The sequence below is a fragment of the Haloarcula limicola genome (assembly GCF_010119205.1).
Taxonomy (GTDB): domain Archaea; phylum Halobacteriota; class Halobacteria; order Halobacteriales; family Haloarculaceae; genus Haloarcula; species Haloarcula limicola.
Genome location: NZ_WRXM01000002.1, coordinates 944,344 through 1,112,922, shown reverse-complemented (window position 1 = coordinate 1,112,922; position 168,579 = coordinate 944,344). Strand labels below are relative to the sequence as shown.

Genomic DNA, 168,579 nt, shown 5'->3' with positions numbered 1-168,579 from the left:
AGTAGCCAACGTCGTTGTGACTCGCTAAACTGAACGAGTCCAGTGGACGCCTGGATCGCACGTACACACGGTTTCATTCGTGCACCCGCAGGTGGTATAGGCGGTGTGCACATCGACCCTTCCTATCCGCGGTTTTACCCGGGATAGTGCACCGGTCTTCGTACCATATCCCATCGCCGTCCCACACTTAAGGGGCACGGTTCGGGGCTGGCACGTGACATGGACCCACTGGGATTTGAACCCAGGGCTTCCTCCTTGCAAAGGAGGTGCTCTGCCGCTGAGCTATGGGCCCGGCAGCGTCCGCAACTGTTAGCCTTGATAGTTCTTAGGTGCCCGATCGACGGGTGTCCTCGAACGCCATAGGTGGGTTGGGGCAGAGCCCCAATCCCGATCAGTAGGAGGTGATCCAGCCACAGATTCCTCTACGGCTACCTTGTTACGACTTAAGCCCCCTTGCGGAGCCCAGATTCGACCAGCGCTTGCTGGCCTCATCCGGACCCCACTCGGGTGCTTTGACGGGCGGTGTGTGCAAGGAGCAGGGACGTATTCACCGCGCGCTTCTGACACGCGATTACTACCGAATCCAGCTTCATGCGGACGAGTTTCAGTCCGCAATCCGAACTACGACTACGTTTGGAGATTAGCTCCACCTCTCGGTGTCGCATCCCACTGTCATAGCCATTGTAGCCCGCGTGTTGCCCGGTCCATTCGGGGCATACTGACCTACCGTTGCCCGTTCCTTCCTCCGCTTTAGCAGCGGCAGTCTCCGTAGTGTACCCGACTACCTCAAGGGTATCGCTGGCAACTACGGATGCGGGTCTCGCTCGTTGCCTGACTTAACAGGACGCCTCACGGTACGAGCTGACGGCGGCCATGCACCTCCTCTCAGTAGCTCGGGTAAGGTCGTCAACCTGACCGTCGTTACTACTGTCGGGACCGGTGAGATGTCCGGCGTTGAGTCCAATTAAACCGCAGGCTCCTCCGGTTGTGGTGCTCCCCCGCCAATTCCTTTAAGTTTCATCCTTGCGGACGTACTTCCCAGGCGGCTCGCTTATCGTCTTCACTTCGGCACATCACGCACTCATGGTGCGTGACATACCTAGCGAGCATTGTTTACAGCCAGGACTACCCGGGTATCTAATCCGGTTCGAGACCCTGGCTTTCGTCCCTCACTGTCGGATCCGGTCTCTCGACGTGCTTTCGCCATTGGTGGTCCGTCCAGGATTACAGGATTTCACTCCTACCCCGGACGTACCCGTCGAGTCTCTCGGTCCCAAGCCGTGTAGTTTCCGCTGGACGCCGGCCAGTTGAGCTGGCCGATTTCCCAACGGACTTACACAGCAAGCTACGGACGCTTTAGGCCCAATAAGATCGGCCATCACTCGTGCTGCCGGTATTACCGCGGCGGCTGGCACCGGTCTTGCCCAGCACTTGTTCCTGTACCTCCTTACGGTGCAGAAAAGCGAGGGCTATATGCCCTCGCACTCGGAGTCCCCCTATCGCACTGTCGTGCAGTGTAAAGGTTTCGCGCCTGCTGCGCCCCGTAGGGCCCGGTATCTTGTCTCAGATACCGTCTCCAGGCTCTTGCTCTCACAACCTGTACCGATTATGGGCATGGTGGGCCGTTACCCCACCATCTACCTAATCGGCCGCAGCCACATCCTACAGCGCCGGGACGTTTCCAGCTCTCGGCACTCCAGCGTGAGAGCTGTATCCGCTATTGGCCTCAGTTTCCCGAGGTTATCGCGGTCTGTAGGGTAGTTTGGCCACGTGTTACTGAGCTATATGCCACGGGTCTGAACCCGTGCGACTAGCATGGCTAAATCGGACTCCGATAGCAATGGCCTCCGGCAGGATCAACCGGAATGTCCCTGGCGTGATGCCAGGGGGTTAGGCGGGTCACACCCACATGGGGTGTGGTCGCTATCGAAGGGCGTTCGAGGACACCCGTCGATCGGGTGTCACCGAACTATCAAGGCTAACATCAGATCCCATCTTGACGGCGGACCGCAGGGGTGGAATCCTCATTCACTCCGGACCTGTATGTTGCCCCGAACCCATCTTAAAGGCTTCGAGTTCCGTCGACGAGTTGCCTCGTCACCGTCCGGATCGGTCGGGTTTCGTTGGCCCCGACCGGGCCTCGTTCGCATTCATTCCAAATGCCCTGTACCACTTAAGGGCATCGGAGTGGGCTTCCGTCGAACCGCACGACGAAAGCGACCTTTGCATCCCATCCGAATGCCCTGTACCACTTAAGGGCATCGGTTGGGTCGTGGCCCGGCCGGGGGAGCGTCGCCCCGAACCGCGTTCGCATCATATCCGATGGGAGTGTCACACTTAACCCCGTCGGACCGAAGCCGCCTCGACAGGCGATTACACGGGTGAGAGAGTCGCACACGGCAGATCGGCACAAGCGAGAATTCGTAGCCGGAACGAACGAAGCGATCGGTCGCGCGCCCGCGCGAAGGTGGCACCTCGTAGTGGAGTGATTCCGAAAAATCTCGCATCCGTCGGCAGTTCAGATGTCGTCTAGGTGCTCGACGCCCTCTTTCGAGACGTTCCCCTTCGTGATGTCGCCGGGCATCCAGTCGGGCTTATCGTCGGGGGCCTGCTCGACCCAAGCCCACGCCTCGTAGATGTGGACCTTGTGGGTTCCTTTCTCGCGGAGGCGTATCTCCTGGCGCTCGGCATCGTCTTCGCTGTCGGCCGGGTCGAGCCGTCGGGCTGCCTTCAGTGCAGCCTGTCGGGGAGTCCCGCCTGAGAAGACGCTCGATTCGTCACCATCCTCACGGAGCGCAAAGTTGCGCTTGTCACTATCGCGTGCCATGGTTTTCACCGCTCCATGTCAATTCAGCACATGCCCCAATATAAATATACCCCCCAATTCGGCTGCCGTCCCGGGATACATTTATATACCATCTCCAGGCAGACCGGGTACGCGCTCCGATTCAGCCGAAATTCGGGGGGATTAGCCGCCGGTCGGACGTCGCACGCGCCGAAACTCCACGCGTTGTCCCGGTCGACCGCACGGTAGACTTAAGTGTATCCTACGGTGATGCACGGAGTACGATAGCGCGATGGTGCGAAAAAAGAAGCTCAGCCCGAGTGGCGCCAAAGACGAAGACGGCGAGTACCACAACGTCCATATCAACATCCACGAAGACGAGCTGGCCGTCGCCGGCATGGAGATCGGTGACGAGGTGTTCGTTCGGGTGCGCGACAACAAGATTATCATCCAGAAGGCGGACCCAGACGAGGTCGAACACGACTTCTAATCCGTTCTCGCTGGTTTTCCAGTATCACCGAGACGAGACTCGAATTCACGAATGAGACTCTACGACATCGCCAGACCGGTACTGTTCACGCTACCGGCGGAGACGGCCAATAACGCCGTGCATACGTTGTTGGAAGCGACGGCCGGAACGCCGGTCGCTGACGCCGTCGCCGACCGGTACGTAGTTACGGACGACAGCCTCACCGTCGAGGCGTTCGGCCAGTCGTTCGCTAATCCGGTCGGCGTCGCCGCCGGGTTCGATAAGAACGCGACCGTCCCGACGATGCTGGCCTCGCTGGGTTTCGGCTTCGCGGAAGTCGGCGGCGTGACCGCAGAACCTCAGACCGGCAACGCTCGCCCGCGGATGTTCCGCCTGCGCGAAGACGAGGGGATCATCAACCGGATGGGACTGAACAACGACGGTGCCGACGTCGTCGGCGAGCGACTGGCAGCGACGGACGCCCCGTTTCCGATCGGCGTCAACATCGCCAAGAGCGAGCACGTCGGCACCGACGACGCGCCGGCGGACTACCGCTACACGTACGAACGGGTCGCCGCAGGCGGCGACTTCTTCGTCGTGAACGTCTCCTGCCCGAACTCACAGGGGTTCGAGGAACTCCAGAACCGCGAGGCGATGACGGCTATCTTCGAGGAACTGCAGGACGCCGGCGCGTCGCCGCTGCTCGTGAAGCTCTCGCCGGACCTCCCCGAACCCGCCGTCGAGGACACGCTTGATCTGGTGACCGAACTCGGTCTCGACGGCGTCGTCGCGACCAACACCTCGACCGAGCGCCCGACCAGTCTGCGCTCGCCGAACGCGAGCGAGCGGGGCGGCCTCTCGGGGAAACCGATCGAAGGGCGTTCGACGGAGATGGTTCGGTTCGTCGCCGAACGCGTCGACGTTCCGGTCGTCGGCGTCGGCGGTGTCTCGACGGCCGAGGGCGCGTATCGAAAGATTCGGGCCGGGGCCTCGCTCGTCCAGTTGTACACCGGTCTCGTCTACCGCGGGCCGTCTATCGCCCGGGACATCAACGAGGGGCTACTCGACTTGCTCGAAGCGGACGGCTTCGACAGCGTCGAAGCGGCGGTCGGCGCTGACCTGTAACCAACGTTGAAGTGGGGAGTGCGAGTAGCCGAGGCATGGCTGATACGCCCCGAACGCTCCACATCGCCTCCTGGGACGACCGATTCCTCGCGTGGCTGATCGACGTGATACTCGTCGGCGCGATTCTGGCCGGTCTCGGCGAAGTCGCGAACGTCTTCTCGCTGCTCACCGGCAGCCTCTCTATCACGACTCCCTTCGCCGGGATGAACGGCGTCGGACTGTTCGTCTACTGGACTGCCCTCGAAGGCTATCAGGGACAGTCGACCGGGAAACTGGTGATGAACATCGCTGTCACCGACGAGCGCGGCGATCCCATCGATTACGCGACCGCCGCGATCGAGAGCTTCGGCAAGGCGTTCTTGCTACCCCTCGACCTCATTATCGGCTGGCTGGCCTACGAGGAGGAGGGGCTGCGACTGTTCAACAAGCTCTCGTCGACCATCGTCGTCGAAACCGACGAAAACGCGGACAGCCAGCCAAGGGACGTGGAGTACGTCTATCCGAGCGACAGATAGCGAGAGAGGCAAGAGCGGTCGCTTGCGCCCTATTCTAGCCCGTCCAGTCGGAATTCGAAGGCTGCCACCGGCAGCTCCAAGTCGTGTTCGACGAGGACCTTCGGGTGGACCTCACCCACAACACCGACGGGCTCGCCGTCTAACACCACGTCGGCGGCCCGGCCGTCGATGAACGACGGGTGGGTCGTCGGCGGCGTCCGGAGGTCTTTATCGAACGCCTCGGCGATGGCCTGCAGGCGGGCCTTCGCGTCCTCGTAGGAGGCGTCGGTCCGCGCGAGCGCGCCCGCGACGGTTCGGTGCTCGGCGACGCCGGTGTTCTGCGAGTCGTCCAGACCGGCGGCGAGGCCGATCTCCGCGAGGTCCTGCGGGTAGCGCCGGTGCGTGTTGTTCTCTAAGACCATCAGCAGCGACGGGAGCGCCCAGGTTCGGAGGACGGTGTAGTCCTCGCTGTAGGGTTCCTGAATCGTCACCGGGTCGGCCGCGCCGACGGCGTCGTCGTCCGCGGTGAGGCCCATTCTACGGAAGTTCTCCGCCTCGTTGGTCATGTGGAAGTTCAGCAGGTCCTCGAAGCCCAGCCCGACCAGCGTATCGCGGGCCGCGTCCTCCAGTCGAGAGCGCTCGTGGCGGCCGCCGACCGTCGAGACGTCGGGGTACGTGGGTTCGAGCGTGTTGAACCCCAGCGCGCGGCCGATGTCGTCGATGAGGTCCAGCGGGTGAATGACGTCGACGCGGTAGGGCGGGACCTCCACTTCGAAGGCGACCGCCCCGTCGTCGGTCTCGGTCCGCGTCGCGTCCAGCCCCGCGCGCTCGGCGTAGTCGATTACTTCACGGGCGTCCAGGTCGACGCCGAGGACGTTGCGAATCCGCTCTAGCGTGACCGTCTTCGACCTGACCTCGAAGTCGGGCCGTTCGAGCGTCCGGCCGGCGTACTCGCCGGGTGCGTTGTCGGCGTACTCGACCTCGACACGTTCGACCTTGCCGCCGCGCGCTTCGAGCGCGTAGCAGACGATGTTGCACATGTGGTCGATGGTCCACTGGTCGGTCCCGGTCATCTCGATGAAGAGGTCTCGGGAGCCCTCGGTCACCTCTGTCCGGCGGCCGTTGATGACCGGCGGGAACGAGAACAGGCCGATGGAGTCGAAGATGGCGGGCACGCGGTCGAAGCCCGCGACGAGGTCGCCGTAAGCCCGTCCGGTCTCGTGGTCGGCGACGACCTCGTTGGGCGTCATCTCCGCGTCGGCGTCGAGCGGCACGAACGTCGCCTCGTCGGGATCGACGCTCGTGTAGGTGATGGATTTGCCAGTTCCCTCCGTCGCGGCGTCTCCCTTCATCATGGTGAGGTCGTGGACGCCGATAGCGCCTTTCGCGCGCTTGCGGCCCATCGTCGCGTGGAGTTTCTCCTGCAGTTGGATCAGCGACTCCAGCGCGTCCTCGTCCATGTCGAGGCCCCGGACGATAGCGCCGGTGACGTAGGGGCGACCCGCGGGTTGGTCCTCGACTTCGATCGTCCACTCGGCGCTGTTCGTGCTCGGGACGTAGACGCCCCGGTCGTCGCCGTAGTGGTAGCGAAGCGAGCGGGCGACGCCCTCGACCGAGAGGCGATCGAGGCGGTCGGGGGCGAACTCCAGTTGGAACTCGTCGTCCTCGGTCCAGCCCTCGAACTCCAGGCCGAGGTCGAAGAGGTCGGACTTGAGTTCGTCGTCGTCTTTCTCGTCGTGACCGGTCAGGTAACGCAGTTCGTCGGGGTCGACGTCGACGACGGGCATCAGCGCATCACCTCCGTCTCCCGCAGCAGTTCCAAGTCACAGAGCGTCCCGTGCACGTCGCGGATGTCCTCGAAGCCGTACATGAGCATGAGTAGTCGTTCGAGCGAGAGCCCCCACGCCATCACGTCGCAGTCGACGCCCAGCGGATCGAGCACCTCGTCGCGGAAGATGCCGGAGTTCCCCACCTCGACGACCTCGCCGGTCTCGGGGTGGGTTCCGAACAGCTCGAAGCTCGGTTCGGTGTAGGGGTTGTAGTGGGGTTTGAACTCCAGGTCGGTGATGCCGAACTGCTCGTAGAACTCCGTGAACGTCCCCATCAGGTCGCGCACGGAGAGGTCCTCGGCCATCACCCAGCCCTCTATCTGGAAGAATTCAAGCAGGTGCGTCGGATCGAGCGTGTCGTTGCGGTACACCTTCTCGACGCTGAAGAAGCGCTTGGGCGGTTCCAGCTCGCCGACCTCGTGTCCCGAGAGGTACCGCATCGACAGCGAGGTGGTGTGTCCGCGGAGGTCCAGCCCCCGGGCGACGTCTTCCTCCCACGGCGAGTGGTACCCCTCGCCGTCGGGCCCGACGCCCTCTAAGTGCGCCGAGCGAACGCGCTCGACGAGATCCTCGGGTAGCTCCTTGATCTCGTCGGGTTGCGAGAGCGCGAACTGGTCCCAGTGGGTCCGGGCGGGGTGGTCCTGGGGCATGAACAGGCAGTCGTTGATCCAGAACTGGGCGTCGACGTGCGGCCCCTCCATCTCCTGAAAACCCATGCCGACGAGGGTGTCCTTCACGCGATTGGCGGTCTGACGGAGGATGTGTTCCTTGCCGTGGCTCACGTCCTCGGCGTCGGCTTCGACGTTGTACTCGGTGAACTCCACGTCCTCCCACTCGCCGCTGGTGAGCAGTTCCGGGGTTAGCTGGTCGACCGTCTCGGCGGCCTCGACGCCCTCCATCAGCGCCGTGACGCCGCCGTCGGTCAGGCGCACCGACCGAACCGTCTCCTCGCTGAGTTCGAGCAAGCCGCGGCGTTCCAGTTGGTCGAGCGCCTCGGCGTCGGCGTCCTCGATGCGGCCGTCGGCGACGGCCTCAAGCGCGTGCATCTCGGGGTCGGCCCCCGCGTCGACCGCGGGATCGGCCGTTATCTTGCCGCTGTCGATCTCGCCGTACCCCTTGCGGGCGTAGTTCGACAGCGCGATGTCGACGGCCCCGCCTTCGAGGCCGGACGCGCCGATGACCTGTCCCATCTGCGCGGGTTCCTCGTCGGCCCCGGCGTCCAGCGCGGCCGCGTAGAGGTCCTGTTCCGGCAGGCTCTCGCGGACGTAGCGTTCGCCCTCCTCGGTCAGGTCGTAGTGTTCGAGCGTCTCCTCGGCGACGGTCACGAGGCCGTCGGCCTCGAGTTCGAAGGCCGCTCGCGTGGCCGCCTCGGGTTTGAGGTCGGCGTCCTCGGCCACCTCGTCGATCCGTCTGTCCTCCTGTGCGTCGGCGGCCTGTAGGACGGCCACCTGTGCCTGTGGTCGTTTCATGCGGGTGTCTCGGTCGTTGTCGGGAAATACCGCGGGTCGCTCAGTTAACGGTTCTCACTTCCTGCCGGGCGGTTTCGTCCGACAGCGCCTCCCGACGCGGTCGGAGTCCACGCACCGTCAGGCGGCGAAGAAGAAGCCGAACCCCGGACGGCGATCTGGCTGGCGGGCGACGCCGGCGCGGTGGGATTCGGATGCCATGTGCGGAGGGTCGTGATTGGGCAGTAAAAGGGTTGCGTCACCGATTAGCGATGAAATCGAGCGGCGGAGAAGCGACCGCCGAGCGCTACGCGCGCTTGCGGTCGGAATCGAGGTCGATGTCGAGGTCGTCCAGTTTCTCCTCCCACTCGGCGCGTTTCTCCTGGTGGTCTTCGAGGAACGACTCCATCAGCTCGGCGGCCTGCTCCTTACAGCCCCCACAGAGGCGTTCGCCGCCGACGCACTCCTCGTAGACCTCCTTGGCGAACTCGTCGTCGTCGCCCGACAGCAGGTAGGCGTACAGTTCGTACACGGGACACTCGTCGGCTTTACCGCCCTTCTCGCGCTGTTCCTCGGCGGTAGTCCGCCCGCCCGTCGTCGCCGACTTCACTTTGTCGTAACCGTCCTCGGGGTCGTCGAGTAGGGAGATGTGCGAGGCCGGAACCGACGAGGACATCTTCCCGCCGGTCAGCCCGGTCATGAAGCGGTGGTAGACCGACGACGGCGGGAGGAAGCCGTGGCCGCCGTGGTCCAGTTCCACTTCGCGAGCGAGCTCCTCGGCGTCTCCCTCGCCTAGCTCGAAGGCGTCGATATGCTCGTCGTAGACGCGCTTCTCCCCGGGAACGGCCTCGATGAGCGCCTCGAAGGCCGCGTCGGTCGCCCGTCGGTCGAAGATTCGGGTCCGGGGACGGAGCGGTTCCTTCCCGGCGTTCTCCAACTTCTCGACGGTGGATTCGCGGGCGTCGGGCGGGGCCGGCTCTCGGGTTCGAAGCCAGTCGGCGGCCTCGCCACAGCGGGGCAGGTCGGCGTCCTCGGCGTACTCCTCGCGGGCGTCGTAGGCCTGCCGGAGCAGGACTCGCTCGTCCGCTTCCGCCTCGAAACTGGCGAAGGCCTCCCGGACACCGAAGTAGCGCATCCGCGCCGCGAGGTCCCGGGCCAGTCGCATGTGGGGGTCCTGATCCGGGCCGACGGGGATGACCGTCGGCTTCGGCTCGTCGAGTTGCGGATACAGGATGTCGGCCATCTGCGTGACGACCGACTGCATGTAGGAGACGTTCGTCTCGCCGCCGAAGTCGTAGATCGCCTGCAGTTCCGAGAAGTTCGCCTCCGTCCCGAGTTCGAACGCCAGGTCCTGTAGCTCGCGGTTATCGGATTGGCGGTACAGCTCGCCCTCCTCGGGGTCGAAGCCGAGCGCGAGCAGGGAGAGGACGTAACTGCGGGCGTGCTCGTCGATCTTCTCCCAGGAGAGCCCGCGAGCGGCGTGGGCTTCGAGGTCGGCGATGAGCGCGTAGGCGTCGCCGCCCTGCTGCTGGTGCCAGATTATCTCGTCGAACACCATCTTGTGGCCGATGTGGGGATCTCCGGTCGGCATGAACCCAGAGAGCGACGCGAACTCCTCGCCCTCGCGCATGGCCTCTGCGACCGGTCGGTAGTCGCGGTGGCCGAAGATGACGCCCCGCCGCATCAGGTAGTGCGGGTCGGGCACCTCCGGCAGCACCTCGTCGAACTCCTCGATGCCGAACTGCTCGAACAGTTTCCGGTAGTCGGCGATCGTCGAGGAACCCCACGGGTCGAGTCGCACGTCGTCCGCGCCCTCGGTTTCCGTGCCACCGTCAGCGCGGAGCGCTGACGAAGCTCGCCTCGCTTCGCTCGCCTCACCGCCGTCAGAGCGAAGCTCCGACGAGGGTCGGCTCTCGTCGTTCGCTTCGCCCCCGTCGGCGCGAAGCGGCGCGTCCGACCCGCGCCACGCTCGCCCCGACCGGCGGCGGTCCTCGTCGGGCGATGCGTCCTCTGTCGGCGTGTCGCGGTCGGACATCGTACACCGACCCATCGGCCCGGTCGGCGCAAAAAGGGTTCGTTTCGAGGCGTCGCGGCGACTGCTCTCAGGGCGTCAGCCGCTCGACGGCGACCCACTCGACGCCCGCCCCGTCGGTCAGCGCGAACACCATCGTCTTTCGCACGCCGTGGGCCAGCCGCACGTCCAGCGCGAGGTCCCGCGGTTCGAAGACGTACTCGGTCGGCAACACCCGGACCAGCCGCTCTGAGTGGCCCAGATTCTCGACGGACTCCGCGTCGGCGTAGGTTCGGAAATCCGCGCCGAACTTGAATCCGGTCTTGGGGACGACGCCCGACTCTCGAAGCGCCGTGTAGACCGCCAGCCGCCGGTCGAACCGCTCGCCCTCCACGTCGTGGCCGCGTTCGACGACCGCCTCGGCCCCCCCATCGAGCGAGAGGTGTCCCTCGCGGGCGAGGTAGGCGGCCTCGACCAGCGAGAGTTGAACCGCGTCCTCGTCGAGTCGCTGGCCGTAGAACGCCCGCTCGTACAGCGCCGCGGGCGGGTCCCAGCACACCGCGCGCTCGGCCAGCAGGTCCCCCGCGGTCGCCGGGACGCTCGGGTCGCTGGTGCCGGCCACCTCGGGCCGGTCGGTATCGAGGTACGTTATCTCGCTCTCCTCGTCGACGACGCTCAGCACGCAGTCGCCCAGCGACGCCGCCGGCAGGCCGTCCCGCTCGCCGACGACCCGGACCCGGTGAGCGACCGCGTCGTCCCACGGTCCCTGCCCGCGGGGGTACACCACGAAGTCCACGCCTTCGGAGTCCTCGACCCAGCCCTCGCGGGCCGGCGTGAGGTAGAACCCCCGGTCCCGCAGGTCCTTGTAGACGAAGAACTCGACCTCCGAGACGGCCGTCGAGGTGAGCAACTCGCGGAAGTCCATCCCGTCGACCCCTTCGATGTCGCCGCGGTAGAGGAGGTGCGCGGCCTCGACCGGCGCGAGGTCCAGTTCGCCGCCCCGGACGCGACCGTACCCCCGCGAATCGTAGAACCGCTCCCGGGCGCGCTGGCCCGCCCGGACGACGTCGCCGTCGAGTGTGATGTCCATGCCCGTGTCTGGTCCGTGCGGGGACAAATCCCCTCCGGGTCACGGCTAGCAATCGCTGAAAGAATTGCTCCGCCTCCCGTTACCGCAGTGACTACCTCGAAAGCCCCCGACCGCTCCAGTCGAGGGCTTCGCTGCGCTCCTCGTCACTCCCGATGGTCGTTCCTGTGGTGCTTACGTCAGCCGTCTTCCCGGAGCGGTCGGCCCCTTTCAATCCCGGAAGACGCTTCGCGTCTTCTCCCTCGCGGAAGTTTCACTCGCTCTCAGTCCCACCCCGTGAACGTTTTGCTGGGTTCTGAAACGTTCAGGAGTCAGGAGCCGATTACCCCATCTGCTCGCAGGTGCTGTCCAGACAGCGTCGGCCGCCGGCCGTCTCGAACGCGGGGAGCCCACAGGGGCAGTCGCCGACGACGATTCCCGAGGGGAACGAGAAGCCGGTGTCGCAGTCGGGGTAGCGCTCGCAGCCGGCCAGTAGGCCGCCGCGGCGGATGATCCGCAGGTCGCCGTCGCAGTCGGGACAGGACCAGACGCGGTCGAAGGCGTCGGTTACGCGGTCGTCCAGCGGGTCGCACTCGCGGTCCAGACAGAGTTCGAAAGCCTCGCCGCGTTCGACGCGCATCGTCGGCAGGCCGCAGTCGTCACAGCGCCCGCCGGTGACGGTGGCGTCGGAGGGGAGGCCGTGGGCGCGGTCACAGCCGGTACAGGTGACGCTCCCGCGGGTGCGGACGAGCGTCCCCGGACAGTCCGGGCAGTCGGCGACCGGCACGCCCGCGTGAGAGGCCGGAAACCGAGCGCTGCCGTGTTCCTCGTGGGCGACTACGCGGAGCAGTTCCTCGCCGTCTCTCGCGGTCACGGTGCCGTCCGAGACGGCGACGCTCTCGGCGCGGGTGAGCCACGCCACCGGTTGGTAGCCCTCGGCGTCGTGGACGAGGACGGTGTTGTCGGGTTTGACGACCACCAGCACGTCGCCGCGCTGTTCTCGCTCGCGGGACCCTTCGAAGACGGTCGTACACTCGCCGGCCATCACGCGCGTTCCGTCGTGCATGGGTCGGGGTGGTCCCGTTCTCGTATATGAAGGCTCGCCCACAACAGGCAAAACCCCCGAGCGACTGAGAGTCGGTAATGAGCGACGTTCCGCCCGCCATCTGTTTCGACATGGACGGCGTCCTCGTCCAGTCCGAGGACCACTGGGTCACCGTCCAGCGCGACCACATCCTGCCGACCGTCGCGCCGAACGACGACATCCCGCTGTCGGCCATCACCGGCCGCGACTACTCGGAGGTCTACCCCGACCTGAACGCCGAGTACGACATGGCCGTCTCCCGCGAGGAGTACGAGTCCCTCTTCGAGGAGGCCGGTCAGGAGATCTACAGCGAGCACGCGACGCTCTTAGACGGCGCGCACGAACTGCTCGACGACCTCGGCGCGGCGGGGGTCTCGCTTGCGCTCACCACGTCGGCCCCCTGGGACTGGATCGACGTCGTCGACGAGCGGTTCGACTTACTCTCGCACTTCGACGCCGCCGTCAGCGCACAGGACGTCGACGGGCCGGGTAAGCCCGAACCGGACATCTACGAGCGCGGCGCGGCCGAACTCGGCGTCGCTCCGGGCAAGTGCTGGGCCGTCGAGGACTCCACCGCGGGCGCGCGAGCGGCCGTGGCGGCGGGGATGACCACCGTCGGGTTCCGCGGCGACGGCGACGAAACGGACCTCTCGATGGTCAATTATCTCGCCGACGACGCCGAGGGCCTCCGGGCGTTGATACTCGGGGAGTAAAGCGAAAGGGGTCGAAGGGGCCGGGGGGCCGATGGAGCGTCAGGCGTCCGCGCGGTAGCCGCGGCCGAGGACCAGGCCGAGGACGTTCGCGACGAAGACGCCGGCGAGGAGGAGCAGTTGTGTCTGTCCGTCCAGCCCGCCGAGCAGCAGCGGGGGATACGCGAGCGGGGCGAGGATCGCCGTCCAGAACCCGAGGAACCGCACGGGTCCGGCAGCGAGCGCTCGGATGTCAACGAGTTTCTCGGTGACGGTGTCGGTCGCTGACCGGAATGGCGAGACGTTAGACATGTCCTCCTCGGTATCACCATGGCGCTACGTCCCCATATAAACGCCAGACCGTTTCCTCGATTTCATCGAATTAGACCCTCCCTGAACTATCCTGTCCGGTTTCGTTACAGGTACAGCGGCCGTTTAGACAGTTCAAAAAGACGTGCCAGCGTCAAGAATTTCGGACAGGAACTCACCGGATCCGGACCGTCCGGGACTGCGTGACCGGCGGGAGCGGGCGGTTCGGGAACGTCACCTCGACGGTGAAGGTGAGTTCGTCCGCGTCGGCCCCGAAGACGGCGACCGGCAGCGTCGTCTGACCAAGGTACGACGGTTTCGCGGTCATCTCGCGGCCGTTGACCGTGACGCGCAGCCCCGCGCGTGCGCCGCCGCCGTTGTTCGCGACCGTCACTTCGCACAGCTCGCGGTCGCCCGGCGCAATCGTTTCCGGGAACTCGCCCCAGTCCACGACGACGACGGGGAGGTCCCGCGCGTTAGCGACGACCTGCTCTGCGACGCCCTCGGAGAGGCCCGCCGATTCGAGGCCCGAGACGCCCGTCTTCAGCACGTCGGCGGGCGACCGGAGGCCCTTCGCAGCGAGTTTGTTCGCCCGGCCGGAGCCGACGCCGTCGATGGCGGTCAGACCCACCGCGTCGGCGCTGATGCCGTGCTCGACGCGGGCCTCGACCCGGCAGGCGAGGTTGGCGAAACGGGCCGGCGCGAGGTTGTCGAGGAACTCCCGCAGCGCGGCCAGCAGCCGCAAGGCGTTCTGCCGGATGACCCACGCGTCGCTCTTGAGCTCGGTGGGCGTCGTCCCGGTCATCCCCGAGCGGAGGATGGCGAGCACCTTCCGCTGGCCGGCGTCGAGTTCGTCCTCCTCGCTCCCCAAGACCGCGTTCACGGCGTCCTGCTCGTCCGACCGGGCGCTGACGCTGTCGAACTCGGTCGCGCCCGCGACGGTGCGGAGGAGGTCGTCCGCGTCGATGGCCGCCGAGCCGTCGCCCGTCCCCGCTTCTGCGCCCGTCTCCGCTTCGCAGCGTTCGGCGAGGTCGGCGAAGCGGCGGGCGGTCTCCAGTCGGAGGTAGAACTTCGAGGCGAGGTGGCCCAGCCGCGTCGGTTCGATGCGGAGCCCGTCCTGTTCCACGAAGCCGTCGGCGACCAGTTCCGAGAGCGTCGCGCTGACGCGCTCTCGCAGGTCGCTCCCGGCGTCGTACTCCTCGGGCGCGGACTGGGCGCGGGCGTAGTAGAACGTGGTTTCCAGCCAGTCCATCACGTCGTCCACGTCGCCGATGGTTCCCAGCGCGATCTCGGCGTTGAGATGAGCGTCCAGTTCGGCGGCCAGTCGGGACTCGATCTCCTTGCCGTCACGCAGGAGTCGGCGGTACTTGTCGGCGTCCGAGCGGTCACAGACCACCCACGCGTAGCCCATGTCGTCGTAGCCCGGCCGTCCCGCCCGGCCGAGCATCTGGAGGACGTCGAGCGGGCTCATGTCCACCTCGCCCTCCAGCGGGTCGTGCAGTTTGGTGTCGCGGATGACGACGCAGCGAGCGGGCAGGTTCACGCCCCACGCCAGCGTCGAGGTGGAGAAGAGGAGCTGAATCTTCCCCTCCTTGAACCACCGCTCGACGCGGTTCTTGTCCTCGCGAGAGAGCCCGGCGTGGTGGAAGCCGACGCCGTCCAAGACGGACTGCCGGAGCGTGTCGTTGGATAGCTCGGCGGCGTCGGTGTGGAAGTCGTAGTCCCCGCGCGCGCCCATCGGAATGTCCCGCTCGGTGAGTTCGTCGCGGGCCTTCTTCGCGGCCTGGACCGTGTCCTGCCGCGAGGAGACGAAGACGAGGGACTGGCCCTCGTCGCGGATGTGCGGTTCCGCGAGGTCGAGCGCGCGGTAGAGCCGCCGGTACTTGTCGGCGAAGGCGTTCTCGCCGTGGGAGTAGGTCTTCACGTCGGCGTTCAGCGGCACCGGGCGGTACTCGTCGCCGAAGGCGAACGTCGTCTCGTCGGGGGCGTCCAGCCAGTCGGCCACGTCCCGGATGTTGGGCATCGTCGCCGACAGCGCGACCACGCGCGGGTCACAGAGCCGACGGAGCCGGGAGACGGTGACTTCCAGCACCGCGCCGCGCCGGTCGGAGTCGAGTAGGTGGACCTCGTCGATGACACAGCAATCGACGTCCGTGATGAAGGAGTACCGCGGCGTGTCGTGCTTCCGCGTCGCGGAGTCGGCCTTCTCGGGAGTCATCACGAGGATGTCGGCCCGCTCGGCCCGGCGCGGGCTCAGGTCGCGCTCGCCGGTGACGACGTACACCGAGTAGCCCATCTCCTCGAAGCGCTCCCACTCGCTCTCCTTCTCGTTGGTGAGCGCGCGGAGCGGGGCCAGAAAGAGGGCGGTCCCGCCGGCCGCGAGCGTCTTGCAGATGGCCAGTTCCGCGAGCGCGGTCTTTCCGCTCGCGGTCGGCGCGCTGACGACGACGTTGTCCTCTCGGTTCAACAGGGCGGGAAGCGCCGCCGACTGCATCTTGTTGAACCGCTCGAAGGGGAACGCGTCCGCGAAGTCGGCCACCACCTCCTCGACCGCCACCGTCGGCTCGCTGTCGGCGCTGTGTGGCACGTCGTGAGGACGGAACCGCGTCGGCAAAGGCGTTTCTATGGTGGCCTCTCGGCGGTCGGTTTCGGAAGGGGGTTGCTAACACGAATCAGTCTATCGATGACCGCGGTATCGGTCGTGAATGTCGGCTTATCCACACGCTAACCGCGCTCTTCTCCGACGACGGACGACGCTCTCGCTCGCGTGAGCGCACGCGACGGCCGAAACCGTCCGCGGGCTTATGTGGCTAGCAACCCGCCGATAGGTGTGAGCAAGGACTGGGAGCCGGAAACCATTTTCGAGGTGCTGGGGAGCGAGGACGTCCGTCGGATCCTCGCGGTCGCGAACGTCGAACCCGTCTCCGTTCCGGCCCTCGCCGAGGGGCTGGACGCCTCCGAGCCGACGGTGTACCGCCGCGTCAACGTCTGCCAGGAGTACGACCTCCTCCGGGAGGACACTCGCGTCGACGAGGACGGGAACCACTACAAGGTGTACGAGACGACCTTAGAGCGGATCTGTTTCGAACTCGACGGCGGCGGCTTCGAGGTCGACCTCCGACTCCGCCGGGAGACCGTCGACCAGGTGGAGGACGTCCCCCGGGACGATTTTTCCGCCGACGAGGACGCGTGAATCGCCCTCGGCGGCGTTACGATTCGGGAGACGCCGTCCGGACGATTCATCAGGACTTCACGACCTGAAACAGCCCCACCTCGCGGCGGTCGCGCCCGTTCGCCGCGGGGAGCGCGGAAATTTCGTCTCGGTCCTGTCGAGTGAACTCGATCGTCGATATCCGGGGCTTCACGGCCTGAAGCGCTGCTGGGGATTATAACAATCTGCCATCCATATCCGCCTACCGGAACCCATGTCAGTTCTCGATACAGTCAAGCAGAAGGTCGGCGTCGCGGAGGAAAAACCCGAGTACCGGTGTGAAGACTGCGGCAACGAGTTCGAATCGGACTCCGATCCCGGCTCCTACTGGTTCCAGTGCCCCGAGTGCGGGTCCGAGGACCTGACCGAGATGGACGCGGAGTGACGGGACCGTCGAGAGCCGTCGTGCGGTTCCGCTGAACCCAATCTCTTTTGCGCGTAGGCGCCAACCCACGACCAATGAGTCGTGCGCGCAAGCCCGACTGGCTGAAGACTCGGCCGCCGTCGGGCGAGCGATTCACCGACATCAAAGCGAGCCTCCGCGAGCGGGACCTCAACACGGTCTGTGAGGAGGCCAACTGCCCGAACCTCGGGGAGTGCTGGAGCGGTCGGGACGGCCCGGGGACAGCGACGTTCATGCTCATGGGCGAGCGCTGCTCGCGGGGCTGTAACTTCTGTGACGTCGAGACCGGCGGAATGGACGCGCTGGACCCCGACGAACCGGAGCAGGTCGCCGACGCCGTCGCCGACATCGGCCTCGACTACGTCGTCCTCACGAGCGTTGACCGCGACGACCTCCCCGACCAGGGGGCGGGCCACTTCGCCGAGACCATCCGGGCCATCAAGCGCCGCGACCCGTCGGTTCTCGTCGAGTGCCTGATACCGGACTTCCGCGGTGAGGAGCGCCTCGTGCAAAAGATCATCGACGCCGAGCCGGACGTGCTCGCGCACAATATCGAGACCGTAGACCGCCTTCAGTGGCCGGTCCGGGACCGCCGGGCGGGCTACGAGCAGTCGCTGTCGGTCCTGCGGCAGGCCGACCGCGAGAGCGACGTCCATACCAAGACCAGCCTGATGCTCGGCGTCGGCGAGTACGCCCACGAGGTGTACCAGACGCTCTCCGATTTGCGGCAGGTCGGCGTCGACGTGGTGACGCTCGGGCAGTACCTCCAGCCCTCCCGCTCGCACCTGGAGGTCTCTGAGTACGTCCACCCCGACGCCTTCGAGACGTGGCGGCGGGTCGCCGAGGAGGAACTCGGGTTCCTGTACTGCGCGTCGGGGCCGATGGTCCGGTCGTCCTATCGCGCGGGCGAGCTGTTCGTCGAGGCGGTGCTGGAAGACGGCGACGTGGACGCCGCCCGCGAGCGAGCGCGGAGCGGGTGAGACCGAGACGCTCGGCCCGGAATGTACGGTCGCCGACTCGCCTCCGTCGTCAGTCCCCCGTCGGGTACCGCCGCTTCGAGAGCGCCATCGGGTCGGCGTCGGCCGTCGAGAACGGCTGGATCACGAAGCCGAAGGAGGCGTCCGTCGGCTGGACGCGGTACTGTTCGAGCGGTTCGACCGGCGTCCCGCCGACGCCGGAGACGAGGTGGTCCAAGTCGAACGCGACCGAGTCGCTCGCTTCGAGTTCGTACTGGTACTCCGCGTCGTCGAGGTTGGCCCAGTGGTCGGTGTTGACGTTCATCGACTCGTCGAGGGGCAATCCGAGCAGGCCGGTGCCGTCGCCGTCGGTCAGCGCGGCCCACCGGGTGCCGGCCTTGTTGCCGTTGTCCGTCGGCGGCAGATACGGGACGTACTGGTCGGCGACGCTACCCGCGTAGCGGCCCGTCCGGACGCCCCACTGGCGGTCGGGATAGGTCTCCTCCGGCCCGCGGCCGTACCACTCCAACTCGTCGAAGCGGTCGGGCACGTCGAGGCGCAGGCCCATCTTCGGGAGGTAGTCGGTCACCGTCTGCCGGAGCTTGTCGTTGGGCGAGGCCGCGACGTCGATAGCGACGTCGCCACAGCCGAAGACGCGATAGCTGTACGTGACCGAGAAGCCCGGGCCGCGCCGCGTGACGGTCTCGAAGGAGTTCAGGTTCAGCCACGCGACCGCGCCGTCTATCGGCTGGTCGGTCCGCGCGGCCACCTCGTCGTCGCCCAGCCCGCGGTCGTAGACGCGGACGTTGTCGATCCGCGTGCCGCTTGCGACGTAGCCGTCGCCGGCGCGGCCGACCGTCACCGGCGAGTCCGAGTGCCGGAGCGACCCGTCGTAGGCCTTCGTGTTCTGGCGCTCCCCGTCGATGTAGAACCGTAGCTCTCCGGCGTCGGCGTCCCAGACACCGGCGATATGGTGCCAGTTGCCGGCCCAGTCCTCGGGAACGTCGGTGGCGACCCAGTGCCACTCGCCCGTGTTGAAGGAGAGTTCGAGCGCCCCGCCGCGGTCGGCGGTCCGGCGCTTGAGGAGGTACTGGGTGCCCTTCATGATGTAGGGTTGCGAGCCAGCGCCCTCCTGTGGTTCGCCCGGCCGGACCCAACATTCGAGCGTCAGGCCGCCCTCCGTTATATCAAGGCTGTCCGAGGTGCCGAGCGAGAGGTAGCTCTGCCCGCCGAAGGACAGCGCCTGTCCGGAGACGCCGGAGACGACGTCGGGACCGTTCCGGAGCGTCCCGTCGTTGCCGTTGTCGGTCGCGTCGGGCGTGATCCGCGTCGAGGAGCGCTCGGTGACCTCGTCGAAGTCGTACCAGAGGACGGCGCTCTCGGGCGGCGAGTCGAACCCGTCGGCCGCTTCCTCGGCCGACAGCGCGCGGTCGAAGACGCGGACCGAGTCGACGGTCGTCTCGGCGTAGCGGCTCGGCTTCTCCGCGTTGTGCGCGACCTGCACCGGGAAGTCGGAGGGGCCGAGTTCCGTCACGTCGTGCGAGCGAGTCGCGACCTCGGCCCCGTCGAGGTAGAGCCGGAGTTCCCCGTCGGTGCAGACGCCGACCAGTCGGTGCCAGGTGTCGCCGTCGAGGTCCGCCGGAATCTCGGCGGTGACGGACTCCCACGAACCGGCCTCGGCGTCGTAGACGAAGAACGAGAACACGTCGTCGTTGACCTTCAGCGCGTAGTGTTTGTCCCCCTTCGTGACGAACGGCGAGTGGCCGCCGGTGTCCAGCCCCCGGAACGTCGCCGCGACGGTGAAGCCGGGGCTGGTGAAATCGAGCGCATCGGGGTTGCCGGCGTCGACGTAGTCGTCCTCCCCGTCGAACGCGAGCGCCGTGCCCGACTGCCCCGAGACGAGTTCGGGGTCGCCGTAGACGGTGCCGTCGCTCCCGGTACTGGATTCGTCCGGCGTCACCAGAACGTCGCTGGCCGACGCGCCTTCGAGGAACGCGTCGACGTCGATGCGGGCGAGGCCGTCCGCCGGCCGCTCGGTGCGCACGTCCTCGACGGTCTGGGAGAGGTCGTTCAGCCCAGCCTCTCGCCAGCTGGAGGCCTGCTCGCTCCCCCAGCTCACCGTCTCGTTCATGATGGGGACGCGCCAGGCGTTGAACCGCGGGCCGGCGTCGAGGAGTTCGGTCCCGTCGTACCGCATGGACGAGAACGTCCCCGACTCGATGTCGAGCGCGTACTCGAAGCGGTCGCCGGCGACGACGACGGCGTCGTCGCCCTCCGACAGCGACACCGCCGGGAGATCCGCCGGGTCGACGACCGACGGCTCCGGCACGTCGAAGGGGACCTCGAACTGGTCGAAGGCGACCTCGTGGCCGGCGTCGGCGTAGGACGTCGCGTCGGGCCGCGTGAAGGCGACTTCGAGTCGATACTCGGTGCCGGGCGACGGGTCCGCGGGTGCCGAGAGGTCGAGGCTGACCGGCTGGGTCTCGCCGGGCGGGATATCGAGGTCGAGCGAACCGGACTGGACGACCTCGTCGTCGGCGGTCAACTGCCACTCGCCGTCGAGCGCGCCGAGGTCGGTGAACGCGTAGTGGTTGGTGACGTACACCTCGCCCGCCGCGAGGTCCCTCGGGGCGACCTTGACCGGCTGGTGGCTGTGTTTGAGCTGCCGGAGTTCGGGCTGGACCGACCGGTCGGACCAGACCATCCCGTTCAGGCAGAACGGGTCCTCGTCGTAGAACTGGAACTCGGTGCCGTCGGCGGTCGTCGCGTTCAGGTCCTGGTTGACCCAGTCCCAGATGAACCCGCCCATCAGGCTCTGGTCGCGCAGCAGCGCGCCGAAGTCGTACCGGAGCGCCGCGCCGTCGGCCTCGTGGACGGCAGAGACCGAGCCCGCGTCCAGCGCCGAGTCGAGGACGCTCACCGCGTCGACCGATATCGGCTCGTCGGCCCCACGCTGGGTGTTCTCGCCGAGGCGGAGCGGGCGGGACCCCGTCGGAAGCGACGACGGGGAGTCGCTCGTCGACGCGAGTTCCGTCCCGTCGAGGTAGAGTGCGAGACCGTCGGCCGAACAGACGCCGACGAGCGTGTGCCACTCGTCGGCCGCGAGTCGGCCCCCCGGCCTGCCGGAGACCGACCGGTCGCCGACGCTGAACTCGAGGTGGCCACCCTCGCGGGCGCTCAGCGCGTACTGATCGCCCTTCGAGAGGAACCCGACCTCGGTGTTGGGTTCGAGACCGGAGAACGTCACCCCGACCGCGAAGCCGGGCGAATCGAAGTTCACCCCGGACGGGTCGGCTACCTCGACGTAATCGCCGCTATCGAGCGTGACCATCCCCTCGGACTGCCCGACGTTCACCGTCGGCGCGCCGACGAGGACGCCGTCGTTACCCGACTCGCTCGTGTCGCGGGCGCGACGCGCGGGCGGCTGGATGTGGTCGGACCACATCGCGTGGATCAGCCCGAGGCTGTTGCCCATCGCGTGGTTGTACTCGCCCATCACCACGGGGCGCTTCCCGTCGCCGATCCACTCACCGCTGGCCACTTCGAGGAGCGAGTCCACGTCGACGTACCGCGGTCCGAGCATGTCGCTGTACTCGACGTTCCACCCGCCGCCGTTGGGCTGGTGGTACATGATTCGGTCCGGCGCGAACCCCTCGACGTCCCCGTCGTAGCTCTCGACGGCCGAGACGCCGGCGACGTCGCTGGTGTCCTCGGGCAGGTTCTCGTCGGAATCCATCGCGAGGGCCGCCATCTCCAGGTGTTCGGCGCTCGTCCCGGCCTCGTTCCCGGTCGACCACGAGAAGATCGAAGCGTGGTTGCGGTCCCGGAGGATCATCCGCCGGAACCGCGAGACCGCCTGCTCGCGGTAGACTTCCGTGTTGGCGAGCAGACCCTGCCACCAGTGGGTCTCGACGTTCACCTCGTCCTGGACGTAGAGGCCGTACTCGTCGGCCAGCCGGTAGAACGTCGGGTCGTTGGGGTAGTGAGAGGTCCGGACGGCGTTGACGTTGTACTGCCGGAGGATCTCGATGTCCTGCCGCATCCGCTCGACCGGGACCGTCCGCCCGGCCTCCGGGGTCGTCTCGTGGCGGTTCGTTCCGCGGACGTTGACCGGTTCGCCGTTGACGAGGACCTGTGCGCCCCGCTTTCCGCGGGTCGTCTCGTAGGTCCGGAACCCGACCTTGTCGAACAGCGCCTCGGTAGTGGTCTCGCCGTCGTCGAGTTCCAGCGCGACCCCGTAGAGGGTCGGGTGCTCCGCGGACCACTTCTCGGGGTTCGAGACGGTCGCTTCCAGCGTGACGGTGCCGCCGTCGGGACCCACGTCGAGCGCCGCCGACCGCGTCGTCACCGTCTCCCCGTCGGGGCCGAAGAGGTGCGCCCTCACCGCGTGTCGGCCCCGTGCCGCGTCGGTGTAGTTCGCCACCTCGGCGTCGATTCGGAGGTGGCCGTCCTCGTACTCCTCGTCCAAGTCGGTCTGCGCGTAGAAGTCCCGGACGTGGACCGTCGGCGTCGAGTAGAGATAGACGCTCCGGAAGATGCCCGAGTACCGGAACATGTCCTGGTTCTCGAGGGCCTCGCCGTCGGAGAACCGATACGCCTGCACGGTCACCGTGTGGTCCTCGCCGGGCGTGACGTGGTCGGTGACGTCGAACTCACCGGGCGTCATCGACCCCTGCTGGAACCCGACGTAGGTCCCGTCGATCCAGACGAAGTACGCCTGTTTCACGCTCTCAAAGTGGAGGAACACCTCGCGGTCGCCCCAGTCTTCCGGCACGCCGAACGAGCGCCGGTAGACGCCCATGGGGTTGGTGTCCGGAACGTCGATGTCGCCCGACGTGGGGTCGAGGTTGCCCGGCAGGTCCGGGTCGTAGGCGTCCCACGTTATCCCCGTGTTCGTGTAGATGCGCTGGTCGTACCCCTCGGTCTGCCAGACGCTCGGGACGGAAATCGACTCCCAGTCGACGCCGTCGAGCGACGCCGGCACGTCCGCCGGCCGCTCGTAGAACCGGAAGTCCCACTCGCCGTTCAGCGACCGGAAGTACGCTGACTCCGCCCACCGGCTCTCGAGCGCCGTGAACGGGTCGTCGGCGTCGCGGGCCGCCTCGACGGACCCGTAGGGGATCGTCGACGTGACGTGCGTCGGTTCTCGGTACTGTTCGAACACCGTCGGGTCCTCGATGTAGGCGTCGAGGTTCCGGATCCGGCCGGGACCGCCCGGCGAGAGATCCGGTGCCGCTGTCGACGGCGTCTCCGCGCTGGCCGCGCCGACGCCGGTGCCGGTCGCCAGCGCCGCCAGCCCGGTTGCCTGTAAGAACTCCCGTCGGGAGGGGGTGATATTCGCGCGCTGTTCGCCGCGCCGTCTCGCTGTTTCGTCGTTCGTCATTGGTGAATCCATCACTCGTTGTTCCATCCCGGCGGACGGAACAGGCGGTCCACGGGCGGATCCATCTTATTTAATCAGGTGGTAAAATGGCTGATACGTTCGGAGAGCGAGCGGGCGCCGAGCGACGACCGACTGTAGTTCTTCTGAGAGATACTGAGCGGAGATTCGTTCACTAATAGTGACTAACTGGTGAGTATAATAATATCAGGAGACACATCCAGTTGCCTCCGTTTTGGACTGCTTCGGCGCGGGCGCGAACTGCCCAACAACTCATCCAGCTCCTTCGTGAGAAATACACTCCGGTAATCTCTGAGCTGCCAGTATAACGCCACACAAACGCTAAACCCGTTGCGAGTCAACACCTATCACATGTCACGCCACGGCAGGTGGTTTCTCTGAGCGTCCTCCAGCGCGATCCGGCCGATAGAGTACAGATACTCGGCGAGGACGGGCAGGTGGTCGACGGCGCGACGGTGCCGGACCTCTCCGAAGACGAACTGGTCGAGATGTATCGCAACCTGAAGTTGGGGCGGCGCTTCGACCAGCGAGCGGTGAGCCTCCAGCGGCAGGGTCGGATGGGAACCTATCCGCCGATGGCCGGACAGGAGGCCTCGCAGGTCGGCAGCGCGATGGCCTTATCAGAGGGCGACTGGACGTTCCCGAGCTACCGCGAACACCTCGCGCTGTACGTCCGCGGCTGGGACCTGGCCGACGACCTGCTGTACTGGATGGGCAGCGAACGGGGCAACTCCCCGCCCGAGGACGTGCAGGTGTTCTCGCTCGCCGTGCCCATCGCCACGCAGATACCCCACGCGACCGGCGCGGCGTGGGCCTCGAAGCTCAGGGGCGAAGACAAGGTGTTCCTCGCGTACTTCGGCGACGGCGCGACCAGCGAGGGCGACTTCCACGAGGGGCTGAACTTCGCCGGCGTCTTCGACGTGCCCGCGGTGTTCTTCTGTAACAACAACCAGTGGGCGATCTCGGTCCCGCGCGAGCGCCAGACGGCCAGCGAGACGCTCGCCCAGAAGGCCAACGCCTACGGTTTCGACGGCGTCCAGGTCGACGGGATGGACCCGCTGGCGGTGTATCAGGCGACCAGCGAGGCCGTCGAGAAGGCTCGCGACCCGCCGGCGGGCGAACGCCGCCCGACGATGATCGAGTCGGTGCAGTACCGCTTCGGCGCGCACACCACCGCCGACGACCCCTCGGTCTACCGCGACGACGACGAGGTCGAGAAGTGGAAGAAGCGCGACCCGATCCCGCGGCTGGAGACGTACCTCCGCGACCGGGACGTGCTCGACGACGAGCGAGTGGCGAGCATCGACGAGTCCATCGAGGAGGAGGTGGCCGAAGCCATCGACGCGGCCGAGTCGACCGACCGGCCCGACCCCGAGGAGATGTTCGCCGACGTCTACGCCGAGATGCCCGCCCGCCTCGAGGAACAGCTCGAGTACCTCCGCGACCTGCGCGAGCGACACGGCGACGAGGTGATGCTCGAATGAGCGCGGAGAACGCACAGAGCCTGACGCTCGTCCAGGCGGTCCGGGACGGCCTCTACGGCGAGATGGAGCGCGACGAGGACGTCCTCGTGATGGGCGAGGACGTGGGCAAGAACGGCGGCGTCTTCCGGGCGACGCAGGGCCTCCACGAGGAGTTCGGCGAGGACCGCGTCATCGACACGCCGCTCGCCGAGTCGGGCATCATCGGCACCGCCATCGGGATGGCCGCCTACGGGCTGCGGCCGGTCCCCGAGATGCAGTTCTCCGGGTTCATGTACCCCGCCTTCGATCAACTGGTCAGCCACGCCGCGCGCCTGCGGACCCGAAGCCGGGGCCGATACACCTGCCCGATGACGGTCCGGGCTCCCTACGGCGGCGGCATCCGCGCCCCCGAACACCACTCCGAGTCCAAGGAGGCGTTCTACGTCCACGAGCCCGGCTTGAAGGTCGTCGTCCCCTCGACGCCGGGCGACGCGAAGGGCCTGCTCGCCGCCTCAATCCGGGACCCCGACCCCGTCGTCTTCCTCGAACCGAAGCTCATCTACCGGGCGTTCCGCGAGGACGTGCCCGAGGAGACGTACGCGACCGAACTGGGAGCGGCGAAGGTCCGCCGCGAGGGCGAGGACATCTCGGTGTTCACGTGGGGCGCGATGACCCGGCCGACGGTGGAAGCGGCCGAGGACCTCGCCGGGGAGGGCATCGACGCCGAGGTGGTCGACCTTCGGACCCTCAAACCGATGGACACCGACGCCATCCTCGACTCGTTCAGGAAGACCGGGCGCGCCGCCGTCGTCCACGAGGCCCCCAAGACCGGCGGCCTCGCCGGCGAGATAATCGCCACGATCCAGGAGGAGGCGCTGCTGTATCAGGAGGCCCCGATCACGCGCATCACCGGCTTCGACGTGCCGTTCCCGCTCTACGCCCTAGAGGACTACTACCTCCCGGAACCCGCCCGCATCAAAGACGGTATCACCGAGGCCGTGGAGTTCTAACGCATGTTCGAGTTCAAGCTCCCGGACCTCGGCGAAGGGGTCGCCGAGGGGGAGGTGCTGGAGTGGCACGTCGCCGTCGGCGACGCCGTCACCGAGGATCAGGTGCTGGCAGAGGTCGAGACGGACAAGGCTGCCGTGGACGTTCCCTCGCCGGTCGAGGGCGTCGTCCGCGAACTGCACGCCGAGGTCGGCGACGTCGTCGCCACCGGCGAGGTCCTCGTCACCATCGAGGAAGAGGGCGACGCCGAGGCGGGCGAGACGGCCGCCGAGAGCGAGCGCGACGCGTCGGCGGGCGACGGCGCTGAACCCGACGCGGGCGCGTCCGGAACGACCGAGGCGAGCGAGTCCGCGGCGGCGACCGAGGGCCGGGTCTTCGCGCCGCCGAGCGTCCGCCGCCTCGCCCGCGAGAAGGGCGTCGACATCGCGACCGTCTCCGGGTCGGGGCCGAGCGGCCGCATCACCGAGGCCGACGTGACCGCCGCCGCCGAGTCGGCCGGGAGCGAATCCGACGACGACGGACCGACACCGGCGGTCTCGAAGGTCGGCGACGGGGAGAGCGGAGAAGACGACGGCCCCACGTCAGTCGTCTCGAAGGTCGGCGGCGACGAGAGCGGTGACGGCGCGGCCGACGAGCGGCCCGTCAAGTCCGCCGTCCGGCGGGCGTCGGGCGACGAGCCGATGGCCGAGCGCCGCGACCGCACGCTGGCGACGCCGGCCACCCGCCGCCTCGCCCGCGAACTGGGCGTCGACATCGACGCCGTCCCGACCGACGAGACCCGCGACGGCGAGCCCTACGTCGACGAGGCCGCCGTGCGCGCCGTCGCCGAGGGGGCGGCCGGCGAAGTCACCGACGAGGACGTCCGCGAGGTCACCGAAGCGGTCGTCTCGGAGATGCGCGACGCGGCCGAGGGGGCGGGCGGCGCGGAGGCGGGCGCGGCGGGCGTCGCCGCGGAGAGGGAGGCCGCCGGCGACCGGCGCGAACCCTACCGCGGCGTCCGGCGGGCCATCGGCGAGCAGATGGCCCGCTCCCGGCGGGAGGTCCCCCACGCGACCCACCACGACAGGGTAGCCGTGCCGGGGCTGGTCGAGGCCCGCGAGCGCCTCGAACCGCTGGCCGAGGAGCGCGGCGTCCGCCTCACGTACACGCCGTTCCTGCTGAAGTGCGTCGCCGCCGCGCTCGACGACCACCCGATTCTCGCCACGCGACTCGACACGGAAACCGAGGAGATCGTCTTCAAGGACGACCGCAACCTCGGCGTGGCGACGGCCACCGACCACGGCCTCGTCGTCCCCGTCGTCGACGATGTGGACGAGAAGGGGCTCCTGCAGGTGGCGACCGAGGTCAACGACCTCGTCGAGCGCGCCCGGAGCCGCGACATCGCCCGCGAGGAGATGCAGGGCGGGACGTTCACCGTGACAAACTTCGGGGCTATCGGCGGCGAGTACGCCGACCCGGTCATCAACGTCCCCGAGACGGCCATCCTCGGCGTCGGGTCGCTGGAAGAGCGGCCCGTCGCAGTCGACGGGGAAGTGGTGGCGAAACCGACGCTGACGCTCTCGCTGGCCATCGACCACCGTGTCGTCGACGGCGCGGACGCCGCCCGGTTCGTCAACACCCTGAAGGAGTACCTCGCGGACCCGACGCGGCTGCTGCTGGAGTAGTCACTCCGTCAGGTCCGAGATCCAGCTCCTGGCCGCCATCGCCTTCGGGAACCCGATGGTCGGTATCGCCAGCGTGGCGACGTGTTCGAGCGCCGCCGCGGAGTGGCCCTCGTCCAGCCCGCGCCGAACGTGCGAGTGGACCGCGCCCTCCGACTGCGCGCCGACCGCCAGCGCGAGTTTCACGAGCCGTTTCGTCTCGTCGTCTAACGGTCCGGCCTCCGAGCACGCCTCCCCGAGGTCGCCGTACGCCTCCCAGACGGCCGGCTGTTCCTCGGCGAACCGCGTCGGCGTCGTCGGCAACTCCTCCGAATCGCTGATCTCGTCTGCCATGTCGGTGCGTACGACCGCCGGCGTTACATAGCTTAGTCCGCCTCGGCGCAGAGGGCGGTAGTTTTTCACCCGGCCCGCCGAGAGGCCGCTATGGTCGTAGGAGACGTCACCACGGGCACGGAACTGTTGGTCATCGGCGGCGGGCCGGGCGGCTACGTCGCCGCCATCCGCGGCGCGCAACTCGGACTCGACACCACGCTGGTCGAGCGGGACGCCTACGGCGGCACCTGTCTCAACCACGGCTGCATTCCCTCGAAGGCCCTCATCTCGGCCACAGATGTAGCACACGACGCGGGACAGGCCGAGGACATGGGCGTCTACGCCGATCCCGCCGTGGACATGAGCACGATGAGCGAGTGGAAAGACGGCGTCGTCACCCGGCTGACCCGCGGCGTCGAGTCCCTCTGTGAGAGCGCGGGCGTCGAACTCATCGAGGGCACGGCGCAGTTCGTCGACGACGAGACGGTCCGGGTCGCCCACGGCGGCGAAGGCCAGGGCTCGGAATCGGTCGCCTTCGAACACGCCGTCGTCGCCACCGGCAGCCGGCCCGTCGAGGTGCCGGGCTTCGAGTTCGACGGCGAGCGCATCCTCTCCTCGACGGACGCGCTCGCGCTCGAGACGGTCCCCGACGACCTGCTGGTGGTCGGGGCGGGCTACATCGGGATGGAGCTCTCGACGGTGTTCGCCAAGCTCGGCGCGGACGTGACCGTCGTGGAGATGTTAGACGACGTGCTGCCGGGCTACGAGGACGACGTGGCGGAGATCGTCCGCGAGCGCGCCGAGTCGCTGGGCATCGAGTTCGCCTTCGGCGAGGCCGCCCGCGACTGGACCGAACTCGACGACGGCATCCGCGTCAGCACCACTGACGAGAACGACGACGTGACTGAGTACAACGCCGAGCAGTGCCTCGTCGCGGTCGGCCGCGAGCCCGTCACCGACACCGTCGGACTGGACGCCGTCGGCCTCGAACCCGACGACGACGGATTCCTTTCCACGGATTCGCAGGCCCGCACGGACGTCGAGCACGTCTTCGCCGTCGGCGACGTGGCCGGCGAGCCGATGCTCGCTCACAAGGCCTCCGCCGAGGGCGAGGTCGCGGCGGAGGTCGCGGCGGGCGAACCGGCCGCGCTGGACCAGCAGGCGATTCCCGCGGCGGTCTTCACCGACCCCGAGATCGGCACCGTCGGGATGACCGAATCAGAGGCCGAGGAGGCCGGCTTCGACCCCGTCGTCGGCGAGATGCCGATGCGCGCGAGCGGGCGAGCGCTGACCCTCGACGAGAGGGAGGGGTTCGTCCGCCTCGTCGCCGACGCCGACAGCGAGTTCCTGCTGGGCGCGCAGATCGTCGGCCCCGAGGCCTCGGAACTGATCGCCGAGGTCGGCCTGGGCATCGAGATGGGCGCGCGCCTCGAGGACCTGGCGAGCACCGTCCACACGCACCCGACGCTCTCCGAGGCGGTCCACGAGGCCGCGATGGCCGCCCGCGGCGAAGCGATTCACACGCGGTAGTGGGCGTTCTTCCCCTCGGTTCCACCGCTGGATTTCTCCCACCCGGCCCCCTTTCAGGCTGGCCCGCCAACCTCGAGGCGATGGTCGAAAACCAGAGCGACACGTTCGATATCGGCGGCGACCTGACCGTCAACCGACTCGGCTACGGCGCGATGCGCATCACCGGCGAGGACATCATCGGCGCACCCGACGACGAGGACGAGGCCCGTAGCGTCCTCCAGCGGGCCGTCGAACTCGGCGTGAACTTCGTCGACACGGCGGACTCCTACGGTCCCGGCGTCTCCGAGCGCCTCATCGGCGAGGCGCTGGACACGGAGAGCGAGGACCTCGTCGTCGCCACGAAGGGCGGCCTCCTGCGCAACACCGACGGCGACTGGCTCCCCCACGGCGACCCCGACTACCTCCGCAACGCCCAACTGGTCTCGCGGGACCGCCTGCGGATGGACCCCATCGACCTCTATCAGTACCACCGCCCGGACCCGGACACGGACTTCGAGGAGTCGATCAACGCGCTCGCCGAGATGAAAGACGAGGGGCTGATCCGCCACGTCGGCGTCTCGAACGTCTCCGTCGAGCAGTTAGACACCGCCCGCGACATCGTCGATATCGCGACGGTTCAAAACGAGTTCAACGTCGCCAACCGCGAGGACGACGACGTGCTGGAAGCCTGCGAGGAGTACGGAATCGGCTTCATCCCGTGGTTCCCGCTCGCGGCGGGCGACTTAGACGACGTCGAGGGCATCGACGAGATCGCCGACGACCACGACGCCTCGCCCCACCAGATCGCGCTCGCGTGGCTCCTCCAGTACTCCGACGTGACCCTGCCAATCCCTGGCACATCGAGCGTCGACCACCTCGAACAGAACGTCGCCGCCAGCGAGATCGAACTGGGCGACGACGAACTCGACCGGCTCTCCTGATCGGCCGAGGCTCCCGTCGACTCGATCCGCCGGCCGCTCACTCTATCGGAACCGCCGACGACCGGTCGGCCGCGCGCCGTCGGTCGTCGCTCGCCGCCGGCCGCTCGGCGGCGACGAACTCGACGGTCAGTTCCGCCCCGTCCCGGATCACGTCCAGCGCGACCGGTTCGCCGGGTTCCGTATCGGTCAGCAGCCGCCGCGTGAGCTCCTCGTGCGACCGAACCGGCACCCCGTCGAGGCCGACCACGACGTCGCCGCCGACCGGAACCTCGGTCCCGTCGACGCGTTTCGACCCCGAACACGCGCGCAGCGACTCGCCGGGGGACTGATCGCGGATGTCGACCACGACGACGCCGCGCGGCTCGTCCAGTCCGTTCGCGCTGGCGACCCGCGGCGTCACGTCGAGCGTGCTGATGCGGAGGTAGGAGTGACGGTAGCGGCCGTCGCTGACGAGGGCGGGGACCACCGTCGAGACGACTCGCGCCGAGACGGCGAAGCCGATGTTGTCCCCCGAACGCGCGCGGTTGACGCCGACGACCGGGTAGCTCTCGCTTCCGGAGTCGCCGTCCGCGTCCGCGGCGACCAGCGGCCCGCCGCTGTTACCGGGGTTTATCGGCGCGTCCGTTTGGACGACGTCGGGGATGGCGAACCCGCCGGAGATCGGCATCGAGCGGTCGACGCCGCTGACCACGCCCGCGGTGATAGAGCCCTCCAGTCCCAGTGGGTTCCCGAGCGCCGCGACGGCTTGGCCGGGTCGCGGCGCGTCGGCTCCAGTCGCGATCGGCAGGGGGTCGGCGTCCGGCGGCCGGTCTTCGATTCGGACGACCGCGAGGTCGGTGTACACGTCGCTGCCGACGACGGTGCCGGTCTGCCACGTCCCGTCGTGGAAGCGGACGTCGACCGCTTCGCACTCGCGGACGACGTGCTCGTTGGTCAGGACGTGTGCGTCGTCGTAGACGAATCCGGAGCCGGCACCGCGCTGGCCGGCCTCGCGGTAGACGGAGACGACCGAGGGGACGGTCGCGTCGTACAGGTGTCGGTAGTCGATAGTGTCCATACAGACTATTGTGCCCGAGTGGCATACCCCTGTCGCGTCGTGACACCCGACCGCGGCGCTTTTCATGACGAGCGGACTACCCGACGGTATGACGACCATCACGCTGGGGCCCGCGGGCACCTACTCCCACCGGGCCGCGCAGGCGGTCGACGACGGCGACATCGAGTTCGCCGAGTCGATGACCGCCATCGTCGAGGCCGTCGCCGAGGGGGAGGCCGACCGCGGCGTCGTCCCGGTCGAGAACAGCATCGAGGGGTCCGTGACGGAGTCGCTGGACGCCTTCGCCGAGTACGACGTCGCCGTGATCAAGGAGATCATCACGCCCATCCGCCACGCGCTGCTGGCGCAGGGAGATAGCTTCGATCTCGTCACCAGCCACGCGCAGGCGCTGGCCCAGTGTCGGGGCTGGCTGGACGAGCACTACCCCGGCGTCGACGTGGAGGCGGTCGCCTCGACGGCTCGCGGCGTCGAGCGCGCCCGCGAGGACCCCAACGTCGCGGCCATCGGTCACCCCGAGAACGCCACCAACGGCACGGAACTGAAAGTGCTAGCCGAGGACATCCAGGACCAGTCCTCGAACGCGACCCGCTTCCTGGCCGTCGCGCCCGTCAGCGAGCGCTCGGAAGCCGGCGGGAAGTCCTCCTTCATCGTCTACCCGAACGCCGACTACCCCGGTCTGCTGTTGGAACTGCTCGAACCGTTCGCCGACCGCGACATCAACCTCACCCGCGTCGAGTCCCGACCGAGCGGCGAGCGGCTGGGCGACTACGTCTTCCACGTCGACATCGCCGCCGGGCTCTACGAGGAGCGCACGCGGGACGCCATCGCCGACGTCGAGGCGCTCGCGGAGAACGGTTGGGTGCGCCACCTGGGCTCCTACGACTCCGAGACGGTGCTGAACTGACCCGGTTCGACGGGGTTCTTAAGTTCCGTCCCCGTGTACGCTCGCCTATGAGCGACCGTGACCCCTTCGCGGAGATCGAGCGAGCGCTCGACACGTTCGGCGAGCAGTTCGGCGTCGACCTCGACAGCGTCCCGACGGACATCGTCGATGCGGGGGACGCCTACGTCGTCCGCGCCGACCTCCCCGGCTTCGACAGCGAGGACTTAGACGTGCAACTGGCCGACGAGCGGGAACTCACCATCAGCGCCACGCACAGCGAGTCCGCGCAGTCGAGCGACGGGCGGTACGTCCAGCGCGAGCGCCGCCGGCAGTCGGTCAGCCGAACGGTCAGGCTCCCGGCGGCAGTAGACGAGGAGGAAACCAGCGCCAGTTACGACGACGGCGTGCTGACCGTCCGCCTCCCGAAGGTCAGCGCCGACGGCGACGAGGACGGGACGGACATCCCGGTGAACTGAGATGGTCCTCGAACCGGGGTCGGTAGTGCCGGCGGTCGCCGCCGAGAATCAACGCGGCGAGCGGGTCCGCCCGGACTTCTCGCGCCCGACGGTCGTCTACTTCTACCCGAAGGACGACACGCCGGGCTGTACGACCGAGGCCAGGCAGTTCGAGGACCGCCACGACGACTACGAGGAGGTCGGCGTCGCCGTCTACGGCGTCTCGACCGACGACGTGGACAGTCACCGCGAGTTCGCCGAGGCCCACGACCTCGGGTTCGACCTGCTGGCGGACCCCGACGGCACCGTCGCCGAGGCGTTCGACGTGGACCTGCGAGACGGGCGGACCCCGCGGACGACGTTCGTCGTCGCCCAAGAGCAGGTCGTCGGCGTCTACGAGGGCGTCCGCCCCGACGGCCACGCGACCGACGTGCTGCGCGACCTCGCCGAAGCGGGCCTCGTCGACGCCGCCGAACAGTAGCGTGCGAGAGAGAACAGCGGAGAGAGGCAGTTCGCCGGGCTACTCCTCGATGTCGATCGCCGGCCGACCCGGTTCGGCCTTCTTCGCCAGCGAGTCGTCGGCGTCCTCGGCCGAGCGGACGACCACCTCGGCGTCGAACTCGCGTTCGATGAGCCACGTCGCCCGCTTCAGAGCCGCCAGTTCGCCCTCGGGCGAGAGCGTCTCGTCGTACTGGGCGCGGCCCGCGAGGTCCTTGGCGAAGTCGGCGGCGGCCTCGCCGTGGCGCTGGAGGTCCTCGTTCTGCATCACCGCGGGGACGACGTTGTCCGCGTCGCGGGCGATCTCCACGACCCGGTGCTTCCACTCGGGCGCGACGGCGAGCGTGATGGTCGTCGGGTCCTCGATGCCGACGGTGTCGACGATGTCGCGGACGTCCTCGCGGGTGTTCTCGACCAGCCGGCGCTCGACGTCGTAGCCCTCGGGCGCGTCGGCGCTGGGCCAGTCGGCCTCGGCCAAAAGGCCCTCGCGGTCTAAGCGCTCCCACATCTCCTCGCCGACGTGGGGGGCGACCGGCGCGAGCAGTTTCGCCGCGACCCTGACGCCGCGTTCGAGCACCTCGGCGTCGGGCGTGGTCGCGTCCTCGTAGCGACGGAGCAGGGAGACGAGTTCCCGCAGCGCCTGCAGCGCGTGGTTGAAGCGGAACTGCTCGTACTCCTCGGTGGCGCGGGCCGCCGTCGCGTCGATCTCGCGGGAGACGTAGTCGGCGATGTCCGCGCCGTCGGGACCCATCTCGATATCGCCGTCCGCGAACTCCTCGGCCAACCGGTAGACGTTCTGGAGGAAGGAGTGGGCCGACTGGACCTCCTCGGCGCTCCAGGCCAGTTCCTTCTCCGGCTGGGCAGCCTCCATGATGAACAGGCGGGCGGTGTCCGCGCCGTACTCCTCGATGATGCGCTGGGGCGAGACGCCGTTGCCGCGGCTCTTGGACATCTTGTGGCCGTCCTCGCCGAGCACCATCCCCTGGTTCGTCAGGTTCGTGAACGGCTCGCGCGCGTCGGAGAGCATGTCGAGGTCGTTCACGACCTTCGTGAAGAAGCGGGCGTACAGCAGGTGCATCACGGCGTGTTCGATGCCGCCGACGTACTGGTCGACCGGCATCCAGTCGCTGGCCCGGTCGCCGTCGAAGGGGACCTCGTCGAGGTCCGGCGAGGTGTAACGCAGGAAGTACCAGGAGGAGTCGACGAACGTGTCCATCGTGTCCGTCTCGCGGACGGCGTCGCCGCCGCAGTCCGGACAGTCGACCTGTTTCCACTCCTCGGCGGCGTCCAGCGGGTTCCCGGTCGTGTGGACGAACTCCGGCAGTTCCACCGGCAGGTCCTCGTCGGGGACCGGGACGTGACCGCAGTCCTCACAGCGGATCATCGGGATGGGCGTTCCCCAGTAGCGCTGCCGTGAGATGCCCCAGTCCCGGAGGTTGTACTCCGTCCGGTGCTCGCCGTCGAACTCCTCCACGAAGGCGTCGCGGGCCTCCTCGCTGTGGAGGCCGTCGAACTCGCCGCTGTCGACGAGGACGCCGTCCTCGGTGTATGCCTCCGCCTGCACGTCGATCTCGTCGGCGTCCACCTCGGCCTCGGGACCGGGTTCGACGACCTGCTTGATCGGGACGCCGTGGGCCTCCGCGAACTCGTGGTCGCGGTCGTCGTGGGCGGGCACGGCGTAGAGCGCGCCGGTCCCCACGTCGGTCAGCACGTAGTCGGCGACGTAGACCGGAATCTCCTCGCCCGTCGCGGGGTTCTTCGCGTACTCGCCGGTGAAGACGCCAGAGGTCACGTCCAAGTCGTCCTCGTCGGCGGCCTCGGCCATCTCGACGTACTCGGCGACCTCCTCGTTGTCCTCGGCGATCTCCCGGGCGACCGGGTGGCCCGGGGCCAGCGAGAAGTACGTCGCGCCGTAGATGGTGTCGAGCCGCGTCGTGAAGATGTCCACGTCGCCGTAGCCCGGAATCTCGAAGGCGACGCTCGCGCCCTCCTGCTTGCCGATCCAGTTGCGCTGCATCTCGCGGACGTTGTTCGGCCACCCCTCCAGGTCGTCTAAGGCCGAGAGCAGTTCGTCGGCGTAGTCGGTGATGGTGAAGAACCACTGGTCCATCTCGCGGTGCTCGATGGGCGTCTCACAGCGCCAGCACAGCTCCTCGTCTCCCTCGCCCTCGACCTGCTCGTCGGCCAGCACCGTCTCGCAGGAGGGACACCAGTTCAGCTCGGCGGCCTGTCGCTCCACGAGACCCTCCTCGCGGAAGCGCTTGAACAGCCACTGGTTCCACCGGTAGTACTCCGGTTCGCAGGTCGTGATCTCCCGCTCCCAGTCGTAGCCGAACCCCATCTCGGTCAGCTGTTCCTTCATCGAGTCGATACACTGCATCGTCCAGTCCCGCGGATTGGTGTCCCGTTCCTCGGCGGCGTTCTCGGCGGGCAGGCCGAAGGAGTCCCACCCCATCGGGTGCAGGACGTCTTCCCCGCGCATCCGCTCGAAACGGGCGAACGCGTCGGTGATGGTGTAGTTCCGGACGTGGCCCATGTGGAGGCTCCCCGAGGTGTACGGGAACATCGCCAGCACGTACTCGGGGTCCTCGGCGTCGTCGTCGATGCGGAACACGTCGGCGTCGTCCCACGCCGCCTGCCAGCGCGGTTCGACCTCGCCGTGGTCGAACCCGCGCTCGCGTTCCTCGCCAGTCGTGGTCATGATACCGTGATTTCGGGCACCGACGGTGCTATACCTTTCCCTTCACGAGACCCGTCGTCCGTCGTCGCCGTCTTCGGGCGGCGGCGTCCCAGTCCCAGACAAGCCGAGACGACGACGCTGGTCGGACGCGGGGACCATGTCTGCGACCGTCCCCAGCCCGATGGGCGGCACATTCCGGAAGAACGTCTCGTAGTTGCCGTCCTCGATGACGTAGAGTTCCGCCCAGAATCCGACGCCCCCGCCGCTGTCGACCTCGTCGTTGTACCACTGCCAGGCCGGAACGTGGAGGTCCTCCGGGTCCCGCGCGAACCGTCGTAAATCCTCCAGCGAGCGCCAGTATTGGATGGCTGCGCCGGTTCGCAGTCCCATGAACGCCGGCTGATAGCCCAGAAAGCCGCTGTCCGGATCGGATTCCAGTCGCTCGAACATCTTCGCTATCTTCCGCCCGGCGAGGAGCCACTTGTGGACGGCCCGAAGCCTGTTCAGTCGCATCCCGTTGATGTAAATCACGAAATCGCCGTCGATGTCCGCGACCAGCCGCGTATTGATGGGCGGTAACATTACTCAATCTACGCGGTTTCGGGATATATACTGGTCGTCACTCGGCGACAGAGTCGCACTGAGTCGACTTTGCCGAAACAGGGCTACCGCTCGCCCCGCTCTGTGGTCGTCTCGAACTCCGCGACGAACCGCTCGGTCCCCTTCTCCACGATAGAGGGGAACCACCGGGCGAGCGCCAGCCCGAGTGTCACCGTCCAGTCGGCCGTGACGACCGGTCCCGTCGATTCGATTTCGGCCGCCAGTTTCCGCCCCACGCCCGCGGGGTCGCGCAGCAGGGACTCCGGGTAGCCGAGTTCGAGCGCCGACCGCGTTCGGGTGAGCGGCGGATGCATCACCGTACACCGGATGTCCTCGTCTCGTAGTTCCAGTCGAAGCGATCGGGTAAACGCCTCGACGGCCCCCTTCGTCGCGGCGTACCCCGAGAGCCCCGGATGACCGACGAGTCCGACGCCGGAGCTCATATTGTGGATGACCCCCTCGCCCCGTTCCCGCATGTGCGGCAAGACGGCGCGAATCGTCCGCAGGTAGCCGAAGAAGTTCACGTCGAACTCGCGGCGAGTGTCCGCGAGCGTCTGGGCCGCGAACGGGGCGAAGTCGAATACCGCGGCGTTATTGACGAGGATATCTATCCGTCCCCACTCCGCCAGCACCCCCTCTATCGCCGTCTCGACGGCCGCGTCGGCCGTCACGTCGCACTCGGAGAACCGAATTCGGTCGGGACGGGACGCCTGCAACGGTTCGAGGTTCTCCACCTCGATGTCGAGTCCGACGACCCGGTACCCGCGCTCGGACAGCGCGCGAAGCAGGTAGTAGCCGATGCCCTCGTTCGCACCGGTGACCGCGACGACGCGTCCCGCCTCGGAAGTGGACATAGTGCCGACTAGACGGCGCTGAACGGCATCACCCTGTCGGCGACGGGGACGGCCTGAGCCGACGCCGACCGTAGCCTTATGCCGGTTCCTGACCTACCGCCGAGCATGGCAGAAGACGCAGACGAGTCGACCGGCTCCATCCTGCCGGAACCGTTGCGAACCGTCACGCCCCTCTCCCGTCCGCATCCCGACGAGAGCATGAACCTCATCGGCTGGGGGATGTTTCTCGGCCTGTTGATCCTCCTGATGCCGCTGTTGCCGTTCATCGTCATCGTCTGGCTCATCTCGAAGGCGACCGACGCGCTGACGCCCAGTTAGGTCGTCTCCGTCCCGACTAGCGAGAACGGCGTCCCGCCGCCGCCCTCGGTAGCGCGCTCGTAGGTGACGTGCGCGGCCGCCACGTCCTGAATCGCCAGTCCCGTCGAATCGAAGAGCGTGATGCCGTCGTCGGGTTCGCGTCCGGCCAGGTCGCCGGCGACGACGCTCCCGAGTTCGCCGTAGAGGTCGTCCTCGGTGAGCGTCCCCTCGCTCCACGGGACGTTGATCTCGCCGGAGTGGGTACACTGCTCGTAGTCGTCGATGACGAGTTTCGCGTCCAGTAGCGTCCGGTCGTCGTGTTCGTGCTTGCCGGCGGCGTCGGCCCCGATGGCGTTGACGTGGGTGCGCTCGCCGAGCCACTCCCGCTCGACGATGGGCGATTCGACCGGCGTTATCGTCGAGAGCACGTCGCAGGCGGCGGCGTCCTCGATAGACCCCGGTCGCACGTCGAAGCGGTCGCCGAAGCGCTCGCCGAACGCCCGCTGTTTGGCTTCGTCGCGGTCGGCGACGACCACCTCCTCGATGTCGCGGACGGCGGCGATGGCCTCCAGTTGGGTGTATGCCTGCGTGCCCGCGCCGACGAGGCCGAGCGAGCGAGCGTCCTCGATCGCGAGGTGGTCGGTGGCGACGGCGGCGGCCGCGCCCGTCCGCAGGCGCGTGAGGACGGTGCCGTCCATCACCGCGAGGGGAAACGCCGTCTCGGGGTCCGAGTAGATGAGCGTGCCCAACACAGTCGGGAGGTCGTGATCGGTCGGGTTGTCCGGGTGGACGTTGACCCACTTGACGGCGGCGGCGTCCCACTCGCCCGCGTTCACGTAGGCGGGCATCGACCGGAAGTCGCCGTTGTACTGCGGGAGGTCGATGTAGGACTTCGCGGGCATGATAGTGTCGCCGCGCGCGTCGGCCGCGAACGCCGACTCGACAGCGTCGATGACCGCTCTCAGGTCGGCGTGTTCCGTCACGTCGTCGGAACCGAGCAGCAGCGTCTGCATGGCAGGGAGTGGCACGTCCCGGCACTTATACTTCGGCATAGTTCTCACGAAGGCATCTTTTTTACCCGAGCAGTTATCCGACGAACGGCCCTCTGCGAGGTATGCGAAGGGTAGTCGTCGTCTTGCTCGCCGGCTGCCTCGTTACCGCCGGGTGTACGGCTCTCGTCGGCCCGCGGGATCCGGCCGCTTCGGAGACGCTGACGCCCGCCCCCGTCCCCGAGGAGCCGCCGGCCCGCGTCGCGCCGGGGCTCACTGAAACCGGCGTCACCGATAGCGACGCGCTGGCACAGGCCCACGTCGTCCGGCTGTCGAACGTCTCCTATACACTCTGGTACACCCGCACCGTGCGGACCGGCGACGGGGACGTTCGGCTCCGGCAGACCACGGTGTTCCGGACCGGCGCGAACTACCGCGAGTACGTCGCCCGGCGCACCGTCACGGGGACGAGCGTCCCGGAGACGGAGCTGCGGACCCGATGGACCGACGGCCGAGCGATCGAGCGGACGACGGTGAACGAGACTACGCGACGGGAGGTCGTCGCCGACGGTCGCGGCATCGGCGCGCCGCCGCTCCCGCCGCGCGAGGCGCTGTTCTTCGAGCCCACCTACAACAGCCGTCTCGCTTCGCTGTTCGACGGCGCGAACGTGACCGACGTGAGCCCGGCCCGCGAGGAAGTCCGGCAGACCTACGGCGCGCCGGTGTACCGCGTCAGCGCCGACGGCGCGACCGACCGCTCGCAGTTCCCGGTCGCGCCCGCCGAGCGGGTCGGCGACGTCGGCTTCACCGCCGTCGTCGGACCCGAGGGGCTCGTCTACGACTACGGCGTCCAGTACACCGTCGTCCGCAACGGCACGACCCTGCGCGTCACCGAGTCGCTGCGGTACGGCGAGGTCGGGACGACGACGCCCGAGCTCGACGGTCGAACGGAGCGTTGAGCGATCACGCCACCGACGCGGTCGCTCGACCGCCGCCGAGTCTACGCGACCCCGTCCGTCACGTTCTCGAACTCGAAGCGCGCCCCGCCGGACTCGCTCTCAGTCACCGAGCACGTCCAGCCGTACACGTCCGTCAACTGCCGGACGAACGCCAGTCCGAGACCCATCCCGCCCTGATCGCCCGCAGTGGTGTACCCCGACTGGAATATCTCCCGTCGAGTGCTCTCCGAGATGCCGATCCCGTCGTCGGCCACGTAGAACCCGGTCGGGAGTTCGCCGACGGTGAGGGTGACGTCGCTTCCCCCGTGCTCGATGGCGTTTTCGAATAGGTTCCGAAAGAGGTGTCTGGTGTACGTCTCGTCGACCGCCGCCGCGAAGTCGAGTTCCAATTCGAGGGTGGCTCCGGGCGCGTCCACCTCCTCCCACGCCTCCAGTGCGACTGCCGCGAGTTGGACCGGTCCCGAGGAGGGGACCACGTCCCGCTCGCCCGTGATGACCAGCATGACGTCGATGATGTCCTCGATGCGGTCGAAGGCGTCCGCAACGTAGCCGACCGCGTCCGGGTTCGGTTCGGCGGGAAGCTGCGCGCTGTAAATCTGTCCGATGTTGACTGGGTTGCGGAGCTCGTGGGCCAGCATCCCGGCGAAACTGTCGAGGCGCTCGTTCTGCGCTTCGAGTCGGCGCTCGCGCTCGTTGCGCTCGGTCACGTCGCGGACGACGACGACCTTGTCCGGAGCGGCGTCGGCCTGTGAGGGAAGCGGCGCGACGGTCATCTCCGCGTCGATCGTCTCACCGGACGCGGTCGAGATCTGCGACGCGTAGGTCTTCGACTTCCCGTCCCCGGACCCGACCTCGCGTTCGACCGTCCGCCGTATCCCCTCGACGTCCGTCCCCTCGGCGGCGACGAGCGCCGTGTCCGCGCCGACGAGCGTCTCGCGGTCGTAGCCGACCAGCCGCGTGTAGGCGTCGTTGACCAACGTGAACCGGTCCGCCGCGTCGGCGACGAAGATGCCGTCGTTGACCGTCTCGACGATGGTCTTGTACCGTTCGAGTTCCCGGCTGTAGCGCTCTGCCGCGCGCTGTTGTTCCTCGGCGTCCAGCGCGCGGGTCCTCGCCTTCGCGTCCTGATAGCCGACGCCGAGCCCGGCGACGCTGGCGAGCGACGACAGGATGGGGACGCCGGAGAGCGGGTCGTCGAGCGTCCCGAAAAGCGCCGCGAGAAGCAGGATGCCGACCATCACGCCGATGGCGCGGACGCACCACCCCGCGACCACGTCGTACAGCTCCGGACGGACGCGCGTCTGCGGGATGCGATAACTGCTGTAGAGGAGCACCAGCCCGCTGCCGCCGACCAAGAGCGACGCCAGGGAGATGTCGCCGACCGTCCGCCCGCCGGTGAGCAGCGTGGCCGGAAAGCCGACGGCGAGAGCGAGATACAGGCCGCCGAGCACGGAGATGAGCCGGCGTCCCCCGACCCGCGAGAGCAACTGTGAGAGGGGGCGCATCGTTCGTTACGAGTTAACGTGGGGTAATCACCTTTTTGGGCAACAACCGGTCGAAAATCGGAGTTCAGACGGGCGTCGAGACGAAATCCGGGCCGTATCGACCGGCGGGTCGCGAAGAAAACGTCGGTCCGCTCCGAACTGTTCGAAGGAGCGGAGCGATGGCCGCTCGCTCGTTCGGAGAGGCGAGCGTAGCGAGGCTCTCCCTGCTCGCGGGTCGTCCCTCCCCGCTCGCTAGTCGAGGGCCCTCACTTCGTTCGGCCCCTCGCTTACATCATGCCGCCCATACCGCCGCCCATGCCGCCCATGCCGCCGGGCGCACCGCCGGGGCCGCCGGGCCCCTCGTCTCCGTCACCGGAGGTCGAGAGGTCGCCGGCAGCGATGATGTCGTCGATTTTGAGCACGAGGTTCGCGGCCTCGGCGGCCGAGGAGACGGCCTGCGTCTTCGCGTGAGCCGGCTCGACGACGCCGGTTTCGAGCGTGTCCTCGACGTCGCCGGTGAAGACGTTCAGGCCGGCGCTGACCTCGCCGTCCTCGTGGGCTGCGCGCAGGTCGACCAGCGTGTCGATGCTGTCGAGTCCGGCGTTCTCCGCCAGCGTGCGCGGGATGATCTCCAGCGCGTCTGCGAAGGCCTCGACGGCCAGCTGTTCGCGGCCCTCGACGCCGTCGGCGTAGTCGCGCAGGCGGGCGGCGACCTCGACTTCGGGCGCGCCGCCGCCGCCGAGCACCGAGCCGTTGGCGACGGTGGAGGCGACGACGTCCAGCGCGTCGGTGACGCCGCGTTCGAGCTCGTCCACGACGTGGTCGGTCGAGCCGCGGAGCAGCAGCGTGACGCCGTGGGCGTCCTCGCCGGTGCCCTCGACGTAGAACAGGCCCTCGCCCTCGTCGCGGGTGACCGAGCCGTGGCCGAGGTCGTCCTCGCTGGCCGAGTCGAGGTCCGAGACGACGTTCGCCCCGAGGACCTCCTTGAGGAACTCGATGTCGGACTTCTTCGCGCGCTTGACCGCGAGGATGCCCTTCTCCGCGAGGTAGTGCTGGGCCATGTCGTCGATGTTCTTCTGACAGAACAGGACGTTCGCGCCCGTCGCCTCGACCTTGTCGACGAGGTCCTTGAGCTGCTGTTCCTCCTGGTCGAGGAAGTTCTGGAGCTGGCTCGGGTCGTCGACGGAAAGCTGGGCGTCGACCTCCGTCTCCTCGAGTTCGATGGCGGTGTCCATCAGGAGGACGTTCGCGTCCTCGACTTCGGTCGCCATCTCCTCGTGGACGGGGTCCTTGTCGATGACCGCGCCTTCGAGCAGTTCGGAGTTGCCGGCGGAGCTACCGGTCTGGGTCTCGATGTTGAGGTACTCGAGGTCCGCGATGACGGAGCCGTCGTCGGCCTCGACGGTGACGGCGTTGACCGCGTCGACGATGATCTGGGCGAGGAGGTCCTTGTTGAGTTCCGCGCCCTTGCCGGTCATCGACGTCTCGGCGACGCTCTTCAGCAGTTCCTCGTCGCTGGGGTCGACCTCGGTAGCGATGTCGTTTATCTCCTGTTTCGCCTCCTTCGCGGCCATGTCGAACCCTTTGATGATGGCCGTCGGGTGGATGTCCTGGTCGAGGAGATCCTCCGCGTTCTTCAGGAGTTCGCCGGCGATGGCGACGGCGGAGGTGGTGCCGTCACCGGCCTCGTCCTCCTGCGTTTCGGCGACCTCGACGATCATCGAGGCCGTCGGGTTGTCGATGTCCATCTCCGAGAGGATGGTGACGCCGTCGTTCGTGACGGTCACGTCGCCCATCGAGGAGACGAGCATCTTGTCCATCCCCTTCGGGCCGAGTGTCGAGCGTACGGACTCGGCGACCGCGCGAGCGGCCGAGATGTTGTGTTCCTGTGCGGACTTGTCCTTCATCCGCTGGGCGTCCTCGCCGAGAATTATCATCGGCTGGCCCTGCATCTGACGCTGGCTCATAGTCAGGCGAGAGATTGTATGTGGTTCTATATAAAAGTACGGGTTGGAGGCGAGCCGCGGGCACGACTCCACGTCGCCGATAGCGCCAAAAACCCCGACACTGCGACCGGAGTGTCGCGTTTCCGTGACAACAGTTCGCACGGGCGCGTCGAGAGCGTTTCAGCGCTTTAAGTACTCACTCGGTCGGCTCTTTCCAGTGGACGACGGCCGTGCCGATGACGAAGGCGTCGTCGGTGTCCACGTCGCGCCGGAACTGCAGGGCATTCTCGCCGAGGCGAATCTGGTCCGTGCCGATGGTGTCCATCCAGTAGTTCCAGCCCTCGCCCGGCGCGATGTCGAACCCGGATAGGGACTCCCCGTTCAGCCGGATCTCGTGGCCGAACTCGCTCACGTCGTACACCTGCATCTCGACGTAGGGCTCGCTGGGCGTGTCGGTCGGCACGTCGAAGGTCGCTCGATCGGTGCTGTCGCCCGAGAAGTCCGCCCACGGCACGTCGAGCGAGTCCTCCGACGGGCCGAGATGCTGGAGAAACGTACAGCGTGCGTAGTTGGCGCGATGTGACATACCGGCCGTTCGAACGGGGCCGGCATAAAACCGCCCCGCATCGGATGACCGGCGCAGTATCGCGGTGGCAGTCCCGGTCAGTACAGCGGCGTCGGTCCCGGCGGCATCGCGCGCTTGTGCGCGCTGCCCTCGTACATCTCGCGGACTCGCTCGACGGCGCTCTCGGGGACGCCGATGTGGTCGGCGGTGGCGGCCTTCGGCACCCCACCGTCGATATGCAGGGCGAGAACCGAGTCCAGCGTGTCGTAGTCCATCCCCATCTCTTCGGCGTCGGTCTGTCCGCTCCACATCTCCGCGCTCGGCGTCTTGTCCACGAGGTCGTCGGGGACGCCGACGTGGGTCGCGAGCTGGCGGACCTGCTGTTTGTACAGCGGCGCGATGGGATGGCAGTCGACCGCGCCGTCGCCGTACTTCGTGTAGTAGCCCACCAGCGACTCGCTGCGATTTCCGGTCCCCAGCACGAGCGCGTTCTCGTGGTTCGCCACGAGGTAGTTCAACAGCGCCCGACAGCGCACCCGGAGGTTGCCGACCGCCATCTGGTCGCCGGCGGCCTCGGGGTACGTGTCGAGGACCGCGTCGACGATCGGGTTTATCTCGATGACGTCGTACTCGATGCCCAGCAGTTCCTCGGCGATCCGCTCGGCGTCGCTCATGTTGTCCTCGCGGTTGACCTCGCTCGGCATCACGAGGCCGTGGAGCGCGTCGGCACCCACCGCCTCGGCCGCCAGATAGCTGGTCAGCGTGCTGTCGATGCCGCCCGAGAGGCCGATGACCGCCCGCTCGACCCCCGCGGCGTCGAGTTGCGCCTCGACGAACTCGGTGATGTGCTCGCGGTGCGCCTCGAGTTCCGCCTCCGAGAAGGTCAGGTCGAGCGGACTGTCGGCCCGCACGACGGTGTCGGCTTCGGCCATACAGAGGCGTCGCGCGGACGGGACTAATAGCCACGCCTCGGCGCGACATTTTCCAACGCTCGTCCACCGCCCGACGGAAACGCTACGTTCAAGTGCGACGGCCGTGGAACCTGTGAGTGAACGCGCCGTCGGTCGACGCACGGCGCGAGTGCCGCGCGCCGGTGGTGAGCAGTTCCGCAGGAGCTGCGAACCTCGGGGCGCGAGCGAACGAAGTGAGCGCCGGTGTTGAACGATTCCGAAGGAATCGTGATGCACGGCGCACAAACGAACGAAGTGAGTGCTGTGCGCCGGTGGTCCAGTGGTAGGACATTGGCTTCCCAAGCCAATAGCCCGGGTTCAATTCCCGGCCGGCGCACTCCCTGCGGTCGTTTGCCGCCCGATATTCGCGAACGCGTCGCGTTCGCTCACTCCCGGCAGGCGCATCCCCTGTGGTCGTTTGCCGCCCGACGTTCACCTCGCTGCGCTCGTGAACTCCCGGCCGGCGCATTTTGCCGTGAGCAACCCGTGAACAGCGACCGTACCCTCCCTGAGAAACACGTTCGGACACATTTACCACCTTAAACTCGATTATACGGAGTATTTATGCGTGATAACGACACACACGGTTAGTAGATCCATGTCCGACTGTGATAACTGCGAATCCGAGGCCGTCCACGTCTGGCGACACCGCCGACCCGCGGAGACGATGACCCACCGAACCGACGAGTGGCTCTGTGCGACGTGCCACCCGGAGATGCCGAGCGTCTTGCGGCACGAAAGCGCTCGATAAGCGACCCCGAATATTCTTGTACGGACGGGCTAACGGACAGCCATGAAGAGCGGGGTAGCCGTCCTCGTCTGCGGCGACGACGAGGCCCTCGTGACGGAGACGGCACGAGCGCTGGAGCGGGTGGGGGACGGCTTCGAGACACGCACCGCGGCGAGCGACGCCTCGGCGAGTTCCGTCGGTGCCGTCGACTGCGTCGTCAGCGTGCAGTCCGAGACGCCGGCGCTGGTCGAGACGCTGCGGCGGGACGCCCCTTCGCTGCCGGTAGTCGCGTTCGGCGACTGGGACGCCGACGTCGTCTCCGCGCTGCTCGAAGACGGCGCGACGGAGTACGTACAGCGGGGGAGCGACGAGCAATACGTCGTCCTCGCTCACCGCATCGAGCGCGCGGTCACCGTCGACGGCGACGCGCCGTCCGTCGCCCACGAGGGGTTCGAGCGGTACGCGGAGGTTATCGAGGCGCTCGACGACGGCGTCTACGCCCTCGACGATACGGGGGCGTTCGTCTTCGTCAACGAGGCGATGGCGGAGCTGACCGGCTACGCCGTCGAGGACTTGCTCGGCGAGCACACGAGCGTCATCAAGGACCACGAAGCGGTGACGGTCGCCGAGTCGAAGCTCCGCGACCTGCTCTCGTCGGACGCGCCCGACGATATCGGGACGACGTTCGAACTGCAGCTCCGGCGGGCCGACGGCGAGACCGTCCCCTGCGAGGACCACATGACGGTGCTGTACGGTCCCGACGGCGAGTTCCGCGGGACGGCAGGGGTCATCCGCGACATCACCGAGCGGAAGCGCCGCGAGGAGATGCTCTCGACGCTCCAGGAGACCTCGCGGTCGCTCATGCAGGCCCCCAGCCGCGAACAGGTCGCGGCAATCGTCGCCAACGCGGCCGAGCGCGTCCTGGGGGTCAACCTCGCCGTCGTTCGCCTCTACGACGCCGACGAGCGAGTGTTGCGGCCGGCCGCGACCACGGAAGCGACGACCGACCGCCTCGGCGAGCGACCGGTCTACGACCTGGACGAGGGCCAGGCGGGGCAGGTGTTCGCCTCGGGCGAGGCGGCGATGTACGGCGAGAGCCACCGACTCGACGCCGAGACGACCGCGCAGTCGGGGATCTACTACCCGATCGGCGTCCACGGGACGCTGAGCGTGCTCTCCGAGGAGCCCGACGCTTTCGACGACGTCGACCGGCAGGTGGTCGCGCTGCTGGCGACGAACGCCGCCGCGGCCTGCAACCGCGCCAAGCGCGAACAGGAGGTCAGAGAGACCCGCGAGCGCATCGCGACCATCCTCGAACGCATCAACGGCCTCATCGAGAACACCGTCGAGGTGCTGGTCGAGGCGACCACGAGAGAGGCCGTCGAGGCCGGCGTCTGTGCGGAACTGGCCGCGACCGAGCCCTACACCTTCGCGTGGGTCGGCCGCCCGGCGGTCCGCGGCGACGAACTGGTGGCGAGCGAGTGGGCCGGCGACGCGCCGATAGCGATGGAGGGGCTCTCGGTATCGACGAGCGGCGACGCCCCGGGTGCCCGCGCGCTCGCCGAGCACACGACGGAGGTCGTCGACGACTTCTCCGGCGACGACGAGTGGAGCGAACGCGCCCGAGAGGCCGGCATCGAGTCGATGATGGCGATTCCCCTCTCGTATACGGACTCGACCTACGGCGTGCTGTACGTCTGTTCGGATCAGCCGGACGCCTTCGACGACCGCGAACGGGTGGTGCTCGAAGCGCTGGGCCGCGCGGTCGCCAACGCCATCAACGCCATCGAGAGTGGGAAGATCCTCTCGGCTGACAAGGTGGTCGAACTGGAGTTCACCGTCGACGACCGGGACCTCCTCCTGAGCCGCGTCTCGGCCGCGACCGGCGCGGCGCTCTCCTCGGTCGACGCCGTCACGCAGGACGACGGGTCGCTACGGCTCTACCTCACTACCGAAGGCGGCGACAGCGACGAGATCCTCGCCGAGCTGGCCGACGACGACGCGGTCGTCGAGGCGACCCGCGTGGCCGAACACGAGGGGAGTGCGCTGTTCGACGTCGTCGTCGAAACCTCGCTGCTGGCGACGCTGGTCGACCACGGCGCGGTGCCGAAGGCCGTCGGCGGCGAGAACGGCGTCGCCCGCTACACTATCGAACTCCCCTACGAGGCCGACGCCCGCGAGGTGTTCTCACTGGTCGAGGACAACTACGACGGCACGGACCTCGCGGGATACCACGAACACGAACGGCCCGTCCAGACCCGACAGGAGTTCCGCGCGTCGCTGGCCGATCGGTTCACCGACCGACAGGAGACCGCGCTCCGGACGGCCTTCTTCGGCGGCTTCTTCGAGTGGCCCCGCGAGGTCGACGGCGACGAGCTCGCCGGCGCGATGGACATCTCGCGACCGACCTACCACCAGCATCTCCGGGCCGCCCAGCAGAAGGTGTTCGAGGAGTTGTTCGAGTAGCGAGGTTCCGAACGGAGTGAGGAACCTCGGTGGAACGGGGAGCGTAAGCGACCCGTGGAGCAGCGAGGGCCGCGCTTCGCGCCCCTCGCCCTCGCTGTTGCTCCGCGGTTCGTTTCACTCACCGCGTCGCTTCGAGGGCCGCTCACTCCGTTCGCGCCCCTCGCCCTCGCCAACCGCGGAATACTTGACGACCCCCACCCAACCTACGTCCGACAGATGGACGCGCCGCTGTGGACCGAGACGCACGCGCCGGCCTTAGACGACATCCCCCAGCCGAAGGCACGCGAGCACTTACAGGGGGCAGTCGAGGAGCCGATGAACCTGCTGGTCCACGGGCCGAAGGGGGCGGGGAAGACGGCGGGCGTCCGCGCCTACGCCGAGGAAGTCCACGCCAATCCCGACGCGGACTTCACCGAACTCAACGTCGCCGACGTCTTCGATCTGACGAAGAAGGAGGTGGCGAACGACCCGCGCTTCTCGTCGTTCATCGACAGCAAGCGCCGCCGCGAGTCCTCGAAGGCCGACCTCATCAACCACGTCCTGAAGGAGTCGGCCAGTTACACGCCGATGTCGGGCACGTACAAGACCATCCTGCTGGACAACGCCGAGGGGATGCGCGAGGACTTCCAGCAGGCGCTGCGCCGGGTGATGGAGCAGTACTACGAGGCGACGCAGTTCGTCATCGCCACCCGCCAGCCCTCGGCGCTCATCCCGCCGATCCGCTCGCGGTGTTTCCCGGTCGTGATGCGCGCGCCGACCCACGAGGAGACCGTCTCGGTGCTTCGAAACGTCGTCACCGCCGAGGGAGCAGACCACGACGACGACGGGTTGGAGTACGTCGCCGGCTACGCCGAGGGCGACCTGCGGCGGGCCGTACTGGCCGCGCAGACCACCTACGAGGAGAGCGGCGAGGTGACGATGGACGCCGCCTACGAGACGCTGAACGCCGTCGAGGCCGACGACGCCGTCGAGGGCATGGTCGAGGCCGCCGAGGAGGGCCGGTTCACCGACGCGCGCTCGACGCTCGACGACCTGCTCGTCGACGAGGGGTACGGAGCCGACGACGTGTTGGAGGAACTGCTGTCGGTCGCTCGCTCGCGGTATTCGGGCCGGCGACTGGCCGAGGTCCACCGGCTGGCGGGCGAGACTGACATGGCGCTGACGGATGCCGCGAACGAACGTATCCACCTCTCGCACCTGCTCGCGCGGTTACAGCGCTGACCGGGCGAAAGCGAAGTGACGGCGAAACCGGCAGCTACGGCTTCGAAATCCTTTTAGGCGCTTCGACGGGAATCTATGGGCAACGAACCATGGATATCGACATCATCGAGGAAGAGGAAAACCCCATGTTGCACCGAACGGACGTCCGCTTCGAGGTCGTCCACGACGAAGCGACGCCCTCCCGGCTCTCCGTGCGTGACTCGCTGGCGGCGACGCTGAACAAGGACGCCGAGGAAGTCGTCGTCCACGAACTCGACACCAAGTTCGGGATGCGAAAGACCGTCGGCTACGCGAAGGTCTACGACAGCCCCGAGTACGCTCGCGACGTCGAGCAGGACCACATGCTCGAACGCAACAAGATCGTCGCCGACGGCGAGGAAGAGGCGGAGGAGGCCTGAGATGGCCCGCAACGAGTACTACGAGGACGGCGAACTGGTCAAGGAGAACTGCCCCCGCTGTGGCGATACGGTGCTGGCCGACCACGACGACCGCAAGCACTGCGGCAAGTGCGGCTACACCGAGTGGAAGTAAGGCCGCCGCATGCGCGTTCTCGGCATCGAAGGAACCGCCTGGGCAGCGAGCGCTGCGGTCTTCGAGACCGACGACCCGACCCGGGTCGGCGACGCCGACCACGTCTTCATCGAGAGCGATGCCTACCAGCCCGAGAGCGGCGGCATCCACCCGCGCGAGGCCGCCGAACACATGGGCGAGGCGATTCCCGAGGTGGTCGAGACGGCCATCGAGCACGCTCGCGAGCGGGCGAGTGAGAGCGGTGACGGCGGCGGAGACGGTCAGTCGCCGATCGACGCCGACGGGGAGACCCCGTCGAGCCAATCGCCGTCGCCGATCGACGCCGTCGCCTTCTCCCGCGGCCCGGGTCTCGGCCCGTGTCTGCGCATCGTCGGCACCGCCGCTCGCGCCGTCGCCCAGCGCTTCGACGTGCCGCTCGTCGGTGTCAATCACATGGTCGCCCACCTCGAAGTCGGCCGCCACCAGTCCGGCTTCTCATCGCCGGTCTGTCTGAACGCCTCCGGCGCGAACGCGCACTTACTGGGCTACCGAAACGGCCGCTACCGCGTCCTCGGCGAGACGATGGACACCGGCGTCGGCAACGCCATCGACAAGTTCACCCGCCACGTCGGCTGGCAGCACCCCGGCGGACCGAAGGTCGAGGCCCGCGCCCGCGAGGGCGAGTTCCACCCGCTGCCCTACGTCGTCAAGGGGATGGACTTCTCCTTTTCGGGCATCATGAGCGCGGCGAAGCAGGCTTACGACGACGATGTACCCGTCGAAAACGTCTGTCGCGGCCTCGAAGAGACCGTCTTCGCCATGCTGACCGAGGTGTCCGAGCGCGCGCTGTCGCTGACGGGTGCCGACGAGCTGGTGCTGGGCGGCGGCGTCGGCCAGAACGACCGGCTGAAGCGGATGCTCGGCGAGATGTGCGACCAGCGCGGGGCCGACTTCTACGCCCCCGAAGACCGCTTTCTGCGGGACAACGCGGGCATGATCGCGATGCTCGGCGCGAAGATGTACGCCGCCGGCGACACCCTCGAGATCGCCGAGTCGGGCATCGACTCGAACTTCCGGCCGGACGAGGTGGCGGTGAGCTGGCGAGGGGCGACCGAATCCGTCGACCGTGCCGTCCGAACCGAAACCGAGGTGCAGGGGGCCGAGGCGACGGTCAGTATCGAACCCGATCGGGTCGTCAAAGAGCGCGTGCCGCGGATCTACCGACATCCCGAACTCGACGAGCGGCTCCGCGTCGAGCGCACGCGACAGGAGACGCGGCTCACGAGCGACGCCCGCCGGCACGGCGTCCCCACGCCGCTGGTTCTGGACGTGGACCCCGAGGAAGCCCGCATCGTCTTCCAGCGCGTCGGCGACGCGGACCTGCGCGAGTCCCTGACCGAACCGCACGTCGGCGACGTGGGCCGCCACCTCGCGCGCATCCACGACGCCGGGTTCGTCCACGGCGACCCGACGACGCGGAACGTGCGCGTCGCGTCGACGGACGGGACGCGCGAGCGGCGCGACGGGCCGACGGACGCGGAACGACGGCGCACCCACCTCATCGACTTCGGGCTGGGCTACTACAGCGGCGAGCCGGAGGACCACGCGATGGACCTCCACGTCCTCGCCCAGTCCCTTTCCGGGACCGCCGACGACCCCGAGCGGTTGCTGTCGGCGGCGGAGTCGGCCTACCGCGAGGAGAGCGATCACGCCGACGCGGTCTTCGAGCGCCTCGACGACATCGAGGGTCGCGGCCGCTATCAGTAGTCCGAACGTCCGCAACGCAAACACTCTTGCCGCTCGTCCACCGGTTCCCGATATGCGCTATCTCGCGTGGGCGGTGGTGGCGTTGCTCGCCTACTCGCTGGTCCCGCCGCTGGTGAAGGTGGCGACCGCCGACCTCCCCAGCAACGTCGTCTTGCTCATCTCCAACGGTATCCTCATCACCGCCGTCGTCGTCGTGGTGATCCTCTCGGATGTCTCCGTCACCCCCTACCTCACGCACTCCAAAGCGGTGTACGCCTACGGCGCGGGCATCGCGCTCGCCGTCGGCATCATCGCGTACTACCGCGCGCTGGCGGCCGGCCCAATCAGCGTCGTCGTCCCCGTCTTCGGGATGTTCATCGCCACGAGTTCGGTCATCGGCATCGCCTTCTTGGACGAACCGCTGACCGCGCGCAAGGTCAGCGGCATCGCCCTCGCGATGGTCGCGGTGTATCTGACCGCCGTGGAGTGAGGAGAGCGAGCGGTGCAACAGCGGCGCGGTGGCGGTGGCCGGGAGCGCGCTCCGTCGCGCGAAAACGGGGAAGGGCAGGCTTTCCTCAGAGCATCCGGCGGCAGAGCCGCCGGTTCCCCGGAAGCGCGCCGAAGGCGCGTCTTCCGGCCTTTTTCATCGACGTTTTTCGAGGAAGGTTCCCGCAGCGCCGCTTCGCGGCGCGAGGAAACCCGACGCAGAAAAAGGTCGGGATAAAGGGTTTAACGTCCGGGCGAGTAAGGCTGGACATGGCAGACAAACCGCAGTCTGGGAGCCTGTTCGGAGTCCCGTACAACTTCGAGCGACCGAGTCTCAAGCGGCTCGTTTCCTCGTACTGGCAGCCGGGTGACGGGATGCTCGTCGAGAAGCCCTTCGGGATCGGCTACACGCTGAACCTCGCCAACTGGCGGGCGTGGGTCGTCCTCCTCGTGGCCGGCGTGATGCTCTATCTCGAACGCGGCGGCGACGGCGAGGAGTTCGAGGACGACGAGGCCGACGAACCGGTCGAAGTCGTCGTGGACTGAGACGGACGGCTGTAACCGTTCACCGGGAGTTCGTCGGACGGTCCGACGGCTTCCGAGAACGGCTCACAACCGGCCGTCTGGGGACGTTTCGACGCCTCTTTTGGCACCGCTCGCGGTGTGTCGGTATGCTCAACTTCGTGACGACCAACCCCGGGAAGGTCCGGGAGGCCACCGAGTATCTGAACGACGAGGTGGCGCAGTTCGACTTCGACTACCCCGAGATACAGGCCGACGACCTCGGCGCGGTGGCGGCCAACGGCGCGCGGGCGGCCTACCGCGCGGCCGACGGGCCGGTCATCGTCGACGACGCCGGCCTCTTCGTCGATGCCTTCGACGGCTTTCCGGGACCGTACTCCTCGTACGTCGAGGACACCGTCGGCGTTGAGCGGGTCTGGCGGATGACCGAACCCGAGGACGACCGCGGCGCGGCGTTCAAGACGGTCATCGCCTACTGCGACGGCGAGGCGTTCGCCGCCACTCCCGAACCAGTAGAGAGGGACGAGCGGCGGGGTCAGGACCTCGGCGCGGGCGACCGCGGCGCGGCGACGACCGACGAACAGGTCCGGAGCGGCGACGACGCGCTCCCGGTCAAACTGTTCGAGGGGCGCGTGCCCGGTGAGATCGTCGCCCCGCGCGGCGACGGCGGCTTCGGCTTCGACCCGATCTTCGAGCACGACGGCACCACGTTCGCCGAGATGAGTACCGAAGAGAAGAACGCCGTCTCCCACCGCGGACGGGCGCTTTCGAAGTTCGGTGAGTGGTATGCCGAGCGGTGAATAATGGAGAAGCAAACGGCACTCATAACGGGCGCGTCGGCGGGCATCGGGCGGGCGCTGGCCCGCGAGTTCGCCGCGCACGGCCACGACCTCGCTTTGGTGGCTCGCCGCGAAGACCGCCTCGAATCGCTGGCCGGCGAGCTAGAGCGGGAAGGCGTGACCGCGGAAACCGTGGTGATGGACCTCGACCGGACGTCGGCCGCCGAGGACCTCCACGAGGAGGTCATCGGGCGGGGCCTCGACGTCGACATTCTCGTCAACAACGTCGGCGTCGGCACCTACGGCCCGTTCGCCGACAGCGACCTCGACGCCGAGCGGACGCAGCTGCGCCTGAACGTCGTCCTCCCCGTCGAGCTCACCCGCCTGTTCCTCGACAAGTTCGAGGGCAGCGACGGGACGCCGAAGATACTGAACGTCGGCTCGGTCGCGGGGTTCCAACCGGGACCGAACCTCGCGGGATACTACGCCAGCAAGGCCTACGTCAACAGCTTCACCGAGGCCGTAGCCGAGGAACTGCGCGGGGAGGTCGACGTGACGCTGCTGTGTCCCGGCCCGGTCGAGACGGAGTTCCAGTCCCGAGCGGGGATGGGCGATTCGACGGTCGGATCGGTCACCTCGAACACGCCCGAGGCGGTCGCCGGTGCGGCCTACGAGGGGCTGATGGCCGGCGAGACGGTCGTGATCCCGAGCCGTGCGATGCGGGTCGTGGACCTGATCGGGCGGGTCGCGCCGCGGCGGGTCGTCCGGCGGGTGGCGGCGTGGGTCAACAGCGGACGGTAGCGACGTGACCGGTCACGCTCGCGGGTCCCGGTCGGGGCCGGGGTACTCGCCGCCCTCTACGGCTTCGTACAGCGACCGAGCGTCGAACAGGCGCGCGAAAGCGTCGGGCGGACGGACGCTCACCTGCACGTGCGGTTTGAGCGAGAGCCCGGTCTCGGCGCTCCGGAGGTCATCGTCGTAGGTGAGGAGGTGAGCGGCGTTCCCGCGATACGCCGAGGCCAGCGCCGGGTGGTCGCCGTCGGGGTGTTCGACCGGTTCCCGCTCGCGTTCGATGCGCTCGCGCCACTCCTCGGCGAGAGCGGCGTCGCTCAGCTCTCGAATTACCCATTCGGCGTCGTCGAGGAGCGGGTCGCTTGCGACCAGCGTCACCCACGAGTGGCGTCGGACGTGATCGAGGGCGGCGCGGGCCGGGTTGTCCTCGTCCCCACAGAGCAGGTCCGCCGCGAGAACGTCGGCGTCGGCGACGACGCGGGCCGGCGAGGCGTCGCCGTCACTCATCGTCGGACGTCGCTCGCCGCGTTCGGAGGGAGTCTCGGACTCGCTCGACGCTCGTCTCGTGTGCGCTCGCTCGTTCGAATAAGTCGCCCCAGGTCATGTCTGCTAAGAGGGAGACACGGGGCAAAAAGCCGTCCCGTCCGCCGCCCGTCTGACGGGAGTTTATGGTAGACGGATTCCTCCTCCCGATACGGGCGCGCACCGACGACCACTTCCGCCGGTTACTCCGGCGGTTTCTCCCATCCTCCCATCGCGCGCCCGGACACCGCACCCCTTCGTACGGATTCTCCGATACTCACGCCTCGCCGCGGAGCGACGACCGCACGGCGTCGAGTCCGTCCGGCGCGGCCATGACGGCGACGCTGTCGCCCGCCTCGATCTCGGTCTGTGGCAGCGGGATGGTCATCGGTTCGTGGTGGCGACCGTGCGCGTAGATGTGGGCGTCGCCGGGGAGCTCCACCTCGACGACGCGCTTGCCGACGAACGGCGACCCCTCGGGCACCTCGACGCTGGCGATCGAGAGGCGCTCGGTCAAATCCGCGAGGACGTTGAAGTCCCCGCCCAAGAGCGCCGTCTTCGCGCCGGCGGCCCCGAGCCGCTCGGGGTAGATTATCTCGTCGACGTCGGCGGCGTACTTGTCGTAGATCTCCTCGCGGTAGTCCGCGTCGATGCGCAGGACGGTCCGACAGCCGTGTTCCTTCGCGATCATACAGGCGCTGAAGTTCGTGTTCAGGTCGCCCGTGAGCGCGCCGATGGCGTCGGCATTGCCGATGCCGGCCTCCTGTAACACCGATTCCTCGCTCCCGTCGCCGTGGACGACGGTGAAGCCCTCGTCGCTGGCGCGATCGACCTTCTCGCGTTCCGACTCGACGATGACGAGGTCGTGGCCTTCGCTCTGGAGGATGCGTGCAGTCCGGGTGCCGACGCGCCCGTAGCCGACGATGACGAACTTCATGCGGCGGGGTAGGACACCCAGGGGTATAAATGTGAACGTGTGACAGGGACGTCAGTCGGCGGTCGCGTTGGCCGCGACGGTGACGTTCCCCGCGTCGGTGACCGCGCCCTCGTCGTCAACGTAGGGCGCGTCGGCGCTCCCGCCGCTCGTGACGAAGTCGTACGTCTGGTTGCCGCTGTCTTCGAGGTGCGGCATGGCGATGAGCGTCTGGTTCTCGGTCAGCTCCGTCTGGTCGAACGTCGCGCCCGGTACGTCGAAGAGCTGGATCGTGAGCTCGTCGTACTCACCGGGTTCGAGATATTCGGAGACGCCGACGACGCTGCCGGTGGCGTCACCGTCGAGCAGCCCGCTATCGTGGATCACCACGTAGCCGCCCTCCGAGACGGAGACGTCGGTTACCGTGACCGAGGTCCCGTCGGACGTCTGGTCGTCGAGCGCCACGCTCGCGGTCGGAGCTGCCGCCGTCTCGTTATCGGCGGTCTCGTTATCGGCGGTCTCGTTCGCCGCGGTCTCGTTGTCGGCGGGCGGCGCTTCCGTCTCGTTGTCGGCGGTCTCGTTCGCGCCCGCGACGGTCACGGTCGCGTCGTCGGTCACCGGCTGGCCGTCAGCGGTGAACGGCCCGTCGTCGGTGCCGTTGCTGGCGACGAAGCCGTAGGTCTCATCGCCAGTCGTCTCGTTGTGCGGCATGGCGATGAGCGTCCCGCTCTCGGTCAGTTCCGTCTCGTTGAAGTCGGCTCCCTCGACCTCGTAGAGCGTGACGTTGACGTTCTGGTACGTGCCTTCTTCGAGGTACTCCGAGACGCCGATGACGCTCCCGACGACGTTGCCCTCCAGCAGACTGTCGTCGTGGATGGTGACGTAGCCGTCGCTCGGAAGCACCAGCTGGTCGACGGTGACGGTCGTGCCGTCGGACTCCTGATCGGCGAAGGCGACCGAGGCGTTCGTCGGTCCCGGTTCGGTGACTTCGAGTTCCGCGAGTTCGCCGCCGTCGCGGGTGAACACGCCGTGTTCGTACGTCCCGGGCGCGACGCCTTCGGACGAGAGGTTGAACGTCACGTCCTCGTCGTCGCCGTCGTCGATAGTGATGGCCTCGCTGGCGACGCGGCTGCCGTCGAACCAGAACGAGACGTTCTGCGTGGTCTCGAAGTCGTTGGGGTTCTCCAACTCGACGTCGACCGTGACGAGTTCACCGGCCTCGACCGAGTCCGGCGCGTCGAAGTCCGCGATCTCGAAGGACTCCGAGAGGACGAGCGTGGCGGTCTGGCTGTTGTCACCGGTGTAGACGCCGTGGCGGTACTCGCCGGGGTCTAAGTCCTCGGTGTCGGCCTCGAACCGGACCGTCGTGTTCTCGCCGCCGGCGAGGGTCACGAGCGTCCGGTCGACCACGTCACCGCCGAGTCGGAACTCGACTTCCTGCGTGGTCCGCGCGCTGCCCGGGTTGCTCACCTCGGCGACGACGGTCACGGTCGAGCCGGGTTCGGCGCTGTCCGGGGCCGTGATCGACTCGACGACGAGACCGCTCTGCTGTCCGTCCGGTGCCTCTTGCTGGGCTGTCACGCCGGGGAGCGCCGCTCCCTGTACCGTGACAGCACCGAACATACTCAACGCGAGAAGTACGGCGAGGATTCTGGTGCGTGTCATGAGTAATCTGTCGTCTCCGGAGAGACGACGCGACCGGGAGGAGGGAGTGATGGCCGATAAACGGCTCAGACAGTTCAGAATCGAAGGAGTTCCCAACTGCCGGCTAAGCGAGAATTAGCGGGAGAAAGGCGGGCTTTGTCGGTCCGGTCGACGGGTGCGGGCGATGACTGCAACCGCGTTGTCTCAGCCCGGCCGTCAGAGAGTCGGCCCGCTGAATCGCTGCCGGTGGAGGCGTTAGCCGGTCGCCTCGCCCGTCGTTCCCGTCTCGGTCGGCGTCTCCGTGCCGGCGGCCGCGCCGCCGTCGGTCGGCGTCTCCTCGGCTCCGGCACCGCCCGGCGTCTCCGTCTCGGTCGTTTCAGCGCCGGCCTCCTCGGTGCCGGTTTCGGTCTCAGTGCCGGTTTCGGTGCCCGTCTCGGTCGACGTCTCCGTCTCGGCACCGGCGTCGTCGGTCGCCGCGCCCGCGCCGTCGCTCTCGTTGGTGACGGTCACGTTCGCCACGTCGGTGACCGGTTCGCCGTCGACGACGTAGGGACCGTCTTCGAGGCTGAACGTGCTGACGTAGTCGAACGTCTGGTTGTCGTTGCTGTCGACGTGCAGCATCGCAGTGAGCGTCTGGTCACTAGTTAGCTGCATCTGCGAGCCGCTGTCCTCGGCCTGCGTGCCGGTCGTGGCGGTGTCGGTCGTGCCGGTCTCGTTGCCGGTCATCGTCTCGTTGTCCGCCATCGTCTCGTTACCGGTCGCCGTCTCGGTGCCCGTCGTCTCGTTGTCGGGCGTCGCGGTCTGCTCGCCGACGGTCGTCTCGTTGGCGGTCATCGTCTCGTTGCCCACCATGGTCTCGTTGGCGGTCATCGTCTCGTTACCGGCCATCGTGTCGTTTTCGGCGTCCGTCTCACCGAACTCCGCGCCGGGCACCTCGTACAGCGTGATCGTGACGTTGTCGTACTCGCCGGGTTCGAGGTACTCCGAGACGCCGATGGTGCTGTCCAGCGCGTTGCCGCGTTCGAGGATCTCGTCGTGGATGACGACGAAGCCGCCCTCGGGGACGCTGACGTTACTGACCGTCACCGTCGTTCCGTTGGTCTCCTGATCGTCGAACGTGACCGAGGGTTCGGCCGTCTCGTTGTCGGCTGTGTCGTTCGCAGCCGTCTCGTTGTCGGCCTGCGTCGCGGTCTCGGTACCTGCTTCGGTTCCGGTTTCGGTTCCAGTCTCAGTGCCGGCCTCCGTGCCGGTCTCGGTCCCTTCTTCGGTCGGTGTCTCCTCTGTAGGGGTCTCTTGCTGTGCTGTCACGCCGGGGACGGCCGCCGCCTGCGCGGCGAACGCCCCGACCATAGCGATGGCCAGAAAGACGGCCAGTGTCTTGGTACGTATCATGGTTATCTGTCGCCCGTCTGCGGGCGACGCGAGCGAGTGGACAACAGGACAGCCGATAAACAGGAACGACAGTTCAGAACCGAAGGTGAAGCCAACCGTTCGAAAGGCCGTCATTAGTCCGAGAAAGCCGAGCTTTGCCGGACGGGTTTCGACACGCGTTTACCCGTCGGCGGCCCACGACCAGAGGATGCAAGTGACGTTTCTCGGGACGAGCGGGGCCATCCCGACGGTACAGCGCAACACGAGCGGCATCTTCGTCAATCGGGACGGCGACTACCTCCTCTTCGACTGCGGGGAGGGCACCCAGCGACAGATGATGCGCTACGGGACCGGCTTCGGTATCGACCACGTCTTCCTCACGCATCTCCACGGCGACCACGTCCTCGGGATCCCGGGCCTGCTCCAGACGTTCGACTTCAACGACCGTGAGGAACCCGTCGCCATCCACACCCCCGCGGGGACCCGCGGCAACGTCACCCAACTCATCGAATCGACCGGGACGACTCCCTCCTACCCGGTCCGAGTCAACGAGGTGTCGGCCGGTGACACCGTGCTGGACCGCGAGGAGTACGAGGTCCGCGCCGTCGAGACCGACCACCGCTGTATCGCCGTCGGCTACGTCCTCGCCGAGGACGACCGCAAGGGCGAGTTCGACCGCGAGAAGGCCGAGGAGGAACTCGGCATCCCGCCGGGACCGAAGTACTCGAAGCTCCACCGCGGCGAGCCGGTCGAACACGACGGCCGGACGGTTCAGCCCGAGGAAGTTGTCGGCCCGCCCCGGCCCGGCCGCACCTTCGTCTACACCGGCGACACCCTCCCGACGCAGTCGGTCGTCGACGCGAGCGAGGGCGCGGACCTGCTGGTCCACGACGCCACCTTCGCCGAGGACCGCCGGGACCGGGCGCAGGCGACGGCCCACTCGACGGCGAAGGACGCCGCCGAGGTGGCCCGACAGGCGGGCGTCCGAAGCCTGGCGCTAACGCACGTCTCGACGCGCTACGCCGGGCAGGCCGACACGCTCGCCGCCGAGGCCCGCGAGGCGTTCGACGGCGAGGTGATCCTCGCGGAGGACGGGCTGGAACGACACGTCCAGTTCCCGGACAGCGAGTAAGCACGCCCCACCGGGCGATAACACGACCTTTATACCCGGCGGCGGGTATCCGATTTCCATGACACAACGCATGGTGCACGTGGGACTGGGTGGGCAGGGGCGACGCTGGCTGACCGAGGCGATCCCGCCCAACGTCGACGCCGGCCGCGTCGACGTCGTCGCCGCCGTCGACACGGACCCCGAACGCCTCGAACTGGCCGAGTCCGAACTCGGGCTCTCGCCCGACCGCTGTTACACCGGCCTCGACGCCGCGCTCTCGGAACGCGACGCCGACTTCTGTTCGGTCGTGACGCCGCCGTCGGCCCACGAGCCCGTCGTCGAAACGGCGCTCGCACACGGCCTCGATATCCTCTCGGAGAAACCCATCGCCGACACCCTCGAAAGCTCCGTCCGAATCGAGCGGAAGGTCCGCGAGGCCGGCGCGAAGATGGGCGTCACGATGAGCCACCGCTACGACCAGGACAAGACGACGTTCCGCCGCGCCCTCTCGGAAGCCAGCCCCGTGGACTACCTCACCGCCCGATACACGGGCAACGTCCGCAACCGCGGGCTGTACGCCGACTATGTCCACGAGATGACCGACATGCTCCTCTTGGACGGCGCGATTCATCACCTCGACATGCTGGCGTCCTTCGCCGACGCCCCCTGCGAGCGCGTCTACGCCGAGACGTGGGTCCCCGACGGCGCGGACTACGAGGGCGACTGCACCGGCCTCGTCACCCTCCACTTCGCCGACGGCACCCGCGCCCAGTACGAGGGCAGTTACGCCAACGCGACGACGCTCAACGGCTGGGGCCACGAGCAGTTCCGCGCGGAGTGCCGGGACGAGACACTCCTCTTGGACGACCGCGAAGTCGAGCGGTTCCCCTTCGACCCCGCCGACGTCGGCGACTGGTCCGGCCTCCGGAAGGGCGACGGCGAAGCGGTGCCGCTGGCCGAACGCCCTATCTGGGAGAACGCCTGGCTCATCGAGCAGTTCTGCGAGTGGCTGGACGGCGGCGACCCGATGGCCACCCGCGTCGAGGAGAACCTCCACTCGATGGGGATCGTCTTCGCCGCCATCGAGAGCAGTCGCCGCGGCGAGGCCGTGAACGTCCAAGACCTGCTCGACGACGCCCGACAGCGCGCATAACGGGTCGACGGCTGCCGCCCGCTCTCCACTACGGAACGGCCTCCCATTCTTGAGTGAGCGGAGGTACTATGCCGACATATGACACACGACACACCGGACGGGCGCGACGAGCGGCGTCTCTGGTGTGAGAACTGCGAGCTCAGCGTCGAACCGTCGGCCAGCGAGACGGGTCCCGAGTGCCCGGCCTGTGGCGGTGACCTGTGAGAACCGTCACGTTCCAGCGCGCCGACGAGCGGCGGACACCGCTCATTCCCGTCGGTGGACCGGCCCGCGCGGTTCGTACTCCATCCCCGTCGTCACGCTGTCGGCGACGGCCTCGCCCCACTCGCGTTCGACGAGGTGGACCGCCAGGTCCAGCCCCGACGTGACGCCACCGGCCGTCAACACGTCGCCGTCGTCCACGACGCGGGCCTCGACCACGTCGGCGGCCGTCGCTCGCAGGTCGTCGAGCGCCCCCCGGTGCGTGACCGCCGGCCGACCGTCGAGGACGCCGGCCCGCGCGAGCAACATGCCGCCGGTACAGACGCCCGCGACGGTCGCGCCGGCGTCGTGGGCGGCCGCGATGGCGTCGGGCAACTCGCCGCGCCGGGCCGCCGCCCGCGCGCCCACGTCCGCGCCGGAGTTCCACCCGCCGCCGGGGACGACCAGCAGGTCCGGCGAGACGGCGTCGAGGGTCCCATCCATTTCGACCGTGAGGCCGTGACTGGCTGTGACTGTCGATCGCTCGTCTACAGTACGCAGGCTCACGTCCCACGTCGCGCCGAAGGCCCTCGCGTTCTCGAAGACCTCGTAGGGACCGATGGCGTCCAGTTCGTCGAAGCCGTCGAAACACGCGATGGCGACCGTGTTCATATCGAAGACTGGCGCGGCGCGGACAAAGCCGTGCGGATTGTTCCTACTGGCACGAACACGTCGCAGAACGGCGCGGGACGAGCTAGACGACCGGCGGCGTCAGTGGAGAATATCCGGGACTGATCGGGGCGACCGGGTCAGTTGAGCAGCGGGTTGTCTATCGGTTCGAACCGATGCTGGCAGGACGGGCACTCGACGAGACGCCGTCCTCTCTCGCCGGTCTCGACTCGAAACGAACGGGTCCAGCCCACGTGCCCGCACTCGGGACAGCGGCGGATGAACGGTGGCATCATACGTGGTCCCTCGAACGCCGGGTCGTAGGCGCTCGGTTCGGAAAGCGTTGCCGGGCGTCGTCGTTTCGAGACCCCTCGCTTCGCTCGGGCTCTCGCTACTGCTCTGCGGTTCCCTGCGGTCACCGCATCGCTTCGAGGGCCGCGCTCCCTCCAGTCGCGCGCCCCTCGCTACTCGTGCCCGTACACTGCCACCGGCTCGTACGGCTCTTCGAGGTAGGCCACGTCCGACGCCGAGAGGTCGACCTCCAGCGCCTCGACGGCGTCCTCCAGATGCTCGATGCTGGAGGTGCCGACGATGGGCGCGGTGACGTTGTCGTTCTGGAACTGCCACGCGAGGGCGATCTGGGCCATCGTCACGCCGTGGTCGGCGGCGAGTTCCTGGACGCGCTCGTTTATCTCCGGGCTACCCGGCCCCTCGGCGTAGGGGACGCCGGCCTCCTCGCTCTCGTGGACGCCGCGGGTCGTGGCCTCGAACTCCTCGTGCGGGCGCGCGAGGTAGCCAGCGCCGAGCGGACTCCACGGCATCACGCCGACGTTCTCGCGGTCGCAGAGCGGGTACATCTCGCGTTCCTCCTCGCGGTAGGCGAGGTGATAGAGGTCCTGCATCGTCTCGAAGCGGGCCAGTCCCTCCCGGTCGCTGATCTGCAGCGCCCGCTGGAACTGGTGGGCCCACATCGAGGACGCGCCGATGTGGCGGACCTGCCCGCGGCGGACGGCGTCGTCGAGCGCTCGGAGCGTCGTCTCGATGGGCGTGTCGTAGTCCCAGCGGTGGATCTGGTAGAGGTCGACGGTGTCCATCCCCAGCCGGTCGAGCGAGTGCGAGAGCTCCTGCTCGATGGTCTTCCGGGAGAGCCCCCGCGCGTTCCGGTGGTCGCTCGCGCCCGAGAAGCGGACCTTCGTGGCGACGACCTGCTCGTCCCGCTCGTAGTCTGCGAGCACGTCGCCCAGGATCCGCTCGCTCTCGCCCGCCGAGTAGACGTTGGCCGTATCGAAGAAGTTCACGCCCAGGTCGATGGCGCGCTCGATGAGTTCGCGGCTCTCCTCGTCGTCTAACATCCACTCGCGGCCGCTCCCGAAGCTCATGCAGCCCAGACAGACCTTGCTGACTTCGATGCCCGTCGAACCGAGCGTGGTGTACTCCATAGTCGGTCGAGGGGCGGCGGCCGCAAAGGCGTTCTGACCCGACCGACGACCGGCGGTCCCCGCCGCGGTTCACGACGCCCGCAGCAGCGAGAGCGTGATGGTGTTGCCCGCCTCGTCGACGGTGTGGTCGATGTGTCCGCCCGCGAGGTCGACGACCCAGTAGACCAGCCAGAGCCCGCACCCGCGGCTGTGGTTGACGGCGGTCATCTCGTGGTCGCCCAACAGGACCTTCCGGTCGTACTCGGGGATCGGCGGGGCGTCGTCGGCGACCGACAGCTCGACGCGTTCGGGCGTGGTCCGGAGGGAGACGGCGACTTCGGGGCGCTCCGAGCGAGTGTGACGGATGGCGTTCTCGACCAGTTCGGCGACTGCGTAACGCAGTTCGTCGGGAGCGTCGACCGCGACGGACTCGATGCCCTCAGTGGCGATGAGCGCGTCCGGGGACCGCTCGCGGAACTGGCCGACGACGTCTTCGACGATCTCCGCGACGTCCGTCTTCGACGACTGCGGGTTCGCCGTGAGCACGTCGACGATCTCGCGCTGTTTCTCGGCCGTTTCGAGCAGCGCCTCGCCGGCCCGGCGGATCATCGCGGTGCGTTCGGCCGTCTCGCCCTCGGCGTCGGCCGCCAGCGCCGCGGCGTTGCCGAGGACGACGTTCAGCTGGTTGCGGATGTTGTGCCGGAGGAAGTTGTCGATGACGACCAGCTGTCGCTCGCGGCGGCGTCGGTCGGTGACGTCGCGGGTGAAGCCGGCGATGCGGACCACGTCGCCGTCTCGAACTATCGGTTCGGCCTTTATCCAGGCCCACCGATTGTACTCCAGGGAGGGGTTGACCCGCGCCTCCACCTCGACGGGTGTGCCGTTCGAGACCTGTTCCATCGCGTCGACGATGGCTGGCCGGTCGGGCGGATAGATGGCCTCCATGAAGCTCTGCGGGTCGCGTTCCAGCGTCTCGACGGATTGCCCGAAGACGTCCTCGTAGGCCGGGTTACAGAACAGCAGTTCCGACCAGTCGCCGTCGTACATCCAGAGGACGTCGTCGGTCGTGTCGGCGAGTTCCTGCAAGCGCTCTCGCGTCTCGCGGCGCTCGCGCTCGGCCTCGACGCGGTCGGTGACGACGCGGGAACTCACGACGTACCCGTCGAGGTCCGAGTCGGTCAGGTTCGACATCCGACTCTCCAGCCAGACCCACGACCCGTCGCTGGCCCGGTGTCTGTAGGTGGCGGTATCGGCGGCGAACTCCCCGGCCGCGTTCACGACCGCCTCGAATCGGCGTTCCACTTCGGCGCGGTCGTCGGGATGGACGTACTCGAAGACGGTTTCGCCGACGAGGGCCTCGGAATCGAACCCGAGAATGGACTCGGTAGCCGCGTTCACGTACGTGTACGCGCCCGAGGCGTCGACTACCGCGATCTTGTCCTGCGTGTAGTCGAGCAGCGTCGCCGCGACCTCCGCGTCGTTCATTCACTCGGACGACGACACCGAGGGGCAAAAACCCCGGCGGCGCACGTGGTATCACGGGACGGCTGACAGGTCACACCGGTACAGTCATTTCGGGCGCTTCCGAACGGCCGGACATGGATCTGGCACACGTCGCCATCTGCGTCTCGGACCTCGACCGCGCGATGGCCTTCTACGGGGAACTGGGCTTCGAAGAGACCCACCGCTTCACGCTCGACGGCGTCGAGAACGTCTACCTGGGACGCGGCGAGGAGGCGGACCTCCAGTTGCGGTACGACGCCGACCGGACGACCCCCATCGCGCCCTCTCGCGCCGACGTCGACCACGTCGCCTTCACCGTCGACGACGTCGAAGGGACCTTCGAGACGGCTATCGACGCCGGCGGCGCGCCGGTCCTCGAACCGACGGAGATCGACGCCGCCGGAGCCTTCGCCGCCTTCGTCGAGGACCCCGAGGGGTACACGCTGGAGTTCTACCGCTGGCTCTGACCCGAGACGCTACCCGTCCGCGGCCCGTAGAGAGGATATGGTCTCGCCCGGGCAACTGTATCTCCTCGCCGTGACGGTCATGGCGCTCGTGGCGCTCGCCGCCGCGGCTCCGGTGCTGCTCGGTATCGCCCGCGAGGGTCGCGAGCGACTGCGCCGGGGCGGCCCCGACCTGCGGGCAGCGCCCGCCGAGACCGAGGCACAGTCCGACTCGTCCGATCGCCGCTGTCGCCACTGCGGAGCCGAGAACGCGGGCGAATTCGCCTACTGTCGGGAGTGTGCCGGGCCGCTGTGAGAGCGATGCGGAGCGCGGGAAAACATTTATTCTCGATTACGCCATGCGATGGGATGGGTACCGTGGTTCCCGTGCCTCGTGTCCATGCCTGTGACAACGCACCGCGGTCCCGCTGCGGTGATTACCCACCAGTCACCGCTTTTCGAGTCGCCTACTGCTCTCGAACGCTGAGTGCCGCCGCCGAGTAGTCCTCGACGAACGCGCCGGCACCGCCGATGGTCACTTCCTCGCCGTCGACGTCGAGCGTCAGCGTGTTCTGGACCGGGAAATCCGCCGTGACGGGTTCGACGAGGCTCTGGTTGACCGCGACGACCGTGCCGGTGAGCGTCTGGTGGCCCTGTCCGGGGAAGAGGTGGGCGGTCACCAGCAGGTCCCGCTCCTCGGCGTGCTTGACGATCGCGAACAGGCCGTGTCTGAACGGGAGGTTCTCGGCGGGGAGTTCGGGCGGGTCGGCGCTGGCTACCTCGTCACCGGCGGCCCAGAAGTTAAACCACTGGGAGGTGATCGCGCCCGCCGTCTTCGGACTCTGTTCGAGGACGAGACTGTAGTCCCCGTCGCGGTGTTCGCCGCGCAGCAGCGAGGAGTCGCTCGTCACCGCCGACGTGTCGTCGACCGTCACGAGCGTCTCGACCGGCGGTTCCCACGAGCGGACGATAGTCGCGATCTCGGTCGCGTTCTCGACGATGCTCGTCTCCTCGCCGTCGCCGAGCAACAGCGCGACGAACACGCCTCGGTCGCGCGCCCGCTTCAGCGGGTCGGAGAGCCGCTCGGCGACGACGGCGGGCAGCATCATGAATATCTCGTCTTCCGCCTCGTCGATGAGGCGTTCGAGGCGGCGGTACAGCGTCTGTCGAGCGCGGACGAGCTCGATGCCGGGATAGTCGCGCTCCGTATCCGTATAGCGTTCCGTGAGGTCCGATTCGAGGTCGGTCAGCTCCTCGGTCATCGACTCGATGGCCGACTCGGGGTCGACGGCGCGTATCTGCGTCGGCGTTCGGTGGTCGTCGACGACGACGAAGCCCCGCTCGGCGAGCGACTCGACGAGGTCGTAGACGTATCCGGTCGAGATGTCCGTCGCCTCGCTGACGGTGGCGACGGTCGCCGTCCCCCGTTCGAGGACAGCGAGATAGGTCCGTGCTTCCGTCTCGGAGAGTCCGAACTGTGTCAGTCGTTCGGCCGTCGAATCCATCTTGGTCGTCCGTCGATACGGAGCCCCTTTACTGCACCGTTCGCCCCGAGCGCCGTCGATATCGGGCCTTGCCGCCCGTCGGACGCCGAGCGGTCGGCAGTTGCGCCCGCTTCGAGTGTGGTCGCCGACCACTCTTCATCCGTTGTTCTCCGTTCTCGGAGGCTTATACGGCTTCGCGTCGTCCGCTCGGCTATGAGCTTACAGGCGCTGTTCAACGACGTCCCGTTCGTGGCCGAACTCGGAATCGAGATGACCGAGGTCGGCGACGGACGCGCCGAAGCGCGGCTCCCGCTGCGGCCCGAACACTCCTCGAACCCACAGACACGCATCGCCCACGGCGGGGTCACCTACTCGCTGGTCGACACCGTCGGCGGGGCCGCCGTCGTCTCGCTGTCGGAGAGTATCTCGCCGACGGTCGACATGCGGATCGACTACCTCGCGCCCGCGACGGCCGACCTCCGCGCCGAGGCCGACGTGGTCAGAAACGGCGGGAGCGTCGCCGTCGTCGACGTCGAGGTGTACGACGCCGACGACCACCACGTCGCCACCGCTCGCGGAACGTACAAGACCGACGGCGACGGCGGGCGCTCGCCGTGGACTGAGGGCGTCGACGAGGAGACGGTCGAACGGCTCTCGGACTAGTCGCCGTTACCGACCAGCGCCATCCCGTCGCGGACCGATTCTCGCCGCCCCAACAGCGTGACCATGTCGCCTTTCTGCAGGACGTAATCCGCGGTCGGGACGTCGGCCTCCCTGTGGTCCTCGCCGCTGACGAGGGCGATGAGACAGGCTTCGGGGAGCATGGGTCCGACCTCGCGGACCGTCTTCCCGACGAGTTCCTCGTTCAGCACTTCGACCTCCTGCACGTCGCCGGTCCGGCCCACGTCGGTCATCCAGTGGGCGATGGCCGGGCGCTCGATCTGGTTGTCGATGGCCCACGCCGTCGCCATCGCCGAGGAGATGGTCCGGACGCCGAGCTCCTCGAACGCCTCGACGTTGTCGGGGTTGTTGGCCCGGGCGATGACCCGTTCGACGTCGAACTTCGAACTGGCCAGCTGTGAGACCAGCAGGTTGGCGTCGTCGTCCCCGGTCGCGGCCACGACGGTCTTGGCCTTCGCGGTGCCGGCCGACCGGAGGACGTCCGTGTCGGTGCCGTCCCCCCACTCGACGGCGAAGCCGTCGTTGCGGGCGCGTTCGACGATCGATTCGTCCTCCTCGATGATGACGACGTTCTCGCCCCGGTCTTCGAGGCGCATGGCGAGCGCACGGCCCACCTGTCCGCCGCCGACGATGATGACTCGCATTGGTATCACGTCCAGTTTCTCCGCGATGTACCGCGCGAGACCGCCCTCGAACAGGGCGGTCACGAAGATGACCAGAAAGACGGTCCCGAGTAGAATCTCCGCCTGGTTCGCCAGCAGATCCGCCTGCGCGACGAGCTGTTCGGCCTCCTGCCCGCTCGCGCTCTCGGCCTCCGTCCGCAGCTCTCCGGCGACGTTGTTGAGTTCCGCGGCGAAGAGCGTCGCCACCGACGCCGGGATGATACCGCGCGGGCCGACGAAGCTGACGAACCACTTCTCCGCGCGGGTGAAGCGGTCGCCGACCGTCGAGGCGAACACCAGCGCCGGGCGAATGACGAGCGCGACGGCGAGGACGACCGCGATGCCGGCCAGGCCCACGTCGATGAGCGCGTCGAGGCTGAGCTGGGCCGCCAGCGCGATGAACACGAACGAGAGCACCAGCAGCGTGATGTCGCCCTTGAACGACTCGATGTCCTCCTCGTAGGGGTGGTCGACGTTGCCGAGCGCCATGCCGGCGGTGGCCGCCGCGGCCACGCCGGCTTCCGTCGCGATCGTGTTCGCTGCCGCGTAGGCGACCAGGGCCCCGGCGAGCACCAGCAATCGGGAGTTCCGCGGGGCGTCGCCGGGCGAGAGGTCGATATACTGGAGGAGGTAGTACAGCACGCCCGCGACGACGAGCCCGACGAGCAAGCCCGTCCCGAGCCGGAGCGCGAACGCCTGCAACAGCCCGTCGCTCGTCGCGCCGGGGTTGACCGTCTCGAAGACGACGACGGCGATGATCGCCGCGGTCACGTCGTTGACGATCCCCTCCGTCTCCAGGGCCGTCGCCACCCGGTCTCTGACCGGCACGACGTTGAGGATCGGCGTGATGACCGTCGGCCCGGTCGCCACCAGCAACGCACCGATGAGGAACGCGAGGTTCCACGTCACCGCCGCGTCGGCGAAGGCGAACTTGACCGCGACCGCCGTGCCCACGAGGGCGATAGCCGCCCCAAGCGTGACCAGACGGAACGTCGCGGTCGGGGCCTCGCGGATACGCTCGAAGCGGAGGTGGTACGCCCCCTCGAAGACGATGATGGCGACGGCGAGCCCGACGATCGCCGTCAGCGCGGGGCCGAAGGTGTCGCTCGTGATGAGTCCGAGTCCGGGTTGGCCGATGACGACGCCGACCAACAGGTAGAAGATGATACTCGGTACTCGGAGGCGGGCGGCGAGAACCTGTGCGAGGACGCCCAACCCGATGATGCCGGCGACCAGCGGAATCAGGAGTCCGGAGCTACCAGCCACTGCTGTCCTCCATCTGTTTCCGACAAAGTATCCCCCTCCTATAAACGCACTTACTCCCGTCCGTGAGGCGGGTGGCGGTTACTGCCGTCGTACTCGAACCCTACTCCTCGCGGTCCAGCGAGACGAGGACGCCGCGGACGTTCATCGCCACCTCGGCGCTGGCCTTGCGCTCGCCCCAGATCTCGGGCGTCTCGACCGTCTCCACGAAGTGGTCGGCGACGGCCTCGTCGTCACCCAGTTCCGCGCGCTTCTCGGCGACGGCGGCGACCCACTCGTCGAGCTTCTCGGCGTACTCGTCGAGTCGATCGGCGGTCGCTGCCGGACCGAAATGCCCGTACAGCAGGGTCTCGGGGTCGATATCTCGGATCGTCTCTACGTCCGCGAGCGCCCGTTCCAAGTCGAAGTTCACCGGCGGCGTCGTGACGTGGACCTCGTCGGTCGAGGGCGTGTAGATACCCGCCGCGTCGGCCGTGAAGACGCCGCCGATACTCGGGTCGTGAAACACCACCTGATGGGGGGCGTGACCCGGCGCGTGGACGGCCTCGAAGGCGCGGTCGCCGAGGTCGATCTCGTCGCCGTCGGTCAGTTCGACGACGCGCTCCTCGGGGACGGGCTTCGGCTCGGCGTAGAACTCGATCTGGTCGCCGACGGCCCCCTTCGTCCCCTCCCAGATCCGCTCGGGGTCGACGAGGTGGCGAGCGCCGAGTTCGTGGACGTACACCGTCGCGTTCGGGCACTCCTCGACCAGATACCCGGCCCCGCCCGCGTGGTCCAGATGGATGTGCGTCAGCGCGATGACCTCCAGTTCCTCGGGCGCGATTCCGACCGCGTCCATCGCGTCGAGGATTCGCTCGTAGTTCGTCCCGAGTCCCGTATCGACCAGCGCCGGTCGCTCGGCGTCCACGACGTAGACGGAGCCGTACTCCGGCACGTCGTACATCCCGGTGTCGACGTAGTGGACGTCCTCGCACGCCTCGACCTCGTACACGTCACCGATTGCCATGTATAGGGTGGCGCTTGGTGGCGGGAAAACCGTTGTGACCGCTAGCAACCTTCGAATCTCTCGCAAGTAGTGGCGGTACGACTGAGAACAGCCAGAAAGCCCCGGTGGGCTACGCTCCCGCGGTTCGTTGCGCGCTTCCCTCACTCGCTACGCTCGTTCAGTGCAGTGCTTACTTCACCGGGGTTCGCGTAGCCCACCGCCCCTTTCAGTCCCGCCCCGTGGAACGGTCGACCGGGTGGGACTGAAAGGGGCCGGACGCTCGATTAGCCCGGACGACGCAAGCACTGGACTGAGCGAACGAAGTGAGTGAAAGGAAGCGCGCAGCGAGTCCCGGCAATCGAGCGTCCGGGGGCTTTCTGGCTGTTCTTGACCGAGTTCGTCGTCACGGAAGCACACGAACCACCGTTCCATGCGATTACGAATGCTAGGACCGACACGCCTAATTCCGCCCGTCGAGAACCGCCGGACATGTTATCGAGACAGTTCGTCCGGGAGAACCCCGAGACGGTCCGGGACGCCATCGAGCGGAAGGGCGTCACGGGCGTGGACCTCGACGCGATTCTGGACATCGACGAGGAGTGGCGGGAACTGAAGGCCAGGGGCGACGGGCTCAGACAGGAGCGAAACGAGGTCTCGAAGAAGATCGGCAAGCTCAAACAGGAGGGCCAGGAGGACGAGGCCCAGGCGGCCATCGACCGGTCGCAGGAGCTGAAAGACCAGCTACAGGAGGTCGAAGACCGGGCCGACGAACTGGAGAGCGAACTCGAAGACGCGCTGCTCGAACTGCCGAACATCCCCCACGACTCCGTGCCGACCGGCGACGGCGAGGCGGACAACGTCGAGCGCTACCGGCGCGGATTCGACGACCTGCGCGAGCTGCCCGAGGAGGTGATTCCCCACTACGATATCGGGGAGGAACTCGACGTGCTGGACTTCGAGCGCGGCGCGAAGGTCAGCGGCGGCGGCTACCAGTTCGTGAAGGGGGCCGGCGCGCGGCTCGAACACGCGCTGATTCAGTTCATGCTCTCGCTCCACCGCGAGCAGGGCTATTCCGACGTGCTGCCGCCGATCCCGGTCAACAGCGCGTCGATGCGCGGCACCGGGCAGCTGCCGAAGTTCGACGAAGACGCCTACCGCGTCGAGGCCCGGCAGGACGACGAGTACGACGACGACGACCTGTGGCTCCTGCCGACGGCGGAGGTGCCAGTCACCAACATGTACCGCGACGAGATCTTGCTGGACGACGACCTCCCCATCAAGCACCAGGCGTTCTCGCCGAACTTCCGCCGGGAGGCCGGCGAACACGGCACCGAGACGCGCGGGTACGTCCGCGTCCACCAGTTCCACAAGGTCGAACTCGTCAACTTCGTTCGGCCCGAGCACAGTTACGACCGACTGGAGGCCTTACTCGGGGAGGCCGAAGCGGTGCTGGACGAGCTCGGCCTGCCCTACCGCGTGCTGGAGATGTGCACCGGCGACATGGGCTTCACGCAGACCAAGAAGTACGACATCGAGGTCTGGGCACCCGGCGACGACATGGAGGACGGGCCCGACGTGGGCGGCCGCTGGCTCGAAGTCTCCTCCGTCTCGAACTTCGAGGACTTCCAGGCCCGCCGGGCGGGCATCCACTACCGGCCCGAACCGCACGAGTCCGCGCAGTACCTCCACACGCTCAACGGCTCCGGCTTAGCGGTGCCGCGCGTGATGGTCGCGATCATGGAGTACTACCAGAACGAGGACGGCACGATAACCGTGCCGGAACCGCTGCGCCCGTACATGGGCGGCCAGGAAGTCATCGAGGGGTCGGAGCCGGTCGGCGAGAGCGCGCTCGGCGAGGGCGAGTAAACGGTCAGTCGTTGGCGATGACCGTCGCCGTCGGCAGGTCCGCGACGTGCTGACAGACGTGGCGTACCTGTGGCAGCGTCGCCGAGGGGAGCGCCGACGGCGTGACCCAACGGGCTTCGAAGACGCCCTCGTCCTCGTTGGGGACGGGATCGGAAAGCAGCGTGCAGTCGTAGACGGTGTATTCCGACACCGTGTTCTCGAGGCTGTCGTGCGTGTACCAGAACTGGGTCAGCGGCCCGTCGACGCGCGCTCGGCAGTGGAGTTCCTCGTCCAGCTCGCGGTGGAGGCCGTCGGTGGCGGACTCGCCGTCGTGAACGCCGCCGCCGGGGAGCGTCCAGAACGGGGTCCCGTCCGAGTGGCGCTCCTTGACCACGAGCACCTTTGACCCGGAAGTCACCAGGGCTTTCGCGCCGTTCCTGATTCGGAACTCGGTCTGCCGCTCGGTGACTGCGTTGTTGGGGGTGCTGGACGGCTTCGACATGTCCATTCCCCACGGCCTTACGGACCATTACTACACGCGGCCTAACTGGCGACCGGTCCGTCGCACCGTGATTTAGGCGGTCCGGGGTAAAACAGCGGTACCGGGACTTAGTCAGACGTTATGCGTCAGACGCCTGTCAGCGTTTCGGACCCTCCCAACAGTTTCACTCTCCCGTAGCGCTCCACCTGCTGCATGATCTATCATGGATTACTGCCACCTACCGTGTATACGTCTGGATACGCTGAATACGGCGGTCGGCGAACTCGAAGACGTCCACGAACCGGACGATGCGCTCGCCGTCGGCCGAAAGCAGTCGGCCCCGAACGCCGACTTCGGGCGAGCTCTCGTCGTCGCGGCGGTAGACGCCGGTTATCCGGTGAGTAGTGTCCTTCTGCGGGCGCTCCTCGCGCATGAACCGGACGAACCGGTCGCGACCCTCGATGGTCCGGTCGGGCCGGTCGTGGACGAACGACGCCGCGAGCAGTCGCGCCAGCAGGTCGTAGTCGTCCTCGTCCAGCGCGCGGTAGTACAGCTGTGCGCGTTCCGTCGGCGGCGTGTCGGGCGGGAGGTCACTCATCGTCGGATCCTTCGGTCGGGTCGGTCAGTTCGAGCTCCGCCGGCGCGTCGCCGTTCTCGCCGGCGGACTCGTCGTCCTCTGCGCTGCCGGATTCGCCGTCGCGGGTTTTCTCGGTGTCGGTTCCGGTCTCGCTGTCCGAGCTCGCGTTCCCGCCATCGGTCGCGTCGTCTCGCGCGGGCGGCGCGTCGACCATCGCCGTCGGCGCTTCGGTCACCCCTTCCCTCGGGGATTCGTCGGGAGCGTTAGCGGTCAGTTCGGCCTGAATCTCGGCGAGCTCCTCGTCGCCGATTTTCGGGTCGTCGTCTTCACTCTCCCGCCCGTCTCCGTCCACCGCATCGCCGCTCGCTGTCCCATCGGCTTCGGCCGTCACCGGTTCGGGTTCGCTCGACGGATCGGCCGATTCGCTCGATGCGCCCGTCTCGTCGCCGTCGGACGCCACCGCGTCGTCGATGTCCACGCCGAGGGCGGTATCTATCTGTTCGCTCTCGTCCGGCAGGATGCTGCTCGTCTCGTGATCGCCCCTCACCACGTCCGTTCGCTCCGGCGGCCACCGCTCGTCGGGGTCCGGCGGTTCCGCGTACGTCCGGGCGGTTTCGAGCGGTCCCTCCGCGTCGTCGCGGAGGGTCTGGCCCTCGGCACCGCTCCCGCTGGCGTAGGCGCTCGCCGATTCCACCAGCCAGTCGGCGGCCTGCCAGAGCGCGGTCGCCTTCGCCTTCGAACCGTCGTAGATCGGTTCGAGCGCCGGGTCGTCGACGAACCGAACCGCGGTGTCGAACCGGTCGGCGGCGTCGTCGAACGCCTCGCGGGCGCGCTGGAAGTCGCTCTGGGCCAGCATCCACTCGGAATCGCCGAACTCCCCCATGGCCGCGGTGAACGCCCGCCGGCCCTCCGTGTAGTGAGCGTAGCCGACGCGATACCGGGCGAAGGCGGTGTCGTCGCCGCCGGTGTCGGCGATGGCGTCTTTCAGCTCCTCGACCCGGGGGAGTTCGGTCACGTCGCCCGTGCTCCAGGCGTACTGGACGACGCCGTCGTGGTCGACGACGGCGACGGCCCGTTCGAGCAGTCGCTGGCCGATATCGTCGACGAACGCGACGTCGTACCGTTCGGCGACCTCGCCGGCGGTGTCGGCGAGAAGCGGGATCTTGAGGTCGTAGCGCTCGGCGAACGCCCGGTGACTGTACACCGAGTCCGGACTGATGCCGAGGATCGTCACGTCCTTCTGCATCGTGAAGAGGTCGAGTTCGTCCAGGTCACACGACGTGTCGTCGCAGGCGGGGTTGAAGTCGGCCGGGTAGAACGCGAGGATCACCACGTCCTCGCCGAGGTACTCCGAGAGCGCGACGCGACGGCGCTCGCCGTCGACTAGAGCCGGCAGTTCGAACGTCGGCGCTCGTCCCCCCGCCGAAAGCATAGTCGCACGTCGGACTACCGATACTTAAGGGTAGCTGACATCGGCCGCGCGGAGAGCGGCGGGCGGAACGAGCCGTTTTTGCCCCCGCGAGCGGTAGTTCGGGCGTGGAACTTCACGTCCGCTACGAGGGCGACGACGACCCGAAGAAGTGCAGCGCCCGGAAGCTCGCCCGGTTCGACCTCGCCGAGCTCCACCGAGCGACGCGCTCGACGCCGCCGGGCGTCGTCCTCAACCCCTTCGCCGAGCAGGCCATCTCGCCGGCCGACCGGGCCGACGCGGGCGACGGCGCGCGACACGATCGGTTGGTCGTCCTCGATTGCTCGTGGGAGACCGCCGAGCGGGAAGCGTTCGACTTACAGGGCGTCCACCGCTCGCTCCCCTTCCTCGTCGCCGCCAACCCGGTCAACTACGGGACGCCGTTCCAGTTGAACACCGTCGAGGCCTTCGCCGGCGCGCTCTGTATCCTCGGGGAACGCGACCACGCCGAGCGCCTCCTCTCGAAGTTCTCCTGGGGGCACACCTTCCTCGAACTCAACGAGGAGCCCCTCGAACGGTACGCCGACTGCGAGGATTCGAGCGACGTGATCGCGGTGCAGGACGACTACCTCGTCGAGGAGTGACCGACCACCGAATCGCTCACTCGAATCCCGTGCCGATGCCGCGCGGGTCGCTCGGCGGGGAGAGCGGCGTCCCCGGTACGTCAGACGAGGGGTCGGGGTCGTTGTACCCGCCCGGGGCGACGTCGTTGGGCGAGTCGGGATAGTACAGCGACGCCAGCGCTTGGATGTGGTCGCGGCCGACGCCGAGTTCGAACTGGCCGCCGCCGTACAGGCGGATGTCCTCCTCCGCGCAGTAGGCGACGGTTTCGAGCACCGACTCGACGGTGCCACACCGCGACGGTTTCATGTTGAGCCACATCGGTTCGAACGGCAGTTCCTCGACGCTCTCGACGCCGGTGATGGGTACGTCCCACGTGACGCGCGCCTCGCGGCCGTCGAAGACCGGCCGGGTCTCGTCGGTCAGGTTCGGGTCCTCGACGAGCGCGTCCGGCAGGCCGTCGACGACCCGGCGATAGAAGTCCGCGTCGACGGTCACGTCCACCCCTTCGGTGTCGTACAGCCCCTTCAGGTCGAGGACGCGCACGTCGTACGTCGAGAGCGACGCGATAAACTCCTCGTCCCACTCCGGCGTCGGGTCGAGTTTGAACCCCAGGTCGTCGTGTATCGAGAGCAGGTCGTCCAGGCGGTCGGTCGCCGGCGGCTCGTCGCTCTCGGGGTCCGAGAGGCGCGTCGAGACGACGAACTCGACGGGGTCGTACTCGTGGCCGACGGCCGTCCCGAGGTCGGTGTCGGCCTGTTTCAGCGCCAGGTCGAGCGCCGCGCTCTCGAAGCCCCAGCGCCGGTAGTGGCGAAACCGCTCCTCGTCGGGCGGTTCCGGCCAGAGGTCGGCGTCGGAAAGCGCATCGGAGAAGGAATCGAGGGTGTACTCCCCCGAGAGGTCGAGGTCGTGGTCGGCGAGCGCGTGGTGGGCCTCGTTCGTGTAGGTGACGTCCTCCCCTCTGCCGGTCTCGCCGTCGCCGGAGAGAGAGATCGTCGTCGTGGCGCGGTCGAACCCGCTGGAAGTGGCTCGTTCCTGCACTTCGAACGCGCAGTCCTCGACCGTCAGCGAGCGGTCCGCGACGTGCTCGTACATACCGATTGCCGACGGCCGCCGGCCTCAAAGGTGCGCCGGTCGGAAACTCAAAACTTAAACGGCCGCGCCGGCAACCGACTCGCATGGCTAGCTTCGAGGCAGCGTCAGACCGACTCCTGAACAAGCAGATCTGCATGCGCTGTAACGCCCGGAACCCGCAGCGCGCCGACCAGTGCCGGAAGTGCGGCTACGGCAACCTCCGCCCGAAGGCGAAGGAAGTCCGCAGCGCGTAATCCGGCTCTCGATTTCTCCCGGCAGCGTACTCGTCCAGCGGCGGCGCTTCCGGCTCGGTCGGATCCGCCGGTCGTCGGAAGTCGCTACTCGTCGGGGTACTTCGGTTCGCGGCGCTCGGCCCGTTCGAGGGCGCGTTCGACCACCTCGCGCACGTCGCCGTGGAAGACGCCGCCGTGGCCCGAGTACATGTGCTCGACACCCTCCGGCATCCGTTCTAAGAGGTCCTCGATGCTCTCGATGAGTCGCTCGCGGGACTGGTTCGGCGAGTCCGTGCGGCCGAAGGAACCGTCGTCGAACGCGCCGTCGTCGTGGACGACCACGTCGCCGGAGAACAGCGAGTTCTCGGAGACCAGCGAGACGTGGTCGTCGGCGTGGCCAGGCGTGTAGACGACTTCGCAGGTCTCGTCGCCGACCAGCAGTTCGTCGCCGTCCTCGATGGCGTGGTCACGGCGCGAGTGGTCGGCGTAGGCGTACAGCTCCGCGTCGAACGCGTCGAGGACGGCGTCGAGTTGCGCGACGTGGTCGCCGTGCTGGTGGGTCAGGACGACGGCGTCGACGGCGTCGGCGTGCGCTCGGATCGCGTCGACCACGCCGCTCATCGCGCCGGCGTCGACGAGCGTCGTCCGCTCGCCGGTCGCGAGGTAGGCGTTGCAGGTGAACGTCTCGGCGTCGGCGGTGACGTTGTGAACGTCCATGGTCGGGCTGTGGGGGGCCGGCCGTTTGAGTGTACTGACAGCGCCAGCTTTAGACCCGCCGCCCGCGGACCCCACCTATGGCTTCCGTCACCGTCTGGAACGAGTTCATCCACGAACGCGAAGACGACGCCGTCGCCGAGGTGTACCCCGACGGCATCCACGCGACCATCGCCGACGCCCTCGAAGACCGGGGCCACGACGCCCGCACGGCGACGCTGGACGAACCCGAGCACGGTCTCACCGAGGCCGTCCTCGACGACACCGACGTGCTGCTCTGGTGGGGTCACGCCGCCCACGACGAGGTCGAGGACGAGGTCGTCGAACGAGTCGCAGAGCGGGTCCACGAGGGGATGGGCCTGCTCGTACTCCACTCGGCACACGCCTCCAAGCCGTTCAAGCGGTTGCTGGGGACCCCCTGTGACCTGACGTGGCGCGAGGACGGCGAGCGCGAGCGCTGCTGGGTCGTCGACCCCGGCCACCCGATCACCGACGGGCTGGACGACTCGCTGGTCATCGACGAGGCGGAGATGTACGGCGAGCCGTTCGGCGTCCCAGAACCCGACCGGCTGGTGTTCACCTCGTGGTTCGAGGGCGGCGAGGTGTTCCGAAGCGGCTGTTGCTACGAGCGGGGCCGGGGCAGCATCTTCTACTTCCGACCGGGCCACGAGACCTACCCCATCTACCACCGCGACGACGTGCAGCGGGTCCTCGACAACGCGGTTCGCTGGGCCGCTCCGACCGAGGGGGCCGACGCCACCGCCGGCAACCGGAACGTCGAGCCGCGCGAATCGCTATAGCACGCTCGATTTGCGGTCTCTCGCGGACGCTCGTCTGTGAAGCGCGACAGCGAACCGGATCGCTCCCTCAGTATCAATCCGTAGAATCGGGGGATGCCTTTTTCATTCCGAACGTCATAGTTCTACACGTACCATGGGGTTCGGGAGCTACGACGAATCGGAGCAAGACAATCAGGAGTACGACACAGACTTCGACGACGAGAGCGGTCTCAACTCGGAGGAAAACGCCCACGAAGGGGACGTAGAGTACGAGTTCACGGCATCGAACGACGAGCTACTCGACCGTCTCTCTGACATCAAGGAGTCTGAAACGAATACGTGAAAACCGGGGTTCGAGCGCTCGGCATCGCCGAGTCGTATCGGAGCGAAACCAGTCACCTCGCCGGAGCGGTCGTTCGGGCGAGTCGCGTCGTCGACGGGTTCGTCTTTTCTTCGTGCACGGTCGGCGGGAGCGACGCCACCGACGCGGTCTGTGAGATGGTCGAGCGACTGGACCGCGAGGACGTCCGCTACCTCCTGCTCTCGGGTATCGCGCCGGCGTGGTTCAACGTCCTCGACCTGCGCGCCATCCGCGACCGGACCGGTCTGCCGACCGTCTCGGTCGCGTTCGAGTCCTCGCCGGGATTGGAGAGCGCGATCCGCGAGGCCTTCGACGACCGCGGAACCGTCGAGGCTCGACTCGAAACTTACCGCGCTCAACCCGACCGCCGCCGAGTCTCGGTCAACGGCGAGGCGGTGTACGTCCGAGCGGTCGGACTCGACGACGACGCGGCCGCCGACGTGGTGCGCGGGTTCACGCCCGAGGGCGGCCGCCCGGAGCCGTTGCGGGTCGCACGGCTCGCCGCCCGGGGGCTGGTCGACGCCGGATGACGGGCGACCGCCGCCCTTGATACGGTCCGGCCCGAACGCCGGGTATGGGACAGATGGAGGGACTGGACGTCCTCGCCTGCGAGCGCTGTGAGGAACTGTGCGAGTCACGCACCCGGATCGTCAACGGCGTCGGCCCGGCGGACGCGGACCTGCTGTTCGTCGGCGAGGCCCCGGGAGCCAACGAGGACGAACAGGGGAAACCGTTCGTCGGCCGCAGCGGCGACGTCTTGGACGAGACGCTCCGCGAGGTGGGCTTAGACCGAGGCGACGTGCGCATCACGAACTGCGTGCGCTGTCGGCCGCCCGAGAACCGCGACCCGCACAAGGAGGAGCTGGCGAACTGTCGCGAGTATCTGGAGACCGAGATCGACCGCGTGGACCCCGAAGTCGTCGTCACGCTCGGGAAAGTGCCCGCCCAACACCTACTGGAACGCGATGTCGCCGTCACCAGCGAAGCCGGCGACGTGGCGGACGTGACTATCCAGGGGTCGCCCCAGCCCGTGATGATCTGCGTCCACCCCGCGGCGACGCTGTACGATTCGAGCCAGAAGGGGACGTTCGAGGACACGCTCCGGAAGGCCGCGGAGTTCACCGACGGCGAGAGCGGGCAGCGGCGCTTAGGCGACTTCTAGGAACCCGGTTTCGCAGTCGTTCACGGGCGGCAAAGCCGCCCGTGAGCCCGAGAGAGCGACGGTCTCCCACTGCGCGACGGAGCGCTCCCGGCCGCTGCCTGTGACCGGTGCTTTCGAGACGAACGTCGGAGCGAGACAGTCACCGCTCCGGGTGGGTCACGTCGTCGAAGCCGCCCCGAACCAGCGGTTTCGCGATGTGGCGGCGCGCCACCGGCGGGACCTCGTACCAGCCGGGTTCGAGCGAGCGGTCGAGCGGGCGGTCGACCTTCCCGTCGGCGCTCGTCCCGCAGTCCCGACAGCGATACCCCTGGTTCCGGCCGGCGGAGGACATCGACCGACCGCAGTCGGGGCAGTCGGGCGTGACGAGTTCGGTTCGGACGAGGTCGCGAGCGGCGAACTTCTCCAGTTTGAGCGTTCCGTCCGTGACCTCGCCGCAGACCGTGACGCGGTCGCCCTCGCGGAGCGCGCGCACCCGGTCGCGGAACCCCTTCGTGGGTTCGAAGGCGGCACAGCGGAGGCTGTCGTCGCCGTCGGCCAGCGTCAGGAAGACGTGGCCGCCCTCGCGGGTCGCGGGCGCGTCGACCACTGTACCGGTGACGCGGTAGGCGCTGTCTGCCGCCACGTCGGCCATCGCCGCGTCCCGTAGGTGCACGTCGGTCCCCTGATTCGTCAGGAACGTCGCCCGCTCGGCGACGGGCTCGCTCTCGACGGCGTCGGCCACCGCTCGGCAGGCCTCGGGGTCGTCGCCGCGGATGCCGTAGAGGATCGGACAGGGCGTGCGCGGGACGCAGACCGGATACCCCGACTCGCGGTCGACCGTGTCCCAGACGGTCGGATAGTGAGCGTCGGCGGCGGCCCGGACGCTCGCGTCGTCTACCTCTCGGTCGGTCCCCCAGCGCGCCCGCTCGCGGTAGGCGATGTGCTCGTAGGTCCAGTCGTCCAGCGCCGCCCACGCGCCGACGGCCGCGAGCGCGCCGACGAGGCCGCGGCCGTTGCCGCGCTCGACGCGGGCGAACCCCGCGAAATCTGAGAGCTGCGTCGCGGTCACGCGGTCCCGTATCTCTCTGATGGCGTCGACGGTGAACTCGCTGACCTGCGGCGGGACGTCTCCGGGCGCGCAGTCGGCGACGACGGCCCCGGGGTTCGTCATCGGGTCGTCGGTCTGAGCCAGCGAGAGCGTCTCGCGGACGAGGGGAGTCACGCGGTCGGCCGCTAAATCGGTGTGGACGGCGAGTGCGGCGTTCCCCCTCGTCTTGTGTTCAACGGCGGGGTTGAGCCGAATCAGGAGGAGGCGCTCGACGTGTCCACCGGCCTCGCGGATCGCGTCGGCTAACCGGGCCGCGGCGTAGGTGGTACACATCCCCGTCTCGCGCGAGTCCGTATCGTCCAAGCCGACGACGGTCACGACCGCACGTAGCCGACTGTGGCTCAAACCAGTTTCGTCACCGCCGCGACCGAAAACGGAGTCGAGAACAGCCGAGACCGGCACAACGCATATATGCTGTGACTGGCTTACGCCCCACTAGAGGAACCGAGAACCATGTCACGATCCGCACTGGTCGGCAACGTCACTGCCATGTTGGAAGACGCGGGGTTCATGGTGAGCGACCGGTGTGCGATTCGGCCGAAGAGCTTCGACGTCGCCGCCCGTCGCGGCGAGGACGTGCTGCTCGTGAAGATCCTCGGCAACATCGACGCCTTCGACGGGCACACGGGCGGCGAGATGCGCCGACTCGGCACCTACCTGAACGCGACCCCCATCGTCGTCGGTCTCAGGACCAGGGACGAGGAGCTGAAACCGGGCGTCGTCTACTTCCGCCACGGCGTGCCCGTCCTCTCGCCCGATACCGCGCTGGACCTCTTCGTCGAGGAAGTGCCGCCGCTCATATACGCCGCGCCGGGCGGCCTCTACGTCAACATCGACTCGGAGGTGCTCGCGGACGTCCGCGAGGAGAAGGAGTGGTCGCTGGGCCGACTCGCCAAGGAACTTGGCGTCTCCCGACGGACGGTCTCGAAGTACGAGGACGGCATGGACGCCTCCGTCGAGGTGGCCGCCGAACTCGAGGACCTCTTCGACGCGCCGCTGACCTCGCCGGTCAGCGTCCTGGAGGGGACCGAGGACATCCGCGACGACGAGCCGGCGCCGGAGGACCCCGACGTGGCCCCGGAGGACGAGCCGATCGCCACCGTCTTCACCCGCATCGGCTTCGAGGTCCACCCGACCGACCGCGCGCCGTTCAAGACGGTCAACGAGAACGCGAACCGCCGCGAACAGCAGGTGTTGACCGGCCACTCCGCGTTCACCGAGGCCGCCGAGAAGCGGGCGCGCATCATGTCTTCGGTCGGCGAAGTCACCCGCACCCGCTCGGTGTACGTCGTCGACGAGCTCACCCGCGAGTCCGTCGAGGGGACGGCGCTCATCGAACAGGACGAGATGGAGGCCATCGAGGACGCCGACGACCTGCGCGACCTCATCATGGAGCGGGGCGACGACCCCGAAGAAGTGGCGGAGTAGGCGCTTTTCCGGTCAGGATCTGAAAACTCGGGGACGGTTACGCCGCCGCGCCGTCGCCGTACGTCTCTTCGAGATACTCCACGATGTCGTCGGATTCGGGCATCGCGTCGACGCCGTTGTCCGGGTCCACGAGGACGGGAACGCCCGTCTGCCCCGAGATCTCCTTCACTTCGTCGCGCTCGTCGTGCGAGCGCGGGACCATGTGGGACTCGTAGTCGAGGCCGAGTTCGTCGAGCTTCGACGTGACCTTCGCGCAGTACGGACAGCCCTCCAGTTCGTAGAGTTCGAGGTTGGACATCTGAGCGTGACTAGCGGGGCAATCGGAAAAAGGGCGTCGGTGCTGTGCGTGAGAAGCGGCAGCCGCCGAATCAGAGCGCGCCGGCGAGGATGCCGCTCGTGCGGACGAAGAAGTAGAAGACGAAGGCGGCGGCGAGCACCCACTGGCCGGCGTGAACGTCACGATAGTCGCCCTGTGCGGCCTTCACGACGGGGTAGGCGATGATCCCCGCGGCGATGCCGTAGGAGATAGAGTAGGTGAAGGGCATGATGAACATCGTCAGGCCGGCGGGGACGGCGTGGCTGAGGTCGTTCCAGCGGATGTCGACGATGTTGCGCAGCATCAGCACGGCGATGACGACCAGCGCGATGTGCGAGGCGTGGAGCGGCACCGCGGCCGCCAGCGGGACGAGCGCGAGCGACGCGAGGAAGAGCAGCGCGACGACGAGCGCGGTCAGGCCCGTTCGGCCGCCCTCCTCGACGCCGGTCGCGGACTCGATGTAGGTCGTCACCGTCGAGGTGCCGATGATGCCGCCGACGGTCGTCCCGACGGCGTCGGCCATCAGCGGCTTGTCGATGTCGGGGAGGTTACCCTCTTCGTCCAGGAAGCCCGCGATCTGGGAGACGCCGGTGAGCGTGCCCGCGGTGTCGAAGAAGTCCACGAAGAAGAACGTGAAGACGATGAGCGAGAAACCGAGCGCGTCGACGTTCGAGAAGCCCGAGAGGAACGCGCCGACCAGCGGCGTGATGTCGTAGCCCGCCGCCGAGTAGACCACGTCGGTCTGGCCGGTCAGCGAGGCGGGCGTATAGAGGAAGACGCCGTCGAGGGCCGGGACGGAGGGATCGATGGCCGAGTAGCCCAGCGCCGCGGCGGCGTAGGAGGCCAGCGTCGTCAGCGCGATGCCGATGACGATGGAGCCCGGAATGTCCGCCGAGTAGAGCGCGAACGTGACGAACAGGCCGAGGACGGAGATGATGGCGATCGGGTCGCTGGCGAAGACCGGGTTGAACTGCAGGAAGGTCGCGGGGTCAGAGGCGACGACGTGCATCGCCTCCAGCCCGATGATCGCCAGGAAGAGGCCGATACCCGCGCCGACGGCGAACTTCACGGGCTCGGGGAACAGCTTGATGATGTACTCGCGCGCGCCCACCGCCGTCAGGGCGATGAAGACGACCCCCTCGACGACGACGGCGGCCAGCGCCGTCTGCCACGGCACGCCCAGCCCGAGGACGACGGTGAACGCGAAGAAGGCGTTCAGCCCCAGCCCGGGCGCTTGCGCGAACGGCCGGTTGGCATACAGCGCCATCACGAGCGTCGCCGTCGCCGCCGAGATGATGGTCACGACGGCGAGCATCTGGATCGTCTGCCCGGTCGTCCGGCCGTCGACGGAGATGGCCGCGCTCAGTATCGCGGGGTTGACGACGACGATGTAGCTCATCGTCAGGAACGTCGTCACGCCCGCGAGGATCTCGGTCGATACGTCGGTGTCGTGCTCGTCCAGTTCGAAGAACTCAGCCAGCGTCCCAGCCATTGTCCGAGGCTCGCCACAGACCGGCTTAAGCGTGGCGAGAGCGGCCGGTAATGGTTATCGTGACGAGATGTCGGGAGACCGACCGTCAGCGAGGCCGCTGCCGTCGTCGGTTGCTCAGGCGTCTCCGTCCACAGCCACGTCTTCGGGGGCGTCCGCGAGCAGGTCCGAGGCGGTGACCAGCGATTCGAGTTCGAGATCGTGACTGGCGAGGTTCTCGGCGGCCCCCTCCTCCCGGTCGACGACGACGAGGACCCGAGAGACGACCGCACCGGCGTCTCGGAGCGCCTCCGCCGCGTCGATGGCGCTCTGGCCCGTCGTGGCGATGTCCTCGATGACGACGACCTCCTCGCCCTCCGCTAGTTCCCCCTCGATGAGGTTCGCCGTGCCGTACTCCTTCTGTTGCTTCCGCGCGATGACGTAGGGCAGGCCCGTCTCGACGCTCGTGACCGCGACCAGCGGGACGCCGCCGAGCGCGACGCCCGCCAGTTTCGTGTCAGCGACCCGCTCGGCGAACGCCTCGGCGATGCGTTCGAGACACGTCGGGTCCGTCTCGAAGACGTACTTATCGACGTAGTAGTTCGACGTGCCGCCGTGGGAGAGTTCGAACTCGCCGTACTTGACCGCGTCAGCGTCCCGCAGCGCCGCGATGAGTTCCTCGTTGGCCATACGCCGTCTCCGCGGCCGCGAGGCTAATGGCTGTTGGAATCCGTCGTGCCGACGGCGGCGGCGGATCGACCGTCGCCGGCGGGGCGAGTGGACGGATTCGGCCGTTCCTGTCGGATTGTGAACGTCTCTGGGCCAGCGGCGACACCCCTAAGCCAGTCGGCTACGGACACCCGTCCGAATGCACGTGTTCGGGTCGAGCGGCGTTCGAGGCGTCGCGGGCAAAGAGCTGACGCCGCGATACGTCCTCCAGGTCGCGGAGGGTGCGGGGAGCGTCTGGGCCGGCGAGTACGGCCGGGTCGCCGTCGCGCGGGACACGCGGATAACCGGGCGGACCTACGTCAACGCGATGACGAGCGGGCTCACCGGCACGGGGTTCGACGTCGACCGGCTCGGGATCGCGCCGATGCCGGCCCTGCAGGCCTACTGCGACCGCGAGGGCGTCCCAGGCGTGATGATAACGGCGAGTCACAACCCGCCGGCGTACAACGGCATCAAGCTCGTCGGCGACGACGGCGTCGAGTTCTCCCGCGAGCTGCTGGACCGCGTCGAGGCCGCGATGGCCGAGGACTCGACGCAGGCGGCGTGGGAGCAGGTCGGCGTGGACCGCGACGTCGAGAGCGCCCGGCAGTCCTACCGGGAGGAAGTCCGCGAGGCCGTCGACCGCGAGCGCATCGCCGAGGCCGACCTCACCGTCGTCGTCGACCCCGGCCACGGCGCGGGGTCGCTCACCAGCCCCGACCTGTTCCGCGAACTGGGCTGTACGGTCCACACGATCAACGCCCAGCCGGACGGACACTTCCCCGGTCGCGACCCGGAACCCGTCGAGGCGAACTTGGGCGACCTGCGGGCGTACGTCGAATCGACGGACGCGGACCTCGGCATCGCCCACGACGGCGACGCCGACCGGGCGATGTTCGTCGACAGTGAGGGCGAACACGTCGAGGGCGACGAGGTGCTGGCGGCGCTCGCCGCCGCGGAGCTCGACCCCGGAGAGGGCGTCGTCTCGGCGGTCAACGCCTCACAGCGCCTCGTGGACGTCGTCGAAGACGTCGGCGCGGACCTCTCGCTGACGCCCATCGGCTCGACGCACATCGTCAGTCGCATCCACGAGCTGGAGGCCGAGGGGACCCACGTCAGCATCGCCGGGGAGGGCAACGGCGGCATCCTCTTCCCCGAGTACCGCATCGCCCGCGACGGGGCCTACACCGCGGCGCGCTTCTGCGAACTCGTCGCGGAGACGCCCGCCCGCGAACTGGTCGCGCCCTACGCCGACTACTACAACGACCGGCGCAACCTCCACATCGAGACCGAGAGCGAGCGCGAGGCGATGCTCGCGAGCATCGAGGCCTACGCCGAGACCGTCGACGCCGACCTCGATACGACCGACGGCTGGCGACTGGACTTCGGCGACGGGTGGGTGCTGGCCCGCCCCTCGGGAACCGAGCCGCTCGTCCGGGTCTACGCCGAGGCGCGGACGCCGGAACGAGCCGCGGAACTCGCAGAGCGGATGGTCGAAGCCGCCAAAGCGGAGGTGTAGCGCGCCCCGTTACAGCGGGTCGTGTTCTTCGAGTGCCGCCTCGATGGCTGCTCGCTCCTCGCGCACGTCCTCCAGTTCCCGTTCGACGGCTCCGCTCGCGAGGCGCTCTCGCTCCTCGCCGGATAGCTCCGAGCGGGCGAGCGCGCTCTCTCGCAGCCGAGCGTAGTCCTCGCGGGCGGCGAGGCCGCGCACCTCGCGCAGGCGGGCGACGACGGACTCGTCGGCGAACCCCGAGACGACCGACCGGTACTCGCGGACGAGCCACGGCAGGCGCTCGGCCGGCGGCGGCGGCCACGAGACGGTGAGCGGGTCGGCGTCGAGATTCCGGAGGTAGGTCCGCCGCGTGGAGACCGCTCGCTTGAGCGCGGCGGTGTCCTCGACGTAGTGGTCGAGTTTCGACGCGGAGTAGTCGGCGTATTCGAGCAGTCGCGGGATCGGTTCGGTCCCGGCTTCGGCAGTCCGGACGTATTCGAGGAGCGCCTCGGGCGGCGACTGAAAGTCGACGAGCGGGTAGGCGTCGGCCCGTTCGACCGCCGAGAGCACGTCGCGGGCCGGCGAATCGGCGCGGAACTCGCCGAAGGCCTCGCGGACGGCGTCGTCGTACGCCTCGATCGGCTCGCGCAGCTGCTCGACCGGTGCGTCGAGGTCGGCGTCGCCGAGCCGTCGGAGGCGTTCGAGGGCGGTGGCGCGCTCGTCGAGTTCGCTCGCTCGCCGCCGGGCCGCCCGCCGCGCCTCGGCGTAGCGCTCGCGGGCCGTCTCCCACTCGTCGAGCCGCGCGACGAGGTCGCCGACGGGTTCGAGTTCCGCTCTCGCCCGCTCGAAGTCGCTCTCCGAGAGGCGACGCTGCTGGAGGAACTCGTCGACCTCCTCGAAGGTCTCGCGTTCGGGCAGGTCCTCGGGCAGTTCGTCGGTCAGCGTCCCGACGGTCCCCTGGAACTCGGTGAACGCCTCGAAGTCGCCGCTGCCGGTCGCTCGGCCGTCGTATCGGTCCAGTAAGTCGAGCAGTTCCCGATAGGCTTCCCGGCACGTCCGCAGGTCCGCCTCGCCGACGGCTTCGACCCGCTCGCGGGCCCGTCGGCGCTCCTCGGCCGCCGTCTCCAGTTCGCGGGCGGCGTCGGTCATCAGTAGACGTCGTCGGGGTCGAACACCTGTTCGCCGACCTCCTCGCCGTCGACGGTCCGGTAGAAACAGGACTCGTAGCCGGTGTGACAGGCCCCGCCGGACTGATCGACCAGATAGAGCAGGGCGTCGCCGTCGCAGTCCACCCGGACCTCCTCGATCTCCTGGGTGTGCCCGCTGGTGCCGCCCTTCTTCCAGAGTTCGTCCCGGCTCCGGGAGTAGTAGTGCGCGTAGCCGGTCTCGCGGGTCCGTGCGAGCGCCTCCTCGGTGACGTAGGCGAGCATCAGCACCTCGCCGGAGTCGGCGTCCTGTGCGACCGCCGGGAGGTACTCCTGCTCGTCGAACGCCAGCGTCACGTCGGTCATACTCTAACGCTGGCCACAGCCCGAAATAGGTCTTTTGTCGTCGTCAGGCCAGCCCGACGACGGCGAGCAGCGAAAACAGCACGTCGCCGTAGGTCAGCGCCACGACGAGCCCGAAGAACATCGGGACGAGGAAGGGGATGCCGGGTGAGATCCACACCTCCCGTTCGCTGACGACCAGCTCTAAGCCGTCGCGCAACTGCTCGGGCGAGGTACCGTAGGCCGACCCCTCGATGTCGTCCAGGAAGCGCTCGGCACCCCACGGGTCCGCCGGTCTCGGCGCGTCGGCGTCGCGGGTCTCCGTTGCCGCCGAGACGCCGCCGTCGGCGACGATCGCGCCGTCGCCGGGGTCGTTCGGCTCAGTTGGGAGCGATTCGGGGTGGCGGTACCGGGTGGAGTCCGCCCGGAGCTCGGCGAGCGTGACGCCGCGCCACTGGAGGTACATCCGGAGGGCGTCTAAGTCCAAGCCGCTCCGGGTGAACCCCGCGGTGGTTTCGAGCAGTCGGCCGTACTCCTCGGGCAGTTCCTCGACGGCGACCGGCTTCCCGATGAACATCGCCGGCGAGAACCGTCCCTGCGCGAGGTTCGTGGCCGCGACGCCGAGCGGGTAGAACAGCCCGGCGACCACCGTGTTCGAGAGGACGGTCAGCGAGAAGACGCCGAGCGTCGAGGGTTCGAGCGGCAGCGCCGCCGTCGGGAGGTAGTAAACGGGGTAGACCGGAAAGAGGACCGCGATCAGCATGAACGCCTTCGCGTCGGCCCCGCCGAACCCGCCGATGAGCCAGAAACCGTAGGCCAGCGGCGCGACGAATCCGAGGCTGATCGCGACCCGAATCAGGAAGGCCTGTCCGCTCGTCGGCCCGGTGAGCACGGCATAGCTGTCCCAGGCGAGCAAGACGACGGCCAGCGCCGCCAGCGGTACCCACGTCCGATTCGGCACCCGTCGCGTCTTCACGTCGCGGTAGGCCGCCCACCCGAACACCGGCACCGCGAACAGCCGCAACAGGTCCGGTATCGACCCCAACACGCATCGCAGTGTGACGTGAACCACCCTAATTGTTCCGGTGGGACCGGCGGGCCGGGCGTTCTGGCGGGCGAAAGCGGACGAAAAGCGGCGGTCGAGACGGTACAGCGTCCGCTACGCGGTCAGTTTACGACGCGGCGAAACGGCGGAAAGACCGCAGAACGGCCTTATATGACGCGGTTCTGCAGGTAGTCGAGGTGCTTGGCGTTGTAGACGATTCTGACCTCGTCGGTGTCGGCGCTACCGATGCAGGTCAGTCGGACGTTCTTCTCCTCGACCTCCTCGTCGGAGAGGATCTGCTGCATGTCCATGTCGATCTCGCCCTCGAGGACGATGGCAGCGCAGTTCGCACAGGCACCGGCGCGGCACGAGAAGGGCCAGTCGTAGCCCTGTGCCTCCGCCGCTTCGAGGATGTACTCGCCCTCGTTGACGTCGAGCGTTCCGTAGTCTTCGTCGTCGAGACCGAGGTCGTCGGCCTCGCTGAAGACGTCGTCCTCGTACATGTCCCAGCCGTTGTCGTCCACTACTTCGTAGTTAAGGTACTCTACCGTGGGCATCACCTGTCGGGTTCGAACCCCGACTTGTTAGACTTTGCCCTTCGGGAACGAACCGTGAACGATTGTGAGAGACGGCGGCGGTGTCACGTGACAGGAAGGAAGCGAAAGACGAGGTAGGCGGCCACCGTCGCGATCGAGGGGACGACGTTCTGGAGGAAGATGACGCGGGCCGTCGTGCCGGGTTCGAAGAGGTCCGAGGCCGACGGGACGTCCTCCCGGAGCGTCTCGCCTCGTTCGGATTCGCGCAGTTTGGGCCCGGAACTCGTCTCGCCGCCGACAGTGGGCGCGTCGTCGGCCGCGAGGGACTCGACGGGCGCGGTCGACGCCTCCCGCACCGACTCGGAGAGTTGGGTCGTCCGGGTCGCCCGTCCCCATCCGAGCCCGACGATACTCATCGTGGCGATGATGACGAAACTCGCGGGGATACCGAGCGCCGAGAGGAACGTGACGATGGTCGAGGAGACGGTGGCGACGACGATGGCCGCCACGAGCGGCAGGTCGGTGAGGTCGTTGCCGACGGTATCCATCGTCCGCCGGGCGATGGTGAACGCGCCGAGGCCGATGGCCGCGCCCCCGAGCGCGATGGCCGGGTACATCTCCAGCGAGCCGTTGCCGACCAGTGGCGCGACGGCGTTGGCGACGTTCGACGCGCCCGCCGAGAACGCCATGTAACAGCCGATACCGACGACGACGGCCGTCCCGACGAACTCCCGCTGGGTCGTGTGCTCGCCGAGTCGGGGGCGCGGGATCGCACCCGAGTAGTCCATCACGAGCAGCGATCCCTCGCTCTGGGAGACGGCGAACCACTCGACCAGCGTCGGGTAGAAGTACCGGCCGATGACGCCGCTGACCCAGAAGGCGACGATGGGCGAGACGAGCCACCACGAGACGATCTCCAGCATCAGGCCGCCGTTGAGCGTCTGTTCGGCCAGGCCCAGCCCGGCGATGGCCCCGACGGCCGTCATCGACGTCGAGGCGGGGACGCCGACGACGTTCGAGAGGAACAGCGCGACCCCGATGAAGAAGAGGACCACGATGCTGATGAGCGGCGAGAACGCCGTTTCGACGAGGTCGCTGCCCAGGCTCTCGACGACGGCCGGGCCGACAAGCAAGCCGCCGGCCAGCGCGAAGACGGTCATCAGCGCCGCCGCCGAGAGCTTCGAGAGGGTCTCGCTCCCGACGGCCGGGCCGAAGGCGACGCCGGTCGAGGACCCCCCGATGTTGAATCCGACGAAGACGGCGACGACGAGTCCGAGCGCGAAGAGGACCTCTACCATACGGTACGCAGGTCGGGCGGCCGGTAAAGGGTACCGCCTCGCGCGTTCAGAGGACGTACTGGAAGACGAGATACGACGCCACCGCCGAGATAGTCGGCGTCAGTATCCACAGCATCACGACGCGGCCGGTCGCGGAGGGGTCGAACAGGTCCGCGGCGGTCGTCACCGACTCGGGGTCCTCTTCGCCGATTTTGGCGACCGGGTTCTTCTCGCCGGACCCCGAGGACGCGGGGTTCTCTTCGGCGTCGACGTTGAGCGCGCTGACCGAGACGCCCGTACCGCCGCTCCCGCCGGCGGCCGTTCCCGAGACCGCGGCACCGGCCGCGTCGGCCAACCGCGTGGTCCGAGTCGCCCGGCCCCACCCCAGCCCGACGACGCACATCGTCGCCGAGACGGCGAGGCTGGCGGGGATGCCGGCCAGCGACAGCAGGCTGATGATCGTCGCGCTCACCGTCTCGACGATGAGCGCCGCGAGTATCGGGAGTTCGGTGAGGTCGTTGCCGACGGTGTCGAGGGTGCGGCGGGCGATGGTGAACGCGCCGAGGCCGATCGCGGCCCCGGCGAGCGCGACGCCCGGGTACAGGTCGAGTTCGCCGCTCCCGACCAGCGGCGCGACGGCGTTGGCGACGTTCGACGCGCCCGCCGAGAACGCCATGTAACAGCCGATCGCGACCACGAGGAACTGCCCGACTCGCTCCCGTCGAGACGTTCCCGGATCGTCGGTCTCGAAGACGATGCGGGCCGCCAGATGGGGGTAGAGGTACCGGCCGACGACCGCCGACAGCCAGAAGGCGACGATGGGGGCGACCAGCCACCACGAGACGATGCGGCCCATCACCTCCCAGTCGATCGTGCCGCTGGCGACGCCCAGCCCGGCGATGGCCCCGACGGCCGTCATCGACGTCGAGGCGGGGACGCCGAAGAGGTTCGAGACCAGCAGGGCGAGCCCGACGAAGAAGAGGACCGTGACGCTCGCTAGGAGCGTGAACTGGTCGCTGGGGACGATGCGGCCGCCCATCGTCTCGATGACCTCCGTGCCGACGGTCGCGCCGCCCAGCAGCGCGAACCCGGTCATCAGCCCGGCGGCCGTCGTCTTCGAGATGGTGTCGCTCCCGACGGCCGGGCCGAAGGCGACGCCGGTCGAGGACCCCCCGATGTTGAATCCGACGAAGACGGCGACGGCTAAGCCGACGAGAAATAACAACTCGACCATACGGTTCCCAGCCCCGCCGGCCGTTAAAGGCTACCGACAGCGGCCTGCGGATTCGGAACTACCGTTCGCCGTCGTCGCTCTCGTCGTCGGCCGCGTTCCCCAGTCGCTCGCGTCGCTCGGCAGCCGTCTCCTCGACCTCGTTCGCGGTCGCTCTGGCGGCTTCGGCCTCGGCCGTGGCCGTCTCCGCGGTCTCCTTCGCGTCGGTAGTCCGCTCTTTGGCCGTCTCGGCCCGTTCGGTCGCCTCGGTCACCCGATCGGCGGCGTCGTCGGCCCCCGCCCACTCGGCGGCCTCCTCGACGTCCCCGGCGGTTCGCTCCACGTCCTCGGCGGCCTCGTCGACCGTCTCCGCGGCGTCCTCGACGGTGTCGGCGGTCTCCTCCAGTTCCTCGGCGGTCTCTTCCAACCGCTCGGCGGCGGCTTCGAGTTCGGCGGCCGTCTGTGCCACTTCGGTCGTGCCTCGCTGGTAGACCCGCCCGAGGACGACGAACTCCACGAGTCCCGCGAGGACGAAGACCGCCACGGCGACGCCCGCTGCCGTCCCGAGAGCCCCCGTCAGCCCCGCACCGAGGCCCACCACTCCCGCCCGTGCGACCGCGTAGACGAGCACCAGAACCGCCGTGATCGCGCCCGTCGCGCGGACGAACCGACGATACAGGTCGGCTCGTTCGCCGAACAGGAGCGATTCGAGTCCCGACGGTGCGGACCCACTATCTGCCATGTGCCTCGATGATGAGGGCCAAGTATAAGGGTTCCCCCGCCGGCGCACGGGCAGTGTTTACTTTAGCAGTTGTTGGTTCTCAGAGCCAGAAAGCCCCGGCTGTCATCGGAAGCGAAGCTTCCGATTGCCCGCGAGAGCTTCGCTCTCGCCCTGGCTGAACTCGGGGGCCTCGCTGTCGTCCGAAAGACCGCTGGTCTTTCGTGATCACGAGAGAGCAACGCTCTCTCGAACGACGGTCCTCACTGCGTTGCGGTCCTTGCGTCGTCCGCCGTCCTCAGAAATCAGAGATTTCTGATGGGCTGCACAAGAGCTTCGCTCTTGTGAACGTCGTTCAGCCAGCCACCGGGAGACCCTTGGTCTCCCGAGCAGTCGGCGCGTAGCGCCGACAACACCCCTTTCAGTACCACCCGACGCCGGTTGGTCAGCCGGCATGGGCGGGACTGAAAGGGGCCGCGCTCTCAGCGAACCCCGGTGAAGCAAGCACGCGAAGCGCGCGCAGCGAGCCGCGGGAGCTGAGAGCGTGGGGGCTTTCTGGCTGTTCGCAATCTCTGTCGCTTGACTAAATACGACCAGCGCGCGACTCGGTCTCTCACGAGAGGCGGTCCAGACAGATGCGCGGACCGACACGCTTTCGCCGGCCGCCGTCCCAGCCTCGGCCATGTTTCCCGAGTTCGAGGTGGTCCCGGCCGTCGACATGCAGGACGGACAGGTCGTCCAGCTGGTGGGCGGCGAGCGCGGCACCGAGAAGACGTACGGCGACCCCGTCGAGGCCGCACAGCGGTGGGTCGAGGCGGGCGCGCGCACGCTCCACCTCGTCGACCTCGACGGCGCGTTCGAGGGCGAGCGCGAGAACGCCGACGCCATCGACGCCGTGCTCTCGGCCGTCGGCGACGACGTGGCGGTGCAGTTGGGCGGGGGTATCCGCACCGCCGAAGACGCCGTCTCGCTCTTAGACCGGGGCGTCGACCGCGTCATCCTCGGCACCGCCGCCGTCGAGAACCCCGACATCGTCGCCGAGATAAGCGAGGAGCACCCCGAGAGCGTCCTCGTCAGCCTCGACGCCAAAGAGGGAGAGGTCGTCGTCTCGGGGTGGACCGAGGGCACCGGACTGGACCCCGCGGAAGCCGCGGCGCGCTACGAGGAGTTGGGTGCCGGCGGCATCCTCTTCACCGACGTGGACGTCGAGGGGCAGTTGGAAGGGGTCCGGACCGATCCCGTCCGGCGGCTCGTCGAGGCCGTCGACATCCCCGTCGTCGCCAGCGGCGGCGTCGCGACCGTCGAGGACGTGCTGGCGCTCGAAGACGCGGGCGCAGCGGCCGTCGTCGTCGGGAGCGCGCTCTACGAGGGACGATTCACGCTCGAATCGGCGATGGCCGCCGTCGAGTCGGGCGAAAGCGCACAGTAGCGAGCGCTGACGGTCGGAAAATAGAGAATGGAGAAGAGAGACAGAGAGAGATTCTACGAGCGGTTACTCGCCGAGCGACACGAACGGTAGCGTCGCCTTTTCGCTGTCGGAGTACGCCAGCGCGTCGGTCTGGTCGACGCCCTCGGGCGTGATGAGGTCCATGACGAGCGGTGCGTTGTCGACTGCCCCTTCCTTCGCGCCGCCGAAGACGTAATCCGCGTTAGTGACGTCGACCGGGCGGAGCGTCCCGCGGTCCTCGGACTGGACCATCGGCACGACCTCCAGGTCGGCGGCGTCCGCGCCGTCGAAGGCCTCGCTGTCGACGCCGAGCGTCACCGTGCCGTCCTCGAGGTCGGTGGCGACCCGCGGCGTGACTGCGTTCCCGTCGTCGTCGAGCACCGCGCCGCCGTTGGCGTTGACGAGATCGAGGTTGAAGCCGTCGACGCGGAGTCGGTAGTGCCACTCCTCCTCGAACTCGACGTTCGCGCCGAGGTCGTCGAGGCTGGTGGTCGACCCGCCGCTCTTCTCGGGGTCGCGGATCCAGCAGACGAACATCTGCGGGGAGAACCGACCGCTATTGAAAGTGTCGGTGAGGTTCTCCACCTTAAAGGCGTACTGCTGGAAGCTCGGCGTCTGGTTGACCGTGAACGAACGCAGGTCGAACGCCTCCGGCTGGAACGCGCTGTTGGTCGGATAGGTGTACGAACCCGGACCGTAGTCGTCGTCGTCGGGGTCGGTGATGTCGGCGACCGTCTCCGGCGGCTGCACCGTCACCGACGAACTGGCCAGCACCGTGCCGTCTGCCCGTTGGACGACCACGTCGTAGTCGCCGGGCGAATCGATCGTGTAATCGAACTCGACGGTCACGCCCGAGGAGTTCGGGGGCAGGCGGACGTTCGTGTTCGAGACGACCTCGCCGTCGACGACGAGCTCGACGTTCGTCCCGCCGATGAAGGCGCTGTCGTTCTCGCCGGTGGCGGTGATGAACGGTTCCTGCACGTACGGGTCCGCGTCGATTGAGACATCGAACTCCTGGGTCGGGCGCTCGTACTCGGGGAGGTCCCGGATCTCGCGGCCCTCGGCGCGGCGGAACCGGACCGCGGTCCCGCCGGACTGGGCCATCGAGGCGAGCAGCGTCGTGCTCGGGTCGACGACGGCCTCGGAGATCTCGACCTCGGTGGCGTCGGCCGCGCTGCCCGCGCCGATGCCGTCGGTGTAGATCTCGGCGACGTACTTCGGGCCCTTCGGGCCTCGGCCGTTTCCGTTGCCGGGACCGCGGCCGTTACCCGGACTGCACTGGTTCTTTCCGTTTCCGCGGCCGTTGCCGCGCCCCTTCTCCGCGCCGTCGCCGGGGCTGAGGAAGGAGAGCGGCACGTCGATGGCGCGGCCCTCCTCGTCGGTCATCGCGCCGAGGAACCACTCGTCGCCTTTCGCCCGAGCGGTGACGGAGTAGTCGGCGATGGCGGCGTCGACGACTTCGGTGTCGTCCCAGCCGCCGGCCGGGACGGCCTCGAGGAAGTCGAACTCCGGCACGGTGTCGAAGTTCTCGTGCTCCGGCGCGTAGCCGACGAACTCGGCTGGAATTGGCGAGGGCTCGCCGGTCTCGGTGACGGCGACCGTGTTGAGGTTGAACCCGCCGACGTCGCCCTCGAAGGAGCCGCCGGAGTCCTCGTAGTTCAGTTCGACGGCGACGGTGTTGTCGCCTTCCGAGAGCGAGACGGTCGTCGTGAAGACCTCCCACTGGTCCCAGTACTCGGTGAAATCCGGGTTGATGGGCCGCTCGTCGCCGTCGACCGAGAGCGTCGCCTGCGGCCCGCCGGCATCCTTCACGCGCTGGGCGTTCTCCTCGGCGTCGCTGGCGTAGCGCAGGTGGAGGTCGTACTCGCCCGCCTCGGGCACGTCACGGACGGTGAAGGAGACCGACGCGCCCGAGGGTTCGCTGTTGGGGTCGACGGGGACGTAGTGGCCGCCGAAGGCGTTGCGCCAGTCGTCGGCCGTTATCATTCCGTCGAGTTCGCCCGAGGTGGCCTGTAACAGCTCGCCGACCTCGAACTCGGGGCTGACGTACGCCTCGATGCGGTCGGCGGCCATCTGGAGCCCGGCGTGGTACGTCGGGTACATGGCGAGTTGCTTCGCGCGCGTCGTCTGGATGCGCCCGCCCGTCGAGTCGTTGAACGTGATGTCGAAGATCCCGGGCTGGTAGCTCATCGGGCCGGCGAGCATCCGGGTGAAGGGCAGGGTGACGTGGTGGTCCTCGTCCACGTCGGAGCCGAGGGCACCGAACCCGTCGTACTCCTGTGCCTTGACCGTCTCCGTCGCCGCGCGGTTGGGGTAGGTTCGGTGCTTGCCGGTCGGCTTGTCGGCCTCGTGGCGCTCGAGCAGCTGGCGGTTGGCCATCGCCTCGCGGGCGACGAACTCGTGGTGGTTGACCGCCAGCTGGCTGTGGTGGTTGTGCGTCGCGAACGAGCCGTCGCCCTCGAAGCCGAGGCCGCGGTTCGAGACGTAGCCGTTCTTGATGGAGTGGATGCCTTCGCCGTCGTAGCCGGCGAAGATGCCGTCTCGGATCTGCTCCTCGTAGTTGACGACGTTCCCGGCGGTCTCGTTGTGGATCGTGAACTCGGTCGCGGGGTCTAAGTTCGCCCCGTAGTCGGTGATCTCGAAGAGGTCGAAGTCGGGATAGGAGTCGTCGACGCCCATCTCCAGGCCCGTGCCGTCGCCGGGATAGGTGTCCCAGCCCTGGTTCCATCCCTCGGCGAGGACGCTATCGATACTGTTCTGGCTGGCGAACGCGAGGTAGCGCTTCATCCGCTCGGTGCGGGCCCCGTGGATGTAGCTCGCCGGGTTGTTGCCGCTGCTCTGTATCTCCTCGTCGGTCTTGTACTGCCAGTTCGCGCTGCCAGCGATCATCAGCCACCAGATGCCGACGTACTTCTTGGGCTCGATCCAGTCCGTGTCACCGTCGGCTGGCAGGGCATCCTCGTTCAGGTCGTCGTTCAACAGCGGGATGAGCGACGATTCGACGAGGTCGCCGGGGGTCGAACCCACCTGCACGGTCCGCCACGGCGTCACGTGGGGCGCTTCCGCCGAGACTCTCGTCCCGTCGGGCAGCGGTGCCAGCTCCGCCGAGAAGTCGGTCCCGCCCTCGCCGTCGGGCGCGATGGAGAGCGTCGCGTAGTCGGTCAGGTCGGCCTCGTGGACGCTCAGGTAGACGTCGTCGGCCTCCATCGTCAGCGGCGTGTGCGCGCCTTCGCGCGTCGGGGCCCCGCCCGGAATCTGCTCTTCGGTGTCCGACGCGATCTCGCTGAGCGGCGTCTCCTGGTACTCCGCCTCGAAGCGGCCCGGTTCGCCCTCCGGTTGGGCGAAGCGGTTCTCGATCCACCAACTTGTGTAGTCGTCGGCGAAGTTGAACGCGGTGTTCTCCGACGTGATGACGAAGTTACCCTCGCCGTCACCGAATACCTCGGGGAAGACGATCCGGAAGCCCAGTCCGTCGTCGAAGACGCGGAGTTCGAGCGTCGCCCGCCGACCCGGAATCGCCTCCTCTTCGAGTCCCACCCGGAGGTAGTTGTACTCCTCGCGAACGCTGTCGTACTGGTCCCAGATGGGGTCCCACCGCTCCACCTCGGACCCGCGCTCGCTGCCGGAGACCGTCAGGGCCGTCCCGTCCCCGTCGGCGCTCGCGCCGAAGGCCTGCTGGTTCTGGAAGTCGAAGCCGAGTTCGGACGGCGTCACGTAGGTGGTCCCGTCGACCGAGACGCTGTAGGTCGGGACGCCGTCGCCGACGTCCACCGTGACCGCGATGGAGTCGTCCGGCGACGTGACCGTCTGGGTCGCCGCGTCGTCCCCCGAAGTCACCGGCTCCGCCGTCGCGGCCGAGACTTCGCGCGAGAACGTCGCGGCCGCAAGTAGCGAGGCCAGTCCCCCTACGAACTGCCGTCTGCTGTACGCCGAGGAGCGTGTCAGTCTATCCTCAGACATCGATTGGGTACAATACCCCGGGGTGCGTTACTAATGTGTCTCTAAATATTGTTCCAATCGTTTAACCAGACAGTTTCGGCCATTTTACGGCCGACGGCCGGAATACCCTAAACCCACTCGTTACCGAGTTAATCGCCGTAGAGCGTGACTACAGTCGCGCCATACCCTTCGTAAAACGGGCTGATCCCCCCGCCGGCGTTGCCGGCGGCCACGCGACCGTCGGGCGTCTCGAAGACGATGTTGTTCTCGAAGGGGAAGTCGTTGTTCGGGTCGCCGACGAGGTTCTGTCGCACCGCGACGACCGGCACCCGCTCGTAGCGCACTTCCTCGTCGTCTAGGTCCCGGAGCGTCACGTCCGCCAGCAGGTCCCGCCCGGCCGCCCGGTGGAGCGCCGCGTTGGTCGCGGCCGTCCGCAAATGGTCGTAGGTCGTCGGCAGCGGGTCGGGGTCGGTGACGTAGCGGTCCTCGCCCATCGGCCAGAAGTTGGCGACGGTGTTTCCCAGCAGTCCGCTGGCGATCTCGCGCTGTGCGAACGCCACCGCGTACTCCTCGCCGTGCCGGCCCGAGAGGATGCCGTGCGAGCCGATGAGCCCCGTCGTCTCGTCGACGAGGACGAACGCCGGCGGGGTGGCGTCCCACGTCCGGACGACGTCGGCACACGCCGCCCAGTCGCGGTCGAGCGCGTCCTCGGTGAGCGGCGCGACCGCCAGCACGTAGACGAAGACGCCGCGTTCCCGGGCGGCCGCGAGGGCATCTTGCAGATGCGCCACCTCGGGTGCGGGGAGGACGAGAAACGCCTCCTGCTCGGCCTCCCGGAGGTAGCGCTCGGCGCGCTTCCTGACCGTCGGCCGCGAGTGGACGACTTCGACGGTCCCCGTCTCGGCGGCGGGTTCGGTGTACAGCGCCTCGACGCTCTCGCGGACCTCCTCCAGTCGGGAGGCGAACGACCCCATCGCCTCCTCGGGCGGGCGCGCCCGCAGGACAGTCGGGCTCGCCGTCTCGTCGATCGTCACCAGCCCCCGCTCGGTCAGCGCGCCCGCCAGTTCGTAGACGTACCCCTGCGAGACGTCGGCGGCCCGCGACACCTCGCTCGTCGTGGCCTCGCCCGCCCTGAGGACGGCCAGATACGCCTCGATCTCCTTCGCCGAGAGGCCGAAGGCTTCGAGGTGCTCGCGCAGCCTGTCGGTCGCCATGAGAGAGAATTGTGTAACTGGATACAAAATATTTTTCCACCTGTGGTCTGAGCCACACGTATGGGCGAGACCGCCGTCGCGCGAGAGGGCGAGACGACGCAGGAGAGCGACGCCCAGCGGACGAGTCGGCGGTGGTGGACCGTAGTCGCCTTCGCGTACATGGCGCTGGAAGGGGCGGCGCTGCAGATGCGCGGCGCGGTCGTCCCCGCGCTTCAAGAGACCTTCACCGTCCCGGAGTGGCAGTTGGGACTCGTCGCGCCGGCCGGGACCGTCAGTTTCCTGCTGGTGGTGATGCTCGTCGGCGCTATCGGCGGCCGCTTCGACACGCGCCGCCTCCTCTTGCTGGCCGTCGTCGGGACCGGAATCGGCGTCCTCGTGATGGGGGTCGCCCCCTCCTTCCTGTTCTTCCTCGCGGCGTCGTTCGGCCGGGAGAGCTTCGTCGGCGTCGGCCGCGGGAGCGCCCGACCGCTGTTGAGCCACCTCTATCCCGCCCAGCGGGGCCGCCTCTTCGGCTACTACGACATGATGTGGGCGGTCGGTGCCACCATCGGCCCGCTCCTCGTCGCCGCCGCCCTCGTCGTCGGCGACTGGCGGCTGGCTTACTTCGCGCTCGTCGTCGCGTTCGTCCCCCTCCTCCTGTTGGTCCGCTCGCTCCCGACGCCGTCGGTCGGCGGCGGCGACGACCCGCTCAGCCTGTCGGCGGTCCGCGGATTGGCTCGCCGCCCGGAAGTGGTCGCGATGTCCGCCGCCGTCTTCCTCATCGCCGGCTTCGAGGGCGGTATCTTCACCTGGCTGACGACCTACGCGCAGGGCCGGCTCCCGGGATCGGTGGCGACGGCCTCGCTGTCCGTCTTACTCGGGGCGTACATCCCCGGTCGGTTCCTCTCCGGGCGGCTCTCCGAGCGCTTCGGCTACGTCCGCCTCGCGACTGGACTGGTCGCGCTGACGGTGCCCGCCTTCGCGTACGCGTTCTTCGTCGCCGAGGGGTACGGCCTCCTCGTCGGCTTCTTCGCCATCGGGCTCGGGCTCTCGGGCCTCTACCCGACGATGGTCGCCTACGGCGTCGAGAGCGTCCCGGAGTACAGCACCCCCATCAACTCGACGGCCGCCGTCACGTCCTCTGCCGGGTTCGCCGCCGTCCCGGCGATAATGGGATTCGTCATCAGCGGAGCCGACGTCCTCCGGGCGATGCGACTGCTCCTGCTCCCGCTCTGTGTCCTGCTGGCGCTGTTGCTCGTGACCTGGGGCGTCATCGGCACCGCGAGCGACTGAGACTAGCAGCGGTCACGGGGAGACGGACGGCAGCGACAGCACTGACGGCCGGAACGTCCCGCTAGTGGGCGAAGAAAACATACCGTAACGGAAAGAAACGGGGCACAGAACAGCCAGAAAGTCCCGAAAGGCGCGAAGCGTCGTTCGACCCTCGCGGAATCAAAGATTCCGCTCAGTCCACCCGTGCCAGCCGATTGACCAGCTCTCGGGTGGGACTGAAAGGGGCCGGGGGCTCGATTAGCCCGGACGACGTAAGCACCGCAGGGAGCGTAGCGACTGAGGAGCACAGCGAGTCCCGGCAATCGAGCGGCCGGGGGCTTTCTGGCGGTCCTTGGCCGTGCCGTCCGTCGAGATTGCGACCGAATCGACTGTTTCTAGGCGCGTTCTCTGACAGTTCTATGCCGTTCGACCCGCACCCCTCAGGAAGTCGTGACTATCTCCGAGCGTCGCTAGCGGTCACAATTCCCAAATAGACGGCCGATAGAGACACCGTATGAGCGACCGCACGGCGGCCGTCACCCGCGAGACGGCCGAGACGGACATCGAGGTGACGCTGGACATCGACGGCGACGGCGACAGCACCGTCGACACCGGCATCGGCTTCTTCGACCACATGCTCGACTCCTTCGCCACGCACGGGCTGTTCGACCTGACCGTCCACTGTGACGGCGACTTGGAGATCGACGACCACCACACCGTCGAGGACGTGGCGATCGCGCTCGGCGAGGCCTTCGAGGAGGCGCTCGGCGAGAAGCGCGGCATCGTCCGCTTCGCCGACCGGAAGGTGCCGCTCGACGAGGCCGTCGCCAGCGTCGTCGTGGACGTCTCGGGCCGGCCGTACTTCGGCTTCGACGGCGAGTTCTCGCAGGGCCGCGTCGGCGAGATGACCAGCCACATGGCGAAGCACTTCGGGCGCTCGCTCGCCACGAACGCCGGGTTGACGCTGCACTGCGGCGTCACCGGCGAGAACGCTCACCACGAGATCGAGGCGCTGTTCAAGGGACTGGCGCGGGCGCTCGACGACGCGACGCGCATCGACGAGCGGCGGAGCGACGTCGCCAGCACGAAGGGCGAGCTGTAGCGTCGATGTTCGACGAGATCATGCGGAAGTTCGAGGACTCGCCGGGCCAGCAGGCGGTCATCCGCCTGCTGCTCGAACGCGGGTTCTCGGTCAACGAGGAGGGACGGGTTGTCTCCGGCGGCATCGAGATCCCGAACACGGGCATCGCCAGAGAGGTCGGCGTGGACCGCCGGGTCGTCAACGCGACGACGGACGCCATCCTCGAAGACGAGGAGTTGCGGCGCATCTTCCGGAACATCTCGGCGGTCCCCAGCCTCCTCGACCTCGCGCCGGTGCTCGACCTGACCGCCATCACCGTCTCGGTTCGGGCGGCCGACGAGGCGGGCATCGTCTCGGCGGTGACCGACGCCATCGCGGACCGCGACATCACCATCCGGCAGGTGCTGAGCGAGGACCCCGAGTTCACCGACGAGCCCCGGCTCTACGTCATCACCGACGAGGAACTGCCGGGCGAGCTGATAAACGAGATCCGGAACATGCCGTTCGTGCGGACCATCGAACTGGCTTGAGTCGATTTTCGAGACGGACGGAGCGCCGAAGGACAAGCGCTATTCGCGCGCCGCGAGTACGACCGGCCGTGGCAGAGAGCTACAGGACCGTCGCGGGCCGCGCCGAGGCCCGCTTCGAGGTGCGGGGCTCGGAGTTCATCGGTTACGTCGCGCCCGTCGAGACGGTCGAGGCCGCCGAGGCGTTCGTCGCGGAGATTCGAGACGCGCACGCCGATGCGACCCACAACGTCCCGGCCTACCGCGTGCGGGCGTCGCCGTTCCGCGAGTACTCGAACGACGACGGCGAGCCGAGCGGGAGCGCGGGCAAACCGGCGCTGAACGTCCTCCAGCAGCGGGACCTGGAGAACGTCGCGGCGGTCGTCACGCGGTACTACGGCGGGACGAACCTCGGCGTCGGCGGGTTGGCCCGGTCGTACTCGCGGGCGATCAAGGAGGGCGTCGACGCCGCCGGCGTCGTCGAGTCGGTCCCCCACGAGCGCTTCGCGGTCACCGTCGAGTACGACGATTCGGGCAGCGTTCGAGGGCTGTTGGAGTCCGCTGGCGTCGAGTTCGACGCCGACTACGCGGCCGACGTGACGTTCGCGGTCAGGGTCCCCGAGAGCGAGGGCGCGTCGCTCCGGGACCGCATCCGGAGCGCGACCAGCGGTCGGGCGGACATCGAGCGAGGCTGATCTCGCGGTCGCTATCGCTCTCTACGCTCGTTTCCGGTGGAAGACTCACCGCGCCGCCGCCCATTGTTCTCCAGTTGAAACGAAGGGGTTCGACGGCCGTCGAACTGCCGCGAAAAATCGCCGTGGCCTGCTGTTGTGCGACCCCGTATAAATCGCTTTCGAGTCGTCAGTCCGTCCGGAACGCCCGGTCCCCGGCGTCGCCCAGTCCGGGAACGATGAAGCCGTCCTCGTCGAGTTCGTCGTCGATGGCGACGGTCAGGAGGTCCACGTCCGGGAACGCCTCGGAGACGCGGACGATGCCCGGCGGCGCGGCGACGGCCGAGAGGACGATGAACTGCTCGGGGTCCGGCGACTCCTCGGTGATGTGCTCGACGACCTTCGTCATCGTCGACCCCGTCGCCAGCATCGGGTCGGCGACGATGACCGTGTCCTCGGGCCGGATCTCCGGGAGCTTCACGTAGTCGACGGAGATGGGGAACTCGCCGTCGTCGTTCATCCCCGCCGACTCGTCCCTGCTCGCCGAGATGACGCCCTGCCTGGCGCGCGGGAACGCCTTCAACAGGCCCTCGACGAACGGCGTCGCCGCCCGCAGGACGTTGACGATGACCACGTCGTCGAGACCCTTCACCCGCTCGCCCATCGTCGTCGTCATCGGCGTCTGTATCTCGACGTACTCGGTCTCGAGGCGGCCGTCGGTTATCTCGTAGCCGCAGATGCGTCCCAGCCGGACCAGTCCCTTCCGGAAGGCGACCTGTTCTGTCTCGACGTCCCGCAGCTTCGAGAGTTCGTCCTTCGCGAGCGCGTGCGTGACGACCGAGGCGTCGCCGCGCTGTTCGATTGTCATAGGCGAGGGGTCGACGCGCACCGATTAAACTGTGGCGAAGGGACGGTCGCCCGCGGAGCGGCCGGCGGACGGACCTGCGATCACGCAGGTTCGGGGCTACTGGCCGTCTCGGACACCGGTTCGCGGCGGCGTCGGTTCTCGACCAGCAGCGCGACGAACAGCGCCAGCCCGACCGCCCGGAGCGCGACGTCGACGACGAGCGTCACCTCGCCTGCCCCCCCGAAGCCGACGAACCCGAGCACGTCGAAGGTGCCTGAGACGGCGAGCCCGGGGGCCATGAGCAGGAGCGAGCTGAGCGCGAAGGCGGCCCGCTGCCCGCGCGAGACGGGCGCTTCGACGTAGCCGATGACCGTCGCCGCCAGCGCCACGACGCCGATGAACACGCAGGCGACGGGGACGAGCACCTCGAAGACGGCGAAGCTGGGGTCGGCGAAGTCCGCGAGTTGGACGACCCGGTACTGCTCGCCGAGCGGCAGCTCGGCGGCGTTCTCCTTCCGGGTCAGGAGGACGATGCCGGGCGAGAGGATGAACGCGAACGGGACGATGGCCTTGTTCAGCGACAGCGAGAACGCCTCGATACCCGTCTGGAAGGCGTCCGACTTGGCCACCCCCGACGCCGCGTAGGCGGCCACCGCCACCGGCGGCGTGATGTCGGCGATGACGCCGAAGTAGAGGATGAACAAGTGCGCGGCCAGTTCCGGGACGCCGAACTGGACCAGCGCCGGCGCGAGCAGGGAGACGAGGATGATGTAGGTGACCGTGGTCGGCATCCCCATCCCGAGGATGATGGACGCGACGGCGGTCACGAGCAGGAGCAGGACCAGCGACCCGCCGGCGACGGCCCGGATGAGCGCCACCAGGTTCGGGCCGAGCCCGGAGACGCTGATGACGCCGGGGATGATGCCGGCGGCGGCGACGGCGATGACGACCGGGACGGCGGTCCGCGCGCCGCTCTCCATGGACTTGCCGAAGAAGACGCCGAGGCGGTAGAGCCCGTTTCGCGCCAGCTCGGACTCGCCGATGGCGTCGGCCGTCGTCCGCGCGGCGTCGTCGACCGCGCTGTCGAAGTTCAGGATGGGCGAGTCGAGGTACGGTCGCGTGGCGAGGGTGATGACGCCGGCGAGGATGGCGATGCCGCCCAGTCCGCCGACGGTGGCCGCGAAGGCCGCCTGCACGGACTGTCCACCGGACCCGCTGCCGGCCAGCGCGCCGAGGATGTTCGCGCCGGTGAATAGCTGGGCGAGGAACCGCCCGGCGAACAGCGCGGCGAAGACGGCACCGAGCCGGCCCCGGGTCTCGTCGCTGTAGGCCGCGACGAGCGCGATGAGCGCGCCGATGGCGATGAGCGTGAACCACGCCGACCGCGCGACCGAGAGCCGTTCGATGATGAGGTAGTACAGCAGGAGTCCGATGGGGACGAGGTAGAACCACCCGCTCTTGAGGTGGGTCGGGATGTGAACCAGTTCCGAGGGGTCGAGACCGCCGATGTGCTCCTTGGTCGCCTCGAAGTGGACCATCACCCAGACGCCGAAGAAGAAGACGATAGCCGGAATGGCCGCGGCGATGATCACGTCGCGGAACGGCGTCGCCGTGTACTGGACGATGAGGAACGCGGCCGCACCCATCACGGGCGGGAGAATCTGCCCGCCGGAGGAGGCCGAGGCCTCGACGCCGCCGGCGAACTCCGGTCGGTAGCCCGACCGTTTCATCAGCGGAATCGTGAACGCGCCCGTCGTCACCGTGTTGGCGATCGACGAGCCGGAGATGGTCCCCATGAACCCGCTGGCGAGGATGGACGCCTTCGCCGGACCGCCGCGGCGGGTCCCCGTCGCGCCGTAGGCGAGGTCGATGAACCACTGGCCGGCCCCGGACATCTCCAGGAACGCGCCGAAGAGGATGAAGATGTAGATGAACTGCACGGAGACCGTCACCGGGATGCCGAAGACGCCGTTCTCGGTGTTGTACCAGAGGTTCTGGACGATAGAGGTCCAGTCAAGCGGCGGGATGGAGAGGACGCCGACGTAGGCGGCCCCCTGCGGGATGAGGTAGCCGTAGCGGGCGTAGACGACGAACGCGGCGACGATGATCATCAGGTAGAGGCTGATGGACCGTCGGGTCGCCTCTAAGACGAGCAACACGCCGACGACGCCCAGCACGAACGCGTAGGAGGTGTTCGCGAGCGGGCCGAGCAGGCCCGCGATGGGTTCGAGGAACGTGAAGACCTCCTGAATCGGCCGCCCGGCCTCCAGTCCGAGCGCGCGCATCCGCTGGATCTCCTGGAAGTCGGTGATGAAGTACGCCGCCGACAGTATCGAAATGCCGATCAACACCGCGTCGAAGGGCGTCACCCGTTGTAGATCCCTGTCGACGAACAGCCACCCGAGCGCGCCGCCGACGGCCCGCGTGCTCTCCGTGACCGGGTGGTCCGCGCCGAATCGATCGTCCAACCGATCGGCCAGCAGAATACAGCGCCGCGAAACCGGGCCATCGCCGGTGCTAGAGGGATACAACAGGAACGCGAGCACCAGCCCGAAGGCGACGTGGACGGCGTTTATCTGGAGCAACTGGAGCGATGCGAACGCCACCTCGCCGACGGCCGGCACGTCGATCGAGAGGACGAACCCCTTCGCCGCCAGCCACATCTGGAACAGCGAGAAGGAGATGCCGACGACCGCGACGATCACGGCCGCCCACCCCTGTAACGCCCGCTTTCGCTCTATCTCCTGGAGGACCTCGTCTACCTCCTCGTCGGAGACGGTGTCTTCGGTGCCCTGCGCCGTCGAATCGTCGGTGTTGGAACTCATGGGTCGAGTAGATGTATCGCGGCCGCGAGCGCGGAGCGCTGCGTGACGTGGATGTCGACCGAGCGCTCGTCGGTCAGCGCGACCAGGTCGTAAGTGCGGTTCCCGACGTGCAGTCGGTGGCCGGCGACGCTACCGGGCGCGACGGTGAGTCGGGTGAGCGAGCCCGGCGGGTCGTAGACGAAGGTGCCGTTCTCGCGGGTGACGTTCGCGCGGCTCGGGAGCCCCCAGCCGTAGGATTCGAACTCCATGCGCGTCATCACGAGCTGGTCGCCGTCGACGGTGTAGCCGTCGTAGACGCGCGTCTTCTCGACGCTGTGGGTGTATTCGAGCGCGACGGTCGTCCCGTTCTCGATCGGGACCGTCAGGTACGTCTCGCCGGTCTGCGTGTCTTCGACGACGAGAACGCGCTGCGCGGGGACTGCCGACGCGGTGCCGAGCGCCAGCACCGCGAGGAGCGCAGCGGCGACGGCGAATTTCCGACTCATAGCGTGAGCGTCGTGTTCGGGAAACGGCGGTCGGCGGACGATGCGGTCACCACGGTTCCGCTCAGGCGTCGAAGTACGCCGCCGCGCCCGGGTGGAGCTCGATGGACATCCCGTCCTGCGCGGAGTCCTTGGTGATGAAGTCCGTCTTGATGGTGAGCTGGTCCGTGTTGTCGAAGATGGCCGCCGTGATCGTCTCGACGGTCGACTCCGACTGTTCGGAGTTCGTGGCGATCATCGCCTGGACCGCCACCGTTTGGACGTCGTTCTCGATGCCGGTGTAGGTCCCGCCGGGGATCGTGTCGTCGGAGAACCACTCCGCCGAGTCCTTGACCGCCTGGCGGTTCTGGCCCTCGATGGGGACGAGGACCAGGTCGTTCGTGTTCGCCAGGTCTTCGATCGCACCGACCGGCCACCCGCCGACGACGAACGCCGCGTCGATGTCGCCGTTTCGCAGCTGGTCGGCCGCCTGCGAGAACGAGGCGTTCTGTTCGTTGAAGTCGGAGATGCCGACGGCGTCCAGGATCTGGAGGGCGTTGACCTGCGTCCCCGACCCGAGGTCGCCGGTGTTGATGGTCGCGCCCGAGAGGTCCGAGATCTGGGTGATGTCGGTGCTGGCCAACGTGACGATGGTGATGGTCTCGGGGTACAGCGTCGCGACGCCCATCAGGTTCTCGACGGCGTTGCCCTTGAACGCGTCAATGCCGGTCCCGTTCTTCGCGAAGGAGGCGATGTCGTTCTGGATGAGGGCGAAGTTGGCGTCCCCGCTCGCGAGGTTGCCCACGTTCTCGACGCTGGCCCCCGTCGACTGGACGTTCAGCGAGAACTCCGTGTTGTCCTCGACGATCGTCTTGAACTCGTTCGAGAGCGGGAAGTACGTCCCGCCGGTCCCGCCGGCGTGCCACGAGAGGCGAGTCTCGGTCGAGCCGCCACCGCCGTCGCCGCCCTCGGTGCCGGTCCCGGTACCGCCGTCGCCGCCGTCGCCGGTCGTTTCGGTCTCGGCACCGCCGTCACCGCCGTCACCGCCGTCGCCACCGTCGCCGCCACAGCCGGCGAGGGCCGCAACACCTGTCACACCCGCCGCGCGGATGAACTGTCGTCTGCTCTGCCGTCGGTCGCGCTGTTCGTTCGACATGTCTCCGTGAGAATACCCACGAAGCCGACTTAAAGGTATGGTCAAATCGACCGCGAAACCCCGTCGCTGTGGCACGGTTTCGTTTCATAATTATTATCCATGAATGTAGTCGCCGCGACTCACGTCACAGCGACTGTCGCCGCTACGCTCGACTCGGCTGCCTGTAACACAGTCGACCCTCTACGAAGAGACGAGTAGCGAAGTCGGGCGACGGGGAGAATCGACAGACAGCTAACATTTCATGGCCGAGCCGTCGGCCGTCGATCGACGCAGACTGGCTTCAAGCCGTCTGCTCGATGCCCAGTTCCTCCAGCAGCGTCTGGGCGGCCGCCGACGAGGATTCGGGGCCGCGGGCGGTCACGAGGTCGCCGTCGACGGTGACGCTCGTGTCCGCGTCGAGTTCGGCGTCCCAGTCCGCGCCGGCCGCCTTCGCCTCGTCTTCGACCCAGTAGGGGAGCTTTCGGCCGTCGGGCATCCGGTCGTCGTCGTCGACGATGCCCTCTTCCCACTCGTTCGGGAAGCCGGTGACCGAGCGGTCCGCCGCGAGGAAACCGCCGTCGCTGTCGCGCGTGAAGCCGAGCAGGCCCGCGGCGTGACAGACGACGAGCGCCTTGCCGTCCTCGCCCTCGACGGCGTCCCGGAGGAGTCGCCGCGCGTCGCTGTCCTGATTGATGTCCCACTCAGTGCCGTGGCCGCCAGGGAAGACGACGACGTCGTAGTTGTCCGCCTCGGTCCGAGCGACGGGCGTCGGATCGTTGAGTCGCTCGTCGCTCTCGTGGACCTCCGTGACGTGTTCGGCCGTCTCCTCGCCGACCTCGTCGGGGTCGACCGAGCGCTCGTCGACCTCCGGCGGATCGCCGGTGGGCGTCGCTACGGTGATGTCGACGCCCGCCTCGTCGAGCGTGGTCAGCGGTTCGATACATTCCTCGCCCCAGTAGCCGTGCTCGCTGACGACGAATAGTGCGGATGTCATCGCCCTCGGGTACGTGCGCGAGCGGGATAAGTGGCGGGCGAGAGTGCGGCGGCGGACGCAGGGGGAAACGTTATTCGCCCCGAGCGAGAACTGTGGGACAGTACGGTAACAGACCGTTCCCACGGATCGTTTTACAATGGCAGACATCGAAGAGAGCGTTTCCGGATTCAAGACACAGGGCGGTTGGGTCGACGTCGTCGAGCACGGCGAGCGCATCACACAGGCGCTGAAAGACCTCCTCGTCGCGGAGGAGACGGCGGCCGACGTGGACGAAGACGCGCTGGCGGAGTTCGACGAGTGGCGGCCCAAGAGCCACGAGCGACTGGACGAGGACGTCAACGAGAAGACCGCGGAACAGGCGAGCGTCGACGAGGGGAAGGGGGAACAGGCGGGAAAGAACCCCGACGAGGACCTCCAGACGGCCGGCGAGAAGCTCTCGGAGTCCTACGAGAACCTAGACGAGCCCGACGCGGCCATCGACAAGTGGGGCGAGTCCGTCGACTACGTCGCCCGCGCGGCCGACTCTGCGGGTCGAAAGGCCCTCCGCAAAGTCGAGGACGCCGTCTACCGCAACGTGATGACACAGATCGCGCCATACTACTTCGACAACGAGCTCGTCAGCGCGAACCTCCGGCGCATCAACGGCGAGGACCGCCCCGAGTACGTCTTCGAGGTCAACGTCAACGACGACGACCTGAAGATGCGCGTCTCGAACCGACTGGCCGATTTCGACCAGTCCGTCGACCGCTGGCACGTCGACACCGAGAAGGCGACAGATCACGTCGAAGCGGCGGAGGGCGTCGAGGCGACGGAACCGGGGGAGGAGACCGATGCGAAGACGAACTGAGGCGACGGTTCTGTCGCCGATAGCGTCTTCCAGCATCGCCGACGCCAAAACGAACTAAGCTCGTCTCCGTGCGAGCGGCATCGGTTTGGCGTCCGAGAGGCGAAGACGAACTGAGGCGACGGTTCTGTCGCCGATAGCGTCTTCCAGCATCGCCGACGCTAAAACGAACTGAGCTCGTCTCCGTGCGAGCGCTGTCGCCCGCGAAGGTCGAATCCCGCCCCCTCGTTTCGAACAGCGAACACGTGGCTCGTTACTCCGACAGCGAGCGCTAAGAAACCAACTGTAGGGACTTCCGTGCGACACGTCCGCATACCCCTTCGTTTCGAGTGGAGATAACCGCTGCAGGCGGTAGGCTCATTGCGCGCTAGGGCAAACGCCGGAGTAGATGAAAAGATGGTAGCGACGAGCGTGTTGGTGACGCTGGTGGTCGCGTCGGCGGCCAGCCTGTTCATGGCGTGGACCATCGGTGCCGGCTCTTCCGGGTCCACGCCGTTCGCTCCGGCGGTCGGCGCGAACGCGATTTCGGTGATGCGGGCGGGCTTTTTCGTCGGCATCCTCGGACTGGCCGGCGCGGTGTTACAGGGCGCGAACGTCACGGAGACCGTCGGGAGCGGCCTCATCGTCTTTCCCGAGGGGCAGGGGCTGACCGCGGTCGCGGCCATCGTCGCGCTGCTGACGGCGGCGGCGCTGGTCGCGGTCGGCATCTTCACCGGCTACCCGATCGCGACCGCCTTCACCGTCACCGGAGCCGTCGTCGGCGTCGGGCTGGCGATCGGCGGCGCGCCCGCGATCGACAAGTACGTCGAGATCGTCGCGCTGTGGACGGCGACGCCCTTCTTCGGCGGCGGGATGGCCTTCGGGACGGCGTGGCTGCTGCGCCACGAGAACACCGCCGAAGAGCGTATCGTGCCGTTACTGGGCGGTCTCGTCGGAGCCATCCTCGCCAACATCGAGTTCGTCTTTCTCGCGCCGGGCAACGAACAGGCGTCCGTCGCTCGCGCGGTGGCTCGCTCGGCCGGGACACCAGAGATACCGACGATGGCCGCCGTCACGGCACTGGCCGTCCTTCTCGGTGCGGGTCTGCTCTATCGCGACATGCGCAACGACCCCGCGGCCGGCCAGCGGCACTTCCTGCTGGTGCTCGGGGGGCTGGTCGCGTTCTCGGCCGGCGGGAGTCAGGTCGGCCTCGCGCTGGGGCCGCTCGTCCCGCTACTGGACACCGATCTGACGTCGGGAATCCCCATCACCGGCGTCCTCCTGTTCGGCGGCGTCGGCCTGCTCGTCGGGTCGTGGACCGGCGCGCCGCGGATGATCAAGGCGCTGGCACAGGACTACTCCTCGCTCGGTCCGCGGCGATCGATCGCCGCGCTCATCCCGAGTTTCATCATCGCCCAAGCCGCCGTCTTCTTCGGCATCCCCGTCTCGTTCAACGAGATCATCGTCTCCGCGATCGTCGGGTCGGGCGCGGCCGCCGGCGGCGGCGAAGTGAGCCGCGAGAAGATGGGCAAGACGGTGCTGGCGTGGCTCGGCTCGCTGTTGCTCGCCTTCGCCGTGAGTTACGGCGCGTTCCTCGCCGTCGACGCGCTGCTGTGAGTTACTCGGGTTGGGCTTCCTCTGCGTCGGCGTCGGTGGCGGTATCGGCGGCCTCCTCGTCGTCCGGATCCAGCCGGACGACGCGGGCCTTCATGATGCGCGTGTTCTCGACCTGTTCGACGCGTATCTCGACGCCGTCGTAGGTGATGGTCTCGCCCTCCTCGACGAGGCGGCCGGCTCGGTTGAAGATGAAGCCCGCGATGGTCTCGAACTCCTCGCCCTCGGGGAGCTCTAACTCCAGCGCCTCGTTGACCTCCTCGATGTTGACCTCGCCCTTGACCGTCACCGTGTCGTCGTCGACGTACTCGATGGGCTCGTCCTCCTCGCCCTCGAGGATCTCGCCGACGATCTCCTCGGTCAGGTCCTCCATCGTCACCAGTCCCTCGGTGGTCCCGAACTCGTCGATGACGATGACCATGTGCATGCGCTCCTTGCGCATCTCGGTCAGGAGGTCGTCGACGTTCTTCGACTCGGGGACGTGCAGCGTCGGTTCGATGAGGTCCTCTAAGACGATGTCCTCGGGGATGGCCTCGCCGTAGTTGAGGTCCCGAACCAGATCGCGGATGTGGACGACGCCGATGACGTTGTCCAGACTCCCCTCGTAGACGGGCAGTCGCGCGTGGCCGCTCTGGATGCAGGTCTCCAGCGCCTCGCGAACGGAGTCTTCCTTGGCGACGGCGGTCATGTCCAGTCGCGGGGTCATCACCTCCTTGGCGATGGTGTCGTTGAACCGCAGGGTGCGCTGGAGCATCTCGCGTTCCTCCTCGTCTAACACCCCCTCGCGTTCGCCCGTCTCGATGATGTCCTGAATCTCCTCGCGGGTGACGTACGAGGTCTCGATGGCCGAGCGGCCACCGGTTATCTTGTTGACGACGCGGGTCAGGTAGTCGAACAGCAGGATGAGCGGGAGCAGCGCCTTCTCGGCGGCCTTCAGCGGTCGGGCGATGCGGAGCGCCCACGACTCCGTGTTCTCGACGGCGTAGCTCTTGGGGGCGCTCTCGCCGAACAGCAGGACGACGGCGGTGATGCCGAACGTCGCGACCGCGACGGCCTGACCCTGTGAGAGGTACATCGCGAGCAGTCCGGTCGCGATGGAGGACATCGCGATGTTGACCATGTTGTTCCCGACGAGGATGGTCACCAGCAGGCGGTGGGGGTCGGACTTGAGTTGTTTGAGCGTCTTCGACCCGGGCACGCCGTCCTCGACCAGCGCGTCCGTCCGGTGGGCCGGCAGGGAGAACATCGCGATCTCCGAGGAGGAGAAGAACGCCGACAGCACGATGAGGAGGACTATCGAGACGATGCCACCGACCAACACGGCACTCTGCGGAATTGCGACGCCCACGACCTCGTAGGTCTGGAGCATCGCAGCGGACAGCGCGAACGACACAGGTGGGTCTAGGGCCATCGGACGGTCGAAGTTGTCATTCCCGGGGATTAAGGCTTGTCATGACCCCGCCGAAGCCCTTACCCGGCTCTCTCGCGTACCAGCGGCCGTATGAGCGATCCCGCCATCACACTCTACCGGTTGCAGGCGTGCCCGTTCTGTGAGCGCGTCGTCCGGAAGCTCAGGAAACACGACCTGGCGTACCGCTCGCGGTTCATCGAGCCGATGCACTCGGAGCGAGACGTGGTCAAGCGGCTCTCGGGAAAGCGGACCGTCCCCGCTATCGTCGACGAGAACACGGGCGTCACGATGAGCGAGAGCGCCAACATCGTCGAGTATCTCGACCGGACGTACGGTGAGGGAGCCGAGGGCGGAGAACGGGAGGTGGCCTGAATGGACCTCGACTTCGACGTCGTCGAACTGGAGGCGACCGACCACCCCGAGGAGGGCGAGACGGCCCCGGACTTCACCCGACCGCTCGTCAACGAGGAGTTCTGGGAGGACGTCGCGCTCTCTTCGGTCTGTGCGGACAGCGACGACCCCGTCGTCCTCGTCTTTCACGCGATGGACGGCGCGTTCCCGGCGACGTACGTCTGGAACGAGATCCGCGACCGGGGATGGCACGAGAAGGCGACGGTCGTCGGCCTCTCTATCTCGACGCCGTACGCGCACAAGGACTTGCTCGAAGAGCGCGACATCGAGGGCGACTACCGGCTCTACTCGGACCCCGCGAACGGCGTCGCCGAGCAGTACGGCATCGCCATGGAGTTAGACGGGATGGCGGGCGTCGCGGAGCCGCGACCCGCCGTCTTCGTCCTCGACGAGGACCGCACCGTCGAGTACGCGTGGGTCGCCGAGGAGTGGCCCGACTTCCCCGACTACGACGCCGTCGAAGCCCAGCTATGAGCGAGGACGCGCGCGAGGCGGACGTCGAGACGGCCGCTGAAGCGCTCCGCGAGGGCGAACTCGTCGTCTATCCGACCGAGACGGTGTACGGGCTGGCGGCCGACGCGACCGACACCCACGCGGTCGAAGCCGCCTTCGCCGCGAAGGGGCGCTCGCGGGACAAACCCGTCTCGCTCGCGGTGCCGGACGTGGACAGCGCGCTGGAGTACGTCGCCCCGACCGACCGCGAGGAGCGGTTCATGCGCGAGTTCCTGCCCGGCCCCGTCACCGTCGTCACCGAGCGACGCGACGGCGTCCCGGACGCGCTGACCGGCGGCGAACCGCGGGTCGGCGTCAGGGTGCCGGACCACCCCGTCGCGCTCGCGCTCCTCGAAGCGGTCGCGCCGCTGACGGCGACGAGCGCGAACGTCTCCGGCAACCCCAGCGCGACCGCCGTCGCGGAACTGGACGAGATCCGCGAGCGGGCGGCGGTCGTGCTCGACGGCGGCGAGACCGGCGGCGTCGGCTCGACCGTCGTGGACGTCGAGGCGGGGACGATCCACCGGCGGGGCGCGAACGCCGACGCGGTCGAGGCGTGGCTGGCGGACAACTGAACTGAGCGCGGCTCTCGCGTCGCCGACTCACAGCAGCGACCGCAGCGACCGCGTCCTGACGCCGCAGTTCTCACGGTAGTCGCAGGGACCGCACTTCGCGTCGTTGTCGACGCGAGAGGGCGGGCCGTCGACGCTGTCCGCGGTCCGAACTGCCCGGCGATAGACGCCGGTTCGCCGGACCGTCAGATCGATCTCCCGGACGACGCCGTGGGCGGGGTACTCCGCGTACGCGCGTTCGACCGCCCGCTCGCGCTCCCACGAGAGCGCCTTCGCGGCCGCGACCAGTCGGACGCTCTGTGGCTCCCAGACGCCCTGTTCGGGCGGTGCGCCGGCGAAGACGAGCGAGGGGACCGGACCGTCCGCGGCCGCGACGATCTTGTGAGCGATGCCGCGGGCGTCCTTCCCCGAGAGGAACACGTCCCGGGCCGTCGGGTCGGCGAGCGCGTCCCAGTCGTCGAGTCGGTCCCGAGCCGCCCGCAGCCGTTCGCGGACCGTGGTCGGGTCGGCCTCGATGGGCGCGGTCAACAGCGTCGCGTCGTCGGTCAGCAGGCGCTCGTAGTCGAACGCCAGTTCGCGGATTCGCCCGACTTCGTCGGGCACGTCCGGCGGCCCCTCGCGGCGGCGGTAGTAGAGCTTTCGCGGGCAGTAGGCCGCGGTTTCCAACTCGCGGAAGGTGTGCTCGGCCATAGACAGCGCTGGTCCCGTCTTCGGGTATAAACCTTCAGCGCGAGTCGCAGTGGCGGGTGGAAAGTGGCTTCGGCGGCGTCACATCGAGACGTCGGCGTCGGAATCCAACGAATCGATGTCCTCGGTGGCTTCGTCCAGGCCGTCCTGTCGGAGCGACTCGGTCATGCGCGTCGAGAGGCCGGCGTCGCTCAGCACGTCCTCGAACTCGCTCCGGAAGCGGTGGCTCACCTGCCGGGCGGCGGCCTGTGCTTCGACGACGCGTCGGTAATGGGCTATCTCGGCCTCGCTCACGGCGAAGGCGGCGACGAGCTCGTCGTCGGTCGGGTCGTCCTCCACGATCCGGCGGCGGAACGCGGTCACGTCGAAGTCGGCGTCCGTATCCGAGTCGCGGAAGAGGTGCAGGTCCAGGCGCGCGTCCGTCGCCGCCGCGGCCGCGACGCCGAGTTCGTCGGCGATGTCGTCGTCCTCGCGGCCCTCGTAGAACGCCCGAACCAGCGTCACCAACGCGTCGTCGCCGAGGTCTGTCCGGAACTCGTAACGCTCGCGCATGCGTGAAATCACGTCGACGAGTCGGTCGTCTAACTCCGTCTCGTCGACGTCGGCCAGCGTCCCGTGGGTGGCCTCCTGTGACTCCGTCACCGTCCCCTCCTCGGAGACGTCCATGAAGATGTCACGGAGTTCCTCTGTCTTCTCGTCCATCGGACCGGAACCTTCCGTCCGCGGCGTATATAGTTGTTGGGTAGGCGACGGAAAACTGTCGAAAACATGCAACGGTTGCTAGATTGTCGGGGACGGCGGTGCCCCCGTGACAATCTTCAAGTGGGCTCGCGCCCCGTGTGAGCGTATGTCACTCGCGCTCCAGACGACCACGCGGCCGACGTTCTGGCGCATCGGTCCCGTGGGGAAGGTCCTCTTCTACTATCTCGCCGCGCTCGCGATTCTGGTCTTCCTGTACGGCGTCTACGGCCGCGTGGCCCGATACACGCGGGGTTCCGAGGACCCGTTCGACCGCCTCGACGACCTGCCCGAGCGGGTCTTCGACGCGGCGCGACTCGCCCTCTCGAACCGGAAGCAACTCGACCGCGACGCCGTCGCGGGCGTGATGCACGCCTTCGTCGTCTGGGGGTTTCTCACCTTACTCATCGGGACGACGATTCTCGGCATCGACATGGACCTCTACCGCCCGCTAACCGGTGAGTCGTTCTTCGTCGGTGAGTTCTACCTCTCCTACTCGTTCGTGATGGACGCGATGGGGCTACTGTTCGTCGTCGGCGTCGGCGTGGCGTTGTGGCGGCGCTACGGCCGTCGGATGGAGCGGTTGCACGACCGCCACACCTCCCGCGAGGACGACCTCTTTCTGGCGGCGCTGTTCGTCCTCGGCGTCGGCGGCTACCTCACCGAGGGCGTCCGCATCCTCGGCACCTCGACGGTGCGTGACGTGAGCTTCGAGACGATCAGTTTCGTCGGCTGGTTCGTCAGGGACCTCCTCCTCCTCGCGGGCGTGACCCCGCAGCAGGCCGCCGCGGCCTACCCGTTCGTCTGGTGGAGCCACTCGCTGGTCGCCCTGTGGTTTATCGCGTGGATTCCCTACGCCAAGCCGTTCCACATGTTCTCCTCGTTCGCCAATCTCGTCGCCCGCGACGAGAAAGCGGGCGTCCGCCTGCCGAGGGTCCCCGAAGACGCCGCCCCCGAGGACATCGGTCCCAGCGAGATCGACGACTTCTCCTGGAAGCAGTTGCTCGACCACGACGCCTGCACGAAGTGCGGGCGCTGTTCCGACGTCTGCCCGGCAAAGGCGGCAGGACGGCCGCTGGACCCCCGAAACGTCATTCTGGACCTGAAGGAGTACCGCGAACAGCGGGACGCCGGCGGGGAGGAGGTCCCGATTATCGCCGACGGCGGGAGTTCAGTTATCGACGCCCGGACGATGGAGTCCTGTATGTCCTGCATGGCCTGCATGGACGCCTGCCCGGTGGACATCGAACACGTCACGCAGTTCACGGAGCTGAACCGCCGCCTCACCGAGTCCGGCGAGATGGACGAGCACGTCCAGGACGCGATGATGAACGTCTTCCAGCACGGCAACACCTTCGGCGACCCCGAGCGGAAACGCCCGGACTGGACCGACGAACTCGACTTCGAGGTGCCCGACGCCCGCGACCAACCGGTCGAGTACCTCTGGTACGTCGGCGACTACCCGAGCTACGACGAGCGTAACAAGCGCGTGGCGCGGGCCTTAGCACGGGTCTTCGAGGCCGCCGGCGTCGAGTACGGGATCCTCTACGAGGCCGAACAGACCGCCGGCAACGACGTGCGCCGGGTCGGCGAAGAGGGCCTCTACGAGATGCTCGTCGAGGACAACGCCGTCGCGATCGGCGACTGCGAGTTCGATTCTATCGTGACGACCGACCCCCACGCCTACAACACGTTCAAGAACGAGTACCCCGAGTTCGAGGACTGCGAGTGGGACGAATCGTCCGTCTTCCACTACACGCAGGTCGTCGCCGACCTCGCGGAAGCCGGATCGTTGGGCCTCTCCGGCGACGAACTCGACTACACCGTTACGTACCACGACCCCTGTCACCTCGGGCGGTACAACGACGTGTTCGAGGCCCCGCGCGACCTCGTCGACGCGACCGGCTGTGACCGCTACGAGATGCCGCGCAACCGCGACGACTCCTTCTGCTGTGGCGGGGGCGGCGGCGGTCTCTGGATGGACTTCGACGAGGACCCGAAACCCAGCGAGGAGCGTCTGCGCGAAGCGCTGGAAGATACGGATGCCGGCGAACGAGTCGAGAAGTTCGTCGTCGCCTGCCCGATGTGCATGACGATGTACGAGGACGGCCGGAAGACCGGCGGCTACGAGGACGACATCGAGATAATCGGGCTGACGGAACTGCTCGCTGAGGCGGTCGAACGGGGAAATAGTACGAGTGCTTTGTGACAGCTAAACGTCTCTGAACAGCCAGAACGTCCCACCCGTGTCGGCTGGGGACTCAGCAACGGGGTGGGACTGAAAGGGGCGACTGGCTGAACGAAGGTGGACGAAGTAAGCACTGCAACGAACGTAGTGAGTGAAGCGCGCAGCGAGTCCCCCGATTTCAGCCAGTCGGGGCTTTCTGGCTGTTTCGCGTTTCGTATTCTTTTGCGGTAACAGTTGTTCTAATCGTAGCTAGGGGGACTTTCTGCCTGTTCTCGGTCACTCATCGTTCTCCGACGACTTCCTCGCCAGCGTCTCCTAGCAAGAATCCTTACCCCGCTCGCGCACGAGCGACCGGTATGGACGTGGCGCTGCTCACCGTCGGCGACGAGTTGCTCTCGGGGGATACGGAGAACACGAACGCGACGTGGCTGGCCCGCGAACTGAGCGACGCGGGCGCGAGAGTCACGCGGATTCTGACCATTCCCGACGAGGAATCGGTCATCGCCGACGCGGTGTCCCGGTACCACGATGCCTTCGACGCCGTCGTCGTCACCGGCGGCATCGGCGGGACGCCCGACGACGTGACGAAGGCGGGCGTCGCCGAGGCGTTCGGCCGCGAGTTGGTCGTACCCAAGGACGTGCGCGCCCACCTCGAAGCGAAGGCCGACCGCTTCGCCGAGGAGAACCCCGAGATGGTCGACCGCTACGACATGGACCTCGATCTGGACGCGTGGGCTGCGATTCCGGAGGGCGCGGAGCCGCTGTTGACCGACGAGAGTTTCGCCGCCGGCTGCGTGCTGGACGGCGTCTACGTGATGCCGGGCATTCCTGACGAACTGAAGGCCATGTACGCCACCGTCGCCGCGGACTTCGGCGGCGACCGCACGACCGAGACGCTCCAGACGCCAGCACCAGAGGGGGCCGTCGTCGGCGTCGTCGCCGAAGCCGGCGAGCGATTCGGCGTCGCCGTCGGAAGCTACCCCCGGAGCGACGACGCGCCGGGGCGAATCAAGGTGACGGGCGAGGACAGCGAGACAGTCGAGGAAGCGATAGCGTGGCTCCGCGAGCGCGTCGAGACGGTCGAAGAACGTTAGAGGGCGGCTGGGTCGAGGCAGCTCACGATGCCGTCGAAATCGTCGTCGAACGACAGAACGTGGTCGATGTCGTATTCGTTCACGAGTGCGACCGTCGTCGCGTCGGTGAAACTCAGCGACTGGTCCTCGTATCGCGTTCGTATATCGATGGCTTCGAAGAACTGCGCGCGTTCGAGAAAGAGTAGCGTCACCATCTCCGGAAAGTCCGCTCGACCGAGGATGCGATTGCTAACGGTCGTCGCTTCGGACGAGTCTGCAAACCGAGAAAGCGTTAACGTCACCGTCTCGTCGTAGACGTAATCGCTAGTCATCGGTCTACCGAACCGACCGCCAGCTATCGCTTTCATCGCGCGTTGGGCGGCAGCGTGCCGGCTCGTGTCTTCGTCGTGCTGTGCGTAGAACACGCCGGTATCGACGAAAACAGTCACTCGTCCGCCGACTCCTCACTGTACAGCACGTCGTCGATCTCGGACTCCGTCACGGGGTTTCCCGACCCGGCAGTCCCGGCGAGCAATCGCTTGGTCTCCGTGTCGGAGAGACCGTCCCACTCGTCTCTAAACGAGTCGATGAGGTCGTCTCTCGACTCGAATTCGCGTTCGACGATTCGGTCGAGGAGCTCCTGCTGCGTGACGTTCTCGCCGGTTTCGAGCTTTATCTCCGCCCGTAATCGTTCGAGGCGGTCTTTCGTGTCCTCGTCTATTTTCACGGAGGTAGCCATACCGTCGAGTAGTGCGTTCTATCACGTAAACTCTACTACGCCGGCCCGGAGCGGTCAAAGCGGATCCGTCTCAGAACAGTTCGAGGACGCCCATCGCGGCCGCCGCAAGAAGAATCTCGAAGGAGAGCGTGCCGAGCGCCGACAGCGCCACGAACCGCCGCGTCGACATGCCAGCGACGCCGGCGGGCACCGTCAGCATGCCGCGCGTGAACAGCAAAGTGTTGCTGAGCGGCACCGCCAGCACGCCGAAGCGGTCGAACAGGCGGCCGAAGCGGTCCAGTTGGTCCTCGCTCACGCGGAACCACGGCTTCGAGAGCAGCCACTCGCGGCCGCCGCGCTTCGTCAGCAGGAACAGCGCCGTCTGGCCGACCGTCGCGCCGAGGACGGCCACCCCGAGGATGGCCGCGATCGCCGGCAGGTCGTAGCCGCCGGTCGTCTGTGCGAGGGCGGCGACGGCGGCGGGGACGAGCGCCTCGCTCGGGGCGAAATACAGGAGCATCGCCCCCTCCAAGATAAAGACGAAGAAGAGCGCCGCTAAGCCGTACTCCCGCAGGAGCGCCTCGGCGTAGGCCGCGTCGCCGAAGACGTACAGCGCGATGCCGGCGACGCCGAGGAGGGCGAAGCAAGCGGCGACGACCAGCAGGCCGTAGTCCTCCGCGAAGGTTCGAACCGGGCCGCGCGCGGCGGTAGCGTCGGTCGCCATCTACTCGTATACCCGGGCAGCGCGGACATAGGCGTTCTGGCTGCGGCCGCTGTCCAGTCACGAACGGCGACGAAACGTTCATTTCGGAGACAGGAGTATATCCAACGATGTCTCCCTCCCTGTTCCGTCTGTTCGCTTCCGTCGGGGTCCCGGTCATCGTCTTTCTCGCGCTCGTCGGCGTGTTCGAGCCGGAAACGATAGCCGGTGGCCCGGCGTCGATAGCCGCTGGCGCGGCGATGACCGGGTTCGTCGGCTGGTGCTGTGTCGTGGCCCTCGTCTCCGACGCCCCGTGGACGGCGGCCGGGTTTCTCGTACTGACCCTCGCCTTCGGCGTCCAGTTCCTGTCGCCCGTCACCATCGAAACCGACGCGGTAGTGTACGCGGTCGTCGGGGTCGCGGTGGTTCTCCTCCTCGTCGGCGGCGACCGCGACGATCTGGTCACCGACTGGGCCGAACTGGCGTCCTGAACCGGTGGTGTGACGGCGACCGCCAGTCGCCTGAGCGGTGGGTTCATGGCTCCGAGGGCCAGAGGGAGAATATGGACATGACACGTCGCCCGCGCCGGCTGCGAACCGACGGCGTGCGGCCGCTCGTCCGCGAGACGGAACTCTCGGCGTCGGACCTCATCGCGCCGGTGTTCGTCGACGCGACCGCCGACGAGCGAGTCCCCATCGAGACGATGCCGGGCCACGAGCGAGTCCCCGTCGGGGACGCCGTTTCCCGCGTCGAGGAAGTGCTGGAAACGGGCGTCGAAGCAGTGATGGTGTTCGGCATCCCCGAGTCGAAGGACGAGCGCGGCTCGCGGGCGTGGGCCGAGGACGGCGTCGTCCAGCGGGCGGTGCGGGACGTCACCGCGGAGACGGACGCCTACGTCATCACCGACGTCTGCCTCTGTGAGTACACCAGCCACGGTCACTGCGGCGTGCTGGAAGAGACCGCCGAGACGGATCCCGACCTCACCGTACGCAACGACGAGACGCTGGAGTTGCTGAGTAAGACCGCGGTGAGCCACGCGCGGGCGGGCGCGGACATGGTCGCGCCCTCTAGCATGACCGACGGGATGGTCGGCGCGATACGCGAGGCGCTGGACGACGAGGGTCACAGCGAGATACCGGTCATGAGCTACGCCGCGAAGTTCGAGTCCGCGTTCTACGGCCCGTTCCGCGACGCCGCCGACGGCGCGCCGGCCTTCGGCGACCGGCGGCACTACCAGATGGACCCCGCCAACGCCCGCGAGGCCCGCCGCGAGGTCGCCCTCGACGTCGAGGAGGGCGCGGACGTGCTGATGGTCAAGCCCGCGCTCCCGTACCTCGACGTGGTCCGGCAGGTCCGCGAGGACTACGACCACCCGGTCGCCGCCTACAACGTCTCCGGCGAGTACGCGATGCTCCACGCCGCCGCCGAGAAGGGGTGGCTGAACCTGGAGGAAGTCGCCGCCGAGTCCCTGCTGTCGATCAAGCGAGCCGGCGCGGACCTGATTCTCACCTACTTCGCCGAGGACGTGGCCGACCGGTTGTAGCTCGGGTCATCGGCGTTCGCAGCCGAGCGGACCCCACAATCTATTCAAGCGAGAGGGACTGAAACTGCGGTATGCAGCGACAGTCCCTCCTCGTGGCGCTGGTCGCCGCGGTCGCCCTGCTGTCGTTCGCGCTCGGTGCCGCCGGCCTCGACGCCGCGGTCGGCGGCGACGACCCCGACGTGACGCCCGAGGACGGCGGTATCGAGAATCAGGGGCAGCGAGACGTCCCCTCGAATCCGGGTGGCATCGACTCGCCCGAGTCGGGTAACGGCGCTCGCTCGCTGGTCCCCTCGCTCTCGTCGCCGGTGATCGGCGTCCTTGTCGCCGGTGTCGCCCTCGGCGTCGTCGGCCTCTGGTGGGCCGCCGGCCGCGGTTCCACAGCGGACGAAACCAGCGGCGACCGGCCCGCTGTCACTTCGGGCGATGCCGCCGTCGAATCGTCGTACTCCGCGACTACGGTGGACGTGCCGCTGACCAACGACGTCTACCGGGCGTGGGCAGACCTCACTGAGCGGTTCGGCCCGGACGACGGCACCTCGACGCCCCGCGAATTCGCCGAGCGAGCGACGGCGGCGGGTGCCGACGCCGGCGCGGTCGAGACGCTCAGAGACCTCTTCGAGCGGGTGCGCTACGGATCCGAGACGCCGACACCGGAGCACGAGGCGCGCGCCCGCGACGCGCTCGACAACGCGACGGGAGCGGACGGAGGGGCGAACGCGGAGACAGCGACAGAGTCCGGATCGGAAGCGGGGGGAGAGCCGTGACTCTCCGACCGTTCCCCGTAGCCGTCGGTGCCGGGGCGACGCTTCTCGCCGTCGGTCTGGTCGCCGTCGGCGAACCGGCCCTGCCCTCGGGGACTATCTCGGACCTCCCGCTGATCGCCGTCTCGGTGGTCGCCGGGGCCGTCGCCGTCCTCGCGTTTCTGGTCCGCTCGCTCGACGGCGAACGCGGGCCGCGGCTCCCCGACACCGACAGCCGGCACGCCGCGGTGCCCGGCGACGACCTCGACGCGGCGATGGCCGCGGGAAAGGGACGAGACGCCATTCGCGAGCGCGTGACGGCGGCGGGCGTGGCGGTCCTCGAACGCGAGGGGCTGTCGCGCGACGACGCGAGGGCGGCGCTCGAAAGCGGGTCGTGGACCGAGGACGGCGACGCGCGGTCGCTGTTCGACGGGACGCCGATTTCGGCGCTCGCTCGGCTCTCGGGGTGGCTCACCGGGAGTCGACCGTTCCGCCGGCGGGTCGCCCACGCGACGGCCGAACTGCTTCGGCGGGACGAGCGATGACGGAGGAGGTTCACCGCACGGGCCGCTGGTTCGGCCTCGGCGGGGCGGCGCTGGTCGCCGTCGCGGTCGGGCTCGTGGCACAGACCCCGTCGCTGGTGTTGCTCGGCGGCGTCGGCGTCACGCTGAGCGCGTACGACCGGGTCGCCGTCCCGCCGGCGGCGAGTGTCTCCGTCCACCGCTCTCTCACCCCGTCCGATCCCGGCGTCGGCGAGACGGTGACCGTCGAACTGACCGTCCGCAACGAGGGCAAACGAACGATTCCCGACCTGCGAGTCGCCGACGGCGTCCCCGACTCGGTCCGAGTGGTCGACGGATCGGCGTCGCTGGGGGCGACGCTCCGCCCGGACGCGCAGGCGACGACGACCTACGAGATCGCCAGCGGGAGCGGGCGCTGCGTCTTCGACTCCGCGACGGTGGTCGTCAGGGACGTCGTCGGCGTCGTTGCCCGCCGAGCGCGCGTCGAGGCCGAACCGGACGCGGTGACGTGGGACCGGCCGGCCGGGTCGGCGCTGCTCCCGCTGGTGCCGCAGTCGAAACACCGCCCCGGACAGGTCCCGATCGACGAGGGCGGCGAGGGGCTGTCCTTCTACGCCCTGCGAGAGCACCGCCCGAACGACCCGCTCTCCCGCGTGGACTGGAACCGTTACGCCCGCACCGGCGACCTCACCACCGTCGAGTTCCGCCGCGAGCAGTCCGCGCGGGTCGTGGTCGTCGTCGACGCCCGGAAGGAAGCCGCGCTGGCCCCGCGGCCGGACGCACAGACGGCCGTCGAGCGCGGCGTCACGGCCGCGGTGGCGCTCGTCGAGGGGCTCCCCGAGGACGGCCACGCGGTCGGCGTCGCGGCGTACTCGCCCCACTGGGCGTGGCTCGACCCCGATACGAGCAGGGCACACCGGCGGCGGGCGCGCGAGCGGTTGCGGACCGACCGCGCGTTCGCCGTCTCGCCGGTCACCGAGGAACCGGACGTCGACCGCCTGTTGGCGCAGTTACCGAGCGGCGTCAACGTCGTCTTCGTCTCGCCGCTGTGTGACGACGACGGCGAGGCGGTCGTCCGCCGGCTCGTCGCTCACAATCACCCGGTGACCGTCGTCAGTCCGGACCCGACCGCGACCGACACCGGCGGCCGCCGACTGGCTCGGCTGGAGCGGCGCAACCGACTGCGCGGACTGCGAGCCATCGGCGCGGACGTCCACGACTGGGGGGCCGACGAGTCGCTCCAGCAGTTGACCGCCCGGGCGTGGAGGACCCGCCGATGACGGCGCGCACGGGACTCGTCTGTGGCGGCGCGAGCGTCCTCGCCGCGCTCACGGCGCTGTTCGCCGCCGGCCTCGGACTGCTCTCGACCGTCGCCGGCGTGGTCGGGGTGCTGTTGCTCGTCTGCGGGGGAGCCCTCCGCTCGGGCAGAATGGTAGACCTCGCCGGAGCGTCGCTCTTTCTCGAAGCCGTAGTGGCGGCGTTACAGGGCGCGACGACGGCGACGGTGCTGGTCGCGGGGGCCGGGACAGTGCTGGCGTGGACGTTCGGCCACGCGGCGGTCGACCTCCGCGAGGACCTCGGAACGGCACCCAGCAGATCCGTCGAGTTGGGCCACGTCGCCGGGACGACGGCGCTGGTCGGCGGGGCCGCGGCGCTGACGACGCTGCTCTTTCGCGTCGACGTGCCGGCGCTGTCGCCGCTCGCGCTGGCGAGCCTCGTTCTGGCCGGCGTCGCGCTGACGGCCGCGCTCCGTCGGTGAGCGGACCGACGGCGGTTCTCCGCCGCGGGGGCGCGCGCAAGCGAAATACCCCGTTTTCGCCCGTTCCGGGCGAATTCGCGGTCGACGTTCGTCCAAAACCCTAGCGGACATGTGCGTATTTTCTTGACGGAGAACAACCTTATATCCATAATACTCTACTGTAATCTGGACGGTCGTCTACCCAACACCCTCCTATCTCGACTTTCGTAAAGCGAATCCTTATGTAGTGGTGTTACCAGATGTTTCTCCGTGAACGAGTTGACGAAGTTGGCGCGAATGGAGATAAAGTTGGACGTTCAAACGCAATCATAACGAAAACCAATACGAATCATGGTACTCGCACCACTCCAAGTCACCGCGGACGCGCTCAACTACACGTGGATACTGGTCGTATCGTTCCTCATCTTCTTCATGCACGCCGGCTTCGCCATGCTCGAAGCCGGGCAGGTGCGCTCGAAGAACGTCGCGAACCAACTCACGAAGAACCTGCTGACGTGGTCCGTCGGCGTGACTGTGTTCTTCCTCGTCGGTGCCGGCATCTCGTCACTGGTCGGTGGGAGCGGATTCGCCTCCGCCGCGTCGACCAGCGGCACGGGCTGGATCGACTGGCTCTACGGTGCCGTCTTCGCGATGACGGCCGCCACCATCGTCTCCGGGGCGGTGGCCGGTCGCGCGAAGCTCCGCGCGTACATCACCTACACGTTCCTGCTGGCGGCGGTCATCTACCCCGTCGTCACGGGCGTCACGTGGGCCGGCGCGTACATCAGCTTCGGCGGCGCGGCTTTCACCGACTTCGCCGGCGGGATGATCGTCCACGGCATGGGCGGCATCGCCGGGCTGACGGCGGCGTACGTCCTCGGCCCGCGCATGGGCCGGTACAACGAGGACGGCAGCGTCAACGTCATTCCCGGCCACTCCCTGACCTTCGCCGTCCTCGGGACGCTCCTCCTCGCGTTCGGCTGGTACGGCTTCAACGTCGGTACCTCGGCCATCATCGGCGGCGACGGCGCGTTCCTCGGCGACCAGCTCGGCCGCGTCGCCATGACGACCACCCTGGCGATGGCCTGCGGTGCGATGGGTGCCGGGCTCATGGCGTGGGTCCGCACCGGCAAAGTCGACACGCTGTACGTCGCCAACGGCCTGCTGGCCGGACTGGTCGGTATCACGGCGATTCCCCACACCACGTCGTGGTGGGGCGCGTTCGTCGTCGGCGGCCTCGCGGGTATTCAGCTCCCGCTCGTGTTCGGCTTCGTCGAGAAGCGTCTGAAGATAGACGACGTCTGTGCGGTCTTCCCGGTCCACGGGAGCGCGGGCGTGTTGGGCACGCTGCTGTACCCGTTCGTCGCCGCCCCCGGCGTCGTCGATTCGGTCCTCAACGCGTTCGTCGCACAGGTCATCGGCGTCGCCGTCATCGCCGCGTGGACGATTCTCGCGACCGGCGCGATCTGGGCCGCTCTCAAGGCGGTCGGACAGGCCCGCGTCACGCCCGAACACGAGCAGGAGGGCCTCGACGTCAGCGAACACGGCGTCGAGACCTACCCCGAGTTCGGCTCGGGCGACAGCGTCGTCGCCGACGGTGGTATGGTGAGCGAAAGCGTGCGTGCGGACGGAGGTTCCAAAGATGACTGACGAAGGAGATATCAAGATGATCGTGGCGATGGTTCGACCGGACAAGCTCGGCGACGTCAAGCAGGGGCTCGCGGAAGTCGGCGCGCCCTCGCTGACGGTGACGAACGTCTCCGGCCGCGGCTCACAGCCCGCGAAGAAGGGGCAGTGGCGCGGCGAGGAGTACGTCGTCGACCTCCACCAGAAGGTCAAGATCGAGACCGTCGTCGCGGATATCCCCGCCGAGGACGTCGTCGAAGCCATCGCGGACGCGGCCCACACCGGCGAGAAGGGCGACGGGAAGATCTTCGTCCTGCCGGTCGACGACGCCTACCAGGTCCGGACGGGCAAGCGTGGACCAGAGGCCGTCTGAGCGGCCGGCGATGGTCGACGATATCGACAGGCGGGTCGTGAACGCGCTACTGCGCGACGGCCGGGCCAGCGCCCGCGACGTCGCCGCCGAGACGGGCGTCGCCGCGACGACCGTCTCGCGCCGGATGGACCAACTGGTCGAGACGGGCGTAATCGAGGAGTACACCGCCCGCATCGACTACGCGGCGCTCGGCTACGACGTCACCGCCGTCTTCCAGCTCTCGGTGGACGGCAGCGGCCTCGAGAGCGTGACCGAACGGCTGCGCGACCAGCCGAACATGGTCGCCGTCTACGAGGTGACGGGCAGTCACGACGTCGTCGCCGTCGGGAAGTTCCGCGACACCGACGAGATGAACGCCCGCATCAAGGACCTGCTCACCGACCCCGACGTGCGGTCGGCCGCGACGTCGGTCGTCTTGAACACCGTCCGCGAACACGAGCAGTTCCCGGTCGAAGCGGCCGACGAGTGACGCCCGGTAGCCGATACCGCCCGTCGAACTGATCGAACGTCCGGCGGTCACGGCTCACGAGAGGTTTTTGCGACGTACTCTACCAACGCAACCAGCGGCCGATACGTCACCGACTCGAACGAGTCGGTCGCCCCGACCTCGACGACATCGACCGGCGTGCCGGCGAGCGCGTACTCCGTCTGCCAGTCGGGCGACGGGAGTCGCTCGGCTAGCCCATCGCGTAACCGCGTCCGTACGTCGGTAGCGAACGCGCCCATCTCGGTCAGAGCCGGTCTCCATCACAGTCGCGTATCAGTGTACGGTATCGTCGGTCGGTAGCGACCGACACAACGACACACGAGTGCCGCCGCAGCGACTGCCCGGTAGCGTCCCGAAGCGGACGCTACCGAACCGGTCACACGGAAAGAAACCGCGAAAAAGTGAGCCGACGGACCGTGGACACGAGCGGTGGTCCGTCGGGGTGCCGGTCGAACGGCCGGCGGCGTCGAACGTCGGGGAGAGCCCGACGCGTTTCGGTTCTCAGTCGTCGGCCGACAGCGGCACCCCCTCCGCGTCCGTCGGGGCCGGGCTCTCGCCGTCGTCGAAGGGATACCACGACTGCTTGCCGTCGGCGAGGCAGGGGTCCTCGTACCCCTCGACCTCCTCGGGTTCCGCGAGTTCGACGATGGTCTCGTGGCCCGTCGCGTCGACCCACTCGCGGAAGGTCTGTCCGTCCTCGCGGAGCGCGGCGTAGGCTTCGAGGAGGTTGGCGAGCATCCCCGGCACCTCGTCTGCGGGCACGCGCTGGCGGACCCAGTCGATGAACGCGGGCTCGTCGCCCATCCCGCCGCCGACGCCGACGTCCATCGCCTCGACCATCTCGCCGTCCTTGCGGGCGCGCATCCCCTGGAGCCCGATGTCGGCTGTCATCGCCTGCCCGCAGTCGGCCGTACAGCCGGAGAAGTGCATCTTGATGCGGTCCACGTCGTCGGGGACGTCGACGTTCTCGCCCAGCCAGCGGAGCGTCCGGGCCATCCGCGCCTTCGTCTCCGTGAGCGCCAGCGAGCAGAACTCCGTCCCGGTGCAGGCCATCGCGCCCTGCACGAACGGGTTCGGTTCGGGCTTGTGCTTCGCCAGGAGCGGTTCGTCGAGCAGGTCGTCGAGTCGCTCGTTAGGTACGTCCATGAGGAGCGGGTTCTGCCGGCGGGTCAGCCGCACTTCCCCGGAGCCGTACTCGTCGGCCAGGTCCGCGAGCTCGATCGCCTCCTCGGCGGGGAGACGCCCGACCGGCACCGAGAGGCCGACGTAGTTCCGGCCGTCGGCCTGGTCGTAGACGCCGACGTGGTCGTGCGCGCCGTGCTCCGCGCTCTTGCCGGCGTTGTAGCTGTACTCGCCGCGGAAGTCCGTCCCGGCGGTCTCGAACTCGAAGTCGAGCCGCTCGTCCAGTTCCTCGCGGATGGCGTCGGTGCCGTACTCGTCGACGAAGAAGCGGGCGCGGTTCTTCGAGCGGTTCTGCCGGTTCCCCTCGTCGTGGTAGAACTCCACGAACGCGCGCACCGTCTCGACGGCGTGTTCCGGCCGGACGAACAGGTCCAGCGGGCGCGCCTCGCGCGGTTCGCGGCCGCCGAGGCCGCCGCCGACGCGGACGTTGAACCCCTCGACGTCCTCCCCCTCGACGAACTTGTGAGCCGGTTCCAGCCCGATGTCGTTGATGGCGTCCTGCGCGCATCCCTGCCGACAGCCCGACACCGAGATGTTGAACTTCCGGGGCATGTTCGAGAGGTCGTTATCCCCACGGATCGTCTCCTGAATCTCGTCTAAGATCGGGCGAGAGTCGACGTACTCCTCGGCCTTCCCGGCGACCGGACAGCCCGAGATGTTCCGCATCGTGTCCCCGCCCGCGGAGCGGGAGGAGACGCCGACCGCTTCGAGTTTCTCCCATATCTCCGGGATGTCTTCGAGTTTCAGCCAGTGCAGTTGAACGGACTGTCGCGTCGTGAGGTCGAGCCACCCGTTGCCGAACTCGGGGTTCTCGACGGGACCCTTCGCGTAGTCGCGGGCGACCTCGCCGATCGCGCGGAGCTGTTCCGGTTCCAAGATTCCGCCGCAGTTGGTCAGGCGCATCATGAAGTACGACTCCTGCCCGCCGCGGTGGTGGAACACGCCCCAGAACTTGAAGCGCGTGAACCACTCCGAGCGTTCGTCCTCCGGGATCGATTCCCAGCCGCGTTCCGCGAACTCCTCTAGCTTCTCCCTGACCTCGTCACCGTACAGTTCGCCTTTGACGTCCTCTTTCTTATGTGCCATCGTTGAGTCGTTCCAGGTATTATAGATTAGGTACTTTTACCGTATTTTGCTGTTCGAACGTCCGACTATTCACAGATATATTGTTCAGTCTGAGTCCTAAAAGACTGTCTGTTGAATATACCTACAATAGAATTCGAATCTAGGACGAACGTCCATCGGCAGCATTTATTGCGACGATATTTCTTTCGGATTTAACGAACCCCAAATATAGGCGCTCCATCGGACGAACGTCCATCGCGTTTCGAAGGGGGACGACGGCGCGCTCGTCGGACCGAGCGCCCGACCCGTCAGGTTCTTTCAGACCGCGTTCGAAGGCCGCGCTATGAACCACGAGCAGTCGCGAGCGCTCTACGACCGGGCGCTCTCGGTGATGCCCGGCGGCGTCAACTCCTCAGTGCGTGCCATCCGTCCGTACCCCTTCTTCGTCCAGAAGGGCGACGGCGGCCACGTCGTCGACGCCGACGGCAACCGCTACCTCGACTTCGTGATGGGCTACGGCCCCCTGCTGTTGGGACACGACATACCCGAACAGGTCCAGTCGGCCGTCCAACGGCGCGCTTCGGAGGGGCCGATGTACGGCGCGCCCACCGAAGTCGAAGTCGAGCTCGCGGAGTTCGTCGCGCGACACGTCCCCAGCGTCGAGATGGTCCGCTTCGTCAACAGCGGCACCGAGGCCACCGTCTCGGCGGTCCGGCTGGCGCGCGGCTACACGGGCCGGGACAAGATCGTCGTGATGCAGGGCGGCTACCACGGCGCACAGGAATCCACACTGGTCGAGGGCGAGGGCGGTGACACCCACCCCTCCAGCCCGGGCATCCCCGAGAGCTTCGCCGAGCACACGCTGACGGTGCCGTTCAACGACGAGGAGGCCGCACACACGGTGTTCGCCAAGCACGGGGACGACATCGCCGCGGTCCTCACCGAACCCATGCTCGGCAACTACGGCATCGTCCATCCCGTCGAGGGGTACCACGAGACGCTCCGGGACCTCTGTGACGAGCACGGCTCGCTCCTCGTCTTCGACGAGGTCATCACCGGCTTCCGCGTCGGCGGCCTCCAGTGCGCCCAGGGGAAGTTCGACATCGACCCGGACCTCACGACGTTCGGCAAGATCGTCGGCGGCGGCTTCCCCGTCGGCGCTATCGGCGGGAAAAGCGAGATCGTCGAGCAGTTCACGCCCTCCGGGGACGTCTTCCAGTCCGGCACGTTCTCAGGCCACCCGGTGACGATGGCCGCCGGTCTCGAAACCCTGCGCTACGCGGCCGAGAACGACGTGTACGACCACGTCAACGGCCTCGGCGACCGGCTTCGCTCGGGCCTACAGGACATCCTCGAAGACCAGGCCCCCGAGTACACCGTCGTCGGCACGGACTCGATGTTCAAGGTCGTCTTCACCCGTGACGCGCCGGATTCCTTCGAAGGCCACTGCGAGGCCGGCTGTCAGCAGCGGGAGGAGTGCCCCCGATACGAACACTGCCCGAAGAACGCCGGCGACATCAAACGGGCCGAGACCGAACGCTGGGAGCGCCTCTTCTGGCCCAAGATGAAAGAGCAGGGCGTGTTCCTGACGGCCAACCAGTTCGAGTCCCAGTTCGTCTGTGGCGCCCACACGGAGGAAGACATCGAGGAGGCCCTCGAAGCGTACAAAGAGGCGATATGAAGTGAGCGACGACGACATCAGCCTCTCGGAGAAGCGGATGTACGGCGAGACGCGCCCGGAGACTCACGCCTACGTCGCGTCGGGACTCGGCGTCACGCGCGTCGAGACCGCCGGCGGGCAGATCGGCCGTTTCAGCCTCGAAGAGCGGTGTTCGGCCCGCGACGTCGCCGGCGCGAACGGCGAGGTTGCCGTCGCTACCGACGAGTCCGTGTTGGTCTCGACTGACGACGGGTTCGTCGGGGCCGGGTTCGGGCCGGCGACGGCAGTGGGCTACGACGCCGACGGCCTGCTGGCCGCCGGCGAGGGTCGAGTCGCCCGCTACGCCGACGGCGCGTGGCGCGAGTTGGGCACGGTCGAAGGCGTCCGCGCCATCGACGGCGGCCTCTTGGCGGCCGAAGACGGCGTCTACGCGCTCCCCGACTGCGAGCGCCTCGGCCTCCACGACGTGATCGACGTGACGCCGGGCTACGCGGCGACGGCCGACGCCCTCTACGAGCGAACGGGCGCGGAGTGGACCGAAGTGCGCTCGGGCGGGCACAGCGTCGTCGCCGGCGACGGCGAGCGAACTCACGCCGCCGCCGACGCCGAACTGTTCGTCCTCGAAGGCGGCGAGTGGCGGCCCTGTGACCTCCCGGTCCGTGAGCGCGTCGTCGACGTGACCTACGGCGAGGACACCTACGCCGTCACCGAGGACGGCACCTTCCTCGTCGACACCGCGGACGAGGCCACCGCCGACGGCCGCGGCGGCTGGCGACAGCGCTCGCTGGGCCTCCCCGACGTCGTCGGCGTGGCCGTCGCGTAGCGCGACGGCCCGCCACGCTGCCCGCGAGACAGCCGACGGGTTTCTGCCGGCGACGCGGCCGACGAATTTCTGCCGGTGACGCAACCGCCGAGAGGCGGCCATCGGCACGACGATAGGGTGGGAATGAAAGGGGCGAGCGTCTCGGCGACGGCGGGCGACGCAAGCACGCGAGCGGAGCGAGCGCGCGCAGCGAGACCTCCGAGCCGAGACGGTCGGGGCTTTCAGTCGTTCTGTATAGCAGTAGTAGCATCGTCCGATCCGGGCTTTCAGTTGTCCTTCGCTGTCACATCCGCTTCGCCAAGGTAACTCACAGTTACTAACCCTCGAATCGAAAGGCCGTTTAGCCCGGCCAGCGACCCCTCGCACATGATTATCCCCGGGGCGGACACGCAGGCGTTCGCGGCGGCGCTGGCCAAGGAGACCGGCGAGCGACTGGCCCGCGTCGAGTACGAACGGTTTCCCGACGGCGAACACGTCGTCCGGCTCCCCGAGACTGTAGCGGGCGAGCGGGCCGTCGTCGTCGCCTCGACGGTGGACAGCGACGCGCACGTCCAGGCGCTCCAGTTGCAGGACGCCGCCCGCGAAGCGGGGGCCAGCGAGGTCGTCACGGTCCTCCCGTACATGGGCTACGCGCGCCAGGACGAGGCGTTCCGGGCCGGCGAACCGGTCTCCTCGCGGGCGATGGCGCGGGCCGTCTCGACGGGTACCGACCGCGTGATCACGGTCAACCCCCACGAACCGGCGGTCTGTGAGTTCTTCGACGTGCCGGCGACCGACGTCGACGCCGCCGGCGTGCTCGCCGACCCGCTTCCCGAGGACCTGTCGGACCCGCTGTTTCTCTCGCCGGACGAGGGCGCAGTCGACCTCGCGGTGACGGCCAGAGACGGCTACGGCGAGGGCGAGACGGACTACTTCGAGAAGGACCGCGACTACGACAGCGGCGACATCCAGATAACGCCCAGCGACGCGCCCGTCGAGGGCCGCGACGTGGTGCTCGTCGACGACATCATCGCCACGGGGTCGACGATGAGCGAGTCCGTCGAGGTGCTGATGGAGCGGGACGCGCGGCGGGTCTTCGTCACCTGCGTCCACCCGATGCTCGCGGGCAACGCCCTGACGAAGCTCTCGGTCGCCGGCGTCGAGGCCGTCTACGGCACCGACACGCTCGAGCGTGCGGTCAGCGAGGTCAGCGCCGCGCCCGTCGTCGCCGCGGAACTCTGATTCTCACCACTCGGCCAGTCCGGTGACGCCGTAGCGATACGTGAGAATGCCCGCGAACGCCGCGACGCCGGTGAAGGCCGCCCCCGCACCGAGGTAGAACACCCACGCCATCCCGACGTTCGTCGTCAGCCACCCGCCCGCCAGCGGCGCGAGAACGGAGCCGGGCCGCCAGACCAGGTCGCGGACACCGAAACTGGAGGCGACGCCGGTTCCGGTCCCCTCGTCGGCGAACAGCGCCATGCTCGCTGGTTCGCGAATGGAGTCGGCGACGCCGAGCAGGCCGTTCAGCGCGACCAGCGGGAGGAACGCTGGCGAGAGGTTCCCGAGAAAGGGGAACGTCGCCGGCAGGCCGAGGCCCGCGCCGACGGCCGGCGCGGACGGGACGAGGAGCGCGACCAGCCCGTAGCAGAGCCCGCCGGCGAAGACGAACTGCGCGCGGCCGGCGCGGTCCGAGAGGGTGCCGGTGTAGGGCTGACAGAGCATGTTCGTGAACTTCTCGGCGGCGATGACGACGGCCACCGCCGTCGCGCCGTTGACCGCGGCGTTGTAGCCGAGGCCGCCGCGAGCGGCCGCGACGCCGGCGAAGATGGGAACCCAGGTTCGGACGAGCGTCACCGCGACGGCGTACTGCGCGCGGAAGCTCGTGATGGTGAGGATGCGGCGGTTCAGCGCGAGGTCGGTCAACGCGAACCCGCTCGTGGTCGTCTCGTCCGGTTCGACCCACGCGAGGACGGCGAGGAACGCGAGGCCGCAGATGGCCGCGAGCACACCGAACACCACCCCGAAGCCGAAGGCGTCGTAGAGGAGCCCGGCCGACAGCGCCCCGCCGATGGAGGCCGCGAAGCGCCACGCGTTCGAGGTCCCGATGGTGTTGCCGCGGTCGTCCTCCCGGGCCAGTTGGCCGACGAGCGCCAGCCCGAGCAGGCCGACGATCGTCGTCGCCACGCCCTGCAACCCGCGGACGAAGACGAACCCCCAGCTGGAGCCGACCAGCGGAAAGAGCCCGTAGACCACCGTGGCCAGCCCGAGGCCTCCCAGCAGGAGCGTCCGCTTGTCGAAGCGGTCGCCGAGGTACGCCACCGGGACGACGGTCCCGGCCTGCGCGAGTGTCAACCCCGCCGCGAACATCCCCAGGAGGAGTCCTTCCGGGTCCAGTAGGTCGATGTACTCGGAGAGCAGCGTCAGCAGCGTGACGAGGCCGTACGAGTTCGCGAAGCGCGTGAAAAACAGCGTCTGGAGTTGTCGTCTTTCGGGCACCGTCAGCGCAGAGACCACAGGCACCCTAACGGCTTACGGTCTGTCCAAGACGTACAAAGACGCATCCGCGAGCGCGCCGAAACAAAAGCCGAGAGCGCGGCCGATCACGCCGTCGGGACGTCGACCGCGCCGACCTGTCGCATGAGACCGAGCAGGTCCGGTTGGACCCACCGCTCGGCGATTCTCCCGTCTTCGATCCGGGTGAACACCATGTTGTCGATGGCGACGTCTTTTCCGGTCGGTTCGATGCCCAGGAACTCGCCGACGTGTTTCCCGCGCAGGGCGACGCGCATGGCGACGGTGTCGCCCTCGGCGACGACGTCCTCGACGGTCGCCGAGAAGCCCTCGAACGCCTCTCTGATTCCCGCCATCTGTGCTTTCAGTTCTTCACGACCCGATACCTCGCCCAGCGGACTGTGGTCGACGACGTCCGGCGCGCAGAGCTCGTCGATGAGTTCGACGTCGCCCGCCGTCGCGACCTCCTCCGGGAACCGCCGCGCGAGTTCCTTGTTCTCCGCGAGTGGTGCTGTTGCTGCCATCGTGTTGCTCCCGCGCTCTGTTCGACGTGTCCCCTCGACCGCGTGACTTCGCAGCGAGCGCTACGGGCTAGTACGCTTTGTGAGACGTTAGCAGTTGTTACCTGTTGCTCGCGGCTCCTTTCGTCGTCAGGTACGTTCGGTTCGCTCACCCCTCGAAGTACGGACGCGAGAAAGCGGGACCTCGGGCCGTCGACTCCGACCGTCAGTTCGACGTCTGTGTCGGTGCCACGGGGGCGATGGCGATCTCCATCTCGGTGCCCTCGACGTCCCACGTCTTGCGGTGACCGTCCTCAACAGTTCCGAGTTCGTCGGCGCGGACCTCCTCTTTGATCAAGTTCTCGTGTTCCCGAACCAGCGAGTCCACGCGGTCGTCAGCAATCGAGAGGTCCACGACGATACGCGCCTCGATGTCCAGTTCCAGTTCCTTGCGCATCTCGGCTGCCACCTTTTTCTGCCTCGGGTGCGCTCCGCGCACCGCTCGTTGAAAAACGTGGGCGAAAAAGCGGGGCCTCGCGGTGCTCGGTCCCGTTGAGAGTCAGTCCGAGGTCTGTGCTGGTGCCACAGGTGCGATAGCTATCTCCATCTCGGTGCCTTCGACGTCCCACGTCTTGCGGTGACCGTCCTCAACAGTACCGAGTTCGTCGGCGCGCACCTCTTCTTTGATTAGGGCCTCGTGTTCCCGAACCAGCGAATCCACGCGGTCGTCGGCAATCGAGAGGTCTACGACGATACGCGCCTCGATGTCCAGTTCCAGTTCCTTGCGCATCTCCTGAATCCGGCGGACGACCTCGCGGGCGTACCCCTCGCTCTCGATGTCCTCCGTGAGCGTCGTGTCGACGTAGACGACGCCGCCGCCGTCGAGCGCTTTGAACTCCGTGCCGGTGACGCCCTCGGGCGTCTCGCGGCGGAACTCGACCATCTCCTCGGTCAGGTCGACGCGCTCGCCGAGCGCCTCCTCAACGGCTCCTTCGAGGGCATCGAGCGACGGTTCCTCGATGCGAGCGTCGTTGAGCGCGTTCATCACGCGGCCGGCGTCGTCGCCGAAGGCCGGGCCGAGTTCGCTCATGTCCGCCTCGGCCGAGTAGTGGAGTTCGCCCCACGCTTCATCTGCGCCGACGACGTCGACGCTTCGGGCGTTGAGGCGGTCGGCGACGATGGCCGACTGCGAGCGGACGGCGTCGGCCACGGCGTCGCTGTCGGTGTCGTCAGACGACGTCTGACTGCCCGCCGGACCGCGTCCGGCGATGTCGACGACGACGCGCGTGACCGGCCAGCGCAGTTTCCGCTCGGCCTGCTGGCGGGCGTTCGAGCCCGCCTCCTCGACCTCGCGGACGACCTCGATCTCGTCTTCGAGTGCGGGGTCGTGCAGGTCGTCGGTCGGTTCCGGCCAGTCGCACATGTGGACCGTCGGGTGGCCCGCGTCGCCGGTCAGCGAGCCGTAGATCTTCTCGGCGACGAACGGGGTGAACGGCGCGAACAGCGCGGCCACTTCCTCCAGGACCCGATAGAGGGTGGCGTAGGCCGCCCGCTTCGAGTCGCTGTCCTCCTCCTCCCACATCCGCTCGCGGACGACCTGGATGTAGAACCGGGAGACGTCCTCGACGACGAAGTCGAGCAGCTCGTGGGCGGCCTTGTCGTTCTCGAACTCGTCCATGTGCTCGGTCATCGCTTCCTCGACGCTCTGCAGGCGGGAGAGCACCCACTCGTCGGCGAGTTCGAGGTCGCCTTCGACAGCTTCGACCGTCGTCTCCTCCGGGTCGAAGTCGTCGGCCCGCATGTACGGCAGCGGGAATCGAGCGACGTTCCAGAGGATGTTCAACCGGCGCTGCATCTCCTGGGTCTCCTCCCAGGAGAAGTTCATGTCCTCGCCCTGCGCGGTCACCGAGAGCAGAAACAGGCGCATCGGGTCCCGGCCGTGCTTCTCGATGACCTCGTGGGGGTCGATGAGCACGCCCTTGGACTTGGACATCCCGCGGCCGTCGGGCATGTTGGCGTAGCCGTGCATCAGCACCTCCTTGTACGGAATCTCGCCGGTCGCTGCCGTGGACATGCCCAGTTGCGACCAGAACCACCCTCGGGTCTGGTCGTGGGCCTCCATGATGAGGTCGGCGGGCCAGAGGCGCTCGAAGTCCTCGGTCCGCTCGGGGTAATCGAGCGTGCCCCACGTCGCCACCGAGGAGTCGAGCCACACGTCGAAGACGTCTTCCACGCGGGAGTACGTCGTCCCGCCCTCCGTGATGGTGAGGTCGTCCACGGTCCCCTTGTGGAGGTCCACCGTCTCGGGGTCGACGTCCTGATCCACCCGCTCGGTGAGTTCCTCGCGGTCGCCGACGACGATGGCGTTCTCCATCGATCCGTCCCAGTCCTCGGGCAGCCAGATCGGGATCGGAATCCCCCAGTAGCGCTGGCGCGAGACGTTCCAGTCGGGGGCGTCCTCGACGAAGTCTCGGAAGCGGTTGTCCCGCGCCCAGGAGGGATGCCACTCGCTGTCCTCGATGTTCGCCAGCAGTTCGTCCTTGATGTCGGTGACGGTGATGAACCACTGGTCGGTGACGATGCGGACGATACCCGTGTCACACCGCCAGCAGTGGCCCTCGTTGACGGTGTAGCCCGACTCGCTGGCCAGCAGCGCGCCCTTCGCCTCTAGGTCGGCGATGACGTCGTCGTTGGCGTCGCGGACGAACGTGCCCGCGTACTCGCCGCCCTGTTCGGTGTAGACGCCGTCGCTGCCCACCGGACAGAAGATCTCGAGGCCGAGCTCCCGCCCGCGCTCGAAGTCCTCCTCGCCGTGGCCCGGCGCGGAGTGGACGAGGCCGGTCTGGTCCTCGGCGTCGACGTAGTCGGCGGTGTAGACCTGCAGCGACCCCTCGCCGCTGGCGTGGTCGGGGACTTCCTCGGACAGCGGATGGTCGTACTCCCAGCCGACCATCTCCTCGCCGGTGACCTCCTCGACGACTTCGTAGTCGTCGTACCGGCCCTTCGAGAGGACGTCCTCGACGCGCGGTTCGGCGACGTAGAGGACCTCTTCCTCGCCGTCCTTCGTCGCTCGCACGCCCTGATAGGTCACGTCGCCGTCGACGGCGACGAAGGTGTTAGCGGGGATCGTCCACGGCGTCGTCGTCCAGATGACCAGACTGCCCTCGCGGTCGGCCAGCGGGAATTTGACGTAGATAGACGGTTTGCCGACCTCCTCGCGTTCGACCTCGTTGTTGGCGATGGCCGTCTCACAGCGGGGACACTGGTTGATGGAGCGCTGGCCCTGTTCGACCAGTCCGCGCTCGTGAGCGCGCTGGAAGCCCCACCACGCGGCCTCCATGTACTCGGGGTTCACCGTCTTGTACGGGTCGTCCCAGTCCATCCAGACGCCGAAGTCCTGGAAGTCCGTCTGGAGTCCCTCCAACTGCTCCTCGGCGAACGCCTTGCACTCCTCGATGAAGTTCTCCTCGCCGAAGCGCTCGATGTCCTTCTTGTTCTCGAAGTCCAGGCGCTCCTCGACTTTCGTCTCGATGGGGAGGCCGTGCATGTCGTAGCCCGGCCGGTCGGTCACGTCGTACCCCTTCATCCGGTGGTAGCGGATGTAGAGGTCCTTCAGCGTCTTGTTCCACGTCGTCCCCATGTGCGCGGCCCCGGAGGTGTAGGGCGGGCCGTCGACGAAGAAGAACTCCTCGCCGTCGGCGCGGTGCGCTTTGGTCTGCTCGTAGGCGTCGACGTCGTCCCAGTGGGAGAAGACCCCCTCCTCGACGTCCTCGGGGTCGTACTGGTCGTCGACCGCGGCGAACCTGTCCATACCGAATCCATCCGCCGCCGACACTAAAGGACAATCGATTGTGCGTGCTACGCCTCGCGTCGCAACAGGAGGCTGACCGTCTCGCCGGTCTTGTCGGTGATGGGGGCGGCGACGTCCCACCCCTCGGCACCGAGTTCGTTCAGTCGCTCGACGGGCGGGCGGACGTCCCCGCCGAATCCGGCCACCATCACGCTGCTGTCGACCTCGAGAGTTCGGAACTCGTAACTGGAGGGCATACCGCTGAGGGATCAGTCGGGCGGAACAAATGCGTTGTGGGACACCCCCTCTCGATCGACCGACGAAACGCGGAGAGCCGGCAACTCTTTTCTCCCGCGAGCCCACCGTCTGCGTGTGCCCGAGTTCCCCGACCCCCACGAGCGCAACCGACAGGCCGCCGACTGTCAGCGCTGTCCCGCCCTCGCCGAGGCCCGCGAGTGCATCTCGTGGGGGAACGGCCCGCTCGACGCCGACGTGGTCGTGGTCGGCGAAGCGCCCGCCGAGGGCGACCCCGAGGCCGAGACGTGGCAGGGCGGGAATCTCACGGGGATGGCCTACACTTCCCGGCGCTCCGGGCGGAAAGTCCGCACCCTGCTCGCCGACGCCGGGTTCGGTCACGGGGACTGTTACTACACGAACGCGGTGAAATGCCACCCGCCGGAGAACCGCGACCCGACCGACGAGGAACTGGCGAACTGCCGACCGTACCTCGTCGAGGAAGTCGAGGCGGTGGCTCCGAAGGCCGTCGTTCCGACCGGCAAACACGCGACCGCGACTCTCCTCGCCCTCGACGGCGATAGCCTCGACAGGTTCGTCGACAGCGTGCTCGCGGTTCGGGAGAGCGAGGCGCTCGGCGTCCCGGTCGTCCCGCTGTTGCACCCCAGCTATCAGGAGGTCTGGCTGTCCCGGTTGGGCTACGACTACGACGAGTACGCGGCCGAGCTGGCGGCCGCCGTCGCGCGGGCGGTCGAGTAGCGACCGCACCGGGGGAACCTTCATACGGTCGCCGGACCCACCGCCGAACATGTCCGACTGCATCTTCTGTCAGATAGTCGCCGGCGACATCCCCAGCCGCACCGTCTACGAGGACGACACCGTACTGGCCTTCCTCGACGCCAACCCGCTGGCTCGGGGCCACACGCTCGTCATCCCGAAATCCCACCACGAGACGCTCGGTGAGTTGCCGAGCGACATCGGGAGCGACGTGTTCGCGGCGCTGCACGAACTCACGCCGGCCGTCGAGGCGGCCGTCGACGCCGACGGCAGCACGGTCGCGTTCAACAACGGCGAGGAGGCCGGTCAGGAGGTACCGCACGTCCACGGCCACATCGTCCCGCGCTTCGCCGGGGACGGCGGCCGTCCGATCCACTCGCTGTTCGGGAGTCGACCGGACCTCTCCGAGGACGAACTCGACGACATCGCGGCGGCCATCGAAGACGGGGCCTGATCGGCCCCGTCAGCGGACGACCAGCGCCTCGTCGACGGCGGCCACGTCCGCGCGGTGCTCGTCCAGTTCGGACCGGCTGAGGTAGCCGTCCGCGCCGACGAACGGCCGCCCGGTATCGGCCACGGGACCGCCGTGGACGCCCGCCGCGACGACGACGCTCTTGCCGTTCTCGACGCGAGCGAGGTGGAGGTAGACGACGCTCGGCTCCGCGCCGCCGAGGACGCCCGCGTACGTCTCCAGCGCGGTCGCTTCGCCGAGGACCGTCGTCTCGCCCGTCGCCAGTCGCGTCGGGCCGCGTTCCCAGTTCACGTCGCCGCTCCCGACGCCGGCGGAGCCGAGGAACGACTCGGCTCCCGGGTTCGTGAGCAGGTCCGAGAGCCCCAGCCGGGCGAGTGGGTTGAGCGACTGCCCGGCGACGCTGGCGGCGGGCGTGCTGAGCACGCCGACGCTGAGGGCACCGCCGAGTTCGCCCCCGTTCACGTCGGCCATCGATCCCGACTGCGCGCGGTAGGCCACCGGCCCGCCGCCCTCGGCGAAGGTGTCAGTCGAGAACCCGAACCGGCCGGGGAAGTGAAGCACCGCCGTCGGAGCGAACGAACTGTCCGGGAAGAATATCGTATCGGGGAACGCTTCCGACGGTTTCGAACTCGCCACCGCCGCGACGTCGCCGCTCGCCTCGGCGAAGATGGTGTCCGGGAAGAACGACGAGTCCGGGAAGAATATCGTATCCGGGAAGAAATAGCCGTCCGGGAAGAAGGTCGAATCGGGGAAGAAGTAGCCGTCTGGGAACGCCGCGGGCGCGAATAGGAGCGTCTCGGACGGCGCGATCTCGGCACCGGATTCGACGGCGGCGAAGGGCTCCGGGACCTCGTCGAGCGGTTTCGACGGGAAGAACAGCGCGAGACTCTTCGGCGTGACGTAGTCGTCGGGGAAGAAGTAGCCGTCCGGGAAGAAGAAATCGTCCGGGAACAGCTCGCCGAGCGGCGCGGCCAGCACCTGCCGGTCGCCCGCGAAGTACCCGTCTGGGAAGAACGTGGAGTCCGGGAACCACTCCGATCCGGGGAAGTACGCGAACGGGACGCCGCGCTCCCCGTCGGAAAACACGACGAGGCCGGCGTCGCGGGCCATCCGGTCGGGGTCGGTGACGACCAGTTCAGACGGGTCGAAGCCGAACGCCTTCGCCATGCGGTCGGGATCGGTGACCGAGACGCCGGGGTCGAAGAACGCGTCGGCCGGCGCGGCGACGAACTCGGCGTCGAGTTCCGCCCCGGCCTCGAACCGCTGTCCGTCGGGGAGCGTCACGTCGGCGTCGCCGCCGGCGAAGAACGCGACGGCGGCGTCGCCGGGCGATTCCCACCGCGGTTCGTCGGGGAGCCACGCCGGTTTCTCGGGGAAGAATCTCGTATCGGGGAAGAAGTGTCCGTCCGGAAACAGCGCGCCGGCTTCACCGGCGACGAACGACTCCGCTCCCTCGAACGCCGAGCGGTGCGCCACCGCGAGGACGTTCCCGGGGTCGATCGAGCGCCCGGCGCGCAGGGCCGCTCCAGACGCGAACAGGACGATTCCGCGCGGGTCGACCGGGTCGTCGCCGTCGAGGAACGGGGCTGTCCCGCCCGCTACGTCGAACGCCGTCGACGGCCCGGCGAAGACGTCGCTTCCCTCGCCGCTACCGACGAATCCGGAGAGGAACGACTCGTCACCGTCCGGGCCGTCCGCCCCCTGCGTTCCGTCGCTCCCGTCCCGTGCGTACACCGAGACGAAACTCTCGACCGTCGCTTTGACGTCCTGTCCGCCGACGGTGCGCTCGATCTCGCTCCGCTGTGGCTGTTCGACGACGGCGCTCATCCCGAGTCGAGATTGCGCATCGGCCGGTAACACGACGGCGTCGGCGACGAACTCCTGCTCCGTGAGCCCGCTACACCCCGCCAGCGACCCGACGACGGCGGTCACTCCCGCCGCTCGGAGAAATCCCCGCCGACTCCACTTGCTTTCGCCCCCACTTCGTTTCATTTTGGCTACCTTCTGGGTATTTTCTGACGCTATACGGGGAGATAAGCGTTTGTGTCGTTCGAGTTCGCTCGGCCGTCACCAGTCGGGAGGTTTTTATTCCATCACGTGAGCCACGTAGGCTATGGGGAGTTCGACGCTCGCGCTCGTGGGGGTGACCGGCGGTGCCGGAACGACCAGAACCGCAGTAGAGGTGGCGGCGACGCTCGCACGGGCGGACCGGTCCGTAGCTGTATTCGACGCCGCCTTCGCCACGCAGGGGCTGGCGACGTTCGTCGAGGGACGCATCGACGCCGACGTGACCGCCGTCGCGACCGGCGACGCCGCGCTCTCCGAGGCGCTGTACGACTGGGACATCGACGCGCCGGGCCGCGTCGCGCTCTGTCCGGCCCACGCACCGTTCGAGCGCCTCGCCCGGGCGAAGGCACCCGAGAGCGCGCGCCTGTTCGAGACAGCGATCGCCGACGCCGCCGAACGGTTCGACCGCGTCGTGCTGGACGTGCCGCCGGTCGCGGCCAATCAGTCGGTCGCGGCGCTCGCGGCCGCTCGGTGTCGGGCGCTCGTCGTCCCGGCGACCCGGCGAGGGACCGACCTGCTGCCGCGACAGCGCGGCCGACTCCGCGACGTCGACGCGCCGGCGGACGCCGTCGTCGCCACGCGGACCGACGCGGACGGTGCGCACACCGTCTCGGACGCCGACTACTCGATTCCGGCGGCCGCACCGGACGCCCGGATTCCGACCGCGCTCGACCCCGAATCGGCGCTCGCGCCGGCCGTCGCCGCGGCGACGGAGGGCCTCCTCGACGCGGATCTCGACCTCTCGTTCCCCGAACCGGGGCTGTTCGACCGGTTCAGGGACGGCTGAAGCTCGGGAGCGGGACGACGACGACCGGACGACGGAGCCGCCGAAGCAGTTCGGTCACCGTCGATCCGACGCCCTGGTCAGCCGCCCGCCCGCCGTTTGTCCCGACGACTATCTCGTCGGGGTCGTGTTCCTCGATGGCCGCGAGGAGTTCCGGAACGGTGTCGCCCTCGCGCGTCTCCACGGTCGGCGCTGGCGTCCCGAACCGGGCTCGCGCGACGTTGATGGCGTCGTCGGCGTCTCGCACGGGACGCCCGGGTTCCCGAACCGCGACGACGACGAGGCTGTCCTCGTCCGGATCGAGATAGTCCGTCAAGTAATCGGCCGCCGCCGCGGTGACGTGAACCGACGACGTGGCGACGAGATACTCGGTCATACCACGGTCTGCGTCCCCCGACGGCTTCGAGGTTTCGGCGGCAGAATCAAAATCGAGATTGGAACGGGCGGCGGCGGTGTCACCGGGCCGGTGGGCGCGTGAGCGACGCACTTACGTACGCCGCCTCCACTACCCGAGAGCGTGCGCGTCGAGAACAGTTTCATCGGGGTAGACGGCGTCGGCGAGAAGACCGAACGGTCCATCTGGGAGCAGGGGGTCACCCACTGGGACGCGTTCGAACCGGGCGTCGTCGGCGGGAAGCGCGGCGACGACATCCAGCAGTTCATCGACGAGGGCCGCGGCCGTCTCGACGCCGGCGACGTCCGCTACTTCGACCGGCAGTTCCCCAGCAGCGAGCGGTGGCGGCTCTACGAGACGTTCCGGGATCGGGCGTGTTTCTTCGACATCGAGACGACCGGGCTGGACGAGCACCGCAATCAGGTGACGACGGTCAGCCTCCATCAGGCCGGGGAGACGGAGACGCTAGTGGCCGGCGACGACCTCACCGCCGGCAACCTCAGAGCGGCGTTCGCCGACGCCGGCCTGCTGGTGACGTTCAACGGCAAGCGCTTCGACGTGCCCTTCCTCGAGGCGAACTTCGACGTCGACCTCGACCGGCCCCATCTCGACCTGATGTACACCTGTAAGCAGGTCGGTCTCTCGGGGGGCCTGAAACAAGTGGAGCAGGACATCGGCATCGAACGCGACCGACCGGACATCTCCGGTCGGGACGCGGTCAGGCTCTGGCGCGAACACGAATCGGGCCGGGACGGCGCGCTGGAGACGCTGGTGTCGTACAACCGCGAGGACACCGTCAACCTCCGGACGCTGGCCGACGAGGTCTCGGGGACCCTCCACGACGACGTGTTCGTCGAGTAGCTCAGAACCGCGCCGGGTCGGTCGCGGGCCTGCCGTCGGTGGGCCGAAGCAGGTGCGCGCGACCGGCGAGGAAGCCGAGCAAGAGGCCGGTGAAGTGCGCCAACAGCGCGACACCGGGGTTGGCGGTCAGCAGCGTTATCGTCGCGGCGAGGACCCCGCCGAGTGCCAACTGGACTCTGGGACCGAGTTCGAACCCGCCGACCACCGTCTCCGTGATCCGGTTGGCCGCGAGCAGGTAGCCGAAGAGCCCGAAGATGGCACCGCTGGCACCCAGAACGCTGACGTGCGCGGGGATACCGGGGACGAACGAGCCGACGAGCCCCGCCATCGCGACCTGCGTCGCGCCCGAGAGCGCGCCGACGGTGACGAAGAAACCGTGGAATCGGGCGTTCGTCGTCCGCCGTTCGAGCAGTAGTCCAGCGAGGGCGAGGGCGGCGGCGTTGGCGAGCAGATGCGAGGGGCCGGCGTGGGCGTAGACGCTGGTGACGAGCGTCCACGGCCGGCTCAACAGCGGGTTCGACAGCGCGAACAGCGCGCGCTCGCCGCCGACGAACCCGGCGAGTTGCTGGAGGGCGAACACGCCGACGATGAGGGCGAGCGTGACCACCGTCGGGCTCTCGGCGGGGCGTCGCATGCCCCACTGTTGTCGGCCAGGCCACAAGAAACCGCGGGTGTCGGGGCGCTTCGCATCCAGAACGCCTACGTGAGTTCGCGGCCTGCACTCACGTATGTCCGATCTGACCGACGAACTCGCCGACGCGTTCGCCGAGGAGACCGACGACGATATCGCACAGACCGCCGCCGAGAACGTCGCGGCCTTCGCCGAACAGTACGACGAGGACCTCACTGCAGACGACGTGCTATCCACCTTCGAACAAGCGCCGTACGACGAGTTCGGTCGCCGGTTCAACTGGCTGGTCGGCGAGCTCGCTGCCGAGAACGAGGACTGCACGGACTCGCGGGAGTTCCGGCTGGACGGCTTCGGCGACCAGGCCGCCGACCCCGAGATGAGCGCGTAACGCCCGATGGACGGCGGGACGTACACGCTACTGCTCGCCCGGCCGAGCGGCGGCACCGTTGCGGTCGGCGCGCTCGGCGACCTGTCACTCCCAGCGGGATGGTACGCCTACACGGGGAGCGCGCTGGGCGCGGGCGGGTTCAGCCGCGTGGAACGCCACCGCGCCGTCGCCCGCGGCGAGAACGACGCCCGCCACTGGCACGTCGACTACCTACTGGGCGCGGCCGAGACGCGCGTCGACCGCGTCGTCACCACGACTGCCGAGATCGAGTGTGCCGTCGCTCGCCGACTGACCAAGCGGGAGAACGCCGACGCCGTCGACGGCTTCGGCTGCTCTGACTGCGACTGTCGCTCGCACCTGCACCGCGGCGGAAACCGCGAGGAACTGCTATCGGCCGTCAAGCGGGCTCACGCAGCCGCCGACTGACTTATTTCGAGTCGTCTCGGCCGACGAGGTCGTAACCCGCGTCGGTGATCGCGTCGAACAGCGACTGGTCTTCGACGTCGTCGTCCGATTCGACGGTGACCTCTCCCGTCTCTCGGTCGGCGGCGGCCGACTCCACGCCGGCGACGCCGGTAAGCGCCCCCTCGACAGTGTTCTCGCACTCTGCACCTTCCATCCCGGTGACGGCGAGCGTTCGCTGTCGCATACGAGGGCATAACTCGGCCAGTCTGAAAAGCGTGGGCCGCAGAGAACTGTGGCGCGGTGACCGACTTCGAAACGGGCGCGCACGCAGACCGGTCGTCAGCAGTCCTGCGGCTCGACGTGTGTCGTCGGCGACTCGCCGTCGGGAACGGAGAGGAACAGTACGTAGGCGACCGCGCGCTGAGTGTCGCTCGCGTTCGTCGCGATCTCGGCGTGTCCGCCGGGGTCGACGAACGCCTCGCCGGCCGCGTAGGTGTGGGTAGTGCAGGTGTGTGAGAAGACGACGTCGAGTTCGCCTTCGACGAGGTTGGCGATGACTGGTCCCGGGTGTGTGTGCCAACCGGTCGTCCCGCCCGGTTCCAGCGTCACCCGAGCGAGGACGGTCGTCGACGGGTCGCGAACGAACGCCGCTTCGTCGCCGCCCTGCTCGAAGGTGACGCCGAGCGCCATCCCCACCTCGTCGGTGAAAGTCGCATGGGGGGCGAGTACGTCGACGCTCAGGCCCTCTGGCTGGTCGACCTGTCCGCCCTCTGTCTGACCGTCTTCCGTTTGGCCGCCCTCTGTCTGTCCGTCGGCCTGCGCGGCCGCGACGCCCCCGGCAGACGAGAGCGCGAGCGCGCCGGCACCGAGTTTCGCGGAATCGGAGAGGAAATCGCGGCGCAAGAACGGAAGGCGAGTGGGCCGACCCGCGTCGGTGTCTCGGTCGCGTGACTCGGCGGTCGGAGCGTCGGTGTCGGTGTGTCTCGGTGAGTCGTCTCGTGTCATAGCGTCCTCCGGGGCGAAGTCGCCCGAGTGGAACGGCGTCGCCGTCAAGCGTAGTTATTTACTGACAGAGATCTCGGCGACGGAGGTTGCTGCACGCTACCATCTGACAAGCGGCCGTGACTATCACTAAGGCGGCGTTACCGTGACTGCTGCGGTCGGCGCGACCATCGGCCATAATTCGGGCGGCCGCGCTCGGGTCCGTCTCAGGAGATGTGGATAGCCGGCTTGTTGGGCCGGGCTTTCCGGGCCAGTTCGCTCTCGCCGTCGGCCCGCCGCACGCTCACGTCGGCCCCGAACTCGTCCTCGAACAGCCACGCGGCCTGTGAGAGCACGTCCAGTTCGCGCTCGCCGTCGACGACGGGTGCGAGGCTGGCCCCCCTGTCAGCGAGCGAGGCGGCGTAGTCGGCGGCGGCGTCGCCGTGGCGCTGGATAGCGTCGTCGCCCATTATCTCGCCGACGATGGCGTCGCCGGGGTCGGCGTCCTGAGCGATTCCGTAGGCGCGGTACTTCCAGTCCTCGGCGACGACGATCTCGATTCGCTCGGGGTCCTCGATGTCGACCACGTCCGTGATGTCGCGCACGTCGTCGAGCGTCGTCCGGACGAGTTCGCGCTCGATGCGATACCACTCGACGTCCCGGAGCGACTCGGGCCACGGGGCCTCGGCGACGAGGCCGTCCTCGTCCAGGAGGTGCCACAGCTCCTCGGCCAGCGCCGGCGCGATGGGCGCGACGAGCTTCGTCAGCACGCGCAGGCCGCGACTGTAGGCGAACCGGTAGGGCGGCTCGTAGTTCGCGTACCGGCGGAGCAAGCGGGCGAAGCGCTGGAGTTCGCCGACGACGCGGTGGAAGCGGAAGCGGTCGTACTCGTCGGTGACGGCGGCGATGGTCCGGTCGATCTCGCGTTCGAGGTAGGCGTCGTGCGGGGCGCTCTCCGTTCGGTCCGCCGGCGGTCCGGACTCCTCACCGCCCGCTCGGCCCGAGCGACTCCGCGTCGCCGTGTACGCCTCGACCATCTCGTAGAGCGTCTGCTGGAAGTCGTAGGCCGTCGAGACGTCCTTGACCGTCCACTCGAAGTCCTGGGCGGGGTGGGCCGCCGAGAGGACGAACAGCCGCGTGGTCTCCGCGCCGTACTCGTGGGGGGCAACGGCGTTGCCCTTCGATTTCGACATCTTCTCGCCGCTGTGGAGCACCGTCCCTTGGTTGATGAGGCGGTCGACGGGTTCCCGGCGATTCAGGAGACCGAGGTCCGCGAGCGCCCGCGTGAAAAAGCGGATGTACAGCAGGTGGAGGACGGCGTGTTCCTCGCCGCCGACGTAGACGTCTACGGGAAGCCACTCGTCCGCCGTCTTCTGGTCGAAGGGGGCGCCTTCGAAGTGCGGCGAGAGATAGCGCAGGAAGTACCACGACGAGTCGACGAAGGTGTCCATCGTGTCCGTCTCGCGGGTCGCCTCGCCGCCACAATTCGGACAGGAGGTCCGTTTCCACGCCTCGGCGGCGTCCAGCGGATTTCCGGTCGTCTGGACGTACTCGGGGAGTTCGACGGGCAGGTCCTCGTCCGGGACCGGGACGCGCCCGCACTCCTCGCAGTGGACGATCGGGATCGGCGTCCCCCAGTAGCGCTGGCGGGAGATGAGCCAGTCCCGCAGGCGATACGTCGTCGTTTCCGCGACGGCATCGGCGTCGAGCAGTCGGTCCCGAGCGGCGGTACTCGCCAGGCCGTCGTACTCGCCGCTGTCGGTCAGCATCCCGTCGTCGGTGTACGGTTCGTCGGGCAGCGCCGTCTCGCTGCCGTCGACGGGTTCGACGGCCTGTCGAACCGGCAGGTCCTGCTCGGCGGCGAAGGCGTGGTCGCGCTCGTTGTGTGCGGGCACGCCCATGACCGCGCCGGTGCCCACGTCGTCCAAGACGTAGGCGGCGACGTACACCGGGATCTCCTCGCCGGTGAACGGATGCGTCGCCACGAGGTCCGTCTCGATACCGCTCAGACCGGCGTCGTCCGTGCCGGCGACCGACTCGACGTATCTCGCCACCGCCTCGTCGCGGTCGGCGATCTCGCTGACGAGGTCGTGGCCCGGCGCGAGCGCGAGGTACGTCGCGCCGTAGACGGTGTCGAGGCGGGTCGTGAACGCCTCGACCGTCTCTCTGTCCTCCGCCGTCGAGGAGCCGTTCGCTCCGCCGACGTCGAAGGAGACGGTCGCGCCCTCCTGCCGGCCGATCCAGTTGCGCTGGCTGTCCCGAACGCCCTCCGGCCACCCCTCCAGATCGTCCAGGCCGTCGTACAGTTCGTCGGCGTAATCGGTGATGGCGAAGAACCACTGGTCCAGTTCGCGCCGGGTGACGGCGGTGCCACAGCGCCAGCAGACGCCGCCGGCGTGGTCGTGGCCGTGGGTGCGACCGCGTTCGTCGCCACTATCGGCGGGCGTCTCGACCTGGGCGTCGGCCAGCACCGTCTCGCAGTCGGGACACCAGTTGACCGTCGCCGCGTCGTACTCGACGAGTCCCGCCTCGTGCAGGCGGGTGAACAGCCACTGGTTCCAGCGGTAGTACTCGGGGTCGCAGGTCGTTATCTCGCGGCTCCAGTCGTAGCCGAAGCCCATCTCCCGGAGGTCGTCGCGCATCCGCTCGATGCAGGCGCGGGTCCACGACTCGGGGTCGGTATCGCGCTCGTAAGCGGCGTTCTCGGCGGGCAGCCCGAACGCGTCCCACCCCATCGGGTGGAGCACGTCGTCGCCCGCCATCCGGCGGTATCGGGCGTAGGCGTCGGTGATGGCGTAGTTCCGGATGTGGCCCATGTGCAACGACCCCGAGGTGTAGGGGAACATCCCGAGGACGTACGTGGGGTTCTCAGCCGGGTCGGGACACTCGAAGACCCCCTCTCGCTCCCAGACGTGCTGCCAGTACTCCTGGACCTTCGCGTGGTCGTAGCGGCGCGACATTCGATACCTCGGAGTGAGTCGCCGTCGCACATGAGTGTTCGGCCGGCCGGCCGGAGAGCGCTCGACGGAGTGACACCCGTGTAACCCGGTGACAGCGGCGTCCGCGAGCGCTTTTCACGGTCCCCGACGATCGGAGTATCGTGTCCCAGAACAAGGACGGCTACGCCGACAGCGTCTCCTACGACGAATCGCTCGACGAACACCCGACCGACGAGGAACTCGACGCGGCGATCGAGAACCTGCAGTCACGCGGCTTCGACGTGGTCGTCGTCGAAGACGGCGAGGCCGCGCTCGCCGAACTGCGAGAGCGCATCCCCGCCGGCGCGTCCGTGATGGACGGCCACTCGACGACGCTCGAGGAGATAGGCTTCATGGACTATCTGATGGAAGGCGACCACGACTGGGAGAACCGCCACGCCGAGGTGTACGGCATCGACGACGACGCCGAGCGCCAGCGCGCCCGCCGGGAGGCACAGGCCAGCGACTACTTCCTCGGAAGCGTCAACGCCGTCGCCGCGACCGGTGAACTCGTCGCCGCCGACGCCTCCGGCAGCCGCATCGGAGCCTATCCCTTCGCGGCCGAGAACCTCCTGCTGGTCGCCGGCACGAACAAGATCGTCGACGACCTGGACGCGGCGCTCGACCGGCTGGAGGACGTCGCCTATCCGCTCGAAGACGCCCGCGCGGAGGACGCCTACGGCACTGGCAGCATGATCGGCAAACAGCTCATCTACCGGCAAGAGGCCGAGGAAGGCCGGACGACGCTCGTCCTCGTGAAAGAGTCCCTCGGTTACTGATCGTAATCGCGACCGTGAGGGGCGTGACCGCTAGCTCCCGCCGCGACGGACCCTTCGAGCGGCGTCGCGAACGCCGTCACCGACGGCGCGTGCCAGCCGTCCGGGAGCGGCCTCCGCTCGTCGGACCAGCGTGCCGACGCGGGCGGGGTTCCGCGCCGAAGCGACGTCGGCCGTCGCCCAGACCACCGCCGTCGCCAGCGCCGGGACGCCGACGAGCGTCCCGAGGCCCGCCGCCGTCGCGATCTCGCAGTCGGGGTCCGCGCGTCGTTCGGCCGCCGCGGTCGGCGAGATCGTTGCGGTCTCACCCATGTCGGCCATCACCCGCCGCGCGACGGCCGCCGCGCCGTTGTCGAAGTCGGGCGCTTCGAGCGGTTCCTCCACGGCATCGAGCGCCGCGAACGGGTCGTCGACGACGGTGAAGCCGGTCACGTCGAACCGTTCGAGCCAGTCGGCGACGGCGTCCTGTTCGGCCGTCTCGGGGGAGACGACGCAGGGCGTCCCCGCGACGGCGGCGTCCATGATCGTCGAGTAGCCCGAGCAGACGACGGCGTCGGCTCCGCGGATGTACGGGAGGAGAGACGGGACCGCGTCCCAGTCGTCGTCGGCGACGTTGATGACGTCGTACCCCCGCGACCGGAGGCGGTCGGCGAGGCGGTCAAGCGAGGAGAACTGGCTCGGGACGACGACCACGTCCGCCGCCTCGCGGACCCGCGGGTCGCCGTCCAGCGCGACCGGCGGGACCCGAGTCGCGCGGTCGGGGTCCGCGGGCGACTCCGGCCAGACCGCGGGATAGAAGAACTCCCGAGCGGCCGATAGCTGAAAGGTGGTGTGAAACTGCGCGCCCAACCGCTCGATGCGGTCGCGGTACAGCCCCGGCATGTCGTGTTTCAGGACGTACAGCGGCACCGCACACTCGGCCGCGGCCATCGCGGCGAACATGTCGTCGGTGACCAGGGCGTCGGGTGAGACGGCGTCGAGCCACGACCGGTAGTCGGCGATACGGCCGAGGCTCGCCGGGAGGCTCCGGCTGATCGTCCGCCAGACGGAGCCGTTCTGGTACGTGTCGACGTAGTCGACCGTCGTCGGTTCGAACTCGTCGTAGCCGTTGAGTTCGACGAACTCGGTGCCGGCACCGCCGCCGGCCATCCGAACCGTGGCACCGGCCGACTGGAGGGCGTCGGCGATGCCGAGCATCCGCGTCGCGTGTCCCGCACCTTCAGGGTAGTGCGCGACGGCGATAGTCGGGGACATATCATCCAAGCGTTCTTTTCCGAAGGTGATTATATGAGTTTTGTGATGGGTACGATTACGAATACAGCGTAACGGTCCAGATGAACGAGCGAAACGCGCGAACGTTTATCCGCAGTCCGTGTGAACGGCAAGCAATGAACGCGAGCGGGCCGTTCCGGGAGGCCTGATTTCCCGGTGGCGGACGCGGTGTTCTGGGCGCTGGTCGCGCTGGCGACGGTGACCGGGCTGGTGACGGCGTGGGCACTCGGAGCCAACAGCAACTCGCCGCCCTTCGCCCCCGCGATCGGCGCGAACGCCATCTCGACGATGCGGGCCGCCTTTCTCATCGGGATTCTCGCGGCGCTCGGCGCGCTCACGCAGGGCGGGAGCATCTCCGAGACCGTCGGTGCCGGACTCATCGACGGCGTCCAGATAACGTCGCTCGCCGCGACCGCGGGTCTGTTGACCGCGACGCTCTTCATGGCCTTCGGCGTCTACACGGGCTATCCGGTCCCCGCGGCCTTCGCGACGACCGGCGCGATGGTCGGCGTCGGCCTCTCGCTCGGCGGGGCTCCGGTCTTCGACACCTACCGGCGGATCGCGACGTTCTGGGTGCTCGTCCCCCCGGTTTCGGGCGGGCTCGCCTACCTCACGGCGACGCTCTTGCGACGGGACGACGTGCCCGAGACCGTCGGCGTCCCGCTGCTCGCGGCCGTCGTCGGCGGCATCGTCGCCAACGCGGAGCTGAGCGTCATCCCCTCGCCGGTCGGCGCGACCCAGAACTCGATCGCCGGCTTCGCCGCCATGCTCGTCCCGCTGCCGGGCGTCACCGCCGTCGCGTCCCTCCTCGTCGCGGCGCTGAGCTTCGCGTTCATCCGCAAGCGCACCCAAGAGTCCGTCGACCGCGGCATCAAGACCTTTCTCGTCGTCCTCGGGAGCGTCGTCGCCTTCTCCAGCGGCGGGAGCCAGGTCGGACTGGCGACCGGCCCCCTGGAGAACCTCTACCGGGCGGAACTAGGCCTGCCCGGCTTCGTCCTGCTGACGGTCGGCGCGGTCGGCATCCTCGGGGGCGCGTGGATGGGCGCGCCGCGACTCCTGCAAGCCACCTCCCGCGAGTACGCCCAGCTGGGTGTGCGTCGCTCCATCGCGGCGCTCGTCCCGGGATTCATCATCGCCCAGCTCGCCATCGCGCTGGGCATCCCCATCTCCTTCAACAACATCATCATCTCCGGCGTCATCGGCGGCGGCCTCGCCGGCGGGTCGGCGGGCGTCTCCCGCCGGAAGATCGGCGTGACGCTCGGCTTCTGGGTGATCACGCTCGTCACCTCCGTCGCCGTCGGGTTCGGCCTCTATCGCGTCTTCGACCTGGTACTGGGCCCCGCCTAGCGGACGACGGTCACCGTCACCGGCGCTTCGCTGACGACCGCCGTCGCCACCGTCCCCAATAACCGCCGAGCCAGTTCGTTGCGCGACCCGCCGTGGCCGCCCATCACCACCTGGTCGACGTCGTGCGTCTCGACGTACTCGACGATCGTCTCGGCGGGGTCGCCCGTCTCGACCGCCGTCTCCACCTCGCGGCCGGCCTCCTCGGCCTGCCGCTTCGCTCGCTCGACTAACTCTTCGGCCCGTGTCGTCGCCGCCGTTTGGCGCTCCTCACCCGGTTCGAGCACGCCGCCCTCGCTCATCCCGCTGTCCAGCGGCGCGACGACGTTCACCACCGTGACCCGGCAGTCGAAGGTATCGAGCGCGTGGACCAACGCCTCGTCGGCCAGCGGCGACCCGTCGAGCGGGACGAGGACGTGTTCGGAAGCCATGGCGTATCTCGTGCGTGCAGGGACAAGTAGCCGTGTGGTGGGTTGGAAGGAGAGAAGCGGCGCTCGTCGGTAGTTCGCTGAGAAGTAGTCCATCCTGGATTCGAACCAGGGTCGAAGCCCCCAGAAGGCTTCAGGATTGGCCACTACCCCAATGGACTGACATATTAGCCGTCGGCAGCTGTCACCGACGCTGTGCTCTGAGGTAGCGCTCTGTTGCATATGAGTGTTGCGGATTCAGATGAACGAGACGTGCTGTGTGACGTGATTACACGTCTGGTGGCTCGAAGTGCACCTTGCGGTGACAGTTGGCACAGACTACTTCGCACTTCGCCATCTCGTCGAGGAGACTTTCCTTCCCGCGACCGTTAGATATCATCGTCGTTATCTGATACTCCTTCCCTGTTTCGTCGATATGGTGGAAATCGAGACAGGCCGGATCGGCTTCGGAGCATCTGGAGCAGCCGGCAGTTGCTTTGAGTTCGTTCACCCAAGCACGAAGTTCCGCTCGCCGTTGCAGGGACCGTTCGGTGTTCCACTCCCGGTTCTTGTAGTGCCAGCGCTGGTCCTGACTCAGTTCGGTCCACGTCAGCCCCTCTGGTAGCGCCACGTCGTCCGGTTTCGGTTGCACTCTGCTTCCGCGCGAGGCGTTCGTCTCCAGTCCGGCCTCGTCTTTCGCCGCGTTCCAGCCGCCCATCACGCGCTGGATGGTCGCTGAGGCGGGCGTCAGTCCCAGTTCCTCGTACTGCGCTTTCGTCGGCGATTCACCCAGTTCGTCGGCGGCCCGGCGCAGCGCGCTGATACAGTCCTTGGGCGTCGTCATGGGCCGCTTGCCCGCTCGTTCGTATTTCAACGCTCGGGACGGCGGCCGACGCGACGTTTCCGCGGCCGAACATCGACACGGCTTTGCCGCGGTGGCCGCCACCCTTCGCGTATGTACGTCGGACGCTTCGTCGTCGTCGGGCCGACCGTCGGCGCGTACCGAGTCTCCTCGCGGTCGTTCCCGAACCGGCAGGCAACCGAGCGCGGCGACACCGTCACGATCGAACCGACGCCGGACGCCCCCGAGACGGACAACCCCTACATCTCTTACAACGGGGTCCGCGTCACCGAGCGCGGTGCCGTCGTGGGCAACGGCTCGCACGTCGACCCGATCGCCGAGAAGCTCGCACTGGGCTACCCCGCGCGGGACGCACTGGCCGAACCGCTGCTCTCGCTGGACTTCGAGAAGGACGACTACGACACGCCGCGCATCGCCGGCGTCGTCGGCGTCGAAGAATCGGACCCGACGACGACCGCCGACGGGCCGGGTGCGGTCGTCGGCACCGTCCGCCGGGACGCGCTGCTCGTCGAGGAAGTCGCGGAACCGACGCTGGTCGCGACCTACGAGGAGGACAGCCCGACGACGTTCGACCTCGGCGCGAGCGACGCCGAGAGCGCGGCCCGCGAGGTGTACGACCACGAGTTCGAGCACGCCGTCTGTTCGGCCGGCGTCAGCGGATCGGCCGGCGACTTCGACATCTCGGTGTACAACGGCGAGTGACGGCGGACGGCGACGCACAGTAGCTGAGTCGGTGACGACACTCAAGGGCCTGGACCTGTTAGGTCGGGACAATGAGACTTGGCGTCATCTCCGACATCCACGGCAACCGGGTCGCGCTGGCGGCGGTCCTCGCGGACATGCCACCGGTCGACGGGTTGGTCTGTGCCGGCGACGTGGTCGGGTACAACCCGTGGCACGCCGACTGCGTCGACGCGATGCGGGGCGAATCCGAAGAGCTCCCCGAGGGCGTCCCGTGGCCCGACGAGGACGTGCCGACGGTGATGGGCAACCACGACCGGGCGGTCGTCGAGGACAGCCCCTTCGCGTTCAACGACATGGCGCGGGCCGGCGTCGAACACGCCCGCGAGCAGCTCGACGAGGCGCAACTCGACTGGCTCTCGGGACTGCCCGAGGAGCGCGTGGAGTGCGACGGCCGCGTGAAGCTCGTCCACGGCCACCCCGACGACCCCGACCACTACACCTATCCCGAGGAGTTCGGTCCCGAGCTACTGGACGGGGAAGACGTGCTGGTGATGGGCCACACCCACCGCCAGCACCACGAGGTGTACGACGAGGGGGTCGTGCTGAACCCCGGCAGCGTCGGCCAACCCCGCGACGGCGACCACCGAGCCGCCTACGCGGTCCTCGATCTGGACGAGCTGACCGTCGAGGACCGCCGCGTCGAGTACGACACCGACGCGGTCATAGCGGCCGTCGAGGACGCCGGTCTCCCCCGCCAGATCGGCTTCCGACTGACGCAAGGTCGGTAAGCGCCGAGCGCCGAGAGCCGAGCGCCGACCACCCCGAAACGATTTGACAGGACGTTGCGAACCTCGCGCATGGACAGTCGCATCACCGAGACGGCGGCCGCCGGCGCGTTCGCATTTCTCGTCGGATCTATCCTCTGGCCGCCGGGTGCCGTCTACTGGACCGCGCTCAGCAGTAGCGTCGGCACGACTCCGACGCTCGCCCTCGCCGGCCGTTTCGGGGCCGATTCCGACCGCCGACCCGCGGTCGGCAGTTGAAGCTGTCGCGGTGGCCGGGAGCGGCCTCCGTGCCGCGACCCGGGGAAGGGTAGGCTGACTTGAGAGCATCCGGCGGCGGAGCCGCCGGTTCACCGAGTGCGAGCGAAGCGAATACTCGGCCTTTTTCATCGACGTTTTTGGCCCGGGGTTGAGCGCTCGCCGCCGGCGAGCGCGAACCCCCGGGTGAAAAAGGTCGTTTAGAAGACGCCCTGCACCAGCTCTAGGGCCTGCTCGCGGTCGTCCCACGGGACGAACACCGAGACGGAGGTGGCCGACGTGATGACGTCGTAGAGGTGGATGTGGGCGTCGGCGAGCGGCTCCATGACCTGATAGGGGAGCGCGGCCTGCCCGGGGTCGCCGCCGGTGACGCGGATGACGGCGATGTCGTCCTCGACGGTGACCGAGGAGAGCGTCTCGTCGTCGACGATGCGGTCGTGGAGCAGCGCCTCGACGTCGTCGGCGTCGTCCTCGTCGACGTAGAAGGTCAGCGAGTCCATCCCCGAGGAGTTGGCCTCGATGTTGATGCCGGCGTCGCCCAGCGCCGAGGCGAGTTCGCCGAGGATGCCGGGGCTGTTGCGGATGGCGCGGCCGGCGACGGTGACGCAGGCGGTGGGCTCCTCCTGGAGGTCGATGAGGTTCTGGAACTCGCCCTCGATGGAGGTCCCGCCGGTCAGGAGGTCGCCGTGCTGGTAGTGCGTGACGCGAACCGAGAGGTTCGAGTCCTTGTAGGAGAGCGCCGAGGGGGCGACGACTTCGGCCCCGCGGAAGGAGAGCGAGCGGAGCTCGTCGACGCTGATCTCGCCGACGTTCCGCGCGCCCTCGACGACGCGGGGGTCGCCGGTCATGACGCCCTCGACGTCGGTGACGATGACGACCTCGTCGGCGTCCATGTAGTTGCCGAGCATGACGGCGGAGGTGTCGGAGCCGCCGCGGCCGAGCGTCGTCACGTTGCCCTCGTGGTCCTCTGCGAGGAAGCCGGTGATGACGGGGACGACGTCCCGCATCTGCCCGGCCAGCGCGTGGGCGCGCTTCTGCGTCTCCTCGACGTCGACCTCGCCGTACTCGTCGGTGATGATCGGCCAGTCGTCGCTGCCGGGTTCGAGGAAGATGGCGTCGATGCCGCGAGCGGCCAGCGCGCCCTTGAGCATCCGGACGGAGGTCCGCTCGCCCATCGAGACGATCTCGGCGCGGTCGGCGGCCTGGGCGTCGTACTCGATGTCCTCTAGGAGTTCGTCGGTCGTGTTGCCCATCGCCGAGGCGACGACGCCGACCTCGTGGCCCTGCTCGACGGCGGCCGCGATGGAGTCCGCCGCTCGGTTGATGCGGTCGCCGCTGCCGAGACTCGTTCCGCCGAACTTGGCGATTACGCGCATCGTACCACCGAAACCGTGCGTGCGAATATCATTGCCGTCGCGTTAGCCGCCACCCGGGATAACTGTGTTCATCTTCCCGTCTGCCGCCGGATGGTACTGACCGACACACCGTTTATTTGCATGGGACACGGAGAGTCGGGCATGGAGATACGTGACGCCGTCGAAGCGGACGCCGAGCGTCTCGCGGACCTCGCGGACTTCCCGCCGGACGTGATGCGAAACCTGGTCCACGACCGGACCGTCCGCGTCGCCACCGAGGGCGAAGACGAGACGCTCGGTTTCGTGAGCTACGACGCCAAACGCGGCACCGTCCACGTCACGCAACTGGCCGGGTCCGCCGAGGCCTGTGAGCGACTGCTCGACGAACCGATCGCCTTCGCGAAGCGGGAACGCATGGCCGTCGAACTGCTCGTCCCCGACGGCGAGTCGACCGTCGAATCCGCCGTCGAGGCGACGGGCTTCACACACGCGGGGGAGGGCCCTCGATTCGAGGGGAGATCGACGGTTCGGTACCGGCTCGAACCCGGGCGCGCAGAGCAGTAGGGGTCCGACCACGAAACGTCTTCTACCGGCCCGTCAGAGGGTAGCATGGTCGTGCGGGTAGCATCGCAATAGTCGCGTTGGCGGCCCTCGCCGCCGTCGTCGCGGACCGCCGACGCCGTCGGTCACCGCGGCGGGAGCGTCGGGAGCGTGCGAATCGGGCGGAGGTCCGGGCCGTCCTCGCGGTCGTCGCTGGCTTGGGTGAACGCGCCGCGGTAGCTGAGGACGTGGCCGGCCAGCGCGTTCTCGACGGTGGCCAGCACGTGGTAGCGCCCGTCGGTCTCGTCGTAGCGGTCGCGCACCTCGACGCCGGCCGCGAGCGGTTCGGGAAGCCGGACGTACCGGTCGCCGGCGTGAAGCCACTGGCGGCCCGCCTCGACGACGAGCGAGCCGGCCTCGACGCGGGGGTGCAGTTCCGTCGCGACGAGGCCGCCGCGACCCAGGAAGTCCAGCAGGCGCTCGCCGTCGGCGTCCCACACCGTCACGGAGTCGAAGTGCCGGCGGGTCTCGGCGAACTCGAAGGTCCGGCGGGTCGTCATCGCCTCGCGGCCGTCGAGGCGGTAGCCGACCGTCGTCACGCTGAAGGGCACGCCGTTGCCGGCCTCGGGAAACAGCATGTCGCGGCTCGCCATCGCGTACAGCGCGGGGAGGACGTGCGTCCCCCGAGAGATGTCCATTCGACCCGTTCCGACCGTGACGCCGTCGCCGGGGCCGATGCTGTAGCGCTCGCGCACCTTCGGGTGGAGGTCGCCGGCCGCCTCGCCGAGTGCCCGTTCGTAGACGCCGGTCATGGGTATCGACTTGATTTCTCGCCGCTCGGTGATAAGAATTGTCCGAGAGCCGGTCGAGCGTCGAAAGATATCGAGAGAGCCGTCAGTTCTCGCCCAGCAGGTCCAGCACGGCCTCGGTGCTGTTGTCGACGGGTTCGGGGTCGTTGCCGGCCGCGGCGGCGGCGTCGGGGTCTTTCAGGAGGTGGCCCGTCGTCAGACAGACGACCGACTCGTCGTCTTCGATGACGCCGCGGTCCCGCAGTTTCCGGAGGCCCGCGACGGAGGCGGCGGAGGCCGGTTCGACGCCGACGCCCTCGCCCGCGAGGTCGCGCTGTGCCGCGGTGATCTCCTCGTCGGAGACGGCGACGGCGGTGCCGCCGGTCTCGCGGATGCCCGGTAGCGCCTTCGGGGCGTTGACCGGGTTGCCGATGCGGATGGCGGTCGCGCGGGTCTCGACCTCCTCCCAGCGCCGGGTCTCGTCGTTGCCCTCCTCGATGGCCTCGACCATCGGCGCGGCCCCCTCGGCCTGTGCGCCGGTGATCTTCGGGACCTGGTCTTCGGTGATCTCTCCGGCCTTGACGAGTTCGCGGAAGCACTTGTAGAGCGCCGCGGTGTTGCCCGCGTTGCCGACCGGCAGGACGATCCGGTCGGGGAACTCGCCGTAGTCCGCGTAGTGCTCTTCCATGATTTCGAGGCCGATGGTCTTCTGGCCCTCCAGCCGGAAGGGGTTCAGCGAGTTCAGGAGGTACGCCTCGCCGCGACCCGCGAGGTCCTGGACGATGTCCAGGCACTCGTCGAAGTTGCCGTCGACTTTGAGGATGCGAGCCTTGTGCAGCGCCGCCTGAGCGATCTTCCCGGCGGCGACCTTGCCCGCGGGCAGGAGAACGAGCGTCTCCATGCCGCCGCGAGCGCCGTAGGCCGCGAGCGCCGCCGAGGTGTTCCCCGTCGAGGCACACGCCAGTCGGCCGACGCCGATCTCCTTTGCGACGCGGACGCCGACGGTCATGCCGCGGTCCTTGAACGACCCCGTGGGGTTCATCCCCTCGTGTTTGACGCGTAGGCTCCCGACGCCGACCTCCTCCTCGATTCGCGGGACGCGGTGCAGCGGCGTGTTGCCCTCGGGCAGCGTGACCCCCTCCTCGAAGGGCAGGGCGGCGCTGTAGCGCCAGACCCCCTCGCCCTCGAACTCGTCGAAGGTCGGCAGGTCGGCGTAGCGGGCCTCCAGCAGCCCGTCGCAGTCGTCGCAGGTGTACCGGACTTCCTCGAAGGGGGCGAACGACTCGCCGCATTCGATGCAGGTGAGCCAGACGCCGTCGTCGGCCACCGACGGGACGTCGTCGGTGAGTTCCAGATTAGCCATTGTCGGGGCGAACGCCCCCAGCGGGCAAAAGTGGGGCGATTGTCGTCAGGAGGGGGGACCGGGTGACCAGCGTAGAGGCGGCCGGTTGATCAGCCGAACGGGTGGGACTGAAAGGGGCGGTGCCCTACACGAACCCCGGCGTTCGCAAGAGCGAAGCTCTTGCGCTGCCCATCGGAAATCTCTGATTTCTGAGGACGACGTAAGGACCACAACGAACGAAGTGAATGAGGACCACAGCGAGCCGCGGGAGTGTAGCGCACCGGGGCTTTCTAACGCTTGTACTGTGCAGTTGTCAGCCAAACTGTAGAGACGAATCTATGCGCTGCTAGCGTCGAACTCGTCGATCCGGTCGTGGACCGCCGCCGCCCACTCGTCGAGAGTCTCGTGCATCAGCTCGCGGGCCTCGTCGGGAGGTCTCGCCGCGTACTGATAGACGTGGCCGCCGCCGTCGAGCAGTCGGCGCTCGCGGGTCGCGAGTCCCTTCTCGCGGAGCGTCGAGAGCGAGCGATTCACGTTCGAGCGGTCGCGGTCGAGGACCTCTGCGAGTTCAGCGACGGTGCTACCGGGATTGTCGAGCAGGGTCCGGTAGGTCCGGACTTCGTGTTCCTGGACGCCGAAGACGCAGGCCATCACCTCCGTTAGCGACGGTTCGTCGTCGACCATGAGCTCGCGGAACCCGTCCGCCGAGGGGTCGATTGCCATATCGAACGGATAGGCGCGCCCGACGCATAAACGGGGCCGTTACCCGTAGCTCACCGGGTGTCGTCCGCGTCACCGGCGTCGCGGCCGTATCCCTGTCGCTCCAGACAGGTCCGCATCTCCGCCCGCGAGTCGTGTCTGTGCAGGCGCGTCGGCGTATCGCAGTACCAGACCCCGTCGTAGCGCAGCGTCACCTCGTGAGCGTCGCCGAGAAACTCCGTGCGAACGACGACGCGGCGACCGGATTCGAGCGTGTCCAGCAGGTCCTCGACGCTCGCCTCGCCGGCCTCGACGACCAGTGGCTCCATCACTCGGGAGTACGACGGCTATCGGCTTATAGCGTCGGTCGGGGCGGACTGTGGCAAACGTTGGCAAACTGTTCGAAAAGGCCATCGTTTCGAGTGGAACTCGCGGGCACAAGGACTATCGACGCCTCGTGCGACACGGCGAGTATGGCACGTGATTTGTCGAGCGGAGACGGTATCCTGGTCACGGGAGCGAGTTCGGGGATCGGAGCGGCGACCGTCCGCCGAGTCGCCAGCGACGGCGCGGACGTGGCGTTACTCGCCCGCCGCGAGGACCGGCTCAGAGAGCTCGCGGACGACGTCGCCGACGAGTTCGACGTGACGACCCACGTCGCCCCGGCGGACGTCAGCGACCCCGCGCAGGTCGCGGCGGCGGTCGAGTCGACCGTCGAGACGCTCGGGTCGCTCGACGGCGTCGTCGTCAACGCCGGCCTCGGTCGCGGCGACGACGTGGAGACGATGACCGACGACGAGTACCGGACGATGATGGACGTGAACGTCGACGGGGCGTTCTACACCGCTCGCGAGTCGCTCTCGTACCTGCGCGAGAGCGCCGGGATACTGGTCTTCATCGGCAGTTTCGCCGGGCAGTACCCCCGACCGTTCAACCCCGTCTACGCCGCCACGAAGTGGTGGATTCGCGGCTTCGCGATGAGTCTCTCGGGACAGGTCGGCGGCGACGAGGTAGGCGTTACAGTCGTCAACCCGACGGAGGTCCGCTCGGAGTTCGGCAGCGAGGAGGGCGAGTCCTTCGAGGACCGCTTCGACCCCGGCGAAGTCACCGAACCCGAGGAGATAGCCGACGCCGTCGCCTTCGCGCTGGCCCAGGAGCCGCCGACCATGATCAACGATATCGACGTCTATCGTAGGGACAAGTTCAGCGGTTTCTGAACTACTCGTCGATATTCGGTAGTTTCGGAGGCTATTCACGATAGCGGTGCCGCGGTAGCGCCCGCGAGTCGACGTTCCGATGAGACCACCTCGTGTCTCTGAATTTCCCAACCCATTCGTACAATTATATCCAATATTTCCATTCGCTTGTGCTACTTCTTCTACTTGAAAGCTATACTGAGGCAGTAATTACCACGCTAGGTTTAATATCCAACAGTACATCGGTACCGCCGTAGCGAAGATGTCACGTAAATCGTTCACGGCGGCCCTGACCCTGTACCGCAGCCGAACGCTCACGCTCGAACAGGCGGCCAGTCACAGCGGCGTCTCGCCGTCGCAGTTCGAATCGGCCCTCCGTTCGCGCGGGGTTCCGGTACGCGAGCAGCCGACGAGGTCCCCCGCTGACGCCGCGGAGTGACCACGTCGGCCCACCGCAGATCCTCGCACTACCGAGTAGACGATATACAGGCGTTCGGAATCACGCGATATCGAGCGCCTCGTCGGCGTCCAGAGTGAGTTCGAACGTCCGCAGCGCATCGGGATACGTCGACCGCGGGTGCGACGGGTCGTCGGTTTCGACCGCCTCGACGAAGGCCGCCAGTTCCCTCTCGTAGGGGCGCTGTTCCCCCTCGAACCGGATCGACTCGTCGTCGACAGTCCCGGTGAGCGTACCAGCGACGAAGTCGAGTTCGAGCCGGCAGTCCTCGGCGACGAGTTCGAGGCTCACGTCCTTCTCCGGCGAGGCCGACGTCGAGGCGACCTGACTGACGACGCCGGAGTCGTGACGCATCGCGACGACCGAGGCGTCGGCGAAGTCGATCTCCTGCGTGACGACGCGGTGGCCGCCGAAAGCCGCGAGGTCGGCGACCTCGCCCCCGAAGTCCCGCACGAGGTCGAAGACGTGTGCGGACTGTTCGACGAGTTGGCCCCCCGACTCGGCCTTCCGACTCCACCACGGCAGCGGCGAGACGGCGTCGACCCATCGCCCCTCTATCTGCGCGAGAGTGCGGTCGCCGAGGAGTTCGTGAGCCCGCTCGACGATGTCGGCGTAGCGGAACTGGTGGCCGACCTGGGTGACGAGGTCGGCCGCCTCGACGGCGTCGCGGACGTCCCGGGCGGTCTCCCGGGAGAGCGCGAGCGGTTTCTCGACGAAGAAATCGACGCCGTGTTCCGCGGCCAGTCGCTCGTATTCGCCGTGAGCGGACGGCGGAACGGTGACGAGGACGGCGTCGAGATCTCCCGTCCGGAACATCGTCTCCGCGTCCGGATACGTCTCCGCCCCGTGTGATTCGGCGAGTTCCCGGGCGCTCTCTTCGGTCCGCGAGCAGACGCCGACGAGTCTGGCGTCGACCGAGTCGAAATTGTCCGCGTGGGTCTCCGCCATTCCGCCGGCACCGACAACGCCGATATCGACGGTCATGTCTGCCCATTCACCGGAAACGGTCATCAATCTCCTGGCTCGCGGATAGACGGCGTCGGTCTCCGTGCCGTCCATCCGGGAATACCGCTTCGCCCCGGTCGACGGGGAGCTAACTTCTACCCGCTAGCCGCGTCAGCAGCCCGTTCTGCGCGTACGTCCGATTCTCCGTCCGGTCCAGCAGCCGCCTTTTGCTTCGTCGGGTGACCCGCGGCCACCACGCCTCGAAAACCGTGGTCTTGCTGAGCAGAGCGAAGCAAGGCTCGTCAGAGCTTGCTCTGACGGTGGCGAAAAAGCCGCGCTTCACTTCGTTCAGCGCGGGACTACTTTCTATCCGCCAGCCACGTCAGCAGCCCGTTCTGCGCGTGCATCCGGTTCTCCGCCTGGTCCCAGACGACGGCGTTCTCCGACTCGATAACCTCGTCGGTCACTTCCTCGCCGCGGTGGGCGGGCAGGCAGTGCATCAGCGTGCGGTCGCCGAGCAGGTCGGTGGTGACCTGGAAGCCGTCAAAGTCGGCGAGTTTCGCCTCGCGGCGGTCCTCCTGGCCCATGCTGACGAAGACGTCCGTGTAGACCACGTCGGCGTCCTCGACGGCCGACTCGGGGTCGTGAGTCGTCGCGGGCGCGTTGTCGAACTCGGCCGCCCGCTCCAGGACGTCGTCGGTCACTTCGTACCCCTCGGGCGTGGCGACGGTGAGGTCGATGCCGGTCATCGCCGCGCCCAGCACGAACGACTGACAGACGTTGTTGCCGTCACCGACCCACGCCACCGAGACGTCCTCGAACCCGCCGAACTCCTCGCGGACGGTCAGTAAGTCCGCGAGCGTCTGGCAGGGGTGGGCGTCGTCGGTCAGGGCGTTGATGACCGGCACGTCGGCGTACTCGGCCAGTTCCTCGGCGTCGGCGTGGTCGAAGACGCGGGCCATCACGAAGTCGACGTACCGCGAGAGCGCCCGGGCCGTGTCCTTGACGGGTTCGCCGTGGCCCAGGTGGATGTCGTCCGGGCCGAGAAAGACGGCGTGACCGCCGAGTTTCGTCATCCCCGTCTCGAAGGAGACGCGGGTCCGCGTCGACGGCTTCTCGAAGATCATCCCCAGCGTCTGGCCGTCGAGCGCGTCGTCGTACGTCTCGGGGGCGGCCTTGATGTCGGCGGCGCGGTCGAGCACCGCGGTCAGTTCGTCGGTCGTGAGGTCGTCGACGTCGAGCAGGTCCATGGTCACAGCAGGCGTTCGGTCACGTCCGTGAGGACGCTCACCGCGCGGTCGTACTCCGCGAGGTGGATGTGTTCGTTGGGCGCGTGATCCAGGTCGGAGTCGCCGGGACCGTAGGTCGCCATCGGGCAGTCCCACGACTGAGCGAAGACGTTCATGTCGCTGGTCCCGGTCTTCCGCAGTAGCGTCGGGTCGCCGTCGTGCTGTCGGATGGCGGCTCGGAACGCCCGGGCGACGCTCGTCCGGGGGCTCTGCATCACGGGTTCGACCTGGTCGTCCCAGTTGACGGTGCCGTTGCCGAGGTAGCCGTCCGCTATCTCCCGAATCTCGTCGGTGGTGTACTCCGGCGGGACGCGCAACTGGACGTCCATCGTCGTCTCGACGCTCAGCCCATCCTCGGAGGTGCCGCCGTCGATATCGACGGGTTTGCAGGTGACCCGCTCGAAGACGGGGAGCCAGTCGTCGGGGTCGAACTCCGCCTCGACGGCCGACCACCAGTCGATGGCGTCCTGGATCGCGTTGTTCTCCGGGCGGGAGGAGTGGCCGGACTCGCTGGTGGCGACGTAGGTGCCCGCCAGCAGTCCGCGGTAGCCGAGCGTGATGCCCTCCCAGCCGGAGGGCTCGCCGTTGACGACGGCGTCGGGCGCGCTCTCGCGGTCTTCGACGAGATAGCGCGCTCCCTCGGAGTCGACTTCCTCGCCGACGACGCCGACGAACGACGCGCCGGTGCGGACGGCGGCGACGGCCATCGAACACAGCGGTCCCTTCGCGTCGACGCTGCCGCGGCCCCACAGCACTTCGCCCTCCTCGCTCTTCTCGATCCGAACCGGGATGTCGCCCGGCACGGTGTCGATGTGCGACGTGAGGAGGACGCCGTCGTCGGCGGGCGCGCGGACGTTGCCGACCTCGTCCAGCCGCGCCTCGCGACCGTGGTCCTCGAAGAAGTCGACGAGTCGCTCGGCGGCCTCGCGTTCGTTCCGCGAGACCGAAGGGATGCGGACGATGTCTTCGAGCAGTTCGCGGGCCTCGGTGTCGGCTTCGATAGTGGCGGCTTCGCTCATCCGACGACCTCCGCCATGGCTTCGACCACGGCGTCGGCGTGGTCCTCGTCGATAGTCAGCGGCGGGAGCAGGCGAACGACGGTCCGGCCCGCGGGCAGCGCGAGCACCTGATGGTTCAGCGCGAGTTGCTTCAGCGCCTTGTTCGCACCCCGGCCGACTTCGACGCCGACCATCAGGCCCTCGCCGCGGATATCGCGGACCTCGTCGCCGATGGCCGATTCCAGTTCCGCCTGGAGGTACTCGCCCATCGCGGCGGCGTTCTCGGGAACGTCCTCCTCCAGCATCGTCGAGACCGTCGCGCCCGCCGCGGCGGAGATGACCGGCCCGCCGGAGAACGTCGAGGCGTGCGAGCCGTAGTCCTCGGCGATCCAGTCCCGGCAGAGCGTCGCGCCGACGGGGAAGCCGTTGCCGAGTCCCTTCGCCGACGTGATCATGTCGGGCGTCACGTCCGCGCGCTGGGAGTTCCACAGCGCGCCGGTCCGGCCCATCCCGGTCTGGACCTCGTCGAAGATGAGCGCCGTGCCCGTCTCCTCGGTTATCTCGCGGGCCGCTTCGAGGTACTCGGTCGAGGCGGGGTTGATGCCGCCCTCGCCCTGCACCGGTTCGACGATGAACGCGGCGGTGTCGTCGTCGACGGCCTCGGAGAGCGCCTCCGCGTCGTCGTAGGGGACGAACTCCACGTCGCCGATGAGCGGCTCGTAGGGCTTCTTGTACTTGCTCTTCCACGTCGTGGCGAGCGCGCCCATCGTCCGACCGTGGAATCCCTTCATCGTGGCGACGATCTTGGAGTTCCCGGTGGCCGAGCGGGCGAACTTCAGCGCCGCCTCGTTGGCCTCGGTCCCGGAGTTACAGAGCCACGTCTTGTCGATGGGATCCGGCGCGGTGTCGGCGAGCAGTTCGTACAGCGCCGTCCGCTGGGCGTTCGGATAGGACGCCTGTACGTAGGTCAACTTCTCGAACTGCTCGGTGACGGCCTCCTGTACCGCGTCGTGGCCGTGCCCGAGCGGGACGCAGGCGTAGGACGCGCCCATGTCGAGGTATTCGGTACCGCTATCGTCGTAGACGTACGCGCCGTCGCCGCGCTCTATCTGGATGGGTTTCTCGTTGAAGACGAATCCGCTCATTCGTTGTCCTCCTGAACCGCGCTCGCGTGCATATGCGTTCCGCTGCCTTCGAGGGCCGAGGTTATCGGCTCGTCGGCGTTGGCGTCGGCGACCACCGCCTCGCTCGCGCCGCCGGTCAGCGCCTCCTCGACGGCCATGACCTTTCGACCCATGAACCCCTCGGCGGCGGCTTCGAGATCGGCCCACTCCTCGGCCGTCTCGACGGATTCGATGAGCGTCGAGGGGTCGTCGGCGTCGGCGAAGACGCCCTCGACGTCGGTCAGCAGGATGAGCGTCGCGTCGAGTTCGGCGGCGATGGCGGCCGCCGAGCGGTCGGCGTCGGTGTTGACGGGGATAATCTCGCCGTCGTCGTCCCCGGCCATCGGCGGCGCGGCGACCGGCGTGTAGCCGTCCGAAAGGAGCGACTCCAGCAGGTCGCCGTTGACCCGCTTGATCGTGCCCGAGTGGTCGCCGCGGCGGATCTTCTTCTTGCCGTCCTCGACGACCCTGACCGCGGACTTGCGGGGGCCGTAGAGCAACTTCCCGTCGACGCCGTTCAGCCCGACGGCGTCGACGCCCTCGCTCTGGAGGCCGGCGACGAGTTGCGTGTTGAGGTGACCGAACGCCATCTCGAATACTTCCATCGTGGCTTCGTCGGTGAAACGGCCGACGACGCCGCTGGGCGTCTCGACGTACTCCGGTTCGATGCCCAACCGTTCGAGCGTCTCGTCGACCTTGGTGGAGCCGCCGTGAACCACGACGACGTCCTCACCGTCGGCCACTAACGATGCCACGTCCGCCAGCGCCCCCGCCGGGTCAACAGCGCGAGCGCCACCGACTTTGATAACTACTGTCATAGAAAACCTCGTCAGGGATTACGGCGCGCCGACGGGGTGGAGTCCCTGGAACTCCAGTCCCGCCGTCTCTTCGATGCCGAGCGCGACGTTGGCCGCGTGGACGGCCTGACCGGCCGACCCCTTCATCATGTTGTCGATGGCCGAGAAGACGACCAGTCGCTTGTTCGCGGGGTCGAGTTCGAAACCGACTTCGGCCTTGTTCGTCCCCGCGACGGCCTTCGGTTCGGGGTAGCGGTAGACGCCGCCACCGCCCGCCACCAGTTCGACGAACGGTTCGTCCTCGTACTCGCCTCTGTACGCGCCCCAGAGGTCGCCCTTCGAGATGGGCCCGTCGGGGAAGACGTGACAGGTCGCGCTCGCGCCGCGGACCATGTCCACCGCGTGGACGGTGAAGGAGACGTCGACGCCGAGGAACTGCTGGATCTCGGCCTCGTGGCGGTGGCCCGTCGGGGCGTAGGGGCGGACGACGCCCGAGCGCTCGGGATGAGAGGAGGCCTCGCCGCCGCCGGCCCCGCCCTCGCTGGAGCCGACCTTCACGTCGACGACGACCTGCTCGTCGCCCGAGAGGATATCGGCCTCGAACAGCGGCAGCAGCCCCAGGATCGTCGCCGTGGCGTTACAGCCGCCGGAGGCGATCAGGTCCGCGCCCGCGAGGTTGTCGCGGTTGAGTTCGGGCAGCGCGTACTCGCTCGCTTCGAGCAGGTCCGGGCGCGTGTGCCCGTCGTACCACTCGTCGTACTGTTCTGCGGTGTCCAAGCGGAAATCGGCCGAGAGGTCCACGACCGTCCCGGCGGCGTCCTGAAAGGCGTCTATCTGCTCCATCGAGACGCCGTGGGGCGTCGCGGCGAACAGCACGTCCACGGACTCCAGTTCCTCGGGCGAGGAGAAGCGAAGATCCGAGTGCCGGAGGTTCGGGTGCTGGTGACCGATCGTCTTGTTGGCCTTCGACCGGCTCGTGGCCTGTTCGAGTTCGAACTCGGGGTGGCCGTCGAGCAGGCGGAGCAGTTCGCCGCCGGTGAAGCCGGAGCCGCCGACGACGCTCGCGGAGTACGTCATGCGGTGACCTCCGCGTCGCTCTCGCTTGCCGCCTTCGATTCGAGCCAGTCGACGACCTCAGCCGGGACGTCGACGTCGGTGACCTCGTTCAGCGCCTTGAACTCGACGGTGTGGTTGACCTCGTGGACCGTGTACTCCTCGAACTCGCCGCTCTCCTCGTCGTAACCGACCTCCATCAGGTCGACGCCGAGCAGCCCGCCGCCGACGGCGTCGGAGGCCTTCTCGACCAGTTCGAGCGCGCGGTCGTCCAGTTCGAAGGTGTTCGTCTCCGCGCCCTTCGCGGCGTTGGTGAGCCAGTGGTCCGACGAGCGGACCATCGCGGCGACGGGTTCGCCGTCGACGGCCAGCACGCGGATGTCCCGGCCGGGCTTCTCGACAAACTCCTGGACGTAGAAGATCTTGTGCTCGTAGTGTCCGAGCGTCTCCTTGTGTTCGAGGATGGCCTCCGCGGCGTCGCGGGAGTCGATCTTGGCCATCAGGCGGCCCCACGACCCGACGACGGGCTTCAGCACGCAGGGGTAGCCGAACTCCTCGATGGATTCGAGGGCGGCGTCCTTCGTGAACGCCA

166 protein-coding genes, 3 tRNA genes, 1 rRNA gene and 1 pseudogene (1 of these 171 only partly in view) are annotated in these 168,579 nt (G+C 68.0%); 81 read left to right on the top strand and 90 right to left on the bottom strand.

What is annotated here, in order from left to right:
• Positions 1 to 220: 220 nt before the first annotated feature.
• The 3 genes from GO488_RS15015 to GO488_RS15005 all read right to left on the bottom strand — a co-directional run bounded on the left by GO488_RS15015 (position 221) and on the right by GO488_RS15005 (position 2,827).
• Positions 221 to 292: transfer RNA gene (locus tag GO488_RS15015), tRNA-Ala, on the bottom strand.
• A 104-nt stretch (positions 293 to 396) separates the two neighbouring features.
• Positions 397 to 1,867 (bottom strand): 16S ribosomal RNA (locus GO488_RS15010).
• A gap of 651 nt (positions 1,868 to 2,518) precedes the next feature.
• Positions 2,519 to 2,827, bottom strand: coding sequence for a non-histone chromosomal MC1 family protein (locus GO488_RS15005; protein ID WP_162318623.1), 309 nt, complete (start codon positions 2,825 to 2,827; stop codon positions 2,519 to 2,521).
• 250 nt (positions 2,828 to 3,077) lie between these two features.
• Between GO488_RS15005 and GO488_RS15000 the strand changes: the two genes are divergently transcribed.
• The 3 genes from GO488_RS15000 to GO488_RS14990 are packed head-to-tail and all read left to right on the top strand — an operon-like array spanning position 3,078 to position 4,894.
• A complete protein-coding gene (locus GO488_RS15000) occupies positions 3,078 to 3,275 on the top strand; it encodes a hypothetical protein (protein WP_135303304.1) in 198 nt (65 codons plus the stop codon).
• A gap of 51 nt (positions 3,276 to 3,326) precedes the next feature.
• Positions 3,327 to 4,379, top strand: coding sequence for a quinone-dependent dihydroorotate dehydrogenase (locus tag GO488_RS14995; RefSeq protein ID WP_162318622.1), 1,053 nt, complete (start codon positions 3,327 to 3,329; stop codon positions 4,377 to 4,379).
• A 35-nt stretch (positions 4,380 to 4,414) separates the two neighbouring features.
• A complete protein-coding gene (locus GO488_RS14990) occupies positions 4,415 to 4,894 on the top strand; it encodes an RDD family protein (RefSeq protein ID WP_162318621.1) in 480 nt (159 codons plus the stop codon).
• 29 nt (positions 4,895 to 4,923) lie between these two features.
• Here GO488_RS14990 and pheT read toward each other — a convergent pair whose 3' ends face one another.
• The 5 genes from pheT to GO488_RS14965 all read right to left on the bottom strand — a co-directional run bounded on the left by pheT (position 4,924) and on the right by GO488_RS14965 (position 12,290).
• Positions 4,924 to 6,660, bottom strand: coding sequence for a phenylalanine--tRNA ligase subunit beta (pheT, locus tag GO488_RS14985; protein ID WP_162318620.1), 1,737 nt, complete (start codon positions 6,658 to 6,660; stop codon positions 4,924 to 4,926).
• On the bottom strand, positions 6,660 to 8,171 hold the full coding sequence (gene pheS, locus GO488_RS14980) for a phenylalanine--tRNA ligase subunit alpha (RefSeq protein ID WP_162318619.1): 1,512 nt from the start codon (positions 8,169 to 8,171) through the stop codon (positions 6,660 to 6,662). The genes pheT and pheS overlap by 1 nt, the downstream gene beginning before the upstream one ends.
• A gap of 283 nt (positions 8,172 to 8,454) precedes the next feature.
• On the bottom strand, positions 8,455 to 10,182 hold the full coding sequence (locus GO488_RS14975; protein WP_162318618.1) for a tryptophan--tRNA ligase: 1,728 nt from the start codon (positions 10,180 to 10,182) through the stop codon (positions 8,455 to 8,457).
• A 67-nt stretch (positions 10,183 to 10,249) separates the two neighbouring features.
• On the bottom strand, positions 10,250 to 11,248 hold the full coding sequence (endA, locus tag GO488_RS14970; protein WP_162318617.1) for a tRNA-intron lyase: 999 nt from the start codon (positions 11,246 to 11,248) through the stop codon (positions 10,250 to 10,252).
• Between the two features lie 319 nt (positions 11,249 to 11,567).
• On the bottom strand, positions 11,568 to 12,290 hold the full coding sequence (locus GO488_RS14965) for a PDDEXK family nuclease (RefSeq protein ID WP_162318616.1): 723 nt from the start codon (positions 12,288 to 12,290) through the stop codon (positions 11,568 to 11,570).
• Positions 12,291 to 12,367: 77 nt separating this feature from the next.
• Between GO488_RS14965 and GO488_RS14960 the strand changes: the two genes are divergently transcribed.
• Complete coding sequence (locus GO488_RS14960; RefSeq protein WP_162318615.1) at positions 12,368 to 13,021, top strand: HAD family hydrolase; 654 nt, start codon at positions 12,368 to 12,370, stop codon at positions 13,019 to 13,021.
• A gap of 39 nt (positions 13,022 to 13,060) precedes the next feature.
• Here GO488_RS14960 and GO488_RS14955 read toward each other — a convergent pair whose 3' ends face one another.
• Positions 13,061 to 13,309: a DUF8028 family protein gene (locus GO488_RS14955; protein WP_162318614.1), complete on the bottom strand. Its 249-nt coding sequence runs from the start codon at positions 13,307 to 13,309 to the stop codon at positions 13,061 to 13,063.
• A gap of 172 nt (positions 13,310 to 13,481) precedes the next feature.
• Positions 13,482 to 15,863, bottom strand: coding sequence for a DEAD/DEAH box helicase (locus tag GO488_RS14950; RefSeq protein WP_162318663.1), 2,382 nt, complete (start codon positions 15,861 to 15,863; stop codon positions 13,482 to 13,484).
• 273 nt (positions 15,864 to 16,136) lie between these two features.
• On the opposite strand from GO488_RS14950, the gene GO488_RS14945 reads away from it, so the two are divergent.
• Positions 16,137 to 16,499 carry a winged helix-turn-helix domain-containing protein gene (locus tag GO488_RS14945; protein WP_162318613.1) on the top strand — a complete coding sequence of 121 codons (363 nt, stop codon included), beginning with the start codon at positions 16,137 to 16,139 and terminating at the stop codon, positions 16,497 to 16,499.
• A 49-nt stretch (positions 16,500 to 16,548) separates the two neighbouring features.
• Here the strand turns inward: GO488_RS14945 and GO488_RS20110 are convergent, their stop codons facing one another.
• Complete coding sequence (locus GO488_RS20110; RefSeq protein WP_277814715.1) at positions 16,549 to 16,671, bottom strand: hypothetical protein; 123 nt, start codon at positions 16,669 to 16,671, stop codon at positions 16,549 to 16,551.
• Positions 16,672 to 16,731: 60 nt separating this feature from the next.
• On the opposite strand from GO488_RS20110, the gene GO488_RS14940 reads away from it, so the two are divergent.
• Both GO488_RS14940 and lipA read left to right on the top strand, forming a co-directional pair.
• A complete protein-coding gene (locus tag GO488_RS14940) occupies positions 16,732 to 16,902 on the top strand; it encodes an FmdB family zinc ribbon protein (RefSeq protein WP_162318612.1) in 171 nt (56 codons plus the stop codon).
• Between the two features lie 74 nt (positions 16,903 to 16,976).
• Positions 16,977 to 17,900, top strand: coding sequence for a lipoyl synthase (lipA, locus tag GO488_RS14935; RefSeq protein WP_162318611.1), 924 nt, complete (start codon positions 16,977 to 16,979; stop codon positions 17,898 to 17,900).
• Between the two features lie 49 nt (positions 17,901 to 17,949).
• Here the strand turns inward: lipA and GO488_RS14930 are convergent, their stop codons facing one another.
• Positions 17,950 to 23,259: a LamG-like jellyroll fold domain-containing protein gene (locus GO488_RS14930; RefSeq protein ID WP_162318610.1), complete on the bottom strand. Its 5,310-nt coding sequence runs from the start codon at positions 23,257 to 23,259 to the stop codon at positions 17,950 to 17,952.
• Positions 23,260 to 23,654: 395 nt separating this feature from the next.
• Between GO488_RS14930 and pdhA the strand changes: the two genes are divergently transcribed.
• The 3 genes from pdhA to GO488_RS14915 are packed head-to-tail and all read left to right on the top strand — an operon-like array spanning position 23,655 to position 27,412.
• Positions 23,655 to 24,761 carry a pyruvate dehydrogenase (acetyl-transferring) E1 component subunit alpha gene (gene pdhA, locus GO488_RS14925; RefSeq protein WP_162318662.1) on the top strand — a complete coding sequence of 369 codons (1,107 nt, stop codon included), beginning with the start codon at positions 23,655 to 23,657 and terminating at the stop codon, positions 24,759 to 24,761.
• Positions 24,758 to 25,750 (top strand): alpha-ketoacid dehydrogenase subunit beta, encoded by a 993-nt coding sequence (locus GO488_RS14920; RefSeq protein WP_162318609.1) that lies wholly within the window; start codon positions 24,758 to 24,760, stop codon positions 25,748 to 25,750. Before pdhA ends, GO488_RS14920 begins: the two co-directional genes overlap by 4 nt.
• 3 nt (positions 25,751 to 25,753) lie before the next feature.
• Entirely contained in the window at positions 25,754 to 27,412 is a 1,659-nt protein-coding gene (locus GO488_RS14915) for a 2-oxo acid dehydrogenase subunit E2 (RefSeq protein ID WP_162318608.1), read from the top strand.
• Here the strand turns inward: GO488_RS14915 and GO488_RS14910 are convergent, their stop codons facing one another.
• A complete protein-coding gene (locus GO488_RS14910) occupies positions 27,413 to 27,742 on the bottom strand; it encodes a carboxymuconolactone decarboxylase family protein (protein ID WP_162318607.1) in 330 nt (109 codons plus the stop codon).
• Positions 27,743 to 27,832: 90 nt separating this feature from the next.
• Between GO488_RS14910 and lpdA the strand changes: the two genes are divergently transcribed.
• Positions 27,833 to 29,251 carry a dihydrolipoyl dehydrogenase gene (gene lpdA, locus GO488_RS14905; protein WP_162318606.1) on the top strand — a complete coding sequence of 473 codons (1,419 nt, stop codon included), beginning with the start codon at positions 27,833 to 27,835 and terminating at the stop codon, positions 29,249 to 29,251.
• A gap of 80 nt (positions 29,252 to 29,331) precedes the next feature.
• Positions 29,332 to 30,171 carry an aldo/keto reductase gene (locus tag GO488_RS14900; protein WP_162318605.1) on the top strand — a complete coding sequence of 280 codons (840 nt, stop codon included), beginning with the start codon at positions 29,332 to 29,334 and terminating at the stop codon, positions 30,169 to 30,171.
• A gap of 37 nt (positions 30,172 to 30,208) precedes the next feature.
• Here the strand turns inward: GO488_RS14900 and GO488_RS14895 are convergent, their stop codons facing one another.
• Positions 30,209 to 31,228, bottom strand: coding sequence for a S1C family serine protease (locus GO488_RS14895; protein ID WP_162318604.1), 1,020 nt, complete (start codon positions 31,226 to 31,228; stop codon positions 30,209 to 30,211).
• An 88-nt stretch (positions 31,229 to 31,316) separates the two neighbouring features.
• Here GO488_RS14895 and pheA point away from each other — a divergent pair, with 88 nt between their 5' ends.
• Genes pheA through GO488_RS14880 form a run of 3 tightly spaced genes read left to right on the top strand, consistent with a single transcriptional unit; the run spans position 31,317 to position 33,047 of the window.
• Complete coding sequence (gene pheA / locus GO488_RS14890; protein WP_162318603.1) at positions 31,317 to 32,132, top strand: prephenate dehydratase; 816 nt, start codon at positions 31,317 to 31,319, stop codon at positions 32,130 to 32,132.
• 47 nt (positions 32,133 to 32,179) lie between these two features.
• Complete coding sequence (locus GO488_RS14885; RefSeq protein WP_162318602.1) at positions 32,180 to 32,587, top strand: Hsp20/alpha crystallin family protein; 408 nt, start codon at positions 32,180 to 32,182, stop codon at positions 32,585 to 32,587.
• A 1-nt stretch (position 32,588) separates the two neighbouring features.
• Positions 32,589 to 33,047 (top strand): peroxiredoxin, encoded by a 459-nt coding sequence (locus tag GO488_RS14880; protein ID WP_162318601.1) that lies wholly within the window; start codon positions 32,589 to 32,591, stop codon positions 33,045 to 33,047.
• A 39-nt stretch (positions 33,048 to 33,086) separates the two neighbouring features.
• On the opposite strand, the gene leuS (GO488_RS14875) is transcribed toward GO488_RS14880, so the two are convergent.
• The 3 genes from leuS (GO488_RS14875) to GO488_RS14865 form a co-directional block, all read right to left on the bottom strand.
• Positions 33,087 to 35,765: a leucine--tRNA ligase gene (gene leuS / locus GO488_RS14875; RefSeq protein WP_162318600.1), complete on the bottom strand. Its 2,679-nt coding sequence runs from the start codon at positions 35,763 to 35,765 to the stop codon at positions 33,087 to 33,089.
• A 42-nt stretch (positions 35,766 to 35,807) separates the two neighbouring features.
• Positions 35,808 to 36,326 (bottom strand): DUF4188 domain-containing protein, encoded by a 519-nt coding sequence (locus tag GO488_RS14870; protein WP_241692948.1) that lies wholly within the window; start codon positions 36,324 to 36,326, stop codon positions 35,808 to 35,810.
• Between the two features lie 83 nt (positions 36,327 to 36,409).
• Positions 36,410 to 37,198: an SDR family NAD(P)-dependent oxidoreductase gene (locus GO488_RS14865; RefSeq protein WP_162318599.1), complete on the bottom strand. Its 789-nt coding sequence runs from the start codon at positions 37,196 to 37,198 to the stop codon at positions 36,410 to 36,412.
• Between the two features lie 105 nt (positions 37,199 to 37,303).
• Between GO488_RS14865 and GO488_RS14860 the strand changes: the two genes are divergently transcribed.
• Positions 37,304 to 37,516, top strand: coding sequence for a DUF7535 family protein (locus GO488_RS14860; protein ID WP_162318598.1), 213 nt, complete (start codon positions 37,304 to 37,306; stop codon positions 37,514 to 37,516).
• Here GO488_RS14860 and GO488_RS14855 read toward each other — a convergent pair.
• Positions 37,513 to 38,508: an ornithine cyclodeaminase family protein gene (locus GO488_RS14855; RefSeq protein WP_162318597.1), complete on the bottom strand. Its 996-nt coding sequence runs from the start codon at positions 38,506 to 38,508 to the stop codon at positions 37,513 to 37,515. The genes GO488_RS14860 and GO488_RS14855 overlap by 4 nt on opposite strands.
• Before the next feature lie 101 nt (positions 38,509 to 38,609).
• Here GO488_RS14855 and GO488_RS14850 point away from each other — a divergent pair, with 101 nt between their 5' ends.
• Positions 38,610 to 39,443, top strand: a complete 834-nt coding sequence (locus tag GO488_RS14850; protein ID WP_162318596.1) for a hypothetical protein — start codon at positions 38,610 to 38,612, stop codon at positions 39,441 to 39,443.
• Between the two features lie 41 nt (positions 39,444 to 39,484).
• Here GO488_RS14850 and GO488_RS14845 read toward each other — a convergent pair whose 3' ends face one another.
• The 4 genes from GO488_RS14845 to GO488_RS14830 all read right to left on the bottom strand — a co-directional run bounded on the left by GO488_RS14845 (position 39,485) and on the right by GO488_RS14830 (position 44,370).
• A complete protein-coding gene (locus GO488_RS14845) occupies positions 39,485 to 40,948 on the bottom strand; it encodes a sensor histidine kinase (protein WP_162318595.1) in 1,464 nt (487 codons plus the stop codon).
• 266 nt (positions 40,949 to 41,214) lie between these two features.
• Complete coding sequence (gene thsB, locus GO488_RS14840) at positions 41,215 to 42,879, bottom strand: thermosome subunit beta (protein ID WP_162318660.1); 1,665 nt, start codon at positions 42,877 to 42,879, stop codon at positions 41,215 to 41,217.
• Between the two features lie 190 nt (positions 42,880 to 43,069).
• Positions 43,070 to 43,459 (bottom strand): DUF7383 domain-containing protein, encoded by a 390-nt coding sequence (locus GO488_RS14835; protein ID WP_162318594.1) that lies wholly within the window; start codon positions 43,457 to 43,459, stop codon positions 43,070 to 43,072.
• A 77-nt stretch (positions 43,460 to 43,536) separates the two neighbouring features.
• A complete protein-coding gene (locus GO488_RS14830; protein WP_162318593.1) occupies positions 43,537 to 44,370 on the bottom strand; it encodes an NAD+ synthase in 834 nt (277 codons plus the stop codon).
• A gap of 284 nt (positions 44,371 to 44,654) precedes the next feature.
• Here GO488_RS14830 and GO488_RS14825 point away from each other — a divergent pair.
• From GO488_RS14825 to GO488_RS14775, 11 genes are all read left to right on the top strand, one after another.
• Positions 44,655 to 44,725, top strand: a tRNA-Gly gene (locus GO488_RS14825).
• A 261-nt stretch (positions 44,726 to 44,986) separates the two neighbouring features.
• Positions 44,987 to 45,139, top strand: coding sequence for a hypothetical protein (locus tag GO488_RS14820; protein WP_162318592.1), 153 nt, complete (start codon positions 44,987 to 44,989; stop codon positions 45,137 to 45,139).
• A gap of 42 nt (positions 45,140 to 45,181) precedes the next feature.
• A complete protein-coding gene (locus tag GO488_RS14815) occupies positions 45,182 to 47,584 on the top strand; it encodes a bacterio-opsin activator domain-containing protein (RefSeq protein WP_162318591.1) in 2,403 nt (800 codons plus the stop codon).
• Between the two features lie 216 nt (positions 47,585 to 47,800).
• Positions 47,801 to 48,805, top strand: a complete 1,005-nt coding sequence (locus GO488_RS14810) for an AAA family ATPase (protein WP_162318590.1) — start codon at positions 47,801 to 47,803, stop codon at positions 48,803 to 48,805.
• 89 nt (positions 48,806 to 48,894) lie between these two features.
• Positions 48,895 to 49,203, top strand: a complete 309-nt coding sequence (locus GO488_RS14805) for a 30S ribosomal protein S24e (RefSeq protein WP_162318589.1) — start codon at positions 48,895 to 48,897, stop codon at positions 49,201 to 49,203.
• A gap of 1 nt (position 49,204) precedes the next feature.
• On the top strand, positions 49,205 to 49,336 hold the full coding sequence (locus tag GO488_RS14800) for a 30S ribosomal protein S27ae (RefSeq protein WP_135303338.1): 132 nt from the start codon (positions 49,205 to 49,207) through the stop codon (positions 49,334 to 49,336).
• 9 nt (positions 49,337 to 49,345) lie between these two features.
• Positions 49,346 to 51,082 carry a bifunctional N(6)-L-threonylcarbamoyladenine synthase/serine/threonine protein kinase gene (locus GO488_RS14795; RefSeq protein WP_162318588.1) on the top strand — a complete coding sequence of 579 codons (1,737 nt, stop codon included), beginning with the start codon at positions 49,346 to 49,348 and terminating at the stop codon, positions 51,080 to 51,082.
• Between the two features lie 52 nt (positions 51,083 to 51,134).
• Positions 51,135 to 51,551 (top strand): EamA family transporter, encoded by a 417-nt coding sequence (locus GO488_RS14790; RefSeq protein WP_162318587.1) that lies wholly within the window; start codon positions 51,135 to 51,137, stop codon positions 51,549 to 51,551.
• Between the two features lie 266 nt (positions 51,552 to 51,817).
• Complete coding sequence (locus GO488_RS14785; protein WP_162318586.1) at positions 51,818 to 52,093, top strand: DUF5808 domain-containing protein; 276 nt, start codon at positions 51,818 to 51,820, stop codon at positions 52,091 to 52,093.
• A gap of 125 nt (positions 52,094 to 52,218) precedes the next feature.
• Positions 52,219 to 52,869 (top strand): non-canonical purine NTP pyrophosphatase, encoded by a 651-nt coding sequence (locus GO488_RS14780; protein WP_162318585.1) that lies wholly within the window; start codon positions 52,219 to 52,221, stop codon positions 52,867 to 52,869.
• Positions 52,870 to 52,872: 3 nt separating this feature from the next.
• The gene (locus GO488_RS14775) at positions 52,873 to 53,649 is read left to right on the top strand and encodes an SDR family NAD(P)-dependent oxidoreductase (RefSeq protein WP_162318584.1); all 777 of its coding nucleotides are present in this window, start codon (positions 52,873 to 52,875) and stop codon (positions 53,647 to 53,649) included.
• A 12-nt stretch (positions 53,650 to 53,661) separates the two neighbouring features.
• Here GO488_RS14775 and GO488_RS14770 read toward each other — a convergent pair whose 3' ends face one another.
• From GO488_RS14770 to GO488_RS14755, 4 genes are all read right to left on the bottom strand, one after another.
• Positions 53,662 to 54,147, bottom strand: a complete 486-nt coding sequence (locus tag GO488_RS14770; protein ID WP_162318583.1) for a DUF7384 family protein — start codon at positions 54,145 to 54,147, stop codon at positions 53,662 to 53,664.
• Between the two features lie 292 nt (positions 54,148 to 54,439).
• Complete coding sequence (locus GO488_RS14765; protein WP_162318582.1) at positions 54,440 to 55,099, bottom strand: potassium channel family protein; 660 nt, start codon at positions 55,097 to 55,099, stop codon at positions 54,440 to 54,442.
• A 51-nt stretch (positions 55,100 to 55,150) separates the two neighbouring features.
• The gene (locus tag GO488_RS14760) at positions 55,151 to 56,740 is read right to left on the bottom strand and encodes a DUF7282 domain-containing protein (RefSeq protein WP_162318581.1); all 1,590 of its coding nucleotides are present in this window, start codon (positions 56,738 to 56,740) and stop codon (positions 55,151 to 55,153) included.
• Between the two features lie 234 nt (positions 56,741 to 56,974).
• Positions 56,975 to 58,111 (bottom strand): DUF7282 domain-containing protein, encoded by a 1,137-nt coding sequence (locus GO488_RS14755; RefSeq protein ID WP_162318580.1) that lies wholly within the window; start codon positions 58,109 to 58,111, stop codon positions 56,975 to 56,977.
• Positions 58,112 to 58,298: 187 nt separating this feature from the next.
• Between GO488_RS14755 and rnz the strand changes: the two genes are divergently transcribed.
• The 3 genes from rnz to GO488_RS20105 all read left to right on the top strand — a co-directional run bounded on the left by rnz (position 58,299) and on the right by GO488_RS20105 (position 60,558).
• Complete coding sequence (rnz, locus tag GO488_RS14750) at positions 58,299 to 59,222, top strand: ribonuclease Z (RefSeq protein WP_162318579.1); 924 nt, start codon at positions 58,299 to 58,301, stop codon at positions 59,220 to 59,222.
• Between the two features lie 58 nt (positions 59,223 to 59,280).
• The gene (locus GO488_RS14745) at positions 59,281 to 60,354 is read left to right on the top strand and encodes a Gfo/Idh/MocA family protein (protein WP_162318578.1); all 1,074 of its coding nucleotides are present in this window, start codon (positions 59,281 to 59,283) and stop codon (positions 60,352 to 60,354) included.
• A 78-nt stretch (positions 60,355 to 60,432) separates the two neighbouring features.
• Complete coding sequence (locus tag GO488_RS20105) at positions 60,433 to 60,558, top strand: hypothetical protein (protein ID WP_277814714.1); 126 nt, start codon at positions 60,433 to 60,435, stop codon at positions 60,556 to 60,558.
• Between the two features lie 42 nt (positions 60,559 to 60,600).
• Here GO488_RS20105 and GO488_RS14740 read toward each other — a convergent pair whose 3' ends face one another.
• The 3 genes from GO488_RS14740 to GO488_RS14730 all read right to left on the bottom strand — a co-directional run bounded on the left by GO488_RS14740 (position 60,601) and on the right by GO488_RS14730 (position 64,106).
• Entirely contained in the window at positions 60,601 to 61,206 is a 606-nt protein-coding gene (locus tag GO488_RS14740) for a DJ-1/PfpI family protein (protein WP_162318577.1), read from the bottom strand.
• A 461-nt stretch (positions 61,207 to 61,667) separates the two neighbouring features.
• Positions 61,668 to 62,642 (bottom strand): aldo/keto reductase, encoded by a 975-nt coding sequence (locus GO488_RS14735; protein WP_162318576.1) that lies wholly within the window; start codon positions 62,640 to 62,642, stop codon positions 61,668 to 61,670.
• Positions 62,643 to 62,711: 69 nt separating this feature from the next.
• On the bottom strand, positions 62,712 to 64,106 hold the full coding sequence (locus GO488_RS14730; RefSeq protein WP_162318575.1) for a PAS domain-containing sensor histidine kinase: 1,395 nt from the start codon (positions 64,104 to 64,106) through the stop codon (positions 62,712 to 62,714).
• Positions 64,107 to 64,219: 113 nt separating this feature from the next.
• Between GO488_RS14730 and GO488_RS14725 the strand changes: the two genes are divergently transcribed.
• Positions 64,220 to 64,591 (top strand): VOC family protein, encoded by a 372-nt coding sequence (locus GO488_RS14725; protein WP_162318574.1) that lies wholly within the window; start codon positions 64,220 to 64,222, stop codon positions 64,589 to 64,591.
• A gap of 37 nt (positions 64,592 to 64,628) precedes the next feature.
• Positions 64,629 to 64,883, top strand: a complete 255-nt coding sequence (locus GO488_RS14720; RefSeq protein WP_162318573.1) for a DUF7577 domain-containing protein — start codon at positions 64,629 to 64,631, stop codon at positions 64,881 to 64,883.
• Between the two features lie 151 nt (positions 64,884 to 65,034).
• Here the strand turns inward: GO488_RS14720 and GO488_RS14715 are convergent, their stop codons facing one another.
• Positions 65,035 to 66,072 (bottom strand): TrmB family transcriptional regulator sugar-binding domain-containing protein, encoded by a 1,038-nt coding sequence (locus GO488_RS14715; RefSeq protein WP_162318572.1) that lies wholly within the window; start codon positions 66,070 to 66,072, stop codon positions 65,035 to 65,037.
• 192 nt (positions 66,073 to 66,264) lie between these two features.
• On the opposite strand from GO488_RS14715, the gene GO488_RS14710 reads away from it, so the two are divergent.
• Positions 66,265 to 66,714, top strand: coding sequence for a PaaI family thioesterase (locus GO488_RS14710; protein WP_162318571.1), 450 nt, complete (start codon positions 66,265 to 66,267; stop codon positions 66,712 to 66,714).
• Here GO488_RS14710 and GO488_RS14705 read toward each other — a convergent pair.
• Positions 66,711 to 68,660, bottom strand: a complete 1,950-nt coding sequence (locus GO488_RS14705) for a cation:proton antiporter domain-containing protein (RefSeq protein WP_162318570.1) — start codon at positions 68,658 to 68,660, stop codon at positions 66,711 to 66,713. The genes GO488_RS14710 and GO488_RS14705 overlap by 4 nt on opposite strands.
• Before the next feature lie 100 nt (positions 68,661 to 68,760).
• Entirely contained in the window at positions 68,761 to 69,663 is a 903-nt protein-coding gene (locus GO488_RS14700; RefSeq protein WP_162318569.1) for an MBL fold metallo-hydrolase, read from the bottom strand.
• A 468-nt stretch (positions 69,664 to 70,131) separates the two neighbouring features.
• Between GO488_RS14700 and serS the strand changes: the two genes are divergently transcribed.
• Entirely contained in the window at positions 70,132 to 71,508 is a 1,377-nt protein-coding gene (gene serS / locus GO488_RS14695; RefSeq protein ID WP_162318568.1) for a serine--tRNA ligase, read from the top strand.
• Positions 71,509 to 71,512: 4 nt separating this feature from the next.
• Here serS and GO488_RS14690 read toward each other — a convergent pair whose 3' ends face one another.
• From GO488_RS14690 to GO488_RS14680, 3 genes are all read right to left on the bottom strand, one after another.
• Positions 71,513 to 71,989: an NUDIX hydrolase gene (locus GO488_RS14690; RefSeq protein WP_162318567.1), complete on the bottom strand. Its 477-nt coding sequence runs from the start codon at positions 71,987 to 71,989 to the stop codon at positions 71,513 to 71,515.
• 217 nt (positions 71,990 to 72,206) lie between these two features.
• Positions 72,207 to 72,566: a nuclear transport factor 2 family protein gene (locus tag GO488_RS14685; RefSeq protein WP_162318566.1), complete on the bottom strand. Its 360-nt coding sequence runs from the start codon at positions 72,564 to 72,566 to the stop codon at positions 72,207 to 72,209.
• Positions 72,559 to 73,977, bottom strand: coding sequence for a redoxin domain-containing protein (locus GO488_RS14680; RefSeq protein WP_162318565.1), 1,419 nt, complete (start codon positions 73,975 to 73,977; stop codon positions 72,559 to 72,561). Before GO488_RS14680 ends, GO488_RS14685 begins: the two co-directional genes overlap by 8 nt.
• Before the next feature lie 104 nt (positions 73,978 to 74,081).
• Here GO488_RS14680 and GO488_RS14675 point away from each other — a divergent pair, with 104 nt between their 5' ends.
• Positions 74,082 to 74,597, top strand: coding sequence for a DUF367 family protein (locus GO488_RS14675; protein WP_162318564.1), 516 nt, complete (start codon positions 74,082 to 74,084; stop codon positions 74,595 to 74,597).
• 16 nt (positions 74,598 to 74,613) lie between these two features.
• On the opposite strand, the gene GO488_RS14670 is transcribed toward GO488_RS14675, so the two are convergent.
• Entirely contained in the window at positions 74,614 to 75,669 is a 1,056-nt protein-coding gene (locus GO488_RS14670; protein WP_162318563.1) for an enolase-like domain-containing protein, read from the bottom strand.
• 83 nt (positions 75,670 to 75,752) lie between these two features.
• Between GO488_RS14670 and GO488_RS14665 the strand changes: the two genes are divergently transcribed.
• Entirely contained in the window at positions 75,753 to 75,902 is a 150-nt protein-coding gene (locus GO488_RS14665) for a 50S ribosomal protein L40e (RefSeq protein ID WP_162318562.1), read from the top strand.
• 84 nt (positions 75,903 to 75,986) lie between these two features.
• Here the strand turns inward: GO488_RS14665 and GO488_RS14660 are convergent, their stop codons facing one another.
• Complete coding sequence (locus GO488_RS14660) at positions 75,987 to 76,598, bottom strand: MBL fold metallo-hydrolase (protein WP_162318561.1); 612 nt, start codon at positions 76,596 to 76,598, stop codon at positions 75,987 to 75,989.
• A gap of 77 nt (positions 76,599 to 76,675) precedes the next feature.
• Here GO488_RS14660 and GO488_RS14655 point away from each other — a divergent pair, with 77 nt between their 5' ends.
• The 4 genes from GO488_RS14655 to GO488_RS14640 all read left to right on the top strand — a co-directional run bounded on the left by GO488_RS14655 (position 76,676) and on the right by GO488_RS14640 (position 78,897).
• Entirely contained in the window at positions 76,676 to 77,395 is a 720-nt protein-coding gene (locus GO488_RS14655; protein WP_162318560.1) for a ThuA domain-containing protein, read from the top strand.
• 133 nt (positions 77,396 to 77,528) lie between these two features.
• Complete coding sequence (locus GO488_RS14650) at positions 77,529 to 77,717, top strand: DUF5786 family protein (protein ID WP_162318559.1); 189 nt, start codon at positions 77,529 to 77,531, stop codon at positions 77,715 to 77,717.
• On the top strand, positions 77,714 to 78,265 hold the full coding sequence (locus GO488_RS14645) for an endonuclease dU (protein ID WP_162318558.1): 552 nt from the start codon (positions 77,714 to 77,716) through the stop codon (positions 78,263 to 78,265). Before GO488_RS14650 ends, GO488_RS14645 begins: the two co-directional genes overlap by 4 nt.
• Before the next feature lie 44 nt (positions 78,266 to 78,309).
• A complete protein-coding gene (locus GO488_RS14640) occupies positions 78,310 to 78,897 on the top strand; it encodes a uracil-DNA glycosylase (protein ID WP_162318557.1) in 588 nt (195 codons plus the stop codon).
• 139 nt (positions 78,898 to 79,036) lie between these two features.
• Here GO488_RS14640 and GO488_RS14635 read toward each other — a convergent pair whose 3' ends face one another.
• The gene (locus GO488_RS14635) at positions 79,037 to 80,302 is read right to left on the bottom strand and encodes a tRNA(Ile)(2)-agmatinylcytidine synthase (RefSeq protein WP_162318556.1); all 1,266 of its coding nucleotides are present in this window, start codon (positions 80,300 to 80,302) and stop codon (positions 79,037 to 79,039) included.
• A 135-nt stretch (positions 80,303 to 80,437) separates the two neighbouring features.
• On the opposite strand from GO488_RS14635, the gene GO488_RS14630 reads away from it, so the two are divergent.
• Positions 80,438 to 81,412 carry a transcriptional regulator gene (locus GO488_RS14630; RefSeq protein WP_162318555.1) on the top strand — a complete coding sequence of 325 codons (975 nt, stop codon included), beginning with the start codon at positions 80,438 to 80,440 and terminating at the stop codon, positions 81,410 to 81,412.
• A gap of 37 nt (positions 81,413 to 81,449) precedes the next feature.
• On the opposite strand, the gene GO488_RS14625 is transcribed toward GO488_RS14630, so the two are convergent.
• From GO488_RS14625 to pyrE, 3 genes are all read right to left on the bottom strand, one after another.
• Complete coding sequence (locus GO488_RS14625; RefSeq protein WP_162318554.1) at positions 81,450 to 81,710, bottom strand: glutathione S-transferase N-terminal domain-containing protein; 261 nt, start codon at positions 81,708 to 81,710, stop codon at positions 81,450 to 81,452.
• 70 nt (positions 81,711 to 81,780) lie between these two features.
• A complete protein-coding gene (locus GO488_RS14620; protein ID WP_162318553.1) occupies positions 81,781 to 83,220 on the bottom strand; it encodes an NCS2 family permease in 1,440 nt (479 codons plus the stop codon).
• 114 nt (positions 83,221 to 83,334) lie between these two features.
• Positions 83,335 to 83,886, bottom strand: a complete 552-nt coding sequence (pyrE, locus tag GO488_RS14615) for an orotate phosphoribosyltransferase (protein ID WP_162318552.1) — start codon at positions 83,884 to 83,886, stop codon at positions 83,335 to 83,337.
• A 178-nt stretch (positions 83,887 to 84,064) separates the two neighbouring features.
• Between pyrE and glmM the strand changes: the two genes are divergently transcribed.
• On the top strand, positions 84,065 to 85,423 hold the full coding sequence (gene glmM / locus GO488_RS14610) for a phosphoglucosamine mutase (protein WP_162318551.1): 1,359 nt from the start codon (positions 84,065 to 84,067) through the stop codon (positions 85,421 to 85,423).
• Positions 85,424 to 85,432: 9 nt separating this feature from the next.
• Here glmM and GO488_RS14605 read toward each other — a convergent pair whose 3' ends face one another.
• From GO488_RS14605 to GO488_RS14575, 7 genes are all read right to left on the bottom strand, one after another.
• On the bottom strand, positions 85,433 to 86,545 hold the full coding sequence (locus GO488_RS14605) for a DUF7118 family protein (protein WP_162318550.1): 1,113 nt from the start codon (positions 86,543 to 86,545) through the stop codon (positions 85,433 to 85,435).
• Positions 86,545 to 86,907, bottom strand: a complete 363-nt coding sequence (gene hisI / locus GO488_RS14600; protein WP_162318549.1) for a phosphoribosyl-AMP cyclohydrolase — start codon at positions 86,905 to 86,907, stop codon at positions 86,545 to 86,547. The genes GO488_RS14605 and hisI overlap by 1 nt, the downstream gene beginning before the upstream one ends.
• 43 nt (positions 86,908 to 86,950) lie before the next feature.
• Positions 86,951 to 87,931 (bottom strand): A24 family peptidase, encoded by a 981-nt coding sequence (locus GO488_RS14595; protein ID WP_162318548.1) that lies wholly within the window; start codon positions 87,929 to 87,931, stop codon positions 86,951 to 86,953.
• Between the two features lie 164 nt (positions 87,932 to 88,095).
• Positions 88,096 to 88,485: a ferredoxin Fer gene (fer, locus tag GO488_RS14590; RefSeq protein ID WP_162318547.1), complete on the bottom strand. Its 390-nt coding sequence runs from the start codon at positions 88,483 to 88,485 to the stop codon at positions 88,096 to 88,098.
• Between the two features lie 83 nt (positions 88,486 to 88,568).
• Positions 88,569 to 89,762, bottom strand: coding sequence for an inorganic phosphate transporter (locus tag GO488_RS14585; protein WP_162318546.1), 1,194 nt, complete (start codon positions 89,760 to 89,762; stop codon positions 88,569 to 88,571).
• 46 nt (positions 89,763 to 89,808) lie between these two features.
• Entirely contained in the window at positions 89,809 to 90,975 is a 1,167-nt protein-coding gene (locus GO488_RS14580) for an inorganic phosphate transporter (protein ID WP_162318545.1), read from the bottom strand.
• A gap of 58 nt (positions 90,976 to 91,033) precedes the next feature.
• Positions 91,034 to 91,693 carry a hypothetical protein gene (locus tag GO488_RS14575; RefSeq protein ID WP_162318544.1) on the bottom strand — a complete coding sequence of 220 codons (660 nt, stop codon included), beginning with the start codon at positions 91,691 to 91,693 and terminating at the stop codon, positions 91,034 to 91,036.
• Positions 91,694 to 92,351: 658 nt separating this feature from the next.
• On the opposite strand from GO488_RS14575, the gene hisA reads away from it, so the two are divergent.
• A complete protein-coding gene (hisA, locus tag GO488_RS14570) occupies positions 92,352 to 93,098 on the top strand; it encodes a 1-(5-phosphoribosyl)-5-[(5-phosphoribosylamino)methylideneamino]imidazole-4-carboxamide isomerase (protein WP_162318543.1) in 747 nt (248 codons plus the stop codon).
• A 63-nt stretch (positions 93,099 to 93,161) separates the two neighbouring features.
• Here the strand turns inward: hisA and GO488_RS14565 are convergent, their stop codons facing one another.
• Complete coding sequence (locus GO488_RS14565; RefSeq protein ID WP_174242500.1) at positions 93,162 to 97,076, bottom strand: glycoside hydrolase family 97 N-terminal domain-containing protein; 3,915 nt, start codon at positions 97,074 to 97,076, stop codon at positions 93,162 to 93,164.
• A gap of 128 nt (positions 97,077 to 97,204) precedes the next feature.
• Positions 97,205 to 98,269, bottom strand: a complete 1,065-nt coding sequence (locus tag GO488_RS14560; RefSeq protein WP_162318542.1) for a TrmB family transcriptional regulator — start codon at positions 98,267 to 98,269, stop codon at positions 97,205 to 97,207.
• A 60-nt stretch (positions 98,270 to 98,329) separates the two neighbouring features.
• On the opposite strand from GO488_RS14560, the gene GO488_RS14555 reads away from it, so the two are divergent.
• The 4 genes from GO488_RS14555 to GO488_RS14540 all read left to right on the top strand — a co-directional run bounded on the left by GO488_RS14555 (position 98,330) and on the right by GO488_RS14540 (position 101,802).
• Positions 98,330 to 99,541, top strand: a complete 1,212-nt coding sequence (locus GO488_RS14555) for an MFS transporter (RefSeq protein ID WP_162318541.1) — start codon at positions 98,330 to 98,332, stop codon at positions 99,539 to 99,541.
• A 493-nt stretch (positions 99,542 to 100,034) separates the two neighbouring features.
• A complete protein-coding gene (hisB, locus tag GO488_RS14550) occupies positions 100,035 to 100,622 on the top strand; it encodes an imidazoleglycerol-phosphate dehydratase HisB (RefSeq protein ID WP_162318540.1) in 588 nt (195 codons plus the stop codon).
• 5 nt (positions 100,623 to 100,627) lie between these two features.
• A complete protein-coding gene (locus GO488_RS14545) occupies positions 100,628 to 101,131 on the top strand; it encodes a TrpY family transcription regulator (RefSeq protein ID WP_162318539.1) in 504 nt (167 codons plus the stop codon).
• 68 nt (positions 101,132 to 101,199) lie between these two features.
• Entirely contained in the window at positions 101,200 to 101,802 is a 603-nt protein-coding gene (locus tag GO488_RS14540; RefSeq protein WP_162318538.1) for an IMPACT family protein, read from the top strand.
• Between the two features lie 166 nt (positions 101,803 to 101,968).
• Here GO488_RS14540 and upp read toward each other — a convergent pair whose 3' ends face one another.
• The 5 genes from upp to GO488_RS14515 all read right to left on the bottom strand — a co-directional run bounded on the left by upp (position 101,969) and on the right by GO488_RS14515 (position 108,040).
• Complete coding sequence (gene upp / locus GO488_RS14535) at positions 101,969 to 102,646, bottom strand: uracil phosphoribosyltransferase (RefSeq protein WP_162318537.1); 678 nt, start codon at positions 102,644 to 102,646, stop codon at positions 101,969 to 101,971.
• Positions 102,647 to 102,726: 80 nt separating this feature from the next.
• On the bottom strand, positions 102,727 to 105,450 hold the full coding sequence (locus GO488_RS14530) for a TRAP transporter permease (RefSeq protein ID WP_162318536.1): 2,724 nt from the start codon (positions 105,448 to 105,450) through the stop codon (positions 102,727 to 102,729).
• Positions 105,447 to 105,935 carry a DUF1850 domain-containing protein gene (locus tag GO488_RS14525; protein WP_162318535.1) on the bottom strand — a complete coding sequence of 163 codons (489 nt, stop codon included), beginning with the start codon at positions 105,933 to 105,935 and terminating at the stop codon, positions 105,447 to 105,449. The genes GO488_RS14530 and GO488_RS14525 overlap by 4 nt, the downstream gene beginning before the upstream one ends.
• A 61-nt stretch (positions 105,936 to 105,996) precedes the next feature.
• Positions 105,997 to 107,067, bottom strand: a complete 1,071-nt coding sequence (locus tag GO488_RS14520) for a TAXI family TRAP transporter solute-binding subunit (protein ID WP_162318534.1) — start codon at positions 107,065 to 107,067, stop codon at positions 105,997 to 105,999.
• Positions 107,068 to 107,347: 280 nt separating this feature from the next.
• Positions 107,348 to 108,040: a type 1 glutamine amidotransferase domain-containing protein gene (locus tag GO488_RS14515; protein ID WP_162318533.1), complete on the bottom strand. Its 693-nt coding sequence runs from the start codon at positions 108,038 to 108,040 to the stop codon at positions 107,348 to 107,350.
• A gap of 136 nt (positions 108,041 to 108,176) precedes the next feature.
• Between GO488_RS14515 and GO488_RS14510 the strand changes: the two genes are divergently transcribed.
• On the top strand, positions 108,177 to 108,887 hold the full coding sequence (locus GO488_RS14510) for a DUF5828 family protein (RefSeq protein WP_162318532.1): 711 nt from the start codon (positions 108,177 to 108,179) through the stop codon (positions 108,885 to 108,887).
• Positions 108,888 to 109,280: 393 nt separating this feature from the next.
• The gene (locus tag GO488_RS14505; protein WP_162318531.1) at positions 109,281 to 110,480 is read left to right on the top strand and encodes an inorganic phosphate transporter; all 1,200 of its coding nucleotides are present in this window, start codon (positions 109,281 to 109,283) and stop codon (positions 110,478 to 110,480) included.
• 1 nt (position 110,481) lies between these two features.
• On the opposite strand, the gene GO488_RS14500 is transcribed toward GO488_RS14505, so the two are convergent.
• Positions 110,482 to 111,888, bottom strand: coding sequence for a hemolysin family protein (locus GO488_RS14500; RefSeq protein ID WP_162318530.1), 1,407 nt, complete (start codon positions 111,886 to 111,888; stop codon positions 110,482 to 110,484).
• Between the two features lie 90 nt (positions 111,889 to 111,978).
• Between GO488_RS14500 and GO488_RS14495 the strand changes: the two genes are divergently transcribed.
• The 3 genes from GO488_RS14495 to GO488_RS14485 are packed head-to-tail and all read left to right on the top strand — an operon-like array spanning position 111,979 to position 113,366.
• On the top strand, positions 111,979 to 112,260 hold the full coding sequence (locus GO488_RS14495; protein WP_162318529.1) for a glutaredoxin family protein: 282 nt from the start codon (positions 111,979 to 111,981) through the stop codon (positions 112,258 to 112,260).
• Complete coding sequence (locus tag GO488_RS14490) at positions 112,261 to 112,773, top strand: redoxin domain-containing protein (RefSeq protein WP_162318528.1); 513 nt, start codon at positions 112,261 to 112,263, stop codon at positions 112,771 to 112,773.
• Positions 112,770 to 113,366 (top strand): L-threonylcarbamoyladenylate synthase, encoded by a 597-nt coding sequence (locus GO488_RS14485; protein WP_162318527.1) that lies wholly within the window; start codon positions 112,770 to 112,772, stop codon positions 113,364 to 113,366. Before GO488_RS14490 ends, GO488_RS14485 begins: the two co-directional genes overlap by 4 nt.
• A gap of 27 nt (positions 113,367 to 113,393) precedes the next feature.
• On the opposite strand, the gene GO488_RS14480 is transcribed toward GO488_RS14485, so the two are convergent.
• On the bottom strand, positions 113,394 to 114,053 hold the full coding sequence (locus GO488_RS14480) for a CRISPR-associated protein Cas4 (RefSeq protein WP_162318526.1): 660 nt from the start codon (positions 114,051 to 114,053) through the stop codon (positions 113,394 to 113,396).
• A gap of 78 nt (positions 114,054 to 114,131) precedes the next feature.
• Complete coding sequence (locus GO488_RS14475) at positions 114,132 to 114,752, bottom strand: conditioned medium-induced protein 4 (protein ID WP_162318525.1); 621 nt, start codon at positions 114,750 to 114,752, stop codon at positions 114,132 to 114,134.
• A 145-nt stretch (positions 114,753 to 114,897) separates the two neighbouring features.
• Between GO488_RS14475 and GO488_RS14470 the strand changes: the two genes are divergently transcribed.
• Positions 114,898 to 116,997 (top strand): (Fe-S)-binding protein, encoded by a 2,100-nt coding sequence (locus tag GO488_RS14470; RefSeq protein ID WP_162318524.1) that lies wholly within the window; start codon positions 114,898 to 114,900, stop codon positions 116,995 to 116,997.
• A 335-nt stretch (positions 116,998 to 117,332) separates the two neighbouring features.
• Positions 117,333 to 118,070 carry a competence/damage-inducible protein A gene (locus GO488_RS14465; protein WP_162318523.1) on the top strand — a complete coding sequence of 246 codons (738 nt, stop codon included), beginning with the start codon at positions 117,333 to 117,335 and terminating at the stop codon, positions 118,068 to 118,070.
• Here the strand turns inward: GO488_RS14465 and GO488_RS14460 are convergent.
• The 3 genes from GO488_RS14460 to GO488_RS14450 form a co-directional block, all read right to left on the bottom strand.
• On the bottom strand, positions 118,067 to 118,474 hold the full coding sequence (locus GO488_RS14460; RefSeq protein WP_241692951.1) for a type II toxin-antitoxin system VapC family toxin: 408 nt from the start codon (positions 118,472 to 118,474) through the stop codon (positions 118,067 to 118,069). The genes GO488_RS14465 and GO488_RS14460 overlap by 4 nt on opposite strands.
• 20 nt (positions 118,475 to 118,494) lie before the next feature.
• Positions 118,495 to 118,788: a hypothetical protein gene (locus tag GO488_RS14455; protein WP_162318521.1), complete on the bottom strand. Its 294-nt coding sequence runs from the start codon at positions 118,786 to 118,788 to the stop codon at positions 118,495 to 118,497.
• A 70-nt stretch (positions 118,789 to 118,858) separates the two neighbouring features.
• On the bottom strand, positions 118,859 to 119,491 hold the full coding sequence (locus tag GO488_RS14450) for a DedA family protein (RefSeq protein ID WP_162318520.1): 633 nt from the start codon (positions 119,489 to 119,491) through the stop codon (positions 118,859 to 118,861).
• Positions 119,492 to 119,598: 107 nt separating this feature from the next.
• Between GO488_RS14450 and GO488_RS14445 the strand changes: the two genes are divergently transcribed.
• From GO488_RS14445 to lrp, 9 genes are all read left to right on the top strand, one after another.
• On the top strand, positions 119,599 to 119,958 hold the full coding sequence (locus tag GO488_RS14445) for a hypothetical protein (RefSeq protein ID WP_162318519.1): 360 nt from the start codon (positions 119,599 to 119,601) through the stop codon (positions 119,956 to 119,958).
• Positions 119,959 to 120,029: 71 nt separating this feature from the next.
• Entirely contained in the window at positions 120,030 to 121,010 is a 981-nt protein-coding gene (gene hemB / locus GO488_RS14440; RefSeq protein WP_162318518.1) for a porphobilinogen synthase, read from the top strand.
• Between the two features lie 71 nt (positions 121,011 to 121,081).
• Positions 121,082 to 121,774 carry a DUF4129 domain-containing protein gene (locus tag GO488_RS14435; RefSeq protein ID WP_162318517.1) on the top strand — a complete coding sequence of 231 codons (693 nt, stop codon included), beginning with the start codon at positions 121,082 to 121,084 and terminating at the stop codon, positions 121,772 to 121,774.
• Positions 121,771 to 122,295 carry a DUF7269 family protein gene (locus GO488_RS14430; protein WP_162318516.1) on the top strand — a complete coding sequence of 175 codons (525 nt, stop codon included), beginning with the start codon at positions 121,771 to 121,773 and terminating at the stop codon, positions 122,293 to 122,295. The genes GO488_RS14435 and GO488_RS14430 overlap by 4 nt, the downstream gene beginning before the upstream one ends.
• Complete coding sequence (locus tag GO488_RS14425) at positions 122,292 to 123,551, top strand: DUF58 domain-containing protein (RefSeq protein ID WP_162318515.1); 1,260 nt, start codon at positions 122,292 to 122,294, stop codon at positions 123,549 to 123,551. Before GO488_RS14430 ends, GO488_RS14425 begins: the two co-directional genes overlap by 4 nt.
• Complete coding sequence (locus GO488_RS14420) at positions 123,548 to 124,030, top strand: DUF7519 family protein (protein WP_162318514.1); 483 nt, start codon at positions 123,548 to 123,550, stop codon at positions 124,028 to 124,030. The genes GO488_RS14425 and GO488_RS14420 overlap by 4 nt, the downstream gene beginning before the upstream one ends.
• 330 nt (positions 124,031 to 124,360) lie before the next feature.
• A complete protein-coding gene (locus tag GO488_RS14415; RefSeq protein ID WP_162318513.1) occupies positions 124,361 to 125,659 on the top strand; it encodes an ammonium transporter in 1,299 nt (432 codons plus the stop codon).
• Positions 125,652 to 126,008, top strand: a complete 357-nt coding sequence (locus GO488_RS14410) for a nitrogen regulatory protein GlnK1 (RefSeq protein ID WP_162318512.1) — start codon at positions 125,652 to 125,654, stop codon at positions 126,006 to 126,008. The genes GO488_RS14415 and GO488_RS14410 overlap by 8 nt, the downstream gene beginning before the upstream one ends.
• A 10-nt stretch (positions 126,009 to 126,018) precedes the next feature.
• Positions 126,019 to 126,477 carry an HTH-type transcriptional regulator Lrp gene (gene lrp / locus GO488_RS14405; protein ID WP_162318511.1) on the top strand — a complete coding sequence of 153 codons (459 nt, stop codon included), beginning with the start codon at positions 126,019 to 126,021 and terminating at the stop codon, positions 126,475 to 126,477.
• Between the two features lie 47 nt (positions 126,478 to 126,524).
• Here lrp and GO488_RS14400 read toward each other — a convergent pair whose 3' ends face one another.
• Both GO488_RS14400 and GO488_RS14395 read right to left on the bottom strand, forming a co-directional pair.
• Positions 126,525 to 126,734 carry a hypothetical protein gene (locus tag GO488_RS14400; protein WP_162318510.1) on the bottom strand — a complete coding sequence of 70 codons (210 nt, stop codon included), beginning with the start codon at positions 126,732 to 126,734 and terminating at the stop codon, positions 126,525 to 126,527.
• Between the two features lie 262 nt (positions 126,735 to 126,996).
• Positions 126,997 to 128,763, bottom strand: a complete 1,767-nt coding sequence (locus tag GO488_RS14395) for a nitrite/sulfite reductase (RefSeq protein ID WP_162318509.1) — start codon at positions 128,761 to 128,763, stop codon at positions 126,997 to 126,999.
• Between the two features lie 322 nt (positions 128,764 to 129,085).
• On the opposite strand from GO488_RS14395, the gene hemL reads away from it, so the two are divergent.
• From hemL to prs, 3 genes are all read left to right on the top strand, one after another.
• Positions 129,086 to 130,423: a glutamate-1-semialdehyde 2,1-aminomutase gene (gene hemL / locus GO488_RS14390; protein WP_162318508.1), complete on the top strand. Its 1,338-nt coding sequence runs from the start codon at positions 129,086 to 129,088 to the stop codon at positions 130,421 to 130,423.
• A 1-nt stretch (position 130,424) separates the two neighbouring features.
• Positions 130,425 to 131,225: an HVO_0234 family beta-propeller protein gene (locus tag GO488_RS14385; protein ID WP_162318507.1), complete on the top strand. Its 801-nt coding sequence runs from the start codon at positions 130,425 to 130,427 to the stop codon at positions 131,223 to 131,225.
• A 366-nt stretch (positions 131,226 to 131,591) separates the two neighbouring features.
• A complete protein-coding gene (prs, locus tag GO488_RS14380; RefSeq protein ID WP_162318506.1) occupies positions 131,592 to 132,446 on the top strand; it encodes a ribose-phosphate diphosphokinase in 855 nt (284 codons plus the stop codon).
• A gap of 3 nt (positions 132,447 to 132,449) precedes the next feature.
• Here prs and GO488_RS14375 read toward each other — a convergent pair whose 3' ends face one another.
• The 5 genes and pseudogenes from GO488_RS14375 to GO488_RS14355 all read right to left on the bottom strand — a co-directional run bounded on the left by GO488_RS14375 (position 132,450) and on the right by GO488_RS14355 (position 138,265).
• Positions 132,450 to 133,703, bottom strand: coding sequence for an MFS transporter (locus GO488_RS14375; RefSeq protein WP_162318505.1), 1,254 nt, complete (start codon positions 133,701 to 133,703; stop codon positions 132,450 to 132,452).
• Positions 133,704 to 133,807: 104 nt separating this feature from the next.
• On the bottom strand, positions 133,808 to 134,242 hold the full coding sequence (locus GO488_RS14370; RefSeq protein ID WP_162318504.1) for an ester cyclase: 435 nt from the start codon (positions 134,240 to 134,242) through the stop codon (positions 133,808 to 133,810).
• A 202-nt stretch (positions 134,243 to 134,444) separates the two neighbouring features.
• Positions 134,445 to 134,678 (bottom strand): annotated as a pseudogene (locus GO488_RS14365) (DUF5915 domain-containing protein); the annotation flags it as partial.
• Positions 134,679 to 134,777: 99 nt separating this feature from the next.
• On the bottom strand, positions 134,778 to 138,029 hold the full coding sequence (ileS, locus tag GO488_RS14360; protein WP_162318503.1) for an isoleucine--tRNA ligase: 3,252 nt from the start codon (positions 138,027 to 138,029) through the stop codon (positions 134,778 to 134,780).
• Between the two features lie 47 nt (positions 138,030 to 138,076).
• Positions 138,077 to 138,265, bottom strand: a complete 189-nt coding sequence (locus GO488_RS14355) for a DUF4177 domain-containing protein (RefSeq protein WP_162318502.1) — start codon at positions 138,263 to 138,265, stop codon at positions 138,077 to 138,079.
• Between the two features lie 115 nt (positions 138,266 to 138,380).
• Here GO488_RS14355 and GO488_RS14350 point away from each other — a divergent pair, with 115 nt between their 5' ends.
• Both GO488_RS14350 and GO488_RS14345 read left to right on the top strand, forming a co-directional pair.
• Positions 138,381 to 139,001: a uracil-DNA glycosylase gene (locus GO488_RS14350; protein ID WP_162318501.1), complete on the top strand. Its 621-nt coding sequence runs from the start codon at positions 138,381 to 138,383 to the stop codon at positions 138,999 to 139,001.
• 49 nt (positions 139,002 to 139,050) lie between these two features.
• On the top strand, positions 139,051 to 139,473 hold the full coding sequence (locus tag GO488_RS14345) for an HIT family protein (protein ID WP_162318500.1): 423 nt from the start codon (positions 139,051 to 139,053) through the stop codon (positions 139,471 to 139,473).
• A gap of 9 nt (positions 139,474 to 139,482) precedes the next feature.
• Here GO488_RS14345 and GO488_RS14340 read toward each other — a convergent pair whose 3' ends face one another.
• Complete coding sequence (locus GO488_RS14340) at positions 139,483 to 141,423, bottom strand: DUF6517 family protein (protein WP_162318499.1); 1,941 nt, start codon at positions 141,421 to 141,423, stop codon at positions 139,483 to 139,485.
• Between the two features lie 181 nt (positions 141,424 to 141,604).
• Here GO488_RS14340 and GO488_RS14335 point away from each other — a divergent pair, with 181 nt between their 5' ends.
• The gene (locus GO488_RS14335; RefSeq protein WP_162318498.1) at positions 141,605 to 142,345 is read left to right on the top strand and encodes a ParA family protein; all 741 of its coding nucleotides are present in this window, start codon (positions 141,605 to 141,607) and stop codon (positions 142,343 to 142,345) included.
• Here GO488_RS14335 and GO488_RS14330 read toward each other — a convergent pair.
• Positions 142,332 to 142,718: a universal stress protein gene (locus GO488_RS14330; protein ID WP_162318497.1), complete on the bottom strand. Its 387-nt coding sequence runs from the start codon at positions 142,716 to 142,718 to the stop codon at positions 142,332 to 142,334. The genes GO488_RS14335 and GO488_RS14330 overlap by 14 nt on opposite strands.
• Positions 142,719 to 142,859: 141 nt before the next feature.
• Here GO488_RS14330 and GO488_RS14325 point away from each other — a divergent pair, with 141 nt between their 5' ends.
• The gene (locus GO488_RS14325) at positions 142,860 to 143,597 is read left to right on the top strand and encodes a ribonuclease H-like domain-containing protein (protein ID WP_162318496.1); all 738 of its coding nucleotides are present in this window, start codon (positions 142,860 to 142,862) and stop codon (positions 143,595 to 143,597) included.
• Between the two features lies 1 nt (position 143,598).
• Here the strand turns inward: GO488_RS14325 and GO488_RS14320 are convergent, their stop codons facing one another.
• Positions 143,599 to 144,231 (bottom strand): rhomboid family intramembrane serine protease, encoded by a 633-nt coding sequence (locus tag GO488_RS14320; RefSeq protein WP_164509648.1) that lies wholly within the window; start codon positions 144,229 to 144,231, stop codon positions 143,599 to 143,601.
• Between the two features lie 94 nt (positions 144,232 to 144,325).
• Between GO488_RS14320 and GO488_RS14315 the strand changes: the two genes are divergently transcribed.
• Together GO488_RS14315 and GO488_RS14310 are read left to right on the top strand one after the other, a co-directional pair.
• Positions 144,326 to 144,616: a hypothetical protein gene (locus GO488_RS14315; RefSeq protein ID WP_162318495.1), complete on the top strand. Its 291-nt coding sequence runs from the start codon at positions 144,326 to 144,328 to the stop codon at positions 144,614 to 144,616.
• A 6-nt stretch (positions 144,617 to 144,622) separates the two neighbouring features.
• Entirely contained in the window at positions 144,623 to 145,042 is a 420-nt protein-coding gene (locus tag GO488_RS14310) for a GIY-YIG nuclease family protein (protein WP_162318494.1), read from the top strand.
• 1 nt (position 145,043) lies between these two features.
• On the opposite strand, the gene GO488_RS14305 is transcribed toward GO488_RS14310, so the two are convergent.
• From GO488_RS14305 to leuS (GO488_RS14295), 3 genes are all read right to left on the bottom strand, one after another.
• Positions 145,044 to 145,265: a heavy-metal-associated domain-containing protein gene (locus GO488_RS14305; protein ID WP_162318493.1), complete on the bottom strand. Its 222-nt coding sequence runs from the start codon at positions 145,263 to 145,265 to the stop codon at positions 145,044 to 145,046.
• Positions 145,266 to 145,360: 95 nt separating this feature from the next.
• Complete coding sequence (locus GO488_RS14300) at positions 145,361 to 146,026, bottom strand: cupin domain-containing protein (protein ID WP_162318492.1); 666 nt, start codon at positions 146,024 to 146,026, stop codon at positions 145,361 to 145,363.
• Between the two features lie 203 nt (positions 146,027 to 146,229).
• Positions 146,230 to 148,962: a leucine--tRNA ligase gene (gene leuS / locus GO488_RS14295; RefSeq protein ID WP_162318491.1), complete on the bottom strand. Its 2,733-nt coding sequence runs from the start codon at positions 148,960 to 148,962 to the stop codon at positions 146,230 to 146,232.
• 140 nt (positions 148,963 to 149,102) lie between these two features.
• On the opposite strand from leuS (GO488_RS14295), the gene GO488_RS14290 reads away from it, so the two are divergent.
• A complete protein-coding gene (locus tag GO488_RS14290) occupies positions 149,103 to 149,759 on the top strand; it encodes a lactate utilization protein (RefSeq protein ID WP_162318490.1) in 657 nt (218 codons plus the stop codon).
• A 30-nt stretch (positions 149,760 to 149,789) separates the two neighbouring features.
• On the opposite strand, the gene GO488_RS14285 is transcribed toward GO488_RS14290, so the two are convergent.
• Positions 149,790 to 151,010 carry a glycosyltransferase gene (locus tag GO488_RS14285; protein WP_241692947.1) on the bottom strand — a complete coding sequence of 407 codons (1,221 nt, stop codon included), beginning with the start codon at positions 151,008 to 151,010 and terminating at the stop codon, positions 149,790 to 149,792.
• A gap of 174 nt (positions 151,011 to 151,184) precedes the next feature.
• Between GO488_RS14285 and GO488_RS14280 the strand changes: the two genes are divergently transcribed.
• On the top strand, positions 151,185 to 152,375 hold the full coding sequence (locus tag GO488_RS14280) for an inorganic phosphate transporter (protein WP_162318489.1): 1,191 nt from the start codon (positions 151,185 to 151,187) through the stop codon (positions 152,373 to 152,375).
• On the opposite strand, the gene GO488_RS14275 is transcribed toward GO488_RS14280, so the two are convergent.
• The 3 genes from GO488_RS14275 to GO488_RS14265 all read right to left on the bottom strand — a co-directional run bounded on the left by GO488_RS14275 (position 152,372) and on the right by GO488_RS14265 (position 153,623).
• The gene (locus GO488_RS14275) at positions 152,372 to 152,803 is read right to left on the bottom strand and encodes a universal stress protein (RefSeq protein WP_162318488.1); all 432 of its coding nucleotides are present in this window, start codon (positions 152,801 to 152,803) and stop codon (positions 152,372 to 152,374) included. The two genes, GO488_RS14280 and GO488_RS14275, sit on opposite strands and share 4 nt — an antisense overlap.
• 85 nt (positions 152,804 to 152,888) lie before the next feature.
• A tRNA-Gln gene (locus GO488_RS14270) sits at positions 152,889 to 152,961 on the bottom strand.
• Positions 152,962 to 153,068: 107 nt separating this feature from the next.
• Positions 153,069 to 153,623 carry a homing endonuclease associated repeat-containing protein gene (locus GO488_RS14265; protein ID WP_162318487.1) on the bottom strand — a complete coding sequence of 185 codons (555 nt, stop codon included), beginning with the start codon at positions 153,621 to 153,623 and terminating at the stop codon, positions 153,069 to 153,071.
• Between the two features lie 111 nt (positions 153,624 to 153,734).
• Here GO488_RS14265 and GO488_RS14260 point away from each other — a divergent pair, with 111 nt between their 5' ends.
• The 3 genes from GO488_RS14260 (at position 153,735) to GO488_RS14250 (ending at position 155,368) form a co-directional block, all read left to right on the top strand.
• The gene (locus tag GO488_RS14260) at positions 153,735 to 154,343 is read left to right on the top strand and encodes an IMP cyclohydrolase (RefSeq protein WP_162318486.1); all 609 of its coding nucleotides are present in this window, start codon (positions 153,735 to 153,737) and stop codon (positions 154,341 to 154,343) included.
• Between the two features lie 71 nt (positions 154,344 to 154,414).
• Positions 154,415 to 155,113 (top strand): metallophosphoesterase family protein, encoded by a 699-nt coding sequence (locus tag GO488_RS14255; RefSeq protein WP_162318485.1) that lies wholly within the window; start codon positions 154,415 to 154,417, stop codon positions 155,111 to 155,113.
• Positions 155,114 to 155,182: 69 nt separating this feature from the next.
• Entirely contained in the window at positions 155,183 to 155,368 is a 186-nt protein-coding gene (locus GO488_RS14250; RefSeq protein WP_162318484.1) for a hypothetical protein, read from the top strand.
• A 197-nt stretch (positions 155,369 to 155,565) separates the two neighbouring features.
• On the opposite strand, the gene GO488_RS14245 is transcribed toward GO488_RS14250, so the two are convergent.
• Entirely contained in the window at positions 155,566 to 156,741 is a 1,176-nt protein-coding gene (locus GO488_RS14245; protein WP_162318483.1) for an aspartate kinase, read from the bottom strand.
• A 141-nt stretch (positions 156,742 to 156,882) separates the two neighbouring features.
• On the opposite strand from GO488_RS14245, the gene GO488_RS14240 reads away from it, so the two are divergent.
• A complete protein-coding gene (locus tag GO488_RS14240) occupies positions 156,883 to 157,284 on the top strand; it encodes a hypothetical protein (RefSeq protein WP_162318482.1) in 402 nt (133 codons plus the stop codon).
• A gap of 122 nt (positions 157,285 to 157,406) precedes the next feature.
• Here GO488_RS14240 and GO488_RS14235 read toward each other — a convergent pair whose 3' ends face one another.
• The 4 genes from GO488_RS14235 to GO488_RS14220 all read right to left on the bottom strand — a co-directional run bounded on the left by GO488_RS14235 (position 157,407) and on the right by GO488_RS14220 (position 160,418).
• Positions 157,407 to 158,072 carry a DUF4166 domain-containing protein gene (locus GO488_RS14235; RefSeq protein WP_162318481.1) on the bottom strand — a complete coding sequence of 222 codons (666 nt, stop codon included), beginning with the start codon at positions 158,070 to 158,072 and terminating at the stop codon, positions 157,407 to 157,409.
• Positions 158,073 to 158,154: 82 nt separating this feature from the next.
• Complete coding sequence (gene thrC, locus GO488_RS14230) at positions 158,155 to 159,411, bottom strand: threonine synthase (RefSeq protein WP_162318480.1); 1,257 nt, start codon at positions 159,409 to 159,411, stop codon at positions 158,155 to 158,157.
• Positions 159,412 to 159,726: 315 nt separating this feature from the next.
• The gene (locus GO488_RS14225) at positions 159,727 to 160,113 is read right to left on the bottom strand and encodes a helix-turn-helix domain-containing protein (protein WP_162318479.1); all 387 of its coding nucleotides are present in this window, start codon (positions 160,111 to 160,113) and stop codon (positions 159,727 to 159,729) included.
• Positions 160,114 to 160,163: 50 nt separating this feature from the next.
• On the bottom strand, positions 160,164 to 160,418 hold the full coding sequence (locus GO488_RS14220; RefSeq protein ID WP_162318478.1) for a DUF8001 family protein: 255 nt from the start codon (positions 160,416 to 160,418) through the stop codon (positions 160,164 to 160,166).
• A gap of 144 nt (positions 160,419 to 160,562) precedes the next feature.
• On the opposite strand from GO488_RS14220, the gene GO488_RS14215 reads away from it, so the two are divergent.
• Both GO488_RS14215 and GO488_RS14210 read left to right on the top strand, forming a co-directional pair.
• A complete protein-coding gene (locus tag GO488_RS14215) occupies positions 160,563 to 161,306 on the top strand; it encodes an SDR family oxidoreductase (protein ID WP_162318477.1) in 744 nt (247 codons plus the stop codon).
• 241 nt (positions 161,307 to 161,547) lie between these two features.
• Positions 161,548 to 161,724 carry a DUF7317 family protein gene (locus tag GO488_RS14210; protein WP_162318476.1) on the top strand — a complete coding sequence of 59 codons (177 nt, stop codon included), beginning with the start codon at positions 161,548 to 161,550 and terminating at the stop codon, positions 161,722 to 161,724.
• A gap of 60 nt (positions 161,725 to 161,784) precedes the next feature.
• On the opposite strand, the gene GO488_RS14205 is transcribed toward GO488_RS14210, so the two are convergent.
• The 7 genes from GO488_RS14205 to lysX form a co-directional block, all read right to left on the bottom strand.
• A complete protein-coding gene (locus tag GO488_RS14205; RefSeq protein WP_162318475.1) occupies positions 161,785 to 162,726 on the bottom strand; it encodes a Gfo/Idh/MocA family protein in 942 nt (313 codons plus the stop codon).
• 320 nt (positions 162,727 to 163,046) lie between these two features.
• Entirely contained in the window at positions 163,047 to 163,937 is an 891-nt protein-coding gene (gene argF, locus GO488_RS14200) for an ornithine carbamoyltransferase (RefSeq protein WP_162318474.1), read from the bottom strand.
• 2 nt (positions 163,938 to 163,939) lie between these two features.
• Entirely contained in the window at positions 163,940 to 164,995 is a 1,056-nt protein-coding gene (locus GO488_RS14195) for a [LysW]-lysine hydrolase (protein ID WP_162318473.1), read from the bottom strand.
• Complete coding sequence (locus GO488_RS14190) at positions 164,992 to 166,119, bottom strand: aspartate aminotransferase family protein (protein ID WP_162318472.1); 1,128 nt, start codon at positions 166,117 to 166,119, stop codon at positions 164,992 to 164,994. The genes GO488_RS14195 and GO488_RS14190 overlap by 4 nt, the downstream gene beginning before the upstream one ends.
• Positions 166,116 to 166,955, bottom strand: a complete 840-nt coding sequence (locus GO488_RS14185) for an acetylglutamate/acetylaminoadipate kinase (RefSeq protein ID WP_162318471.1) — start codon at positions 166,953 to 166,955, stop codon at positions 166,116 to 166,118. The genes GO488_RS14190 and GO488_RS14185 overlap by 4 nt, the downstream gene beginning before the upstream one ends.
• A gap of 18 nt (positions 166,956 to 166,973) precedes the next feature.
• On the bottom strand, positions 166,974 to 168,011 hold the full coding sequence (gene argC, locus GO488_RS14180; protein WP_162318470.1) for an N-acetyl-gamma-glutamyl-phosphate reductase: 1,038 nt from the start codon (positions 168,009 to 168,011) through the stop codon (positions 166,974 to 166,976).
• Positions 168,008 to 168,579: the 3' portion of a lysine biosynthesis protein LysX gene (lysX, locus tag GO488_RS14175; RefSeq protein ID WP_162318469.1), read on the bottom strand. The gene runs 325 nt beyond the window's last position; only the last 572 of its 897 coding nucleotides appear in the window; its start codon lies beyond the right edge, outside the window; it ends in the stop codon at positions 168,008 to 168,010. Before lysX ends, argC begins: the two co-directional genes overlap by 4 nt.

Bases quoted from the DNA above. Each gene is read 5' to 3' on its own strand.
- GO488_RS15005 (WP_162318623.1), bottom strand. From the start codon at position 2,827: ATGGCACGCGATAGTGACAAGCGCAACTTTGCGCTCCGTGAGGATGGT.
- GO488_RS15000 (WP_135303304.1), top strand. From the start codon at position 3,078: ATGGTGCGAAAAAAGAAGCTCAGCCCGAGTGGCGCCAAAGACGAAGAC.
- GO488_RS14995 (WP_162318622.1), top strand. From the start codon at position 3,327: ATGAGACTCTACGACATCGCCAGACCGGTACTGTTCACGCTACCGGCG.
- GO488_RS14990 (WP_162318621.1), top strand. From the start codon at position 4,415: ATGGCTGATACGCCCCGAACGCTCCACATCGCCTCCTGGGACGACCGA.
- pheT (WP_162318620.1), bottom strand. From the start codon at position 6,660: ATGCCCGTCGTCGACGTCGACCCCGACGAACTGCGTTACCTGACCGGT.
- pheS (WP_162318619.1), bottom strand. From the start codon at position 8,171: ATGAAACGACCACAGGCACAGGTGGCCGTCCTACAGGCCGCCGACGCA.
- GO488_RS14975 (WP_162318618.1), bottom strand. From the start codon at position 10,182: ATGTCCGACCGCGACACGCCGACAGAGGACGCATCGCCCGACGAGGAC.
- endA (WP_162318617.1), bottom strand. From the start codon at position 11,248: ATGGACATCACACTCGACGGCGACGTCGTCCGGGCGGGCCAGCGCGCC.
- GO488_RS14965 (WP_162318616.1), bottom strand. From the start codon at position 12,290: ATGCACGACGGAACGCGCGTGATGGCCGGCGAGTGTACGACCGTCTTC.
- GO488_RS14960 (WP_162318615.1), top strand. From the start codon at position 12,368: ATGAGCGACGTTCCGCCCGCCATCTGTTTCGACATGGACGGCGTCCTC.
- GO488_RS14955 (WP_162318614.1), bottom strand. From the start codon at position 13,309: ATGTCTAACGTCTCGCCATTCCGGTCAGCGACCGACACCGTCACCGAG.
- GO488_RS14940 (WP_162318612.1), top strand. From the start codon at position 16,732: ATGTCAGTTCTCGATACAGTCAAGCAGAAGGTCGGCGTCGCGGAGGAA.
- lipA (WP_162318611.1), top strand. From the start codon at position 16,977: ATGAGTCGTGCGCGCAAGCCCGACTGGCTGAAGACTCGGCCGCCGTCG.
- GO488_RS14930 (WP_162318610.1), bottom strand. From the start codon at position 23,259: ATGACGAACGACGAAACAGCGAGACGGCGCGGCGAACAGCGCGCGAAT.
- GO488_RS14920 (WP_162318609.1), top strand. From the start codon at position 24,758: ATGAGCGCGGAGAACGCACAGAGCCTGACGCTCGTCCAGGCGGTCCGG.
- GO488_RS14915 (WP_162318608.1), top strand. From the start codon at position 25,754: ATGTTCGAGTTCAAGCTCCCGGACCTCGGCGAAGGGGTCGCCGAGGGG.
- GO488_RS14910 (WP_162318607.1), bottom strand. From the start codon at position 27,742: ATGGCAGACGAGATCAGCGATTCGGAGGAGTTGCCGACGACGCCGACG.
- lpdA (WP_162318606.1), top strand. From the start codon at position 27,833: ATGGTCGTAGGAGACGTCACCACGGGCACGGAACTGTTGGTCATCGGC.
- GO488_RS14900 (WP_162318605.1), top strand. From the start codon at position 29,332: ATGGTCGAAAACCAGAGCGACACGTTCGATATCGGCGGCGACCTGACC.
- GO488_RS14895 (WP_162318604.1), bottom strand. From the start codon at position 31,228: ATGGACACTATCGACTACCGACACCTGTACGACGCGACCGTCCCCTCG.
- pheA (WP_162318603.1), top strand. From the start codon at position 31,317: ATGACGACCATCACGCTGGGGCCCGCGGGCACCTACTCCCACCGGGCC.
- GO488_RS14885 (WP_162318602.1), top strand. From the start codon at position 32,180: ATGAGCGACCGTGACCCCTTCGCGGAGATCGAGCGAGCGCTCGACACG.
- GO488_RS14880 (WP_162318601.1), top strand. From the start codon at position 32,589: ATGGTCCTCGAACCGGGGTCGGTAGTGCCGGCGGTCGCCGCCGAGAAT.
- leuS (WP_162318600.1), bottom strand. From the start codon at position 35,765: ATGACCACGACTGGCGAGGAACGCGAGCGCGGGTTCGACCACGGCGAG.
- GO488_RS14870 (WP_241692948.1), bottom strand. From the start codon at position 36,326: ATGTTACCGCCCATCAATACGCGGCTGGTCGCGGACATCGACGGCGAT.
- GO488_RS14865 (WP_162318599.1), bottom strand. From the start codon at position 37,198: ATGTCCACTTCCGAGGCGGGACGCGTCGTCGCGGTCACCGGTGCGAAC.
- GO488_RS14860 (WP_162318598.1), top strand. From the start codon at position 37,304: ATGGCAGAAGACGCAGACGAGTCGACCGGCTCCATCCTGCCGGAACCG.
- GO488_RS14855 (WP_162318597.1), bottom strand. From the start codon at position 38,508: ATGCAGACGCTGCTGCTCGGTTCCGACGACGTGACGGAACACGCCGAC.
- GO488_RS14850 (WP_162318596.1), top strand. From the start codon at position 38,610: ATGCGAAGGGTAGTCGTCGTCTTGCTCGCCGGCTGCCTCGTTACCGCC.
- GO488_RS14845 (WP_162318595.1), bottom strand. From the start codon at position 40,948: ATGCGCCCCCTCTCACAGTTGCTCTCGCGGGTCGGGGGACGCCGGCTC.
- thsB (WP_162318660.1), bottom strand. From the start codon at position 42,879: ATGCAGGGCCAGCCGATGATAATTCTCGGCGAGGACGCCCAGCGGATG.
- GO488_RS14835 (WP_162318594.1), bottom strand. From the start codon at position 43,459: ATGTCACATCGCGCCAACTACGCACGCTGTACGTTTCTCCAGCATCTC.
- GO488_RS14830 (WP_162318593.1), bottom strand. From the start codon at position 44,370: ATGGCCGAAGCCGACACCGTCGTGCGGGCCGACAGTCCGCTCGACCTG.
- GO488_RS14820 (WP_162318592.1), top strand. From the start codon at position 44,987: ATGTCCGACTGTGATAACTGCGAATCCGAGGCCGTCCACGTCTGGCGA.
- GO488_RS14815 (WP_162318591.1), top strand. From the start codon at position 45,182: ATGAAGAGCGGGGTAGCCGTCCTCGTCTGCGGCGACGACGAGGCCCTC.
- GO488_RS14810 (WP_162318590.1), top strand. From the start codon at position 47,801: ATGGACGCGCCGCTGTGGACCGAGACGCACGCGCCGGCCTTAGACGAC.
- GO488_RS14805 (WP_162318589.1), top strand. From the start codon at position 48,895: ATGGATATCGACATCATCGAGGAAGAGGAAAACCCCATGTTGCACCGA.
- GO488_RS14800 (WP_135303338.1), top strand. From the start codon at position 49,205: ATGGCCCGCAACGAGTACTACGAGGACGGCGAACTGGTCAAGGAGAAC.
- GO488_RS14795 (WP_162318588.1), top strand. From the start codon at position 49,346: ATGCGCGTTCTCGGCATCGAAGGAACCGCCTGGGCAGCGAGCGCTGCG.
- GO488_RS14790 (WP_162318587.1), top strand. From the start codon at position 51,135: ATGCGCTATCTCGCGTGGGCGGTGGTGGCGTTGCTCGCCTACTCGCTG.
- GO488_RS14785 (WP_162318586.1), top strand. From the start codon at position 51,818: ATGGCAGACAAACCGCAGTCTGGGAGCCTGTTCGGAGTCCCGTACAAC.
- GO488_RS14780 (WP_162318585.1), top strand. From the start codon at position 52,219: ATGCTCAACTTCGTGACGACCAACCCCGGGAAGGTCCGGGAGGCCACC.
- GO488_RS14775 (WP_162318584.1), top strand. From the start codon at position 52,873: ATGGAGAAGCAAACGGCACTCATAACGGGCGCGTCGGCGGGCATCGGG.
- GO488_RS14770 (WP_162318583.1), bottom strand. From the start codon at position 54,147: ATGAGTGACGGCGACGCCTCGCCGGCCCGCGTCGTCGCCGACGCCGAC.
- GO488_RS14765 (WP_162318582.1), bottom strand. From the start codon at position 55,099: ATGAAGTTCGTCATCGTCGGCTACGGGCGCGTCGGCACCCGGACTGCA.
- GO488_RS14760 (WP_162318581.1), bottom strand. From the start codon at position 56,740: ATGACACGCACCAGAATCCTCGCCGTACTTCTCGCGTTGAGTATGTTC.
- GO488_RS14755 (WP_162318580.1), bottom strand. From the start codon at position 58,111: ATGATACGTACCAAGACACTGGCCGTCTTTCTGGCCATCGCTATGGTC.
- rnz (WP_162318579.1), top strand. From the start codon at position 58,299: ATGCAAGTGACGTTTCTCGGGACGAGCGGGGCCATCCCGACGGTACAG.
- GO488_RS14745 (WP_162318578.1), top strand. From the start codon at position 59,281: ATGACACAACGCATGGTGCACGTGGGACTGGGTGGGCAGGGGCGACGC.
- GO488_RS20105 (WP_277814714.1), top strand. From the start codon at position 60,433: ATGACACACGACACACCGGACGGGCGCGACGAGCGGCGTCTCTGGTGT.
- GO488_RS14740 (WP_162318577.1), bottom strand. From the start codon at position 61,206: ATGAACACGGTCGCCATCGCGTGTTTCGACGGCTTCGACGAACTGGAC.
- GO488_RS14735 (WP_162318576.1), bottom strand. From the start codon at position 62,642: ATGGAGTACACCACGCTCGGTTCGACGGGCATCGAAGTCAGCAAGGTC.
- GO488_RS14730 (WP_162318575.1), bottom strand. From the start codon at position 64,106: ATGAACGACGCGGAGGTCGCGGCGACGCTGCTCGACTACACGCAGGAC.
- GO488_RS14725 (WP_162318574.1), top strand. From the start codon at position 64,220: ATGGATCTGGCACACGTCGCCATCTGCGTCTCGGACCTCGACCGCGCG.
- GO488_RS14720 (WP_162318573.1), top strand. From the start codon at position 64,629: ATGGTCTCGCCCGGGCAACTGTATCTCCTCGCCGTGACGGTCATGGCG.
- GO488_RS14715 (WP_162318572.1), bottom strand. From the start codon at position 66,072: ATGGATTCGACGGCCGAACGACTGACACAGTTCGGACTCTCCGAGACG.
- GO488_RS14710 (WP_162318571.1), top strand. From the start codon at position 66,265: ATGAGCTTACAGGCGCTGTTCAACGACGTCCCGTTCGTGGCCGAACTC.
- GO488_RS14700 (WP_162318569.1), bottom strand. From the start codon at position 69,663: ATGGCAATCGGTGACGTGTACGAGGTCGAGGCGTGCGAGGACGTCCAC.
- serS (WP_162318568.1), top strand. From the start codon at position 70,132: ATGTTATCGAGACAGTTCGTCCGGGAGAACCCCGAGACGGTCCGGGAC.
- GO488_RS14690 (WP_162318567.1), bottom strand. From the start codon at position 71,989: ATGTCGAAGCCGTCCAGCACCCCCAACAACGCAGTCACCGAGCGGCAG.
- GO488_RS14685 (WP_162318566.1), bottom strand. From the start codon at position 72,566: ATGAGTGACCTCCCGCCCGACACGCCGCCGACGGAACGCGCACAGCTG.
- GO488_RS14680 (WP_162318565.1), bottom strand. From the start codon at position 73,977: ATGCTTTCGGCGGGGGGACGAGCGCCGACGTTCGAACTGCCGGCTCTA.
- GO488_RS14670 (WP_162318563.1), bottom strand. From the start codon at position 75,669: ATGTACGAGCACGTCGCGGACCGCTCGCTGACGGTCGAGGACTGCGCG.
- GO488_RS14665 (WP_162318562.1), top strand. From the start codon at position 75,753: ATGGCTAGCTTCGAGGCAGCGTCAGACCGACTCCTGAACAAGCAGATC.
- GO488_RS14660 (WP_162318561.1), bottom strand. From the start codon at position 76,598: ATGGACGTTCACAACGTCACCGCCGACGCCGAGACGTTCACCTGCAAC.
- GO488_RS14655 (WP_162318560.1), top strand. From the start codon at position 76,676: ATGGCTTCCGTCACCGTCTGGAACGAGTTCATCCACGAACGCGAAGAC.
- GO488_RS14650 (WP_162318559.1), top strand. From the start codon at position 77,529: ATGGGGTTCGGGAGCTACGACGAATCGGAGCAAGACAATCAGGAGTAC.
- GO488_RS14640 (WP_162318557.1), top strand. From the start codon at position 78,310: ATGGGACAGATGGAGGGACTGGACGTCCTCGCCTGCGAGCGCTGTGAG.
- GO488_RS14630 (WP_162318555.1), top strand. From the start codon at position 80,438: ATGTCACGATCCGCACTGGTCGGCAACGTCACTGCCATGTTGGAAGAC.
- GO488_RS14625 (WP_162318554.1), bottom strand. From the start codon at position 81,710: ATGTCCAACCTCGAACTCTACGAACTGGAGGGCTGTCCGTACTGCGCG.
- GO488_RS14620 (WP_162318553.1), bottom strand. From the start codon at position 83,220: ATGGCTGGGACGCTGGCTGAGTTCTTCGAACTGGACGAGCACGACACC.
- pyrE (WP_162318552.1), bottom strand. From the start codon at position 83,886: ATGGCCAACGAGGAACTCATCGCGGCGCTGCGGGACGCTGACGCGGTC.
- glmM (WP_162318551.1), top strand. From the start codon at position 84,065: ATGCACGTGTTCGGGTCGAGCGGCGTTCGAGGCGTCGCGGGCAAAGAG.
- GO488_RS14605 (WP_162318550.1), bottom strand. From the start codon at position 86,545: ATGACCGACGCCGCCCGCGAACTGGAGACGGCGGCCGAGGAGCGCCGA.
- hisI (WP_162318549.1), bottom strand. From the start codon at position 86,907: ATGACCGACGTGACGCTGGCGTTCGACGAGCAGGAGTACCTCCCGGCG.
- fer (WP_162318547.1), bottom strand. From the start codon at position 88,485: ATGCCCACGGTAGAGTACCTTAACTACGAAGTAGTGGACGACAACGGC.
- GO488_RS14585 (WP_162318546.1), bottom strand. From the start codon at position 89,762: ATGGTAGAGGTCCTCTTCGCGCTCGGACTCGTCGTCGCCGTCTTCGTC.
- GO488_RS14580 (WP_162318545.1), bottom strand. From the start codon at position 90,975: ATGGTCGAGTTGTTATTTCTCGTCGGCTTAGCCGTCGCCGTCTTCGTC.
- GO488_RS14575 (WP_162318544.1), bottom strand. From the start codon at position 91,693: ATGGCAGATAGTGGGTCCGCACCGTCGGGACTCGAATCGCTCCTGTTC.
- hisA (WP_162318543.1), top strand. From the start codon at position 92,352: ATGTTTCCCGAGTTCGAGGTGGTCCCGGCCGTCGACATGCAGGACGGA.
- GO488_RS14565 (WP_174242500.1), bottom strand. From the start codon at position 97,076: ATGTCTGAGGATAGACTGACACGCTCCTCGGCGTACAGCAGACGGCAG.
- GO488_RS14560 (WP_162318542.1), bottom strand. From the start codon at position 98,269: ATGGCGACCGACAGGCTGCGCGAGCACCTCGAAGCCTTCGGCCTCTCG.
- GO488_RS14555 (WP_162318541.1), top strand. From the start codon at position 98,330: ATGGGCGAGACCGCCGTCGCGCGAGAGGGCGAGACGACGCAGGAGAGC.
- hisB (WP_162318540.1), top strand. From the start codon at position 100,035: ATGAGCGACCGCACGGCGGCCGTCACCCGCGAGACGGCCGAGACGGAC.
- GO488_RS14545 (WP_162318539.1), top strand. From the start codon at position 100,628: ATGTTCGACGAGATCATGCGGAAGTTCGAGGACTCGCCGGGCCAGCAG.
- upp (WP_162318537.1), bottom strand. From the start codon at position 102,646: ATGACAATCGAACAGCGCGGCGACGCCTCGGTCGTCACGCACGCGCTC.
- GO488_RS14530 (WP_162318536.1), bottom strand. From the start codon at position 105,450: ATGAGTTCCAACACCGACGATTCGACGGCGCAGGGCACCGAAGACACC.
- GO488_RS14525 (WP_162318535.1), bottom strand. From the start codon at position 105,935: ATGAGTCGGAAATTCGCCGTCGCCGCTGCGCTCCTCGCGGTGCTGGCG.
- GO488_RS14520 (WP_162318534.1), bottom strand. From the start codon at position 107,067: ATGTCGAACGAACAGCGCGACCGACGGCAGAGCAGACGACAGTTCATC.
- GO488_RS14515 (WP_162318533.1), bottom strand. From the start codon at position 108,040: ATGACATCCGCACTATTCGTCGTCAGCGAGCACGGCTACTGGGGCGAG.
- GO488_RS14510 (WP_162318532.1), top strand. From the start codon at position 108,177: ATGGCAGACATCGAAGAGAGCGTTTCCGGATTCAAGACACAGGGCGGT.
- GO488_RS14505 (WP_162318531.1), top strand. From the start codon at position 109,281: ATGGTAGCGACGAGCGTGTTGGTGACGCTGGTGGTCGCGTCGGCGGCC.
- GO488_RS14500 (WP_162318530.1), bottom strand. From the start codon at position 111,888: ATGGCCCTAGACCCACCTGTGTCGTTCGCGCTGTCCGCTGCGATGCTC.
- GO488_RS14495 (WP_162318529.1), top strand. From the start codon at position 111,979: ATGAGCGATCCCGCCATCACACTCTACCGGTTGCAGGCGTGCCCGTTC.
- GO488_RS14490 (WP_162318528.1), top strand. From the start codon at position 112,261: ATGGACCTCGACTTCGACGTCGTCGAACTGGAGGCGACCGACCACCCC.
- GO488_RS14485 (WP_162318527.1), top strand. From the start codon at position 112,770: ATGAGCGAGGACGCGCGCGAGGCGGACGTCGAGACGGCCGCTGAAGCG.
- GO488_RS14480 (WP_162318526.1), bottom strand. From the start codon at position 114,053: ATGGCCGAGCACACCTTCCGCGAGTTGGAAACCGCGGCCTACTGCCCG.
- GO488_RS14475 (WP_162318525.1), bottom strand. From the start codon at position 114,752: ATGGACGAGAAGACAGAGGAACTCCGTGACATCTTCATGGACGTCTCC.
- GO488_RS14470 (WP_162318524.1), top strand. From the start codon at position 114,898: ATGTCACTCGCGCTCCAGACGACCACGCGGCCGACGTTCTGGCGCATC.
- GO488_RS14465 (WP_162318523.1), top strand. From the start codon at position 117,333: ATGGACGTGGCGCTGCTCACCGTCGGCGACGAGTTGCTCTCGGGGGAT.
- GO488_RS14455 (WP_162318521.1), bottom strand. From the start codon at position 118,788: ATGGCTACCTCCGTGAAAATAGACGAGGACACGAAAGACCGCCTCGAA.
- GO488_RS14450 (WP_162318520.1), bottom strand. From the start codon at position 119,491: ATGGCGACCGACGCTACCGCCGCGCGCGGCCCGGTTCGAACCTTCGCG.
- GO488_RS14445 (WP_162318519.1), top strand. From the start codon at position 119,599: ATGTCTCCCTCCCTGTTCCGTCTGTTCGCTTCCGTCGGGGTCCCGGTC.
- hemB (WP_162318518.1), top strand. From the start codon at position 120,030: ATGGACATGACACGTCGCCCGCGCCGGCTGCGAACCGACGGCGTGCGG.
- GO488_RS14435 (WP_162318517.1), top strand. From the start codon at position 121,082: ATGCAGCGACAGTCCCTCCTCGTGGCGCTGGTCGCCGCGGTCGCCCTG.
- GO488_RS14425 (WP_162318515.1), top strand. From the start codon at position 122,292: ATGACGGAGGAGGTTCACCGCACGGGCCGCTGGTTCGGCCTCGGCGGG.
- GO488_RS14420 (WP_162318514.1), top strand. From the start codon at position 123,548: ATGACGGCGCGCACGGGACTCGTCTGTGGCGGCGCGAGCGTCCTCGCC.
- GO488_RS14415 (WP_162318513.1), top strand. From the start codon at position 124,361: ATGGTACTCGCACCACTCCAAGTCACCGCGGACGCGCTCAACTACACG.
- GO488_RS14410 (WP_162318512.1), top strand. From the start codon at position 125,652: ATGACTGACGAAGGAGATATCAAGATGATCGTGGCGATGGTTCGACCG.
- lrp (WP_162318511.1), top strand. From the start codon at position 126,019: ATGGTCGACGATATCGACAGGCGGGTCGTGAACGCGCTACTGCGCGAC.
- GO488_RS14400 (WP_162318510.1), bottom strand. From the start codon at position 126,734: ATGGGCGCGTTCGCTACCGACGTACGGACGCGGTTACGCGATGGGCTA.
- GO488_RS14395 (WP_162318509.1), bottom strand. From the start codon at position 128,763: ATGGCACATAAGAAAGAGGACGTCAAAGGCGAACTGTACGGTGACGAG.
- hemL (WP_162318508.1), top strand. From the start codon at position 129,086: ATGAACCACGAGCAGTCGCGAGCGCTCTACGACCGGGCGCTCTCGGTG.
- prs (WP_162318506.1), top strand. From the start codon at position 131,592: ATGATTATCCCCGGGGCGGACACGCAGGCGTTCGCGGCGGCGCTGGCC.
- GO488_RS14370 (WP_162318504.1), bottom strand. From the start codon at position 134,242: ATGGCAGCAACAGCACCACTCGCGGAGAACAAGGAACTCGCGCGGCGG.
- ileS (WP_162318503.1), bottom strand. From the start codon at position 138,029: ATGGACAGGTTCGCCGCGGTCGACGACCAGTACGACCCCGAGGACGTC.
- GO488_RS14355 (WP_162318502.1), bottom strand. From the start codon at position 138,265: ATGCCCTCCAGTTACGAGTTCCGAACTCTCGAGGTCGACAGCAGCGTG.
- GO488_RS14345 (WP_162318500.1), top strand. From the start codon at position 139,051: ATGTCCGACTGCATCTTCTGTCAGATAGTCGCCGGCGACATCCCCAGC.
- GO488_RS14335 (WP_162318498.1), top strand. From the start codon at position 141,605: ATGGGGAGTTCGACGCTCGCGCTCGTGGGGGTGACCGGCGGTGCCGGA.
- GO488_RS14330 (WP_162318497.1), bottom strand. From the start codon at position 142,718: ATGACCGAGTATCTCGTCGCCACGTCGTCGGTTCACGTCACCGCGGCG.
- GO488_RS14320 (WP_164509648.1), bottom strand. From the start codon at position 144,231: ATGCGACGCCCCGCCGAGAGCCCGACGGTGGTCACGCTCGCCCTCATC.
- GO488_RS14315 (WP_162318495.1), top strand. From the start codon at position 144,326: ATGTCCGATCTGACCGACGAACTCGCCGACGCGTTCGCCGAGGAGACC.
- GO488_RS14310 (WP_162318494.1), top strand. From the start codon at position 144,623: ATGGACGGCGGGACGTACACGCTACTGCTCGCCCGGCCGAGCGGCGGC.
- GO488_RS14305 (WP_162318493.1), bottom strand. From the start codon at position 145,265: ATGCGACAGCGAACGCTCGCCGTCACCGGGATGGAAGGTGCAGAGTGC.
- GO488_RS14300 (WP_162318492.1), bottom strand. From the start codon at position 146,026: ATGACACGAGACGACTCACCGAGACACACCGACACCGACGCTCCGACC.
- leuS (WP_162318491.1), bottom strand. From the start codon at position 148,962: ATGTCGCGCCGCTACGACCACGCGAAGGTCCAGGAGTACTGGCAGCAC.
- GO488_RS14285 (WP_241692947.1), bottom strand. From the start codon at position 151,010: ATGTCCCCGACTATCGCCGTCGCGCACTACCCTGAAGGTGCGGGACAC.
- GO488_RS14275 (WP_162318488.1), bottom strand. From the start codon at position 152,803: ATGGCTTCCGAACACGTCCTCGTCCCGCTCGACGGGTCGCCGCTGGCC.
- GO488_RS14265 (WP_162318487.1), bottom strand. From the start codon at position 153,623: ATGACGACGCCCAAGGACTGTATCAGCGCGCTGCGCCGGGCCGCCGAC.
- GO488_RS14260 (WP_162318486.1), top strand. From the start codon at position 153,735: ATGTACGTCGGACGCTTCGTCGTCGTCGGGCCGACCGTCGGCGCGTAC.
- GO488_RS14255 (WP_162318485.1), top strand. From the start codon at position 154,415: ATGAGACTTGGCGTCATCTCCGACATCCACGGCAACCGGGTCGCGCTG.
- GO488_RS14250 (WP_162318484.1), top strand. From the start codon at position 155,183: ATGGACAGTCGCATCACCGAGACGGCGGCCGCCGGCGCGTTCGCATTT.
- GO488_RS14245 (WP_162318483.1), bottom strand. From the start codon at position 156,741: ATGCGCGTAATCGCCAAGTTCGGCGGAACGAGTCTCGGCAGCGGCGAC.
- GO488_RS14240 (WP_162318482.1), top strand. From the start codon at position 156,883: ATGGAGATACGTGACGCCGTCGAAGCGGACGCCGAGCGTCTCGCGGAC.
- GO488_RS14235 (WP_162318481.1), bottom strand. From the start codon at position 158,072: ATGACCGGCGTCTACGAACGGGCACTCGGCGAGGCGGCCGGCGACCTC.
- thrC (WP_162318480.1), bottom strand. From the start codon at position 159,411: ATGGCTAATCTGGAACTCACCGACGACGTCCCGTCGGTGGCCGACGAC.
- GO488_RS14225 (WP_162318479.1), bottom strand. From the start codon at position 160,113: ATGGCAATCGACCCCTCGGCGGACGGGTTCCGCGAGCTCATGGTCGAC.
- GO488_RS14220 (WP_162318478.1), bottom strand. From the start codon at position 160,418: ATGGAGCCACTGGTCGTCGAGGCCGGCGAGGCGAGCGTCGAGGACCTG.
- GO488_RS14215 (WP_162318477.1), top strand. From the start codon at position 160,563: ATGGCACGTGATTTGTCGAGCGGAGACGGTATCCTGGTCACGGGAGCG.
- GO488_RS14210 (WP_162318476.1), top strand. From the start codon at position 161,548: ATGTCACGTAAATCGTTCACGGCGGCCCTGACCCTGTACCGCAGCCGA.
- GO488_RS14205 (WP_162318475.1), bottom strand. From the start codon at position 162,726: ATGACCGTCGATATCGGCGTTGTCGGTGCCGGCGGAATGGCGGAGACC.
- argF (WP_162318474.1), bottom strand. From the start codon at position 163,937: ATGGACCTGCTCGACGTCGACGACCTCACGACCGACGAACTGACCGCG.
- GO488_RS14195 (WP_162318473.1), bottom strand. From the start codon at position 164,995: ATGAGCGAAGCCGCCACTATCGAAGCCGACACCGAGGCCCGCGAACTG.
- GO488_RS14190 (WP_162318472.1), bottom strand. From the start codon at position 166,119: ATGAGCGGATTCGTCTTCAACGAGAAACCCATCCAGATAGAGCGCGGC.
- GO488_RS14185 (WP_162318471.1), bottom strand. From the start codon at position 166,955: ATGACAGTAGTTATCAAAGTCGGTGGCGCTCGCGCTGTTGACCCGGCG.
- argC (WP_162318470.1), bottom strand. From the start codon at position 168,011: ATGACGTACTCCGCGAGCGTCGTCGGCGGCTCCGGCTTCACCGGCGGC.